Origin of the sequence: Streptomyces sp. A0642, assembly GCF_004795105.1 — a bacterium.
GTDB lineage: Bacteria > Actinomycetota > Actinomycetes > Streptomycetales > Streptomycetaceae > Streptomyces.
The window spans coordinates 1-229,106 of sequence record NZ_SSBL01000005.1; the positions used below are offsets into that span (position 1 = coordinate 1).

Annotated in this window: 200 protein-coding genes, 2 tRNA genes and 3 pseudogenes (1 of these 205 running past the window's edge); 82 read left to right on the forward strand and 123 right to left on the reverse strand. The window is 71.5% G+C overall.

Features of this window, described 5'->3' with window-relative positions:
• Positions 1-559: 559 nt before the first annotated feature.
• Positions 560-1,582 (reverse strand): helix-turn-helix domain-containing protein, encoded by a 1,023-nt coding sequence (locus E6R60_RS11600; RefSeq protein ID WP_136326424.1) that lies wholly within the window; start codon positions 1,580-1,582, stop codon positions 560-562.
• 74 nt (positions 1,583-1,656) lie between these two features.
• Here E6R60_RS11600 and E6R60_RS11605 point away from each other — a divergent pair, with 74 nt between their 5' ends.
• Entirely contained in the window at positions 1,657-2,247 is a 591-nt protein-coding gene (locus E6R60_RS11605) for a cysteine hydrolase family protein (RefSeq protein WP_136326425.1), read from the forward strand.
• A gap of 48 nt (positions 2,248-2,295) precedes the next feature.
• Here E6R60_RS11605 and proC read toward each other — a convergent pair whose 3' ends face one another.
• The 8 genes from proC to E6R60_RS11645 all read right to left on the reverse strand — a co-directional run bounded on the left by proC (position 2,296) and on the right by E6R60_RS11645 (position 10,927).
• Positions 2,296-3,105, reverse strand: a complete 810-nt coding sequence (gene proC / locus E6R60_RS11610) for a pyrroline-5-carboxylate reductase (RefSeq protein WP_136326426.1) — start codon at positions 3,103-3,105, stop codon at positions 2,296-2,298.
• 59 nt (positions 3,106-3,164) lie between these two features.
• Positions 3,165-3,929 (reverse strand): ABC transporter permease, encoded by a 765-nt coding sequence (locus E6R60_RS11615; protein WP_136326427.1) that lies wholly within the window; start codon positions 3,927-3,929, stop codon positions 3,165-3,167.
• Positions 3,926-4,693 carry an ABC transporter ATP-binding protein gene (locus E6R60_RS11620; protein WP_136326428.1) on the reverse strand — a complete coding sequence of 256 codons (768 nt, stop codon included), beginning with the start codon at positions 4,691-4,693 and terminating at the stop codon, positions 3,926-3,928. Before E6R60_RS11620 ends, E6R60_RS11615 begins: the two co-directional genes overlap by 4 nt.
• A gap of 88 nt (positions 4,694-4,781) precedes the next feature.
• On the reverse strand, positions 4,782-5,354 hold the full coding sequence (locus tag E6R60_RS11625) for a hypothetical protein (RefSeq protein WP_136326429.1): 573 nt from the start codon (positions 5,352-5,354) through the stop codon (positions 4,782-4,784).
• Positions 5,355-6,289: 935 nt separating this feature from the next.
• Complete coding sequence (gene ilvD / locus E6R60_RS11630) at positions 6,290-8,140, reverse strand: dihydroxy-acid dehydratase (protein WP_136326430.1); 1,851 nt, start codon at positions 8,138-8,140, stop codon at positions 6,290-6,292.
• Between the two features lie 235 nt (positions 8,141-8,375).
• A complete protein-coding gene (locus tag E6R60_RS11635) occupies positions 8,376-9,065 on the reverse strand; it encodes a TetR family transcriptional regulator (RefSeq protein WP_136326431.1) in 690 nt (229 codons plus the stop codon).
• Positions 9,062-9,886 carry a sugar phosphate isomerase/epimerase gene (locus tag E6R60_RS11640; protein WP_136326432.1) on the reverse strand — a complete coding sequence of 275 codons (825 nt, stop codon included), beginning with the start codon at positions 9,884-9,886 and terminating at the stop codon, positions 9,062-9,064. Before E6R60_RS11640 ends, E6R60_RS11635 begins: the two co-directional genes overlap by 4 nt.
• A gap of 90 nt (positions 9,887-9,976) precedes the next feature.
• The gene (locus E6R60_RS11645; protein ID WP_136326433.1) at positions 9,977-10,927 is read right to left on the reverse strand and encodes a Ppx/GppA phosphatase family protein; all 951 of its coding nucleotides are present in this window, start codon (positions 10,925-10,927) and stop codon (positions 9,977-9,979) included.
• Between the two features lie 118 nt (positions 10,928-11,045).
• Here E6R60_RS11645 and E6R60_RS11650 point away from each other — a divergent pair, with 118 nt between their 5' ends.
• A complete protein-coding gene (locus tag E6R60_RS11650; RefSeq protein WP_136326434.1) occupies positions 11,046-11,885 on the forward strand; it encodes a hypothetical protein in 840 nt (279 codons plus the stop codon).
• 83 nt (positions 11,886-11,968) lie between these two features.
• On the opposite strand, the gene E6R60_RS11655 is transcribed toward E6R60_RS11650, so the two are convergent.
• On the reverse strand, positions 11,969-13,861 hold the full coding sequence (locus E6R60_RS11655) for a hypothetical protein (protein WP_136326435.1): 1,893 nt from the start codon (positions 13,859-13,861) through the stop codon (positions 11,969-11,971).
• Between the two features lie 180 nt (positions 13,862-14,041).
• On the opposite strand from E6R60_RS11655, the gene radA reads away from it, so the two are divergent.
• The gene (gene radA, locus E6R60_RS11660) at positions 14,042-15,454 is read left to right on the forward strand and encodes a DNA repair protein RadA (protein ID WP_136326436.1); all 1,413 of its coding nucleotides are present in this window, start codon (positions 14,042-14,044) and stop codon (positions 15,452-15,454) included.
• A gap of 124 nt (positions 15,455-15,578) precedes the next feature.
• Positions 15,579-16,703, forward strand: coding sequence for a DNA integrity scanning diadenylate cyclase DisA (disA, locus tag E6R60_RS11665; protein ID WP_136326437.1), 1,125 nt, complete (start codon positions 15,579-15,581; stop codon positions 16,701-16,703).
• A 188-nt stretch (positions 16,704-16,891) separates the two neighbouring features.
• Here the strand turns inward: disA and E6R60_RS11670 are convergent, their stop codons facing one another.
• On the reverse strand, positions 16,892-17,692 hold the full coding sequence (locus E6R60_RS11670) for a hypothetical protein (protein ID WP_136326754.1): 801 nt from the start codon (positions 17,690-17,692) through the stop codon (positions 16,892-16,894).
• Between the two features lie 502 nt (positions 17,693-18,194).
• Between E6R60_RS11670 and E6R60_RS11675 the strand changes: the two genes are divergently transcribed.
• The 5 genes from E6R60_RS11675 to cseC all read left to right on the forward strand — a co-directional run bounded on the left by E6R60_RS11675 (position 18,195) and on the right by cseC (position 22,790).
• Positions 18,195-19,097 (forward strand): A/G-specific adenine glycosylase, encoded by a 903-nt coding sequence (locus E6R60_RS11675; RefSeq protein WP_136326438.1) that lies wholly within the window; start codon positions 18,195-18,197, stop codon positions 19,095-19,097.
• Positions 19,098-19,329: 232 nt separating this feature from the next.
• Complete coding sequence (locus E6R60_RS11680) at positions 19,330-19,974, forward strand: SigE family RNA polymerase sigma factor (RefSeq protein WP_136326439.1); 645 nt, start codon at positions 19,330-19,332, stop codon at positions 19,972-19,974.
• Positions 19,975-20,015: 41 nt separating this feature from the next.
• Entirely contained in the window at positions 20,016-20,705 is a 690-nt protein-coding gene (locus E6R60_RS11685; RefSeq protein ID WP_136326755.1) for a hypothetical protein, read from the forward strand.
• 10 nt (positions 20,706-20,715) lie between these two features.
• The gene (gene cseB / locus E6R60_RS11690) at positions 20,716-21,417 is read left to right on the forward strand and encodes a two-component system response regulator CseB (RefSeq protein WP_136326440.1); all 702 of its coding nucleotides are present in this window, start codon (positions 20,716-20,718) and stop codon (positions 21,415-21,417) included.
• Entirely contained in the window at positions 21,414-22,790 is a 1,377-nt protein-coding gene (cseC, locus tag E6R60_RS11695) for a two-component system sensor histidine kinase CseC (protein ID WP_136326441.1), read from the forward strand. The genes cseB and cseC overlap by 4 nt, the downstream gene beginning before the upstream one ends.
• 61 nt (positions 22,791-22,851) lie before the next feature.
• Here cseC and E6R60_RS11700 read toward each other — a convergent pair whose 3' ends face one another.
• Positions 22,852-24,429 carry an MDR family MFS transporter gene (locus E6R60_RS11700; RefSeq protein WP_136326442.1) on the reverse strand — a complete coding sequence of 526 codons (1,578 nt, stop codon included), beginning with the start codon at positions 24,427-24,429 and terminating at the stop codon, positions 22,852-22,854.
• 123 nt (positions 24,430-24,552) lie between these two features.
• On the opposite strand from E6R60_RS11700, the gene E6R60_RS11705 reads away from it, so the two are divergent.
• Positions 24,553-25,137, forward strand: a complete 585-nt coding sequence (locus E6R60_RS11705; protein WP_136326443.1) for a TetR/AcrR family transcriptional regulator — start codon at positions 24,553-24,555, stop codon at positions 25,135-25,137.
• A gap of 21 nt (positions 25,138-25,158) precedes the next feature.
• Here the strand turns inward: E6R60_RS11705 and E6R60_RS11710 are convergent, their stop codons facing one another.
• Both E6R60_RS11710 and E6R60_RS11715 read right to left on the reverse strand, forming a co-directional pair.
• Positions 25,159-25,896, reverse strand: a complete 738-nt coding sequence (locus tag E6R60_RS11710) for a M23 family metallopeptidase (RefSeq protein WP_136326444.1) — start codon at positions 25,894-25,896, stop codon at positions 25,159-25,161.
• 1,572 nt (positions 25,897-27,468) lie between these two features.
• Entirely contained in the window at positions 27,469-29,997 is a 2,529-nt protein-coding gene (locus tag E6R60_RS11715) for an ATP-dependent Clp protease ATP-binding subunit (RefSeq protein ID WP_136326445.1), read from the reverse strand.
• 431 nt (positions 29,998-30,428) lie between these two features.
• Between E6R60_RS11715 and E6R60_RS11725 the strand changes: the two genes are divergently transcribed.
• Positions 30,429-31,049 (forward strand): SCO3374 family protein, encoded by a 621-nt coding sequence (locus E6R60_RS11725; RefSeq protein WP_136326446.1) that lies wholly within the window; start codon positions 30,429-30,431, stop codon positions 31,047-31,049.
• Here E6R60_RS11725 and E6R60_RS11730 read toward each other — a convergent pair.
• From E6R60_RS11730 to E6R60_RS11775, 10 genes are all read right to left on the reverse strand, one after another.
• Positions 31,028-31,363, reverse strand: a complete 336-nt coding sequence (locus tag E6R60_RS11730; protein ID WP_136326447.1) for an Lsr2 family protein — start codon at positions 31,361-31,363, stop codon at positions 31,028-31,030. The two genes, E6R60_RS11725 and E6R60_RS11730, sit on opposite strands and share 22 nt — an antisense overlap.
• A gap of 144 nt (positions 31,364-31,507) precedes the next feature.
• Complete coding sequence (locus E6R60_RS11735; protein WP_136326448.1) at positions 31,508-32,065, reverse strand: amino-acid N-acetyltransferase; 558 nt, start codon at positions 32,063-32,065, stop codon at positions 31,508-31,510.
• 9 nt (positions 32,066-32,074) lie between these two features.
• Positions 32,075-32,557 carry a BlaI/MecI/CopY family transcriptional regulator gene (locus E6R60_RS11740; protein ID WP_136326449.1) on the reverse strand — a complete coding sequence of 161 codons (483 nt, stop codon included), beginning with the start codon at positions 32,555-32,557 and terminating at the stop codon, positions 32,075-32,077.
• Positions 32,558-32,670: 113 nt separating this feature from the next.
• Positions 32,671-32,850: a hypothetical protein gene (locus tag E6R60_RS11745; RefSeq protein ID WP_136326450.1), complete on the reverse strand. Its 180-nt coding sequence runs from the start codon at positions 32,848-32,850 to the stop codon at positions 32,671-32,673.
• Positions 32,851-32,892: 42 nt separating this feature from the next.
• Entirely contained in the window at positions 32,893-33,477 is a 585-nt protein-coding gene (locus tag E6R60_RS11750; RefSeq protein ID WP_136326756.1) for a hypothetical protein, read from the reverse strand.
• Positions 33,478-33,617: 140 nt separating this feature from the next.
• Positions 33,618-34,415 (reverse strand): type III pantothenate kinase, encoded by a 798-nt coding sequence (locus tag E6R60_RS11755; protein ID WP_024493731.1) that lies wholly within the window; start codon positions 34,413-34,415, stop codon positions 33,618-33,620.
• The gene (nadC, locus tag E6R60_RS11760) at positions 34,415-35,458 is read right to left on the reverse strand and encodes a carboxylating nicotinate-nucleotide diphosphorylase (protein ID WP_136326451.1); all 1,044 of its coding nucleotides are present in this window, start codon (positions 35,456-35,458) and stop codon (positions 34,415-34,417) included. Before nadC ends, E6R60_RS11755 begins: the two co-directional genes overlap by 1 nt.
• Before the next feature lie 2 nt (positions 35,459-35,460).
• Positions 35,461-37,194: an L-aspartate oxidase gene (locus E6R60_RS11765; RefSeq protein WP_136326452.1), complete on the reverse strand. Its 1,734-nt coding sequence runs from the start codon at positions 37,192-37,194 to the stop codon at positions 35,461-35,463.
• Positions 37,191-38,210, reverse strand: coding sequence for a pantoate--beta-alanine ligase (gene panC / locus E6R60_RS11770; RefSeq protein ID WP_136326453.1), 1,020 nt, complete (start codon positions 38,208-38,210; stop codon positions 37,191-37,193). The genes E6R60_RS11765 and panC overlap by 4 nt, the downstream gene beginning before the upstream one ends.
• The gene (locus E6R60_RS11775; protein ID WP_136326454.1) at positions 38,207-39,163 is read right to left on the reverse strand and encodes a DUF2520 domain-containing protein; all 957 of its coding nucleotides are present in this window, start codon (positions 39,161-39,163) and stop codon (positions 38,207-38,209) included. Before E6R60_RS11775 ends, panC begins: the two co-directional genes overlap by 4 nt.
• Before the next feature lie 282 nt (positions 39,164-39,445).
• Here E6R60_RS11775 and E6R60_RS11780 point away from each other — a divergent pair, with 282 nt between their 5' ends.
• Together E6R60_RS11780 and E6R60_RS11785 are read left to right on the forward strand one after the other, a co-directional pair.
• Positions 39,446-40,663: a beta-eliminating lyase-related protein gene (locus E6R60_RS11780; RefSeq protein WP_136326455.1), complete on the forward strand. Its 1,218-nt coding sequence runs from the start codon at positions 39,446-39,448 to the stop codon at positions 40,661-40,663.
• A gap of 88 nt (positions 40,664-40,751) precedes the next feature.
• A complete protein-coding gene (locus tag E6R60_RS11785) occupies positions 40,752-41,870 on the forward strand; it encodes a DUF5937 family protein (RefSeq protein ID WP_136326456.1) in 1,119 nt (372 codons plus the stop codon).
• Between the two features lie 21 nt (positions 41,871-41,891).
• Here the strand turns inward: E6R60_RS11785 and E6R60_RS11790 are convergent, their stop codons facing one another.
• Genes E6R60_RS11790 through E6R60_RS11800 form a run of 3 tightly spaced genes read right to left on the reverse strand, consistent with a single transcriptional unit; the run spans position 41,892 to position 44,450 of the window.
• Positions 41,892-42,500, reverse strand: a complete 609-nt coding sequence (locus E6R60_RS11790) for an AAA family ATPase (protein WP_240802514.1) — start codon at positions 42,498-42,500, stop codon at positions 41,892-41,894.
• A gap of 3 nt (positions 42,501-42,503) precedes the next feature.
• Positions 42,504-43,178 carry a response regulator transcription factor gene (locus E6R60_RS11795; RefSeq protein WP_136326457.1) on the reverse strand — a complete coding sequence of 225 codons (675 nt, stop codon included), beginning with the start codon at positions 43,176-43,178 and terminating at the stop codon, positions 42,504-42,506.
• A gap of 57 nt (positions 43,179-43,235) precedes the next feature.
• The gene (locus E6R60_RS11800; protein WP_136326458.1) at positions 43,236-44,450 is read right to left on the reverse strand and encodes a sensor histidine kinase; all 1,215 of its coding nucleotides are present in this window, start codon (positions 44,448-44,450) and stop codon (positions 43,236-43,238) included.
• 96 nt (positions 44,451-44,546) lie between these two features.
• Here E6R60_RS11800 and E6R60_RS11805 point away from each other — a divergent pair, with 96 nt between their 5' ends.
• The gene (locus E6R60_RS11805; protein ID WP_136326459.1) at positions 44,547-45,533 is read left to right on the forward strand and encodes an SAM-dependent methyltransferase; all 987 of its coding nucleotides are present in this window, start codon (positions 44,547-44,549) and stop codon (positions 45,531-45,533) included.
• A 148-nt stretch (positions 45,534-45,681) separates the two neighbouring features.
• The gene (locus E6R60_RS11810) at positions 45,682-46,824 is read left to right on the forward strand and encodes an NADH-quinone oxidoreductase subunit D (RefSeq protein ID WP_136326460.1); all 1,143 of its coding nucleotides are present in this window, start codon (positions 45,682-45,684) and stop codon (positions 46,822-46,824) included.
• A gap of 51 nt (positions 46,825-46,875) precedes the next feature.
• On the opposite strand, the gene E6R60_RS11815 is transcribed toward E6R60_RS11810, so the two are convergent.
• The 4 genes from E6R60_RS11815 to E6R60_RS11830 form a co-directional block, all read right to left on the reverse strand.
• On the reverse strand, positions 46,876-47,919 hold the full coding sequence (locus E6R60_RS11815; protein WP_206309389.1) for a hypothetical protein: 1,044 nt from the start codon (positions 47,917-47,919) through the stop codon (positions 46,876-46,878).
• Positions 47,920-48,022: 103 nt separating this feature from the next.
• A complete protein-coding gene (locus E6R60_RS11820; RefSeq protein ID WP_136326461.1) occupies positions 48,023-49,009 on the reverse strand; it encodes an ABC transporter substrate-binding protein in 987 nt (328 codons plus the stop codon).
• 70 nt (positions 49,010-49,079) lie between these two features.
• Positions 49,080-49,754, reverse strand: a complete 675-nt coding sequence (locus tag E6R60_RS11825) for an ABC transporter permease (RefSeq protein WP_136326462.1) — start codon at positions 49,752-49,754, stop codon at positions 49,080-49,082.
• 3 nt (positions 49,755-49,757) lie between these two features.
• The gene (locus tag E6R60_RS11830) at positions 49,758-50,471 is read right to left on the reverse strand and encodes an ABC transporter permease (RefSeq protein WP_136326463.1); all 714 of its coding nucleotides are present in this window, start codon (positions 50,469-50,471) and stop codon (positions 49,758-49,760) included.
• 129 nt (positions 50,472-50,600) lie between these two features.
• On the opposite strand from E6R60_RS11830, the pseudogene E6R60_RS11835 reads away from it, so the two are divergent.
• A pseudogene (locus E6R60_RS11835) lies at positions 50,601-51,761 on the forward strand (betaine/proline/choline family ABC transporter ATP-binding protein); the annotation flags it as partial.
• A gap of 136 nt (positions 51,762-51,897) precedes the next feature.
• Here the strand turns inward: E6R60_RS11835 and E6R60_RS11840 are convergent.
• A complete protein-coding gene (locus E6R60_RS11840; RefSeq protein ID WP_136326464.1) occupies positions 51,898-53,019 on the reverse strand; it encodes an alpha/beta hydrolase-fold protein in 1,122 nt (373 codons plus the stop codon).
• Positions 53,020-53,159: 140 nt separating this feature from the next.
• Here E6R60_RS11840 and E6R60_RS11845 point away from each other — a divergent pair, with 140 nt between their 5' ends.
• The 6 genes from E6R60_RS11845 (at position 53,160) to E6R60_RS11870 (ending at position 58,122) form a co-directional block, all read left to right on the forward strand.
• Positions 53,160-55,001 (forward strand): phosphatidylglycerol lysyltransferase domain-containing protein, encoded by a 1,842-nt coding sequence (locus tag E6R60_RS11845; RefSeq protein ID WP_136326465.1) that lies wholly within the window; start codon positions 53,160-53,162, stop codon positions 54,999-55,001.
• 99 nt (positions 55,002-55,100) lie between these two features.
• Positions 55,101-55,898, forward strand: coding sequence for a dihydropteroate synthase (gene folP, locus E6R60_RS11850; RefSeq protein ID WP_136326759.1), 798 nt, complete (start codon positions 55,101-55,103; stop codon positions 55,896-55,898).
• Entirely contained in the window at positions 55,895-56,377 is a 483-nt protein-coding gene (locus E6R60_RS11855) for a nuclear transport factor 2 family protein (RefSeq protein WP_136326466.1), read from the forward strand. The genes folP and E6R60_RS11855 overlap by 4 nt, the downstream gene beginning before the upstream one ends.
• Positions 56,378-56,601: 224 nt before the next feature.
• On the forward strand, positions 56,602-56,961 hold the full coding sequence (gene folB, locus E6R60_RS11860) for a dihydroneopterin aldolase (protein ID WP_136326467.1): 360 nt from the start codon (positions 56,602-56,604) through the stop codon (positions 56,959-56,961).
• Positions 56,958-57,569, forward strand: a complete 612-nt coding sequence (folK, locus tag E6R60_RS11865) for a 2-amino-4-hydroxy-6-hydroxymethyldihydropteridine diphosphokinase (protein WP_136326468.1) — start codon at positions 56,958-56,960, stop codon at positions 57,567-57,569. The genes folB and folK overlap by 4 nt, the downstream gene beginning before the upstream one ends.
• Positions 57,570-57,639: 70 nt before the next feature.
• Entirely contained in the window at positions 57,640-58,122 is a 483-nt protein-coding gene (locus E6R60_RS11870) for a DUF3180 domain-containing protein (protein ID WP_136326469.1), read from the forward strand.
• A 233-nt stretch (positions 58,123-58,355) separates the two neighbouring features.
• On the opposite strand, the gene folE is transcribed toward E6R60_RS11870, so the two are convergent.
• The 6 genes from folE to dacB form a co-directional block, all read right to left on the reverse strand.
• Complete coding sequence (folE, locus tag E6R60_RS11875) at positions 58,356-58,961, reverse strand: GTP cyclohydrolase I FolE (protein WP_136326470.1); 606 nt, start codon at positions 58,959-58,961, stop codon at positions 58,356-58,358.
• Between the two features lie 172 nt (positions 58,962-59,133).
• Positions 59,134-61,158: an ATP-dependent zinc metalloprotease FtsH gene (gene ftsH, locus E6R60_RS11880; protein WP_136326471.1), complete on the reverse strand. Its 2,025-nt coding sequence runs from the start codon at positions 61,156-61,158 to the stop codon at positions 59,134-59,136.
• Between the two features lie 196 nt (positions 61,159-61,354).
• Positions 61,355-61,894 (reverse strand): hypoxanthine phosphoribosyltransferase, encoded by a 540-nt coding sequence (hpt, locus tag E6R60_RS11885; RefSeq protein ID WP_136326760.1) that lies wholly within the window; start codon positions 61,892-61,894, stop codon positions 61,355-61,357.
• Between the two features lie 99 nt (positions 61,895-61,993).
• Entirely contained in the window at positions 61,994-63,076 is a 1,083-nt protein-coding gene (gene tilS / locus E6R60_RS11890; protein WP_136326472.1) for a tRNA lysidine(34) synthetase TilS, read from the reverse strand.
• Between the two features lie 209 nt (positions 63,077-63,285).
• On the reverse strand, positions 63,286-64,419 hold the full coding sequence (locus tag E6R60_RS11895; RefSeq protein ID WP_136326473.1) for a zinc-dependent metalloprotease: 1,134 nt from the start codon (positions 64,417-64,419) through the stop codon (positions 63,286-63,288).
• A gap of 47 nt (positions 64,420-64,466) precedes the next feature.
• On the reverse strand, positions 64,467-65,894 hold the full coding sequence (dacB, locus tag E6R60_RS11900) for a D-alanyl-D-alanine carboxypeptidase/D-alanyl-D-alanine-endopeptidase (RefSeq protein ID WP_240802536.1): 1,428 nt from the start codon (positions 65,892-65,894) through the stop codon (positions 64,467-64,469).
• Between the two features lie 164 nt (positions 65,895-66,058).
• On the opposite strand from dacB, the gene E6R60_RS11905 reads away from it, so the two are divergent.
• Together E6R60_RS11905 and E6R60_RS11910 are read left to right on the forward strand one after the other, a co-directional pair.
• Positions 66,059-66,553, forward strand: a complete 495-nt coding sequence (locus E6R60_RS11905) for an inorganic diphosphatase (RefSeq protein WP_123460069.1) — start codon at positions 66,059-66,061, stop codon at positions 66,551-66,553.
• 144 nt (positions 66,554-66,697) lie between these two features.
• A complete protein-coding gene (locus E6R60_RS11910) occupies positions 66,698-68,404 on the forward strand; it encodes a threonine/serine exporter family protein (protein ID WP_136326475.1) in 1,707 nt (568 codons plus the stop codon).
• A gap of 21 nt (positions 68,405-68,425) precedes the next feature.
• On the opposite strand, the gene E6R60_RS11915 is transcribed toward E6R60_RS11910, so the two are convergent.
• Entirely contained in the window at positions 68,426-69,142 is a 717-nt protein-coding gene (locus tag E6R60_RS11915; RefSeq protein WP_136326476.1) for a VTT domain-containing protein, read from the reverse strand.
• A gap of 147 nt (positions 69,143-69,289) precedes the next feature.
• Between E6R60_RS11915 and E6R60_RS11920 the strand changes: the two genes are divergently transcribed.
• Complete coding sequence (locus tag E6R60_RS11920) at positions 69,290-69,655, forward strand: YbjQ family protein (RefSeq protein WP_136326477.1); 366 nt, start codon at positions 69,290-69,292, stop codon at positions 69,653-69,655.
• Positions 69,656-69,715: 60 nt separating this feature from the next.
• Here the strand turns inward: E6R60_RS11920 and E6R60_RS11925 are convergent, their stop codons facing one another.
• Entirely contained in the window at positions 69,716-70,474 is a 759-nt protein-coding gene (locus E6R60_RS11925; RefSeq protein WP_136326478.1) for a MerR family transcriptional regulator, read from the reverse strand.
• 136 nt (positions 70,475-70,610) lie between these two features.
• Here E6R60_RS11925 and E6R60_RS11930 point away from each other — a divergent pair, with 136 nt between their 5' ends.
• The gene (locus tag E6R60_RS11930; protein ID WP_136326479.1) at positions 70,611-71,897 is read left to right on the forward strand and encodes an ion channel protein; all 1,287 of its coding nucleotides are present in this window, start codon (positions 70,611-70,613) and stop codon (positions 71,895-71,897) included.
• A gap of 248 nt (positions 71,898-72,145) precedes the next feature.
• The gene (locus E6R60_RS11935; RefSeq protein WP_136326761.1) at positions 72,146-73,570 is read left to right on the forward strand and encodes a glutamate decarboxylase; all 1,425 of its coding nucleotides are present in this window, start codon (positions 72,146-72,148) and stop codon (positions 73,568-73,570) included.
• Between the two features lie 20 nt (positions 73,571-73,590).
• On the opposite strand, the gene E6R60_RS11940 is transcribed toward E6R60_RS11935, so the two are convergent.
• The 3 genes from E6R60_RS11940 to E6R60_RS11950 are packed head-to-tail and all read right to left on the reverse strand — an operon-like array spanning position 73,591 to position 76,668.
• On the reverse strand, positions 73,591-74,226 hold the full coding sequence (locus E6R60_RS11940; RefSeq protein WP_136326480.1) for a PadR family transcriptional regulator: 636 nt from the start codon (positions 74,224-74,226) through the stop codon (positions 73,591-73,593).
• 48 nt (positions 74,227-74,274) lie between these two features.
• Positions 74,275-75,732 carry an aldehyde dehydrogenase family protein gene (locus E6R60_RS11945; RefSeq protein WP_136326481.1) on the reverse strand — a complete coding sequence of 486 codons (1,458 nt, stop codon included), beginning with the start codon at positions 75,730-75,732 and terminating at the stop codon, positions 74,275-74,277.
• A 54-nt stretch (positions 75,733-75,786) separates the two neighbouring features.
• Entirely contained in the window at positions 75,787-76,668 is an 882-nt protein-coding gene (locus E6R60_RS11950; RefSeq protein ID WP_136326482.1) for a helix-turn-helix transcriptional regulator, read from the reverse strand.
• A gap of 332 nt (positions 76,669-77,000) precedes the next feature.
• Here E6R60_RS11950 and E6R60_RS11955 point away from each other — a divergent pair, with 332 nt between their 5' ends.
• Positions 77,001-77,501: an ATP-binding protein gene (locus E6R60_RS11955; protein WP_136326762.1), complete on the forward strand. Its 501-nt coding sequence runs from the start codon at positions 77,001-77,003 to the stop codon at positions 77,499-77,501.
• Between the two features lie 79 nt (positions 77,502-77,580).
• Here E6R60_RS11955 and E6R60_RS11960 read toward each other — a convergent pair whose 3' ends face one another.
• Complete coding sequence (locus E6R60_RS11960) at positions 77,581-77,823, reverse strand: DUF397 domain-containing protein (protein WP_136326483.1); 243 nt, start codon at positions 77,821-77,823, stop codon at positions 77,581-77,583.
• A 251-nt stretch (positions 77,824-78,074) separates the two neighbouring features.
• On the opposite strand from E6R60_RS11960, the gene E6R60_RS11965 reads away from it, so the two are divergent.
• Complete coding sequence (locus E6R60_RS11965) at positions 78,075-78,566, forward strand: hypothetical protein (protein ID WP_136326484.1); 492 nt, start codon at positions 78,075-78,077, stop codon at positions 78,564-78,566.
• A gap of 32 nt (positions 78,567-78,598) precedes the next feature.
• On the opposite strand, the gene E6R60_RS11970 is transcribed toward E6R60_RS11965, so the two are convergent.
• From E6R60_RS11970 to E6R60_RS11980, 3 genes are all read right to left on the reverse strand, one after another.
• Positions 78,599-80,749, reverse strand: coding sequence for an FUSC family protein (locus E6R60_RS11970; RefSeq protein WP_136326485.1), 2,151 nt, complete (start codon positions 80,747-80,749; stop codon positions 78,599-78,601).
• Between the two features lie 260 nt (positions 80,750-81,009).
• Positions 81,010-82,185, reverse strand: coding sequence for a DUF2786 domain-containing protein (locus E6R60_RS11975; protein WP_136326486.1), 1,176 nt, complete (start codon positions 82,183-82,185; stop codon positions 81,010-81,012).
• 121 nt (positions 82,186-82,306) lie between these two features.
• The gene (locus tag E6R60_RS11980) at positions 82,307-83,218 is read right to left on the reverse strand and encodes an NADP-dependent oxidoreductase (RefSeq protein WP_136326487.1); all 912 of its coding nucleotides are present in this window, start codon (positions 83,216-83,218) and stop codon (positions 82,307-82,309) included.
• 147 nt (positions 83,219-83,365) lie between these two features.
• Between E6R60_RS11980 and E6R60_RS11985 the strand changes: the two genes are divergently transcribed.
• Positions 83,366-85,072 carry a bifunctional 3'-5' exonuclease/DNA polymerase gene (locus E6R60_RS11985; protein ID WP_136326488.1) on the forward strand — a complete coding sequence of 569 codons (1,707 nt, stop codon included), beginning with the start codon at positions 83,366-83,368 and terminating at the stop codon, positions 85,070-85,072.
• A gap of 162 nt (positions 85,073-85,234) precedes the next feature.
• Here E6R60_RS11985 and E6R60_RS11990 read toward each other — a convergent pair whose 3' ends face one another.
• Positions 85,235-86,086 carry a carbohydrate-binding protein gene (locus tag E6R60_RS11990; protein ID WP_136326489.1) on the reverse strand — a complete coding sequence of 284 codons (852 nt, stop codon included), beginning with the start codon at positions 86,084-86,086 and terminating at the stop codon, positions 85,235-85,237.
• 47 nt (positions 86,087-86,133) lie between these two features.
• Positions 86,134-87,492 carry an alpha-lytic protease prodomain-containing protein gene (locus tag E6R60_RS11995; protein WP_136326490.1) on the reverse strand — a complete coding sequence of 453 codons (1,359 nt, stop codon included), beginning with the start codon at positions 87,490-87,492 and terminating at the stop codon, positions 86,134-86,136.
• Positions 87,493-87,679: 187 nt separating this feature from the next.
• On the opposite strand from E6R60_RS11995, the gene E6R60_RS12000 reads away from it, so the two are divergent.
• Positions 87,680-88,363 (forward strand): phosphotransferase, encoded by a 684-nt coding sequence (locus E6R60_RS12000; RefSeq protein WP_136326491.1) that lies wholly within the window; start codon positions 87,680-87,682, stop codon positions 88,361-88,363.
• A 79-nt stretch (positions 88,364-88,442) separates the two neighbouring features.
• On the opposite strand, the gene E6R60_RS12005 is transcribed toward E6R60_RS12000, so the two are convergent.
• Positions 88,443-90,938 carry an FtsX-like permease family protein gene (locus E6R60_RS12005; RefSeq protein ID WP_136326492.1) on the reverse strand — a complete coding sequence of 832 codons (2,496 nt, stop codon included), beginning with the start codon at positions 90,936-90,938 and terminating at the stop codon, positions 88,443-88,445.
• On the reverse strand, positions 90,932-91,666 hold the full coding sequence (locus tag E6R60_RS12010) for an ABC transporter ATP-binding protein (RefSeq protein ID WP_136326493.1): 735 nt from the start codon (positions 91,664-91,666) through the stop codon (positions 90,932-90,934). The genes E6R60_RS12005 and E6R60_RS12010 overlap by 7 nt, the downstream gene beginning before the upstream one ends.
• 133 nt (positions 91,667-91,799) lie before the next feature.
• On the opposite strand from E6R60_RS12010, the gene E6R60_RS12015 reads away from it, so the two are divergent.
• From E6R60_RS12015 to E6R60_RS12035, 4 genes are all read left to right on the forward strand, one after another.
• Positions 91,800-93,146 carry a sensor histidine kinase gene (locus E6R60_RS12015; protein ID WP_136326494.1) on the forward strand — a complete coding sequence of 449 codons (1,347 nt, stop codon included), beginning with the start codon at positions 91,800-91,802 and terminating at the stop codon, positions 93,144-93,146.
• Between the two features lie 2 nt (positions 93,147-93,148).
• Positions 93,149-93,790, forward strand: coding sequence for a response regulator transcription factor (locus E6R60_RS12020; protein WP_136326495.1), 642 nt, complete (start codon positions 93,149-93,151; stop codon positions 93,788-93,790).
• 893 nt (positions 93,791-94,683) lie between these two features.
• The gene (locus tag E6R60_RS37000) at positions 94,684-95,553 is read left to right on the forward strand and encodes a hypothetical protein (RefSeq protein WP_206309390.1); all 870 of its coding nucleotides are present in this window, start codon (positions 94,684-94,686) and stop codon (positions 95,551-95,553) included.
• 846 nt (positions 95,554-96,399) lie between these two features.
• A complete protein-coding gene (locus E6R60_RS12035) occupies positions 96,400-97,800 on the forward strand; it encodes a caspase family protein (RefSeq protein WP_168713588.1) in 1,401 nt (466 codons plus the stop codon).
• Between the two features lie 21 nt (positions 97,801-97,821).
• On the opposite strand, the gene E6R60_RS12040 is transcribed toward E6R60_RS12035, so the two are convergent.
• Positions 97,822-98,364, reverse strand: coding sequence for a GNAT family N-acetyltransferase (locus E6R60_RS12040; protein ID WP_136326497.1), 543 nt, complete (start codon positions 98,362-98,364; stop codon positions 97,822-97,824).
• Entirely contained in the window at positions 98,361-99,134 is a 774-nt protein-coding gene (locus E6R60_RS12045; RefSeq protein ID WP_136326498.1) for a GntR family transcriptional regulator, read from the reverse strand. Before E6R60_RS12045 ends, E6R60_RS12040 begins: the two co-directional genes overlap by 4 nt.
• 512 nt (positions 99,135-99,646) lie before the next feature.
• Here E6R60_RS12045 and E6R60_RS12050 point away from each other — a divergent pair.
• The 5 genes from E6R60_RS12050 to E6R60_RS12070 are packed head-to-tail and all read left to right on the forward strand — an operon-like array spanning position 99,647 to position 101,917.
• Entirely contained in the window at positions 99,647-99,913 is a 267-nt protein-coding gene (locus E6R60_RS12050; protein WP_136326499.1) for a DUF6284 family protein, read from the forward strand.
• The gene (locus E6R60_RS12055) at positions 99,910-100,200 is read left to right on the forward strand and encodes a DUF6303 family protein (RefSeq protein ID WP_240802515.1); all 291 of its coding nucleotides are present in this window, start codon (positions 99,910-99,912) and stop codon (positions 100,198-100,200) included. The genes E6R60_RS12050 and E6R60_RS12055 overlap by 4 nt, the downstream gene beginning before the upstream one ends.
• Positions 100,197-101,195, forward strand: a complete 999-nt coding sequence (locus E6R60_RS12060; RefSeq protein WP_136326500.1) for a DUF2637 domain-containing protein — start codon at positions 100,197-100,199, stop codon at positions 101,193-101,195. Before E6R60_RS12055 ends, E6R60_RS12060 begins: the two co-directional genes overlap by 4 nt.
• Positions 101,192-101,524, forward strand: coding sequence for an RRQRL motif-containing zinc-binding protein (locus tag E6R60_RS12065; protein WP_136326501.1), 333 nt, complete (start codon positions 101,192-101,194; stop codon positions 101,522-101,524). Before E6R60_RS12060 ends, E6R60_RS12065 begins: the two co-directional genes overlap by 4 nt.
• A gap of 15 nt (positions 101,525-101,539) precedes the next feature.
• A complete protein-coding gene (locus E6R60_RS12070; RefSeq protein ID WP_136326502.1) occupies positions 101,540-101,917 on the forward strand; it encodes a DUF6251 family protein in 378 nt (125 codons plus the stop codon).
• Positions 101,918-101,942: 25 nt separating this feature from the next.
• On the opposite strand, the gene E6R60_RS12075 is transcribed toward E6R60_RS12070, so the two are convergent.
• Positions 101,943-102,311 carry a hypothetical protein gene (locus tag E6R60_RS12075; protein ID WP_136326503.1) on the reverse strand — a complete coding sequence of 123 codons (369 nt, stop codon included), beginning with the start codon at positions 102,309-102,311 and terminating at the stop codon, positions 101,943-101,945.
• Positions 102,312-102,629: 318 nt separating this feature from the next.
• On the opposite strand from E6R60_RS12075, the gene E6R60_RS12080 reads away from it, so the two are divergent.
• From E6R60_RS12080 to E6R60_RS12100, 5 genes are all read left to right on the forward strand, one after another.
• Positions 102,630-104,324, forward strand: coding sequence for a MarR family transcriptional regulator (locus E6R60_RS12080; RefSeq protein ID WP_136326504.1), 1,695 nt, complete (start codon positions 102,630-102,632; stop codon positions 104,322-104,324).
• A gap of 89 nt (positions 104,325-104,413) precedes the next feature.
• Positions 104,414-105,289, forward strand: coding sequence for a bifunctional DNA primase/polymerase (locus E6R60_RS12085; RefSeq protein WP_136326505.1), 876 nt, complete (start codon positions 104,414-104,416; stop codon positions 105,287-105,289).
• Between the two features lie 2 nt (positions 105,290-105,291).
• Complete coding sequence (locus tag E6R60_RS12090; protein WP_136326506.1) at positions 105,292-106,767, forward strand: ATP-binding protein; 1,476 nt, start codon at positions 105,292-105,294, stop codon at positions 106,765-106,767.
• 469 nt (positions 106,768-107,236) lie between these two features.
• The gene (locus E6R60_RS12095; RefSeq protein ID WP_136326507.1) at positions 107,237-107,440 is read left to right on the forward strand and encodes a helix-turn-helix domain-containing protein; all 204 of its coding nucleotides are present in this window, start codon (positions 107,237-107,239) and stop codon (positions 107,438-107,440) included.
• A 62-nt stretch (positions 107,441-107,502) separates the two neighbouring features.
• Positions 107,503-108,900, forward strand: a complete 1,398-nt coding sequence (locus E6R60_RS12100; RefSeq protein ID WP_136326508.1) for a site-specific integrase — start codon at positions 107,503-107,505, stop codon at positions 108,898-108,900.
• A gap of 47 nt (positions 108,901-108,947) precedes the next feature.
• Here the strand turns inward: E6R60_RS12100 and E6R60_RS12105 are convergent.
• From E6R60_RS12105 to E6R60_RS12175, 15 genes are all read right to left on the reverse strand, one after another.
• Positions 108,948-109,021: transfer RNA gene (locus E6R60_RS12105), tRNA-Thr, on the reverse strand.
• A gap of 98 nt (positions 109,022-109,119) precedes the next feature.
• A complete protein-coding gene (locus E6R60_RS12110) occupies positions 109,120-110,670 on the reverse strand; it encodes an alpha/beta hydrolase (RefSeq protein WP_136326509.1) in 1,551 nt (516 codons plus the stop codon).
• A gap of 113 nt (positions 110,671-110,783) precedes the next feature.
• Positions 110,784-111,989 (reverse strand): DNA polymerase III subunit delta', encoded by a 1,206-nt coding sequence (locus tag E6R60_RS12115; RefSeq protein WP_136326510.1) that lies wholly within the window; start codon positions 111,987-111,989, stop codon positions 110,784-110,786.
• Between the two features lie 298 nt (positions 111,990-112,287).
• On the reverse strand, positions 112,288-115,554 hold the full coding sequence (gene tmk / locus E6R60_RS12120) for a dTMP kinase (RefSeq protein ID WP_206309392.1): 3,267 nt from the start codon (positions 115,552-115,554) through the stop codon (positions 112,288-112,290).
• A 266-nt stretch (positions 115,555-115,820) separates the two neighbouring features.
• Positions 115,821-118,706, reverse strand: a complete 2,886-nt coding sequence (topA, locus tag E6R60_RS12125; protein ID WP_136326511.1) for a type I DNA topoisomerase — start codon at positions 118,704-118,706, stop codon at positions 115,821-115,823.
• Positions 118,707-119,054: 348 nt separating this feature from the next.
• Positions 119,055-119,252 carry a hypothetical protein gene (locus tag E6R60_RS12130; protein ID WP_136326512.1) on the reverse strand — a complete coding sequence of 66 codons (198 nt, stop codon included), beginning with the start codon at positions 119,250-119,252 and terminating at the stop codon, positions 119,055-119,057.
• Between the two features lie 209 nt (positions 119,253-119,461).
• Positions 119,462-120,295: an ABC transporter permease gene (locus tag E6R60_RS12135; protein WP_136326513.1), complete on the reverse strand. Its 834-nt coding sequence runs from the start codon at positions 120,293-120,295 to the stop codon at positions 119,462-119,464.
• A 69-nt stretch (positions 120,296-120,364) separates the two neighbouring features.
• Positions 120,365-121,156, reverse strand: a complete 792-nt coding sequence (locus E6R60_RS12140) for an ABC transporter permease (RefSeq protein ID WP_136326514.1) — start codon at positions 121,154-121,156, stop codon at positions 120,365-120,367.
• Positions 121,153-122,313 (reverse strand): ABC transporter ATP-binding protein, encoded by a 1,161-nt coding sequence (locus tag E6R60_RS12145; RefSeq protein WP_240802516.1) that lies wholly within the window; start codon positions 122,311-122,313, stop codon positions 121,153-121,155. Before E6R60_RS12145 ends, E6R60_RS12140 begins: the two co-directional genes overlap by 4 nt.
• Before the next feature lie 94 nt (positions 122,314-122,407).
• On the reverse strand, positions 122,408-123,415 hold the full coding sequence (locus E6R60_RS12150) for a helix-turn-helix domain-containing protein (protein WP_136326515.1): 1,008 nt from the start codon (positions 123,413-123,415) through the stop codon (positions 122,408-122,410).
• A complete protein-coding gene (locus E6R60_RS12155) occupies positions 123,412-124,947 on the reverse strand; it encodes a class I SAM-dependent methyltransferase (protein ID WP_136326516.1) in 1,536 nt (511 codons plus the stop codon). The genes E6R60_RS12150 and E6R60_RS12155 overlap by 4 nt, the downstream gene beginning before the upstream one ends.
• Before the next feature lie 109 nt (positions 124,948-125,056).
• Entirely contained in the window at positions 125,057-125,683 is a 627-nt protein-coding gene (locus tag E6R60_RS12160) for a small secreted protein (RefSeq protein ID WP_136326517.1), read from the reverse strand.
• 350 nt (positions 125,684-126,033) lie between these two features.
• Positions 126,034-128,469, reverse strand: coding sequence for a sodium-translocating pyrophosphatase (locus E6R60_RS12165; protein ID WP_136326518.1), 2,436 nt, complete (start codon positions 128,467-128,469; stop codon positions 126,034-126,036).
• 290 nt (positions 128,470-128,759) lie between these two features.
• Positions 128,760-129,230, reverse strand: a complete 471-nt coding sequence (locus E6R60_RS12170) for an ATP-binding protein (RefSeq protein WP_136326519.1) — start codon at positions 129,228-129,230, stop codon at positions 128,760-128,762.
• Between the two features lie 309 nt (positions 129,231-129,539).
• The gene (locus tag E6R60_RS12175; protein ID WP_003967428.1) at positions 129,540-129,893 is read right to left on the reverse strand and encodes an STAS domain-containing protein; all 354 of its coding nucleotides are present in this window, start codon (positions 129,891-129,893) and stop codon (positions 129,540-129,542) included.
• Positions 129,894-129,971: 78 nt separating this feature from the next.
• Between E6R60_RS12175 and E6R60_RS12180 the strand changes: the two genes are divergently transcribed.
• Entirely contained in the window at positions 129,972-132,545 is a 2,574-nt protein-coding gene (locus tag E6R60_RS12180) for a DEAD/DEAH box helicase (protein ID WP_240802517.1), read from the forward strand.
• A 226-nt stretch (positions 132,546-132,771) separates the two neighbouring features.
• On the opposite strand, the pseudogene E6R60_RS12185 reads toward E6R60_RS12180, so the two are convergent.
• From E6R60_RS12185 to ssd, 7 genes and pseudogenes are all read right to left on the reverse strand, one after another.
• Positions 132,772-133,086: pseudogene (locus E6R60_RS12185) on the reverse strand (Rv3654c family TadE-like protein); the annotation flags it as partial.
• Positions 133,083-133,625 carry a TadE family type IV pilus minor pilin gene (locus E6R60_RS12190; protein WP_276613958.1) on the reverse strand — a complete coding sequence of 181 codons (543 nt, stop codon included), beginning with the start codon at positions 133,623-133,625 and terminating at the stop codon, positions 133,083-133,085. The gene E6R60_RS12190 and the pseudogene E6R60_RS12185, both read right to left, overlap by 4 nt.
• A complete protein-coding gene (locus tag E6R60_RS12195; RefSeq protein WP_136326767.1) occupies positions 133,612-133,809 on the reverse strand; it encodes a DUF4244 domain-containing protein in 198 nt (65 codons plus the stop codon). The genes E6R60_RS12190 and E6R60_RS12195 overlap by 14 nt, the downstream gene beginning before the upstream one ends.
• Positions 133,810-133,887: 78 nt before the next feature.
• Positions 133,888-134,751, reverse strand: a complete 864-nt coding sequence (locus E6R60_RS12200; RefSeq protein ID WP_240802519.1) for a type II secretion system F family protein — start codon at positions 134,749-134,751, stop codon at positions 133,888-133,890.
• Complete coding sequence (locus tag E6R60_RS12205; RefSeq protein WP_240802520.1) at positions 134,748-135,626, reverse strand: type II secretion system F family protein; 879 nt, start codon at positions 135,624-135,626, stop codon at positions 134,748-134,750. Before E6R60_RS12205 ends, E6R60_RS12200 begins: the two co-directional genes overlap by 4 nt.
• Positions 135,623-136,771 (reverse strand): TadA family conjugal transfer-associated ATPase, encoded by a 1,149-nt coding sequence (locus E6R60_RS12210; RefSeq protein ID WP_136326521.1) that lies wholly within the window; start codon positions 136,769-136,771, stop codon positions 135,623-135,625. Before E6R60_RS12210 ends, E6R60_RS12205 begins: the two co-directional genes overlap by 4 nt.
• Entirely contained in the window at positions 136,768-137,829 is a 1,062-nt protein-coding gene (gene ssd / locus E6R60_RS12215) for a septum site-determining protein Ssd (protein ID WP_240802537.1), read from the reverse strand. The genes E6R60_RS12210 and ssd overlap by 4 nt, the downstream gene beginning before the upstream one ends.
• Positions 137,830-138,394: 565 nt before the next feature.
• Here ssd and E6R60_RS12220 point away from each other — a divergent pair.
• Entirely contained in the window at positions 138,395-139,234 is an 840-nt protein-coding gene (locus tag E6R60_RS12220) for an HAD-IB family hydrolase (RefSeq protein ID WP_136326522.1), read from the forward strand.
• Between the two features lie 661 nt (positions 139,235-139,895).
• Here E6R60_RS12220 and E6R60_RS12225 read toward each other — a convergent pair.
• Positions 139,896-140,720 (reverse strand): oxidoreductase, encoded by an 825-nt coding sequence (locus tag E6R60_RS12225; protein ID WP_136326523.1) that lies wholly within the window; start codon positions 140,718-140,720, stop codon positions 139,896-139,898.
• A 102-nt stretch (positions 140,721-140,822) separates the two neighbouring features.
• Between E6R60_RS12225 and E6R60_RS12230 the strand changes: the two genes are divergently transcribed.
• Entirely contained in the window at positions 140,823-141,818 is a 996-nt protein-coding gene (locus tag E6R60_RS12230; RefSeq protein WP_136326524.1) for an ATP-binding protein, read from the forward strand.
• Positions 141,819-141,973: 155 nt separating this feature from the next.
• Here the strand turns inward: E6R60_RS12230 and E6R60_RS12235 are convergent, their stop codons facing one another.
• On the reverse strand, positions 141,974-143,305 hold the full coding sequence (locus E6R60_RS12235) for a hypothetical protein (RefSeq protein ID WP_136326525.1): 1,332 nt from the start codon (positions 143,303-143,305) through the stop codon (positions 141,974-141,976).
• Between the two features lie 290 nt (positions 143,306-143,595).
• On the opposite strand from E6R60_RS12235, the gene E6R60_RS12240 reads away from it, so the two are divergent.
• The 6 genes from E6R60_RS12240 (at position 143,596) to E6R60_RS12265 (ending at position 152,152) form a co-directional block, all read left to right on the forward strand.
• Complete coding sequence (locus E6R60_RS12240) at positions 143,596-146,385, forward strand: bifunctional SulP family inorganic anion transporter/carbonic anhydrase (RefSeq protein WP_136326526.1); 2,790 nt, start codon at positions 143,596-143,598, stop codon at positions 146,383-146,385.
• Between the two features lie 181 nt (positions 146,386-146,566).
• Entirely contained in the window at positions 146,567-148,564 is a 1,998-nt protein-coding gene (acs, locus tag E6R60_RS12245; RefSeq protein WP_136326527.1) for an acetate--CoA ligase, read from the forward strand.
• Positions 148,565-148,811: 247 nt separating this feature from the next.
• A complete protein-coding gene (gene nhaA, locus E6R60_RS12250) occupies positions 148,812-150,218 on the forward strand; it encodes a Na+/H+ antiporter NhaA (RefSeq protein WP_136326528.1) in 1,407 nt (468 codons plus the stop codon).
• A 39-nt stretch (positions 150,219-150,257) separates the two neighbouring features.
• Positions 150,258-150,788, forward strand: a complete 531-nt coding sequence (locus E6R60_RS12255) for a phage holin family protein (RefSeq protein ID WP_136326529.1) — start codon at positions 150,258-150,260, stop codon at positions 150,786-150,788.
• Positions 150,785-151,843: an alpha/beta hydrolase gene (locus tag E6R60_RS12260; RefSeq protein ID WP_136326530.1), complete on the forward strand. Its 1,059-nt coding sequence runs from the start codon at positions 150,785-150,787 to the stop codon at positions 151,841-151,843. The genes E6R60_RS12255 and E6R60_RS12260 overlap by 4 nt, the downstream gene beginning before the upstream one ends.
• Before the next feature lie 105 nt (positions 151,844-151,948).
• Positions 151,949-152,152 carry a hypothetical protein gene (locus tag E6R60_RS12265; protein ID WP_136326531.1) on the forward strand — a complete coding sequence of 68 codons (204 nt, stop codon included), beginning with the start codon at positions 151,949-151,951 and terminating at the stop codon, positions 152,150-152,152.
• A gap of 57 nt (positions 152,153-152,209) precedes the next feature.
• Here the strand turns inward: E6R60_RS12265 and E6R60_RS12270 are convergent, their stop codons facing one another.
• The 4 genes from E6R60_RS12270 to E6R60_RS12285 all read right to left on the reverse strand — a co-directional run bounded on the left by E6R60_RS12270 (position 152,210) and on the right by E6R60_RS12285 (position 156,288).
• On the reverse strand, positions 152,210-153,415 hold the full coding sequence (locus E6R60_RS12270) for a MarP family serine protease (protein WP_136326532.1): 1,206 nt from the start codon (positions 153,413-153,415) through the stop codon (positions 152,210-152,212).
• 87 nt (positions 153,416-153,502) lie between these two features.
• Entirely contained in the window at positions 153,503-154,300 is a 798-nt protein-coding gene (locus tag E6R60_RS12275; protein ID WP_240802521.1) for a CoA pyrophosphatase, read from the reverse strand.
• A 61-nt stretch (positions 154,301-154,361) separates the two neighbouring features.
• Positions 154,362-155,192: an endonuclease III gene (nth, locus tag E6R60_RS12280; RefSeq protein WP_136326533.1), complete on the reverse strand. Its 831-nt coding sequence runs from the start codon at positions 155,190-155,192 to the stop codon at positions 154,362-154,364.
• Between the two features lie 106 nt (positions 155,193-155,298).
• Entirely contained in the window at positions 155,299-156,288 is a 990-nt protein-coding gene (locus E6R60_RS12285) for a hypothetical protein (protein WP_136326534.1), read from the reverse strand.
• A 516-nt stretch (positions 156,289-156,804) separates the two neighbouring features.
• On the opposite strand from E6R60_RS12285, the gene E6R60_RS12290 reads away from it, so the two are divergent.
• Complete coding sequence (locus tag E6R60_RS12290) at positions 156,805-157,479, forward strand: Crp/Fnr family transcriptional regulator (protein ID WP_123460131.1); 675 nt, start codon at positions 156,805-156,807, stop codon at positions 157,477-157,479.
• A gap of 90 nt (positions 157,480-157,569) precedes the next feature.
• Here the strand turns inward: E6R60_RS12290 and E6R60_RS12295 are convergent, their stop codons facing one another.
• From E6R60_RS12295 to E6R60_RS12310, 4 genes are all read right to left on the reverse strand, one after another.
• Positions 157,570-158,400, reverse strand: coding sequence for an MBL fold metallo-hydrolase (locus E6R60_RS12295; protein ID WP_136326535.1), 831 nt, complete (start codon positions 158,398-158,400; stop codon positions 157,570-157,572).
• Positions 158,397-159,299, reverse strand: coding sequence for an NUDIX hydrolase (locus E6R60_RS12300; protein WP_136326536.1), 903 nt, complete (start codon positions 159,297-159,299; stop codon positions 158,397-158,399). The genes E6R60_RS12295 and E6R60_RS12300 overlap by 4 nt, the downstream gene beginning before the upstream one ends.
• A gap of 142 nt (positions 159,300-159,441) precedes the next feature.
• Positions 159,442-159,912: a RidA family protein gene (locus tag E6R60_RS12305; RefSeq protein ID WP_136326537.1), complete on the reverse strand. Its 471-nt coding sequence runs from the start codon at positions 159,910-159,912 to the stop codon at positions 159,442-159,444.
• Positions 159,912-160,070 (reverse strand): DUF4177 domain-containing protein, encoded by a 159-nt coding sequence (locus E6R60_RS12310; RefSeq protein ID WP_003991873.1) that lies wholly within the window; start codon positions 160,068-160,070, stop codon positions 159,912-159,914. Before E6R60_RS12310 ends, E6R60_RS12305 begins: the two co-directional genes overlap by 1 nt.
• 82 nt (positions 160,071-160,152) lie before the next feature.
• Here E6R60_RS12310 and E6R60_RS12315 point away from each other — a divergent pair, with 82 nt between their 5' ends.
• Positions 160,153-161,142: an ArsA-related P-loop ATPase gene (locus E6R60_RS12315; RefSeq protein ID WP_136326538.1), complete on the forward strand. Its 990-nt coding sequence runs from the start codon at positions 160,153-160,155 to the stop codon at positions 161,140-161,142.
• A complete protein-coding gene (locus tag E6R60_RS12320; protein WP_136326539.1) occupies positions 161,139-162,560 on the forward strand; it encodes an ArsA family ATPase in 1,422 nt (473 codons plus the stop codon). The genes E6R60_RS12315 and E6R60_RS12320 overlap by 4 nt, the downstream gene beginning before the upstream one ends.
• A gap of 30 nt (positions 162,561-162,590) precedes the next feature.
• Here E6R60_RS12320 and E6R60_RS12325 read toward each other — a convergent pair whose 3' ends face one another.
• Complete coding sequence (locus tag E6R60_RS12325) at positions 162,591-162,941, reverse strand: WhiB family transcriptional regulator (RefSeq protein WP_185092287.1); 351 nt, start codon at positions 162,939-162,941, stop codon at positions 162,591-162,593.
• A 398-nt stretch (positions 162,942-163,339) separates the two neighbouring features.
• Between E6R60_RS12325 and E6R60_RS12335 the strand changes: the two genes are divergently transcribed.
• On the forward strand, positions 163,340-165,580 hold the full coding sequence (locus E6R60_RS12335) for a transglycosylase domain-containing protein (RefSeq protein WP_136326540.1): 2,241 nt from the start codon (positions 163,340-163,342) through the stop codon (positions 165,578-165,580).
• A 395-nt stretch (positions 165,581-165,975) separates the two neighbouring features.
• On the opposite strand, the gene E6R60_RS12340 is transcribed toward E6R60_RS12335, so the two are convergent.
• Positions 165,976-166,440, reverse strand: coding sequence for a GatB/YqeY domain-containing protein (locus tag E6R60_RS12340; RefSeq protein WP_136326541.1), 465 nt, complete (start codon positions 166,438-166,440; stop codon positions 165,976-165,978).
• A gap of 79 nt (positions 166,441-166,519) precedes the next feature.
• Here E6R60_RS12340 and E6R60_RS12345 point away from each other — a divergent pair, with 79 nt between their 5' ends.
• Both E6R60_RS12345 and E6R60_RS12350 read left to right on the forward strand, forming a co-directional pair.
• Entirely contained in the window at positions 166,520-167,461 is a 942-nt protein-coding gene (locus tag E6R60_RS12345; RefSeq protein WP_136326542.1) for a metallophosphoesterase, read from the forward strand.
• Between the two features lie 116 nt (positions 167,462-167,577).
• Positions 167,578-167,651, forward strand: a tRNA-Pro gene (locus E6R60_RS12350).
• A gap of 736 nt (positions 167,652-168,387) precedes the next feature.
• Here E6R60_RS12350 and E6R60_RS12355 read toward each other — a convergent pair.
• Positions 168,388-168,963 carry a rhodanese-like domain-containing protein gene (locus E6R60_RS12355; RefSeq protein WP_136326543.1) on the reverse strand — a complete coding sequence of 192 codons (576 nt, stop codon included), beginning with the start codon at positions 168,961-168,963 and terminating at the stop codon, positions 168,388-168,390.
• 84 nt (positions 168,964-169,047) lie between these two features.
• On the opposite strand from E6R60_RS12355, the gene E6R60_RS12360 reads away from it, so the two are divergent.
• The gene (locus E6R60_RS12360; RefSeq protein ID WP_136326774.1) at positions 169,048-169,335 is read left to right on the forward strand and encodes a metal-sensitive transcriptional regulator; all 288 of its coding nucleotides are present in this window, start codon (positions 169,048-169,050) and stop codon (positions 169,333-169,335) included.
• Positions 169,336-169,358: 23 nt separating this feature from the next.
• Here the strand turns inward: E6R60_RS12360 and E6R60_RS12365 are convergent, their stop codons facing one another.
• The 4 genes from E6R60_RS12365 to E6R60_RS12380 all read right to left on the reverse strand — a co-directional run bounded on the left by E6R60_RS12365 (position 169,359) and on the right by E6R60_RS12380 (position 172,863).
• Positions 169,359-170,102 carry a sulfite exporter TauE/SafE family protein gene (locus tag E6R60_RS12365; protein WP_136326544.1) on the reverse strand — a complete coding sequence of 248 codons (744 nt, stop codon included), beginning with the start codon at positions 170,100-170,102 and terminating at the stop codon, positions 169,359-169,361.
• Positions 170,099-170,464, reverse strand: a complete 366-nt coding sequence (locus E6R60_RS12370) for a rhodanese-like domain-containing protein (RefSeq protein WP_136326545.1) — start codon at positions 170,462-170,464, stop codon at positions 170,099-170,101. Before E6R60_RS12370 ends, E6R60_RS12365 begins: the two co-directional genes overlap by 4 nt.
• A gap of 35 nt (positions 170,465-170,499) precedes the next feature.
• Positions 170,500-171,864, reverse strand: coding sequence for an MBL fold metallo-hydrolase (locus E6R60_RS12375; protein ID WP_136326546.1), 1,365 nt, complete (start codon positions 171,862-171,864; stop codon positions 170,500-170,502).
• 579 nt (positions 171,865-172,443) lie between these two features.
• Entirely contained in the window at positions 172,444-172,863 is a 420-nt protein-coding gene (locus E6R60_RS12380) for an arsenate reductase ArsC (protein WP_136326547.1), read from the reverse strand.
• 95 nt (positions 172,864-172,958) lie between these two features.
• Between E6R60_RS12380 and E6R60_RS12385 the strand changes: the two genes are divergently transcribed.
• The gene (locus tag E6R60_RS12385; RefSeq protein ID WP_136326548.1) at positions 172,959-173,267 is read left to right on the forward strand and encodes a metalloregulator ArsR/SmtB family transcription factor; all 309 of its coding nucleotides are present in this window, start codon (positions 172,959-172,961) and stop codon (positions 173,265-173,267) included.
• Complete coding sequence (arsB, locus tag E6R60_RS12390) at positions 173,264-174,382, forward strand: ACR3 family arsenite efflux transporter (RefSeq protein WP_136326549.1); 1,119 nt, start codon at positions 173,264-173,266, stop codon at positions 174,380-174,382. Before E6R60_RS12385 ends, arsB begins: the two co-directional genes overlap by 4 nt.
• A gap of 52 nt (positions 174,383-174,434) precedes the next feature.
• On the opposite strand, the gene E6R60_RS12395 is transcribed toward arsB, so the two are convergent.
• Positions 174,435-174,800, reverse strand: coding sequence for a metalloregulator ArsR/SmtB family transcription factor (locus E6R60_RS12395; protein ID WP_136326550.1), 366 nt, complete (start codon positions 174,798-174,800; stop codon positions 174,435-174,437).
• A gap of 105 nt (positions 174,801-174,905) precedes the next feature.
• Here E6R60_RS12395 and E6R60_RS12400 point away from each other — a divergent pair, with 105 nt between their 5' ends.
• A complete protein-coding gene (locus E6R60_RS12400; RefSeq protein WP_136326775.1) occupies positions 174,906-176,300 on the forward strand; it encodes an NAD(P)-binding domain-containing protein in 1,395 nt (464 codons plus the stop codon).
• A 60-nt stretch (positions 176,301-176,360) separates the two neighbouring features.
• Positions 176,361-176,759 (forward strand): ArsI/CadI family heavy metal resistance metalloenzyme, encoded by a 399-nt coding sequence (locus E6R60_RS12405; protein ID WP_136326551.1) that lies wholly within the window; start codon positions 176,361-176,363, stop codon positions 176,757-176,759.
• Between the two features lie 60 nt (positions 176,760-176,819).
• Here E6R60_RS12405 and E6R60_RS12410 read toward each other — a convergent pair whose 3' ends face one another.
• A complete protein-coding gene (locus E6R60_RS12410; RefSeq protein WP_136326552.1) occupies positions 176,820-177,857 on the reverse strand; it encodes a YafY family protein in 1,038 nt (345 codons plus the stop codon).
• A gap of 94 nt (positions 177,858-177,951) precedes the next feature.
• On the opposite strand from E6R60_RS12410, the gene E6R60_RS12415 reads away from it, so the two are divergent.
• Positions 177,952-178,350 (forward strand): VOC family protein, encoded by a 399-nt coding sequence (locus E6R60_RS12415; RefSeq protein WP_136326553.1) that lies wholly within the window; start codon positions 177,952-177,954, stop codon positions 178,348-178,350.
• Positions 178,351-178,829: 479 nt separating this feature from the next.
• Entirely contained in the window at positions 178,830-180,170 is a 1,341-nt protein-coding gene (locus E6R60_RS12420; protein ID WP_240802538.1) for a cellulase family glycosylhydrolase, read from the forward strand.
• A 78-nt stretch (positions 180,171-180,248) separates the two neighbouring features.
• Here the strand turns inward: E6R60_RS12420 and E6R60_RS12425 are convergent, their stop codons facing one another.
• Positions 180,249-181,280, reverse strand: coding sequence for a LacI family DNA-binding transcriptional regulator (locus tag E6R60_RS12425; RefSeq protein ID WP_136326555.1), 1,032 nt, complete (start codon positions 181,278-181,280; stop codon positions 180,249-180,251).
• 442 nt (positions 181,281-181,722) lie between these two features.
• On the opposite strand from E6R60_RS12425, the gene E6R60_RS12430 reads away from it, so the two are divergent.
• Entirely contained in the window at positions 181,723-182,349 is a 627-nt protein-coding gene (locus E6R60_RS12430) for a precorrin-8X methylmutase (protein WP_136326556.1), read from the forward strand.
• Between the two features lie 12 nt (positions 182,350-182,361).
• On the opposite strand, the gene E6R60_RS12435 is transcribed toward E6R60_RS12430, so the two are convergent.
• Complete coding sequence (locus E6R60_RS12435) at positions 182,362-183,117, reverse strand: cobalt-precorrin-6A reductase (RefSeq protein WP_136326557.1); 756 nt, start codon at positions 183,115-183,117, stop codon at positions 182,362-182,364.
• Positions 183,118-183,128: 11 nt separating this feature from the next.
• Between E6R60_RS12435 and E6R60_RS12440 the strand changes: the two genes are divergently transcribed.
• Complete coding sequence (locus E6R60_RS12440) at positions 183,129-184,244, forward strand: cobalt-precorrin-5B (C(1))-methyltransferase (RefSeq protein ID WP_136326558.1); 1,116 nt, start codon at positions 183,129-183,131, stop codon at positions 184,242-184,244.
• A 263-nt stretch (positions 184,245-184,507) separates the two neighbouring features.
• Positions 184,508-185,302 carry an SGNH/GDSL hydrolase family protein gene (locus E6R60_RS12445; RefSeq protein WP_136326559.1) on the forward strand — a complete coding sequence of 265 codons (795 nt, stop codon included), beginning with the start codon at positions 184,508-184,510 and terminating at the stop codon, positions 185,300-185,302.
• A 111-nt stretch (positions 185,303-185,413) separates the two neighbouring features.
• Here the strand turns inward: E6R60_RS12445 and E6R60_RS12450 are convergent, their stop codons facing one another.
• Entirely contained in the window at positions 185,414-185,827 is a 414-nt protein-coding gene (locus tag E6R60_RS12450) for a nuclear transport factor 2 family protein (RefSeq protein ID WP_136326560.1), read from the reverse strand.
• Between the two features lie 96 nt (positions 185,828-185,923).
• The gene (locus E6R60_RS12455) at positions 185,924-186,760 is read right to left on the reverse strand and encodes a class I SAM-dependent methyltransferase (RefSeq protein WP_136326561.1); all 837 of its coding nucleotides are present in this window, start codon (positions 186,758-186,760) and stop codon (positions 185,924-185,926) included.
• 62 nt (positions 186,761-186,822) lie between these two features.
• Here E6R60_RS12455 and E6R60_RS12460 point away from each other — a divergent pair, with 62 nt between their 5' ends.
• Together E6R60_RS12460 and E6R60_RS12465 are read left to right on the forward strand one after the other, a co-directional pair.
• Positions 186,823-188,670, forward strand: a complete 1,848-nt coding sequence (locus tag E6R60_RS12460; protein ID WP_206309395.1) for a prolyl oligopeptidase family serine peptidase — start codon at positions 186,823-186,825, stop codon at positions 188,668-188,670.
• A gap of 107 nt (positions 188,671-188,777) precedes the next feature.
• The gene (locus E6R60_RS12465; protein ID WP_136326562.1) at positions 188,778-189,632 is read left to right on the forward strand and encodes an SURF1 family protein; all 855 of its coding nucleotides are present in this window, start codon (positions 188,778-188,780) and stop codon (positions 189,630-189,632) included.
• A gap of 213 nt (positions 189,633-189,845) precedes the next feature.
• Here E6R60_RS12465 and E6R60_RS12470 read toward each other — a convergent pair whose 3' ends face one another.
• From E6R60_RS12470 to E6R60_RS12500, 7 genes are all read right to left on the reverse strand, one after another.
• Complete coding sequence (locus tag E6R60_RS12470) at positions 189,846-191,033, reverse strand: hypothetical protein (RefSeq protein WP_136326563.1); 1,188 nt, start codon at positions 191,031-191,033, stop codon at positions 189,846-189,848.
• An 89-nt stretch (positions 191,034-191,122) separates the two neighbouring features.
• Positions 191,123-191,698: a SigE family RNA polymerase sigma factor gene (locus tag E6R60_RS12475; protein WP_136326564.1), complete on the reverse strand. Its 576-nt coding sequence runs from the start codon at positions 191,696-191,698 to the stop codon at positions 191,123-191,125.
• Between the two features lie 359 nt (positions 191,699-192,057).
• Positions 192,058-193,122, reverse strand: coding sequence for an aspartate-semialdehyde dehydrogenase (locus tag E6R60_RS12480; protein ID WP_136326565.1), 1,065 nt, complete (start codon positions 193,120-193,122; stop codon positions 192,058-192,060).
• Positions 193,119-194,390 carry an aspartate kinase gene (locus tag E6R60_RS12485; RefSeq protein ID WP_136326566.1) on the reverse strand — a complete coding sequence of 424 codons (1,272 nt, stop codon included), beginning with the start codon at positions 194,388-194,390 and terminating at the stop codon, positions 193,119-193,121. Before E6R60_RS12485 ends, E6R60_RS12480 begins: the two co-directional genes overlap by 4 nt.
• A gap of 249 nt (positions 194,391-194,639) precedes the next feature.
• Positions 194,640-195,299 (reverse strand): DUF5063 domain-containing protein, encoded by a 660-nt coding sequence (locus E6R60_RS12490; protein ID WP_136326567.1) that lies wholly within the window; start codon positions 195,297-195,299, stop codon positions 194,640-194,642.
• Positions 195,300-195,400: 101 nt separating this feature from the next.
• A complete protein-coding gene (gene recR / locus E6R60_RS12495; RefSeq protein WP_136326568.1) occupies positions 195,401-196,000 on the reverse strand; it encodes a recombination mediator RecR in 600 nt (199 codons plus the stop codon).
• 79 nt (positions 196,001-196,079) lie between these two features.
• Complete coding sequence (locus E6R60_RS12500) at positions 196,080-196,415, reverse strand: YbaB/EbfC family nucleoid-associated protein (protein ID WP_136326777.1); 336 nt, start codon at positions 196,413-196,415, stop codon at positions 196,080-196,082.
• A 379-nt stretch (positions 196,416-196,794) separates the two neighbouring features.
• Here E6R60_RS12500 and E6R60_RS12505 point away from each other — a divergent pair, with 379 nt between their 5' ends.
• On the forward strand, positions 196,795-197,589 hold the full coding sequence (locus E6R60_RS12505) for an SLATT domain-containing protein (RefSeq protein ID WP_240802523.1): 795 nt from the start codon (positions 196,795-196,797) through the stop codon (positions 197,587-197,589).
• A gap of 58 nt (positions 197,590-197,647) precedes the next feature.
• Here E6R60_RS12505 and E6R60_RS12510 read toward each other — a convergent pair whose 3' ends face one another.
• The 3 genes from E6R60_RS12510 to E6R60_RS12520 form a co-directional block, all read right to left on the reverse strand.
• Positions 197,648-198,298: a hypothetical protein gene (locus E6R60_RS12510; RefSeq protein WP_136326569.1), complete on the reverse strand. Its 651-nt coding sequence runs from the start codon at positions 198,296-198,298 to the stop codon at positions 197,648-197,650.
• Positions 198,299-198,434: 136 nt separating this feature from the next.
• Positions 198,435-199,199: a GntR family transcriptional regulator gene (locus E6R60_RS12515; protein ID WP_136326570.1), complete on the reverse strand. Its 765-nt coding sequence runs from the start codon at positions 199,197-199,199 to the stop codon at positions 198,435-198,437.
• A 66-nt stretch (positions 199,200-199,265) separates the two neighbouring features.
• On the reverse strand, positions 199,266-200,627 hold the full coding sequence (locus E6R60_RS12520) for an aspartate aminotransferase family protein (protein WP_136326571.1): 1,362 nt from the start codon (positions 200,625-200,627) through the stop codon (positions 199,266-199,268).
• Positions 200,628-200,908: 281 nt separating this feature from the next.
• Between E6R60_RS12520 and E6R60_RS12525 the strand changes: the two genes are divergently transcribed.
• From E6R60_RS12525 to E6R60_RS12540, 4 genes are all read left to right on the forward strand, one after another.
• Positions 200,909-201,499 carry a DJ-1/PfpI family protein gene (locus tag E6R60_RS12525; RefSeq protein WP_136326572.1) on the forward strand — a complete coding sequence of 197 codons (591 nt, stop codon included), beginning with the start codon at positions 200,909-200,911 and terminating at the stop codon, positions 201,497-201,499.
• A 28-nt stretch (positions 201,500-201,527) separates the two neighbouring features.
• A complete protein-coding gene (locus E6R60_RS12530) occupies positions 201,528-202,028 on the forward strand; it encodes a MarR family transcriptional regulator (RefSeq protein WP_136326573.1) in 501 nt (166 codons plus the stop codon).
• A gap of 131 nt (positions 202,029-202,159) precedes the next feature.
• Complete coding sequence (locus tag E6R60_RS12535) at positions 202,160-204,301, forward strand: serine/threonine-protein kinase (RefSeq protein WP_136326574.1); 2,142 nt, start codon at positions 202,160-202,162, stop codon at positions 204,299-204,301.
• A gap of 167 nt (positions 204,302-204,468) precedes the next feature.
• Positions 204,469-206,460, forward strand: coding sequence for an Ig-like domain repeat protein (locus E6R60_RS12540; protein ID WP_136326575.1), 1,992 nt, complete (start codon positions 204,469-204,471; stop codon positions 206,458-206,460).
• An 80-nt stretch (positions 206,461-206,540) separates the two neighbouring features.
• On the opposite strand, the gene dnaN is transcribed toward E6R60_RS12540, so the two are convergent.
• On the reverse strand, positions 206,541-207,665 hold the full coding sequence (gene dnaN, locus E6R60_RS12545) for a DNA polymerase III subunit beta (protein ID WP_136326576.1): 1,125 nt from the start codon (positions 207,663-207,665) through the stop codon (positions 206,541-206,543).
• A gap of 435 nt (positions 207,666-208,100) precedes the next feature.
• On the opposite strand from dnaN, the gene E6R60_RS12550 reads away from it, so the two are divergent.
• Complete coding sequence (locus E6R60_RS12550; protein ID WP_136326577.1) at positions 208,101-209,600, forward strand: helix-turn-helix domain-containing protein; 1,500 nt, start codon at positions 208,101-208,103, stop codon at positions 209,598-209,600.
• A gap of 62 nt (positions 209,601-209,662) precedes the next feature.
• On the opposite strand, the gene E6R60_RS12555 is transcribed toward E6R60_RS12550, so the two are convergent.
• Positions 209,663-210,553 carry a glycoside hydrolase family 19 protein gene (locus tag E6R60_RS12555; RefSeq protein ID WP_136326578.1) on the reverse strand — a complete coding sequence of 297 codons (891 nt, stop codon included), beginning with the start codon at positions 210,551-210,553 and terminating at the stop codon, positions 209,663-209,665.
• Between the two features lie 232 nt (positions 210,554-210,785).
• Between E6R60_RS12555 and E6R60_RS12560 the strand changes: the two are divergent.
• Positions 210,786-212,320 (forward strand): annotated as a pseudogene (locus tag E6R60_RS12560) (substrate-binding domain-containing protein).
• A 63-nt stretch (positions 212,321-212,383) separates the two neighbouring features.
• Here the strand turns inward: E6R60_RS12560 and E6R60_RS12565 are convergent.
• Positions 212,384-213,667 carry an adenylosuccinate synthase gene (locus tag E6R60_RS12565; protein WP_136326579.1) on the reverse strand — a complete coding sequence of 428 codons (1,284 nt, stop codon included), beginning with the start codon at positions 213,665-213,667 and terminating at the stop codon, positions 212,384-212,386.
• 186 nt (positions 213,668-213,853) lie between these two features.
• Here E6R60_RS12565 and E6R60_RS12570 point away from each other — a divergent pair, with 186 nt between their 5' ends.
• A complete protein-coding gene (locus E6R60_RS12570; RefSeq protein ID WP_136326580.1) occupies positions 213,854-214,711 on the forward strand; it encodes a diacylglycerol kinase in 858 nt (285 codons plus the stop codon).
• A gap of 209 nt (positions 214,712-214,920) precedes the next feature.
• Here E6R60_RS12570 and E6R60_RS12575 read toward each other — a convergent pair whose 3' ends face one another.
• Complete coding sequence (locus tag E6R60_RS12575) at positions 214,921-215,475, reverse strand: MarR family transcriptional regulator (protein ID WP_136326581.1); 555 nt, start codon at positions 215,473-215,475, stop codon at positions 214,921-214,923.
• 102 nt (positions 215,476-215,577) lie between these two features.
• On the opposite strand from E6R60_RS12575, the gene E6R60_RS12580 reads away from it, so the two are divergent.
• Positions 215,578-216,504 (forward strand): ABC transporter ATP-binding protein, encoded by a 927-nt coding sequence (locus E6R60_RS12580; protein ID WP_136326582.1) that lies wholly within the window; start codon positions 215,578-215,580, stop codon positions 216,502-216,504.
• Positions 216,501-218,129, forward strand: coding sequence for an ABC transporter permease (locus tag E6R60_RS12585; protein WP_136326583.1), 1,629 nt, complete (start codon positions 216,501-216,503; stop codon positions 218,127-218,129). Before E6R60_RS12580 ends, E6R60_RS12585 begins: the two co-directional genes overlap by 4 nt.
• 136 nt (positions 218,130-218,265) lie before the next feature.
• Here E6R60_RS12585 and E6R60_RS12590 read toward each other — a convergent pair whose 3' ends face one another.
• The 10 genes from E6R60_RS12590 to fbaA all read right to left on the reverse strand — a co-directional run.
• On the reverse strand, positions 218,266-219,501 hold the full coding sequence (locus E6R60_RS12590; protein ID WP_136326584.1) for a cytochrome P450: 1,236 nt from the start codon (positions 219,499-219,501) through the stop codon (positions 218,266-218,268).
• Positions 219,502-219,856: 355 nt separating this feature from the next.
• Positions 219,857-220,531, reverse strand: a complete 675-nt coding sequence (locus E6R60_RS12595) for a response regulator transcription factor (RefSeq protein WP_136326585.1) — start codon at positions 220,529-220,531, stop codon at positions 219,857-219,859.
• Entirely contained in the window at positions 220,528-221,829 is a 1,302-nt protein-coding gene (locus E6R60_RS12600; RefSeq protein ID WP_136326586.1) for a histidine kinase, read from the reverse strand. The genes E6R60_RS12595 and E6R60_RS12600 overlap by 4 nt, the downstream gene beginning before the upstream one ends.
• 160 nt (positions 221,830-221,989) lie before the next feature.
• The gene (locus E6R60_RS12605) at positions 221,990-222,865 is read right to left on the reverse strand and encodes an alpha/beta hydrolase (protein WP_136326587.1); all 876 of its coding nucleotides are present in this window, start codon (positions 222,863-222,865) and stop codon (positions 221,990-221,992) included.
• A 392-nt stretch (positions 222,866-223,257) separates the two neighbouring features.
• Entirely contained in the window at positions 223,258-224,454 is a 1,197-nt protein-coding gene (kynU, locus tag E6R60_RS12610; RefSeq protein ID WP_136326588.1) for a kynureninase, read from the reverse strand.
• Positions 224,447-225,295 (reverse strand): tryptophan 2,3-dioxygenase family protein, encoded by an 849-nt coding sequence (locus tag E6R60_RS12615; RefSeq protein ID WP_136326589.1) that lies wholly within the window; start codon positions 225,293-225,295, stop codon positions 224,447-224,449. Before E6R60_RS12615 ends, kynU begins: the two co-directional genes overlap by 8 nt.
• Positions 225,296-225,486: 191 nt before the next feature.
• Complete coding sequence (locus E6R60_RS12620) at positions 225,487-225,900, reverse strand: DUF3151 domain-containing protein (RefSeq protein ID WP_136326590.1); 414 nt, start codon at positions 225,898-225,900, stop codon at positions 225,487-225,489.
• A 55-nt stretch (positions 225,901-225,955) separates the two neighbouring features.
• On the reverse strand, positions 225,956-227,461 hold the full coding sequence (locus E6R60_RS12625) for an MFS transporter (RefSeq protein WP_136326591.1): 1,506 nt from the start codon (positions 227,459-227,461) through the stop codon (positions 225,956-225,958).
• 271 nt (positions 227,462-227,732) lie between these two features.
• Complete coding sequence (locus E6R60_RS12630) at positions 227,733-228,899, reverse strand: MalY/PatB family protein (protein ID WP_136326592.1); 1,167 nt, start codon at positions 228,897-228,899, stop codon at positions 227,733-227,735.
• Positions 228,900-229,024: 125 nt separating this feature from the next.
• Positions 229,025-229,106, reverse strand: partial view of a class II fructose-bisphosphate aldolase gene (gene fbaA / locus E6R60_RS12635; protein ID WP_136326593.1) — the final stretch only. 941 nt of this gene lie beyond the right edge of the window; only the last 82 of its 1,023 coding nucleotides appear in the window; its start codon lies off the right edge, out of view; its stop codon occupies positions 229,025-229,027.

Sequence of the window (229,106 nt, forward strand, 5' to 3'; positions counted from 1 at the left end):
ACCAGACCAGAGGTCTGCCAGGACTTTTCAAAGGAACCTCGAACCTGCCGAAGCAGGTCGGGGTATCAACATATCTGGCGTTGACTTTTGGCACGCTGTTGAGTTCTCAAGGAACGGACGCTTCCTTTGTACTCACCCGCAGAACATCTTCTGGGGCTTTCCTCCGGGCGCTTCCCTTCGGTCTTGCGTTTCCGACTCTATCAGACTCTTTCGTGTCCGATTCCCGGTCGAAGCGGGTCTCGCATTTTCGCTTTCCAGTTCTTCGCTTTCGCGCTTTCCCTTTCCGGCGGGTCCGACTCTATCAGATCCTTTCGGGCCTGATTCCCAGTCAGAGGGGCTTGTCTTCCCGGCTGTTGGGCCGTTCCGACGAGTGAGACGTTAGCGGAATCCAGGGCCTCGACGCTAATCGGGGCCGCGTTCCTTCGAACGCGGATTCCTCATTTCGCATAGGCGCACGCAAAGACGGGCGACGGCTGTCGCTCACTCGTTGTGGTTACTGCGGAATGGTTGTCCGGGGACCGACCGGAGTCGGCGCTCACGTCGGACAACTCGGAGCACACTACGGACGCGGAGGGGGCGTGTCAACCCCCGTCCCCTCCGGGGTGCGGTGGAAGGCGAGGCGGTAGTCGCGAGGGTTGGTGCCCAGGTGGGTGGCGAAGTGCTGGCGCATGGTGATCTCGCTGCCGAAGCCCGTGCGGCGGGCCACCTCGGGCAGAGGGAGGTCGGTGCGCTCCAGCAGCTTCTGAGCTGCGGCGACGCGCTGGGTGATCAGCCAGCGCACGGGCGTCGTGCCGGTGCTCGCCTGGAAGTGGCGGGCGAAGGAGCGGGGCGACATGCCGGCCCGGGCGGCCAGCTCCGCCACCGTGTGGGGATCCGCCAGACGGGTCAGGGCGTAGGCCCGTACGTCGGCGAGCGTGTCGGCGTCGCGGTCGGTGTGCGGCGTGGGGTGCTCGATGAACTGAGCCTGCGTGCCCGTGCGGAACGGGGCCGTGACCATCGAGCGTGCGACCGTCGCCGCGGTCTCCGCGCCATGAGCCGTCCGTACGAGATGGAGGCAGAGGTCGATGCCGGCCGCCGTGCCGGCGGACGTCCAGAGATTGCCGTCCTGGACGAACAAGGCGTCCGGGACGACCGTCACCGCGGGGTGGCGGGTGCGCAGGAGGTCGGTGAGGTTCCAGTGGGTGACCGCCCGGCGGCCGTCGAGGAGCCCCGCCTGGGCGAGGGTGAAGGCGCCACCGCAGAGGGCGGCGATCGGAGTGGCGTGGGCATGGGCGCGGCGGAGCGCCGCGAGGACCGGTTCCGGCGCCGGCGTCACATGGTCGTCGAGCCCCGGGACGACGATCAGATCGGCCCGGGCCAGCCAGCTCAGCGTGCGGTCCGGGGTCAGGGAGAGGCCGCCGCGCAGCGGGATGGGTGCGTCGGTGGCCGCGGTGCGGCGCAGGACGAAGGGCGGGACTCCGCGATCCGTGCGGTCCACACCCCACACCTCCGTGATGACCGAGACGTCGAACGCCCGGACGCCGGGGAAGGCCACGAGGGCGATCCTGGTGGGAGCGGGGCCGTCTGTCCCGGGCGTCGACATGGTGGCAGTAAACCATCGATCGATGGCTTTTCCGCCTCTGGGCGGCTGGCGTTCCGCTCGGCAGGATCGTGGTCATGGAAATCGCGGAGAACGCAGCGTTGGTCGTGGTGGATGTGCAGCGGGGCTTTGACGAGGAGGAGTTCTGGGGGCCGCGGAACAATCCCTCGGCCGACGAGAACATCGCCGGGCTGATCGACGCCTGGCAGGCGAGCGGTCGGCCCGTCGTGTTCGTACGGCATGACTCGGCCAAGCCCGCTTCGCCGTTGCGGGTGGGATATCCGGGGAACGACTTCAAGCCGTACGTGGAGGAACGGCGGGGGAAGGGCGGCGGGGCGGAGCTCCTGCTGACGAAGAGCGTGAACTCGTCGTTCTACGGGACACCTGATCTGAAGGCATGGCTGGACGCGGCCGGAGTGCGGCAGATCGTGGTCGCCGGGATCCAGACCAACATGTGCGTCGAGACGACGGCGCGGATGGGGGGCAATCTCGGGTACGAGGTGTTCGTCCCGCTCGACGCGACCCACACCTTCGACCTGACCGGGCCCTGGGGCTGGACGCTGAGCGCGGACGAGCTGGCGCGGGCCACCGCCGTGTCGCTGCACGGCGGTGGGTTCGCGAAGGTGGTGAGCAGTGCGGAGCTGATCGCTGCCGCTAAGGACGCGTAGGAGAAGCGGGGCCCGGGTGCGGTGCGGGGATCCCGGGCCGGAGCCTGCTCAGCCGTTGCCGGAGGCGAGCTCGCGGCTGCGGTCGCGGGCGGCTTCGAGGGCCGCGATGAGGGCCGCGCGTACGCCGTGGTTCTCCAGTTCGCGAATGGCGCTGATCGTGGTGCCGGCCGGGCTGGTGACGGCCTCGCGGAGCTTGACCGGGTGCTCGCCGCTGTCGCGGAGCATCACGGCGGCGCCGATGGCGGCCTGCACGATGAGGTCGTGGGCCTGGGCGCGGGGCAGGCCGAGCAGGATGCCGGCGTCCGTCATCGCCTCGACCAGGAAGTAGAAGTATGCGGGGCCCGAGCCGGAGAGTGCGGTGGCCGCGTCCTGCTGGGACTCCGGGACACGCAGGGTCTTGCCGACGCCTCCGAAGATCTCCTCGGCGGTGGTGAGGTGGGCGGTGGTGGCGTGGCTGCCCGCGGAGATGACGGACATGCCCTCGTCGACGAGGACGGGGGTGTTCGGCATGACCCGGACCACCGGAGTGCCCGCGGCGAGGCGGTCCTCGATGAAGGCGGTCGTGATGCCGGCCGCGGCGCTGATGACCAGGCGGTCGGCGGTGAGGTGCGGGGCGAGTTCGTCCAGCAGGCGGCCCATGTCCTGCGGCTTGACCGCCAGGATGAGGATGTCGGCGCGCTTGGCGGCCTCGGCGTTGGTGACCGCGTCGACGCCGTAGCGGTCGTGGAGCTCCGCGGCGCGCTCGGAGCGGCGGGTGGTGACCAGCAGGTTCGCCGGGCGCCAGCCCGCCCGGATCATTCCGCTGAGCAGGGCCTCGCCGATCTTGCCGGTGCCGAGGACTGCAACTGTCTGGGTCATGCGCTTCACCCTCCGGGTGGTGCTCACGGTTCTCGTGGCGCCATCCTCGCACCGGCCCGTCAGGCGGTGCGGCGGCGGAGGGTGGCCGCGCCGAGGGCGAGGACCAGGAGGGCGCAGCCGGCCACGATCGCGATGTCGCGGAGGAAGTCGCCGGTGACGTCGGTGTGGTGCAGGACCTCGTTCATGCCGTCGACGGCGTACGACATGGGCAGGACGTCCGAGATCGCTTCCAGGGCCGGCGCCATCCGGTCCCGGGCGATGAAGAGTCCGCAGAGCAGCAGCTGCGGGAAGATCACGGCCGGCATGAACTGGACGGCCTGGAACTCCGAGGCGGCGAACGCGGAGACGAACAGGCCGAGCGCCGTGCCGAGGAGTGCGTCGAGCAGGGCCACCAGGAGCAGTAGCCACGGCGATCCGGTGACGTCGAGCCCGAGGGCCCAGACCGAGAGGGCCGTGGCCAGGAGCGACTGGACGATGGCGACGGCGCCGAAGGCGAGGGCGTATCCGGCGATCAGGTCGCCCTTGCCGAGCGGCATGGCGAGGAGTCGCTCCAGAGTCCCCGAGGTGCGTTCGCGCAGGGTGGCGATCGAGGTGACCAGGAACATCGTGATCAGCGGGAAGATTCCGAGCAGCGAGGCGCCGATGGAGTCGAAGGTCTGCGGACTGCCGTCGAACACATAGCGCAGCAGCGTGATCATCAGGACCGGGATCAGCAGGAGGAGTGCGATCGTGCGCGGGTCGTGCGTCAGCTGGCGCAGGACGCGGCCGGCGGTGGCGAGGGTACGGGCGGCGCTGAGGGGCGGGGTGGTGGTGGGCGTGCTCATCGGGCGTTCTCCTGACGGGTGGCGGCCGCGTCGACCAGGTGGAGGAAGGCTTCTTCGACGGTGTCGGTTCCGGCGTCCGTGCGCAGGGCCTCGGGGGTGTCGTCGGCGAGGATCTCGCCTTCGCGCATCAGGAGCAGCCGGTGGCAGCGCTCGGCCTCGTCCATGACGTGGGAGGAGACGAGCAGGGTGGTGCCGCGGTCGGCGGCGAGGCCGTGGAAGAGCTGCCAGAGGTCGCGCCGGAGTACGGGGTCGAGGCCGACGGTGGGCTCGTCGAGGACGAGCAGTTCTGGGGTGCCGAGCAGCGCCACGGCGAGGGAGACCCGGGTGCGCTGACCGCCCGAGAGGGTCCCGGCGAGGTCGTCGGCGTGGCTCGTGAGATCGACCTCGGTGACGGCGCGGGCGACGGCCTCCCGGCGGGCGTCCCGGTGGCGGCGGCCCGGCTGGAGGATCGCCGCGAAGTAGTCGAGGTTCTGCCGGACGGTGAGGTCGGTGTAGACGGAGGGCGCCTGGGTGACGTACCCGATGCGCGGGCGCAGGCCGGGGTGCCCCGCGGGGCTGCCCAGGACGTCGAGGGTGCCGGTGACCTTGGCCTGGGTGCCGACGACGGCTCGCATCAGGGTGGATTTGCCGCAGCCGGAGGGGCCGAGGAGGCCGGTGATCCTGCCGGGCTCGACGGTGAAGTCGAGCCCTTTGAGGACGGTGCGGCTGCCTCGTACGACGGTGAGGCCACGGGCCTCGATGGCGACACCCGAAGAATTCATCATGCGATGAATTTTGCTCCGCACGGGACCCCGCGGTCAAGGGAGCGGCCGTGTGGAGAGGCGGGCGCCCCGGATCGGGGGCGGGGTCCGGCTACGTGCGGCGGGGCCTCTTCGCCTTCGTCGCCTTGCGGGCGGCCGGGTTGCCCGTGCGGGAGGAGCGGCGCTTGGCGAAGCGGGCCCGGGCCGCCTCGTACTCCTCGCGCCGGAGCTTCTCGCCCGGGGCCTCGGTGAACGTGCGGAAGAAATACGCGAGCAGCGAGCCGATGAAGCCGATGGTCTTGAGGCCGCGCAGGGCGTCCTCGCGGGACGGGTCGGCCGGACGGCGGCTGAAGCCCTCCCACGTCTTGCGGAAGGCGACGGCGCTGCAGATGGCGAACATCAGGACGACCAGGAGGCCGACGAAGCTGCCGACGTCGGCGATCTCCAGCCCCTGGTAGGCGAAGCGCAGCACGAAGCAGGAGGCGGCCGCCGCGGCGAGCGAACCGACGGCGGCCCCGGCCCGGCGGAGCCCGTAGGAGCCGTCGTGGGCGACCCAGGTCGTCCCGAAGAAGCGGATGGGCTCGGGCTGCGGGCCGGACGGGGTCGCGGAGGCGCCCGTGGGCGCCGAGCCGGACCCGGAGGCGCCGGGAGCCGTGCCGTCGGGGGTGTCGCTGTTCTCGGTCACGAGAACGATTGTCCCAGGGCCGCGGTGGTGCCGGAGCGGCTGTGCGGGTGCGCAGCCGTGCGGGTGCGCAGCCGTGCGGGTGCTCCGTGTTGTGCGGGGTTCCGTCCTCAAGCGCCGGACGGGCTTGGGTGGTGCGAGTCCTCCGCAGGGCGGCGGGGTTCCGTCCTCAAACGCCGGACAGGCTTGGGTGGTGCGGGTGCGTCGTGTTGTGCGGGTGTTCGCCTCTGTCCGGTGGGTGGGGGTGGGGGCCCTCCGGGGAGACTCCTCAGAAATGGCATGTGCGGCCCGGTGGGAAAACGAGCCCAGTCGTACGCCATTTCCTGCGGGGACTCCCCTGCACGCCCCCACCCGGCCTCAGTCGCGTCTGCACGCCGGCTTCACGACTGCCGCAGACGCAAGACGGGCGGGTTCGGGGGCGTGCAGGGGAGTCCCCGCAGGACGACGAACATCGACCCGGGTTCGGCTGCGTACCGGCGGAACGTTCGTCGTTTGAGGAGACGCCCCGGAGGGACCCCGAACCCCCACCCACCGGGGTACCGCGCCTCCGCAGCACGGAGCACCCGCACACCCCAAGCCCGTCCGGCGCTTGAGGACGGAACCCTCCGCCCCGGAAAGGGGCAACCAAAACAGGGCCCCGCGCCCCGCAACGGACCCGCACCCCGCAAGGGACCCGCACCACACAAGCCCGTCCGGCGATTGAGGACGGAACCCCGCGCCCCGGACAAGGGCAACCAAAACGAGGCACCGCCCCCCGCAGGGGACCCGCACCCCGCAGGGGACCCGCACACCCCAAGCCCGTCCGGCGATTGACGACGGAACCCTCCGCCCGGAAAAGGGCAACCAAGCAGGGGCGCCACCCGCAAGGGGGACCCCCGCCCCGGCAAGGGGCAACCACGACATGGCGCCGCCCCCCGCACGGGGGGGGGGCGGATGGCTCAGCCCAGCTTGGAGACGTCGCGGACGGCTCCGCGGTCCGCGCTCGTCGCCATGGCCGCATAGGCCCGCAGCGCCGCCGAGACCTTGCGCTCGCGGTTCTTCGGCGCGTACACGCCGTTCAGCGCCGCGCGGCGGGTGGCGAGCTCGTCGTCGGGGACGAGGAGCTCGATCGAACGGTTCGGGATGTCGATCCGGATCCGGTCGCCGTCCTCGACGAGCGCGATCGTGCCGCCGGACGCCGCCTCGGGCGAGGCGTGACCGATGGACAGGCCCGACGTGCCGCCCGAGAACCGGCCGTCGGTGATCAGCGCGCAGGTCTTGCCGAGGCCGCGGCCCTTGAGGAAGGAGGTGGGGTAGAGCATCTCCTGCATGCCGGGGCCGCCGCGCGGGCCCTCGTAACGGATGACCACGACGTCGCCGTGGGTGATCTCCTTGCGGAGGATCTTGTCGACGGCTTCCTCCTGGGACTCGCACACGACCGCAGGACCCTCGAAGGTCCAGATCGACTCGTCGACGCCGGCCGTCTTCACGACGCAGCCGTCCACGGCGATGTTGCCCTTGAGGACCGCGAGGCCGCCGTCCTTGGAGTACGCGTGCGCCACGTCGCGGATGCAGCCGCCGGCCGCGTCCAGGTCGAGGGTGTCCCAGCGCTCGGACTGGGAGAAGGCGGTCGCGGAGCGGACGCAGCCCGGGGCCGCGTGCCACAGCTCGATGGCCTCGGGGGACGGCGAGCCGCCGCGGACGTCCCAGTTCTTGAGCCACTCGGCGAGCGTGTCGGAGTGCACCGAGTGCACGTCCTCGTTGAGCAGACCGCCGCGGTGGAGTTCGCCGAGGAGGGCGGGGATGCCGCCGGCCCGGTGGACGTCCTCCATGTAGTACGTGCCGCCGGGGGCCACGTTGGGCGCGACCTTGGAGAGGCACGGGACGCGGCGGGAGACCTCGTTGATGTCGTCGAGGTTGTACGCCAGGTGCGCTTCCTCGGCGGCGGCCAGCAGGTGCAGGATCGTGTTGGTCGAGCCACCCATGGCGATGTCCAGCGCCATCGCGTTGTCGAACGCGGCACGGGTGCCGATGGCGCGCGGCAGGACCGTCTCGTCGTCCTGCTCGTAGTAGCGCTTGGTGATCTCGACGACCGTGCGGCCGGCGTCCTCGTACAGCGCCTTGCGGGCGGTGTGCGTGGCGAGGACGGACCCGTTGCCCGGGAGGGAGAGGCCGAGGACCTCGGTCAGGCAGTTCATCGAGTTGGCGGTGAACATGCCGGAACAGCTGCCGCAGGTGGGGCAGGCGTTCTCCTCGATGCGGAGGATGTCCTCGTCGGAGATGCTCTCGTCGACCGCGTCGCTGATCGCGTTGACCAGGTCGAGCTTGCGGACCGTGCCGTCGACGAGCGTGGCCTTGCCGGCCTCCATCGGACCGCCGGAGACGAAGACCGTCGGGATGTTGAGGCGCATCGCGGCCATCAGCATGCCCGGGGTGATCTTGTCGCAGTTCGAGATGCAGATGAGCGCGTCGGCGCAGTGGGCCTCGACCATGTACTCGACGCTGTCGGCGATGAGATCGCGGGAGGGCAGGCTGTAGAGCATGCCGCCGTGGCCCATGGCGATGCCGTCGTCCACCGCGATCGTGTTGAACTCGCGGGGCACCGCGCCCGCCGCCTTGATCGCGTCGGAGACGATCCGGCCGACCGGGGCGAGGTGGGTGTGGCCGGGGACGAACTCGGTGAACGAGTTGGCGACCGCGATGATCGGCTTGCCGATGTCCTCGCTCGCTACGCCCGACGCGCGCATAAGGGCGCGGGCGCCCGCCATGTTGCGGCCGTGGGTGACTGTGCGGGACCTCAGCTGGGGCATCGTCTCTCGCTCCTTCGACAGAAAAGACTGCTTCCGAGCGTACGCCTCTGATGCCAGGATCTGGACAGGGTGTCCGGTATGCGGGATGGGGTGTTCAGGGGGTGGGCGGGTCCGGTGCGGGGCCGGGCGGTGCGGGAGGCGGGGGGGGGTCGGGGCTCGGCTCCTCGAGCGCCGGGAGGGCTTGAGGTGCCCGGGAACCCCGGATCGGGCCGGGAGCCTGATCTGCGGGGAGCCCTCAGGGGCTCGGACTGCGGCCCGGGTCGGCGGACGGGGTTGCCGGGCCCGGATCGGGCGAGGGGTCCTGGTCACCCGTCAGGTAGCGCTGCAGCGTGGGGGCCACCAGGGCGATGATGCGTTCCGGGGGCGCCGAGGCCAGGGGTTCCGTCCGGAGGACGTACCGGAGCATCGCGATGCCCACCATGTGCGAGGCGGCCAGTTCCGCGCGGAAGGTGGGGTCGGGTACGTCCAGCTGTTCCGCGATCCGTCCCAGCAGGCGCCGCAGGACGAAGCCGCGCAGCACGTTCGCCGCCGCATCGTTGGTCAGGGCCGAGCGCATGACCGCCAGCAGCGGGGTCCTGGACGCCGGGTTCTCCCAGATCGCGATGAAGTAGCGGGCCAGCCGCTCCCCCAGGCCCTCCTTGTCGCCGCCGAGGATGGCGGGGACGACCAGGGCGGGCTCGAAGGAGAGCTCGATCGCGGCCGCGAACACCTCGTCCTTGGTACCGAAGTAGTGGTGGACCAGGGCCGCGTCCACGCCGGCCGCCTTCGCGATGCCGCGGACCGACGTCTTGTCGTAGCCGCGTTCGGCGAACTCGGTGCGGGCGGCCTCCAGGATGCGGGTGCGCGCGTCGGGCCCGGTCGTCGCCGTGGTGCGGGCGGGGCGGCCTCGGCGCCTGGGGCCCGGGGCTTCGGCGCCCGGTGTCATGGGCGCGGCACCTGCGCGGAGGAGGCGAGGTGGAGCCGGGTGAAGGCGAGCGCCTCGGCCAGGTCGGCCTCGCGTTCGGCGGTGGACATCGCGCGGCGCGTGTTGACCTCGATGACGACGTGGCCGTCGAAGCCGGTGGTCGCCAGCCGTTCCAGCAGTTCGGCGCAGGGCTGGTCCCCCCGGCCGGGCACCAGGTGCTCGTCCTTGCCCGATCCCTTGCCGTCGGCCAGGTGGACGTGGGCCAGCCGGTCGCCCATCCGGTCGACCATGGCCATGCCGTCCGTACGCGCCGTCGAGGTGTGCGACAGGTCCACCGTGAAGTGGCGGTAGTCGTCGTTGGTGACGTCCCAGTCGGGGGCGTACGCGAGCATCTCGCGGTCGCGGTAGCGCCACGGGTACATGTTCTCGACGGCGAACCGCACATCGGTCTCGTCCGCCATCCGCCAGATCCCGGTGACGAAGTCACGGGCGTACCCGCGCTGCCAGCGGAACGGCGGGTGGACGACCACGGTCGAGGCGCCGAGCTTCTCGGCGGCGGCGCGCGCCCGCTGGAGCTTGACCCAGGGATCGGTGGACCAGACCCGCTGCGTGATCAGGAGGCAGGGCGCGTGAACGGCCAGGATCGGCACCTGGTGGTAGTCCGAGAGCCGGCGCAGGGCCTCCAGGTCCTGGCTGACGGGGTCGGTCCAGACCATGACCTCGACGCCGTCGTACCCCAGGCGCGCGGCGATCTCGAAGGCCGTCGCCGTCGACTCCGGATAGACCGAGGCCGTCGACAGGGCGACCTTCGCATCCGGGATGCGCACCACTGGTTCTGCCACGCAGACAGCGTACGGGCAGCGGTGCGCGTCTCCGAAGGGGCCGGACGGAAAGTGAGAAGGGCCATGACGGTGACACGCCGGGCGGCCCCGTCAGTTCAGGGCCACGTCCTCGGTGGACGTCAGGTGGTCCAGCCGGCGCAGGATCACTCCCTCGCGCAGCGCCCAGGGGCAGATCTCCAGGTCCTCGACGCCCAGGAGGTCCATGGCCCCCTCCGCGACCAGCGCTCCGGCCAGGAGCTGGGCGGAGCGGCCCTCGGAGACGCCGGGCAGGTTCCCGCGCTCCTCGACCGTCATCGCGGCCAGTTTCGGCACCCACTCCTCCAGCGCCTTGCGGCTGAGGGCGCGCTGCACGTACAGGCCCTCGGTGGAGCGTGCGGCCCCCGCGATCCTGGCGAGCTGCTTGAAGGTCTTCGACGTGGCCACGACGTGGTCGGGGGGCCCGAAGCGGGTGAACTCGCCGACGGTGCGGGCGATCCGGGCCCGTACGTGGCGGCGCAGCTCCTTCACCTCCGCCGGGTCCGGCGGATCGCTGGGCAGCCAGCCGGCGGTGAGGCGTCCGGCGCCCAGCGGCAGCGACACGGCCGCGTCCGGCTCCTCGTCGATGCCGTACGCGATCTCCAGCGAACCGCCGCCGATGTCCAGGAGCAGCAGCTTGCCCGCCGACCAGCCGAACCAGCGACGGGCGGCGAGGAAGGTGAGGCGGGCCTCCTCCGTGCCGCTGAGGACGGCGAGGTCGACGCCCGTCTCGTCGCGCACCCGGGTCAGCACCTTGTCCGCGTTGCTCGCCTCCCGCACCGCGGAGGTGGCGAACGCCAGCACGTCCTCACAGCCCTTGTCCTCGGCGGCCTGGAGCGCGTCGGCGACCGTCGTCACCAGCCGGTCCACGCCGAGCGGGCCGATCGCGCCGTCACCGTCGAGGAGCTCGGCGAGGCGCAGCTCCGCCTTGTGCGAGTGCGCGGGCAGCGGACGGGCGCCGGGGTGCGCATCGACCACCAGCAGATGAACTGTGTTCGACCCCACGTCGAGGACTCCGAGTCTCATACGCAGAACGCTACTGCGGCCGTGGGGGCGGGCGGACCGGCGCACGGTCCCCGCCCGTGTGCCGGTCGCGCCCGGATCGACGCCGCCCCCGGGGGCCGGTCGGTCTTACTCTGGGCGCGTGCCAAAGACGAAAAAGGCGAAGCCGGGCAAAATCACGAAGAACCAGAAGACGAAGCAGGAGATGCGGCAGCCGCAGACAGAGGGGCCCCACGGGCCCGACGAGAAGGGGATCGACTTCGCGCGGGCGTGGGTCGAGTTCCCGGACCCCGCCGACGACGAGCAGGTCTTCCGCTGTGACCTGACCTGGCTGACGTCCAGGTGGACCTGCATCTTCGGCAGTGGCTGCCAGGGCATCCAGGCCGGTCGCGCGGACGACGGGTGCTGCACCCTGGGCGCCCACTTCTCGGACGAGGACGACGAGAAGCGGGTGGCCGGTCACGTGGCCCGGCTCACTCCGGAGCTCTGGCAGTTCCACGACGTCGGTACGGAGTCGGGCTGGGTGCAGACCGATGACGACGGGGAGCGGCAGACGCGGCGCTGGGAGGGGTCCTGCATCTTCCAGAACCGTCCCGGTTTCGCCGGGGGCGCAGGCTGTTCGCTGCACATCCTGGCACTGCGGGAAGGCAAGGAGCCCCTGGAGACCAAGCCGGACGTCTGCTGGCAGCTGCCCGTACGGCGTACGTACGACTGGATCGACCGGCCCGACGACACGCGGGTGCTCCAGGTGTCGATCGGTGAGTACGACCGGCGGGGCTGGGGTCCGGGCGGACACGACCTGCACTGGTGGTGCACGTCGGCGACGTCGGCGCACGGGGCCGGGGATCCGGTGTACGTGACGTACCGGCCGGAGCTCACGGAGCTCATGGGCGAGGCGGCGTACGAGCAGCTGGTCGGGCTGTGCGAGGAGCGGCTCGCCTCGCTCCTGCCGATGGCGCCCCACCCGGCGGACCCGGTCTAGCGGGATCCGCCCGGGATGCCGCGGCGGGCGGTCCGTCCGCCGCGGGCGGGGCTGAACGGTAGTCGGCCCGGCCGGCCGGCCCGTCAGTCCGCCGTCGGCGGGGTGCTCGGGCCCTTGCCGGGGCCGGTCGGGTCCGGGGAGTCCGTCGGGTCCGGGGACGGGCTGGGAGTGCTCGGGTCCGTCGGCGTGGGCGTCGGCGTCGGGGTGCTGTCCGTCGGGTCGGGTGTCGGCGTCGGGTCCGGGGCGGGCGGCGACGGCTCCTCCGGGACGGGCGGGTGCGGGTGCAACGGGCCGCTCGGCAGGGGCGGCCTCGGCGCGGTGGCCGGTGCCCGGCCCCCGTACCCGTGCAGCGCCACGACCGACCCCGACGGGGCGATGGCGACCCGCGCCGTCCAGTGCCCTGCGGGTTCGCGCGCATGGTCGACGAGGACGCGGACCGTGATGCTGGCGCCCGCCGCGAGCGTTCCCGAGGTACGGCTCAGGCGCAGCCAGGACTGCCCCGTGCCGGCCGACCAGGCGACCGGGCCCGCTTCCGACGCGGTGAGCGTGATCGTCGTCGCCGAGCCGGACGACCGGGCCTCGACGGTGAGGCGGCCCGCGCCGTCGGCCGCGTCCGCGTCGGCGCCCCCGTCCACGCTGATGACCTCGGCCGAGACGTCCGGGAGGCCGTCGCCGTCCGTGAAGCCGCCTGGTTCGGGGCGGGCGTTGCCCGCGTTCTCGTAAGGGCCGTACGGGTCGTCGGTCCGCCGGCCGTCCTCCGTCTCGGTCGCGGTGACCGCCGAGCCGTCGCGCCCCTCGCCGGTGAGCGGCGCGCCCCGGTAGGCGGACCACAGGGCGATCACGGGCGCGGCGACGACCGTGGCGACCACCGTCGTCGTCATGACCCTGGACCGCAGCCGGTCCCGGCGGGCGGCGTGGTCCTTCGGGTCCATGGGGAAGCCCGCCCGGTCGAACCGGGGTGTGGCGGACCGATTCTTCTGATGTTTCTGCGCCTGCATCATCGCCACATAGGCGGAGGGGCGCGGCGCCTCGACGACCGCCAGCGCGGCCATGGGCGCGACAGCGGCCCCGGGCCAGGGGCCCTCGGCGCCGGCCCGCTCGGCCGCCCGTCGGCAGCTCGGGCAGTCGTCCACGTGCCGTACGAGCTCACGGCGCAGGGTGGCCGAGAGCAGTACGCGCTGGTCGCCGGTGAGCCTGCCGACCGCGGGGCAGTCGCCCTTCTCCACCACGGCGAGGGCGGCCCTCGTCCGTTCCACCTCGCAGGCGGCCGCGGCCAGGAGCTCCCGGGCGGTCGCCGGGTCCAGCCCGAGGACGGCGGCGACCGCGCCCGGTGTGAGCCGGTGGCGCACCGCGAGCTCCAGTGCCTCGCGCTGCTCGGGGGTGGTGCCCGCCGCCTCGGGCCAGGCCAGCTGGGCCAGCTCGCGGCGGTGCGCCTCGGCGGCCACGGGGCTCTCCGCCGAGTCGGCGGGCGCGAGGGACGGGGCCGACACCCCGGACCGGGGCGCGGAAGGCGTGAGAGGCGGTGCCGGCGGGGTCTTCGGGGGGCGGGCGACCGCGGGCGTACGCCGTCCCGCGCGGGAGGCCGGTGCGGCGGGACCGCGGTGCTCGTCCTGCGCCCTGGCGGACGGCCTGCGCGCCGGCGGCGCCTCGGCCCTGCGATGCGCCCGCCGGCCCTGGTTCTGCTCGCCGAGCCGGCGCAGGCACATCCACCGGGCCAGCGCGTACAGCCAGGTTTTACGTTCCGCCTCGCCTGCGGGACACCGGCCGCCCTGGCGCTCGGCCAGCGCGAGGACGCCGCCGAGCGCCTCGGTGGCGGCGTCGTGATCGCACAGCACGGAGAGGCAGTAGGTGAAGAGGCCGTCGAGATGCGGCTCGTAACGCGCGGGAGGCTGCTTCGGCGACGGGGGGAGCGCACGGTGCTGCGCCCGGTGTGCGCCGGGGGTGTCGGTCGGGGTCTCCAGCCTGCTGCTCGTCACCTTGCGACCGTAGGCAGGGCAGGGCACATGCCCCGCACCTCTTGAGCACATTTAACCCTTACGGGTGAACGTATCGCTGCATAGGCGACAGGGCTCCGATGTCCGCGCCGTCACCGGGTCCCGCTCCCGGCGCGCACCGCGCCGGGACCCACTGTCCGACCCCACCTATACGGTGGCGCCATGGCTGCCCGTACGAAATCCGCGAAGGACCGGCCGTCCTACCGCTGCACCGAATGCGGCTGGACCACCGCCAAGTGGCTCGGCCGCTGCCCCGAGTGCCAGGCGTGGGGGACGGTCGAGGAGTTCGGCGGCGCCCCCGCCGTGCGCACCACGGCGGCCGGCCGCGTCTCCACCGCCGCGCTGCCCATCGGCCAGGTCGACAGCCGCCAGGCCACCGCCCGCTCGACGGGTGTCGGCGAGCTGGACCGGGTGCTGGGCGGCGGGCTGGTTCCCGGTGCCGTCGTGCTGCTCGCGGGCGAGCCGGGCGTGGGGAAGTCCACGCTGCTGCTGGACGTGGCGGCCAAGGCCGCGAGCGAGGAGCACCGCACGCTGTACGTCACGGCGGAGGAGTCCGCCTCCCAGGTCAGGATGCGCGCGGACCGGATCCGGGCGATCAACGACCATCTGTACCTGGCCGCCGAGACCGACCTGTCCGCGGTCCTCGGCCATCTGGACGCCGTCAAGCCGTCCCTGCTCGTCCTGGACTCCGTACAGACCGTCGCCTCGCCCGAGATCGAGGGGGCGCCCGGCGGAATGGCGCAGGTCCGCGAGGTCGCCGGGGCGCTGATCCGCGCCTCCAAGGAACGCGGCATGGCGACGCTGCTGGTCGGGCACGTCACCAAGGACGGCGCGATCGCCGGTCCCCGGCTGCTGGAGCACCTGGTCGACGTGGTGCTGTCCTTCGAAGGCGACCGGCACGCCCGGCTCCGGCTCGTGCGCGGCGTCAAGAACCGCTACGGGGCGACCGACGAGGTCGGCTGTTTCGAGCTCCACGACGAAGGCATCACCGGTCTCGCCGACCCCTCCGGCCTCTTCCTCACCCGCCGCGACGAGCCCGTGCCCGGCACGTGCCTGACCGTCACCCTGGAGGGCAAGCGCCCTCTGGTCGCCGAGGTGCAGGCGCTCACCGTCGATTCGCAGATCCCCTCGCCCCGCCGCACCACCTCCGGTCTCGAGACGTCCCGGGTGTCGATGATGCTGGCCGTCCTGGAGCAGCGGGGCCGGATCAGCTCGCTGGGCAAGCGGGACATCTACAGCGCCACGGTCGGCGGCGTGAAGCTCTCCGAGCCGGCCGCGGACCTCGCGATCGCGCTCGCCCTGGCCAGCGCGGCCAGCGACACACCGCTGCCGAAGAATCTGGTGGCGATCGGCGAGGTGGGTCTCGCGGGCGAGGTCAGGAGGGTCACGGGGGTCCAGCGCAGACTGGCCGAGGCGCACCGCCTGGGCTTCACCCACGCGCTGGTTCCGACCGATCCGGGGAAGGTCCCGGCCGGTATGAAGGTCACGGAAGTCGCCAACATGGGCGACGCGCTCCGCGTGCTCCCACGGCGCTCTCGCGCACAGGCCCCACAGGAGGACGGCGTACGCCGGTAGACTTTGCCCTGGTCTCGCCCGTCCGTACGAACGGTATGAGGGACGTAGGGTCTTTCGTCCGGGTCAGGAACGGTCCGAACGACAGGCCCTGAGGGCACCGCGAACCTGTGACCGGAGGAGTGCAGTGGCAGCCAGCGACCGGGCAGCATCGCCCGGAAAGTCCGGCCAAGGCACCGGTAACGAGGCGCTGATGCGCGCCTCGTTGACCGCCGTCGCGCCCGGAATGGCCCTGCGGGACGGTTTGGAGCGCATCCTGCGCGGCAACACCGGCGGGCTGATCGTGCTCGGCATGGACCGGACCGTCGAGTCGATGTGCACCGGCGGCTTCGTGCTGGACGTGGAATTCACCGCGACCCGGCTGCGTGAGCTCGCCAAGCTCGACGGGGCACTGATCCTCGACAAGGACATGACCAAGATCCTCAGGGCCGGCGTCCAGCTGGTCCCGGACGCCTCCATCCCCACCGAGGAGACGGGCACCCGGCACCGCACGGCGGACCGGGTCTCCAAGCAGTGCAACTTCCCGGTCGTCTCGGTCTCGCAGTCGATGCACCTCATCGCGCTATACGTGGACGGGCAGCGCCGGGTGCTGGAGGAGTCCGCCGCGATCCTCTCCCGCGCCAACCAGGCACTGGCCACGCTGGAGCGGTACAAGCTGCGTCTCGACGAGGTCGCGGGCACGCTCTCCGCGCTGGAGATCGAGGACCTGGTGACGGTCCGGGACGTGACGGCCGTCGCCCAGCGCCTGGAGATGGTCCGCCGGATCGCGACCGAGATCGCGGAGTACGTGGTCGAGCTCGGGACCGACGGCCGGCTTCTCTCGCTCCAGCTCGACGAGTTGATCGCGGGCGTGGAGCCGGAGCGCGAGCTGGTCGTGCGCGACTACGTGCCCGAGCCGACCGCGAAGCGCTCGCGCACGGTGACGGAGGCGCTCACCGAGCTGGACGCGCTGTCCCACACCGAGCTGCTCGAACTCCCGGTGGTGGCACGGGCGCTGGGGTACAGCGGCTCTCCCGAGACGCTCGACTCGGCGGTGTCGCCGCGCGGCTTCCGACTGCTGGCGAAGGTGCCGCGGCTGCCCGGGGCGATCATCGACCGGCTGGTGGAGCACTTCGGCGGTCTGCAGAAGCTGCTCGCCGCGAGCGTGGACGACCTCCAGACGGTGGACGGCGTCGGCGAGGCTCGGGCGCGCAGCGTGCGCGAAGGTCTGTCGCGGCTGGCGGAGTCGTCGATTCTCGAGCGGTACGTGTAGCGGAGCGCCGGGCCTGCCGGGCGGCGGCTCGAGCCGGTCCGCTGCCACACCGGGGCGCTCGCACCGGCCGCCCGCAGCTCACACCTGTCCGCCTGCCCCGGGCCGGTCTCACCTGGTCCGCCCCGCCGCAGCCTGCGGTCAGCCCTGCCACAGCCCCTGCGGCCAGTTTTCGACGTGAGCCCTTGCGGTCAGTCCTTCGCGAGAACGAACGACGCGCGCTGCACGGGCTCCCCCGGGGCCTTCGCCTCGACCAGGTACGTCCCGGGCCCGGCGGTCCCCGCGGGGGGCGTCGCGCACTTCGGGGTGCTCTTCGCGCGGTCCCACTCCACCGTGTGCTCCACGGTCGCCCCCGCCGGCACCTTCAGCAGCACGGCGGCCGCGTTGCGCGGGCAGTCCTTGGAGGACCACACCTCCTCGTCGTCACCGCCGGCCTCGGTGACGGTGAGGACCGCGGTCTTCGGACCGAAGTCGGCCTTGCACGCGGTGGACGAGGTGTTCGTGGCGATCAGCCGGAACGTGGGCTTCTCGCCCGGCCCGTACCGGAGTTCCGTCTTCAGCGTCAGCCGCAGCGCGGCGGGTGCGCAGTCGGGGAGCGGGGAGCCGGCCGGAACCCGCTGCCCCGCCGTTCCGCCGCCCGAACCGTTGCCCGAACCGGAACTGCCTTCGGAGGCCGCGCCGTTGGCACCGCCTGCTCCGCCACCCGCTGCCCCGGAACCCGCGTCCGCGCTTCCGCCGTCGCTCCCGGCGCCGCCGCCGCTGCTGCCGCCACTGCCGCCGCTGGCGCCCGACTCGTCGCGGCCGCCCGGCTGTTCACTGATCGCGGGGCCCGAACCGGAGGGCCCTGGGGTGATCGAATTCGCGGGACCTGGGCCGGGAGCCCGGGAGTCGTCGTGGTTCCCCTTGCCGCCGGAGGAGGTGACGGCCCATGCGATCAGCGCCGCGAGCAGCGCAACCAGCGTCGCCGCTACCGCCCTCCGTCGCCAGTAGATGGTGGAGGGAAGCGGCCCGATCGGATTACGCAGAGATCCCACGGCCCAAACTGTACGAGAGAACAGCGCCAACTCCCGCCCCACCCGCCGCCAGACGCCTCCGAGTTTTGCCGATCATCATCCCGGGGCGGCCTGTTGACGCTCCGGACGTGCGTCACGGGCACCTTCGGCGATCAGGCGGACACCGTAAGTGATCTTCACGGAAGGGAGCCGGCCCCCGGGACGACCCCGGCCGGCCCCGTCCGTCTCCGGCTGTCTCCGGCTGTCTCCGTCCGTCTCCGGCCGACCGCATCGGCGGGCGCGGCAGGACCGCGACGGCCGGAAGCGACCCCTGGGCCAGTTGCCGCAACGGCTCGCGGGGCGTGCCGCCACTTGCCGGAACGCAGGGTCCGGCGGGGCGGGGAAAGTCGGGGGTCCCTATCACTCCAAGGGCTCGTATGAGGGGCGACACCCCCGTGCCCCTGACCCTCGTCTGCACTTCCGTGTCAGGATCGACGGTGCGATGACTGCCACGACTGCGACACAGACGCCCCCCACCTCCCTCCACGCTCCCGTCATCGGGTGGTTCGACCAGCACGCCCGCGATCTGCCCTGGCGCCGCCCCGAAGCGGGCGCCTGGGGTGTGATGGTGAGCGAGTTCATGCTGCAGCAGACCCCCGTCAACCGGGTCCTCCCGGTGTACGAGCAGTGGCTGGCCCGCTGGCCGCGGCCCGCCGACCTCGCAGCACAGCCGCCCGGCGAGGCGGTCCGCGCCTGGGGCCGGCTCGGCTACCCGCGGCGGGCCCTGCGCCTGCACGGTGCCGCCCAGGCCATAACGGAACGCCACGGCGGCGACGTACCGAGCGAGCACGCCCAACTGCTCGCCCTGCCCGGGATCGGCGAGTACACGGCGGCGGCCGTGGCCTCGTTCGCCTACCGGCAGCGGCACGCCGTCCTCGACACGAACGTCCGCAGGGTGTTCGCCCGGGCCGCGACCGGCATCCAGTACCCGCCGAACGCGACCACCGCCGCCGAGCGCAAGCTCGCCCGCGCCCTCCTGCCGGACGAGGACGAGCAGGCGGCGCGCTGGGCGGCCGCGACGATGGAGCTCGGCGCCCTCGTCTGCACCGCGAAGAACGAGGACTGCGGGCGCTGCCCGATCTCCGGGCAGTGCGCCTGGCGGCTGGCCGGCAAGCCCGCGCACCAGGGACCGCCTCGGCGCGGCCAGACCTACACCGGTACGGACCGGCAGGTGCGCGGCAGGCTGCTCGCCGTGCTGCGCGAGTCGGTGACCCCGGTGCCGCAGTCGGCGCTCGACGCGGTGTGGGAGGAACCGGTGCAGCGGGCCCGGGCGCTGGACGGCCTGGTCGCCGACGGGCTGGTCGAACCGCTCGCGGGCGGCCAGTACCGGCTGCCGATGACCTGACGGGACGGACCCGCCCGTGGGCCCGGCGGACCGGACCCGCTGGTTCCGCTTCCGCGGGTCCCGGTTCCCGCCCCGCCTGCGCTGTTACACAACCGATGGACAGCCGTGCGTCGGCGTACGGCTGCTCCGCACAGCCTCGTGACAACAGCTCCGTAGCGTCACCGACGTCAGCCCGACGACCAGGCGGCTGGCGGTGGTTCTACGGGGATTCACGGGGACGGAGGCGGTTGTCATGGCGCAGGGTGAGGTGCTCGGTTTCGAGGAGTACGTGCGTACCCGGCAGGACGCGCTGCTGCGCAGTGCGCGGCGGCTGGTCCCGGACCCCGTGGACGCGCAGGACCTGCTGCAGACCGCCCTGGCCCGCACCTTCGGCCGCTGGGACGGCATCGCCGACAAGTCCCTCGCCGACGCCTACCTGCGCCGCGTCATGATCAACACCCGTACCGAGTGGTGGCGGGCGCGCAAACTGGACGAGGTCCCCACCGAGCAGCTTCCCGACGCCAGCGTCGAGGACGGCACCGAGCAGCGCGCCGACCGTGCCCTGCTGATGGACGTCCTGGGCGTGCTGGCTCCCAAGCAGCGCAGCGTGGTCGTGCTGCGACACTGGGAGCAGATGAGCACGGAGGAGACGGCGGCGGCGCTCGGCATGTCGGCCGGTACGGTGAAGAGCACCCTGCACCGGGCCCTGGCGCGACTGCGCCAGGAGCTGGAGAGCAGGGAAGCGGCGAGCCGTGCGGAGCGCATCCGTGAGGACGGGGACCGCGGGGCGGAGGTCCGCGTCGTGGCCGCCCGGAACCCGGTGCGGTCACGGTCACAGGCAGGGGCGCCCCCCGAGGGGCGTCACGACGAGCGGGGGCGGGAGCGGTGCGCGGCCTGACAGGCAGCGGTGAGGGCGGCGGCGGGAGCGGCGGCCCGGTCATCACCCGAGGACCCACGGCGGACACCGGCGGCGGGCGCGGGCGCCTGCTGAGCGGGTGGGCGGCGAGCAGCACGGCTCTGGTCGGGCTCGCCGCCTTCGGGCTGTTCGCCGTCAGTTGTTCCACCGGGGGCACGGGTACGCGTGACGAGGGCCCCGCGGGCAGCCAGCCGGTCGCCCAGGCCACCGCGAGTGTCACGGCGCCGTCCACGGTGAAGCCGACGCCCCGGGTCGACGCGGTGGATCTGCTCAAGGCGGATCCCAGGGTGAGCGGGCGTGTCAGGAGCGACCTCAAGCCCTGCACCGGTGACGAGTACCCGGTGGACACCTCCTACGGCACCCTCACCGACGGCCCCTCGGCCGATGTGGTGGTGAACGTCATGACCTGCGGCGACTCGGTCGGCGTGGGCACCTATGTGTACCGGCCGCGGGCCAACGGCACCTACGAGAACGTGTTCACCGTCGAGCAGCCCTCGGTCTACGGGACCATCGACCGCGGCGACCTCGTGGTGACGACGCAGGTGTACGGGACGAAGGACGCGGTCGCCTATCCCTCGGGCGAGGAAGTGATCACGTACCACTGGGCGGGCAGCCGGTTCACCGAGGAGGACCGGGTGCACAACGACTTCAACAGAGCTGTCGGTACCGGAGACGGGGAGTTCCCCGCACCCGCGGAACCGACGAAGAACTGAGAGCAGTCCGATGGCCGAGACCCATGTCCTGTTCGTCGAGGACGACGACGTCATCCGCGAGGCCACCCAGCTGGCGCTGGAGCGGGACGGCTTCGTGGTCACCGCCATGCCCGACGGCCTCCTCGGCCTCGAAGCGTTCCGGCGGAACCGGCCCGACATCGCACTGCTCGACGTGATGGTGCCCGGCCTGGACGGGGTCAGCCTCTGCCGGCGGATCCGGGACGAGTCGACGGTCCCGGTGATCATGCTCTCGGCCCGGGCCGACTCGATCGACGTGGTGCTGGGCCTGGAGGCGGGCGCCGACGACTACGTGACGAAGCCGTTCGACGGCGCGGTCCTGGTCGCCCGGATCCGGGCCGTGCTCCGCCGCTTCGGCCATGCCTCGGGACACGGGGCGGGCGGCGGCGAGGCGATCCGGACCGAGGGCGGTGTGCTGGTCTTCGGTGATCTGGAGATCGACACCGAGGGCATGGAGGTCCGCAAGGGCGGCGAGCAGGTGGGGCTGACCCCCACCGAGATGCGGTTGCTGCTGGAGTTCTCGTCCGCCCCCGGCACGGTGCTCTCCCGCGACAAACTGCTGGAGCGGGTGTGGGACTACGGCTGGGGCGGGGACACCCGGGTCGTGGACGTCCACGTCCAGCGGCTGCGCACGAAGGTCGGCCAGGACCGGATCGAGACGGTGCGCGGCTTCGGCTACAAGCTCAGGGCATGAGGCGCCCGGCCCTGCGGACGGGCGTCCGCTGGAAGATCAGCATCGCGATCGCGGCGGTCGGCGCGCTGATCGCGGTCGCACTGAGCCTGGTCGTCCACAACGCGGCCCGCGTCTCCATGCTGGAGAACGCCCGCGAGGTCCAGCTGGAGCGGCTGACCTACGCCCAGCTGCTCTACGAGGCGACGAAGACGAAGAAGGCCGATCCCCGCTTCGGCGCCAAGCTCAACGATCCGGCGATGCCGAAGAGCCTGCGCGAGGAGACCGGACGCAACCGGCGCGCCACGCATGTCGAGGACAGCGGCGGGGTGCCCGACGTCTGGGCGGCCGTACCGCTGCCCGGCGGCGACGTGCTCTCGCTGCACACGCGTTTCGCCGACCGCTCCACCACGATCCTCGGCGATCTCGACCGGGCCCTGATCATCGGCTCGGTCTCGGTGGTCCTCGGCGGCTCCGCGCTGGGCGTCCTGATCGGCGGCCAGCTCTCGCGCCGGCTGCGCAAGGCGGCGGCCGCGGCCGGGCGGGTCGCGCAGGGCCACACCGACGTCCGGGTGGGGGACGCCGTCGGCGGGGTCGTGCGGGACGAGACCGACGAACTGGCCGGTGCGGTGGACGCCCTGACGGACGCGCTGAACGAACGGATCGAGGCCGAGCGCCGGGTCACCGCGGACATCGCGCACGAGCTGCGCACGCCCGTGACGGGCCTGCTGACGGCCGCCGAGCTGCTGCCGCCGGGGCGCCCCTCGGAGCTCGTACGGGACAGGGCCCAGGCGATGCGCACGCTGGTCGAGGACGTGCTGGAGGTGGCCCGGCTGGACAGCGCCTCCGAGCGGGCCGAGCTGCAGCAACTCGCGCTGGGCGAGTTCGTCAGCCGGCGGGTGACGCTGCTGGACCCGCAGGTGCGGGTGCAGGTGGTCCACGAGTCGTGGGTCAGCACCGATCCGCGCCGGCTGGAGCGCATTCTGTTCAATCTGCTGGGCAACGCCGCCAAGCACGGTTCCACGCCCGTGGAGGTCACGGTCGAGGGCCGGGTGGTGCGGGTCCGCGACCACGGTCCCGGGTTCCCGGCGGCGCTGCTGCGGGAGGGACCGAGCCGGTTCCGCACCGGAAGCAGCGACCGGGCCGGGCACGGGCACGGACTGGGGCTGACGATCGCGGCCGGTCAGGCACGGGTGCTCGGCGCCCGGCTGACCTTCCGCAACGCGGCCCCCGAGGGGGCGGCCGAGGGCGCCGGCGGGGCGATCGCCGTCCTGTGGCTGCCCGAGCACGCCCCGACGGACACCGGCAGCTTCCCCATGCTCCAGCTGGGCGAGCAGCGCGGACCGGACCCGCGGGGCAGGAAGGCCGGCGACAGCGGGCCGCCGGCCGTCCGCTGAGCGCGGGGTACGCGAAAGGCCGCCAGGCGTGCGAGGCGCACCTGGCGGCCGTACGGAACCGCTAGACGGCCTCGACCACGGGGGCCGCGGTCTCCGGTCCGGCGCCTCGCAGCGGGACCTCCTTGACGAAGAGCGCGGCCACCACGGCGATCAGCCCGACCGCGGCGCCCACCAGGAAGGCGGCGTGGGTGCCGGACGCCACCGCGAACTCGTACGCCTCACGCACCGGTGCCGGCAGCTTCGCCAGACTCGCCGCGTCCAGTTGAGCGCTGTGCATGGTGGCGCCCGCCCCACCGCGGGCGGCCATCTCGTCGTTCACCCGGCCGGTGAACAGGGCGCCCATGATGGCGACGCCGAAGGAGCTGCCGAGCGTACGGAAGAGGGTCGTGGAGGACGAGGCGACGCCCATGTCCTTCAGCTCGACGCTGTTCTGCGCCACGAGCATCGTGATCTGCATCAGGAAGCCCATGCCGGCACCGAGCACCGCCATGTAGACACCGGAGGTGAAACGGCTGGTGCCGGTATCCATCTGAGCGAGCAGGAAGAGGCCGGTCACCATCAGGATCGAGCCCATGATCGGGAAGATCTTGTAACGGCCGCTGTTGGTGGTCACGCGTCCGGCGATGAGCGAGACGATCATCATCGCCAGCAGCATCGGCAGGAGCAGCAGTCCTGAGTTGGTCGCGGACGCGCCCTGGACGGACTGCTGGAACAGCGGCAGGTAGAGCACCGCGCCGAACATCACGAAGCCCGCCATGAATCCGACCACGGACATCAGCGTGAAGTTGGCGTTGCGGAAGATGTGCAGCGGGATGATCGGCTCCGCGGCCTTCGTCTCGACGAAGAGGAAGCCCGCCAGCGCGGCGACGCCGATCGCGATGAGCTCCATGATGACGGCGGAGTTCCAGTCGTACTCCGAACCGCCCCAGGTGGTGACCAGCACGATCGCGGTGATGCCCACGGTGAGCAGTCCGGCGCCGAGGTAGTCGACGCTGACCTTCTTGCGCTCCCGCTTGGGCAGGTGCAGCACGATGGTGATCATGGCCAGGGCCACGGCGCCCAGCGGCAGGTTGATGTAGAAGCTCCAGCGCCAGCCGAGGTGGTCGGTGATGGTGCCGCCGACCAGCGGTCCGCCGATCATCGCGACCGCCATCACGCCGGCCATCATGCCCTGGTACTTGCCGCGCTCGCGGGGCGGCACGAGGTCGCCGATGATCGCCATGACGCCGACCATCAGACCACCGGCGCCGAGTCCCTGGATGGCCCGGAAGCCGATCAGCTGGCCCATGTCCTGGGCCATGCCGCTGAGGACCGAGCCGATCAGGAAGATCACGATGGACGTGAGGAAGACGCCCTTGCGCCCGTACATGTCGCCGAGCTTGCCCCAGATGGGGGTGGAGGCCGCGGTGGCCAGGGTGTAGGCCGTCACGACCCAGGACAGGTGCTCCAGCCCGCCGAGATCACCGACGATGGTCGGCATCGCGGTGCCGACGATCAGGTTGTCGAGCATGGCGAGCAGCATGGCGATCATCAGGGCGAGCACCACCACCCGTACGCTGCGCTCACGCGGCTCGGGTTTCCCCGCCGGTCCGGCCGACGGATCCGCCTTCCCGTCCGTCGCCTTCATCAGGTCCGCCATGTTCCCCAACTCCCCAGTTCCCCTGTACACCGGGCCCTTACTTGCCGCCCGGCTAGTTGATTACACTAGGGGAAAGTAGCCCCGTAACTAGCCGGGCGTCAAGTAAGTTCTTGGGAGAGCACCATGGGCAGCACGCCGCAGCCGCGCCGGGGCAACACCCGCCAGCGCATTCAGGACGTCGCCCTGGAACTCTTCGCCGAGCAGGGTTACGAGAAGACCTCGCTGCGGGAGATCGCCGAGCAGCTCGACGTCACCAAGGCCGCGCTCTACTACCACTTCAAGACCAAGGAAGACATCCTGGTCGGCATCTTCGAGGACCTCAACCGTCCCATCCAGGAGCTGATCGACTGGGGCGAGACCCAGCCGCGCACGCTGGAGACGAAGAAGGAGATCCTCAGCCGCTACAGCGAGGCCCTGTCCGGCTCCGAGCCGCTCTTCCGTTTCATGCAGGAGAACCAGGCGGCCGTACGCGACCTGAGCATCGGCGTGACGATCAAGGAGCGGGTCCTGGCGCTCGTGGACCTGATCAAGGATCCCGACGCACCGCTCACCGACCAGGTGCGGTGTTTCAGCGCGCTCTTCACGATGCACGCCGGAATCTTCGCACTGAAAGACGTCGACGGCGACCCCGAGGACAAGCGGAAAGCCGCCCTCGAAGTCGCCGTCGAACTGGTCACCCGGGCCCATGACCCGGGTGCCGCCCAGTAGCGGGGTGGTGTCGCGGTCGAATCAGACCGAGACGCCCTCCTTGTGCAGGTAGTTCACCGGGTTGACCGCGGAACCGTAGTTCGGGGTCGTCCGGATCTCGAAGTGCAGGTGCGGGCCGCTGGAGTTTCCGGTGTTGCCGGAAAGGGCGATCTTCTCGCCCTTGTTCACGTACTCGCCGATGTGCACGTCGATCCGCGACAGGTGCGCGTACTGCGAGTACGTGCCGTTGCTGTGCTTGATCACGATGGCGTTGCCGTACGCGGGACCGTCGCCGCCGCCGTTCGGGCCGGCCTTCACGATGACGCCCTTGTGCGCGGCCTCGACCTTGGTGCCGATCGGCACGGCGAAGTCCTGGCCCGAGTGCTTGTGCGCCCAGCGGCTGCCGTCGTTGCCGAAGCTCGCGCTCAGCTGGTAGTGGTCGACCGGGGTCTCCCAGGCCAGCTTCGCGGCCCGCTTGGCGGCGGCCTTCTTCTTGGCGGCCGCCTTCTTCTTCGCCGCGGCGGCCTTCTTCTTGGCCTCCTCGGCCTTCTTCGCCGCCGCGTGCTTGGCCGCCTTGCCCTGCGCGACCGCCTGCTGGGCGACCGAGTCGGCGGTGGTCGCACTCGCCAGGCTCGCGGTGCCGGTGGTTCCCGTCGTGCCGGCCGCGAACGCAGCGCCCGCACCGAGAACCATCGACGTCCCCAGGCCGGCTGCCACGACGGCGCCACGAACACGGGAAGCGGACGGGCGGCGGGTCTGGAACGTAACGCGCTTCGACATAAGCAGAAAACCTCCGGGATGACGGAACCCGGCGGTGCGCCGGGCTGGCCATACCTTGGTAACCCGGGCCCCCCGATGCACTCAAACCCCCCATCTACGAAGAAAAGCCGTAGTAAGACATCCGGGAATTCACCGCGCCGGGCCTCGTCCCACCCCCGCGGAAGTCGCCGGAAGTCTCCGTCCCGGAACAGGTTTAGCCGCAGCTCTTCCCTGCCCATACCGGACACAGGCCCACCATCCCGGCACTTCCGCCCAAACACGGGTGGGTCCGGCCGGACACCGGGCCGAAGGTCCCGGCCTCGGGTGGGTCGATTTCTCCTAAAGTGCCTAGTAGGCCCCAAAACGCCTGTGCGCCTTGTCACCGGCGGTGGGACCTAGGGCTGTCCGTTTCGGGACCTTCGGCACGGGGCCCTCCGCCGTCCGGGGCGGGGTGCGGGTCCCCTGCGGGGGGCGGTGCCCTGCTTTGGTTGCCCTTTTCCGGGGCGCGGGGTTCCGTCCTCAAGCGCCGGACGGGCTTGAGATGCGCGGGTCCCCTGCGGGGTGCGGGGCCCTTGTCGGGGTGCGGCGCCTTGTCTTGGTTGCCCTTGCCCGGGGCGCGGGGTTCCGTCCTCAAGCGCCGGACGGGCTTGGGGTGTGCGGGGCCCCTGCGGGGTGCGGGTGCCCTGGCGGGGTGCGGCGCCTTGTCTTGGTTGCCCTTGGCCGGGGTGCGGGGTTCCGTCCTCAAGCGCCGGACGGGCTTGAGATGCGCGGGTGCTCCGTGCTGCGGAGGCGCCCATGTCCGGTGGGTGGGGGTTCGGGGTCCCTCCGGGGCGTCTCCTCAAACGACGAACGTTCGGCGGGTACGCAGCGGACCCGGGTATCTGTTCGTCGTCCTGCGGGGACTCCCCTGCACGCCCCCGAACCCGCCCGCCGTGCGTCTGCGGCAGTCGCAGGGCCGGTGTGCACACGCAGACGATGCCGGGTGGGGGCGTGCAGGGGAGTCCCCGCAGGAAATGGCGTACGACCCCAGTCGTTTTCCCACCGGGCCGCACATGCCATTTCTGAGGAGTCTCCCCGGAGGGACCCCACCCCCACCCACCGGACAGAGGCGAACACCCGCACAACACGGCGCACCCGCCACCCGGGTCGGTGTTCGTCGTACTGCGGGGACGCCCGAACCCGCCCCGCCGTGCGTCTGCGGCAGGCGATTCACCGGGCGTACAGGCGCGGGACGGCCGGGTGGGGGCGTGCAGGGGAGTCCCCGCAGGAAATGGCGTACGACCCCAGTCCTTTTCCCACCGGGCCGCACACGCCATTTCTGAGGAGTCTCCCCGGAGGGACCCCACCCCCACCCACCGGACAAAGGCGCACACCCGCACAACACCGCGCACCCGCACCACCACAGCCCGTCCGGCGATTGAGGACGGAACCGGCCCGCCGGAGCACCGCCGCCCCGCGGAGCACCCGCACCCCCGCACGGGGACCCGCGCACCGCGCCTCGGACCGACCGAGCGACAGCAAAAAGGTGGCCCCGAACCGGTGTGAACCGGTTCGGGGCCGCCCCTTCGTACGCTCGGGCGCGCTAGGCGCCTGTCACGCTTCCTTCGTCATGTTCGGGCCGGCGCCGCCTGCCGCCTGCTCGATCGGAGGGACGTCGGGCAGAGCCGACTTCTCCTCGCCGCGGAAGGTGAACTTCTGCTCTTCACCCTCGCCCTCGGTACCGACGACCACGATGTGACCGGGGCGCAGCTCACCGAAGAGGATCTTCTCGGAGAGGATGTCCTCGATCTCGCGCTGGATCGTCCGGCGCAGCGGCCGGGCGCCCATCACGGGGTCGTAGCCCTTCTTCGCCAGCAGGGACTTGGCGGCCGGGCTCAGCTCGATGCCCATGTCGCGGTCCCGCAGGCGCTCGTCCACCTTGGCGAGCATGAGGTCGACGATCTGGATGATGTCTTCCTCGGTGAGCTGGTGGAAGACGACCGTGTCGTCGACACGGTTGAGGAACTCGGGCCGGAAGTGCTGCTTGAGCTCTTCGTTGACCTTCGTCTTCATCCGGTCGTAGTTCGTCTTCACGTCGCCCTGGGCGGCGAAGCCCAGGTTGAAGCCCTTGGAGATGTCCCGGGTCCCGAGGTTGGTCGTCATGATGATGACCGTGTTCTTGAAGTCCACGACCCGGCCCTGGGAGTCGGTCAGGCGACCGTCCTCCAGGATCTGGAGCAGGGAGTTGAAGATGTCGGGGTGGGCCTTCTCGACCTCGTCGAAGAGGACGACGGAGAACGGCTTGCGGCGCACCTTCTCGGTGAGCTGGCCGCCCTCCTCGTAGCCCACGTAGCCGGGAGGCGAGCCGAAGAGGCGGGAAACCGTGTGCTTCTCGCTGAACTCCGACATGTCGAGGGCGATCAGCGCGTCCTCGTCACCGAAGAGGAACTCGGCGAGCGTCTTGGACAGCTCGGTCTTACCGACACCGGACGGGCCGGCGAAGATGAACGAGCCACCCGGGCGCTTCGGGTCCTTCAGACCGGCTCGCGTACGGCGGATCGCCTGCGAGAGGGCCTTGATGGCGTCCTTCTGGCCGATGACGCGCTTGTGGAGCTCGTCCTCCATGCGCAGCAGACGGGAGGACTCCTCCTCCGTCAGCTTGAAGACCGGGATGCCGGTGGCGGTGGCGAGGACCTCGGCGATGAGCTCGCCGTCGACCTCGGCCACGACGTCCATGTCGCCGGCCTTCCACTCCTTCTCGCGCTTGGCCTTCGCCGCCAGCAGCTGCTTCTCCTTGTCACGGAGAGACGCCGCCTTCTCGAAGTCCTGGGAGTCGATGGCCGACTCCTTGTCGCGACGCACGCCCGCGATCTTCTCGTCGAACTCGCGGAGGTCCGGCGGCGCGGTCATCCGGCGGATGCGCATCCGGGAACCGGCCTCGTCGATCAGGTCGATCGCCTTGTCCGGCAGGAAGCGGTCCGAGATGTAGCGGTCGGCCAGCGTCGCGGCCTGGACCAGCGCCTCGTCCGTGATGGACACGCGGTGGTGGGCCTCGTAGCGGTCGCGCAGACCCTTGAGGATCTCGATGGTGTGCGGCAGCGACGGCTCCGCGACCTGGATGGGCTGGAAGCGGCGCTCGAGAGCGGCGTCCTTCTCCAGGTGCTTGCGGTACTCGTCGAGCGTGGTGGCGCCGATGGTCTGGAGCTCGCCTCGCGCCAGCATGGGCTTGAGGATGCTCGCCGCGTCGATCGCGCCCTCGGCGGCGCCCGCACCCACCAGGGTGTGGAGCTCGTCGATGAACAGGATGATGTCGCCGCGGGTGCGGATCTCCTTGAGGACCTTCTTCAGGCGCTCCTCGAAGTCACCGCGGTAGCGGGAACCGGCGACCAGCGCACCGAGGTCGAGGGTGTAGAGGTGCTTGTCCTTGAGGGTCTCGGGCACCTCGCCCTTGACGATGGCCTGCGCCAGGCCCTCGACGACCGCCGTCTTACCGACGCCGGGCTCGCCGATGAGGACCGGGTTGTTCTTCGTACGGCGGGACAGCACCTGCATGACCCGCTCGATCTCCTTCTCGCGCCCGATGACCGGGTCGAGCTTGGACTCACGAGCGGCCTGGGTGAGATTCCGGCCGAACTGGTCGAGCACCAGCGACGTGGAGGGCGTGCCCTCCGCGGGGCCGCCCGCCGTGGCCGCCTCCTTGCCGCCCGAGTAGCCGGACAGCAGCTGGATGACCTGCTGGCGCACCCGGTTCAGGTCGGCGCCCAGCTTCACGAGGACCTGGGCGGCGACGCCCTCGCCCTCGCGGATGAGGCCGAGCAGGATGTGCTCCGTGCCGATGTAATTGTGGCCGAGCTGAAGGGCCTCGCGGAGCGACAGCTCCAGGACCTTCTTGGCTCGGGGCGTGAAGGGGATGTGGCCGGACGGGGCCTGCTGGCCCTGACCGATGATCTCCTCCACCTGCTGGCGGACCGCCTCGAGCGAAATCCCGAGGCTCTCCAGGGCCTTAGCGGCGACACCCTCACCCTCGTGGATCAGGCCCAGGAGGATGTGCTCGGTGCCGATGTAGTTGTGGTTGAGCATCCGGGCTTCTTCCTGAGCCAGGACGACAACCCGCCGCGCGCGGTCGGTGAACCTCTCGAACATCGTTAATCGCTCCTCAGAGCGGTCAGGCAGTAAGGGGTCGGTCCCCTCCCTGTCCTTCCGCAGCTTAGTCCCGCAAGCGGGGACCGCTCATTTCAACTGCCGACACCCGATCGATGGCCTCCTGCCCCGAACGCCGACACCTGCTCCAACCCGATGGTGCGAGACGATGTTCCCGCAGGCCAGGCAGATACCTCTTTCGCCTGTACGCCGATGGCGAACGTGAGACGTCCGTGGCTTGCGTGTCGCCCCTCCCCACTAGGGATGTCTTACCCGCAATTACAGACAGTCCATGCGGCGTACGCGGGTTCCCTCCGCTACGGGCGAACATCTTCGTACTCCCGAATGCGCCCGTACGCCCCCAACCCGGACACAGTATGCGTTCGATCAAGGACTCTGCGTAACTCTTGGCAGGCGTCGGGAGTTCTTCCGTCATGACTCCCACCGTCCCCCCTCCCCGCATCGCGCCCCCCGCAGAGCGGGACAGCCGCGCCGACGGCGAGTCACGGGGCACGTGTGCCCGGTGGTACGAGCGGGAGCTCGGCTGGGCAACGGCCGGCAGGGCGCCGGTGCGGCTGCTGACCGGGCTGCGGTTCGACGCGCTCGTCGTCCCCGCGGCCGCCGGTCACGCGGCGTTGCGCCGGGTGGGCCGGACCGGTCCGGTGGCGCTGGCGGGCCGGCGCATGAGCCTGCTGGTCGCACCGGGGAGCGCCGACGAGCTGCCCGGGCTGCTCGACTGGCTGGAGTGGGGCGGGGTCGCTCTGGAACTGACCGCTCTCGGCGCGGGCGGGCGGATCACCGCACCTCCGCCGCCGGGCCGGCCGGGTCCGCCGGGGGCCGCTGTGTGGCTGCGGCCCCCCTGTCCACCGCACGAGCAGGAGGGCGAGCCGGTGTTCCCGGCCCTCTCCGGCTTCGGGAGCAGGGGTGGGGATGCTCCCGATCTCATCCGGCTCGTGGACGCCGTGGCGACGGAATGCCACCGGGCCCGCCTGACGCGCGCCCGGACGGGGAGGTCTCCCCGGCCATCGGCTGATCAGCCGTTGGCCTTCTCGTAAGCCTCACGGATCTCCGCGGGAACGCGGCCGCGGTCATTCACATTGTGGCCGTTCTCGCGGGCCCACTTACGGATCTCCGCCGTGTCCTTGTTGCCGCCGGGAAGGGCACGGCCCTTGCCGCGTCCGGTCGCCGCACGGCCACCGGTACGCCGGCCGCTCTTCGCGTAGGGCTCGAGAAGACTCCGGAGCTTGTCCGCGTTGCTCGTCGTGAGGTCAATCTCGTACGTCTTGCCATCGAGAGCGAACGTGACGGTCTCGTCCGCCTCGCCGCCGTCGAGGTCGTCAACAAGAAGGACCTGAACCTTCTGTGCCACCGGATTTCCTTTCATCGAAAATGGAGTACGCGGAAAGGAAACCGCTTTTCACCGGAAAACACAAACCCCCGGGAGAGGTTCAGGAGCACGAGAAGACGGGAAACGTGCGCGATTCGGACATAGGGATCGGGCTTCTTCCCGCGCTCACAGGTGCAGAAGCATCCGGCTGTTGCCCAAGGTGTTCGGCTTCACGCGTTCGAGACCGAGGAACTCCGCGACTCCCTCGTCATAGGAACGCAGCAGCTCGCTGTAGACATCTCCGTCGACCGGCGTCTCCCCGATCTCCACGAAGCCGTGCTTGGCGAAGAAGGCGACTTCGAAGGTGAGACAGAAAACCCGCCGCACACCCAGCCAACGGGCGGTCTGCAACAACTTGTCCAGGACTTGATGGCCGACTCCGGCGCCCTTGATGCTGTGATCGACCGCGAGAGTACGCACTTCGGCCAGGTCTTCCCACATCACATGCAGTGCGCCGCACCCGATGACCCGGGCGTCCTCGTCCCGTTCGGCGACCCAGAACTCCTGGATGTCCTCGTAAAGCGTCACCGTCGCTTTGTCGAGCAGGATGCCTTCTCGTACGTAGCCGTCGAGGAGACGCCGGACCGCGCCCACATCACTCGTCCTCGCACGGCGGACGGTGATGGCCACGTTTATAACCGACGGATCGGTCTGGAAATCGGTTTGCGGAAGCTCTGAGGACATACCCCGACGCTATCGCCCGGCGTCCGGCCCCGTCTCACCGACCGCTTCGGAGCCTTCACCCGGCCCTTCCGCGCGTCCTTCACCGGCGACTTCGGGGCCTTCACCGTCCGACTGCTCGCCGTCCTCGGGAAGAGTGGGCAGAACGATCCGCATGGCATCCCGGAGCGCTTCCCGCTGCTCGGCCGACATCATCCCGAAGAAGGCGACCAGCGCGGCCGCGGGGTTGTCACTCCGCGACCAGGCTTCGTTCATCAGTGCGGCCGCGTACGCGGCACGGGTGGATACCGCCGTATATCGATATGCGCGGCCGTCCACTTCCCGGCGGACCCAGCCCTTCTGATGGAGATTGTCCATAACCGTCATGACGGTGGTGTAGGCGATGGACCGCTCCTGCTGAAGGTCCTCAAGGACTTCCCGCACGGTGACCGGTCGGTTCCATTGCCAGACCCGCGTCATCACGGCGTCTTCCAGCTCTCCCAATTGGCGGGGCACAGCGTCACCTCAGTGTCGGATGTCTGGAATGACCGGTTATATACACAACAAAAGGGCGCACGGCTCAGCGAGCCGTACGCCCTTCGTACGTGTCGTGCGCGGGGGCGGGGAGGTCAGACCCCGTCGGTGCGCGGTGCCTGCCGGGCCGATTCCGCGCGGCTGATCGCGGCGTCCACGGCCGCGTCCTCCTTGGCCTTGTTCGGCCCGCCCTGGCTCTTGACGATCGTCACGACCAGGCCGATGAAGAAGGCGGCCATCACCACGGGGGGCACGAGCGCGGATACGTAGTCCATGGCATCCAGAGTAGCGAGCCCGGCCGCGTCCACCGCGGCGCCCTACCCCGCGGCGCGTTGCTGGGGCGGCGGGACCGGTCGGCGGCGTGGCGGGAAGACCTCGGAGGGCTTCGGCGCTGGGCGTTCGGACGGGGCGGGCGGACGGGCCGGGGCCGCCGGGGCCGCCGGGGCCTTCGGCTTCTCGGGTTCCGCCGCGCGGCCGCCGGGCAGGGCGAGCAGCCGGCTGCGGGGCGCGGGCGCGGTGGCGGGCACCGCGCGACCGGCGAGACGGGCCCGCACCGAACGCTCGGCGAGCACCTGGCAGCGATCCAGGAGCGCCGCGGCGACCGGGCCGCCGCGCAGGGCGCGCAGCGCGGCGAGGTCTTCGGGCCGGGGGTCGTACCCGGCGGCCAGGGCGTCCTGGAGGCGCTCCAGGTAGCCGCTGAGGGAACCGGGAAGGGCGTTGCGGTAGCGGGCGAGGTCGGCGAGGAGGAAGGCGCGCAGCCGTCCGGCCTCACCGACGGCCTCGTCGACGGCGCCCGCCAGCCGCAGGCAGTCCTGGACGTCCTCGTCGGGCAGGGGCGCGGGATGGAGGGCGATGGCGAGGGCACGGCGGAGCACGCGCAGCTCGTCCGCGCTGAACGCCATACCGCCGCGTGATCCGTAGGGCGTGGGCATAGCGCGACAATACGTGCTAAAGGGACAAAATCCGCTTAACTGGCCATCGGCGGCGCGGCGGCTCCGGTGAGCCGCCGCGCGGGGAACGTCCCGGTCGGGCCGCGCGTCGGCTACAGACGCGACACGTTGCGCTCGTAGACCAGGCGCAGCCCGATGAGCGTGAGCCAGGGCTCGTGCTCGTCGATGACGGAGGACTCGCCCAGCACCATCGGAGCAAGGCCGCCCGTCGCGATGACCGTGACGTCGTCCGGGTCGGCGGCCAGCTCCTTCTTCATGCGTCCGACGACCCCGTCGACCTGGCCGGCGAAACCGTAGATGATGCCCGCCTGCATGGCCTCGACGGTGTTCTTGCCGATCACGCTGCGGGGCCGGGCCAGCTCGATCTTGCGCAGCTGCGCCCCCTTGACGCCGAGCGCCTCGACCGAGATCTCGATGCCGGGAGCGATGACCCCGCCGGTGTACTCGCCACGGGCGGAGACGGCGTCGAAGGTGGTGGCCGTGCCGAAGTCGACGACGATCGCCGGGCCGCCGTACAGGTCGACGGCGGCGACCGCGTTGATGATGCGGTCGGCGCCGACCTCCTTCGGGTTGTCCATCAGGATCGGCACCCCGGTCTTGATGCCCGGCTCGACGAGGACGGCGGGGACGTCGCCGTAGTAGCGCCGGGTCACCTCGCGCAGCTCGTGCAGGACGGCCGGCACGGTGGAGCAGATCGCGATGCCCTCGATGCCGTCGCCCAGCTCCATGCCCAGCAGCGGGTGCATGCCCATCAGGCCCTGGAGCAGCACCGCGAGCTCGTCCGCGGTGCGGCGTGCGTCGGTGGAGATGCGCCAGTGCTCGACGATCTCCTCGCCGTCGAACAGTCCGAGGACCGTGTGGGTGTTGCCGACGTCGATGGTGAGCAGCATCAGACGCCGGCCTCGTCGGTGTCGCGGAAGTCCAGGCCGATGTCGAGGATCGGCGAGGAGTGGGTCAGCGCGCCGACGGCCAGGTAGTCCACCCCGGCCTCCGCGTAGGCGCGGGCGGAGTCCAGGGACAGCCGGCCCGAGGACTCCAGGACCGCGCGGCCGCCGACGAGCGCGACGGCCTCGGCGGTCTGCTCGGGGGTGAAGTTGTCCAGCAGGATCAGATCGGCGCCGGCGTCCAGGACCTCGCTGACCTGCTCCATCGTGTCGACCTCGACCTCGATCGGCACGTCCGGGAACTGCTCCCTGACGCGCTTGAAGGCCTCGGCGACCCCGCCCGCGGCGATCACGTGGTTGTCCTTGACCAGCGCGGCGTCGGACAGCGACATCCGGTGGTTGACTCCGCCGCCGCAGCGCACCGCGTACTTCTCCAGGGCGCGCAGGCCCGGAGTCGTCTTGCGGGTGTCGCGGACCTGGGCCTTCGTGCCCTCCAGCACATCGGCCCAGGCGCGGGTGGCGGTCGCGATGCCGGAGAGCCGGCACATCAGGTTCAGCGCGCTGCGCTCACCGGTGAGCAGGTCGCGGGTGCGGGTGGTGACGGTCAGCAGCTTCTGGCCGGGGACGACGCGGTCGCCGTCCTCGACATGCCGCTCGACCTCGAAATCGTCCGTGCAGACGATCGAGAGCACGGCCTCGGCGACGCGCAGACCGGCCACGACACCCGCCTCACGGGCGGTGAAGTCGCCGGTGGCCACCGCGTCCTCGGCGACCGTGGCGACCGTCGTGACGTCCACGCCGCCGTCGAGGTCCTCCTCGATGGCGACGTGCGCGACGTCCTCGACGGTGACCGGGTCGAGGCCCGCGTCGGCGAGGAGCCGGGCGAGGGCCGGATCCAGACCGCACTCCAGGGCGTCCAGCTCGTAGCCGTCCTCCCCGCCGCAGCCGCAGGCGTCCCCGCAGCCGCCCGCGGCAGGTGCGGGCGCGCCGATCTGGATCAGCGGTACGTCCACGGGTGTGGGGCGCGGATTCTCTTCGGGCGTGCTCACGGTTACGGCTCCTCGGGAGTGGGGTGGGTGGTGCCTGTCGCTGCGCAGTCTGCTGCCCCGGACGGCCGGACGGGCCCGAACGCCTGGGTATCCGTCCGACGGAGGACGAGCTGCCGGTCCGGAGTGAGACGGACGACGAGGTGGCGGCGCCAGTTCTCGTCGTCGCGCTCGGGCCGGTCCTCGCGCCAGTGGCAGCCGCGCGTCTCCTCGCGGCTGCGGGCGGCGGCGACCAGGACCCGGGAGACCAGGAGGAGGTTGGTGACCTCCCAGGCCTCGACCCCCGGCACGGCGACCTTCGGCTCGGCGGCCCCGGCCTTCAGGAACGCGCTGCGGTGCAGGTCCTCCAGCTCCTCGGCGGCCCTGGCCAGGCTGTCAGCCGAACGCAGCACACCGGCGCCGCGGGTCATGATGCGCTGGATCGTGCCCCGGGCCTCGGGGGACATCAGCGGGGAGGGCACGGGGTGCGTGGCGACGGCCTCGCCCGCACGGGGCCTCTCCTCGATGACGTCGGCCGCGATCCGCTCGGCGAAGACGAGGCCTTCGAGGAGCGAGTTGGACGCGAGGCGGTTCGCGCCGTGCACGCCGGTGCAGGCGACCTCACCGCACGCGTACAGACCGGGCACGGTCGTACGGCCCCGGAGATCGGTCCGGATGCCGCCGGAGGCGTAGTGCGCGGCGGGGGCGACCGGGATCGGTTCGGTGACCGGGTCGATGCCGTGGGAGCGGCAGGCAGCCAGGATGGTGGGGAAGCGCTGCTCCCACATCTCGGCGCCGAAGTGGCGGGCGTCGAGGTACATGTGCTCGGTGCCGTGGAGCTGCATCTGGCGGGTGATGGCCTTGGCGACGATGTCGCGCGGGGCCAGCTCCGCCAGCTCGTGCTGCCCCAGCATGAAGCGCGTGCCGTGGGCGTCGACGAGGTGGGCGCCCTCGCCCCGTACCGCTTCCGAGACGAGCGGCTGCTGGCCCTCGGAGTCGGAGCCGAGGAAGAGCACCGTGGGGTGGAACTGGACGAACTCCAGGTCCGAGACCTCGGCGCCGGCCCGCAGCGCCAGGGCCACGCCGTCGCCGGTGGAGACCGGCGGGTTGGTGGTGGCGGAGAAGACCTGGCCCATGCCGCCGGTCGCCAGGATGACCGCGGGGGCGTTGACCGCGCCGACGCCGTCGTGCTGGCCCTCGCCCATGACGTGCAGGGTGACGCCGGCGGTACGGCCTTCGGCGTCGGTGAGCAGGTCGAGCACGAGGGCGTTCTCGACGGTGTGCAGGGCGGCTTCGCGGACGGCTTCGACCAGAGCGCGGGAGATCTCCGCACCGGTCGCGTCGCCGCCCGCGTGGGCGATGCGCCGGCGGTGGTGGCCGCCCTCACGGGTCAGCGCGATGGCGCCGTCGTCGGTGGTGTCGAAGTGGGCGCCGGTGCCGATCAGCCGGCGCACGGCGTCGGGGCCCTCGGTGACGAGGGTGCGGACCGCCGCCTCGTCGCAGAGGCCGACGCCGGCGACCAGGGTGTCTTCCAGGTGCTGTTCGGGGGTGTCCCCCTCGCCGAGCGCGGCCGCGATGCCGCCCTGCGCCCACCGGGTGGAGCCGTCGTCGAGGCGGGCCTTGGTGACGACGACGGTGGCGAGTCCGGCGGCGGCGCAGCGCAGCGCGGCGGTGAGTCCGGCCACGCCGGAGCCGACGACCACGACATCGGCGTCGATGGACCAGCCGGGGGCGGGGGCGGTCAGCCGTATTCCGGTCACGTGATGGCTCCGAAGGTCAGCGGGATGTTGTCGATGAGGCGGGTGGCGCCCACCCGCGCGGCGACGGCGAGGATCGCGTCTCCCGCGGTGCGGTCGTCGGGGATCTCGGTGAAGTCCGCCGGGTCCACGAGCGCCAGGTAGTCGAGGTCGAGCGGGGGCTGCTCGGCCGCCGCGTCGTCCAGGACCGCGCGGGCCGCGGCGCGCACGGCGGCGGGGCCCTTGTCGGGGCGGGCCCGGGCGACCGCCTGGGCGTCGGCCGCGAGCCTGGCCTCGCCGAGCCGGGTGAGACCGGCCGCCCGGCCCTCCGTCGCGCCCGCCGTCGTCCGCGCGCGGGCGTGCAGGGCCTGCTGGGCGGCGAGCCGGTCACGGGCCGCGAACAGGGCCCGGGACAGGGCGAGCGCGGTGTGCCGCTCGTAGGGGTCGAGGAAGCGGTTGCGGCTGGAGAGCGCGAGGCCGTCGGCCTCCCGGACCGTCTCCACGCCCACGATCTCCACGGGGAAGTTCAGATCGCGCACCATCCGGCGGATGAGCGCCAGCTGCTGGGCGTCCTTCTGCCCGAAGAACGCGGCATCGGGGCGGGTGAGGTGGAGCAGTTTGGCGACGACGGTGAGCATGCCGTCGAAGTGCCCCGGGCGGGAGGCGCCTTCGAGCCGCTCCCCCATCGGGCCCGCGGAGATCCGGACCTGGGGTTCACCCCCGGGGTAGACCTCGTCGACGGAGGGCGCGAAGACCACGTCGGCGCCGGCTTCGGCGGCCACGGCGAGATCGGCGTCCAGGGTGCGCGGGTAGCGGTCGAGGTCGGCCGCCTCCCCGAACTGGAGCGGGTTGACGAAGACGGTGACGACGACCTGGCCGGCCGGTCCGACCGCCGCACGCGCGGTCCGGATCAGGGAGGCATGGCCCTCGTGGAGGGCGCCCATCGTCATGACGACCGCCCGTTCGGCCCGGTCGCCCTCGGGGGCGTACCCCGCCAGTTCGGCGGCCGTACGGAGCAGGGTGGCGGCGGCTGCGGTCATCGGGACTCCTCCGGTCCGGCACCGGTGCTGCCGGGAGCGGCCGATCCGTCGGCCAGGACGCCGAGCAGAGCCTCGGCGGACTCCGGCTTGAGCATGCCGTGGGCGAGCGCGCGGTCGGCGGTGGCGCGGGCCATCGCGACGTACCCGGCCACGGTCTGCGGGGCGTGGGCGCGCAGCTCGCCGATGTGCGCGGCGACCGTGCCCGCGTCGCCCCGGGCCACCGGGCCGGTCAGGGCGGCGTCACCGGAGCGCAGCGCGTTGTCCAGGGCGGCGCCGAGCAGCGGGCCGAGCATCCGGTCGGGGGCGGTGACGCCCGCCGTGCGCAGCAGCTCCATCGACTGGGCGACCAGCGTGACCAGGTGGTTCGCGCCGAGGGCGAGAGCCGCGTGGTAGAGCGGCCGGGACTCCTCGGCGATCCACTCGGGTTCGCCGCCCATCTCGATGACCAGCGCCTCGGCGGCGAGCCGCAGCTGCTCGGGGGCGGTCACCCCGAAGGAGCAGCCGGCCAGCCGCTGGACGTCCACGGAGGTGCCGGTGAAGGTCATCGCCGGGTGCAGGGCCAGGGGCAGGGCGCCGGCCCGCAGTGCGGGATCCAGCACCTTCGTCCCGTACCGCCCCGAGGTGTGGACGATCAGCTGGCCCGGGCGGACGGCACCGGTCTCGGCGAGGCCCTCGACGAGCCCGGGCAGGGCGTCGTCGGGCACCGTCAGCAGGACCAGCTCCGCGCGCGCGAGGACCTCGGCGGGCGGTACCAGCGGGACGTCGGGGAGCAGGGCGGCGGCGCGGCGCACCGAGGCGTCGGAGACGCCCGACACGGCGACCGGGCGGTGCCCGGCGAGCGCCAGGGAGGCGGCGAGGGCGGGCCCGACGCGGCCGGCGCCCACGACGCCGACGGTGAGCCGGGCGGGGCGGTCCCTCGCGTCGAGGGGCTCCTTGTGGGTGGTTGCATTCACGCGGCGGTGGCCTTCCGTTCCAGTCCGCGGGGGGTACCGGACGACTTCTCTGCATGCTACGCCAGCGCCCGGCCCGGACCCCGGGCTGTCCACAGCCTGTGGACGGACCCGGCCGCACCTCAACCGCCGGGCGCCCGGCCGGCGAACCGGCCCGGCCGGCGATCGAGGGCGGAACCGGCGCGGGCCCGCGCCGCTCCCTGGGAGTGCGGGCCCGGGCCCGCGGCCGGGGGCGGCGTCCGTAACCCTGTGGGCAGGGGCTGCGTTCTGCGTGATGATCGTCCCATGGCAGACACGAACGAGCAGGTGCGCGACGAGGCGACGGACGGACCGCAGGTCCCCGCCGGACACGGGGACGAGGAGGCCGATCAGCAGCGGCTGCGCCGCATCGCCGCGTGGCGGCAGGCCGAGCGGACGCTCTCCCGCTCGGCGGTGGACCGCTCGCTCGGCGAGCAGCTGGCAGCGCTGACCGCGGGCGCGGCCACGGTCACCGACACCGGCCGGCCCGCCGACATCTACGGCAACGGCATCGTCGCCGAGCTGGAGGAGCGCATCGCCGGAGTGCTGGGCACCGAGGCCGCCGCGTTCTTCCCCACCGGGACGATGGCGCAGCAGGTCGCGCTGCGCTGCTGGGCCGGGCGCACCGGCAACCCGACGGTGGCCCTGCATCCGCTCGCCCACCCCGAGATGCACGAGCGCGGCGCCCTGTCCGCGGTCAGCGGGCTGCGCACGGTCCACCCGACGGCCGAACCCCGGCTGCCCACGGCCGACGAGGTCCGCGACTTCGCGGAGCCGTTCGGCACCTTGATGCTGGAGCTGCCGCTGCGTGACGCGGGCTTCGTCCTGCCCACCTGGGAGGAGCTGGAGGCCGTCGTGGCGGCGGCCCGTGAGCGCGACGCGGTGGTGCACTTCGACGGCGCGCGGCTGTGGGAGTGCGCCTCCCGTTTCGGGCGTGGACTGCCGGAGATCGCGGCGCTGGCGGACAGCGTGTACGTCTCCTTCTACAAGACCCTCGGGGGGATCTCCGGGGCGGCGCTCGCCGGCTCGGCCTCGCTGATCGAGGAGGCCCGCACCTGGCGGCACCGGTACGGCGGTCAGCTCTTCCAGCAGTTCCCGGCGGCGCTCGCCGCCCTGATCGGCCTGGACCGGGAGCTGCCGAAGCTGCCGTCGTACGTGGCGCAGGCGAAGGTGGTGGCCGCGGCCCTGGCCGAGGGGTTCGCGGAGGCCGGCGCCGGGTGGTTCCGGGTGCACCCGGAACCGCCGCACACGCACCAGTTCCAGGTGTGGCTGCCCTACCCGGCGGACGTGCTCAGGGAGGCGTCCGTGCGCCAGGCGGAGGAGACCGGCGTCGCGCTGTTCCGTCTGTGGCACCCGGCCGCCGCGGGCCCGCCCGGGGTGTCGTTCACCGAGGTCACGGTGTCGGAGGCGGGCCTGGAGTGGACGGCTGCGGAGGTGCGCGCGGCCGTGGCGGAGTTCATGAAGCGGGTGACCGCGCAGGCGTGACGCCGGGCGCCCGCCCCTCCCGGTTCCGGATTGACGCCCGCCGTCAATCCGGAACCGGGACATCGCCGCCGTCCCGCACCATGGGCGGGTGAGCGTAACCATCGACATCGCGGGCCTCGGCCCGGAGCACATCGCCTTCGAGACCTCCCCCCTCGCCGAGCTCGGCCTCGCCCTGCACGCGCTCTCCGAACCGGGACACCACCCGGGGCTGCACGGCTGGGCGACGGCCACGGCCACCGCGCTGGAGCCCGATCTGGCCGACCGGCTGCTCGAAGCGGAATTCCTCTGGCGGAACTCGTTCTCGGACGTCTTCATGCCGTTCGCCGGCATCCGGGGCGGCGACGGCAGGACGGGCGCCGACCTCGCCGAGGACCTGGACATCCTGGACCGGCTGGACGACGAGCGGTTCGTCACGGCGGCCCTGGAGTTCACCTGCACCAGCCTCTACGGGGCCGGTGCGCCCTCGCCGCTCAGCGACCCCGGCATGCGCGCCCGGGCCCTGGACATGGCGGCGGCGCGGGGTGCGCGGCAGACGGAGTTCACCCAGCGGCTGCTCGCCGATCCCGCCTCCGTGCGCCGCTGGATCCGGCGCCTGTTCGAGGACTGCGACGAGGCCTTCTTCGCGGACACCTGGCGGCGCGTGCGGGTCCAGCTGGTGGCCGACGCCCGGCACAAGACGGACATGCTGCGCCGCAAGGGGATCGCCGAGTCGCTGCGCGCGGTGTCCGCCGCGCTGGCGGTCGACGAGGACGTGAAGCGGATCAGCGTCGACAAACTCGCCGAGGGCTCGACCGACGCCACCGACCCGGCCGTCGGCGCCGGACTCACGCTCATCCCGACGAGTTTCGGCTGGCCCCATCTGATGGTGCTGCACGCCCCCGGCTGGCGACCGGTGATCCACTACCCCGTCCACCGGCCCGAACTGCCCGCCCCCGCCTCCGTCGAACAGCTCCAGCTGCGGATGGAGGCGCTGGCCCACCCGATGCGGATGCGGCTGTGCCGCAACATCGCCCGCTCGCCGTACACGACGGGGGAACTCGCCGACACGAACGGCATCACCGCCCCCGAGGTCTCCCGCCACCTCACGGTGCTCAAGCGGGCGGGGCTGGTCACGACGAGGCGCCGCGGCCGTTACGTACTGCACCAGCTGGACCTGACCGTGGTGGCGCGGCTCGGCAGCGACTTCCTGGAGGGCATCCTGCGCTGAGCCGGGGCGGCCCCGGTCCCGTCAGTCGAACCTGATGTGCCGGATGCCCGTCCAGGCCCGCCGCACCCGGTGCCGCAGCGCGCTGTCCGTGTCCGGCAGGAGGGTGAGGCCGGCCGACGCGGCGATCCGGTCGGCGACCTGGGGGACCGTCAGCCGGTCGGTACGGATGTGCTCGGCGAACTCCGGAGCCACGAGCCGGTCCAGGCAGTGGTCCAGTTTCGCGACGGCGAAGCTCTCGCGCCGGGCGGTCGGCCCGAGTCCGCGTTCCCGCAGGCGCCTCAGCACCGTCGCACGCTCGGCGAGCAGGGCGAAGTGGTGCACCGCGTGGCCGTCCTCGCGGAGCCGCCCCACGATCTCCGCGAAATAACCGGCATCGACCAGGGTCATCGGGGCGATGACCGTGCCGGGATGCCCGTCCAGGGTGAGCGTGAGCATGTCGTACACCCCCTGCCGCCAGACCGGCAGATCCTGGAAGTCCCCGCGCAGCGCGGGCGGCAGCATCCGGTGCAGCCCGAAGCCGACGTGCTCCGGATCGCAGACCACACTGCCGGGCAGCCGCCGCTTCAGCTCGTAGGCCGTCTGCGTCTTGCCGCCGCCGAACGGGCCGTTGACCCACACCAGTGCGCCCACCGCTCAGCCCGTCCCGCCTCCGGCGCGCACCAGCCCGGTCTCGTACGCGAGGACGACGACCTGCACCCGGTCGCGCAGGCCCAGCTTGGTCAGGATGCGGCCGACGTGCGTCTTCACGGTCGCCTCGGAGAGCACCAGCCGGCCCGCGATCTCACCGTTCGACAGGCCCTGGGCGACCAGGAGCATCACCTCGCGTTCGCGTTCGGTGAGCTTGGCGACGTCCTTGTGCTGCGGCTCGGCCGTGCCGCTGGGCAGCAGCGGCGAGAAGCGGTCGAGCAGCCGCCGGGTGGTGGACGGGGCGACGACGGCGTCGCCGCTGTGCACGGAACGGATCGCGGCGAGCAGTTCCCCCGGCGGCACGTCCTTGAGCATGAAGCCGCTGGCCCCTGCCTTCAGCCCCGAGAAGGCGTACTCGTCGAGGTCGAACGTCGTCAGGATGAGCACCTTGGGGGCGTCGGGCTGGGCGCAGATGCGGCGGGTGGCCTCGACGCCGTCCAGCCGGGGCATGCGGACGTCCATCAGGACCACGTCGACGGCGGTGGAGCGGAGGTTCTCGATCGCCTCCGCACCGTCGCCGGCCTCGGCGACGACCTCCATGTCGGGCTGCGCGGCGAGCACCATCCGGAAGCCGGTGCGCAGCAGCGCCTGGTCGTCGACGAGCATCACGCGGATCGCCATGGGGTCCCTGTCTCCTGTTCGTTCTGCGGCCGGCCGTCTCTCAACCGGCCGAAGGCCTCAGTCGGCGGCCTTGAGCGGCAGCAGCGCGCTGATCCGGAATCCGCCGCCGGGACGCGGGCCGGCGTCCAGTGTGCCGCCGACCATGCCCACCCGTTCGCGCATACCGATCATGCCGTGGCCCGCGCCGTCGGCGCCGCCGTCCTCGTACAGTTCATGCGCCGCGCCCCGGCCGTCGTCCTCCACCAGCAGACCGAGCCCGTCGTCGAAGTAGACCAGCCGCACGCTGGCCCCGGCGTTCGGCCCCCCGTGCTTGCGGGTGTTGGTCAGCGCCTCCTGCACGATGCGGTACGCCGTCAGCTCCACTCCGCTGGGCAGCGAGCGCGGGGTGCCCTCGACCTTGAAGTCGACGGCCAGTCCGGCCGTTCTGACCTGCTCGATCAGGTCCTCGATCTGCTCGACGTCGGGCTGCGGGACGTACTCCCCCGTCTCCGGGGCGTCCCCCGTGCGCAGCACACCGAGCAGCCGCCGCATCTCCGCGAGCGCCTGCCTGCCGGTGCCGGAGATGGTCTCCAGCGCCTGCCGGGCCTGGTCGGGGGCCGTGTCCATCACATAGGCGGCCCCGTCCGCCTGCACCACCATCACGGAGACGTTGTGCGCGACCACGTCGTGGAGTTCGCGGGCGATACGGGCCCGCTCGGCGGCCACCGCGACCTTCGACTGCGCCTCGCGCTCCCGCTCCAGCCGGGCGGCACGCTCCTCCAGTTGGTCGAAGTAGGCCCGCCGCGTCCGCATCGAGTCGCCGAGCACCCAGGCGAGGACGAACGGCACCGTCATCACGACGACGACGAACACCGATTCCGCCCAGCCGCGCGGCGCCCCCTCCTGGTCCGGCCAGCGGAGCTGGGAGAGGGCCGCCGCACTCAGGCTGCAGACCAGGGCGAGCCGGGACGCCCAGCGTTCGCCGAGGGTGGCCACGGTGAAGGTGATCACCAGCATGGCGAAGTTCGCGACGGTCGGTCTGACCCCGAAGGCCAGCTGGGCCACGCCCATCCCGATGGCGAGCAGCAGCATCTTCTCGGGCGCGCGCCGGCGCAGGGCGACGACGAGGCAGAGACCGATGACGATCGGCACCACGGCGACGCGCGACGCGCGGCCGCCGTGCCCGGCGCCGCCGACCACGATCGTCATGCCGGAGATCCCGAGGAGGAAGACAGCCCAGAAGCTGTCGACGCCCGTCGGGTGTCTGCGGATGAAGTCGTAGAGGCGCTGCACGTAACCCAGCGTAGGGAAGGCCAAGGGGGGCGTGGGTCAGCCGGAGGGCCGATCCAGGTCCGGAGACCGTACTCCCCAAGGTGGAGACTTGGGAACGTGACGGATGAGTGGCGTGGGTGGCAGGAGGCGGCCGAGACCGCTTTGTACGGAGACGGGGGGTTCTACCGGAGCCCCGAGGGGCCTGCGGGACATTTCCGCACCTCGGTCCACGCCTCCCCGCTGTTCGCCGCGGCCGTCGCCCGGCTGCTGGTCAGGACGGCCGCGGAACTGGGCACGCCGGGCGTCGACCTGGTGGATCTGGGGGCGGGGCGCGGAGAGCTGTTGACGGGGGTGCTCGCCGCGCTGCCGGCCGAGGGCGGGGAGGGCCTCACGGTACGGGCGTACGCCGTGGAGCTCGCCGCCCGTCCTCCCGGCCTCGACCCACGGGTGCGGTGGTGTGCGAAGCCGCCGCACGGGGTGCGCGGACTGCTGTTCGCCAACGAGTGGCTGGACAACGTGCCGGTGCCGGTCGCCGAGACGGACGCGGACGGCGTCGAACGGTACGTCCTCGTGCGGACGGCGGACGGCGCGGAGCGGCTGGGCGAACCGGTGGGCGGCGCGGACGCGCGCTGGCTGCGCCGCTGGTGGCCGTCGGCGGGGCCGGGCAGCAGGGCCGAGATCGGCCGCCCGCGCGACGAGGCGTGGGCGGGTGCGGTGGCCACCCTGTCCGCCGGGCTCGCGGTGGCGGTGGACTACTGCCACGTACGGGAGGAGCGTCCGCCGTTCGGCACGCTGACCGGGTTCCGGGCGGGGCGGGAGGTGCGGCCGGTGCCGGACGGCAGCTGCGACCTGACCGCGCACGTGGCGCTGGACGCGTGCGCGGCGGCGGGAGGGCCGGGCGCGGAGATCCGCACCCAGCGCGAGGCGCTGCGGGAGCTCGGCGTCAGCGGGGAGCGCCCGCCGCTGTCCCTGGCGTCGCGAGACCCGGCCGGATACGTGCGGGCCCTGGCGTCGGCGGGCCAGGCCGCGGAGCTCACGGCCCGGGGCGGCCTGGGCGACTTCGGCTGGCTGACACAACGCGTCCCGGGCCCGCCCCGCGATTGACGAGCGGGGTCCGGAACCGGCCCCGTCCAGCCCGCCCGGCGATTCAGGAGCGGGGTGTGAGCCGGTCCCGCCCAGCCCCTCCGGCGATTCAGGTGCGGGGTCCGGGGCGGAGCCCCGGGGCGCCGGGCCGCAGGCAATACTGTCCCCCATGACGGAGACGACAGTCGGCATCGGCGGCGCGGCGGAAAGCACCGACATGGTGCTCAACATCGGCCCCCAGCACCCCTCCACGCACGGCGTGCTCCGTCTGCGCATCGTCCTGGACGGCGAACGCATCCAGCACGCCGAGCCGGTCATCGGCTACATGCACCGCGGCGCGGAGAAGCTCTTCGAGGCCCGCGACTACCGGCAGATCGTGATGCTCGCCAACCGCCATGACTGGCTGTCGGCGTTCTCCAACGAACTGGGCGTCGTGATGGCGGTCGAGCGGATGCTCGGCATGGAGGTGCCGGAGCGCGCGGTCTGGACGCGCACCCTGCTCGCCGAACTGAACCGGGTCCTCAACCACCTGATGTTCCTGGGCTCGTACCCGCTGGAACTCGGCGGGATCACCCCGGTGTTCTACGCGTTCCGGGAGCGCGAGGAGCTCCAGGCCGTGATGGAGGAGGTCTCCGGCGGCCGGATGCACTACATGTTCAACCGGGTCGGCGGCCTCAAGGAGGACCTCCCGGCGGGCTGGCTCGGCCGTGCCCGGGACGCCGTCGCCTCGGTCCGTTCCCGGATGGACGTGTACGACAAGCTGGTGCTCGGCAACGAGATCTTCCGGGGCCGTACGCGCGGAGTGGGCGTCCTGTCGGCCGAGGCCGTGCACGCCTACGGGGTGTCCGGGCCGATCGCCCGCGCCTCGGGCGTCGATTTCGACCTGCGGCGCGACGAGCCGTACCTGGCGTACGGGGAGCTCCAGGACACCCTGAAGGTCGTCACCCGGACCGAGGGCGACTGCCTGGCCCGCTTCGAGTGCCTGCTGGACCAGACGCACAACGCGCTGGACCTGGCGGACGCCTGCCTGGACCGGATGGCGGACCTCGCGCCCGGCCCGATCAACCAGCGGCTGCCCAAGGTCCTGAAGGCCCCCGAGGGCCACACCTACGCCTGGACGGAGAACCCGCTCGGCGTCAACGGCTACTACCTGGTGTCCAAGGGCGAGAAGACCCCGTACCGGCTGAAGCTGCGCTCCGCCTCGTTCAACAACATCCAGGCGCTGACCGAACTGCTGCCGGGGACGCTCGTCGCCGACATGGTGGCGATTCTCGGCTCGCTGTTCTTCGTCGTCGGCGACATCGACAAGTAGCCGGCCGCCGGCGCCCGTACCGGCCCGCCCGCCCCTGTCCGCGCTCCCGCCCTACGAGATCGCGCTGCGCAGCTCCGCCACGTCCAGCTGCTCGGTCTCGTCGTGGGCGGTCAGGTCGATGACCTTGCCGACGGCCCGGTTCTCCGCCGTGCCGGTGCGGTGCGCGGCCAGCGCCTCCTCGCCCACCACATCGGCGAGGTCCTCGTTCTGCACGGACTCGATCGCGGCATGCGCCTTCTGCGTACCGAAGAAGTCGAAGCTGCCCTGCGGCACGAGGTGGCGGCGGGACGCCGCGTACGGCACGACCGCGCTGGCGGCCGGAACCGGGCGCGGGGAGGGCAGGGCCTGAGAGGGCAGAGCCTGGGAGGGCCGGGTCGCGGGCAGGGCGGCCTGCGGACGGCGGTGCTGCTCGGCGTCCGCACCGGCTGACGGTGCGGGCGGGGCCGCGGCGTGCTTGCCCTGCGGCTCCTCCGTCTCGCGGGCCCGCTCCGCCAGATCGCGCTTCCGGGCCTGCTCGGCCGTGCGCCGCGCCTCCTGGAGCGCCCGGTTGCGCGAGAGGTCGTCGAGCGCCTGGGCGGCGCGCAGATACGCGGCCGGGGTGGGGGTGCTGCGCGCGGCGGGCAGTTCGCGGGGCGGCGCGGCCGCCTCCAGCGTGAGCTGCCGACGGCTCTCCAGCACACTGGCGCGCTCGGTCTCGGCGTTGGCGTACCGGCGCAGGAGTGCGGCGTGCTCGCCGCGCAGCCCGGCGAGCTCCACGCGCTTGCGGCGCAGCTTCGTCTCCAGGCGGGCGCGCAGCTCGCGCGACTCCTCCAGATCGGCTTCCAGTTCCGCCACGCGTTCCTCGGCACGCCATTCGTCACTGGCGCGGGCACGCGTCAGTTCCGCGACGCGACGGCCCGCCTCCCGGTCCCAGCTGCGCATCAGATACGCGCCGGTGACGGCGGCGGCCGCCGCGGCGGCGACGAGTGCGCGCAGGACCAGCGGCTCGGCGAGCAGCCAGGCTCCCGCGGCACAGAGCGCCGCTGCTCCGGCGACGGCCGAAGGCGGAAGGATTCTGTGCAGAGGTGGCGAATGGCGATGGCGTCCACGTGGCATGGCCTGAAATTTACCGTGCGTACGGTCCGCTTGGGGGGCCGCCCGGCAATCTGTTCCCGGGGAGTTACCTGACGGCCCCTGAACCCCTCATTCCGGCCTTGCGTTACTTCTTGATCAGCCCTTTCGACTCCAGGTATTCCTTGGCCACATCGGCGGGCTTGGCGCGCTCGGCGTCGACCTTGCGGTTCAGCTCCGCCAGATCCTGGGTGGTGAGGGCGGCGGTGAGCTCGGCGAGCGCGTCGGCGATGTCCTGGGCCCCGGCGTCCTTGGCATTGAGGACGGGCAGCACGTTGTCCGCGTTCTGGAGCTTCTTGTCGTCCTCCAGGAGAACCAGACCGAAGGGGTCCAGCACCGCGTCCGTGGTGGTGGTGAGGACGAGCTGGTCCTTGCCGTCCTTGACCGCCTGCTTGGACTGCGGGGTGCCGACTCCCGAGGGGTCGACCCCGGTGACGTCGATGCCGTACGTCTTCTTCAGCCCGGGTGCGCAGAAGGGCCGCACCTCGCACTCGTCACCCGCCGCGATCTTCACCTTGATCTTGGAGGCGCCGAGATCCGAAAGCGTCTTGAGCTTGTTCTTGCCGGCGAATTCCTTGGTGACCGCGAACGCGTTCTGGTCCACGGCCTGTCCGGCCGGCAGCACCTTCAGGCCGCGCGGAGTGGCGAGCTTCTCCAGGGCGGCGACCGTGGCCGCGACGTCACCGGAGGCGACGGGCTTCGACGCGGCCGCCTTCGCCCCGTTCGCCTTCGCGTTGAGGAATTCGGCGATCGTCGCCGCGTATTCCGGTACGACGTCGATCTCGCCCTTCTCCAGGGAGGGTTCGTAGAGTTCACGGTTCTTCACCGTGGTGACCGACGTGCTGTATCCGGCGTCGGCCAGGACTCCCGCGTACAGCTGCGCGAGCACCTTGGACTCGGTGAAGGCGGCGGCGCCGACGACCAGTGAGCCCTTCTTGCCCGCATCCTTGTCCCCGGCGGACGCGGCGGATCCGCCCTTGTCCTTCTCCAGGCTGTCGCCGCCGCAGGCGGCGAGCGAGCCCGCGAGCGCGACGATGCCGATGACCGCGCCGGCTATGCGCGAGGTCCTGCTCATGATGTTCTCCGTCCACGGCAACGAGGCCATATGCGATAGGCGTTATCGGTTCGATGGGCCGGCCCGGCGCTCATGCCGTCCGGCGGCGGCGCAGCGGTGACAGCAGCCGGTCGACGCCGACCAGGACCGCCTCCACCAGCAGCGCGAGCACGGCGACCAGCAGAGCGCCCGCGACCACCTGCGGGGTGTCGTACGTGTTGAAGCCGGCGGTGATGATCCGGCCGAGGCCGCCCTGGCCGACCATCGCGGCGATCGTCGCGGTGGCCACGACCTGCACCGCGGCCGAACGCAGCCCCGTCATGATCAGGGGGTAGGCCAGCGGCAGCTCGACCCGGAGGAAGAGCTGACCGCCCGACATGCCCATCCCCCGCGCGGCCTCCGTCACCGAACGGTCCACCTCCGTCATCCCGACGTAGGCGTTGGTCAGCAACGGCGGCACGGCGAACAGCACCAGGGCGACGATCGTCGGCACGTATCCCGCGTTGCGCAACGGCGAGACCATGAAGAGGGCCAGCACCGCGAAGACGGGGATCGCCCGGCCCACGTTGGAGAGGTTGACGGCCAGCGCGCCGCCCTTCCCGATGTGTCCCAGGTACAGGGCGAGGGGCAGCGCCAGGGCGCAGGACAGCGCGAGCGCCACCCCGCTGACGTACAGATGCTCGCCGAGCCGGTGGGCGACGCCGCTCTCCCCCGACCAGTTGGCGCCGGTGGTGAGCCAGGTCCATGCCTCGCCCAGAACTCCCATGATTCAGACCGCCTTCGCCGGGCCGGGCGTGCGCGCGGCCTCGCGGGCGGCCGGTATGCGAGTCCAGGGGGTCAGCAGTCTCTGCAGACCGAGCAGCAGCAGGTCCGCGACCACGGCGAGCAGCACGCAGAGCACCGAGGCCGCCAGCACCTGGGCCTTGAAGAAGCTGGGCAGGGCGTCCTCGATGAGATTGCCCAGACCGCCGCGGCCGACGATCGATCCGACCGTCGTCAGCGCGACCGTGGACACCGTGGCGATCCGTATCCCGGCCATCAGCGCGGGCAGCGCGAGGGGCAGTTCGACCTCCCACAGCAGCCGCACCGGCCCGTAACCCATCCCCCGGGCGGCGTCCTTCGCCTCCTGCGGAACCGCTTCGAGGCCCGCCAGGATGTTCCGTACGAGAATGGTCAGCGAATACAGCACGAGCCCGGTGACGACGAGCGCCGCCGAGAGCCCGAACAGCGGCAGCAGGAGCGAGAACATCGCCAGCGACGGCACCGTGTAGAGCACCGTCGTCAGCCCGAGGACCGGTCCGGCGAAGTGCCGGCCGCGACGGGCGAGCAGTGCCAGCGGAAAGGCCACCACGACCCCGATGGCCACCGAGACCGCGGTGATCCCGATGTGCTGGACCGTCGCGTCGGTCAACTCCTGGCTGCGGGAGCGGAGATACTCGCCGCAGATCCAGTCGTTCGTCACCAGGCAGTTCTGTCCGGCCATCCGTCCCCCACCTCCCGATCGCCTCTCGTACTGATCTCCGGCGAGCCTATCCTCGACCACTGACAATCGCCGAGGCCGTTGTATTCCAGCAACATGTCCTTCACAGAACACGCGCCACAATGGGGAACCATGATCCGTTTCGAGCACGTCACCAAGCGGTATGCGGACGGCACCACCGCCGTCGACGACCTTTCCTTCGAGGTCGCCGAAGGTGAACTGGTCACGCTCGTCGGACCGTCCGGCTGCGGCAAGACGACCACCATGAAGATGGTGAACCGGCTGATCGAACCGACCGAGGGCCGGATATTCCTCGACGGGGACGACATATCCGCCATCGACCCCGTCCAACTCCGCCGGCGCATCGGCTATGTGATCCAGCAGGTCGGCCTGTTTCCGCACCGGACGGTGCTGGAGAACACCGCGACCGTCCCCCATCTCCTCGGCTGGAAACGCGGAAAGGCCCGCGCCCGCGCGGCGGAACTCCTCGACCTCGTCGGACTCGATCCTTCCGTTTATGGCGACCGATATCCGGAGCAGTTGTCCGGCGGCCAGCGCCAACGCGTGGGCGTCGCCCGGGCTTTGGCGGCCGACCCGCCGGTACTGCTGATGGACGAGCCTTTCGGCGCGGTCGACCCGGTGGTCAGGGAACGGCTGCAGAACGAATTCCTTCGGCTTCAGGCGCAGGTCCGCAAGACCGTGCTGTTCGTGACGCACGACATCGAGGAGGCCGTCCGGCTCGGCGACCGTATCGCCGTCTACGGACAGGGCTCGATCGAGCAGTTCGACTCACCGGCCACCGTCCTCGGCGCCCCGGCCACCGGCTACGTCGCCGACTTCGTCGGCGCGGACCGCGGCCTCAAGCGGCTCTCGGTCACCCCCGTCGAGGAGAGCGACCTCGACCGGCCGCCGGTCGTCCGCCTCGACGACCCGCTGGCCACGGCGACCGAGCGGCTGCGCGCGGACGGGGCGCGGTGGGCCGTGGTGCTGGACGGCGACGGCCGGCTGCACGGGTGGATCCCGGCCGGCGACGCGCTCACCGGCGACCGGGGCACCGTCCGTGAGCACGCCCGCCGGATGGAGGCCTGGCTGCCCCTCGGCGCACCGCTCAAGCAGGCGTTCGCCACCATGCTCCAGCACGACGCCGGCTGGATCGCGGTCATCGACGAGCGGAGCGAGGGCCGGTTCCTGGGCGTGCTCACCCCGGCCCGCCTCCACGAGGCACTCCGCCGCTCGATCAGTGCGGACGACCGTGCCGTGCCGCGCGCAGAGGTGGCCGTCGAGAGCGTGGCGGGCTTCGAAGGCGTGGCGGCCGCCGAAGAGGTGACGGGCGTCGAATCGGTGGGGGCCGTCGAAGGCGGGGCGGGGGCCACCAAGGCCGCCGGCGGGGAAGCGCCGGAAGCCTGAGAACGGCCGGGCAGGACCCTTGTCAGCTCTCGCTGAGCCGGCTGCTCATCCAGTCCAGGACCGCGGGGATCTCCCGGCGCCAGGTGTTGAAGTTGTGCCCGCCGCTGTCCAGCACGATCGACGAGACCTGGGCGGGCCGCTTCACCTTCGCCAGGAACTTCCGCGTGTCCGCGTAGTTCGACTCGCCCCGGCGCGACGTCGTCACCAGGAACGAGGAGTCGGGCTGCGGCCGGTGGTCCAGGGACCACAGCAGGTCGGCGCGCTCACGTGCCCGCTGGTCACCGTGGAAGAGATCACCGGTCGTCGGGTCCTCGGCCGCCTTGTAGTACGCCGAGAGCCCCGCGCTCGCCGTGAACCGGCCGGGATGGTGAAGGCCGATCTTCAGGGCGCAGTAGCCGCCGGTCGAGTTGCCGATGATCCCCCAGTTGCGGGCGTGGTGACCCACCCGGTAGGCGGCCGAGATGGCGGGCGGCAGGTCCTTCGCGAAGAACGTCTCGGTCTTCGGGCCGCCCTTTATGTCCACGCACTCGGTGTCCCGCGGCGGCGCCAGCGTCGGCCGCAGCATCACCAGGATCATCGGCTGCGAACGGCCGGCCCGCACCCGTTCGAGTGATGTCTTGGGGTAGGCGAGTCCCTTGATGAGGTTCTCCGAGGTGCCCGGATAGCCGGTGAGCACCACGACCGCGGGGAACTTCCGCCGGGCGTACGCCTCCTGGAAGTACTCCGGCGGCAGGTACACGTAGGCCGACGTCTCGACACCCGACTTCCGTCCGGCGATCACGACCTTGTCGATCCGGCCGGCCCTGGCGGGCAGCGAGCCTCCCGGGACGTCGGGCCGCTGGGTCCCCACCCGGACGATGTTCTTCTCCGCCAGCGCCCCCTGGGCGTGGTCGGTCACCACGCCCAGCTCCTGCTTCTGGCCGAACAGATCGGCCCAGGAGCCGTAGAAGAGGAACGAGTTGTTGGCCATGAGGCCGACCGAGACGAAGACCGCCACCTGGGTCGCCAGCAGCAGCCCCACCCTGCCGAACACCACGGGGACGCTGCGCCGGGCGAGCCTCGGCCAGAACCAGATCGTGACGGCGAACAACGCGACGGCCAGCGTGATCGCGATGATCAGCACTGCGTTGCCGGTAAGGCCCATGGCGGTAAAACTTTCTTGTCAGGAAATTTCCGGGTCACGGGTGAACCCATGGCCCGGAAGCCTCGTCCTAGAGGTCGCACTTCGTCCGCAGCGCTCCGGCCGCCGGACTCCAAGAATCTCTCGCGGAACCACGGGAAGCGATGTCTGTCACGCTAGATGGGGATAAATCGAGATCGGTTCCGAGCGGTGTACGCAGGTTCGTACACGGACCGCGACCCGAGACCGTTCCGGCACTCGTCGGTGCCGCCTGCACCGCCGTCGGACTGATCGACGTCGGCGCGGGCGTCTTCCCGCGCTTCCGGCACAGCCGGATGCACACCCTCGCCGAGGTGCTCCCCGGAGCCCTCGGCCCCTTCGCCGCCGCGCTCTCCCTGAGCGCGGGCGTCCTGCTGCTGCTCCTGGCCCACGGTCTGAAACGGCACAAGCGGCGGGCCTGGCGGGCCGCCGTGGTCCTGCTCCCGGCCGGGGCGGTGGCCCAGTTCCTCTACCGCCACTCCGTCCTGGGCGCGGTCGTCTCGCTGACGCTGTGTTACCTGCTGGTGCGCCACCGGAGTGAATTCGCCGCGCTCCCCGACCCGCGCAGCCGTTGGCGGGCCCTGGCCAACTTCGTCCTGCTCGGAGCGGGTTCGCTCGGCCTGGGCCTGGTCATCGTCAGCGTCCACCCGGGCCGCCTGGTCGGGAACCCCAGCATCGCGGACCGGCTCCAGCACGTGCTGTACGGACTGTTCGGCTTCGAGGGACCGGTCGACTACGCCGGCGACACCTCCTGGACCGTGGGCTACTCGCTGGGCGCGCTCGGCCTGCTGACCGCCGTCACCACGATCTACCTCGCCTTCCGGCCCGAGCACCCGGCCGCCCGTCTCACCGAGGACGACGAGGCCCGGCTGCGCGCCCTGCTGGAGCGGCACGGCGGCCGCGACTCGCTGGGCCACTTCGCGCTCCGCCGCGACAAGGCGGTGGTCTTCTCGCCCAGCGGCAAGGCCGCCGTCTGCTACCGCGTGGTCTCCGGGGTGATGCTGGCCAGCGGCGACCCGATCGGCGACGTGGAGGCCTGGCCCGGCGCCATCGAACGCTTCATGGACGAGGCCAGGGCCCACTCCTGGACCCCCGCCGTGATGGGGTGCAGCGAGACCGGGGGCGAGGTCTGGACCCGCGAGACGGGACTCGACGCCCTGGAGCTCGGCGACGAGGCGGTGGTGGACGTCGCGGATTTCTCGCTCGCCGGACGCGCGATGCGCAACGTGCGCCAGATGGTGAAGCGCATTGAGCGCGGCGGATACGAGACGCGGGTCCGGCGCGTGGCGGACATCGGCGAGGCCGAACTGGCCCGCATCCGGCGGGCCGCCGCCGACTGGCGCGGCACGGACAACGAGCGCGGCTTCTCCATGGCCCTCGGCCGGATCGGGGACGGCGCCGACCGGGACTGCTTCATCGCCACCGCCCACAAGGCCGACGAGCAGGACGCCGGCTCCCCGTACGGCGATCTGAAGGCCGTGCTCCACTTCGTCCCGTGGGGCGCCGACGGGATGTCCCTCGACCTGATGCGCCGCGACCGCGCCGCGGACCCGGGGATGAACGAGCTGCTGATCGTCGCCTCCCTCGAGGCCGCGCCCCGGCTGGGCATCACCCGCGTGTCGCTGAACTTCGCGATGTTCCGCTCCGCCCTGGCGCGGGGCGAGAAGCTGGGGGCCGGACCCGTGCTGCGGGTCTGGCGCGGGCTGCTGGTCTTCCTTTCGCGCTGGTTCCAGATCGAATCCCTGTACAAGTTCAACGCCAAGTTCCGGCCCCGCTGGGAACCCCGGTTCGTGGTCTACCGCACCGCCCGCGACCTGCCCCGCATCTCGCTGGCCGCCATGCAGGCCGAGGGCTTCGTGAACTTCGCGCTCCCCCGCCCGCTGGCCCGCCGGCTGCCGACGGCCGGGCGGCGCCCCTGTGCACACGTCCGGACCCACGCCCCGGAGCACGGGGTCCACCCCGCGTGACCCTTTGCCCTGCGGGCCAGGGCCTACGCTGGTCGTATGAGTACGTTGCAAGGACGAGGCACGGTGCAGGGCCTGCCGGAGTGGGACCGCTGTGCGGTCATGGGTGTCGTCAACGTGACCCCCGACTCCTTCTCCGACGGGGGCCGCTGGTTCGACACCACGGCGGCCGTCAAGCACGGCCTCGACCTGGTCGGCGAGGGAGCCGACCTGGTCGACGTCGGTGGTGAGTCGACCCGCCCCGGCGCCAGCCGGGTGGACGAGTCCGAGGAGCTGCGGCGGGTGGTCCCGGTGGTCCGGGGCCTGGCCTCGGAAGGGGTCACGGTCTCCGTGGACACCATGCGGGCCCGGGTCGCGGAGCAGGCCGTCGCCGCGGGAGCGGTCCTGGTCAACGACGTGAGCGGCGGGCTCGCCGATCCGGACATGGTCCCGGTCGTCGCCGCCGCCGCGGTGCCGTTCGTCGTCATGCACTGGCGCGGCTTCAGCGAGACCATGAACAGCCGGGCGGTGTACGGGGACGTCGTCGCCGAGGTCGTCGAGGAGCTGCGCGAGCGGATGGACGCCGTGGTCGCCGGGGGCGTCGCCCCCGAACGGATCGTGATCGACCCGGGCCTCGGCTTCGCCAAGGACGCCGCGCACGACCTGTCGCTCATCGCCCGGCTGGACGCGCTGCACGGCCTCGGCCGCCCGTTGCTGGTCGCCGCCTCGCGGAAGCGGTTCCTGGGGCACGTGCTGGCCGGTGCGGGCGCCGCCCCGCCGCCCGCCCGCGAGCGCGACGCGGCGACCGCCGCCGTCTCCGCGCTCTCCGCCCGGGCCGGCGCCTGGGCCGTCCGGGTCCACGAGGTACGGGCCACCGCCGACGCCGTCCGGGTCGCCCGCGCGGTCGAGGGAGCCGCGTGAACGAGCCGCAGGACGAGCAGGCCTCCGCCGCCGCCGACATCGAGGCGGTCGAGCGGGCCAACACCGCCTTCTACGAGGCCATGGAACGCGGCGACCTGGACGCACTGACCGGGCTCTGGCTGCCCGGCGAGGACCTCACCGTCTCCTGCGTCCACCCCGGCTGGCCGGTGCTCACGGGCCGGGGCGAAGTGCTGCGCAGTTACGCCCTGATCATGGCGAACACCGAGTACATCCAGTTCTTCCTGACCGATGTCGGGGTCTCGATGACCGGCGACACCGCCCTGGTGACCTGCACGGAGAACATCCTCAGCGGCGGCCCGGCCGAGGAGGGCAGCTCCCTGGGGCCGCTGGTGGGCCAACTGGTCGTCGCGACCAACGTGTTCCGCCGCACCCCGGACGGCTGGAAGCTCTGGTCCCACCACGGCTCGCCCGTGCTGTCCGAAAACGACGAGGACGAGGACGAGGACTCTCCCTCCTGAGCGGGTATGGGGCGGGTACGGGCCCGGCAACCGCGCGATACCCGGCCACGGTGTGGTTGGGGCGGGCCACATCGGGGTATCTGCGGCTACCTGTCCCGTACCGCCGTGTCCACAGCCCCCGCGGAGGAGGACTGTCGGCCCTCGCAGGTAGATTCAAAAACGGGTACGCAGCCGCCCGCACGTGGCTCCGTACCCCTTCGACAACAACAGCAGGAGTGATTCGCGTGGATCGTGTCGCGCTGCGCGGCCTCAAGGCCCGTGGGAACCATGGCGTCTTCCCCCGGGAGCGGGAAGAGGGACAGACGTTCATCGTGGACCTGGTGCTCGGCCTCGACACCCGCCCCGCGGCGGCCGCGGACGACCTCACGAAGACCGTGCACTACGGCGTCGTCGCCGAGGAGGTCGTCGCCGTGGTCGAGGGCGAACCGGTCGATCTGATCGAGACGCTCGCGGAGCGCATCGCCCAGCAGTGCCTCAAGCACGAAGGCGTCGAGGAGGTGGAGGTCGTGGTCCACAAGCCGGATGCGCCCATCACCGTCCCCTTCGACGACGTCACCGTCACCATCACCCGGAGCCGATCATGACTGCATTCTTCACCGAGGGGCAGAGCGACCCGACCGTACAGCCGGTCCCCGCCTCCGTGGTGGCGCAGGTGGACGCCGCGGACATCACCCTCTCCAACCCGAAACGCGCCGTGATCTCCCTGGGCTCGAACCTGGGCAACCGCCTGGAGACCCTCCAGGGCGCCATCGACGCCCTGGAGGACACTCCGGGCCTCCGGGTGAAGGCGGTCTCCCCGGTGTACGAGACGGAGCCCTGGGGCGTCGAGCCCGGCTCCCAGCCCTCGTACTTCAACGCGGTGGTCGTCGTGAAGACGACGCTGCCCCCCTCCTCGCTCCTGGAGCGCGGCCAGGCCATCGAAGAGGCCTTCGACCGGGTCCGCGAGGAGCGCTGGGGGCCGCGCACCATCGACGTGGACATCGTCTCGTACGCGGACGTCGTCTCGGACGACCCCGACCTCACCCTCCCCCACCCCCGGGCCCGCGAGCGCGCCTTCGTGCTCGCTCCGTGGCACGACGTGGATCCGGAGGCCCAGCTGCCCGGCGCCGGCCCGGTCGCCGCTCTGCTGGACGGTGTCGGCCGCGGCGGCGTACTGCCCCGGGCCGACCTGGAACTCCGGCTGCCGGAGTAGTCGTTAGGCTCGGAGAGAAGGCAGGGACATCCCCAGGGACATCCACAGGCGGCGAAAGGCGGCTCACCCGGTGAAGCAACTACGGCTCGGAGTACTGGCCGGCCTCTTCGCCGCCGCCGGGGTGCTGTCCTGGGGCGCGGCCCGCCTGTGGGACTCCCTGGGCACCCTGCCGGCGGTTCCGCTGGCCGCACCCGTCGTCCTCGCGGTGATCGCCGCGGTCCTGCTGGCGACGGCCCTCTCCCTCCGCTCCCGGCTGCGTGCCCAGCGGGAGCGCCGGCCGGGCGCGAAGGGCGTCGAGCCCCTCATGGCGGCCCGGGCCGTGGTCTTCGGCCAGGCCAGCGCGCTCGTCGTCGCCCTGGTCTCCGGGATGTACGGCGGCACCGGCGTCTTCCTGCTCGGCTCCCTCGACATCCCGCCCCGCCGCGACCAGGCGATCTACGCGGGCCTCGCGGTCCTCGCAGGCTTCGCGGTGATCGCGGCGGCCCTCTTCCTGGAGCGCGTCTGCAAGCTCCCGGAGGACGAGGACGACAACAAGACCGGGGCGGCCGCGTAGCCCACGGCCCGCTCCGGCGGGTCGACGGCCCGCCCGGACCGGGCTGAGGCGGCGGCAACGCACCGGGATCAGGCTCGTACGCGTGAGCGCACCACACGACCAGCTGAGTCGGGTCAGCGCACCACGGTCGGGCTGAGTCGGATATCAGCACACCGCGATCAGACTGAGGCCGCGCGGCAGCGCACCACGATCAGGCCGAGGCGCGTCACCGCACCAGGAGCAGACGGGGCGGGTCAGCGCGCCATGATCAGGCTCATCGCCTCGGCGCGCGTCGCGGGGTCGCGGAGCTGCCCGCGGACCGCCGAGGTCAGCGTCTTCGCCCCGGGCTTGCGAATGCCACGCATCGACATGCACATGTGCTCGCACTCCACGACGACGACGACGCCGCGGGGCTCCAGGATCTCCATCAGCGACTCGGCGATCTGCGTGGTGAGCCGCTCCTGCACCTGCGGCCGGCGGGCGTAGACGTCCACCAGGCGGGCCAGCTTCGACAGACCGGTGATCTTGCCGCTCGTCGCCGGGATGTACCCGACGTGTGCCACTCCCCGGAACGGCACCAGGTGGTGTTCACACGTGCTGAACACTTCGATGTCCTTGACCAGCACCATTTCGTCGTGACCCAGGTCGAACGTGGTCGTCAGGACGTCCTCGGGCTCCTGGTACAGGCCCGCGAATATCTCCTTGTACGCCCGCGCCACCCGCCCCGGCGTCTCCCGCAGCCCCTCCCGGTCCGGGTCCTCCCCGACGGCGAGGAGCAGCTCGCGCACCGCGGCGGCAGCCCGCTTCTCGTCGAACTCGCCGATCGAACCCTGGCCGTCCAGCGTCACCGGGTCGGTCATCTGTGCCTCGTTCCTCTGAACTGTCACTGCGCGGGCATCCGCGCAGTTCTGGGGGGCTGTCCGAACGGGCCCCCACGGAAAAGCCGCGCCCTCCAGGCTAAAACCTGGGGGGCGCGGCATCCATTCCGGGCCCGGTGAAGCCCCGTGAGAGGGGCCACACCGGGGTCGGTGTCTAGCTCTCGGGACGCTCCTCGGGGATCGTCTCGGTCACCGGAACCGTGTCCGTGACCGAGCCGTTCGCCGTGGTGGCGCCGTTGGTGAGGGCGAGTTCCTTCGGGGAGAGCACGGGCGGCCGGGTGGACGGCGTGCGCCGGGCGGACCCGGTCCACGCCGGACGGGCCGGACGCTTGACGATCGGAGCGAAGATCTCCGCGATCTCCGCCTTGCCGAGGGTCTCCTTCTCAAGGAGCTGGAGAACCAGGGCGTCCAGAACGTCGCGGTTCTCGACGAGGATCTCCCACGCGTCGTTGTGCGCGGTCTCGATGAGCTTCTTGACCTCTTCGTCGACCAGCGCGGCGACCTCTTCCGAGTAGTCGCGCTGGTGGCCCATCTCACGGCCCACGAACGGCTCGGTGTTGTCGCCACCGAACTTGATCGCCCCGAGCCGCTCCGTCATGCCGTACTGCGTGACCATCGCGCGGGCCGTTGCCGTGGCCTTCTCGATGTCGTTCGCAGCGCCGGTCGTCGGGTCGTGGAAGACCAGCTCCTCGGCCGCGCGCCCGCCCAGCATGTAAGCCAGCTGGTCGAGCATCTCGTTGCGCGTCGTGGAGTACTTGTCCTCCTCCGGGAGCACCATCGTGTAACCGAGGGCGCGGCCGCGGGAGAGGATCGTGATCTTGTGGACCGGGTCCGACTGAGGTGAGGCCGCCGCGACCAGGGCGTGTCCGCCCTCGTGGTACGCGGTGATCTTCTTCTCCTTCTCGGACATGATCCGGGTCCGCTTCTGCGGACCCGCCACGACGCGGTCGATGGCCTCGTCGAGCATGGCGTTGTCGATCAGCTTCAGATTGCCGCGCGCCGTGAGGAGCGCCGCCTCGTTCAGCACGTTCGACAGGTCGGCACCGGTGAAGCCGGGCGTACGACGGGCGACGGCGCCGAGATCGACGTCCGGTGCGACCGGCTTGCCCTTCTGGTGGACCTTGAGGATCTCCAGACGGCCCTGCATGTCCGGCCGGTCGACCGCGATCTGCCGGTCGAAACGGCCCGGGCGCAGCAGCGCCGGGTCCAGGATGTCGGGCCGGTTCGTGGCGGCGATCAGGATGACGCCGCCCTTCACGTCGAAGCCGTCCATCTCCACGAGCAGCTGGTTGAGCGTCTGCTCGCGCTCGTCGTGACCGCCGCCCATACCGGCGCCGCGGTGCCGGCCGACTGCGTCGATCTCGTCGACGAAGACGATCGCCGGGGCGTTCGCCTTGGCCTGCTCGAAGAGGTCCCGGACACGGGAGGCGCCGACACCGACGAACATCTCGACGAAGTCGGAACCGGAGATCGAGTAGAACGGGACGCCCGCTTCGCCTGCGACGGCGCGTGCGAGCAGCGTCTTGCCCGTACCGGGAGGCCCGTACAGCAGGACACCCTTGGGGATCTTGGCGCCGACGGCCTGGAACTTCGCCGGCTCCTGCAGGAACTCCTTGATCTCGTGGAGTTCCTCGACCGCCTCGTCCGACCCCGCCACATCGGCGAACGTCGTCTTGGGGGTGTCCTTGGTGATCAGCTTGGCCTTGGACTTGCCGAACTGCATGACCTTGGAGCCGCCACCCTGCATCTGGTTCATCAGAAACAGGAAGACGACCACGATGAGGACGAACGGCAGCAGCGAGAAGAGGATCGAGACGAACGGGGACTGCTTCGACGGCGAGACGGTGTAACCCTTCTCGATGTCACCGCTCTCGAACTTCTTCTGCAGCGTGTCGGCGAGCTGGACGCCCTGGTTGCCGATGTAGCTCGCCTGGAACTTGCTGCCGGACTCGCCGGAGAGTTTCTGGCCGTCCTTCAGCTCGATTTTGAGGATGTGATCGTCACCGGTGGTCAGCTTGGCCTGCTCCACCTGGTTCTTACTGATCGCCTGGATCACCTTGCCGGTGTCCACCGTCTTGTAGCCGCCGGACGAGCCGACGACCTGCATCAACACGACCACGGCGAGGACGGCCAGCACGATCCACATGACCGGCCCACGGAAGTATCGCTTCACGTCCATCCATACGGAGCGAAGTCGCCCCGTCCCTCCTGCCCGTAGGTAAATGCTGCTGTGAGTAAAGACTGTTCTTCGGACGGTACACCGGCATTGTCACCGACGACCGCCGAGGACGTCTGTCAAACCCGCCTTCGAAGGCTCAACGGCGGGAAATCGGTGAGGGTTCCCCGGAGCCCGGGCGGGTTCGCCGGCGTCCCGGTCAGCCGCCGTACACGTGCGGGGCGAGCGTGCCGACGAAGGGCAGGTTGCGGTACTTCTCCGCGTAGTCCAGCCCGTAGCCGACGACGAACTCGTTGGGGATGTCGAAGCCGACCCACTTGCAGTCGAGGGCGACCTTCGCGGCGTCCGGCTTGCGCAGCAGGGTGCAGATCTCCAGCGAGGCGGGCTCGCGCGAGCCGAGGTTCGACATCAGCCAGGACAGCGTCAGGCCGGAGTCGATGATGTCCTCGACGATCAGGACGTGCTTGCCCTTGATGTCGGTGTCCAGGTCCTTCAGGATCCGGACGACACCGGAGGACTGGGTGCCCGCGCCGTACGACGAGACGGCCATCCAGTCCATCGTGGCGGGGGTGGACAGCGCGCGCGCGAGGTCCGCCATGACCATCACCGCGCCCTTGAGGACTCCGACGAGGAGCAGGTCCTTGCCCGCGTACTCCGCGTCGATCTTCGCGGCCAGCTCGACGAGCTTCGCGTCGATCTCTTCCTTGGTGAGGAGCACCGACTGAAGGTCGGTGCCCATGTCCTTCTCGTTCACCCGCGTCTCTTTCTTTGCCTGCCGGGTCCGGGAGGGTGTCCCGGGCCTGCGCGGCCGCTCGCCTGCATGTCAGCCGCTTGTGCGTCAGCTCTGCCGAATCACCAGTCTGCCACCCTGGCGCAGGGCTTCGACGCGGCCGGGGAGGTTGATGGCCTGCTGGCCGCGCCAGCCGGTGATCAGGCGGTCGACTTCCTCGATGTGCCGGGCGAAGAGGGAACCGGCCGGGGAGCCGGCCTCTATGGCCGCGCGGCGCAGGACGCGGCGGCGGACCGCGGGCGGCAGGGCCTGCAGCTTGGCGCACTCGAGCCGGCCCGCGGCGTCGCGAACATCACGGCCGGCCTCGGCGGCCCAGGTGTCGAGGGCGTCGGCGTCGTCGCGCGAGAGCTGTGCCGTGCGGGCCAGTGCCTCGACGACTCCTTTGCCCAGCGCCTTCTCCAGCGCCGGCAGGCCCTCGTGGCGCAGCCGGGAGCGGGTGTAGGCGGGGTCGATGTTGTGCGGGTCGTCCCAGACGGGCAGGGACTGGGCCAGGCAGGCGGTGCGGGCGGTCTGCCGGTCGAGCTGGAGGAAAGGGCGGCGGTAGCGGCCGGCCGGTCCGGAGGCGGCGGCCATGCCGGAGAGGGAGCGGATGCCGGAGCCGCGCGCGAGGCCCAGCAGCACGGTCTCCGCCTGGTCGTCGCGGGTGTGGCCGAGCAGGACGGCTGCGGCGCCGTGGCGTTCGGCCGTGGCGTCCAGGGCGGCGTAGCGGGCGTCGCGTGCGGCGGCCTCGGGGCCGCCCTCGTGCCCGACGTGCACCGCGACGGCCTCGACCGGGTCGAGGCCCATGGCGGTGAGGCGGCCGACGACCTCGGTGGCACGGGCGTCGGAACCGCTCTGGAGGCCGTGGTCGACGGTGACGCCGCCGGCCCGGACGGCGAGCTTCCGGGCCTCGAAGGCCAGCGCGGAGGCGAGCGCCATGGAATCGGCGCCGCCGGAGCATGCCACCAGGACCAGGGGGGTATCGGTGCGTTCGGGAAGTGCGGGGCGCCGCCTGCCCGTCCCGGCTTCGGCGAGCTCGGGGTGCGGGGCGTGCCCGCTGCGTTCGGTCTGTTCGGCGAATTCGGTGAGGACGTCGTGGAGTACGCGGCGGACCGCCAGGCGTATCGCCGCGACCGCAGGATGGGGACCCATGTCCGGTGCCCTTCGTGAAGTTCTGGAGAGGTGCGTGCGTGCCTCCGAGTGCCGGACGGAGTGGAACTGCCGTCACTCAGAGTGCGTCGATGGTGACAGAGCAAACCCGTTCATCGAGCATTGCACGCCTTCCCATGCCCCTACGGTCCCTCGGATGGGTGATTACCGGCGCGTTGCCCTCGGGTCCCGGGCCTGCGCGCGAGCCGTGATCATGACTCTGCCTTACGGTGCACCCTCGCGATCCAGTCCTGCGGTGCGGCGATCTCCGCCTTGGTGGGCAGGGTGTTGGGCGAGGTCCAGACGCGGTTGAAGCCGTCCATCCCGACTTCGTCGACCACGGCGCGTACGAACCTCTCGCCGTCGCGGTACTGGCGGAGCTTGGCGTCGAGGCCCAGGAGCTTGCGCAGCGCCTGGTCGAGGCGGCTCGCGCCGCGCGCCCTGCGCTGCTGGAACTTCTCCCGGATCTCGGCGACGGAGGAGACCACCTCGGGGCCGACGCCGTCCATCACGTAGTCGGCGTGCCCCTCCAGGAGGGACATCACGGCGGTGAGCCGGCCGAGGATCTCGCGCTGGGCCGGCGTCTGGACGAGCTCGACGAGGCTGCGTCCGCCGTCCTCGCCCTCCTCGCCCTCGGGCCTGCCGCCGGCGAGCGACTGGGCGGCCTCGCGGAGTCGTTCCAGCACCGTCATCGGGTCGACGTCGGTCTCGTCGAGGAATGACTGGATCTCGCCCTGCAGATGGTCGCGGAGCCAGGGCACCGCGGTGAACTGCGTGCGGTGCGTCTCCTCGTGGAGGGCGACCCAGAGACGGAAGTCGTGCGGGTCCACCTCCAGCTCCCGCTCGACGTGAACGATGTTCGGGGCGACCAGCAGCAGCCTTCCGCCGCCGTCGGCCGAGGCCGGGAGCTCGCGGGTGGCGGGGGCGAACGTCTCGTACTGGCCGAGGACCCGGGAGGCCAGGAACGACAGCAGCATCCCCACCTCGACGCCGGTCACCTTGGAGCCGACGGCGCCGAGCACGGCACCGCCCGCGCCGCCGCCGCGCCGCTCCTCCATCTTCTCCAGCAGGGGACGGAGCAGTTCCCGGAAGCCGGCGACGTTCGCCTTGATCCAGCCCGCCCGGTCGACGACCAGGACCGGGGTGTCCTCCGGTTCGGTCCCTTCCGGGATCATCCGGGTGAAGGAACGGACGTGCTCCTCCGCCGCCTTGGCATGCCTGCGCAGCTCCGCGACGACCTCGCGGGCCTCCTCGCGGCTGATCTCGGGACCCGGCCGCACAAGCCGGGTCGCGGTCGCGACCGCGAGATTCCAGTCGACCATCCCGGCACCACCGATGCTCGTCATGCGTCAACCGTACGTGCTCCGCCTTGAGACGGTGAGGTGTTGACCGCTCAGCGCCGGCCGTCGGCCAGCGCGGTGGCGAGTGCGTCGAGGGCCGACTGGGCCTCGGACGGGGCGGTGGTGCCCGACGCGAGGAAGGCGAACGCGAGCAGCCGTCCGTGCGGGTCGACGACCGTGCCGGAGAGGCTGTTGACGCCCGTCAGGGTGCCGGTCTTGGCGCGGATCAGTCCCGTGCCGCCGGATTTCGTGGTGTAGCGGCCGCTGAGCGTGCCGCTGAAGCCGGCCACCGGGAGGCCCGTGAGGACGGGACGCAGTTCGGGGTGCTCCTGGTCGGCCGCGCGGGCCAGGAGCCCCGCGAGCAGGGCGGCGGTGACCTTGGCCTGGCGGTCGAGGCCGCTGCCGTCGGCGATGTTCACGCCCTTCAGCGGCAGGCCCAGCTTCTTGAGCTGCGCGGTGACGGCCCGTCGTCCGCCGCGGAAGTCGGCCGGTTCGCCCGCCGCGATCGCGGTCCTGCGGGCGAGCGCCTCGGCGATGTCGTTGTCGCTGTTGGTCAGGGCCCGCTCGACGAGGGCGGAGAGCGGGGCGGAGAGGTGCTCGGCGACGGGGCGGGACTTCGCGGCGGCCCGGCCGGGGGCGGCGCCGTCCCCGGTGGCGACCCCGGCCTCGTCCAGCAGCTCGCCGAAGGCGTCGGCGGCGTCCCGGGCCGGGTCGCCGCTGCGCGGGGCGGGGCCGTTGGAGGTGTCGTCGAGCCGGCCCTCGTCGACCATCAGGGCGCTCACCGGCGCGATGTTCTCGTTGGGGCCGATCGGGTGGAGGGCCGGTCCCGAGTAGGCGGAGGTGTCGTACCGCAGCCGCACCGAGCGGACCCCGCCGTCCTTGAGGGCCCGGGCCGTGCCCGCGGCCAGGGAGCGCAGGGCGGCCCGGTCGAGGGTGGGGTCGCCGCCGCCGACCAGGGTCACGGTGCGCAGATCGGCGGAGGCCCGGACCGTCGTGGGGATGCGGTGGGCGGGGCCGAGTGCGGACAGGGCGGCGACGGTGGTGGCGATCTTGACGGTGGAAGCGGGCGTCATCGGAGTGTCGGCCCCCACCCCGTACAGGCGCTTGCCGGTGGCCGTGTCGATGACGACGGCACTGCGGCGGGCGCCGAGCGCGGGGTCCTTCAGCAGCGGGTCCAGGACGGCGCGCAGTCCGGCCCCTGCTCCGTCCGGGGCGACCGCGGCGTCCGGCGCGGACCGGTCGCCGCCGGTGCCCAGGACCGCGAGGACGGCCGGGGCGCTGGGCGCCGGAGCCGGCTTCGCGCGGGCGGCCGGCTCGTGATGTGCGCCACCTGTAAGGGTCCGGGCAGCCGCCCAGTCCTGCTCGGCCTTACGCTGACCCGAGTCCCAGGGACCGGCGGCGAAGGCGACGCCGGCTGCGAGCGCCAGGCCCAGGGCGGCGGAGACGGCCGTGAACTGCCGGTCACTCAGTCCTTTGCGCATGCCCAGGCGGTCCGCGAGAGCCGTCCTGTTCAGCATGGCGAACGGATTGATCGACGGTCTTTCCTCCGGCTCGGCCACCGTTGACCAGCCCCTTTCGCGAGCACACAACTCCGTGGGGGACACTTAACCATCAGTCGTATGTGTTGATCATGGAGGAGCCACCCGTGGAGTTCGACGTCGTTATCGAGATCCCGAAGGGTTCGCGGAACAAGTACGAGGTGGACCACGAGACCGGTCGGATCCGCCTGGACCGTCGACTCTTCACCTCGACCAGCTACCCGGCCGACTACGGCTTCGTCGAGAACACCCTCGGCGAGGACGGCGACCCGCTGGACGCGCTGGTCATCCTGGAGGAGCCGACCTTCCCCGGCTGCCTCATCAAGTGCCGCGCGATCGGCATGTTCCGGATGACCGACGAGGCCGGCGGCGACGACAAGCTGCTGTGCGTGCCGGCCTCCGACCCCCGGGTGGAGCACCTGCGCGACATCCACCACGTGTCGGAGTTCGACCGCCTGGAGATCCAGCACTTCTTCGAGGTCTACAAGGACCTGGAGCCCGGCAAGTCGGTCGAGGGTGCGGACTGGGTCGGCCGCGCCGAGGCCGAGGCCGAGATCGAGAACTCGTACAAGCGCCTCGAGGCGCAGGGCGGCGCGCACTGACGTTCCGCTTGCGGTTCTGAATCACCGATCGGGCGGTACACCTCCACGGGTGTGCCGCCCGTTCGCATGACCGCCCATGGGCGCGGCCATACTGGGCAGGAGCTCAGCCGAGGACGCGCAGCCGATGAGGAGCGAGGGCGAGTAGTGGCGGAACCGGGCGGTCCCGATGACCAGAAGCCCCAGTCGGACGAGGCGCGCAGCGCCTTCTCGCACCCGGCCGGGGTCGGGAGGTCCGCACCGCCGTCGGACGACGACCATCCGACGTCCGAGTTCGCCCTGCCGTCCGGTGTCTCACCCGAGCCGCACGGAGCGGCGGCCGGCCCGGGATCTGGTTCCGCTTCCGGTTCCGGTTCCGGTTCGGAGACGATCGGGTCCGCCTTCGCGCCGCCGCGTACCTACGACCCCCGGAACTCTCCGCCCGCCTTCACGCCCGCGCACGGCATTCCGATGGTCCGGCTGACCAAGGACGCCCCCTGGCAGGACCGGATGCGCACGATGCTGCGCATGCCGGTCACCGACCGCCCGGCGCCGGAGCCGGTCCAGCGGCACGACGAGTCTGGCCCCGCGGTGCCGCGCGTGCTCGACCTGACCCTGCGTATCGGGGAGCTGCTGCTCGCCGGCGGCGAGGGGGCCGAGGACGTCGAGGCGGCGATGTTCGCGGTGACCCGCAGCTACGGGCTCGACCGCTGCGAGCCGACCGTCACCTTCACGCTGCTGTCGATCTCGCACCAGCCGTCGCTGGTCGACGACCCGGTGACGGCGAGCCGCACCGTACGCCGCCGCGGCACCGACTACACCCGGCTGGCCGCCGTCTTCCAGCTCATCGACGACATCACCACCGTGGAGGGCGAGATCTCGCTGGAGGAGGCCTACCGGCGCCTCGCGGAGATCCGCCGGAACCGGCATCCGTACCCGGGCTGGGTGCTCACCCTGGCCGCAGGCGGGCTGGCGGGCGCGGCATCGGTCCTGGTCGGCGGCGGGCCCGTGGTGTTCCTGATCGCCGCACTCGGCGCGATGCTCGGTGACCGGCTGGCCTGGCTGTGTGCCGGGCGCGGACTGCCGGAGTTCTACCAGTTCGTCGTGGCGGCGATGCCGCCGGCCGCGATGGGCGTGGCGCTGACCCTCACCCACTGGTCGGACGTGCGGCCCTCGGCGGTGATCACGGGTGGACTGTTCGCGCTGCTGCCGGGGCGGGCGCTGGTCGCGGGTGTGCAGGACGGCCTGACCGGCTACTACATCACCGCGGCGGCACGCCTGCTGGAGGTCATGTACTTCTTCATCGCGATCGTCGCCGGGGTCCTGCTGGCCCTGTACGGGGGGCTCCAACTGGGCGCGGAACTGGACCCGGAGGCGCGGTTCATCACCCATGACCGCCCGGTGGTGCAGATCCTGGCGTCGATGCTGCTGACCCTGGCCTTCGCGATCCTGCTCCAGCAGGAGCGGGCGACGGTCCTGGCGGTGACCCTCAACGGGGGCGTGGCCTGGGTCATCTACGGGGCGATGGCACGGACGGGCGGCCTGTCGCCGGTGGCGGCCACCGCGGCGGCGGCCGGGCTCGTCGGTCTGTTCGGGCAGTTGTTCTCGCGCTACCGCTACACCTCGTCGCTGCCGTTCATCACGGCCGCGATCGGTCCGCTGCTGCCCGGCTCGGCCACGTACTTCGGTCTCCTGGGCGTCGCTCAGAACGAGCTGGACCGGGGACTCGCGTCGCTGTCGACGGCGGTGGCGACCGCGCTGGCCATCGCGATCGGGGTGAACCTGGGGAGCGAGATCTCCCGGCTGTTCATGCGGGTGCCGGGGGCGGTCGGCGGGGCCAACCGCCGCGCGGCCAAGCGGACGCGCGGCTTCTGACGGAGGTACCCGCGGGGGGCGTCAGCGCTTGGCGTGGCGGCCGCCGCGGCGGCTCGCGGCCGTGCCGCCACCGGCGGCCGGGTCCTGGCTCTCGTGCTCGCCGGACGCGGCCGCCTTCTTCGACTTGCTGCGGGCGCGCAGGAACTCGATGCCGATCGGCACGACCGAGATCAGCACGATCAGGACGAGCATCGCCTCGATGTTCTTGTGCACGAACTCGATCTTGCCCAGCCCCGCTCCGAGGAGCGTCACGCCGACGCCCCACAGGACTCCGCCGATGATGTTGAACGTGATGAACGAGCGGTAGTTCATCCGGCTGACACCGGCGATGATCGGCGTGAACGTCCGCACGATGGGCACGAAGCGGGCCAGGACCAGCGACTTCGGACCGTACTTCTCGAAGAACTCGTGGGCCTTCTCGACGTTCTCCTGCTTGAAGAGGCGGGAGTCGGGGCGGTTGAAGAGCGAGGGGCCGACCTTGCGGCCGAAGAGATAGCCCACCTGGTCGCCGATGATCGCCGCCAGCGCGACCAGGACGCAGACGAGCCACAGCGGGGTGTGCAGCTTGTCCGTCGTCACCAGCAGGCCCGTGGTGAACAGGAGCGAGTCGCCGGGCAGGAAGAACCCGATCAGCAGCCCGGACTCGGCGAAGACGATGACCAGCACACCGATCAGCCCGAACTGCCCGATGAGGTGGTCCGGGTCCAGCCAGCTGGGTCCGAGCGCAAGCGTATTCAAGGGTCCGGGCTCCAGGATGTGGTCGATGGCGGCTGCGTGGCCGCCCCAAGCTATCAACGCCCCGGACCGCCTCCCGGTTCCACTGGCCCCCGTGGAGATGCACACGGGATGAACCGGGGCAAAACTCGACCCAGGAGGTGCCACATCATGGGCATTGAGGATTACGGCGGCGGGCAGACGGCACAGGCCGACGTGCTGGTCGTCACCACCAATGACGTACCCGGCCACCAGGTGACGCAGGTCATCGGCGAGGTGTTCGGCCTGACGGTCAGGTCCCGCCACCTCGGCAGCCAGATCGGCGCCGGACTGAAGTCCATGATCGGCGGCGAGCTGAAGGGGCTGACCAAGACGCTCGTGGAGACCCGCAACCAGGCCATGGAACGGCTGGTCGAGCAGGCGCGGGCGCGCGGCGCCAACGCGGTGCTGATGATGCGCTTCGACGTGAGCGAGGCGGCCGACGTGGGTACGGAGGTCTGTGCGTACGGAACCGCCGCGGTGATCAGCAGGAGCTGAGCGCCGTGAGGGGGCGGGCTCCCGCCCCCTCGGGCGCCCGCCCCCTCACGGACCCGCCGGCTACTCCTGCCGCTCCGCGTTGGCGTTGATCGCGTCGCGCAGGTGCTCGGCCAGCCCCGGCCGCATCGACTCGTAGAACGCCTTGAACTGCGGATCGGCGACGTACATCTCGCCGAGCCCCCGGTGGATCTCCGGCGTGCACTCGTAGAACCACGTGGTGATGTGGAGCCGGTGTTCCTCGGCGAGATCCATCGCCCGCTCGCCGGTGGGTGCTTCGCCGTCCTCCATGAGCGCGTGGTAGCGCTCGCCCCAGGAGGAGACCTCGGCCTTCATCCGCTGCCAGTCCTCCTTGGTGTAGCGGGCGGCCCGGCGCTGCGACTCGGCGTAGGTGTCGCTGCCGCCCCAGCGGCGCTCGGCCTCCTCCGCGTAACGCTCCGGGTCCTTGTCGCCGAAGATCTCGAACTTCTCCTCGGGCGTGAGGTTGATGCCCATCTTCCGTGCCTCCATTGCTGTCTCGACGGCCGTGGCCATCCGCTGCAGTTCGGCGATCCGGTGCGACAGCAGGGCGTGCTGGCGCCGCAGGTGCTCCTGTGGGTCCGCGTCCGGGTCGTCGAGCAGTGCCGCGATCTCGTCGAGCGGGAAGCCGAGCTCCCGGTAGAACAGGATCTGCTGGAGCCGGTCGAGGTCGGCGTCTTCGTAACGCCGGTGGCCCGCGTGGCTGCGCCCGCTGGGCGAGAGCAGTCCGATGCCGTCGTAGTGATGCAGGGTGCGCACCGTGACCCCGGCGTATCCGGCGACCTGTCCCACGGAGTGCTCCATGGCTCCCCGCTCCTTCCGTGTGGTCGGTACGTGTCCGAGCCTCGGTCCTGACGTGACGTGAGGTGCAAGTCCGAAATACCCCAGCCGTCGCCCCATTTGAGCGGTTAGGCGTGTTTTACGTCGCTATGGTGAGCCGATGGCCACCGATTCCCCCGCCGATTCCGTCGTCGCCGCCGAACCGGCCCTCGCACGGCGGCTCCTGCTGCTCATCCTGCCCGCGGTCGCCGTCGGCGTGATCGCGGCCCTCGTCCTGCTCGGGGTCAGCCTGCTCGCGGAGCAGTTGCAGGACGTCCTGTGGAAGACGCTGCCCGACGCGCTGTCGGTCGGCCCGTACTCCTCGCTGTGGATGATCGTGATGCTCACCGCGATCGGCCTGGTGACCGGACTGGCCATCCGGACCGTGCCCGGCCGGGCCGGGCCCGACCCGGCGACGACCGGGCTGGTCGACCCGCCCCTGCCGCCGGGGGTGCTGCCGGGGCTGCTGCTCGTGACGACCCTGTCCCTGGCCGGCGGCGTCAGCCTGGGCCCGGAGAACCCGATCACCGCCGCCAACATCGCGCTGGCCTGCTGGGCGGGCCGCCGGTTCGCGCCCGGCACGCCGCCCGCGCTGTGGCTCGCGCTCGCCGCCGCGGGGACCGTCGGCGCGCTCTTCGGCACCCCGGTCGCCGCCGCCCTGATCCTCTCCGAGACGTTCGCCTCGACCCCCGGCCCGGGCGCGCTCTGGGACCGCCTCTTCGGACCGCTCGCGGCCGGCGCCGCGGGGGCGCTCACCATGACCCTGACGGCCCATCCCAGCTTCGACCTGTCGCTGCCCGCGTACCCCGGGGCCCGTTGGGGCGACCTCCTGTCGGCGAGCGCGATCGCCTGCGCCGGCGCGGTGCTCGGGCTGGCGGCGGTATACGCCTTCCCCTTGGCGCACCGCGCCTTCCGCGCGTTGCGGCATCCGGTCCTCGCCATGACGGCGGGCGGGCTGCTGCTCGGCCTGCTCGGGGCCCTCGGCGGGCACCTCACCCTCTTCAAAGGGCTGGCGGAGGTGAAGGAGCTGGCCGCCGACCCGGACGGCTGGACGGCGGGCGAGTTCGCGGTCATGGCGGTGGTGAAGACCGCCGCCCTGCTCGTCGCGGCGGCCTGCGGCTTCCGGGGCGGCCGGATCTTCCCCGCCGTGTTCTGCGGCGCCGCGCTCGGCCTGTGCGCCCACGCCCTGGTCGACGGGATCCCGGTGGCCCTCGCGGTGACGTGCGGGGTGCTCGGCATCCTGCTCGCCGTCACCCGGCAGGGGTGGCTGAGCCTGTTCACGGCGGCGGTGCTGGCCTCCGACACGGCCCTGCTCCCCCTGCTGTGCGTCGCCACCCTGCCGGCCTGGCTGCTGGTGACCGGACGGCCGCAGATGCAGCTGCACGCCGACGGCACACCGCTGCGCTGAGGCGCACGACGCCCGGGACAGCGCCCGGAACGGCACGCAGGAGGTGCCGGCATCCCGGGCAGCGCGGAACGGCAGCACGCAGCAGCGGGCGCCCAGCGGGCGCGCGTCCGGGGGCACGCAGCAGCAGGTGCCCCGAGGGCGCGCGTCCGGCGCGCCGAACCCGCCGACTGTCCGTATTGTCGTTTTCCGTCCCGAACTATCGGACTCATCCGGTCCCACCGGTGAGAGCTGCGAAGGGCAGGCCCGCGATGCCGCTCCACAAGGGCGCCACCCACACCACCGAACCCTCTGAGGAACGGCGCCGGCTCGCGCTCAACCCGTTCTTCGGGGAGGCCGACCCGACCGCCGGCATGGAGTCCGCACCGCCGCGCCACAAGCTGCCGGAAGGGCCGCTGCCGCCCGCCACCGCCTACGGCCTCGTCCACGACGAGCTGATGCTCGACGGCAACTCGCGGCTCAACCTCGCCACCTTCGTCACCACCTGGATGGAGCCCCAGGCCGGTGTGCTGATGGCCGAGTGCCGCGACAAGAACATGATCGACAAGGACGAGTACCCGCGTACCGCCGAACTGGAACGGCGCTGCGTGGCGATGCTCGCCGACCTCTGGCACGCCCCCGACCCCTCGGCGGCCGTCGGCTGTTCGACGACCGGGTCGAGCGAGGCCTGCATGCTGGCCGCCATGGCGCTCAAACGCCGCTGGGCCGCCAAGAACGCCGACCGCTACCCCTCGACCGCCCGGCCCAACCTGGTCATGGGCGTCAACGTGCAGGTCTGCTGGGACAAGTTCTGTACGTTCTGGGAGGTCGAACCGCGCCTCGTCCCGATGGAGGGTGACCGCTTCCACCTCGACCCGCAGGCCGCCGCCGACCTCTGCGACGAGAACACCATCGGGGTCGTCGGCATCCTCGGCTCGACCTTCGACGGCAGCTACGAACCCATCGCCGAGCTCTGCGCGGCCCTCGACGCCCTCCAGGAGCGCACCGGCCTCGACATCCCCGTCCACGTCGACGGGGCATCGGGTGCGATGGTCGCGCCGTTCCTGGACGAGGACCTGGTCTGGGACTTCCGCCTCCCCCGGGTCTCCTCGATCAACACCTCCGGCCACAAGTACGGCCTGGTCTACCCGGGCGTCGGCTGGGCCCTGTGGCGCTCGCCCGCCGAACTGCCCGAGGAGCTCGTCTTCCGGGTCAACTACCTGGGCGGCGACATGCCCACCTTCGCGCTGAACTTCTCCCGGCCGGGCGCCCAGGTCGTCGCCCAGTACTACACCTTCCTGCGGCTGGGCCGGGAGGGTTACCGGGCCGTGCAGCAGGCGTCCCGCGACGTGGCGACGGGACTGGCCCGGAAGATCGAGGAGCTCGGCGACTTCCGGCTGCTCACCCGGGGGGACGAGCTGCCCGTCTTCGCGGTGACGACCAAGCCGGAGGTCACCTCGTACGACGTCTTCGACGTGTCACGCCGGCTGCGCGAGCGCGGCTGGCTGGTGCCCGCGTACACCTTCCCGGCCAACCGGGAGGACCTCTCCGTGCTCCGGATCGTGTGCCGCAACGGCTTCTCCTCCGACCTGGCGGAGCTGCTGCTCCAGGACCTGCGGCTGCTCCTTCCGGAGCTGCGCAGCCAGGACCATCCGCTGAGCCGGGACCACGGGCCCGCGACGTCGTTCCACCACTGAGGGCGGCCGCCCGGGGGCGGTCAGCGTTCGTCGTCGGCGGAGCCGGCCCCGTACGGGTTCTCCTCGCCCTCGGCCAGCACGCCGACGAACGGATCGCCCTCGCCCGCGAAGGTGTACGCCCCCGCCTCGATGCGCTCGATCAGCCCCTGCGTCCACTGCGCGCCCGAGTCGGCCGAGTGCACCCACATGTTCATGATCTCGCCGATGTGCCCGATCGACTCGGGCCCCGCCTCGGGCGTGTAGTACTCGGTGACCGAGGTCCGCCACCGCGCGAGACCGGCCACCCGCTCCTTGAGCAGGGCCACCGCCTCGGCGCGCTCCAGGTCCACGATCCCGCCCAGCCCGGCGGACAGCACGTCCAGCTTCTGGTCGTACGAGGTCAGCGCCGCGCGCAGCAGGGCGAAGTACTCCTCGTTGCCCCGTTCGGTGATCTCGTACTCGGTGCGGGGCGGGCCGCCCACCGTGCTCGGGGCGACCTCATGGGCGAGCAGGACGCCCTGCTTCGCCATCTGCTTCAGTGCGTGGTAGATCGACCCCGGCTTGGCGTGTGACCACTCGTGCGCGCCCCAGTACTCCAGGTCGTTGCGGATCTGATAGCCGTGGGCCCGGCCGTGCTGCCGCACGGCGCACAGGACCAGCAACCGGATCGCCGACATCCCGCCCACCTCTCTCCCCGACTTCGACGAGAGTAGCGGGGCGGGGATTCACAGGGGGAACGTGCTCCGGCCGTGCTGGATGGATATCCACTTCTGGGTGGTGAAGGCCTCCACCGCCGCCTCACCGTTCAGCCGGCCCGTCCCCGAGTTCTTCTCGCCGCCGAAGGCGACCAGGGGGTCGTCCTGGACGGTGGCGTCGTTGACGTGGAACATGCCGCTGTTGATCCGCCGGGCGAAGCGCACCCCGCGTTCGGCGTCGGCGGTGTGCACGGCGCCGCTGAGTCCGTAGGGGCTGTCGTCAGCGATCCGTACGGCCTCCGCCTCGCCGTCGAACTCGATCAGCAGCGCCACCGGGCCGAAGATCTCCTGGGAGAGCAGCGGGGAGCCCGCCGGGAGCCCGGTGAGCACGGTGGGCTCGACGAGGTTGCCGCGGGTGCGGCCGCGGACCGGTGCCGAGGCCCCCTCCGCGAGCGCCTGGTCGACCAGGGCCGTCAGCGCGTCGGCGTGGAAGGTGCTGATGACCGGGCCGATCTGCGTCTCCGGGTCGCGGGGGTCGCCGGTACGGAGCGCTGCCACCCGGGCGACGAACTTCTCGGTGAACTCGGCGGCGACGGCGCGGTCCACCAGGATCCGGTTGGCGGCCATGCAGACCTGGCCCTGGTAGACGAAGCGGCTGAAGACCGCGGAGTCGACGGCGTAGTCGATGTCCGCGTCGTCGAGCACCACCAGGGCGCTGTTACCGCTGAGTTCGAGCACGGTGCGCTTGAACAGCGCGCCCGCCGTCGCGGCGACGTGGCGGCCCACCCGGTCGGACCCGGCGAAGGAGATCGCCTTGGGGACGGGGTGCTCGATGAACGCGTCGCCTATCTCGGCTATGTCGGTGACGACGACGTTGAGCAGCCCGGCCGGCAGCCCGGCCTCCTCGAAGATCCGGGCGATCATCCCGCCCCCGGTCACCGGAGCGTTCTGATTGGGCTTGATGACGACCGCATTGCCGAGCGCCAGGGCCGGCGCGACGGACTTCATCGCCACCAGGAAGGGGAAGTTGAAGGGGCTGATGACGCCGACGACGCCGACCGGAAGCCGGTAGAGGCGGTTCTCCTTGCCGTCCACCGCGGAGGGCAGGATCCGGCCCTCGGCATGCAGCGCCTGGTGGGCGGCCTCGCGCAGGAAGCCCTGCGCGGCGCTCAGTTCGTACAGCGCCTTCGCGCGGGTGCCGCCCAGTTCGTCGATGATCGCGTCGACGATGTCGTCGGCCAGTTTCTCGGTGCTCCGCAGGGCGCGGTCCAGGACGTCACGGCGCTCGTACGGACTCGTGAGGGCCCAGTCCCGCTGGGCGCGCTCGGCGGCGCGGTAGGCGCGGTCGACCTCGTCCGCGGTGGCGACGGTGATGGCGGCGAGCTTTTCCCCGTTGTAAGGGTTGAAATCGATGATGTCCCACGAGCCGGTGCCGGTGCGCCAATCACCGTCGATGTACTGGGCAGCCAGCTCATGGAAGAAGGACATGCGATCCCTTACTGCAGGTGCAGACTCCTGTCGGTACGTCATCGTACTGAAATATCAGGAGAGTTGGAGGAGACCACGGAGCAGATCACGGCTCTCCTCCGGGCCCGGGCTGTCCGCGTGGAGCCGGACCATCGCCTTTTCGTACTGGGCGACTTCTTCGGCCTTGTCCACATAGAGCGCACTTGTCAGCTGCTCCAGATAGACAATGTCCGACAGGTCGGATTCCGGGAATCGCAGCATCGTGAAAGAACCGCTCTCACCCGCGTGCCCGCCGAAACTGAACGGCATCACCTGGAGCGTGATGTTCGGCTGCTCCGACATGTCGATCAGGTGCCGCAATTGGGCGCGCATGACCTCACGGCCGCCGTACGGGCGGCGCAGTGCCGCCTCGTCCAGTACTGCGTGAAAACGCGGGGCCTGTTCGGAGACGAGGGTCTTCTGCCGTGCCAGCCGCAGGGCCACCCGGCGGTCGATCTCGGCGGCGGGGGCGCCCCGCATGCCACGCGAGACGACCGCGTGCGCATAGTCCTCGGTCTGCAACAGCCCGTGCACGAACTGGACTTCGTAGATCCGGATGAGCGAGGCAGCGCCTTCCAGGCCGATGTACGTCTGGAACCAGCCGGGCAGCACGTCCCCGTAACTGTGCCACCAGCCCGCCACGTTGGCCTCACGGGCCAGGCCGAGCAGGGAATCGCGTTCCGCCTCGTCCGTGACTCCGTAGAGCGTGAGCAGGTCTTCGACGTCCCTGGCCTTGAAGCTCACCCGTCCCAACTCCATGCGGCTGATCTTCGATTCGGAAGCCCGGATGGAGTAGCCGGCCGCCTCACGCGTGATGCCGCGTGAGTCGCGCAGCCGCCTGAGCTGCGAACCCAGCAGGATGCGCCGCACCACGGATCCACTCGACTCGCCTGCCGCCACTGGTCCGGCCCTCCCCATCGCTTCCTGGGCATCGGGGTCCCCCCGAACCCCAAGAGCCGGATTCTGCCATCAAAACGCTTCAGCCCGTACTCATTCGATTACGGAAATGGGAAGACTTTGGGACGGTACCGAAACTCCGTACAGGAAGAAATGAGCAAGAACCGGCACGGGATCGGACAGGTCAGGCGCGTGCACGTGCATCTGCCCTTGCATCTGCCCTGCGCATTCGGAACCATGGGCCTCGCGCACCTGCGTGCTCGTTCGTGTTGTGCCGCTGTACCCGCGTACCCGCCGTACCGATACAGCCGCGATTCCTGGGAGTGCCTCGCATGGGGACGAATGGATCGACGATGCTCGAGCCGTTACGGCAGGGGCTTCCCCCCATCGATCCCTCCGCCGTCTCCGGATCAGCCACCTGCGCCCTCCCGGCCCGCTACGAAGCCGTCGGCGGCGCACGGCAATTCACCCGGGTGACCCTGAGCGGCTGGGGCCTGAGCGAGCGCTTCGACGACGTCGCGCTCGTCGTGTCCGAACTGGTCACCAACGCCCTGCGGCACGCCCTGCCCACCGGAGCCCCGCGCGAGCCCCAGGACCCCGCGGTCCGGCTTCACCTGATGCGCTGGACCTCGCGGCTGGTGTGCGCGGTGCGCGACCCCAGCCAGGCGAGTCCCGTCGCGTCCGAGGCGGAGGATTCGGCCGAGTCGGGCCGCGGACTCTTCCTGGTGGATTCCTTCAGCGACTCCTGGGGCTGGCACCCCTCGCCCGTCCTGACGCCGGAGAGCGCGTCCGGCGGACCGACCACGCGCGGCAAGGTCGTCTGGGCACTCTTCCGGCTTTCCGACCCGGTGTGACGCGGGGGCCGCAGGAGCGCCGCACCGCCGGCGGATGACGGCTCGGCGGGCGCCGTTCAGGCGTCCGCCGGGACGACGCTCAGGCCTCCGCTATCAGGTGGTCGAACTCGCCGTCCTTCACGCCGAGCAGGAGAGCCTCTATCTCCGCGGGCGTATAGACCAGGGCCGGCCCCTCGGGGTGACGCGAATTGCGCATCGCCACATCGCCGTCGGGCAGCTTGGCGAACTCCACGCAGGAGCCCTGGGAGTTGCTGTACCTGCTCTTCTGCCAGACGACTCCGCGAAGCTCTGTGGCTGCCATGCCGTTGTACACGTGGTGCACAGGACGCTCCCCGAGTTGCAAAGTGCAAGTGTCAACTGTCTCGGATCATAGCCGTGTTCAATTTCCGGTGCATGAGCGGATGCATGCGCAGATGCACGTGCACGCGGGGTGTTCCCCCGGTTACAGCACTCCTCGGGAGAAAGACGAACGAGAAGCCTGTTCGGCTCCCGATTCCGGGAGTTGGCCGTTCCGCCCGGATGGCGACTCACTGGTAGCTTGGACGGTCATTCGTCTTCCAGGGGGAATTCAGCATGTACAAACTCGTACGTACCGGCACTGCGGTCGCCACCGGGCTCCTGGCCGCGCTCGCCCTCACCGGGTGCACCAGCGACAGCGGCAAGGACGACGCGGACAAGGGCTCCGGCACCACCGCCACCCCGGCGCCCGGCGGCAGCGCCGGCGACGGCACCGGCTCCGGAGCGAGCGACGACGCCGGCAACACGAAGGCGCTGGAAGGCGCCTGGGCCGGGCAGACCGACGACAAGGCGGTGGTGCTGTCCGTCGCATCCGGGAAGGCCGTGGTCGTCGCGGACTCCCACGTCTGCACGGGCACGGTCAAGGACATGGGCAAGCCGATGCTCGCGCTGAAGTGCGCCGACGGCAACACCGACCGGACCATGGGAGCCATCGAGTCCAACGACGGCAAGACCGTCGTCGTCTCCTGGGACGGCGGCGCCAAGGACACGCTCGCCAAGACGGACGCCGATTCCCTGGAGGGGCTGCCCGACCTGCCCACCCCGTGACGAGCGCGGGCGCGCCCGCGCCTGACGGGCCCTCAGCCGTCGTCGGGCGCGTGGGACCGGGAGCGCGAGCCGCCGTCCAGGCCCTGGGAGAACTCTTCCAGGGCTTCGAGCAGGAGGCCGGCCCCGTTGCGTACGACGGGGTCCGAACCGGCCCCCTGGCTCCGCTCCTCCTCGTCCCACCGCTCCAGCGCTTCCCGCACGGCCGTCCAGTCCGGTACGCGCCGCTCCCGCACCGCCTTCGCCCCCTGCTCGGTGGCCCGGCGCAGCGCATCGGCGAGCGGGGCGGCCGCTGGTACGGGGGTGGCGCCGCCCTCCGGAAGATGCGCCTCCAGCAGCATCGCGACCCGGCCGAGCTGGGCGAGCGCGTGCTGGGTGTCCTCGGCGGCGGCGCGTGAGAGGCCGCGGTGGCGCACCGGTTCGTGCTGGGCGGTGGCCACCGCCTCCTGCCAGGCGACGCGGGCGTTCCGGGTGGCGAGCAGGGCCCGGCGCACGTCGTCGTGGCCGCGGCGGCCCGGGTCCGCGTACTGGTCGATGACCGAGGCGGCGTAACGGCCGTCCGCCTTCAGCCAGTCGCCGAGCCGGCCGCGCAGCCGCGGGGTCTCCCAGGCCGGGTAGAGCGCGTACGAGATCATGGCCAGAACGCCGCCGAGCAGGGTCAGCAGGACCCGTTCGAGGACGGTCTGCGAGAGGTCGTCGCCGGCCATGCCGAGCAGGAAGACCACATAGGCGGCGACGCAGGCCTGGGCGACGGCGTAGCCGGTGCGCATCAGCAGGTACATCAGCAGGGCGCAGAGCACGGCGAGCGCGGCGGAGAGCCCGGCCCGTGGATGGGCGGCCTGGACGATCGCGCTGGCGGTGAAGACCCCGACGACGGTGCCGCCGAAACGCGCCACGGACCGTTCGTACGTCCGGGAGAACTCCGGCCGCATCGCCATGACGGCCGCCATCGGCACCCAGTAGCCGTGGCCGTACGGCAGGGCCAGGCCCAGCAGATAGCCGGCCGCGGCGACGACGGAGATCCGGATCGCGTGCCGCAGGATCGGGGAACCGCGGTGCAGCTCCCGGCGCATCGACCCGAGCACGACCGGCACCAGCCGCGGCAGGGTGGGCCGGGAGTGGTGCTCGGGTACGCGGTCGCCCCGCCCGGCCTCGATGGCGTCGGCGACCTCGGCCGCCCCGGCCCGCTCCTCCTTCGTGCCGTCGCCCTCGGCGGCCTCGATCACATCGGAGAGGAGGGCGGTCAGCCGGTCGGCGGCGCGGAGCGGGGGGCCGCTGAGCAACGCGCCGGTGTCGGGGGTCTTCAGCGCGGCGACGGCGGGCGCGGGAAGGCGCACCGGGTCGCCGTGGCGGATCGCCCGGGCGGCCGCGTCGAGCAGGGAGGCGGCGGCGGCGAGGAGCTCGCGGACGCGGTCGCGTTCGGGGCCTTCGGACGGCACGCCCATCGCCGGATCAGCCAGTGAGGCGAGGACCGGCCGGAGCCGCTCGGCGGCCCCGCGCGAACCGTGCAGTTCGGCGGGGCGGCGGCGGGCCTGGCGGGCGGTGACGGCGGCGGCCTTGCGGGCCTCCATCAGGGGAGCCGGGTCGAAGTGGGCGACCGGGTCGTGGCGCAGCCTGCGGGCGTAGTCGGCCTCGGCGGCCAGGGCGTCGGCCAGGGCGTCGCGCTGGGCGCCCCATCGGCGGATCGGGAAGACGACGATCAGCAGCGCCTGGACGACTCCGCCGACCGTGATCATCAGGGCGTGCAGGGCCGCCTCGGCGACGGAGGTGGGCAGGGTGACCGTCACCACCATGATCGCGACGTTGGACGCGGCGATGACGCCGGCCGTCGGACCGGCCGCCCAGGCCAGCCCGGCGAGGAAGGTCCAGACGATCAGCAGGGCCAGGAAGAGCACGAGGTGGGAGCCGGTGACGTAGCCGAGGAACGTCGACACACCGAGGCTGAAGCCGGAGACCAGGGCGAGTACCGGCCGGGGGCGCCAGCTGCGCTGGAAGGTGGCGATCGCCGCCTGGAAGGCGCCGAACGCGGAACTGGCGGCGACGAGGGGCCCGAAGAGGGTGAGCGTCACTCCGAGCACGAGGGCCAGACCCGCCGCGCCACGGAGGGCGATCAGCGGTTCGAGGCGCGCCCTCTCGATCGTCAGCCCCGAGCGCGCGGTCTCCCTCAGCGCCCGGAGCCAGCTCATGCGCAGAGCCTAGCCGGAATCGGCTGTATGCCCGAGTTGTCGGGTTGGGCTTTCCGGCTTGCGGTGGGCTGCGGGGCGTCGGGGGTGGGGCGGGCCGGCGCGGGACGGGCTTGCGGGTGGAGGCTGCACGGCTTCCAGGGAGGGTGGGGCGGCGCGGGACCTCCGGCGGGCGGCCCGATGGTCCGGCCTGGGCGGACGGGCCTGCACGGGAACACCGGCGGGCGGCCCGATGGCCCGGCACCGGCGGACGGCCTTCGCCCTCAGCCGGAGAGCTCCGGCCCGGCCCCGCCCATCCTCGCCCGGTCCGCCGCGGCCGTCCCGTGGGTCCAGCCGTCCGGGTCCGTGGCGCCGCGGACCCGGGTGGTCGTCGTCTCGGGGAACATCTTCTCGGCCGTGTCGGTGACCGCCACGTCCCGTGCGGCCAGCACCGGCAGCAGACCGGACCCGGCGGACGGCTCACCCGTCGCGGCGCTCTCGGCGTCGGCCTCGGCGGTGGCGCGGGCGGTGCCGTCCGCCAGCCGGCGGCCCAGCCGCTGGGCGTAGGCCATCAGGAAGGACTGCCGGAAGGTCTTGGTCCGTTTGCGGCCGCCGGCCCTCTGGCCCGCCTCGGCCCGGGTCATCGCCGCCGTGCCCTGGACCAACAGCGAGGTGTACAGCAGCTCCACGGCCTCCAGGTCCGGCTCGAAGCCGACCACGGTCGAGAAGCCGAGCTCGCTGTTCCACACGGCCCGGCAGCGGTTCGCCGAGGCGACGGCGTCGAGCAGGATCGCCTTGGCCGTCTCGTACGGGGCGTCCACCCCGATCCGGCAGGCCCCCGGGACGCCGCCGCTGTGCGTACGGGCCGCCAGCACGGCTTCGTCGATGCTGTGCCGGGCCATCAGCTCCTGCGCCTTGGTGGTGAGCGCCTCCGCCTCCTCCGGGAAGCCGGTCGCCTCGGCCTTGGCCAGCAGGGCGCGGATCCGGGTCAGCATGCGCGGTTCGTCGTGCGCCGGAGGAAGGTGCAGGGTGTCGCGCAGGGCGCCGGGCGCCGGTCCGACGGGCTCGATCACCGGCAGCCGGAGCAGCAGCCGGTAGAGCCCCAGGAGTGCGGAAGCGTACGAGAACCGGTCCGGCCGCCCCGGCGGCGGCGCGGCGGGCAGCTCGTCCAGCTGGGCCTGCCAGCGGGGCGGCAGCACCTGGTAGCGCCGGACCTCCGAGCGGATCAGCCCGGCGGCCAGCCCGGCCGCGTGCTCGTCCAGTTCGCGGCGGACGAGGCGTACGAGGTCGGCGGGCAGCCAGCCCCGCTCCCAGGCGCGCCGGACGAACTCCTCGCCCCGGCGCACCAGCTCCGCGTCGGACGCCGGGGCGGCGGCGAGGAGGGACGCGCCGGTATCGAGGCCCGCGTCGCCGTCCGCGTACAGGGCCGCCGCGAATGCCTGGTCGATCACCGGTTCCATGAGGTCAGGGTAGGCATGACCGCCCCGGCGGAATTCATCCACACCCTGTGGACAAAGGCGGCCGGGGTGACGACGGGCAGGGGGACGCGCTTTTCGACGACAGGCGCCCCCTGCCCTCCCGTCACGGCAGCAGGACGACCTTCCCCCGTACGTGCCCCGCCTCGCTCAGCGCCTGGGCCTTCGCCGCCTCGGTGAGCGGGAACGTCTCGGCCACGGGGATCCGCAGCTCGCCGACGGCCGCGAGCCGGGCGTGCTCGGCCAGCTGTTCCCTGGACCGGGAGCCACCACCGGAGAACGCCACGCCGTACTTCCCCGCCTCCTGGTCGGCGATGGTGACGATGCGGTCGGTGGTGCCGCCGCGCAGCTCGATGGAGTCCGGCAGCGCTCCGCGTCCCGACGCGTCGAAGACCGCGTCCACACCCTGGGGAGCGAGTTCGCGCACCCGTCCGACCAGCCCGTCCCCGTACTCCACGGGCGTCGCGCCGAGCACCCGCAGATAGTCGTGGTTGCCCGGGGACGCCGTGCCGATCACCGTCGCGCCGCGGGCCGTCGCCAGCTGGACCGCGGCCGAACCGACGGCTCCGGCCGCCCCGTGCAGCAGCAGGGTCTCCCCCGCCTCCACGGCGAGTTCGTCCAGCACGCGCTGGGCGGTGTGGGTCGCGATGGTCAGCGCGGCCGCGTCCGGCCAGCTCAGCTCCTCCGGCTTGGGGGCGACGAGCGCGGCATCCGCCAGGGCGTACTCGGCGTAGGAACCGGTGACGCTCCAGCCCAGCACCTCGTCGCCCACCGCCACATCGGTGACCCCCTCACCGGTCACGTCGACCACCCCGGCGAACTCGACGCCGGGAATCGCCGGGAGCGACGTCGGGAACACGTCCTCCATCCAGCCGCGCCGGATCTTGTAGTCCATCGGGTTGACCGCGGAGGCCCGGACCTTCACCCGCACCTGCCCGGGGCCGGGGTGAGGGTCCTCGACCCGGGCCGGGTGCAGCACCTCGGGTCCGCCGAACTCCTCGAAAACGATCGCTTCCATCGTGTCGCCTGCCTCCTCGTCGCAACGGAGATCCGGACCGGGACATGTCCTGAAATGCCGCCTGCCCGGGCCCGGATCCATCCTTCCAGCCGGTGCCCTGCCGCGCGCTGCGCCTCGCTGTCAGTGGCGGGTGCCAGACTCGAATCCATGACCGAACGCTGGGCCGTGGCCGTGACGGAGAGCGGTGGCGCGCGCCTCGCCCCGCTGGACCGCACGGGCCGCCCCACCGCCCCGGTCGTGACCGAACCGGATCTCGTCGAGGCCGTCCGCTCCCGGCCCGGAGTCACCCGCTGGGTGTGGCGGTCGACGGCCGAGGTCTACCCCCGGCTGCTGGCCGCCGGGGTCCCGGTCGCGCGCTGTTACGACGTCGAGGTCGCCGAGTCCCTCCTGCTGGGCCATGAGGGACGGCTCGGCGAACCCCGCTCCGCCGCGGCCGCCCACGCCCGTCTGCTGCACGGCCCGGTGCCGCCCGATCCGCCGCCGCGCTCCGCGGTGCCGGGCTCCCAGTCCTCCCTGTTCGAGCCGCAGTCGGGCACGGATCTGCCGTTCGACGCCCTGCTCCGGGTCTACGCCGACCAGCTCGCCCGCCATGGCGCCACGGACCGGCCGGGCCGGATGAGCCTGCTGACGGCCGCCGAGTCCGCCGGCATGCTCGTCGCCGCCGAGATGAACCGCGCCGGACTGCCCTGGCGGGCCGACGTCCACCGCGAGGTGCTGCACGAACTGCTGGGCGAGCGGTACGCGGGCGGCGGCGAGCCCCGGAAGCTGGCGGAGCTGGCGGACGAGGTCTCCACCGCGTTCGGCCGCCGGGTCCGCCCGGACCTCCCCGCCGATGTGGTGAAGGCGTTCGCGCAGGCCGGGATCAAAGTGCGCTCGACCCGGCGCTGGGAGCTGGAGGGGCTGGACCATCCGGCGGTGCGGCCGCTCGTCCAGTACAAGAAGCTGTACCGGATCTGGACGGCCCACGGCTGGAGCTGGCTCCAGGACTGGGTCCGGGACGGCCGCTTCCGCCCCGAGTACCAGCCGGGCGGCACGGTCAGCGGCCGCTGGACGACCAACGGCGGCGGGGCGCTGCAGATCCCCAAGGTGATCCGGCGGGCAGTGGTCGCCGACGAGGGCTGGCGCCTCGTCGTCGCGGACGCCGACCAGATGGAGCCGCGGGTGCTGGCCGCGATCTCCCGCGACCGGGGCCTGATGGAGGTGGCGGGCCATGACGGCGACCTGTACACCGCGCTGTCCGACCGGGCCTTCCACGGCGACCGCGACCACGCCAAGATCGCCCTGCTCGGCGCGGTCTACGGCCAGACCTCGGGGGACGGGCTGAAGAACCTGGCCGCCCTGCGCAGGAGGTTCCCGGACGCGGTCGCCTATGTGGACGACGCCGCGAAGGCCGGCGAGGAGGGCCGTCTCGTACGGACCTGGCTGGGCCGGACCAGCCCGCCCGCCGCGGGCGGCGAGGACGACGGAGAGGCCGGCATCCCGCAGGAGAGCGACGCCCCGCCGGCGGACGGCTCCGACCCGGTGGGAGGCTTCACGCCGGGGTACGCCTCGTCCAACGCCCGTGCGCGCGGCCGCTTCACCCGTAACTTCGTGGTGCAGGGCAGCGCGGCCGACTGGGCGCTGCTGCTCCTGGCCGCGCTGCGGCAGTCCCTCGCGACGGCCGGCCTCCGTGCCGAACTGGTCTTCTTCCAGCACGACGAGGTGATCGTGCACTGTCCCGAGGAGGAGGCCGGGACCGTCGTGGAGGCCATCCGGGCAGCGGGTGACCTGGCCGGACGGACCGCCTTCGGCGACACACCGGTGCGCTTCCCGTTCACCACGGCGGTGGTGGAGCGCTACTCGGACGCGAAGTGACCGGCCCCGGACCCGGCGCCAAGTGACCGTGCCCCGGCCCCGGGCGCGAACCGACCATGCCCCCGGCCCGTGAGAATCGGGGCCCGGCCGGGCGCGGCGCGTGCCCCGGGGAGAGAGCCCGGGGCACGCGCGCGGCGGTGGGGCCCCGCCGGTCCCGTCCGTCTACCCGCGCTCCCACAACGCGGGGACGTTCGGCGGCTCCCAGCCGGTCAGGGCGGTGTGAGCCTGCAGACAGCGGTAGGCGACCCCGCCGTACGTGACGCGGTCGCCCGCGTTGTAGGCCGCCCCGGCCGCCCAGGTGCCGCCCGGTCCGGGCGGCGGGTCCGTCGGGTCGGTCGGCGGATCGGTCGGGTCCGTCGGGTCCTGTGCGACGTCGAGGACGAAGTCGAAGGTCCCCTCCTTCCCGGCACCCACGGACCGCACGTTCATCAGGAGCGCCGGGTCGTACAGGGTGTCGGTGTTGTTGCGGGGTTCCCCCGGGAAGTACAGCTGGGTCGTGAGGATGCCCGAGCCGGGCGCCTGGGCCTTCACATGGATGTGCCGGGTGCGGCCGGGATAGAGCCCCGCGACCACCGTCGTGAGCGTGAAGGCTCCGGACTGATCGGTGAACTGGTGGCCGCGGAAGGCGTATCCGCTCATGTCGTACGCGCCGTTGGCGTCGGCCTGCCAGAAGTCGAGCAGCACTCCGGGGATCGGCCGGCACCCCCGGCCGAAGACGTAACCGCTGACCGTCAGCCGGACTCCGGGGGTGCTGGCGGTCACCAGGCTGGTGCGGAGCGGTGAGTTGGGCTTGAAGTAGGGGCCCTCCATCTGGTCGTGCGTGGGGCCGTCGCCGTCGTCGCAGTCCGGGGTCGGGGCGAGCGGCACTCCGCTGGAGCCGGTGTCGCGCGCCAGCGCGACCCCGCCCCCGGCGAGCAGCGGGACGGTGGTGGCGGCCAGCGCCGCCTTGAGGAGGTTCTTGCGGCTGATGGGCCGGTCACCGGCGGGGCCGCCGGAAGTCGGATCAGGAGTCATGGCTGCTTCCTCGGGGTGGGGGGAAGGGTACGTGCGAAGCGTGCGGGTTACAGGACCTGCCAGAGCGCGGGGACGTTCGGGGGCGTCCAGCCGGGCTGCGCCTGGTGTCCCTGGAGGCAGCGGTAGCGGCCGGAGCCGTACGTCACGACGTCACCGGCGGCGTACGTCGTACCGGCGGCCCAGCTGCCGCCCGGATCGGTCGGCGGGTCCGTCGGGTCGGTCGGCGGATCGGTCGGTGTTCCGCTGGTGACCAGGGTCAGCCCGTACGCCTGGAGCGCCGGGTTCACCGGCTGGAAGTACGTCGTACCGCCCTGGGAACAGTTGCCTGAGCCGCCCGAGGTGACGCCCTGGGCCTGGCTGCCGGAGACGAACGAGCCTCCGGAGTCGCCCGGTTCGGCGCACACGTTGGTCCGGGTCACCCCGGAGACGGTGCCCTCCTGGTAGGTGACGCTGCTGTTGCGCTGCTGGACCGTGCCGCAGTGCCAGCCGGTGGTCGAGCCGGAGCGGCAGACGGAGGAGCCCTCCAGCGCCTCGGTGGATCCGGTGACCGTCACATCGCCGTTGCCGTAGCCGTTCACGAGTGGACGCGGCGTCCAGTTGGTGTTCGCGGCGACCCAGGAGTAGTCGCGGCCGGGGAAGGTGGAGCCCTGGAAGGTTCCCTGCACCTGCTGGTTGTAGCCGCTGGTGCTGACCCCCGGGGTTCCGCAGTGCCCGGCGCTGACGAAGCCGCCCTGGGCGCCGCGCTTGACGGGGAAGCCGATGGAGCAGCGCCCGGAGCCGTTCATGTAGTACGCGTCACCGCCCCGCAGGTCCGCGTACGTGCGCGGCTGCCCGGCGCTTCGCGTGATCGTCACCAGGGCCCGGGGCACTCCGGCCGCGGCGAGGAACGCGTCGGCGGCGGCGGCCCGGCCGGCCTGGACGACGACACGGTTGGTGGCGACGTCGACGTACCAGACGGGCACGTCCTTCGGCGCCCTGCGCAGCGCCACCCGGTCGAGTGCGGCCTTGGCGGAGGTGAGTGCGGCCAGGCTGTGGCCGACGACGACGGGCCGGGCGCCCGCCTCGGCGATCCGGCGGGAGTCCGAGGCCTCGGTCGTGGCGACGGTCAGCTCCGCCGACGCGCCGCTCACGCGGGCTCCGGCGAATCCCGGCCCGAGCGAGCGCCGCAGTCCGGCGGCCACAGCTGCGGCACGGGACTCGTTGCCGATGCGTTCCGCCGCCTGGTCGGCCGTGAGTCCGAGATCGCGCTGCATGGCCTTCAGCAGACCGGGCGAGAGCCGGTCCGCCCCGGCGGGCGACAGGTGGGGGGAGGGGTCGGCGGAGGCGGTGCCGGTCAGTCCGGCCAGCGCGAGCGCGCCGACGGCCACGGTGGCGGCACACGCGGCCAGTGCACGTCTGCGGAGCATGGATCTCTCCACGGAACTCTCCTTGGCTTCGGGGGAATTGCCGTCAACGTAGCCGCGTACACGTCAGCTCCAGGAGATCCCGTCCGCCCCATCGCGCGACGTTATGGGGCTGCCCCGACCGGCGGCGACACGGCGGAACACGCGCGAGCGGCCTCCCCGCTCAGGCCCGCGCGAGTAGGTTCCTCTCATGCGAATAGGCCAGAGGCTGGGCGGCGGGCGCTGCGCCGACGTATACGAACTGGACGAGCAGTGGGTCCTGCGGCGCTACCGCGACGGGCTGGACGCCACCCGCGAACTGCCCGTCATCTCCTACCTGTCGGCCTCGGGCTACCCGGTCCCGCGGCTCGGCCCGCGGCCCCCGTCGGCCGGCCCCGGCGATCTGATCCTGCAGCGGCTGACCGGTCCCACCCTGCTGGAGGCCCTGCTCAGCGGCGTCATGGACGGCGCCGAGGGGTCCGTCCTGCTGGCCCGTCTGCTCGCCGATCTGCACACCGTCCCGGCCCGCCTCTCGCAGGATCCCGAGGACCGCATCCTCCACCTCGACCTGCATCCGGACAACGTGATGCTGACGCCCGACGGCCCGGTGGTGATCGACTGGAGCAACACCGAGGAGGGCCCGCCCGCCCTCGACCGGGCCATGACGGCAGTGATCCTGGCGCAGGTGGCGGTCGATCCGGACCACCCGGCTGCCGGCGGCGCACGCGAGCTGCTGACCGCCCTGGTACCGCACCTCCTCCTCGCGGAAGGCGGCCTACCGGACCGCCACCTCGCCGACGCGGCGGCCCGCCGCACCGCCAACCCGACGATGAGACCGGCCGAACGGGACCTCATCGGCGAGGCGGTGGCCCTGGTCACCACGCTCTCCCGCTGAGGCCCCGTCACGACTGTCCGCCGGCACCTGCTGAGGCCCCGTCAAGACTGCTCGCGCACCGGCCGAGGCCCGGTCACGCCTACTCGCGCGCCCCCGCGAGGTCGACCGGCCGGGTACGCAACGCGAGCGAGGCGGGCAGCACCGCGGAGACCACGGCCACCAGCGCGCTCGCCGCGACGACCGAGCCGATGGTCCCCCACGGGGCGACGACGGGCGAGTGCACGCCGAGCAGTCCCAGCGCGGTCCGTACGCCGAGCAGGTTCAGCGCCGCCACCGCCCCGCCGAGCACCGCGCCCACCGCCACCACGACCAGCGCCTCCGCCCCCACCAGCCGCAGCACCTGCGCCTTCGTCGCCCCGGCGAGCCGGAGCACCGCCAGGTCGCGCACCCGGTCGGAGGTGGCCATGACCTGCGTGTTGGCCAGGGCGATACCCGTGTACACCAGGGCGATCAGCAGGATCATCAGGAGCCCGAGGCGGGTGTTCTCGCCGGTCCGCCGGTGGTTCTCCGCCAGCCACCCGGCCCTCGTCGCCACCACGGCGCCCGTCGCCCGGGCGGCCGCCTCCAACTGCGAAGCGACGGCCGACTGCCCGTCACCGCCGACGACCTTGACGTCGATCCGGTCGACCACGGCGCCTCCGGCATTGCGCGGGGTCACGTACACACCGTTGTCCCCGGTGCCGGTGCTCAGCACGGCCGCCACCCGCAGGGTGACCTTGCGGCCGTCGGCCAGCCAGACGCCGACGCGCTCGCCGACCGTGGTGGTCATCCACTCCTCGTTGACGACCAGGGAGCCGTCGTCGAGGCCGGCGAGGCTGCCCGCCACCACGGGCAGCGCCGACACCGCCGCCGCGTCGGCCGGATCCACGGCCCGCGCCTCGGAGCCGACCAGTGCCGTGCCTTCCTCCAGCACGGTCACGGAGGTGGACCGCGAGGCGCTGACGACGACACCCGGGATGCGCCGGGCCCGCTCGACGAACCGCGGAGACAGCGCGCCGCCCCCGCTCCCCGCCGTGACCACGAAGTCCGAGGTCACCTGGGTGCGCGCCTCGGTGGCCCGGGCCTCGGCGAGGGTCGCCGTCGTACCCGTCAGCGAGGCGGCCAGCGCCACGGTGAGGATCACGGGCGCGGCGACGGCGGCCGTGCGGCGCAGCCCGGCGGAGGCGTTCTCCCTCGCCAGCACGCCGGTGGCACCCGGCAGTCGCGCCGGCAGCCAGGCGAGGAACCGGGTGACCGGTCGTACGAGCGCGGGCGCGAACAGGGCGAAGCCCACGATGAACAGCATCGGCTGGGTGACGTACGTCTTGCGCTTGAGGACGCTGCCGGGGTCCTGGACGAGGGCGAGGCCGAGCAGTACGGCACCGGTCAGCAGGACGGCCGCGCCGGCCAGCACCCGGCTCAGCGGCATCGAGCCGCTGTCCACGGCTGCTTCGCGCAGCGCCTCCGCCGGCCCCACCCTTCCGGCACGGCGCGAGGCGGCGACCGCACCGGCCAGCGCCACGGCCAGCCCGGTCCAGAAGGCGGTGTACAAGGGCCAGTTCTGGTCGCCGATCGTGAACCAGCGGGGCGCGATTCCCTCGCCGGTCATCCAGGAGGCGAGCCGGGGCGCACCGAGGACGCCCAGCCGGCAGCCCGCACCCGACGCCAGTACGCCGATGACGAGCGCCTCGGCGTACACCGTCCGCCGCACCTGGCCGGGCGTCGCGCCCGCCGTGCGCAGCAGGCCGAACTCGCGGCGGCGCTGGGCCACCGCGAAGGAGAACGTGGAGGCGACCACGAAGACGGAGACGAACGCGGTGATGCCCGCGGCCGTGCCCAGGAGGGCGTTCACGGAGACGAGCGCCTCGGCGTCCCGGTCCGGGTCGGGGTCGGCCCGGCGGCGGTCGTCGCCGGTGAGCACCGCCATCCGCTCCTCCCGGTCCACGAGCGCGCGCACCGCCGCCGGATCCGCCTGCACCACCACGGCGTCGAGGTCCGGGGAGATCCGGGCGGCCTCGGCCGCGGTGAAGAACACGGCGGTCTCGAACCCCGCGGGGCGCACCGTCCCGACGACGGTCCTGGTCCCGGTCCCCGCAGCGGTGGTGACCGTGATCCGGTCCCCGGTCCGCACGTCGGAGCCGCCTCCCGCGGTGACGACCACCTCTCCGGCGGCGGCCGGGGCCCGTCCGGCGGACAGCCGGTAGGGGGTGGCGGCCGCCACCGGCCACGGGTGGCCGACCGTCGCCCCGCCGCCCCCGTCGAGGCGGGCGGCGCCGGCCGAGACGGGGAACGTGCGGTCCTCGACCGTGGGGCCGAGCCGTGCCAGCGCGGCGGCGAGTTCCGCGGGGACGGCCCGGGGCGAGGTCAGCTCCCGGGTCCGGACCCCGCCCGGAGTACGTACCCGCAACCGGTCCTCGCCCCGGACGACGACGGGGGCGGCGGCGAACCGCTCGGGCCCGTGACGCGGGGCGTCGAACGTGGCCGCGAGGGCCAGCCCGGTGGTGGCGATGATCCCCACGCCGAGGGCGAGCGCGAGGAAGGAGCCGACGAAGGTGACCCAGCGGGTCCGCATGCCGCGCAGCGCGAGGCTCAGCACGAGGCCACCGCCATGCGCGTCATGCGCGCCGCGACCTGCTCGGCGGACGGGTCCGGCAGTTCGTCCCGCACCCGGCCGTCGGCCAGGAACAGCACCCGGTCCGCGTAGGAGGCGGCGACCGGATCGTGCGTCACCATGATCACCGTCTGGCCGTCGTCGACCATGGTGCGCAGCAGTGTCAGCACCTGCCGGCCGGTCGTGGAGTCCAGGGCGCCGGTGGGCTCGTCGCCGAACAGCACATCGGGCCGGGTGATCAGGGCGCGGGCCAGGGCCACGCGCTGCTGCTGGCCGCCGGAGAGTTCACCGGGCCGGTGCCCGGCCCGTTCCCGCAGCCCGACCCGCTCGAGTACGTCCAGGACCTCGGCCCGCTTCGGCCGGCGGCCGGCCAGCCTCAGGGGAAGAGCGACGTTCTGCTCGGCGGTCAGCGCGGGAAGGAGGTTGAACGCCTGGAAGACGAACCCGATGCGGGTGCGGCGCAGCAGCGTCAGCTTCCGTTCACTGAGTCCGGTCAGTTCCGTGTCGCCGAGGAACACCTGCCCGGCGGTGGGCCGGTCGAGCCCGGCGGCGCACTGGAGCAAGGTCGACTTGCCGGATCCCGAGGGGCCCATGACGGCGGTGAACGTCCCTCGGGGGACGTCCAGACAGACCCCGTCCAGCGCGGTGACCGCGCCGGTGTTCCTGCCGTAGGACCGGGTGACCGAGCGGAGCCGGACAGCTGTGTGATTCATGGCCCCCACTCAACCGGCGGCGTCCGGGCGGCACATCGCAGCGAGCGGGAGTCCTCGGGGTGGAGGTAGCTCCACCCCGGGAGTCGACCTCGCTGGGTGGTCCCTCTCTCCCCGCCCGGCCTAACGTTCCCCCATGCCCTCCCCCGCCGCCCCTTCCGCCGGACCGCCGCCCGCCCCCGGTCTTGGGCGGGCCCTGCGGCAGCCCCGCTACGTACGCACCGCCTGGCCGTGGCGCGCCACGCTCTACCTGGTGACCAGCGTGCCCCTGGGCCTCGTCACCCTCACCGCGCTCCTCCTCCTTGCGGTCGCGGGCAGCGCGCTCACCGTGATTCTGATCGGCATCCCGCTGCTCCTCACCCTCGTGCTCGCCGGCATTCCGGTGGCCGCTCTGGAACGGTCCCGGCTCCGGCTGGTCGATCCGCGGCCCCTCGCCCCGGCACACCGCGAGCCGGAAGGAACCGGCCTCCCCGCCTGGCTGCGCACCCGCCTCCAGGAGCGCGCCACCTGGCGGGAGCTGGGTTACGCGCTGCTGTTCGCCCTGGTGCTGTGGCCGCTGGAGGCGCTCGCGGTGGGGACGGCCCTCGTCGTCTGCGGCGGGCTGATCGCCGCGCCCGTGATGCTGGCGGCGAGCGGGGGCGAGGAGGCCCGCGTCCTCAAGATCTGGCTGATCCACACCTATCCGCCTGCCTTCGCGGCCCTGCTCGCCGGACTGGTGCTGCTTCCCCTGTTCGCGTATCCGCTCGGGATCGTGGCGGCCGGCCGGGCCGCGCTGACCCGGCAGTTGCTCTCCGCACCCGACGACGGACCCGACTCCCGCATCCGGGAGCTCGGCCTCTCGCGGACGCGGCTGGTGGACGCCTTCGAGGCGGAGCGCCGTCGGATCGAACGCGATCTCCACGACGGGGCGCAGCAGCGGCTCGTCGCCCTGTCCATGACCCTCGGCCTGGCCAGGCTGGAGGGGCCGGCCGAACCGCTGGCCGGGCTGCTGGCCAAGGCCCACGAGGAGGCCGGGGCCGCGCTGGTGGAGATCAGGGAACTCATCCGGGGCATCCACCCCCAGGTCCTCACCGACCGCGGCCTGCAAGCGGCCGTCGAGGACGTCGCGGACCGTTCGCCGGTCCCGGTGGACGTGGACTTCGACCTGCCGGGCCGCCTCCCCGAAACGGTGGAGACGGCGGTCTACTTCGCGGTCTGCGAGGCGCTGGCCAACGTGGCCAAGCACAGCGGGGCGGACCGCGCCCGGGTGAGCGGCCGGGCGGAGAGGGGCCGGCTGGTGGTGGAGGTGTCGGACGACGGGGCGGGCGGCGCGGGCACCGGAAGCGGCACGGGACTCCAGGGCGTGGCGGACCGCATCTCGGTGCTCGACGGCCACCTGTTAGTGTCCAGTCCGCCCGGCGGGCCGACGGTGTTCCGGCTGCAGGTCCCCCTGCCACCCGCGGCTCCTGCGGACCCTGCGGACCCTGCGGATACGAGGACGTGAGCGTGCGCATCGTACTGGCCGAGGACAGTGTGCTCCTGCGGGAGGGACTCATCGGTCTGCTGGAACGGTTCGGCCATCAGGTGGTGGCGGGCGCCGGCACGGCGGACGAACTGATCGGGGCCGTGGCCGCACACGGCCCGGACATCGTGGTGACCGATGTGCGCATGCCGCCCGGCTTCTCCGACGAGGGCCTGCGCGCCGCGATCGAACTGCGCACCCGGCAGCCGGGGCTGCCCATCCTCGTCCTCAGCCAGTACGTCCAGCGCGCCTACGCCGAGGAGCTGCTCGACTCCGCCGACGGTACGGGCGTCGGCTATCTGCTCAAGGAACGCATCGGCGACGTCGAGGAGTTCATCGACGCCCTTCACCGGGTCGCCGCCGGGAACACGGTCGTCGACCCCGAGGTGGTCCGCCAACTGATCCGCCGCCGCCGGGACCCGCTCGCCCGGCTCACCGCGCGCGAGCAGGAGGTGCTGGCCCTGATGGCGGAAGGCAGGTCCAACGCGTCGATCGCCGCGGCCATGACGGTCAGCGAGGGGACGGTCAGCAAACACTTCGGCAGCATCCTCGGCAAGCTCGACCTGTCGCTGGACGACACGACGAACCGCCGGGTGCTGGCGGTACTGGCGTACCTGCGGGGCTGAGGCGTCCGCCCGCGCGCATTCCTCCGTACACACGCCGACGGTGATCGGTCACGGGGTCCGGTCGACGTCGTCCTCGACCCACGTGCGAAGAGGGTTGAGCGGGACGGCGGCGCTCGTGCCGAGGGCGGTGAGGCTCATCCTCCGCACCACGGCCTGATCCCCCCGGCGCCCGCCCACGGGATCCCGCCCCGACCAGCCGCCACGGGATCCCCCGCCGACACCAGCCCGCGGGATCCCCTGCCGACACCACCCCGTGGGAGGGAGCACGGCCGCGTCCTACGAGATCCGCCGCCACAGCAACAGTCACCCGCCACCCGGACGCCCGCCTCGCCGTCGCAGCGAAACCCTCACGCGGGAGAACGTCCAGGGCATGAAAAAGCCCCAGGTCACGGCGAGTGAGTCCTGGGGCTGATCCGAGCCGCCTTCGGGATTCGAACCCGAGACCTACGCATTACGAGTTGTCCGATCTCGGTCCGCACGAGTCCGGGGGCGTCCGCCGGTCGGATCGCGTTGCAGGTCACGTGAGCTGTCGGACGTCACCGGATCAAGGGGGACCGCGGTGGATTGGGCAGCAATGGAGACTGGAAGTGAGACTGGCCTGCCAGGCTGTACAGGTTGGTCAGGCCCTATTTAGCGGTTCGATCAACGAACGTATGGGTGTTGGGACAGGTCAGCTGCTGCACCAGCCGTCACCCCGAAACCCTCGGACCTGCATCGACCGCGCCGCCCTCACGCACCGTACGACTCTGTAGCTTCGGCGCTTTGGCACCCGAGGCGAGCACCTTCCTCGCTCGGAAACTCACCCCTACCAAATGCTCACCTTAACCAACGTCCTCCGCTGGCTCCGAAATCGCTGCGCACCGGCCCGGCCGCTCCCACTACGCTGTCCGGTCATGAGCACCCCACCGCGCCCGCGATTCTCCGTCCGCGCCGGCCTCGCAGAGCCCACGGCCGACGGACCGTACGACGGGGTGCCCGACCATCTTCTCGTGGCGTTGCAGACTTGGGTGAAGGAAAGCCTGAGCTACGAGGGCAGGCCAAAGGAAGCGGCGCGTCACATTTGTCTTCTACTGCGCATAGCCCCGATCACTTCGAATCCTCGGCTGGGCCCGCAGTACCTGGGTGCTCTGATGCTGAGCGGAAACGATCTCCTCGATGTCATCGACGCGACCCTCGCCTACAGCACCACGACACCAACATCGGTCGTGGCATCTTGGAGGATCCGCGAGCTCCAGACGCTTCTAGACAACGCTGGTTCGGCGTATCGGGTGACGGACGCAGAGGACGGACTGGAGGAGCGTGTGGACCCCGCCGTCCGCGACGCGGTCCGCCACACCGTGGCTGACGCCGCAGCCGCCGCCTCCTCCGGCTCTGCGGCCGACCATCTGGCGGCCGCTTGGCAAGCGGCCTACGGACGCGCTCCCGACCCGCAACGCGCCTACAGCGAGGCCATCAAGGCGGTGGAGGCTGCGGCACACGCAACCGTCCAGACCAACAATAAGAATGCCACCCTCGGCACCATGCTCGGCGAGATCGGCAACGCACGGCACAAGTTCAAGACCGCGCTCTCGACAAGACCAGGCACGGATCCCATCGCTCCGGTAGAGGCGATGATGCGCGCCCTGTGGGAGGGACAGACCTCTCGCCACGGAGGTCAGACCGTCACTCTGTCCGAAACCCTGGAGGCCGCCCGCGCTGGTGTCCACCTTGCGGCCGCCTTGGTCCAGTGGTTCGCCTCCGGTGCAGTGACCCGTACTCCCTGATCCGGAGCCACACTGCACAGACTCCTTGAGCGCACCGGCAGCCTGATGATCGGGTTTGGTCATCCGGCGTCCGCTTGGGGCCCGATCGGGTCTGATCCGTAGACGAGTACACGGCGCAGTCCCGCCGCTGCATGGCTGGCGGAAGGCGGGCTACTTGAGACCTGACAGACCGTGAGCGTCCAAGTTGATGTCGGTCGTGGATGTTAGGTGACCGGTTGAGAGCCGCGCATGCTTACGTACTTTGCGTATCGGCTCCTGTGGGCGTCCACACGACGGCACGGAGGGGCGGACCTCTGCCCCACGCGAGCGCACTTGCTGAGCGCACGCCTTCCCACCCCCAACTTTGGGACGGCCGCAGCCGTCCCAGTTAGACCACATGCTCGCGGCCGACTTGCCGGGGATCCGTCCTGCCTCCCGATTCTGCAAAAACGTCCTCCGGGCCCACCTTGAACGAATAGCATTGACACATGAACCCATCACGACCCATGTCCCTTGAGGCAGAATCCAGTAGCGGCGAGGGGGTGGAGCTAGTTACCTCGTTGCATAAGTGGCTACTCGCGGACAGTGATGTCGCTGATGCGTCGGTGAGCCTGAAGCAGCGAGAGACGCTGCCGGGAACCATGTCAGGTGGCCTCGAAATCCTTTCCGCCATTACTGATCAGGTTGCCACGTACGGAAATCTAGTTATCGCTTACCTAACTTGGCGGAACAGTAGAAGGAATGACGAAACAACTGACCTCCGCGTCACAATAGAAAGGGGCGGGGAAACAATTCAAATTGATAACCTTACCGACGACCAACTGAGAGGAATTATCCAAAACCCCAACAGATCTGAGGGGTAGTACGGTGACTCGCCTGCCCGATCCCGAGAGGTCACGAGTGATTCTCGTGGGGGCCTCCGATTACAAGAATTTTGAGAATCTGCCAGCCGTCGCAAATAATCTGACCGGAATGGCAAGGGTCTTGACCAGCCCTAGCATCTGCGGCATTCAACCTGCCGCCGTTACGGTGATTAGCGAACCCTTGAATCCGGCAGAGATTCTGGATGCCACTTATGAGGCAGCAGAAAGTTGCACAGACACTCTTATTTTTTACTTCGCAGGACACGGGTTAACGTCGCCACATGGTGATGAACTTTTACTGGCGATGCCTGACACAGATCCGCGCCGACCTCACTCGGCAGTACGTTTCGACGATGTACGAATGGCTATTCTTTCCGGAAGGAAGGCACCGAGGAAGCTCGTCGTCCTGGACTGCTGCTTCAGCGGGAGGGCGATGATGGGGACAATGAGCAATTCCCAAGACCTTGCCGCCCGCTCAGAGGTAGAGGGCAGTTATATTCTCACTGCAGCCTCCGAAACAAAGACAGCCTTGGCTCCGCCCGGTGAAGACTTCACGGCTTTCACCGGTGAATTTTTAACTTTGCTCGAACATGGCTCAGCAGATGGCCCTCCCGACCTGGACATGGGCACCATCTATTCTCATTTGCACGGCCGCTTATCTGCCCAGTCGCGACCGTTGCCACAGCAGCGAAACCGAAATGCTGGGGCAAGCATAATACTGGCCAGAAATATGCACCCCCGCAGCGATTTTAGTGCAACAAAAGGCGACATTTCTTCAATTGTCGACTACATGCACGAGAGCACCAAGGCGAGTATGAACCCGAAGGAATTACGGGCTGAACTGCTAGGTGAGCACCTTCCTTACGCTCAACGGATTCGCACAGGCATCACGTTGGCCAAGTTTTTTCCGGAGTTCAGAAGCGAGGTTTGCCAAGTTTTGGTTGAGCTCGGTAGTGAGTCGGACCTTGAGCCATCAGATCGCGTGCACCTGTTGGGCGCCATGGCTGATTTGGGATGGAGTCCACAAACGGCGAAGGAAGAGTTGCTGAGGATCGCCAAGACACCGCATCATGGGATGGTATCTCTCCGATCTGACGCGTGTGGGGAGTTGCGCCGATTGAAGGAAAAGGAGATGGCTATTGAGGGGTACATGAGCATCATCATGGATTCAGAGGTAGGGATATCAGGGCGCGCCATCCAGGCGCAGATTATGGCGAAATATTTCCCAGAGCAGAAGAATGCAGCTTTGCGCCTACTGTGGTCTGCGGGCAAAGATAAAAGCCTCAGCGCTTCCAGTAGGATTGAAATTCTTCGGAAAATCTATGAGGTGGACTCGGATGCCTTGGACCAGGTAGCCGCCCTAATCAGGGGAATTAAGTCGGGCCGCCCATCGAGTGCGCCGTGAGCAGCGCTAGTTGGAAGGGCGTCAGCCGGTAGCGTCGTCGAAGCCGGATACAGCGGGTGCGGTGGGACGCTGCGCAAGCCATCCGGAAACGCGTGGCCCTCCGTTCACCGCGCCACCCTCACGGACAGTGCGCACGTGCTGGAACCCCTGTCGAACGTAGTACCGCTGCAGCGCCTCATTCGTCGTCCAAGCGTCGAGGCGTAGCCAATCCACGCCATTGCGATAGGCCCTGTCGCCTGCCCAGTCCAGTAGCCGACTCCCGAGATTCTGCCCGGCGTGGCTCCGAGCCACAGTCAACTTGGTCACAAAGGTTGACGGCTCACTCAACTCCTGCTCGGTCCACAAGCCCTCTTCTACGTCCTGCGAGAGCGTGATGGTGGCTGCTGTCATGTCGCCATCCATGACCAGGAAGACAGATCCCGCCCGGATCGTGGCGAGCAGCCGATCAGCCGGGTAGGGGCGCTGCCACTGGTCGCTACCGAGGCGCGTGAGCCAAGCTGCTGCTTCCTCGCGGAAGGCCAACAGCTTGGTCACGTCGTGCGGGCGCGCGGTGGTGATCTTCACTGTGGTTCGTACTCGCTTCGCGCGGCCTGGTCGCCGATCTCGTAGTTCATCCGGTTCAGGTCGCCCCGGAACGTCGTGATGGTGCAGCGAATCGGCCGCTCCGCCGAGTACCCGGTACGCATCCAGAGCAGCACTGGCACCCCCGCACCAATCTCCAGCAACCGTGCCTCGTCCGGGGTCGGCATGCGGGTTGAGATCTCGTCGAAGTACCCGATCTGTTCGGTCCCATGAGCGGCCAGGTATCGGGTGGTGCCCTCTTCGATGTCGCCTGGCTCTGCAAGGCGGGGCGCCTCATCGGCCAGCCACGCCGGGTAGTACGTGGCCTGGGTCGACCACGGCACATCGTCGACGTACCGGTGGCAGAACCGGAGAACGGTACGTGAGTGAGGGTCGATTGTGAGCCGCTCCGCCACTTCGGCCGGCGCAGGCAGGATCTCGACCCTGAACGTCTGGTGCGGGCGACGGCCCGCGGCCGTGACGTCCGTGCTGTACGCGTCCCCGTTCTGCGGGAAGCTCAGGTTCTCGAACCGAGAGGCGTTCAATTCGAACACCTCATGCTTGGCCACCTCGTACCCGAGGCCCTGGCTGGACGTGACAAGCCCCTGCGTAACGAGCAGGCCAAGCCCGGACCGCACGGTGTTCCGCGACGCGTCGAAACGCGCCGACAGCTCGCTCTCCGAGGGGAGACGCGCCCCTGGCGGATACGTCCCGTTGTCGATTTCGCGGCGCAGAGCATCCGCGACTTGCCGGTACTTCGGCTGCTTGCTCATGACTCCATCATGACGCACTCGCTCAACTTGTTGGTACATGTGGGCCCCGATCGCTTGACGCTTCACAGTCCGTTGGTGCACCATCACTGCATCAGCTTGTACCAACAAGTTGAGCAAGTGGTGCAGCTCCTTCAAGTGTGCTCGCTTGCGGCTTATTCCCTCTGCCTACGGCGGTGGGCTGCACGGCACAGGAGCCCCGCATCGGTCGGGGGGAGGGCACCGGATCCCTTGTCAACCGGATGGCACGAGACCGAAAGGTCACGTCTCTGCCTACAACGGGCTAGCGGCTCTTCCGTGAAACGGGAGTCGCCCCCGAAGGAGACACGCACGTCAACCACACCGCACGCCTCGACTGCTGCGGCCGGTTGCCTCCCCCGCCCGTCTCGTACGGGCGGGGCAGAGGAGAGCCGGAACACCTCTTCCCGCTTCACCCACAGACGGCGCGCGGCCCCGGTGCTGACACACCGGGGCCGCTGTCCGGGCCGTCGCACCTGCTAGGGAGACCACGACCCATGAAGACCATCGCTGCACTTCAGAACCTTGTTACGGCCGCCTCGCTCGACTTCGAGCCGTCGGCCGCCGAGCTGGACGCGATCGAGCTGGAGATGCCGCTTATCCGGGCGGAAGTCGAGTTGCTGGACGCGCAGATCATGACCATCGACCGGCCGGCGAACGAGCTGGATGTACGGCGGGTGCGCCGGGCCCGTAACCGGGTCATGGCCGCGCGCCGCGACCTGACGAACCGCGCCGGCACGGTGCAGCCGGGCGGTGCGGCGTGAGCGCGGCTGACGCCTTCATCGCGCAGATGTCCATCGGCCGGAGCACCGGCCGGTGGCGCCTGTACGTGGTGATCCTCGGCGGGCTGGTCTCCCAGTGGCCCGAGTACGTCTTCGACGGTGACGCCGTGCCGAGCGTTCAGGACCGTTCACGGGCCCTGGACGCGCTCGGCTACGCGTTCACGGACGGCCCGGTCTGGGACTGGACCGAGGACCACGCCCCCGGTGACGACCCGGCCGGCCCGGTCCGCCTGATCGCCTCGACGCGGGTGCGGGAGGTGGCGTCGTGAACGATGTTCAGATCCGTTCAGCGGAACGCGCGTTGTCGGTCGGGACGTGGCTGATCGTGGGCGGCGCGATGCTGTTCTCCATCCTCACGGTCACCCCGCTGATGGAGCGCCACACCCCCGAGGGCTGGACCTGGACCGCCCCCATCCTCCCGTTGGTGGTGGATGCGGCGGTGGTCATCGTCGTGCGTCTGGACGCGGTTCTGGCCCGGCTGGGCGGGCACGGCGGGCGGTGGCCGATTGCGCTGCGGTGGATGACCGGAGCGATGACTCTGGCCCTGAACGTGGCGGACTCCGCGCTGAGGAAAGAGCTGGTCGGAGTGGCCGTGCACGCGGTCGCGCCTTTGCTGCTGATCGTCACCGCAGAGACCGGGCTCGCCTATCGGCAGGCAATCACCGCCGCGCAGACGGCCCGCGAAGCCCAGCTCAAAGCCGAGCGGGCAGAGCGCGAGCGGGCCGCTGACGAACGCCGCGAGGCACAGGAGCGGCGGGCCCGTGAGGAGCGCGAGCACGCGGCCCAGTTGGCCCGTGAACAGCGCGAGCACGAAGCGCTGATCGCCCGTGAACAGACCGCCCGGCAGGAAGCCATACGGCGTGAGGAGCGCGAGCGGGCCGAGGCTCGGGAGCGTGCCGAGCGCGAGGCCCGTGAACGCCGTGAACACGAGCGTGAACAGCAGCGCGCCGAGCGTGAACGCCTTGAACGCGACGCCGTACAGCGCCGGGAGCGCGAGCGGCTGGAGCGTGAGCAGGCCGAGCGCCGGCAGCAGCAGGAGCGTGCCGAGCGTGAGGCCCGTGAACGCGAAGCGCTGCTGTCCGGTGGCCCGGTGGACACCAAGCTGCCCGAGGACAGGGCCCGGCAGATCGTCACCGCCGCCTACGGCTCCGGGCTTCCCGTCCGCACGGCCGCAGACCTGTGCGGCTGGTCGGTCGGCTGGGTCTCCACCCGCTACCAGGAACTGCGCGACCCCACCTCGGCTCTTGAGCGAGTCTCCGCGTGAGCGGCCTGCCCGCCTACCGGTGGCGACTTGCCCCCGATGGCCTGGCCACCCGCCGGCAACTCCGCGCCATGGGGCTGCGCCCGGGTGGTCAGCAGGTCGTCGCGGAAGTCCACCGGCCGCGCCGCCGCCGGGCTCCGTTGGTCGCCTACCTCTACCGCATCGACCTGGCCAGGCCGGTCCGCCCCATGACTCCGGGCCGTACCGAGGCGCTGGCCAAGGCGATGCGGGCCCGTCGCACCTGCCCCGCCTGCCGCCGGGATGCCGGGTACTGCATCCCGCGCTCGCTCGGCATGTGCGTCCCCTGCCACGACTCCCCGCTGACTTCCTGACCTGGAAGGACTCGCATGGACCCCAACCTGCCCGCACCCCGGGCCCTGACCGTGATCCAGCTCCCGGACGGCACCTACACCTACGCCGATCCGGCGCACCTGCCCGTCCAGCAGGCGCCGCAGCAGATCGTCCAGCACATCCACCACGCCCCGCCGGACCGCACCGTTCAGCGCATCGCGCTCGGCTCGGGTGTCGGTGCGGGGGCGGTCGCGGCCGGCGTCTATTTCGGCCCGCTGCTGGTTGGTGTCCTGACCGCGATCGCCGCGAACCTGGCGATGCTCGCGTTCCTTGCGGCGGTCATGGCGTGGGGCGTGGTGAGCGTCGTGAAGTCGGTCGGTGGGTCGGATGGCAAGGCCGCAGCGAAGAGGGTCCGCAAGGCGCGCCGACGCTGACGTCTCCTGCTGCCCGAGCTGGGCATCACCGCACGTGATCGCTCGCTGTGGCCTGCTCCTGGGTCGCCTCGCGGGCGGCGAGGTATTCGTCAAGCAGTTCGAACAGCACCTTGATGGTGCGCTCTTCCTGGTCGGGAGTGAGGTCGGCTTCCCAGCCCTCGGGGAGGGCTATGTGCCGAACCAGGCCAGGCCAGTCGTGGTTGCAGTCTCGTTTTCCCCGGTAGACCAGCCATTCGCGCCAGTCGAGGCCCGGGCCGCCATGGCGGCGCGAGTGTGCGTCGTATCCGCACAGATAGCTCACCACGCCGGCCAGCGTCGTCGCCCCGATGAACATCCCCGGTCGCTTGGCCACGTTGGCGAAGTAGTCGCGCTCGCTCATCTCCCAGACGTTCATCCGGGCATGTTCCCGCCCGCTGGCCGTGCTGTCGATCCCGCTTCTCCGTGCTAACGAAGCAGCGAAGCCGTAGGTGGCCCGCAGAGCGCCTGACCCCCCTCGCGGGTGGGTTGAGACCCCCCGGGCCGCGTTCGGCGGCCAGAGACCCCGTAGCGACGCTGCGTGAGCGAAGTTTCGCGGTTCGCGCGCGCACGCGTAGGGCCCCCTGAGGGAAACCAGGAAACCGGAAACTCCGTAACTCCGCGTGTCCACAGGTGTGGTGACGGGCCATCGCAGGGCCCGTCACCACCGACTCACAGACATGAGAGGTACCACCCCATGAGCCACGCATCAGCCTGGCAGATCCAACGCAAGTACGCCGCCACCGCCGCCCGCTGGAGTCACGAACGCTGGCGCACCGAGTCCGCGCGCCGCCGCACCCTGCGGGCCGAGCGCCGCCCCATGGTCGGAGACGCCCGCCGCGCCGTTGCCCAGGCGCGGGCCGTCGACCCGCAGGGCGTCACCTCCCTCGTTCACCGCGCTGAGCGAGAGCTGGCCACGGCCAAGCGCCGGGTACCCGACCCGATGTGGCTGTTCGCATCCAAGACCGCACTCGCTATCGGAGCCGCCGGATACGTGGGGCTGCCGCTCGTTCCGGGCCGGGTGTGGATGTGGTCGGCCATCGCGGTGACCGTAGCCGTGGCCGGCACGATCGTGTGGGCACTCACCCACCGGCCGGCCAAGCCGGAGTTCGAGCCGACCGCCGAGGAACGCGATCTGCTCAAGCGGCTGCAGCCCGAGCACTGGCGCGAGCACGCCGAACTACGCGGCCTGGCCGGGACCATCACCGGACGGCCCGCGCTCACCGCCTCGGGCATCACGGTCGCGGTCCGGCTGGACGGGAAGTGGACTCCGGGAAAGCTGGCCGACGCCGAGGACAACGTGCGCGCGCTCCTGGGGTGCCGGACCGCGCTGCGGATAGAGATTCAGGCGGGCGAGCGCGGCGGGTGGGCGACCATCACATTGCGGACTCGTCTCGCGGCCGATGGCGCGCGGATGGACTGGACGCCGGATGCCGTGGGGATCGGGCTGGACACCGTGACCGGCCAGCCGGTGGATATCCCGCTGGACAACCGCCTGACCGTGGCCGGTGCTTCCGGCTCGGGCAAGAGCTGGTCGTCGCGGCCGCACATGGCGAAGGCTCACATCACGGGTGATCTGGTGTTCGTCGATGGCAAGGGCGAAGAGGCCACCATCTGGGAAGAGGTCTGCCGCACGGCCGTGGAGCCCGAGGAGATCCGCTCGACGGTGGCCGAGGTCCACGCGGAGATGAACCGCCGGAAGGTGGACATGAAGCGCCGGGGCCTGTCGGTCTGGGACGGGCCCCAGCTCACCCTGTTCGTCGATGAAGGGCGCGTGATCCTGGCGCTCAAGGACAAGGCGCTGACTCAGCAGCTCATCGACATCAGCGCGCTGGGCCGCTCCCGGGGCGTGGTGTTGAAGTGGGCGACGCAGTACCCGGTGACGTCCGGGGACGCTCCCGGTATCCACGCGCAGATCGCGGCGAACACCGACAGCCGGTTCGCGCTGCGGGTCAAGAACCTCACCCACGCCCAGGTCGCCCTGGACGACGACGCGGACTACGGCCCCCACCTCATCCCCGCGAGAAAGGACATGCGCGGCCACGGGTACCTCGGTGGCCACGGCCCCCACCTCATCCGCACATGGAGGATGACCGACGACATGGTCAAGGCCCTCCCCGCGAAACGCTGGCACGGCACACCCGACACCACGACCGCAGAAGCTCCGTCGCTGCGTCTCGTGAAGTCCGTGCCGGCCACTGCCCCGGACAGCGCCGAGGAGCGGGTCTTGTCCATCGTCACCGCAGCAGAGAACCCCGTCCGGCAGAAGGACCTTGCCGAGCAGACCGGGCTCTCCAAGGGAACCGTGTCCAAGGTCGTCAAGCGCCTCACCGACACCGGCCGCGTCACCCGGCGCCCGGACGGCGGACTCACCGCCGACAAGGCCGCCTGACACCCAACTGATGAGGGCGGCCCCCGTCTCGCCAAAGTCGGGGCCGCCCTCGTCCAGCAACCCTCATCAGAGAACTGGAGACCCCCAGCATGACTCAACACGCCCTGACCCAGCGAGCCCCCGCCCACCGGCCCGCCTTACATCTGGCGTCCGCGGTGGCCCTTGCTGCCCGCGCGGTGCCTGTCCTGCCGCTGCGGGAGGGGAAGGTGCCGTTCGGGAACTGCCGCGCCTGCCGGGACAACGCGTGCGGTGGCCGGCCGAACATGAAGGCCCCCGGCCCGTGCCAGTGCCCGAGGCCGTGCCACGGATGGGCCGCCGCCACCACCGACCCGCACGTCATCAACTCGGCCATGTGGGCACAAGCGTGGTGGGACGCTGCCGGGGTCGCCTACCACCCGGGCGGTGCCGGTCTGACCGTCGTCGACCTAGACAACCCGGCCGCCATCGCATGGGCCCGCGCGACTCTGCCCGCCACACGGACCGTGCCGACGACCCGGGGCGAGCACTGGCTCTACCAGGGCGCCATGCAGTCTGCCAACGCCGTACGGCCCGGCGTGGACATCAAGTCGGCCATGTCCTACGCACGGTGGCTCGGCCCCGGTAGCGGCACCATGGCTGATCTGCCGGACGTCGTACGCGCGCTGACCGTGAAAGAACCCTCCACGGTCCGACCATCAACCGTCAACGTGCCCCCACGGGCCGGAGGCGGCCAGTGCCCGCACCGCATGCCCGCCTATCTGGACCGTGGCATCGCCATGGCCGAGCAGCGCATCACCGAGGCCCGCAGCGCCGTGCACGCGACCGTCTACCGGACCTTCCTCGCGGTGCTGTCCGCGCACGGCCGGTGCGGCTGCCTGACCGAAACCCACATCACGCGGCTGTTCACCGCCGCCCAGACCAAGGGCGAGTCCGTCCGGCACTGCACGGTCGCGTGGACCAACGCCCAGACCAGGTTGGGACTGTGACCATGGCTGACGACGAGAAGAACCCCGCCCGCGAGGTCATCACCGACTACGCGCAGGCGCACTTCCGGTACTTCCGCACCGCGGATGGCACCGTGTACGCGCAGAAGAATGGCCACCCCGTCGCCCGCCCGATCCGCTCCCAGGGCACGACCGGCAGCCACCGGCAGGAACTCATGGTGGGGCTGTTCAAGGACGGGCGCGGCGTGTTCAACGGGACCGCGCTCAAGGAGGCGCTGGACCTGATCGAGGCTTTGGCACTGACTGAGAACACCCAGCCCGTGCACATCCGCGTGGCCCCCGGATTCGACGGGGCGACGTGGCTGGACCTGGGCCGCAGCGACGGGCAGTCCGTCCGTATCCACCCCACCGGCTGGGACATCACCGTGCCCGACCCTCGGGAGGTGTGCTGGCGGCGCACCCAGCTCACCGGGGAACTCCCGTTGCCGGTCAAGGACACCGACGGCAAGGGCATTGACCTGTTGTTCAGGCTGACGAACTTCGCCAACGCGGAGACCGAGTGCCTTGCTATGGCGTGGCTGGTCGGCTGTCTGGGCCCGTCGGTGCCCGTCCCCGCCCCGTTCCTCACCGGCCCGCAGGGCGCGGGCAAGTCCACGGCCGGCCGGATGCTCGTGCGGATCATCGAGGGCATGAGCGGCGACTTGCGTCGGGCGCCCAAGGATGAGGAGAACCTGATCGCGGCCGTGGCGGCGGGATGGGTCACCGCGCTGGACAACCTCTCCCACCTGACGCCGGACCTCGCCGACGCCATGTGCTGCGTCGTCACCGGGGCCGAGAGCGTGAAGCGGGCCCTGTTCACCGACGGCGACGTGCACCGCGTCGGCTACCGCCGCCCCCTGCTCCTGACCGGCATCGACGTGGGCGTCCTCCGGGGTGACCTCGCGGAACGACTTCTGCCGTTGCGCCTGGAGCGCCCCCGCGTCCGCCGCACCGAGGCCGAACTGTGGGCGGAGTTCGAAGAGGCGCTGCCCGTCATCCTCGGGTCGCTCCTGGACCTCACGGTCAAGGTCCGCGCGGCCGAGGCGGAGACGCCCACCGATCTGCGGATGGCCGACTTCGCCCACCTGTGCGCGCAGTTCGACGCGACGTCCAGCCTCGGAGCACTCGCCGCCTACCGGGCCAGCCTGGACGACCTGAACGACGACGTGATCGAAGGCGATCTCCTCGCGCAGACCGTTCTCCAGCATGCCGAGAGCATCGAACCAGGCGGCGACCAGCGGATGACCTCCACCCAGTGGCTGCACTGCCTCAGCAGCGTCTACAACGGCGACGATCTGCGGCCCCTGCCCAAAGGGTGGCCGACCACCGGCAAAGTCCTCTCCGACCGCCTCAAGCGCCTCCAACCCACCCTGGCCGCCCGTGGGGTGCTCATCGACTCGGGCCGCACCCGCGAGGGCCGCTACCTCGAAATGACCCGCCGCGCCGCACCGACCCCGCACGAGCAGACCGAAGCGTTCTGACCCGCAGCCCGTTCGCCCGGACAAGCAAGAAGAGCACCCGCTCCCAGGGGCCGCGTGCTCTTCTTGCTGTTCGGCGGAACGCCGCCCAAGGGTCGTGCCGCGCAGCGGCCCCTCACTCGCGCTCTGAGGGGCACCCGGACTACTACGAACGCCCCTTCTTTTCCTAAGTAGGGAAGCTCTGCGTCACAGCGTCACGCGGACGGCAAACACGTCCTCTGGCCTGCGGATACAGGCGTGACGCAGACGGAAATCTCTGCGTCATCCTGCGTCACCTGCGTCACGCCGTGACGCAGGCCGTGACGCACCGATGACGCAGGGAAGCACCCCCGCGTCACACAAAACACCAGGTCAAAAGCCCGCGTGACGCTGGTGACGCTGTGACGCAGAAATCCGCACCTAGGACACACGCAGGCCAAGGTCTTGAGCTCAACCCCCGAAGGCAATGACGACTGCCCAGGAGGCACCCCGGATGAGCACCGCGATCGCCGCCCCCATCGACCGACTCCTGTACAAGCCGGAGGAAGCTGCCGAAGCACTCGCAGTCGGCCGATCGACTGTCTACGAGCTGATGGCCGAAGGAGCGCTCAAGTACATCAAGTTGGGCAGCATCCGCCGCATCCGGCGGGCGGACCTCGAAACGTACGTAAAGAACCTCGCCCCCCTGTCCGGCTGATCTGAGCACCCCCGAGGCGCCCCGAGCATCCCGCTCGGGGCGCCTCCCGCATGGAGGAACGCATGAGCCCGCGAAAGCCCAACATGGAATCGTCTTTCTACCTCGGTGCCGACGGCTGGTGGCACGGTCGCGTGACGATGGGCGTGAAGAACGACGGCAGTCCTGACCGCCGCCACCGTCGCGCCAAGACCGAGCCCGGCATCAAGAGCAAGGTGCGGGAGTTGGAACGTCTCCGCGACCAGGGCCGCGCGCCGGCCGCGGGGCGCAAGCCGACCGTAGCGAAGTGGATGGAGACCTACCTCACCGACATCGCGAGCCTGAAGCTCAAGCCGCGGTCGCTGGATGACTACTGGTCCAAGACCCGCAACGACATCATCCCGGGGGTCGGTCAGCACCGGATCGACAAGCTTCAGCCGGAGCACCTGGAACGCATGTACCGGGCGCTGCTCGATGCCGGACACGCACCGTCCCACGTGGTGAAGGTGCACCGCATTCTGTCCCGCGCCCTGAAGATTGCCCACCGCCGCCGCATCATCGGCGAGAACGTCGCCACGCTCGTGGACCCACCCAGCGTCGACGAGACGGAAGCCAACCCCTTCACGCAGGAGGAAGCGAAGGCGTTCCTTGAAGCTGCGGCGAAGCGTCCCTCCTTCATGCGGTGGATCGTCGGCGTCGGCATGGGATTCCGGCAGGGCGAAACGCTCGGGCTGCGGTGGCAGTACGTCGACCTGGAGGCCGAGCTGTTCCACCCCAAGTGGCAGCTCCAGCGCCTGACGTGGCGGCACGGCTGCGACGACCCGCACACCTGCGGAGCGCGTCTCCACCGTTTCAGGCCCTGCCCGCCGAACTGCACCACGCACGAGGGCTACAAGCGCGGTTGCCCGAAGCCCTGCACCAAGACGTGCACGAAGCACGCGAGCGCCTGCCCCGCGCGCAAAGAAGGCGGTCTGGTCTTCACCCGGCCCAAGACCAAGAAGAGTCAGAACGCCGTCCCTATCCCGCCCGTCTTCATCCCGTTCCTGCATGACCACAAGGCGCAGCAAGACGAGATGCGAGCCGCAGCGGCCGAACTGTGGCAGGAGCACGACGTCGTCTTTTCGCGGCCAGACGGACGCCCGCTCGACCCGCGCGCCGACTACGAGGAGTTCAAGGAGTTGCTTGTGGAGGCTGGGATCGACGACCGCCGCCTGTACGACGGCAGTCGCCACACGGCCGGCACGATCCTGAACGAACTGGGCGTGGACATGCCCACCATCATGGAGATCCTTCGACACACCCAGATCAGCCAGACCCGGCGGTACGTGAAGGGGCGGTCCCACCTGTCGAAGGACGCCATGCGCCGCATGGGCGAGTTCTTCGTACCCTCGCCGGCAAAGCCGGATCCGGGCCCCACTGAGACCAGAACTGAGACCAGCGACACTCGCGCGGCCCGCGCCCGGCGGCGGCGGCGCATCCAGTAAAAGCAAAAGCCCCAGGTCACGGCGAGTGAGTCCTGAGGCTTCTACAGAGCCGCCTTCGGGATTCGAACCCGAGACCTACGCATTACGAGTGCGTTGCTCTGGCCAACTGAGCTAAGGCGGCGCGCCCTGTCGCACCATGGTGCGATCAGCAGCGTCGCCAAGTCTACACAGTTTCGGGGAGTGCTCCGTACCGCCCCGTTCCCTCGCCTCAGCCGCAGGTCAGGAGCACTTCTTGCCGTCGTCCGGCGCGGTGCCCTCCAGGAGGTACGTGTTGATCGCCGTGTCGATGCAGTCGCTGCCCCGGCCGTACGCCGTGTGCCCGTCGCCCTCGTAGGTGAGGAGGGTGCCCGAGGAGAGCTGGCCGGCGAGGGAACGGGCCCACTTGTACGGGGTCGCCGGGTCCCGGGTCGTGCCGACGACCACGATGGGGGCGGCGCCCTCGGCCTTGACGGGGTGCGGGGTGCCGGTGGCGGGGACCGGCCAGTAGGCGCAGTTCAGGGAGGCCCAGGCGAAGCCCTTCCCGAAGACCGGCGACGCCTTCTCGAAGGTGGGCAGGGCCTGGGTGACCGCCTGGGAGGTGGGGAAGGCGGGCGGGGAGTCGAGGCAGTTCACGGCGGCGTTGGCGTACATGAGATTCGTGTACGTGCCGTTCGGCTCGCGCTCGTAGTAGCTGTCCGCCAGGGAGAGCAGACCCGAACCGTCACCCGCCCTGGCTCCCGCCAGCGCCTCACGCAGCTGGGGCCAGGCCGACTCGTCGTACATGGCGGCGATGACGCCCGTGGTGGCGAGGGACTCGCCGAGCTTGCGGGACTCGCCGGTGGCGATCGGCTTCGCGTCGAGGTCGCTGAACAGCTTCTTCAGGTTCGTCGCCGCGTCGGCGGCGGACGCCGTGCCGAGCGGGCAGTCCGCCTTCTTCACGCAGTCCGCCGCGAAGGACTGGAACGCGGTCTCGAAGCCCGCGGTCTGGTCCCGGTTCATCTCGGCGGACGGAAGCGAGGGGTCCATCGCACCGTCGAGAACGAGTCGGCCCGCCCGCGCGGGGAAGAGTTCGGCGTACGTGGCGCCCAGGAAGGTCCCGTACGACGCTCCGACGTAGTGCAGCTGCTCGTCTCCGAGCAGCGCCCGCAGGATGTCCATGTCACGGGCCGTCTCCACGGTGGAGACGTGCGGCAGGATCTCGCCCGAGCGCTGCTCGCAGCCCGTGGCGAACTTCTTGAAGGCGCCGCTCAGCTTCGTGACCTCGACGGCGTCATCGGGGGTCTGGTCGACCTGCGTGTAGGCGTCCATCTGTGAACCGGTGAGGCATTCGACGGGTTCGCTGCGCGCCACTCCGCGCGGGTCGATGGCCACCATGTCGTAGCGGGCGCGCACCTGGGCGGGGTAGCCGATCGCGGCGTAGCCCTGGAGGTAGCCGATCGCCGATCCGCCGGGACCGCCCGGGTTGACCAGGAGGGAGCCGATCCGCTTGCCGGGCCCGGTGGCCTTCTTGCGGGAGACCGCCAGTTTGATCTCGCCGCCGTCCGGCTCCGCGTAGTCGAGCGGCGCCTTCATCGTGGCGCACTGGAATCCGGTCACGCCGCAGTTCCGCCACTTCAGGTGCTGTGCGTAGAACGGCTTCAGCGCCCCCGGAACGGCGGAGGGTGACGCCGGGGCCGCCTGCGCGGGCGAGGAGGCACCCGTCGTCGAACTCCCGTCGGTGCAGCCGGAGATGAGGAGGCCGGCAGTGCCGAGCGCAAGGGCGAGGGTACGGAGCGGGCGCCTGATGTGCATGTCCGGAGCGTAGCCGCCGGGCGTCGGCTCGTCCGATTCCCTGCTCTTTCGGGTGATTCGGCGGCCGGTCGGCGGCGTCGTGACGGCACACGCAACCGGCCACGGCCGGTGTCTCAGCCCGCCCGCAGCGCCATCGTCATCGCCTCCACCGCGAGCAGCGGTGCCACGTTGCGCTCCAGGGCCCGGCGGCAGGCGGTCACGGCCTCGATCCGGCGCAGGGTGCGCTCGGGCGTGGACGAGCCGGCGATGCGGTCGAGGGAGTCCTGGGCGTCCGCGTTGGCGATGGCGATGCGGGAGCCCAGTTGCAGGGCGAGCACATCGCGGTAGAACCCGGTCAGTTCGGTGAGCGCCAGATCGAGGCTGTCGCGCTGCGTACGGGTCTTGCGGCGCTTCTGCCGGTCCTCCAGGTCCTTCATCACCCCTGCCGTGCCCCGCGGCATCCGGCCCCCGGCGGAGGCGCCGAGCGCCGCCTTCATGTCTTCCGTCTCCTTGACGTCGACGTCCTCGGACGCCTGCTTCGCGTCGTCGGTGGCGGTGTCGATCAGCTCCTGGGCGGCCTTGAGGCAGCCGCCGATGTCCTCGACCCGCAGCGGAAGCTTCAGGACGGCCGCTCTGCGGGCCCGCGCCCGCTCGTCGGTGGCCAGGCGGCGGGCCCTGCCGATGTGCCCCTGGGTGGCACGGGCGGCGGCCGCGGCGCGCTCCGGATCGATCCCGTCGCGCCGGATCAGCACATCGGCGACGGCGTCGACCGACGGGGTCCGCAGGGTGAGGTGGCGGCACCGTGACCGGATCGTCGGCAGCACGTCCTCCAGCGAGGGCGCGCAGAGCAGCCACACCGTGCGGGGCGCGGGCTCCTCGACCGCCTTGAGCAGTACGTTGCCCGCGCCCTCGGTGAGGCGGTCGGCGTCCTCCATGACGATGACCTGCCAACGGCCGACGGCAGGCGAGAGCTGGGCGCGGCGGACCAGCTCCCGGGTCTCCTTCACACCGATGGAGAGCAGATCGGTCCGGATCACGTCGACATCGGCATGCGTACCGATGAGGCTCGTGTGGCAGCCGTCACAGAAGCCGCACCCCGGCGCCCCGCCCAGGGCACGGTCCGGGCTGGTGCACTGCAGAGCGGCGGCGAACGCCCGGGCGGCAGTGGACCGACCGGAACCCGGGGGGCCGGTGAACAGCCAGGCGTGGGTCATCCTCGATCCCGGCGGCACCGGCTCGCCGGCGGAATGGGCGGTGACCAGCGCGTCGGCATCCCGGGCGGCGGCACCGAGCTGCTCCTGCACGCGGTCCTGGCCGACCAGGTCGTCCCATACGGACATGGGTCACCGCCCTTCCGGTGGTGTGCGGCCGCGCCGGCGTTCCGTGGAACGGCGGCCCGGCTCCGTGTGGCTCTCGTCGCGGCTGTCGCCGCGAGGAGAGCCGTGACGTTCGTCGATCCGGCTTCCCATTGTGGGGGACGGGTCTGACAATCCCGGCAGACGGACGGAGGGACGGGTGGACCGAGACGGATCGACGGGTGGACGGACGGGCGGTTCAACGGCTCGTCGAGGCCCGTCGAGCCGTCGGGACGCCGATGGCCCCGCGCCTCTTCGCGCGGGGCCATCGGCGGCCGGTCGGTCAGCGGCGGCGTCCCCGGCCCCGGGGCTCGGGGCCCTCGTCGTCGTGATCGCCGAGCAGCTCGTCCGCCAGCGTGGGCAGATCATCCAGCGGGGTCTCCTCCGCCCAGTCCGGGCGCGGGCGCCGCGACCGGCCGGAGGCCTCCTGCTGATCCCGGTCCGCGTGCGGGTCGGGGATCTGCGGCAGCTCGCGGGTGCGCTCGTTCTCGCCCTCCGGTGCGGAGCCCGCCTGCCGCTCGTCCCGGAAGATGCCGCGCGGCACCCGGTCCATGGGATCGGCGTCGCGCCCGGCGTTCCGGCCGGTGTCCCGTCCCTCGTCCCGTACCGGCGGAAGGACCGCCGTCTCGTCCGCGGAACCCGGGTGCCCGGACGCGTCGGAGAACTTCGGGATCATCGTCGTCTCGGCATCGTCGGAAGGCCAGGGCGCGGACGCCGACGCGCTGCGGGGCCGCCCGGAGCCGGACTCCGGGTCCACGGGGGAAGGCACCGGCTGCGTGATCTCGTTCGGGTTGACGATCGGAGTCGGCACCGTCAGCTCGTTGTCCGGCGCGGACGACTCGGACCGCGAGGACTCCGGCCGCGAGGGCGGTGAGGGCTGGGCATCCCGCGAAGCCTTCGCGGCCGCGGCCGCCTCCGCATCGGCTTCCGCCTGGGCGGCCGCCGCCCGGGCGCGAGCGCTCTCCGCGGCGGCAGCGGCCTCGGCCTCGGCCTGCCTGCGCGCCGCCTCGGCCCGCAGCAGGGCCTCCTCCGCCTTGCGCTGCTTCTCCAGGCGCCGGGCCTCCGCCTCCTCGCGGAGCCGGGCCTCCTCCGCGGCCTGCCGGCGCAGCCGCGCCTGCTCGGCCTCACGGGCCGCGTCCTCCGCCTCGATGCGGACGCGCTCCTGCTCGGCGATCCGACGGGCTTCCTCGGCGCGCTGCCGGGCCTCTTCCGCCTGGCGTTCGGCCTCGCGGCGGCGCGCTTCCTCCTCCTCGCGGCGCTTGCGCTCCTCCTCCTCGGCACGGAGCTTGGCGAGCTGCTCCTGGCGCTCACGCTCCAGGCGCTCCTCCTCCGCCTTGCGCGCCGCCTCCTCCTCGGCGAGGCGCCTGGCCTCCTCCTCGGCGGCCTTGCGCGCCTCTTCCCGGGCCTTGATCTCGGCCTCGGAGAGCGGAAGGACCTGGTCGAGCCGGTGACGTACCGCCGTGGTGATCGCCTCCGGCTCCTGACCGGCGTCCACCACCAGGTAGCGCGTCGGGTCGGCGGCGGCCAGCGTCAGGAAGCCGGAGCGCACGCGGGCGTGGAACTCGGGCGGCTCGGACTCCAGCCGGTCGGGCGCCTCGGTGAACCGTTCCCTCGCGGTCTGCGGGTCGACGTCCAGCAGCACCGTGAGATGCGGTACGAGCCCACTCGTCGCCCAGCGCGAGATCCGGGCGATCTCGGTCGGCGCGAGGTCGCGGCCCGCCCCCTGGTAGGCCACGGACGAGTCGATGTAGCGGTCGGAGATGACGATCGCGCCCCGCTCCAGCGCCGGACGCACGACGGAGTCGACATGCTCGGCGCGGTCGGCGGCGTACAGCAGGGCCTCGGCCCGGTTGGACAGCCCGGCCGACGACACGTCGAGCAGGATCGAGCGCAACCGCTGGCCGACGGGGGTCGCGCCCGGTTCACGGGTGACGACGACCTCGTGGCCCTTGGCGCGGATCCACTCGGCGAGCGCTTCGACCTGGGTGGACTTGCCCGCTCCGTCGCCGCCCTCCAGGGCGAGGAAGAAGCCGGTTGCGGCGGGTGCGACCGCCGGGTCGCCGCCGCGCAGCGCCTCACGCAGATCGCGGCGGAGCGGCACCCCGGAGCGGTCGTCCGTCTTCGCGAGGACGATCGCGGCGACCGGCAGCAGCAGGGCGCCGATGAGCATCAGGGTGAAGGCGGCGCCGCCGTGCGCGAAGACGAAGTCGCCCGCGGTCAGCCGGTGGGTGCCGATGGCGGCGGCCACCAGCGGCCCGCCGACCGCGCCGAGCGCGATCAGGACGCGGACGACGGCCTGGAGGTGTTCGGTGGTCCGGGACCGGCGGGATTCCTCGGTCTCCTGGTCGACGAGCACATGGCCCGTGTTCGCGGCGACACCGGCCGCGTATCCGGCGAGTACGGCGATCAGGACGACGGTCGCCGTGTCCGGCACCAGGCCCATCACCAGGAGGGCGACTCCGGTGACGGCGGTGGCCAGGGAGAGCAGCCGCCGCCGCGACAGGGCCGGCAGCACCTTCTGCGCGGTGCGGATGCCGGCTCCCGTGCCGCCGGTCAGGGCGAGGATCAGCAGGGCGAAGGTGGCGGGTCCGCCGCCGAGGTCGGCGGCGTGCAGTACGGCGACCGCGGCCGCGCCCGCGATCGCTCCGGCGACCGCGGCGCACGTCGCGACGATCAGCGGGACCGCGCCGGTGCGGCCCTTGTCCGGTCCGCTGCCGGCGGACGGACGCCGCAGCCCCTCCAGGGGCGAGCGCGGACGGGGCGTCGGGGTACCGGGGATTTCCAGGAAGTACAGGGTGGACACGGAGGCGGAGAACAGCCCGGCCGCGACGTACGAGCCGAGGGCCGCCTGGTGGAAGGAGAACCACTCCAGGCCGGAGCCCAGCAGGTTGCCGATCAGGGTGGCGACCAGCAGAACGGCCGCGGCGACGGGGACGGCCGCGAAGTCCGTACGCAGGGACAGCCGGCGCAGCGCGTCGAGGTGATCGGGCAGCGGACGCACCGCCGCACCCTCGATCGGCGGGGCGGGCAGCAGCGCGGGGGCCGCGCTGTCCTTCGCGATCGTCCACAGGCGTTCACCGGCGCCCGTCACGAAGACGGTGATGAGGATCATCATGAGCGCCTTGTCGGGCGTCCAGTCGATCCACAGGGGCGCGATGACCAGCAGCGCGAGCCGTAGCCCGTCGACGCCGATCATCAGCCACCGCCGGTCGATCGGCCCTCCCGGGGCCGTCAGGGTCGTCAGCGGCCCCAGGAGTACGGCTCCGAAGAGCAGGGTGGAAATAATCCGGGCTCCGAAGACGGCGGCGACGGCAAAGGCCGCCCCGCGGTATCCGGACCCGAATGAGCCCTCAAGGACCGCCGCTTGCAGCGACAGCAACACCAGCACGAGAAGGGCGAGTGCATCGCCGGTACTGCCGACGAGCTGGGCGCTCCACAACCGCTTCAGCGGGGGAACACGCAACAGGGCTCGTACGGCGCGCTCGCGTGAGTCTGCGGCAAGTGTGTCGGAGGTGGGGCTCACGACCGTTGGCTGCTCGGCTCGCGTCATCCGCCCAGCCTATCGGGAGCGGACCGGTGACCGGGGGCCGCGTCCGAACAAACGACCACAGACCCGCCCCCGACGATCCGCCCGTACACCTCCCGGGCGCAGAGCCTCCCCCGGGCCGTCACACCACCCGCACGCACCCCGGGGCCCCGCTCACCTCTCAGCCCGGCACACGCGCGCCGCACCCCGCCCCGGAAACACGGCGACGCCGGAGGGGCTGGACATCGCTCCAGCCCCTCCGGCGTTCAGGAGCTCAGGGCCCCAGGCGCTCAGTCCTCCGCAGAGGCGGAAGCCGAGGCAGCCGAAGAGGCCGCCTTCTTCGCCGACGCCTTCTTGGCCGGAGCCTTCTTCGCCGCGGTCGCCTTCTTCGCGGCCGCCGTCGTCGTCTTCTTGGCGGCCGTCGCCGTCTTCTTCGCCGCGGTCGCCTTCTTGGCCGGGGCCTTCTTCGCCGGGGCCTTCTTCGCCGTCTTCTTCTTGGCGGGCCCCTTGGCGCGCTTCTCGGCGAGCAGCTCGTAGCCGCGCTCCGGCGTGATGTCCTCGACGCTGTCGTCGGTCCGCAGCGTCGCGTTCGTCTCGCCGTCGGTGACGTACGCACCGAAACGCCCGTCCTTGACGACGACCGGAGCACCGCTCACCGGGTCGGTGCCCAGCTCCTTCAGCGGCGGCTTCGCGGCGGCCCGCCCGCGCTGCTTGGGCTGGGCGTAGATCGCGAGGGCCTCTTCGAGCGTGATGTCGAAGAGCTGGTCCTCCGAGGTCAGCGACCGCGAGTCCGTGCCCTTCTTCAGGTACGGACCGTAGCGGCCGTTCTGCGCGGTGATCTCGACGCCTTCGGCGTCCTCGCCGACCACGCGCGGCAGCGACATGAGCTTCAGCGCGTCGGCCAGCGTCACCGTGTCCAGCGACATCGACTTGAAGAGCGAGGCGGTCCGCGGCTTCACGGCGTTCTTGCCGGTCTTCGGCGTGCCCTCGGGCAGCACTTCGGTGACGTAGGGACCGTAGCGCCCGTCCTTGGCGATGATCTGGTTCCCGCTCACCGGGTCCGTGCCGAGCTCGAAGTCGCCGCTCGGCTTGGCCAGCAGCTCCTCCGCGTACTCGACGGAGAGCTCGTCGGGCGCCAGGTCCTCGGGGACGTCCGCGCGCTGGTGGCCCTCGGAGTCCTTCTCACCGCGCTCGATGTACGGGCCGTACCGGCCGACCCGCAGCTTGATGTCGTTGCCGACGGGGAAGGAGGAGATCTCCCGGGCGTCGATGGCCCCGAGGTCGGTGACGAGCTCCTTGAGCCCGCCGAGGTGGTCGCCGTCGCCGTTGCCCGCGTCCGACGCCTTTCCGGCGCCGGCCGTGTCGTCACCCTCCCGCGCACCGAAGTAGAAGCGCTTCAGCCACGGCACGGACTGGGCCTCGCCGCGGGCGATGCGGTCGAGGTCGTCCTCCATACGGGCCGTGAAGTCGTAGTCCACGAGCCGGCCGAAGTGCTTCTCCAGCAGGTTGACCACGGCGAACGAGAGGAACGACGGGACGAGGGCCGTGCCCTTCTTGAACACGTAGCCGCGGTCGAGGATCGTGCCGATGATCGAGGCGTACGTCGACGGGCGGCCGATCTCGCGCTCTTCCAGCTCCTTGACCAGCGAGGCCTCGGTGTAGCGGGCCGGCGGCTTGGTCGCGTGCCCGTCGACGGTGACCTCGTCGGCGGAGAGCGCTTCGCCCTCGGCGACCTGCGGCAGCCGGCGCTCGCGGTCGTCGAGCTCGGCGTTCGGGTCGTCGGCCCCTTCGACGTACGCCTTCATGAAGCCGTGGAAGGTGATCGTCTTGCCGGAGGCGGAGAACTCGGCGTCCCGGCCGTCGCTCGCCCGGCCGCCGATCTTGACGGTGACGGAGTTGCCGACCGCGTCCTTCATCTGGGAGGCGACGGTCCGCTTCCAGATCAGTTCGTAGAGCCGGAACTGGTCGCCGGTGAGTCCGGTCTCGGCAGGGGTGCGGAAGCGGTCGCCGGAGGGACGGATCGCCTCGTGCGCCTCCTGCGCGTTCTTGACCTTGCCGGCGTACGTACGCGGCTTGTCCGGCAGGTAATTGGCCCCGTACAACTGCGTGACCTGCGCCCGGGCCGCTGAGATCGCGGTGTCCGAGAGGGTCGTGGAGTCGGTACGCATGTAGGTGATGAAGCCGTTCTCGTACAGCTTCTGCGCGACCTGCATGGTGGCCTTCGCCCCGAAGCCCAGCTTCCGGCTCGCCTCCTGCTGGAGGGTCGTCGTACGGAAGGGGGCGTACGGGGAGCGGCGGTACGGCTTCGACTCGACGGACCGCACGGCGAACGCCGAGTCGGCGAGCGCGGCGGCCAGGGCGCGGGCGTTCGTCTCGTCCAGGTGCAGGGTCTGCGCGGATCCGGCCTTGAGCTGCCCGTCGGGACCGAAGTCGCGGCCCTGGGCGATACGGCGCCCGTCGACCGCGCTGAGGCGGGCGGTGAGCGTCGAGGGGTCGGAGGCGTCACCGGTGCGGCCGGTGGCGAAGGTGCCGGTCAGGTCCCAGTACTCGGCGGAGCGGAAGGCGATGCGCTCGCGCTCCCGCTCGACGACGAGGCGGGTGGCGACGGACTGGACACGGCCCGCCGACAGCCGCGGCATGACCTTCTTCCACAGGACCGGCGAGACCTCGTAGCCGTAGAGGCGGTCGAGGATACGGCGGGTCTCCTGGGCGTCGACCATGCGCTGGTTGAGCTCGCGCGGGTTGGCGACGGCCGCCCGGATCGCGTCCTTGGTGATCTCGTGGAAGACCATCCGGTGGACGGGGACCTTGGGCCTGAGCACTTCCTGCAGGTGCCACGCGATGGCTTCGCCCTCGCGGTCCTCATCGGTGGCGAGGAAGAGTTCGTCGGACTCGGCCAGGAGCTGCTTGAGCTTCCTGACCTGGGCCTTCTTGTCGGCATTGACGACATAGATCGGCTGGAAGTCGTTCTCGACGTCCACGCCGAGACGGCGTACCTCGCCGGTGTACTCGTCCGGCACCTCGGCGGCGCCGTTCGGGAGGTCGCGGATGTGCCCGACGCTCGCCTCGACGACGTATCCGGGGCCGAGATAGCCCTTGATCGTCTTCGCCTTGGCAGGCGACTCGACGATGACGAGTCGGCGGCCGCCCTGTGCGGTCTCGCTGGTCGGGGACAACTTCGCTCTTCTCTCCGGTCGACGCTCGGTGGGCATCAGGGCAGCGCGATGGCGCTGCCGAAGGTGCTGTCGCTGCGGAGTGTGACGGTACAACCCGCCCCCGTGTCAAACGGCAAAAGCCCGCAACGGCCACTCGAACGGTAACCCGACTTCCGCCATTCCTGCCGCCCGGCCCGCTCGGTCCGCCGTGTGCACGGCCGCTGCCTGCGTGTTTCGGAGGCGCTGTGGCTGCCCTGCGGGTACGGGGGGCGAGGCGCGGGCGGCCCGGGCGTGTTCCCGGGCGGGCCGGGGCGGGCGCCCGGTCGGAACGGGCTCGGGCAGGGGCGGGCGGCCGGGGCCGGAGCAGGTTCAGACGTGCGTGAGGCACCACACTCCGAGGACGAGAAAAAGTACGCCGAACACGGTGGCGAGGATGCCGGAGGCGACGGGGCTCACCCCGTGCGCCACCGGCGCGCGGTGCAGCACGCGCGCCCCCGTCCACAGCAGCAGAGCCGCGCCGAACAGCGCGAACGCCGTTCCGGCGAAGACAGCAGGTCCGCTCTCCATACCCGTACGCCTCCCCGTCCCCCCGGCGCGGCCCCTGGCATGGTCTGTCCGTACGGTGCCGCTGCCCCTCCGGGGAGGCTCCCACCGCAGGACGTCGCCGACGCGAACGCCGGGTGAACAGCCGAACCGCGGTGCACGCCTCGGCGGCCGCGTGCGGTGGCGGCGGTGCACGCCTCGGCGGCCGCGCGCGGCGGTGGCCATGGCCGAAGTCACATCACGTCGAGCGTGGCGCGCCGTCTGCTGCCCCGTTCGAACACCGTCAGCAGGACGACGGCGAGCACGGCGTACCCGGCCCCCGTCAGCAGTTCCGCGGCGATGGCCCGGCCGTCGAGACCTCCCCCGGCGGACAACTCGCGGGCCGCGTCGGCCGCATGGGTCATCGGCAGGACGTCCCCGACGGCCCGCATCCACTCCGGAAGGTACGCCCGCGGCACGTTCGCCCCGGTCAGGAGCAGGAGGCCGGAACTGGCCACGTTCGAGATGAGGAAGACGTCGCGGAACCGCAGTCCCAGTGCCCCCAGCGCCAGACCGAAGGCGGAGCATCCCGCCGCGGCGGCGAGCAGGACCGCGGCCAGCCCGGGCAAGGCCCCAACCGGAATCCGCAGGCCGAGCAGCAGGCAGGCCACCGCGAGCGTGAAGACGCTGATGACAAGGCCGTTCAGTACATACGGCAGAGCGCGGCCGAACCAGAGCGGAGCCCGGTTCCGGGGGCTCAGCAGTACGGCGCCGAGCGTCCCGTAACGGCGTTCGTTGGCGATGGCCATCGTGCCGCCGTACACGCAGGCGGTCGAGGCGGAGACGACGGCGTTGCCGAGCAGATAGAACCGGTCGTCCGCGACGTCCAGCTCCCGTCCCAGGAAGACGAAGAACAGGAGTTGCAGCAGGGGCCCGACCAGCAGGGTGCCGATGAACATGGGCGGTGTCGTCCAGTTGAAGAGGGCCCGGTAGGACAGTCCGCCCCCGACGACGACGAGCCGCAACGCCGAGGCGGCTTTCCGGTACGGGCCGGGCATGAAGGCGGCGTCCGTTGTGTGGGCAGACATGGGGCGACTCCTGATGTCGGGAGGGGGGGAGGGGCGGCGTCGGCCGCGGAGGCCCCGGGTGAGGGGCCTTCAGGCGAGGGAGAGGGTGGCGGCGGCTCGCGCACGCTGTTCGACCCGTCCCAGAACCAGGACGGCGGCCACCGCGTACAGCGCCCCCAGGCCGAGGGCCACGGCCATCGGGATCAGCACCCCGGCGGGCTCCGGGCCGCCCGAGGTCGCCATGTGCACCGCCCGCGAGCCCCAGGTGGTGGGCAGCGCCCAGGAGACCGGCCGCGTCCAGTCCGGCAGCACGGTGACGGGCACGAGCATCCCGGACAGCAGCCACACCGGAGCGTCGAGCGGGTTGGCGAGTGCGTTGGCGTTGCGCAGCAACACGAACGTGGCGGCGAGCAGCAGCCCCATCATCCCGAGCGACAGGACACACACCGGGACGGCGGCCAGGAAGAGCAACGGGTGCGCGAAATCGAGCGGCACGTCGAAGAGCACGGCGCCCCAGATCACCGTCGCCCCCATGGCGTAGGTACCGATCACGGCGGTGGCCAGGGTGATCGGCAGCAGGACGAGCGCGAGCGGGGTGGGCGAGGCGACCAGGGTCTCCAGCGTCCCGAGCCACCGCTGGTTCTGCACGGCTCCGCCCGATCCGAAGAGCACCGAGGACCAGATGCCCATCAGCCCGGCGCCGACGGCCGCCGTGAGCAGCCGGTCCGGGTCGTCGGCGGCGCGGAAGAGATAGACGGCGAGGGTCGCGTAGACGAGGGGTACGAGGACGGCGAAGGTGATTTCGAGCGGTGAACGGCTCATGTACGAGACGTGGGTACGCACGCCGACGGCGATCAGGCGCAGCGCCCGGGAGGCGGTCACGCCGCGGCCTCGTCGGCGGACCGGACCGGCCCGGCAGCCCCGGCGGGCGCCCCTGCCGGTGCGACAGGCACTGCTGCCGGTGCGACGGGCACGGTCGCCGACGCGACGGGCGCCCCTGCCGGTGCGACAGCCACTGCTGCCGGTGCGACGGCGGCCTCCTTCCGGCCGTCTTCCACGGGGACGCCCGTCTCCGCCTCCTCGACGATCGCGATGTAGGCGTCCTCCAGGGTGGGTTCCCGTGTGACGACCCGTCCGACCCGCACTCCGTCGAGCGCGGCCAGCACCTGCACGTGCAGATCCGCGCCGCGTTCCGTCTGCACGATGACCGCCTGCCGGCTGCCCCGGTCCTCGGCGGCCACCCCGTGCACGCCTGCCAGGGCCCGGATGCGGTCGAGTTGTTCCTCACCCGCCCCGTACGCCTCGATCTCCAGGACGCCGCGCTCCTGCACCCTGGACTTGAGCCGGTCGGGCGTCCCCAGCGCCCGGATCGTGCCGCCGGCGATGACCGCGATCCGGTCGCACAGCTCATCCGCCTCCGCCATGTAATGGGTGGTCAGCAGGACGGTGGTGCCACCGGCCCGCAGATCGGCGACCGTGCGACGGAGATCGCGTGCGGCCACCGGGTCGACCCCGATGGACGGTTCGTCGAGGAACAGGACGTCGGGCCGGTGCAGCAGTCCGCGCGCGATGTGCAGCCGCTGCCGCATCCCGCGCGAATACCCCTCGACGCGCTCCTTCTCCCGTCCGGTGAGACCCACCAGGTCGAGCAGTTCGGCGATCCGCCGCTTCTGCTCGCGCGGCTCGACGGCGTACAGCTCGGCGAAGTAGCGCAGATTATCGAGGGCGGAGAGCCGGTCGTACAGGCCCCGGTCGCCGCCGAAGACGTAACCGATCCTGCGGCGTACGGCGACGGGGTCGGACGCCACGTCGTGTCCCAGCACCCGGGCCGTGCCGGAGGTGGGCAGCAGCAGGGTGTTGAGCATCTTGATGGTGGTGGTCTTGCCCGCGCCGTTGGGGCCGAGCAGCCCGAAGAGCTCGCCACGCGCCACCTCGAAGGTGACTCCGCGCACGGCTTCGGTCTCGGTGCGGCGCGGACGCAGGAAGCCGGACCGGCTGGTGTAGGTACGGCGCAGGTTCTTCGCCTCGATCGCAAGCATGGCGGGGACGCTAGGCCCGGCCGTGCCGGACCCGCCATCGATTCGGGGGCCGCCGAATCGTCCCCCGCGTCCCTCGCCGCCCCTCCCGTCCCGCTCAGGACACCGCGCGCAGCACGTCCTCGCCGGAAAGCAGCGCGAGCAGGGCCCGGCCGGTGTCCGTGAGCTGGTAGTACACACTGCGGCCGATCCGGTGCCGGGTGACGACATCCGCCTCCGCCAGGACCGACAGGTGCTCCGAGACCGTGCTCGGCGCGAGCCCCAGCCGGTCGGCTATGCCGGCGGTGGTGAGCGGACCGCCGAGCTGACGCAGGACCGATGCGCGGCCCCGGCCCAGCAGCAGCCCGAGCCGGTCACCGCTCCCGGGGCGCTCCGCGGCCCGTTCGCGCAGTGCGCCCGCGCCGCGGGCCTGGAAGGAGACCGTCAGGACCTCGGGGTCGTCGGTGGAGTAGAGCCGGCAGCCCTCCGCGAAGACCAGCGGGACGAGCAGCAGCCTCCGCTCCCCCGCCCGGTACTCGGCGTCGATGTGTTTCGTCAGTTCGAGGACGGGCGGTGTCCACTTGGCGCGGCTCTCCAGGCCGGTGAACAGCGCGTCGATGCCTTCGGTGGCGAAGGTACGGGCTCTGATCAGGACCTCGTCCTCGACGAGCCGGCGCATCGTGGGCCAGTGCGCGGCCATCGCGCCTTCCCAGTAAGCCGCGTAGGCGTCGGCGAGATCCGCGCAGGCCGCCTCGGGGTCCTGCAGGTAGAGGCGGATCCGGGGGTGGTCCTCAAGCCCCGGATAGTGCTCGGCGATCCCAGCCCGTACGACATCGGGCGGCGTCGCCCGGACGGTGTCCAGCTCCGCCTCCACCGACGTCGCCCCGACCGGGCGGGGCAGCAGGAAGTCCGGGAAGTTGTCCGGCCCGTCGATCAGCAGCCGCAGCGCGTCCGTGCGCTCGTCCTCCCGCAGCACCTCGCGGGCGCGCACCACCCACTCCTCGTACGGCCGGGAAGGGGTGCGGTGCGGCATGGCCAGATGCAGGCTGCAGAACGCGTCCCACAGCGGGCTGATGGCGATCCGCGTCGCACCGAGCGACGCCTGGTCGAGCTCGATACGGATCACCCGGTCACCCGCCCGCCCGGGGGCAACGGCTCCAGGAACCCTTCTTCGACCAGCAGCCGGATGGCCTGCGGGGTGCGGTCGCGCAGCAGGACCGGGTCCTCGTTCATCAACTGGGCGATCGCGTCCAGGATCCGTCCGGCGGGCAGCGACCCGTCGCAGACCCCGGCGAATCCGGCTCCGACCGCGTCGACCTTCGTCGCGCGTCGCATACCGCGGTTCTGACGCAGCACCACGTGCTCCGGGTCCTCGGCGCCCGGGAGGCCCACCTGCTCCTGCACGACCTCGGCAGCGAGGGTGAAGTGCGCGGCCAGCAGCCCCGCGTCATCCTGCTCCCTCAGGTAGTCCTGGCGGGCGAAGTGCGCCTCGACGACCGGTCCGAGCGGCTGCTCCACCGCGTGCGGCCACTCCTCGATCACGACCGAGGGTTCTCCGGCGGCGGCCGCGGCGGACTTCCGCAGAGCGATCCAGCCGAATCCGACCCCCTTCGTCCCGTGGGCCTCGAACTCATCGAGCCAGGCGTCGTACCGCGCGGCGTAATCGGCGGGGTCCGTGCGGTGGTCGCCGCTGTCGCGCAGCCACAACTCCGCGTACTGCGTGACGTCCTGCACCTCGCGCTGCACGATCCACGCGTCGCAGCCGTACGGCACCCAGGACCGCACCCTGTCCTGCCACTCCTCGCCTTCGGTGTGCTGCCAGTTGGCCAGGAAGTGCGCGTAACCGCCCTCGTTGAGGCGGTCGCCGGTCTGCTGCACCAGGGTCCGGCACAGGTCGTCGCCCGCCATCCCGCCGTCGCGGTAGGTGAGCCGGGCGCCGGGCGAGATGACGAACGGCGGATTGGAGACGATGAGGTCGTACGTCTCGGAGCCGACGGGCTCGTAGAGGGAACCCTCGCGCAGGTCGGCCGGGGCGGCGCCCGACAGGGCGAGGGTGAGCCGGGTGAAGTCGAGGGCGCGCGGGTTGAGGTCGGTGGCGGTGACGCGGGTGGCGTGCTGCGAGGCGTGCAGCGCCTGGATGCCGGAGCCCGTACCGACGTCCAGTGCGGACTCGACGGGGCGGCGGACGGTGATCCCGGCGAGGGTGGTGGAGGCCCCGCCGATCCCGAGGACGACGCCCTCCTCGTGCGAACCGATCCCGCCGGCCCCGCCCACCGCGCAGCCCAGGTCGGAGACGATGAACCAGTCCTGGCCCTCCGGCCCGCTGTACGGCCGCACGTCGACCGTCGCCCGCACCTCGCCGTCCGCCTCGGTCAGCCAGCCGTCCGCCACGCACTCCTCCACCGGCAGCACGGCGGCCGCCCGCCCGGCGGGGACGGGGCGCTGGAGAAGGAAGAGCCGGACCAGCGTGTCGAGCGGCCCGTCACCCCGGGTGGCCCGCAACGCCGGAACCGTCTCGCTGCGGGCGAGCGCGGCGTAAGCGGGTGCGCCAAGCAGGTCGAGGAGACCGTCGGCGGTGAAGGCGGCGGCGAGCAGGGCTTCGCGGAGCCGGGTCGCGTGGTCTGCTGCGGGAAGGCTGGTCTTACTCACATGCCCCATTGTGACGGCTCCCGCTGACAACGGCAGCGGCCCGGCGGCCCCTCGGGGCCGCCGGGCCGGTCGCAGGGGCCTGTGACGTCCTGCCGCGACCTCCTGCCAAGGCTTCCCGTTACGCCTTCTTGCTGGGCGAGGCGGACGCCTCCTTCGAGGGCGTCGCCTCATTCGGCGCACCGGCCGGGGGCGATGCCGAGGCCGTCGGCTTCTGGCAGCCCTTCTGCTTGGCCATCGCGGCGCCGACTTCGCCGGACTGGAGCTTCTTCAGCGCCTGGTCGCCGTTCGTGCTGATCTTGTTCAGCTCGTCGGCGATGCCCTTGAGACCGTCGGCGAACTTCGCCTGGTCCCCGGTGTCCAGGTCGTCGACCTTCTTCTGCAGATTCGCGTAGGCCACGGAGGAGGCGTTGAGCTCCTTCACCGCTTCCTTCTGCGTCGTCTCGCCGTCGTCGACCGGCGGCGGACCCGCCGAGTCGACGGCCGTGCCCAGCGCCTTGTACGCCTGCGAGATCTGCTGGAAGGCGGCCGAGTCGGTCTTCTGGACGTCGGCGGGCTTGCTGTTGTCGGCCGTCTGCTGCTGGATCGAGGCGTTGGCGTTCGCGATCTTCTGCAGCTGTGGCTGGACCTGGTCGCAGACCTTCTTGGCCCAGTCGTTCACCTTGTTGTCGCTGTCGTCGCTGCAGCCCGACAGCGTAAGTACCAGTACCGCACCGCCGGACAGCGCGGCCGCAAGCTTCTTGTTCACCGGATTGGTCCCTTCCAAGGCTCTCGGCCCCGGAACTTACACGTCGAGCGCCCTCCATCCGGGTGTCGGACGTCCGATGAGTGGCCTTTTGCAGCCATTTGCACCAAGGGAAATGAGGGAGATGCCACTCACCCGCACGGCCGCCGAGAGCGGGAACACCTGAACGAGGCATCACTCGCGCGGACACACGGACGGGTGAGTGATGGCGATGACGCGTTCGGGCCCACGGAGGGGTGAACCCGACTCGCGCGGGTGCACGGACGGGCGAACCCGGCATCAGAGTGCCGCGCCCGCCCGCCTCCTGATGGGGCGTCGTGCGACCGGCGCCTACGCGGCGTGCGAACCCCGCCTCACTGAGCGGCTGCCGGATCGGCCGGCCTGGCCCTCCCCTCCCCGTCCCCGCCGTCCGAGCCGCCCTCATCGCCCACCGCGATGCCCCTCCGCTTCGAGAGGTAGACCGCGCCGACGATGACCGCGACGGCCAGCGCCGCCACCACCGCACGCACCCCCGCGCTCGCGTCCTCGCCGTAGCTGAACTGCACCACCGCGGGAGCGATGAGCAGCGCCACCAGGTTCATCACCTTGAGGAGCGGGTTGATCGCCGGCCCGGCCGTGTCCTTGAACGGATCGCCGACCGTGTCACCGATGACGGTCGCGGCATGGGCGTCGCTGCCCTTGCCGCCGTAATGGCCGTCCTCGACGAGCTTCTTGGCGTTGTCCCACGCCCCGCCGGAGTTGGCGAGGAAGACGGCCATCAGCGTCCCCGTGCCGATCGCGCCCGCCAGATACGAACCGAGTGCGCCGACACCGAAGCTGAAGCCGACCGCGATCGGCGCCAGCACCGCCAGCAGACCGGGCGTGGCCAGCTCGCGCAGCGCGTCCTTGGTGCAGATGTCGACGACGCGCCCGTATTCCGGTTTCTCCGTGTAGTCCATGATCCCGGGGTGCTCGCGGAACTGCCGCCGCACCTCGTAGACCACGGCGCCCGCGGACCGGGAGACCGCGTTGATGGCCAGGCCGGAGAAGAGGAAGACCACCGCGGCGCCGAGGATCAGTCCGACCAGGTTGTTGGGCTGGGAGATGTCGAGACTCAGCCCCATCTCCCCGGCCGAGGCGCCGACATCGTCGACCGCCGTCGCGATCGCGTCGCGGTAGGACCCGAACAGCGCCGCCGCCGCCAGGACGGCCGTGGCGATGGCGATGCCCTTGGTGATGGCCTTGGTGGTGTTGCCCACGGCGTCCAGGTCGGTGAGGACCTGCGCACCGGCGCCGGTGACGTCACCGGACATCTCTGCGATGCCCTGCGCGTTGTCGGAGACCGGGCCGAAGGTGTCCATGGCGACGATCACCCCGACGGTGGTGAGCAGCCCCGTTCCCGCCAGCGCCACCGCGAAGAGCGCCAGCATGATCGACGTACCACCCAGCAGGAACGCCCCGTAGACGCCGAGCCCGATCAGCAGCGCGGTGTAGACGGCGGACTCCAGGCCGACGGAGATTCCGGCGAGCACGACGGTCGCCGGTCCGGTCAGTGAGGACTTGCCGATGTCCCGGACGGGGCGCCGGCTCGTCTCGGTGAAGTAGCCGGTCAGCTGCTGGATCAGGGCTGCCAGCACGATGCCGATCGCGACGGCGACCAGCGCGAAGACCCGCGGGTCGCCGCCGTGCGAGGTGACGGCCGCATCGCTGACCCCGTCCAGTTCGGCGTACGAGGACGGCAGGTAGACGAAGACCGCTACGGCCACCAGCACCAGTGAGATGACGGCGGAGATGAAGAACCCGCGGTTGATGGCGGTCATACCGCTGCGGTCGGCGCGGCGCGGGGCGACCGCGAAGATCCCGATCATCGCGGTGACCACCCCGATCGCCGGCACGATCAGCGGAAAGGCCAGGCCCGAGTCACCGAAGGCGGCCTTGCCGAGGATGAGCGCGGCGACCAGCGTGACGGCGTACGACTCGAAGAGATCGGCCGCCATGCCCGCGCAGTCCCCGACGTTGTCGCCCACGTTGTCGGCGATGGTCGCGGCGTTGCGGGGGTCGTCCTCCGGGATGCCCTGTTCCACCTTCCCGACGAGGTCGGCGCCGACATCGGCCGCCTTGGTGAAGATGCCACCGCCGACCCTCATGAACATCGCGATCAGCGCGGCGCCGAGCCCGAATCCCTCGAGCACCTTCGGCGCGTCGGCGGCATAGACGAGGACCACGCAGGAGGCGCCCAGGAGCCCCAGCCCCACGGTGATCATGCCGACCACGCCGCCCGTACGGAAAGCGATCTTCATCGCTTTGTGCGAAACGGCGGTGAGATCTTTTTCCGGTTCGCCCTCCGCGGGAGTCGCCTCACGCGCTGCGGCCGCCACCCGCACATTGCTCCGCACGGCCAGCCGCATACCGATGTATCCAGTGGCTGCCGAGAAAAGCGCACCCACCAGGAAGAACACCGAACGGCCGATGCGCTGGGACCAGTTGTCCGCCGGAAGCAGCAGCAGAAGGAAGAAGACGACGACGGCGAATACACCGACCGTACGCAGCTGCCGGGCCAGATAGGCATTCGCGCCCTCCTGGACCGCCGCCGCGATCTCCTTCATGCGCTCGGTGCCCTCGCCCGCCGCCAGCACCTGGCGCACCAGCAGCTGGGCGACGATCAGTGCGGCGACGGCGACGACCGCGACGACGATCACGATGACGCGGTTGTCATCGGTGAGCACGGCGGCCGCAAGAGTGGTGGGTGGGTCGGAAAGTGCGGAAAACTGCGTCGGTTCTGCCAGTGGTGTGGTGCCGGATCCCGCCATACGTCCTCCTTGACGCTCAGCGCTCAAGACGTGGACGGATTGTAGGGAGCGGAACACGATCAAAACAGTGCGCGGTAAATGTAATTGCCCTTCATCCACCGAACGGCAATTGATCGAGTTCCCCGCCTGGACCGAATGCAGTAATGGGGCAGACGCATTGCGGAAGATCATTACTCGGGCAGAAACGAAAAAAGGCCCTGCTCAGCAGGGCCTCGGAAATCTCGATCAGGGGTGGCCGGCTACGCCGTCCGGGGTGGCTGAGCCGCCCCAGGGCCGGAGCCGGAGCCGGCTCAGGGGAGGACGGTGAGGGGCGTCTTCGGCCAGCTCATGCGGATCACTCCGCCGTCCACGCCGGACCTGACCTCCACATCGTCGACCAGACCGCTGATGACCGCGAGGCCCATCTCGTCCTCACCGTCGCCCTCCGGTTCCGGTTCGTCCGGTCCCACCTCCGGCGCGGGGCCGCGACGCCCGGAGACGCCGCCGGGCACGGATCCGTCGGCACCCGGACCGGGCACCTCGTCACCGACCTCGATGGAGAAGGACTTCTCGTCCTCGATCAGGACGACCGTGACAGGCGCCGTGATGCCGTGGCTGCGGTGCAGCCCGACCGCTCGGCTGCAGGCCTCTCCGACGGCGAGCCGGACCTCGTCGAGCACGGCCTCGTCGACCCCGGCCCGGCGCGCCACGGCGGCCGCCACGAGGCGGGCGGTCCTGACGTGCTCGGGCTGGGCGCTGAAGCGGAGTTCAACGGTGGCCATACGATCCCCCTCGAACGTACGTAAGTGCACTCATGGAGCCGGGCCAACGGCCCGGTGCTCCTGAGCTCTGTCTGCGCATGCCGCTGACCGTCCGGTCGCCGCTCGACTGCCGGCCGCCTGCCGAGGCTGCCGGCCGGCAGAAGAAATATCAGCCGCAGACCGCCGGACGGGTGACGGAAGGGTGTCCGACACTCGCCGCCGGAAGCAGCGGCCGCCGATCAGCCGCCACCCGGCCTCCCGGGCTCGGCACCGCTGTCGCACCGACCGCCGCCGGGCCGGCTCGAAGCCGGCCCGACCGCGGAGGGGACGTCAGTCGGTGGCCGCCACGGCCTCGTCGACCGTGGTGTGGATCGGGAACACCTTGGTCAGACCGGTGATCCGGAAAATCTTGAGAATGCGCTCCTGGTTGCACACCAGGCGCAACGAGCCCTCATGGGCCCGCACACGCTTCAAGCCGCCCACGAGCACGCCGAGGCCGGTGGAGTCGAGGAAGTCGACGCCTTCCATGTCGACAACCAAGTGGTAGCTGCCGTCATTCACCAACTCGACCAACTGCTCGCGCAGCTTGGGCGCGGTATACACATCAATCTCGCCACCGACCTCGACGACCGTACGGTCGCCACCAGGGCCGGACACATTGCGAGTCGACAAGGACAGGTCCACGGATCCTCCAGCACCTTGCTATCGAGCGGTCGCCCCTCGGTCTCCCCGGCGGAGCCAGGGGACGGATCGCCAGCCGCGATGGCATTCAATCACTTACGGGCAGCCATGCACGACGCCTTGGGACCATTGTCCGTCTTGCCAGTGACACACTCGGTGCCGATGGCCAAGAATCACCGCCCCAGTCAACCACCCGAGAGCGGGGGTTCCCGCCCCTCTCCCGACGTGGTCCTCGACCGGCTCGCCGCAAGGGCGGGCCGGTCCGCGCGCATCACTCATACGGAGCACTTGCCCCCGCGTGCGGGAACCCATGCCATCTGGCCCGATCGCATCCGTCCGGAAGTGGTCGCGGCCATCCAGAAGGCCGGTATCGATCACCCCTGGACCCACCAGGCGGCCGCGGCGGAGCACGCGCTGGACGGCGTGTCGGTGGTGATCGCCACCGGCACGGCCTCCGGCAAGTCGCTGGCCTACCTCGCCCCGGTCCTCAGCGCCCTCCTGGACGGCTCGGAAGCCCCCAACGGCCGGGGGGCAACCGCCCTGTACCTCTCCCCCACCAAGGCCCTGGCCGCCGACCAGAGGCGTTCGGTGAAGGAACTGGCGGCTCCTCTGGGCCCCGGGATCAGGCCCGCCGTCTACGACGGCGACACGCCCGTCGAAGAACGCGAATGGGTGCGTCAGTACGCCAACTACGTCCTCACCAATCCCGACATGCTGCACCGCGGGATCCTTCCGTCCCACCCCCGATGGGCCTCCTTCCTGCGCGCCCTGCGCTACGTCGTCATCGACGAGTGCCACACCTACCGGGGCGTCTTCGGCTCGCATGTCGCCCAGGTGGTGCGCCGTCTCCGCCGCCTGTGCGCCCGCTACGGCGCCGATCCGGTCTTTCTCCTCGCCTCCGCCACCGCGGCGACGCCCTCGGTCGCGGCGGGCCGCCTCACCGGCCTTCCGGTGACCGAGATCGCCGACGACGCCTCCCCGCGCGGCGAACTGGTCTTCGCCCTGTGGGAGCCGCCCCTGACCGAGCTGACCGGCGAGAAGGGCGCACCCGTGCGCCGCACCGCCACGGCCGAGACCGCTGATCTCCTCACCGACCTGACCGTGCAGGGCGTTCGCTCCGTCGCGTTCGTACGCTCGCGGCGGGGCGCCGAGCTCATCTCCGTCATCGCCAAGGAACGCCTCGCCGAGATCGACCGCTCGCTGCCCTCCCGGGTCGCCGCCTACCGCGGGGGCTACCTCCCCGAGGAACGCCGCGCCCTGGAGCGCGCACTGCACTCCGGCAGCCTCCTCGGCCTGGCCGCCACGACCGCCCTCGAACTCGGGATCGACGTCTCCGGCCTGGACGCCGTCGTCATCGCGGGATACCCCGGCACAAGGGCTTCGCTGTGGCAGCAGGCCGGCCGCGCCGGACGCGCGGGGCAGGGCGCCCTCGCCATCCTCGTGGCCCGCGACGACCCGCTGGACACCTTCCTCGTCCACCACCCCGAAGCGCTGTTCCAGCAGCCCGTGGAGTCGACCGTCCTCGACCCGGACAACCCGTACGTCCTGGCCCCCCACCTGTGCGCCGCCGCCTCGGAACTGCCGCTCACCGCGTCCGACCTGACTCTCTTCGGCCCCGCCGCCGACGGGCTCCTGCCGCAGCTGGAAGCCGCGAAACTGCTCCGCAGACGGGCATCGGGCTGGCACTGGACCCGGCGCGAGCGGGCCGCCGACCTCACCGACATCCGGGGCGAGGGCGGACGCCCGGTCCAGATCGTCGAGGAGGGCACCGGCAGGCTGCTGGGCACCGTCGACGAGTCCGCCGCGCACACCGCCGTCCACGAGGGCGCCGTCCACCTCCACCAGGGCCGCACCTATCTGGTCCGGAAACTGGACCTGGAGGACTCGGTCGCACTGGTCGAGGAAGCGGGTCCGCCCTACTCGACGACCGCACGCGACACCACGGCCATCGCCGTCCTGGACACCGATACGGAGATCCCCTGGGGGGACGGGCGGCTCTGCTACGGATCGGTGGAGGTGACCAACCAGGTCGTCTCCTTCCTCCGTCGCAGACTGATCACCGGCGAGGTGCTCGGCGAGACCAAATTGGACCTCCCGCCCCGCACCCTCCGCACCCGTGCCGTGTGGTGGACGGTCACCCAGGACCAGCTGGACGCGGCACGGATCAACCCGGAGATCCTCGGCGGCGCGTTGCACGCCGCCGAGCACGCCTCGATCGGCATGCTGCCGCTCTTCGCCACCTGCGACCGCTGGGACATCGGCGGGGTGTCGGTGCCGCTGCATCCCGACACTCTGCTGCCGACGGTCTTCGTGTACGACGGCCACCCCGGCGGCGCCGGCTTCGCCGAACGCGCCTTCCACACCGCCCGCGCCTGGCTGACCGCCACGCGCCAGGCCATCGCCTCCTGCGAGTGCGCGGCCGGCTGCCCGTCGTGCATCCAGTCCCCCAAGTGCGGCAACGGCAACGAGCCTCTGCACAAACGAGGCGCCGTACGCCTGCTCACGGAACTCCTCCGATCTGCCCCGCCGGGGCTGGATGACGTGGACTGCACGGGAAGTCCGGGCGTGCCTGGGCCGGGCGGGGCGGAGTCGGGAGAGCAACGGGCCGCCGTGCAGGAGCCGGGCCGCGCGGACGAACCGGATTCCTCGCAGTAGTCCGGCTGCCGGACGGCAGCCGGCGCTCTCGAGGGACCACCACGTTCTCCGGCGCGGCCGGGCGGTCGAGCGGCTCGACCAGCCGGCACTCTCTAGGGACCACCACGTTCTCCGGCGCGTCCGGGCGGTCGAGCGGCTCGATCGGCCCGATGGGCGCCGCTGTGGCCGGGCCGGCCCGGGACCTGACCTCGGGCGCGTACGGCCCGCGCCGCACCCGGGCCGTCACATCGGCGATCTCCCCCTGGACGGTGCAGCGCACCACCTCCGCACCCTGCGCCACTGCCACCTCCCCTGCCGACCGGCAGGCGGCAGCCGGTCCCTCCAGAGCCCGGTCCGCCGCAGCCAGGGCGGCCAGGTCAGCCGCTCCGCCGGCCCTGTGCCGCGCCGCCACCACCTGCCCGAGAGCCAGGACGAACCCGAAGACCACGCTCAGCGTCACCGTGGTCACCGCCACCCATACGGTCGCCACCCCCTGATCCCGCCGGTACCCGTGCACTCCCCACTTCCTCCAGCCCGGCCTTCGAGGGCCCGACCGCCTCATGACGCCGCCTCCGCCGGGTCCCCAGCCGCCGCGCCTGCTGCCCCCACCACGTCCTGCGCCGCGGCCTTCCCCTCCCCATCCGCCACGCCGCCCCCAGCCCCCACCATGTCCTCGGCCGCCGCTACGGCCTCCGCGCTCAGCGTCACCGCCAGCGGCCCGGGGCCCGGCGCCGGTGCGGCCACGGTGACCCGCCACAGCTCTCCCGCCCGCTCCACCTCGATCCGGGCCCGTTCGGGCGCCGCAGAAAGGGCGGCCTCCCTCACCTGCGCCTCCGGTTCGGAGCGGGCCGCCGCCCTGACACCGGCCCTCGCCGCGTCCACACACCGGATCTGGGCGGAGGCCGCCATCAACGCCCACAGGAGGGCGAGCGCGAAGATCACCATCACCGGGATCGCCATGGCGGCCTCCGCCGTCACCGCCCCCTGGTCTCCCCACCGCCCAGCCGGCCCGGCCCCGTCCCGGGGGCCTCGCTCCTGCCCGGCCCCCCGCCGTGCCCCGGAGCCCGTCATCCCACCGGCCCCGCCCTCAGAACTTCGCATCGAGCGCGTCCGTGAGCAGCGACTGCAGCCGCGCCATGACCGCCGCACTGGTGACCGCCTTGTAGAGCACTGCCGCGAACGCACAGGCCGCGATCGTCCCGACCGCGTATTCCGACGTCGTCATTCCGGCGTCCGCTCGCACTTTGCGTGCCACGGTCCGTACCCACCGCGTGATTTTCCGCATCACTTCAGCCCCCCGTTGCACAGGTTTTTTTGTCGCTGATTTTGGTCGAAACTTGCCCATAACCACTCTTTAGGGTCGTCAAGGCTGCAGCAGCCCTCCAGCCAGCCCGATCACCACAGGCGCCACTCCCACCGTCAGAAAGGCGGGCAGAAAGCAGAGCCCGACAGGTGCGGTGATCCACACAGCGGCCCGCTGAGCCCGCGCCACCGCAGCGCTCGTCCTCTCGGCTCTCATGGCCTCGGCCAGCCGCGCCACCGCTTCCGCAGCAGGAGCACCGGTCGACCCGGCCCGGTCCAGGCAGCGCGCCAGGGGAGCGGCGCCCGGTATGGCCCCGAACCTCCCCCAGGCGACAGCGGGATCACCACCGAGCCGGATCTCCGCCGCAGTACGGGCGAGTTGCTCCCCGACCGGCCCGCCCAGCGACTCCCCGACCGCCTCGGCGGCCTCACGCGGCCCGGCGCCCGCAGAGATGCACGCGGCCAGCAGATCGGCTGCCAGCGGAAGCTGACGCACTACCTCCGCTGCTCTCGCCGCCTCCTCGGCAGCGGCTCGCGGTGCCTGCCGGAGCCGTACGCCTTGCCACCTCCAGGTGCCGCAGGCCGCCGCCAGCCCGACGGCCCACCCCGCAGGGCCGCCCACCAGAACCCACCCCGTGAGGACGGTGGCCAGCAGCGCCACCCACCGCTTGGCACCGGCGAGGAGGCCCGGAATCCGCATCCGGTCCCTGCTCATGTCCGTCCGGCCCAGGTGCATGTGCTCCGGGCCCCCGCGTCCGCCGACCGGCGCCCGCGCGGCGGGGGGCAGGGCGAGGAGCAGGCCGCGTCGCCGTACTCGCCGCGCCGTGCGGTGCCGCGCCAGGGCGACAGCCGGCTGGACACACACACCCAAAGCCAGTCCCACCATCCCCACCCTGGGGACGATTTCGGCCGACCAGGCGCTCATGCGGCTTCTCCTTTGCGCACGATGCGAGTCGCCCAGACAAGCCCCGTCGCTTCCAGCGACGCGCCCAGGACCAGACAGGCCAGCCCGGCGGAAGTGTGCAGCAACACCCTCAGCGGCTGCGCCCCGAGCGCAGTCCCCAGCCCCAGGCCCATCGTCGGCAGCGCCGCCAGCACCACCACCGTCGACCATGCGCCGGCCAACTGCGCCCGCAGTTGCTCGCATTGACGCCGCTCTGCTCGTAACGCGCCCTCCAACCGGTCCAGGCCGGCGGCGAGCCCGGCCCCGCCGTCCGCCGCCACCCGCCAGCAGGCCGCCACTCCCGCAAGCCCCTCCAGGCCGGGCTCACCCGCCGCCTGTCCCAGCGCGCGCGGAATATCACCACCGAACCGCGCCGCCGCGGACACCGGGGGCCCTGCCGTGCCCAGCGCCCCCGTGCCGTGGACCGCGACCAGCAGGGCCTGCCCCGGCTCATGCCCGGCTCTCAACTCGCCCACCACCGCGCCGCACAGGTCGATCACGCCATCGGCCCTGCGCTCCCGTTCGCCACGTAGCCTCCTTTTCCGCAGCCACCGCCGCACCACCGGGACCGCGGCCACCCCGGCGAGCACCGGCAGCACCGAGTCACCCAGGCCGGCCAGCGCCAGAGCCACCGGCAGGCACAGCCACTCCCGCCGGCCGCTCAAGCACTTCACAAGCCGGATCCGGCCGCTCTCCCAGCCCGCTCGCATCGACATCCGCTCCGCGCCGAGGCCGACTACGGCCCGGGCTCTCCGGCTCCCTTCACTCCTCCCCGCCACGGTCAGCCCGGCTGCCGCCCCCGCGCACAGCGCGGCCGCGTGCAGCGCCTCCGGCACCCCCACCGCCGTACCGCTCACCGCTCATCCCCGAGCAGCGCCCTCAACCGCTCCCAGCCCCGCTCACGTTCGAATCCGTCCGCTCCCCAGCGCAGGGCCGGAACGGTCACCACCAGCCCCGCCCCATCGCGTTTCAGCACCTGGACTTCGGAGATCCTCCGCCGGCCGGTACGCCCCCGCACGAGATGGACCACCACCGACAACGCCGCCGCCAGCTGACTGTGGAGCGCCGTCCTGTCCAGCCCCGCAGCGGTCGCCAGCGCCTCCAGCCGGGCCGGCACGTGCTCCGCCGCATTGGCGTGAAGCGTGCAGGCACCACCCTCGTGACCTGTGTTGAGGGCCGCCAGAAGTTCGGTGACTTCAGCGCCTCGCACCTCTCCGACCACCAGCCTGTCGGGGCGCATACGCAGTGCCTGCCGCACCAGGTCCCGGAGGGTCACCTGTCCGGCACCCTCCTGATTCGCCGGGCGCGATTCGAGGCGCACCACGTGCGGGTGGTCGGGCCGGAGTTCGGCCGAATCCTCGGCGAGGACGATCCGTTCCCTCTCCCCCACCGCGCCGAGCATGCTGGACAGCAGCGTCGTCTTGCCTGCCCCCGTCCCGCCGCTGATCAGGTAGGAGACCCGGGCCTCCACCAGGGCCCGCAACACCCGGTCGCCGCCCGGCGGAACCGTCCCCGCCGCCACCAGCTCCTCCAGCGTGAACGCCTTCGGCCGGACCACCCGGAGGGACAGGCACGTCGATCCGACGGAGACCGGCGGCAGCACGGCATGCATCCGGGTCCCGTCCGGAAGCCGGGCGTCCACCCATGGCCTGGCGTCGTCCAGACGGCGCCCCGCGACGGCCGCCAGCCGCTGCGCCAGTCTGCGGACCGCCGCCGCGTCCGCGAAGGTCACCCTGGTGAGTTCGAGACCGCGGCCCCGGTCCACCCACACCCGGTCGGGAGCGGACACCAGCACATCGGTGACCGCGGGATCGGCGAGCAGCGGCTCCAGCACGCCCGTTCCGACCAGTTCTCCGCGCAACTCATCCGCGACACCCAGCACTTCGGCGTCGCCCAGCAACCGCCCCTGTGCCCTCAGCGCCGCCGCCACCCCCGCCGGAGTCGGTGCCGCACCACTCTGCGCCAGTCGCTGCCGCACCGCGTCGAGCAACGCCTCGGTCATGACGCACCACCCATGACCTGCCCACCGGCTCCCTCGCCCGCAAGGGCTCGATCCCAGAAGGCCGAACAGAACCTCGCCAGCGGCCCACGCGGGCTTCCCCCGGGCGGCTCCCCCATGTCCTGCTCAGCCAGCAGCCCCGGCTCCAAGGGGAGTTCACCGGCGAGCGGCAAGCCCATGGCATGCGCCACCCATTGTTCGTCGAGGCCGGACGCATACGGTCCGCGCGCCACCACACGGAGGTCGCCCAGCACCATCCCGGCCATCGACGCCACCCGCTTCGCAGCAGCGACCGCCCGCAGCTCCCCCGGGACCACCAGGAGACCGAGGTCCAGTTGCGCCAGGGCCTCCGCGACCGCTTCGTCGATCCGGCGCGGCAGATCGACCACCACTACCCCGCCGAGCCTGCGCGCGGCGCCCAGTACCGCCTGCATGGCCTGGGGCGGGATGACCACCCAGTCGTCCCGGCCCCAGCTGAGCACCCGCAACCCGTGCAGCGCGGGCAGCGACTCCTCCAGCGCCCCGCCACCGACCCGCCCCTTCGAATGGGCGAAATCAGGCCACCTCATCCCCTCCGCCCGCTCTCCCCCGAGCAACACGTCGATGCCGCCACCCAACGGGTCGCCGTCGATCAGCATCGTCCGCCGGCCGGCCCTCGCCGCGGTCACCGCCAGGGCGCAGGCCAGCGTGGAGGCACCGGCGCCGCCCCGGCCCCCGATCACCCCGACGGTCAGTGCGGGCCGGCCGACCCCTTCCGCCGCGTTGGCGATCTGGTCGACCAGCCAGTTCTCCGAATCGGGCAGGCGCAGCACGTATTCGGCCCCGATCTCCACAGCCCTGCGCCACACGTCGGGCGCGTCCTGGTCCCGGCCCACGAGCATCACGCCGCGCCGACGGGCCGCCCCGTGGCATCGAGCCGCCGCATCGTCCCCCACGAGGACCATGGGGGCCTGTTCCCATCCCCCTCTGCGGTCGGGCAGCGTGTGATGGACCTCGGGCTCCGCTCCCGCAGCTGCGCACAGCCGCAGCAGATCGTCGAGCAGCTCCACGTCCTCGGTCACGATCAGCGGTCCGCCCCGTCGCCCCTCGGCGCCCGGCAGACGACCCCGCGCACTGGATTCAGCCACGATCTCCGCCCCCTTCTTCACTCACCTTCACCACGGTTCGTGGCGATCTCGGAGCGTTCCGAGAACGGTGATTCCGGAACCCGTGAACTTCGCGGGTGGAATCACGGTGCAGCGCTTCGGAAAATCTTGTGGATCTTGCTCAGAAACTGTGGACAACGCCCCCGCTGTGAATAACTCCGTCGCTCGAACCGGCGACTTCCGAGAGCAGCCCTTCCCTCACACAACGTGACGGTGCATGCTGATGAGAAGCCGACGCGGAGACAGGCCATCACGGCCGAAAAGGAGGAGAAATGCGTGATTCCGAGCGGCAGAACCGCGTCCGGACATGCGACGACCCCCGCCGGGGGGGAGAGCGGGGGTCGTCCCCACGGCCGACTCGGGGGGGGAGGAGCCGGACCGGGTTAGCACGGTCGCGAACGATCCGTGACTTCCATGGTGTACCCGAGGGCCATCTCAGGCAAACCCACGCGCCGGAGTTTACGCCGAATGGTGGGCCCCTATGCTCTGCCTTGTGGAAAACCGCTTCTTGCCGCGCACAGCCGCCTTCTTCGACCTGGACAAGACGGTCATTGCGAAGTCATCGACGCTGACCTTCAGCAAGTCCTTCTACCAAGGCGGACTGATCAACCGCCGCGCCGTACTGCGCACTGCGTACGCACAGTTCGTCTTCCTCGCCGGGGGTGCAGATCACGACCAGATGGAGCGGATGCGTGAATATCTCTCCTCGCTCTGCAAGGGCTGGAACGTTCAGCAGGTGAAGGAAATTGTCGCCGAGACCCTGCACGATCTGATCGACCCGATCATCTACGACGAAGCAGCGACACTCATCGAGGAGCATCACACCGCCGGGCGTGATGTGGTGATCGTGTCGACCTCGGGCGCCGAGGTGGTGGAACCGATCGGCGAGCTGCTGGGCGCCGACCGCGTCGTCGCCACCCGCATGGTCGTCGGCGACGACGGATGCTTCACCGGCGAGGTGGAGTACTACGCGTACGGGCCGACGAAGGCCGAGGCCATCAAGGCTCTCGCCGTCTCGGAGGGCTACGACCTGTCCCGCTGCTACGCATACAGTGATTCAGCGACGGACGTACCCATGCTGGAATCCGTCGGCCATCCCCACGCGGTCAATCCGGACCGCGCCCTGCGGCGCGAGGCGGCCTTGAGAGAATGGCCGGTTCTCGTCTTCAATCGCCCGGTCCGGCTCAAGCAGCGTCTGCCCGCCTTCTCGATGCCGCCACGGCCGGCGCTCATGGCCGCGGCAGCAGTGAGCGCAGCGGCCCTTACGGCCGGGCTCGTCTGGTACACGGCCCGGCGCCGTGCCCTGACGGCGCCGGCGTGACTCGCTCTTCACAGGGGCACCCGCACACGCCCCCCTGCACAGCAGCCGCGCCGGACACCTCATCCTCCCGGCGCCGCGCTCACCCCGCTCCGGACCATCAGGCGCCCCACCGGAGCGCTCACGCACAGCCCGACCGCCGCTCCATGCAGCCCGACCGCCGCTACCTGCCCAGCCCGGGCGTTTAGCCGGACTCGCCCGTAATTGAACCTAAAAGTAAAGAAGTGCGGCCACCACTTCCGCTGACCCTGCCCTTGGAGTACAAAGGACTCAACGGCCCGCGAGACCAAGGACATCCGTGAGGATGACCTGTAATGCAGAGATGGCCCCACGGACCGCGCATGAAAGCCGGGCACCCACGCGACGTCGACCCGTCGATTACGGGCCAGCCGCACCAGGGACGGGCAAAGTACCCGACCTGATGGGCATATATCGAGGACGCTTGGTAACTGGGCGGACATGCCAGCGGCGGTACCGATTCCGGTACCGCCGCAACTCTTGCCGTCGGCCGCCAAGCGGCCCCACCGCCCCGCCTCAAGGGTCGACGCGGCCGGAACAGCCGGCTGCCGACTGGCTCCCAAGCCCTCGCCACACAGCCCCGCGCGACACGCCCTGTGCGGCGCCGCACTGAAGCGCCTCACCACGCAGTCCCCCGCGGCATCGCCTATGCGGCGCCGCGCTGAAGCGCCTCACAAACCGCGGTCGACTCCCTGGCGCCCAGTTCCGCCGAGCGCGCGCAGTGGGCGATCCAGGCGGCCATGCCCTCCGGCGTTCCCGCCAGATAACCCTCGAAGGCGGCCACGTAAGCGGCCCGCCCCTGCTCGGCGTGGCCGACCTCCGCCGGACAGATCGACTTCGGGTCGAGCCCGCTCCCAATCAGCACGATCCGCTCGGCAGTCCGCGCGACCAAGCCGTTGGACGAGCCGAACGGGCGGAGCGCGAGCAGTTCCCCGTGCACCACGGCCGCCGTCACCAGAGCGGGTGCCGCACTCCCCGAAAGGATGAGTCCGCTGAGCCCTTCAAGCCGCCCCGCGACTTCGTCGGCACCCGGCAGAGGCGCCTCGATCAAAGGCTCATCCACCGGTTCACCCGCCAGCCGTGGCCGTCCGACCGCGTCATCCGGTGTCGCCCCGCCGGCCGCCACGAGGTGCAGCCGCGCCAGAACGCGCAGGGGCGACTGACGCCAGATGGAGAGGAGTTGACCCGCTTCGGCCGTCAAACGGAGAGCCGCCCCGATCACGCGCGCCTCGCCGTCACCACTGAAGTCGGTGCGGCGCCGCACCTCCTCGAGGTTCCAGTCGGCGCCGGAGAGGGCGGCCGAGCCGCGGGCGCCCCGCAGGGCCGCCTCAGCGGTCACCTCGTTGCTGCGGCGCCGCATGACGCGGTGCCCGTAGACCCGGTCGACAGCCTTGCGTACGGAGTCCACCGCATCGGGCACCCCTGGCAGGGCACCCAGAGCGGCGAGCGGGTCCGAGGAAGTCGTACTCATAAGTAGCGAGGCTACGCGCCCCTCGCCCGCCTGCCGGGCCGGAGTGGCGTTCTTCACGAAGTGCGACAACGGAACGCAATCGTGGCGCTACCCTAGGTGAACATGAAGATCGCTTTCGTAGGGAAGGGCGGCAGCGGCAAGACCACGCTGTCCTCGCTCTTCATCCGCCACCTTGCCGCCAATGAAGCTCACGTCATCGCGGTGGACGCCGACATCAACCAGCACCTCGGGGCCGCGCTGGGCCTCGACGACGAAGAGGCCGCGGCACTGCCCGCCATGGGGGCGCAGCTGCCGCTGATCAAGGAGTATCTGCGGGGCAGCAATCCCCGCATCACCTCCACCGAGACGATGATCAAGACGACGCCGCCCGGCGAGGGTTCCCGGCTGCTGCGGGTGTGCGAGGACAACCCGGTCTACGACGCCTGCGCCCGCACGGTCGGGCTCGACGACGGGGACATCCGGCTGATGGTCACGGGACCGTTCACGGAATCGGACCTGGGCGTGGCCTGTTACCACTCCAAGGTCGGCGCGGTCGAGCTCTGCCTCAACCACCTCGTCGACGGCCCCGACGAGTACATGGTGGTCGACATGACCGCCGGTTCGGACTCCTTCGCCTCGGGGATGTTCACCCGCTTCGACATGACGTTCCTGGTCGCCGAACCGACCCGCAAGGGCGTCTCGGTCTATCGCCAGTACAAGGAGTACGCCCAGGACTTCGGCGTCGCGTTGAAGGTCGTCGGCAACAAGGTGCAGGGAGAGGACGACCTGGAGTTCCTGCGTGCCGAGGTCGGCGACGACCTGCTGGTCACCATCGGCCACTCCGACTGGGTGCGGGCGATGGAGAAGGGGCGCCCCGCCCGCTTCGAGCTGCTGGAGGCGGACAACCGGATGGCTCTGCAGGCTCTGCAGAACGCCGCGGAGGACTCGTACGAGCAGCGGGACTGGGAGCGCTACACGCGGCAGATGGTCCACTTCCACCTGAAGAACGCGGAGAGCTGGGGCAACGAGAAGACGGGGGCCGACCTGGCGGCCCAGGTCGACCCCGGGTTCGTACTCGACGAGCGGTACGCGCGAGCCGGGGCCGCCCAGCCCGCCTGAGCCGCCACCGCCCGGGCCTGTCCGCCCAGGACAGGCCCGGGCGAACGCCGCCCCCGACAGACCGGTGAGAACGCCGCCCCGGACATCCCTGAACACACCGCGCCGGCGGGCCGGCCACCCCTCGCTCGCGGCAGCGCCGCCGCGGGGCGGCGCATCTAGCGGGCGGCCGGCTTCCCCACGGACCCCGCAGGAGCCTTCGCCTCGGCCCGGCCCTGGTCCTGGTCCTCACTCCTGCCCGGGCTCGTGGCCCCGCCGAGGAACGAGGCCCAACCGGCCTTGGGCGCCTGGCCGACCTTCAGCGTGCCCAGCTTGGCGAGCATGGCCGGCTCCTGTGCGTCGAGCCAGTCCGCAAGCTGCCTGAAGGACACACAGCGCACGCCCCCCTTGGTGCAGACCGTCTTGATCGTCTGCTCGATGGCACGCATATACGTGCCGCCGTTCCAGGACTCGAAGTGGTTGCCGATGATCAGCGGCGCACGGTTCCCGCTGTACGCCCGGTCGAAGGCCTGGAGCAGACCGTCCCGCATCTGGTTGCCCCAGTACTCGTGCTGGTCCGGATCGCCCTTGGTCGTGCCGGACTGGTTGAACATGAAGTTGTAGTCCATGGAGAGCGTCTCGAATGCACGCCCCGGCACCGGTACGAGCTGCATCGAAAGGTCCCAGATGCCGCCCTTCTTCTTAGGCCAGACCTGGTCGTTGACTCCGCTGGAGTCGTAACGGAATCCCATCGACCGCGCGGCCGAGACCATGTTCTTCTGCCCCTCCAGGCAGGGAGTCCGGCCGCCGACGAGTTCCTTGTCGTAGTCGAACGGCAGCGACTTCTCGCCCTTGAGGTCGGGGTCGTTGCTCTTCCAGCCCTTCACGAACGACTTGGCCTGCTGGATCTCGCTCTTCCACTCATCGACCGACCAGGTGCCGACGCCGCCGTCATTGCCGCAGAAGTGGCCGTTGAAGTGGGTGCCGATCTCGTTGCCGTCCAGCCAGGCACCACGCACCTGCGTCAGGGTGTCCCTGATGCCCTTGGTGTCGTTGAAGCCGATGTCGGAGCTGCCCACGTTGTGCTTGGGCGGGTCGTAGAGCTTGCGCTTCGCCTCCGGCAGCAGGTACACGCCACTCAGGAAGTACGTCATGTTCGCGTGGTACTTCTTGCCCACCTCCCGGAAGTGGGAGAACAGCTTCTGACTGTCCTCCCCCGCCCCGTCCCAGGAGAACACGACGAACTGCGGCGGCTTCTGACCGGAGCCCAAGCGGTGCACGGCCGGCTGCTTCGGCTGGGCGCCCGTGAAGGCGGTCGAACCGTCGCCGATGAGGCGGATCGCGCTCTTGGGGGCCGCTTCCGGCGCCTTCTTCTTCGCCCCTGCGGCGCCGTTCGCGGCTCCGGGGCCGGAGCCGTCCGGGCCGGAACCCGACCCGGAGCAGCCGGCCGCTCCCGCGACCAGCGCGGCGGCCAGGACAGCCAGGGCAACCCTCTTCGTGGCGGCCATCATCCGCCCACCCTCTTCCTTGCAGGTAGCTTCCGCTGAGGTGCCGCCCGCCCCCACGGCGCGGCCAAAGTCGCACGGCCCGCACACAAATCCGAGCGACAGGCCGCATGAAAAGCTGCTTATTCACTGGAACGGGTGCCTCAACGGCCCATTTGCCCCTAATCCTGGACACCGCCCTTTACTCTCCATTACGATCTGTTTACCGAGAGTTGAGATATCCCGCCGCTGCACGCCGTGACCCACGGCCGCGTCCCACGTTCCGCGACCGCGCTGCCCCGGAGGAGACGGGAAACATGTCTGCCTGCGTCCCCACTCGCCATGACCACTCATCCCGCAGTTCGCGCCCTCCCCGATCCTCGGGAGTCAAGCGACCGCACAGCCCGCCACCGCCGCCCCGCGGCGGACGATTCCGCATCGCGGGCGCCGACCTGTCCGCATCGATCACCGTCTTCCTGCTCGCCGTCCCCATGTCGCTCGGCCTCGCCGTCGCCATGGACGCTCCGCTGGAAGCGGGCCTCATCTCCGCCGCAGTCGGCGGCATCGTCGCCGGACTGCTCGGCGGCACTCCCCTGCAGGTCTCCGGCCCGTCCGCCGGACTGACGGTGGTGACCGCCGAGTTCATCCAGATGTACGGCTGGCGCACCACCTGCGCGATCACCATCGGTGCGGGTCTTCTGCAGATCGTGCTGGGCTCTCTGCGCGCCGCGCGCAGCGCCTTGGCCGTCAGCCCCGCCATCGTCCACGGCACGCTCGCCGGCATTGGCGTAGCCATCGCACTGGCCCAACTGCACATCGTGCTGGGCGGTTCACCGGAGAGCTCGGCCGTCTCCAACGCCCTTCATCTGCCGGCCCAGTTGCAACGGGTGGGGCCCGCAGCGCCGTTGATCGGCGGCCTCACCATCGCCGTCCTGATCCTCTGGCCGAGGCTTCCGGGGCGGGCCGGGCGCATCATGCGACGAGTCCCCGCGGCCCTGGCCTCGGTGTCCCTGGCCACCGCGGTGGCCGCGCTGGCGGCCCCCTCGGTCGCCCGGGTCGATTTGCCCTCCTGGCGCTCGCACGCACTGCCGGAAATGCCTCAGGGGCCGGTGCTCGGTCTTGCCACGGCTGTTTTCGCGATGATGCTGGTGGCCAGTCTGGAATCCCTGCTAGCCGCCGTCGCGGTGGACAAGCTGACTGCGGACCGAAGCCGCGTGCGCTCGGCCGCACCCGCCGTCGAAGGCCAGGCAAGCCGTTCGGACGGACCCGCCCTGGAGGCTTCCGGAGCGGTCTCCGCCGCAGCCGCGCCCCCGCTCAAACGCTCCGACCTCGACCGGGAGCTGCGTGCCCAGGGGATCGCCAACGCCGTCTCCGGCCTGCTCGGCGGCCTGGCGGTGTCAGGTGGCGCGGTGCGCAGTTCGGCGAACGTACGGGCCGGAGCGACCGGGCGCGCGTCCACGGTGCTGCACGGCATCTGGGTCCTGCTCGCCACCGGTCTTCTGGTCACCGCGCTGGAGTGGATCCCGCTGGCCGCCCTCGGCGCTCTCGTCATGGTGGTCGGGATCCAGATGGTGAACTTCGCCCATATCCGCAAGGTGCACAGGCATCGGGAGTTCCTCGTCTACGGCGCGACGATCACCGGTGTGCTGCTCTTCGGAGTGCTCAAGGGTGTGGTGATCGGGATCGCCGTGGCGGTGGCCGTCGCCCTGCACCGGCTGGCCCGGACCCGGATCAGCGTGTCCGAGCACGCCGGACAGCACCTGGTCGTCGTACGTGGCCAGTTGACGTTCCTCGCCGTGCCCCGTCTCAGCAGGGCCCTGGGCCAGTTGCCTCACGACGCCGACATCGTCGTGGAGTTGGACGGCTTCTTCATGGATCACGCGGCATACGAACTGATCCATGACTGGAGCAATGCGCACGCAGCCCATGGCGGCCGGGTCGCCTTCACCGGCAGGTCCGGCGGCAGAATCGCCGAGCCCGCCTCCGCGGCACACTCCTGCTGCCGTCCATGGACCCCCTGGCGCAATCACCACTGTCACGACCGGCCGACGGCGCCGGCGACTGCGCCTCTGCCGACGGCCGCCGCCATTCCCGTCCACCCCGCCGACGGCACACCGGAACCAGCTCCCCCACAGGCACATCCCGACCGCCACGCGCGTCCGGATGACCCCGCCCGTCCGGACGACCCCGCCCCGGACTCCGACGGGACACGCCCCGGCGCCTTCCCCGCCCCGGAAGCATTCGCCCACGGAGAGGGCGACGCGCCGCGACCCGCACCGGATCACCCGGACCGGTTCGCACCCGACCATCGGTCCGCACGGCCCGTCCCGACGGGGAGTCAACGGCTGGTCAGTGGCCTCAGCTCGTTCCAGCGCAACACGGCGCCACTGGTCCGGGAGGAACTGGCGAGACTGGCCGAGGAGGGACAGCACCCCTCTCAGCTGTTCATCACCTGTGCGGACTCGCGGCTGGTCACGAGCATGATCACGGCGAGTGGTCCGGGCGACCTCTTCACCGTCCGCAATATCGGCAACCTCGTGCCGCCCCCCGACTCCGAGACCGGCGACCACTCGGTAGGTGCGGCCATCGAGTACGCGGTGGACGTGCTGGGGGTCGAGTCCATCACCGTCTGCGGGCATTCCGGCTGCGGTGCGATGAACGCGTTGCTCGGCGACAGGCCGGAGGGGCCGGAGACGGCTCTCTGGCGCTGGCTCCGGCACGGGGGACCCAGCCTGGAGCGCATGGCGGCGCGCGAGCGGCCGTGGGCGCGGATCTCCGGCCGGATGCCCGCCGATGCGGTGGAGCAGCTCTGCCTCACCAACGTCGTCCAGCAGTTGGACCACCTGCGGGCCCACGCGTCGGTGGCGCGGCGCCTGGCCGAAGGCACCCTGCAGCTCCATGGCATGTACTTCCACGTCGGCGAGGCGCAGTCGTATCTGCTGACCGAGGGCACGAGTGCCGGCGACGGTCTCGACGAGGTGTTCGACGCGATCAGCCCGGCCCACCCGTCCCCGCCCTCTCTCCCGGCGGGCCTGGAAGATCCGGCCCGCCCGGCCGAATCGCCCCGGCCAGGTGACCCGGCGGCGTTGGCACACAGCGGCGCCTGAACCGCATACCCCCCGGGTCCGTGAGACCTTGTGGTCCCGCTTCCGCACAGCATCCCTTCCGTACACCGGCACCACGCACCATCGCCCCGCCGCGGAAGCGGGACCGGCCTCATACACGAAGACACAGGTCTAAACCAATTCCCGGCAGACACTTGTCACCCGGCCCCCGGCCTGATGAGCTATGCCCCGGGACACAACGGACACCCTGGGACTGGGAGATGTCGTGAGCAACGAAAGCTTGGCCAATCTGCTTCGTGAGGAGCGGCGGTTCGCACCGCCTGCCGATCTGGCCGCGAACGCCAACGTCACAGCGGAGGCGTACGAGCAGGCCAAGGCGGACCGGCTGGGCTTCTGGGCCGAGCAGGCGCGCCGTCTGACCTGGGCCACCGAGCCGACCGAGACGCTCGACTGGAGCAACCCGCCTTTCGCGAAGTGGTTCGCGGACGGCGAGCTCAATGTCGCGTACAACTGCGTGGACCGTCACGTCGAGGCGGGCAACGGCGACCGGGTGGCCATCCACTTCGAGGGCGAGCCGGGCGACAGTCGTGCCATCACCTACGCGGAGCTGAAGGACGAGGTCTCCCGCGCCGCCAACGCCCTCACCGAGCTGGGTGTCGGCAAGGGTGACCGGGTGGCCGTCTACCTGCCGATGATCCCCGAGGCCGCCGTCGCGATGCTGGCCTGCGCCCGCATCGGCGCCGCGCACTCGGTCGTCTTCGGCGGCTTCTCCGCCGACGCCATCGCCGCACGCATCCAGGACGCGGACGCGAAGGTCGTCATCACCTCCGACGGCGGCTACCGCAGGGGCAAGCCCTCCGCGCTCAAGCCCGCGGTCGACGACGCCGTCTCCCGTATCGAGAGCGTCGAACACGTCCTCGTCGTCCGGCGTACGGGCCAGGACACCGCGTGGACCGAGGGACGCGACGTCTGGTGGCACGAGATCACCGCGCGTCAGTCGACCGAGCACACCCCGGAGGCGTTCGAGGCGGAGCAGCCCCTCTTCATCCTGTACACGTCCGGCACCACCGGGAAGCCCAAGGGCATCCTGCACACGTCCGGCGGATACCTCACGCAGGCGGCGTACACGCACCACGCGGTCTTCGACCTCAAGCCGGAAACCGACGTCTACTGGTGCACCGCCGACATCGGCTGGGTGACCGGCCACTCGTACATCGTCTACGGCCCGCTGGCGAACGGCGCGACGCAGGTCATGTACGAGGGCACGCCCGACACGCCGCACCAGGGGCGTTTCTGGGAGATCGTCCAGAAGTACGGCGTCACGATCCTCTACACCGCGCCGACCGCGATCCGTACGTTCATGAAGTGGGGTGACGACATCCCCGCCAAGTTCGACCTGAGCAGTCTCCGGGTCCTGGGCTCGGTCGGCGAGCCGATCAACCCCGAGGCGTGGATGTGGTACCGCAAGCACATCGGCGCCGACAAGTGCCCGATCGTGGACACCTGGTGGCAGACCGAGACGGGCGCGATGATGATCTCGCCGCTGCCCGGTGTCACGGAGACCAAGCCGGGGAGCGCCCAGCGTGCCCTGCCGGGCATCAGTGCCACCGTCGTCGACGACGAGGCGCGTGAGGTGCCGGACGGCGGAGGCGGCTACCTCGTGCTCACCGAGCCGTGGCCGTCGATGCTGCGCACCATCTGGCGCGACGACCAGCGCTTCCTCGACACCTACTGGTCGCGCTTCGAGGGCAAGTACTTCGCGGGCGACGGCGCCAAGAAGGACGAGGACGGCGACATCTGGCTGCTCGGCCGCGTCGACGACGTGATGCTGGTGTCCGGGCACAACATCTCGACCACCGAGGTCGAGTCGGCACTCGTGTCGCACCCCTCGGTCGCCGAGGCCGCCGTGGTCGGCGCCGCGGACGAGACGACCGGTCAGGCCATCGTCGCGTTCGTGATCCTCCGGGGTACGGCGACCACCTCCGACGAGCTGGTCGCGGAGCTGCGCAACCACGTCGGCACCACCCTCGGCCCGATCGCCAAGCCGAAGCGGATCATGCCGGTCGCCGAACTGCCCAAGACCCGGTCCGGCAAGATCATGCGGCGCCTGCTGCGTGACGTGGCGGAGAACCGCGCCCTGGGAGACGTCACGACCCTGACCGACTCCTCGGTCATGGACCTGATCCAGACCCAGCTGCCGCAGTCCTCGTCCGAGGACTGAGACCCCGGTTCCCGCGCCCCCGGGAGACCGCACACGCCCCGAAGGGCATCCGGCACCGCGCCGGATGCCCTTCGGGCGTTTAGGGTGACGATCACCGGTCACGGCCCCGCACGCCCCCAACGCCCCGGGTACAGTGGCAGCTGATCAATAAAACGATAAGAAATCTCCCCAGGGTGTGCCGGGAAGTCTGGTCGGCAAGTGCATCAGCCATGCCATCGCCGCCGTCCCGACCCGGAGGTCTCCCCCCGTGGCCACGCCCACCCCCGCGCCCCCTTCGCCTCGTCGCACCTTCCTGGGACGCCTGTCGCTCCCCGAGCGCAACTACCTCACCGAGGCCCTGCGCACGGAGACCGTCGGCGGAGTCATCCTGCTGGTCGCCGCCGTGGCCGCGCTCGTCTGGGCGAACGCCTTCGGATCGAGCTACTCGGCCGTCAGCGACTTCCACTTCGGGCCCGAGGCACTCGGCCTCCATCTCTCCGTGGAGCACTGGGCGGCCGACGGGCTGCTGGCGGTCTTCTTCTTCGTGGCGGGGGTGGAGCTCAAGCGCGAACTCGTCGCGGGAGAACTGCGCGACCCCAAGGCGGCCGCGCTGCCGGTCGTCGCCGCGCTGTGCGGCATGGCGGTGCCGGCGCTGGTCTACACGCTGGCGAACGTGGTCGGTGACGGTTCCACCAGCGGCTGGGCCGTCCCCACGGCCACCGACATCGCCTTCGCGCTCGCCGTCCTCGCCGTCATCGGCACCTCACTGCCGGCCGCGCTCCGCGCCTTCCTCCTGACGCTCGCCGTCGTCGACGACCTCTTCGCCATCCTGATCATCGCGGTCTTCTTCACCGACACCATCGATTTCGTCGCGCTCGCAGGCGCCTTCGCCGGCCTGGCGGTCTTCTACCTGCTGCTGCGCTTCGGCGTCCGCGGCTGGTACGTCTACGTCCCGCTCGCCCTGGTCATCTGGGGGCTGATGTACAACAGCGGCGTCCACGCCACCATCGCCGGCGTCGCCATGGGACTGATGCTCCGCTGCACCCGGCGCGAGGGCGAGGACCGCTCCCCCGGCGAGCGCATCGAGCACCTGGTCCGGCCGCTGTCGGCCGGATTCGCCGTACCGCTGTTCGCGCTCTTCTCCGCCGGAGTCTCCCTCTCCGGCGGCGCGCTGGCCGGCGTGTTCACCCGGCCGGAAGCGCTCGGCGTCGTCCTCGGACTCGTCGTCGGCAAGACGATCGGCATCTTCGGCGGTACGTGGCTGGCCACCCGGTTCACCAAGGCGGAGCTGAACAAGGACCTGGCCTGGGCCGACGTCTTCGCGGTCGCCTCGCTCGCCGGCATCGGTTTCACCGTCTCGCTGCTGATCGGGGAGCTCGCCTTCACCGGCGACGACGACATGATCAACGAGATCAAGGCATCGGTTCTCCTCGGTTCCCTGATTGCCGCCGTACTCTCCGGTGTACTGCTCAAACTACGGGTACGCAGATACCGGGCGCTGTACGACGCCGAGGAACTCGACGAGGACGCGTCCGGGGTTCCGGACATCTACGAACAGGACGATCCGGAGTACCACCTGCGGATGGCCGCGCTCTATGAGAAGAAGGCGGCCGAGCACCGCCGCCTTGCCCAACTGGCGGGGGCAGCGAGCAACAAGCCGGACAGTCCGGCATGATCTGACATCGGATGTGTTGAACAGGAGAGGGAGTCAGGGATGAGCGACCCCGGCAATTACGCGGGCAGCGCCGACCGCAGTCTCGGCCAGCTGGTCGCCTCGGCGACGGCCGAACTGTCGGCGCTGGTGCACGACGAGATCGCCCTGGCCAAGGCGGAGGTGCGACAGGACGCCAAGCGCGGCGTCGTCGGCAGCGTGGCGTTCATCGTCACGGGCGTGCTGATTCTGTTCGCGATCCCGGTGCTGAGCTTCGCGGCGGCGTACGGAATCCACAACCTGGGGCTGGGACTCGCCTGGTCGTTCCTGATCGTGGGCGGTGCGTTCATCCTGCTCGGGATCCTGCTCGCGCTCTTCGGCTACGCCAAGTTCAAGAAGGTCAAGCCGCCGGAGAAGTCCATCGCCTCGGCCAAGCAGACCGCCGCCGTCCTGCAGGGCGTCAAGCCGCACCCGCGTGCGAGCGTCGGCGCGGACGCGATCCTGCCGGCGGGCGGCAGCACACGTGCGGACAAGGCCATCGAGAACCGTCCGGTCCAGGACAAGGCGTCTGCTGTGGCACGCTCGTCCACATGACGGTCCCCGATTCCAGCGCACCCCGCCCTGTGGGCCCGGAGGACAGGGCGGGCCACGACAGGCCCGCCGGCCCGGCAGGCCCGCATTCCGCCCCGGCCGCCCCGGCTCCCGGTGGCCCGGCGGGCCCCGCGGCCGCGGCCGGCGGTCCCGTACGCATCGACGGCCCCTGGACCCACCGGGACGTCGCGGCCAACGGCGCCCGCTTCCATATCGCTGAAATGGGTGAAGGGCCGCTGGTCCTGCTCCTGCACGGCTTTCCGCAGTTCTGGTGGACCTGGCGCCATCAGCTCCCGGCACTCGCCGAGGCGGGCTTCCGGGCCGTGGCGATGGACCTGCGCGGGGTGGGCGGCAGCGACCGGACGCCCCGCGGTTACGACCCCGCCAACCTGGCGCTCGACATCACGGGCGTCATCCGCTCCTTGGGCGAACCGGACGCCGCGCTGGTCGGCCACGACATGGGCGGTTACCTCGCCTGGACGGCCGCGGTGATGCGGCCCAAGCTCGTGCGCCGGCTGGTGGTCTCCTCGATGCCGCATCCGCGCCGGTGGCGCTCCTCGATGCTCTCCGACTTCGCGCAGTCACGTGCGGGCTCCTACATCTGGGGATTCCAGCGGCCGTGGGTGCCGGAGCGTCAGCTCGTCGCGGACGACGCGGCGTTGGTGGGGCGGCTGATCCACGAGTGGGCGGGGCCGGGCACGGCGGATTTCCCGGACGACGCTGCGGTGGACGCCTACCGGCGGGCCATGTCCATCCCGTCGACCGCGCACTGCTCGATCGAGCCCTACCGCTGGATGGTGCGCTCCCTGGCGCGTCCGGACGGCATCCAGTTCAACCGCCGCATGAAGCGGCCGGTGCGGGTGCCGACGCTGCACCTGCACGGTTCGCTCGATCCGGCGGTCCGCACCCGCAGCTCGGCAGGGTCCGGCGAATACGTCGAGGCGCCCTACCGTTGGCGACTTTTCGACGGTCTGGGTCACTTCCCCCACGAGGAGGATCCGGACGGGTTCTCGGCCGAACTCATCAACTGGCTCAAGGATCCCGAGCCCGACCGGTAGCCCACGCGCACACCCGTCCGTCGAACAGCCACTTGCCTGCCGCATAGGCCGATTGGCTGGCGGATGGGCGGTTACCGACCATGCGTCAGGGGCAGACGTCGAGGTATGGGCTGGACGCACGACTTCGGTGACGCAGCACGCAATCGTCGCTCGACCGCCACGGCGGTACCGGGCACTCATGAGGGGGGCGGCCTCCAGGGCCGGGTGCACGCTATGCACATACTGCATGATCCCCGGCTCGGCATTCCGCACATCCTGCGCCGCCGGGCCCGCTGGGTCTCCGCGCGGCTGCGTCACCCGCGCGGGTGACCCGCGGCCCACGAGAACCGGCTCCGCCGGCAGGCCGCCCGGGTTCGCACCCTCCTGCTAGAGCGCGCACCCCTGACTGTCGACCTGCTGGTTGGCGGTACGGCCCCGCGTGATGTCCTCGCGGATCTCGTCGGCCGTCAGGGCGTAACCGGTGTCGGGGTCGTCGAGCGATTTGGCGAAGACGACTCCGTACACCTTCCCGTCGGGTGTCAGGAGCGGGCCGCCGGAGTTCCCCTGACGGACCGTCGTGAAGAGTGAGTAGACATCGCGCTGGACGGTGCCGCGGTGGTAGATGTCGGGCCCGTTCGCGTCGATGCGGGCCCGGACGCGCGCGGAGCGTACGTCGTACGAGCCGTTCTCCGGGAACCCCGCGACGATCGCGCTGTTCCCGGTCGAGGCGTCGTGGTCGGTGTCCGTGAACTGCAGCGGCTTCGCGTCCAGATCAGGCACGTCCAGTACGGCGATGTCGCGCCGCCAGTCGTAGAGCACGACCTTCGCGTCGTACAGCCGTCCCTGGCCGCCGATCTGCACGGTCGGCTCGTCGACGCCGCCGACGACGTGCGCGTTGGTCATCACCCGGCGGTCCGAGAAGATGAACCCCGTGCCCTCGAGGACCTTGCCGCAGCTCGGGGCCGTACCGACGACCTTGACGATCGACTGCTGGGCGCGGGCCGCGACGGGGCTGCCGGCCAGGGCCGGGTCGGGGGCCCTCACCTCGGTGATCGGTTCGTTCGCGAACGGGCTGAAGACCTGCGGGAAGCCGTTCTGCGCGAGCACCGAGGAGAAGTCCGTGAACCACGTGGAGGCCTGGGGCGGCATCACGCGGGAGACGCCGAGCAGGACGGAGGAGTTGCGGACCTCCTTGCCCAGCGTCGGCAGCGACGTTCCCGCCAGTGCGGAGCCGATCAGCCAGGCCACCAGCAGCATCGCGACGACGTTGACGAGCGAGCCGCCGGTCGCGTCGAGGGCGCGCGCGGGCGACCACGTGATGTACCGGCGGAGTTTGTTACCCAGGTGGGTGGTGAAGGCCTGCCCCACCGAGGCGCACACGATCACGATGACGACGGCGACGATGGCCGCGGTCGACGAGACCTCGGAACCGTCCGTCACCTGGTCCCACAGGATGGGGAGCAGATAGACGGCGATGAGACCGCCGCCCAGGAACCCGATCACCGACAGAATGCCGACGACGAACCCCTGGCGGTAACCGATGACCGCGAACCACACGGCGCCGGCCAGCAGCAGGATGTCCAGCACGTTCACCGTCTATTGCCTCGCAGATTCGTCACCGGGCCCGCACGTCTCCCGTGGCCGGGAAACGCCCGGCGGCGGAGCACGGGAGCCAGCCTGTCATGCGCGCCAGTCGAGCGGCACCTGCTTGGCCTTGTCCCAGGGGCGCTCCCAGCCCGCGAAGTGCAGAATCCGGTCGATCACCCCGGCCGTGAACCCCCACACGAGTGCGGATTCGACCAGAAATGCCGGGCCCCGGTGGCCGCTGGGGTGGCGCGTCGTCACCCGGTTGGCCGGATCCGTGAGATCCGCCACGGGAACCGTGAAGACCCGGGCGGTCTCGGCGGGGTCGACGACCCCGACCGGGCTGGGCGAACGCCACCAGCCGAGGACGGGCGTGACCACGAAGCCGCTCACGGGGATGTAGAGCCGCGGCAGCACACCGAAGATCTGCACGCCGCGCGGATCGAGGCCGGTCTCCTCCTCGGCCTCGCGCAGCGCGGCCCGGAGCGGTCCCGTCGTCGCCTGGTCGCCGTCGGCCGGGTCCAGGGAGCCGCCGGGGAAGGAGGGCTGGCCCGGATGGGAGCGCAGGCTTCCGGCGCGCTCCATCAGGAGCAGCTCCGGCCCGCGTGCGCCCTCGCCGAACAGGACGAGCACGGCGGACTGCCGCCCCGCACCGCTCGCGGGCGGCAGAAAGCGGCTGAGCTGCTGCGGTTCGACGGTCCGCGCGGCTCGGGCGACGGGCTCCAGCCAGCTGGGCAGCCCCTCGGTCGTGACGTCGATCGCGGCGGCGTCGCCTGCCGTGTCCGCGGCGGCGTCCCGGTCGCCGCGTGCGGCCGCCGCACCGCTCCGGCCTTGTGCGGCGGCGTTCTCAGCGGCGGCGGTGTCCGCGTCCGTGCTGTGTTCATGCGTCTTCATAGGCACCCCTCGTTCCACAACGCCCGGCGTCAGGCATTTCGTTCCGGCGCGGCCCGCCGTCTCAGCCGGCGCCCAGGGTGGGGGCGGGCCTGCCGGGATAGTCCGACGGCGGCTTCAGCCGCTGGCCCGGCTGACCTCCCATCTCGTACTTCAGCAGCTTCCGGGCCTTCTCCGGGTCCGTTTCGCCCTCCCCGTACGAGGGACAGAGCGGGGCGACCGGGCAGGCGCCGCAGGCGGGCCGGCGGGAGTGGCAGACGCGGCGTCCGTGGAAGATGACGCGGTGCGACAGCATCGTCCACTCGCTCTTGGGAAAGATCGCCGCGATCTCCTCCTCGACCTTCTCCGGCTCCTCCTGCTCGGTCCACTTCCAGCGGCGGACCAGCCGGCCGAAGTGCGTGTCGACCGTGATCCCCGGAACGCCGAAGGCGTTGCCGAGGACGACGTTGGCGGTCTTGCGGCCGACTCCGGGCAGCGTCACGAGATCCGCCAGGCGACCCGGCACCTCGCCGCCGAAACGGTCCCGGAGAGCGACGGAGAGACCTATGAGCGACTTGGTCTTGGCCCGGAAGAAACCGGTCGGCCGGATGATCTCTTCCATTTCCTCCGGGACGGCCATCGCCATGTCCTCCGGAGTCGGATACTTCGCGAAGAGCGCCGGCGTCGTCTGGTTCACCCGCAGGTCCGTCGTCTGCGCCGACAGCACGGTGGCCACCAACAGCTCGAACGGGTTCTCGAAGTCGAGTTCCGGATGGGCGTACGGGTACGTCTCCGCAAGGACGCGGTTGATCTTCCGTGCCCGCCTCACCATCGCCAGGCGGGACTCCGGTTTCCACGGCTTCGCAGCCGCCTTCACCGCCGGTACCGCGGCCTTACGGACCTTGCTCTCTGCCATGCACGAAGGCTACGCCGAAGCGACGAACCCCCGCGGCCGGTTCATGAGGCGGTCACGATGTCGGCGTGTACCCCTCGTCCGGCGCGGTAACCGCGGTCCCCGGGCCTCAGTGCCGGTGTTCGCCCTCGTGCCCTGCGGAAGCGGAGGCGGAAGCAGAGGCCGACGGGGACGGCGTGGCCGAGTCCGCCGGGCCCTCGGTGGCGTTCACCGTGAAGGCGGCGGTGCGGACGACACCCTCGTGCCGGAAGTCCAGGAAGAGTCGGTAGCCGCCCCGGCTCGGCGCGGTGGTGGTGAAGGTGATGTCCGGGCCGGGCGCCGTGCCGGCATCACCCGGCTCGCCGTCCGGGTGGACGTGCAGATAGGCGAGGTCGCCGACGCGCAGGGCGACGAGATGGCCGTACGCACCGAGGTAGGGCTGGAGATCGGTGACGGGCCTGCCGTCCTTGGCGACGGCGAGGCTGAGCCGTGTGGACCGGCCGGGGGTGAGGTCGCCGGTCAGGGTGACGCGGTAGCCGTCGACGGTGACGGTGCGCCCCGTCCTGGCCGGTGGCACGGGCCGCAGGTCGCCCGCGGCGTGCAGGTCGGCGCCGAGGGTGAGGCCTTGCGAGGCGCCGGCCGGGGTGAAGTCGGCGAAGACGCGGTACTCACCGGCTGCGGGCAGGTCCGCGGAGGCGCGCCAGGTGCCGTCGGCGGCACGGGTGGGGTGCAGGTGCTGGAAGCTGGACAGGTCGCGCGGGGCGACGATGAGGTGCAACTCCTTGCCGTGCGCCGGGCGGTAGGCCGTGACCGGCTTCCCGTCCGCGCCGAGGATGCGGAAGCGCAGGTCGATGGGGGCGCCGGCGGTGACGTACGGGTCGCCGAGGCTGAGCGTGTAGCCGCGCTCGGAGATCTGCAGGCCGCCGGGGAGCCGGCCCGCGTCGGCCGACGCCCCGCCGCCACCCGGATCCGAAGGCTCCGCAGCGGACCCGTGCCCCGCGTGCGCCGCGGTGGAGGGCTTCGTGGACGTGGAGCCGGTGACGTGGCCGAGGCCGTACGAGGTGCCGAAGACGGTCGCGAGACCGGCGGCGAAGGCGGTGATCTTCAGGGCGGTGTTCATGGCGGACTCCTCAGCGGTTCGGGAGCGAGAGACGCGGGGCGACTCAACGGATTACATACCCCCCGGGGGTAAGTAGTCAACCAGATGCCCTATACCCGCCAGGGGTAACGCACCCCTTTGCGGGGCTACCTGCGATCGCAAGGCGGCCCACCCCGCACCGGCACCCCCCGGACCGCCGGCACCCCGGAAGCCGACGGCTCGCCCTCACACCCCGCCGAGGCATTTGTCATATTTACCCACCCCCTAGCGGCGTGTTCGCCCACAGCGGAACCGCCACGCATCGGCACCCCGTCGACCCCCGCGACCTGCACTCCCACCGGCGCTCCGGTCACCCGGCCGGTCCAGTGGCCGCCGGCCGCAACCGCCGCGTTCACGGGAGATCCGCCCCCAATCGGCCCCCTGCCGTCCGCTCCGGCACGCGCGTGCGTCAAACTGGTTTGTGATTGATCGCACTGTTTTACCGTCCGGCATGATGGGGACCACGGTTCCCTGAACAGGCCGACAAGGAGAGAACTCGTGGACGACGTTCTGCGGCGCGCCCCGCTTTTCGCGGCGCTCGATGACGAGCAGGCCGCGGAGCTCCGCGCCTCGATGAGTGAGGTGACCCTCGCGCGCGGCGACGCGCTGTTCCACGAGGGTGACCCCGGAGACCGCCTCTACGTGGTCACCGAGGGCAAGGTGAAGCTCCACCGCACGTCCCCCGACGGGCGGGAGAACATGCTGGCCGTCCTCGGTCCCGGTGAGCTGATCGGCGAGCTGTCGCTCTTCGACCCGGGCCCGCGCACCGCCACCGCGACCGCGCTGACCGAGGTCAAGCTCCTCGGCCTCGGCCACGGCGACCTCCAGCCCTGGCTGAACGTGCGCCCCGAGGTGGCCACGGCCCTGCTGCGCGCCGTCGCCCGACGCCTGCGCAAGACCAACGACCAGATGTCCGACCTGGTCTTCTCCGACGTGCCGGGCCGTGTCGCCCGCGCCCTCCTCGACCTGTCACGCCGCTTCGGCGTCCAGTCGGAGGAAGGCATCCACGTCGTGCACGACCTGACGCAGGAGGAGCTGGCCCAGCTGGTCGGTGCTTCCCGCGAGACCGTCAACAAGGCCCTCGCCGACTTCGCCGGCCGCGGCTGGCTGCGGCTGGAGGCCCGTGCGGTGATCCTGCTGGACGTGGAGCGGCTCGCCAAGCGGTCCCGCTGACCCTCGTCGTACGCAACGCCTGACGGACGAAACGCCCGAGGGCCCCGCCGGTACCGGCGGGGCCCTCGCGTCCGTTTGGGAGAAAGCCCGTCAGATCAGTCCGTGCTCCCGCAGGTACTCGAGCTGCGCCCGCACCGACAGCTCCGCCGCGGGCCACAGGGACCGGTCCACGTCCGCGTACACATGCGCCACCACCTGGGACGACGTCAGGTATCCGGCCTCCACGGCCGTCTCCACCTGGGCCAGCCGGTGCGCGCGGTGCGCCAGGTAGAACTCGACCGCGCCCTGGGCGTCGTCCAGCACCGGGCCGTGACCCGGCAGCACCGTGTGGACGCCGTCGTCCACCGTCAGCGAGCGCAGCCGGCGCAGCGAGTCGAGGTAGTCCCCCAGCCGCCCGTCCGGGTGCGCCACCAGGGTCGTTCCGCGTCCGAGGATCGTGTCCCCCGTCAGCACCGCCGCGTCGGCGGGCAGATGGAAGGACAGCGAGTCGCCCGTGTGGCCCGGGGTCGGCACCACGTACATCTCCAGCCCACCGGTCGTGATCACGTCCCCCGTGCCCAGGCCCTCGTCGCCGAGGCGGAACTCCGGGTCCAGGGCCCGCACCTTCGTCCGGGTCAGCTCGGCGAACCTCGCCGCGCCCTCCGCGTGATCGGGATGGCCGTGGGTGAGGAGGGTGAGCGCGATCCGGCGGCCCGCCTGCCCGGCGGTGTCGATGACCGCCCGCAGATGGGCTTCGTCCAGCGGGCCCGGGTCGATGACCACCGCGAGGTCCGAGTCCGGCTCGGCCACGATCCAGGTGTTGGTGCCGTCCAGCGTCATCGCCGACGCGTTGGGCGCGAGGACGTTGACCGTACGGGTCGTGGCGGGGCCGGACAGCACCCCGCCGCGCGGTTGTCCGGGCAGGGCCGCCGCGTCGCTCATGCCGCCCCGCCGTCCCTGCCGCCCGGACCGCCCGCCGGGATGTGCTTGGTGAACTCCTCGTGCCCCGGCCAGCTCAGCACCAGCTCCTCGCCCTCCAGGCGGGCCTGTGCGAGCACGGGGGTGAGGTCCTGGTCCGATGCCGCCTCCAGCGCCTGCGCGGCGGTGGCGTACGGCCTGAGCGCACGCAGCGTGGAAACCGTCGGCGGCATCATCAGCAACTCACCCCGGTCGTATTCGTCGGCCGCCTCGCCCGGGCCGATCCACACCGTGCGGTCGGCCTCCGTGGACGCGTTGCGGGTGCGCTGGCCGGCCGGGAGCGCGGCGACGAAGAACCAGGTGTCGTAGCGGCGCGGTTCGAACTCCGGGGTGATCCAGCGCGCCCACGCGCCGAGCAGGTCCGAGCGCAGCACCAGCCCCCGCCGGTCGAGGAACTCCGCGAAGGACAGCTCCCTCGCCACGAGCGCCTCGCGGTCGGCCTCCCAGTCCTCGCCCGTGGTGTCCGTGACGACCGTGCCCGCGGTCGGGCCCGCGAGCAGGACGCCCGCCTCCTCGTACGTCTCGCGGACGGCGGCGCAGACGATCGCCTGGGCCTCGGCGGGCGTCCGGACGCCGAGCCGCGACGCCCAGCTCTCCAGCGCGGGTCCGGCCCAGCGGACGAGCCGGTCGTCGTCGCGCGGGTCGACCCCGCCACCCGGATAGGCGTACGCCCCTCCGGCAAAGGCCATCGAGGTGCGCCGGCGCAGCATGTGGACCGCGGGCCCGCCCCCGGTACCCTCGGCGGCGTCCCGGAGCAGCATCACGGTGGCGGCGCGCCTGGGGGCCGCCGCCGTCAGTTCGCCTGCGGCGAGGGCCCGGATCCGGTCGGGCCATTCCGGTGGGTACCACTGACCATTGGACATGGCCGGAGGCTATCCGGAACCGCGACGATGTTCGAGGGCCGCGAAGATCCGTACATGGCCCGTACACAGATGATCCCGCCCGGTCGTCACGACCGGACGGGATCCTGGCCGGCCGGCGTCGGAACGCCGGCCGGGACACTGCTCAGGCTCCGGTCAGCTCGACCTGGACCTCGACCTCGACGGGTGCGTCCAGCGGCAGCACCGCGACGCCGACGGCGCTGCGGGCGTGCACGCCCTTGTCGCCGAGCACCGCGCCGAGCAGTTCGCTCGCGCCGTTGATCACCGCGGGCTGGCCCGTGAAGTCCGCGGCCGAGGCGACGAAGCCGACGACCTTCACGACACGGGCGATCCGGTCCAGGTCGCCCGCGACCGACTTCACGGCGGCCAGCGCGTTGAGCGCGCAGGTCTTCGCCAGCTCCTTCGCCTCGTCGGGCGTGACCTCCGCGCCGACCTTGCCGGTGACGGCGAGCTTGCCGTCCACCATCGGCAGCTGGCCGGAGGTGTACACGTACACCCCGGACTGCACGGCGGGCTGGTACGAGGCGAGCGGCGGCACGACGTCCGGCAGGGCGAGGCCCAGTTCGGCGAGCTTCGCCTCGACGGCGCCCGCCACTACTGCTTCTCCCGCTTCAGGTAGGCCACGAGCTGCTCGGGGTTGTTCGGGCCGGGAACGACCTGGACCAGCTCCCAGCCGTCCTCGCCCCAGGTGTCCAGAATCTGCTTGGTCGCGTGCACGAGAAGGGGCACGGTCGCGTATTCCCACTTGGTCATGGCCCGACTGTAATGCCTGTGCGATCGCTGCCATGCGCAGCCTCGTGCGTAGCCTGCGGCGCGACTGGTTAGGCTCGAATACGTGAGCAGGTTCCAGGTCGTCAGCGGCAAGGGCGGTACCGGTAAGACCACGGTCGCCGCCGCCCTCGCGCTCGCCCTCGCGACCGAGGGCAAACGCACCCTTCTGGTCGAGGTCGAGGGCAGGCAGGGCATCGCCCAGCTCTTCGAGGCGGACTCCCTCCCCTACGAGGAGCGCAAGATCGCCGTCGCGCCCGGCGGCGGCGAGGTGTACGCGCTCGCGATCGACGCCGAGCGCGCCCTCCTCGACTACCTCCAGATGTTCTACAAGCTCGGCAGCGCGGGCCGGGCGCTGAAGAAACTCGGCGCCATCGACTTCGCCACCACCATCGCGCCCGGTGTCCGGGACGTCCTGCTGACGGGCAAGGCGTGCGAGGCGGTACGGCGCAAGGACAAGCGGAATCGGTTCGTCTACGACTACGTGATCATGGACGCCCCTCCGACCGGCCGCATCACCCGCTTCCTCAACGTGAACGACGAGGTGGCGGGGCTGGCCCGGATCGGCCCGATACACAATCAGGCCCAGGCCGTGATGAGGGTGCTGAAGTCTCCCGGGACGGCCGTGCACCTGGTGACCCTCCTGGAGGAGATGCCGGTCCAGGAGACCGCCGACGGAATCGCGGAGCTGCGGGCCGCCGAACTCCCGGTGGGCCGGGTCATCGTGAACATGGTGCGTCCGCACCTGCTGGACGAGGACGCGCTGCGCACCGCCGCGGGCGGGCGGCGCAAGGAGATCGCCAAAACGCTCACCCGGGCCGGTGTGACCGGCTCCGCGGGGCTCGTACGCCCCCTGGTCGAGCAGGCGGCCGAGCACGCCCAGCGGGTCGAGCTGGAGCGCGAGCAGCGGGCCGTGCTGGCGGGACTCGGGCTGCCGGGGTACGAACTCCCGCTGATCGGCGAGGGCGTGGACCCGGCAGGGCTGTACGAGCTGGCGGTGGAGCTGCGCAAGCAGGGCGTGGGCGAAGGGGCGGGGGAACAAGGGGTGGGTTCATGACATCGGGCACGGAAGCGAGCACGGGCGGGGAAGCGAGCACCGGGGCGGGTACGGAGCCGGAAACGGAACCGGACGCCGCTCCCGCCCTGGAGACCGACGCCCTGCTCGACGACCCCGGCATCCGGATCATCGTGTGCTGCGGCTCCGGCGGCGTCGGCAAGACGACGACCGCGGCGGCCCTCGGCGTGCGCGCGGCCGAGCGCGGCCGCAAGGTCGTCGTCCTCACCATCGACCCGGCGCGCAGACTCGCCCAGTCCATGGGAATCGACTCCCTGGACAACATCCCCCGCCGGGTGAAGGGCGTGGGGGCTCAGGGCGCCGGCGAACTGCACGCCATGATGCTCGACATGAAGCGGACCTTCGACGAGATCGTCGAGGCGCACGCGGACGGGGAGCGGGCCCGGGCGATCCTGGAGAACCCCTTCTACCAGTCCCTGTCGGCCGGTTTCGCGGGCACGCAGGAGTACATGGCGATGGAGAAGCTCGGTCAGCTCCGGGCGCGCGACGAGTGGGACCTGATCATCGTCGACACCCCGCCGTCGCGGTCCGCGCTGGACTTCCTGGACGCGCCGAAGCGGCTGGGCTCGTTCCTGGACGGGAAGTTCATCAAGCTGCTGATGGCCCCGGCGAAAATGGGCGGCCGGGCCGGAATGAAGTTCCTCAACGTGGGCATGTCGATGATGACGGGGACGCTGGGCAAGCTGCTCGGCGGCCAGTTCCTGCGGGACGTGCAGACCTTCGTCGCCGCGATGGACACCATGTTCGGCGGGTTCCGCACCCGCGCCGACGCCACGTACAAGCTCCTCCAGGCCCCCGGCACTGCGTTCCTCGTCGTCGCGACACCGGAGCGGGACGCGCTCCGCGAAGCGGCGTACTTCGTGGAACGGCTGGCCGCGGAGGACATGCCGCTGGCAGGTCTGGTGCTCAACCGGGTCCACGGCAGCGACGCCGCCCGGCTCTCCGCCGAGCACGCGCTGGCCGCCGCAGAAAATCTTGAGGCCGACGGCATTGTGGATCAGGGGGCCGGGAAGGCTGGACTTCGTGAGCCCGCCGAATCCCCCGCGGCCGGTTCCGCACGGACCCCGGACCCCGCAGGAGCCGCCACCCCCGAACCGTCCGAGCACGCCTCGGAGCAGGACCCCGCCGACATCGCGGACGCCGGTGCCGACGCCGCAATGGACCCCGTGACAGCCGCCGTGACCGTCGACCAGCTGACGGCAGGCCTGCTGCGTCTGCATGCCGAACGGATGCAGGTGGTCGCGCGCGAACAGCGCACACGCGACCGCTTCACCGCGCTGCATCCCGAGGTGGCCGTGACCGCGGTGGCCGCGCTGCCCGGAGATGTCCATGACCTCGCAGGGCTGCGAGCCATCGGGGACCGGCTCGCGACCGGTTCCGCCCCGGCCGGAGCTGCGTAGTCACCCCGTCGTCCGTCCCGCCGCCCGGGACTACCCCACGGCGGCGAGCGTCTCGTGCAGTTCGTCGTCCTCCAGCCCGATCGCCACGGGCAGGATGCCCGTGGACCGCTCGTACTCGCTGCGCGCGGTCTCCAGCAACCGGCGCCAGGACGTGACCGTCGGGCGCCGGCGCAGCAGTGCGCGGCGCTCCCGCTCGGTCATTCCACCCCACACGCCGAATTCGACGCGATTGTCGAGCGCGTCCGCAAGGCACTCGGTCCGCACCGGGCAACCGGTGCACACCGCCTTGGCCCTGTTCTGCGCTGCCCCTTGTACGAACAGTTCATCCGGATCGGTAGTGCGGCAGGCTGCCTGCGCACTCCAGTCGGTTACCCAGCCCATCCCGGCGCCGTCCTCTCCCGAATCGAGGCTCCCCCACGGCGGTAGCGGCATATTCACCGCTGCCAGTTGAGGACGTTACGGAAGGTGGCGACAGCACAACACCCCCTTCGGGCCCAATCTTGAATGGCCCGAACGGACTATGCGTACGCGGCAGATCACCCAGGGGAGTGATGCAAGGACATGCAGGACTATCCCGGAAGAATCGGGACAGATCACCTGAGCCATAACGGACGGTCGATGACACACGAGGCGATTTCGGGAGCGCCTGAACTCGTGGCCGGGTCATGCACAGGGTCATGCAGGGGGGTTGATACGAAACCGGACTGCTGTGACAGTTGAGAGCAGCTTAGGCCAAGGCATATACGTGTGTCCGGCGAATGAGAACGTAGGCTGCCCCCATGCCAAAGAAGCGCTCGGGCGGGGGTCTCACGACGACCCAGCAGGCCGCCAAGTTCCTCGGTGTCGCCGCACTCTCCGGAGTGGTCATGGCGGGCATCGCGCTGCCGGCCGCCGGAGCACTGGGTCTCGCCGCGAAGGGGACGGTCGACGGATTCGACGAGATCCCGGCCAACCTCAAGACTCCGCCGCTGAGCCAGCGCACCACGATCCTGGACAACCAGGGCGGCCAGATCGCCACGGTCTACTCGCGGGACCGGACCGTGGTGCCGCTGACGAAGATCTCCCCGTACATGCAGAAGGCGATCATCGCGATCGAGGACGCCCGCTTCTACGAGCACGGCGCCGTCGACCTCAAGGGCATCCTGCGGGCGATGAACCGCAACGTACAGGCGGGCGGGACCGCGCAGGGCGCGTCGACCCTCACCCAGCAGTACGTGAAGAACGTCTTCGTCGAGGAGGCCGGTGACGACCCGACCAAGGTCGCCCAGGCAACCCAGCAGACGCTGGGCCGCAAGGTCCAGGAGCTGAAGTACGCGATCCAGGTCGAGGAAGAGCTCGGCAAGAAGAAGATCCTGGAGAACTACCTCAACATCACCTTCTTCGGGCAGCAGGCGTACGGCGTCGAGGCGGCCTCCCAGCGCTACTTCTCCAAGTCGGCGAAGGACCTGAAGCTGGAGGAGGCTGCGATGCTCGCCGGCATCGTGCAGTCACCCAGCCGCTACGACCCCGTCAACGACAAGGAAGAGGCGACCAAGCGCCGCAACACCGTCATCCAGCGGATGGCCGACGTCGGGGACATCTCGCCGGAAGAGGCCGCCAAGGCCAAGGAGACCCCGATCAAGCTGAAGGTGAAGCGGCCGAAGAACGGCTGCATCACCGCGGTCAGCGGATCCGGCTTCTTCTGCGACTACGTACGCCAGATCGTCACGAGCAATCCGGTGTTCGGGAAGACCGCCAAGGAGCGCGCCAAGCTCTGGGCGACCGGCGGACTGACCATCAAGACGACCCTGGACCCGCGGTCCCAGGCCGCCTCCAACGAGGCGGCGACCTCCCGGGTCCACGAGACCGACAAGGTCGCGGCCTCGGTCGTCCAGGTCCAGCCCGGTACGGGCCAGATCCTGGCGATGGCCCAGTCCCGTCCGTACGGACTCGACGCGGCCAAGCACCAGACCGTGCTGAACCTCTCCGTCGACCACAAGATGGGCGGCAGCTACGCCGGCTTCCAGGTCGGGTCGACCTTCAAGCCCATCACCGCTGCCGCCGCGCTGGAGAAGGGCATCAGTCCGGCGCAGAGCTTCACCACCCCCCACGAGATCTCGCTGCCCGGCGAGAGCTTCCGCACCTGCGACAACCGGCCTGCGGACGACAAACCGTGGGAGGTGGGGAACGAGCTCGAATCGGAGAAGGGCATGTTCGACATGACCAGCGCGCTGGGCAAGTCGATCAACACCTACTTCGCGAAGCTCGAGCAGAAGACCGGCCTCTGCGAGACGCTGGCGATGGCGAAGAAGGTCGGCTACAACCGCGGCGACAACAAGCCGCTGTGGCAGGTCGCCAACACCACGCTCGGCGGTCAGGAGTCGACGCCTCTGGCGATGGCCTCGGTCTACGCGACGTTCGCCAACCGGGGCACGTACTGCTCCCCGGTCGCGCTGCTCTCGGTCACCAAGCCGGACGGCAAGCGGATCGGCGTACCGAAGTCGACGTGCGACCGGGCCATGAGCGAGCACACGGCCGACACGATCAACCAGATGCTCAAGGGCGTCGTCGCGGACGGCACCGGCCAGTCGGCCGGCCTCAGTGACCGTGACAACGCGGGCAAGACCGGTACGACCGACGAGCGCATCAACGCCTGGTTCGTCGGCTACACGCCGAACCTGTCCACGGCGGTGTGGGTCGGCAGCGACGGCGCCAAGCAGATCCCGATGAGCAACATCACCATCGGCGGTCAGTACTACGAGGACGTCTGCGGTGGCTGTCTGCCCGGTCCGATCTGGAAGACGGCGATGACGGGCTCCCTCGACGCCTCCGAGACTCCGGCCTTCAACCCGGTCGATGTCCCGCGGGCGAAGGTGAAGGAAGACAAGGACAAGGGCAAGGGCCAGGACAAGAAGAAGCCGGGTGACGACGACAAGTCCGGCGACGACACCCCCTTCCCCGGCATCAGCATCTCGCCGGACCTGCTCGGCGGGAACGACGGGAACGGCCGCGGTCACGGCGGCGGGACGAACGGCCCCTGACCGGGCCGCCGGCCGCAGGCCGCGTACGTCCGTCAGACATGAAGGTGGGGCGCCCCCGGCTCGGGGGCGCCCCACCTTCATGTCTGCTGCGTGCCGAGCCCGTCGGTGCTGCGGGCGCGCTGCCTGCGTGGGTGCCTGCGCGCCTGCGTGCCTGCGTGCCTCTGTGCGGCTATGCGCTGGCGGCGAGGGGCTGCCCCGGTTGGGGCTCCGGCTGGGGGCTGCCCGCTTGGTGCCCCGGCAGGTTGTCGGGCTGTCAGGCCGGCCGGAGGCCTGGGGCCTGAGGCCCGGAGGCCTGGGTGCCGGAGGCCGGTAGGCCGCCCGGCTGCCTGCTTGCCGATGCCAGGTGCCTCCGGCGGCCGCTTGGCACAGCCTGCCGCCTGCCGCGTTTCGTCGACTCAGCCGGCGAGGAGCTTCTTCACCGCGGCGGCCACCCGGCCGCCCTCGGCGCGCCCCGCGACCTTCGGGTTCACGAGCTTCATGACCGCGCCCATCGCGCGCGGCCCCTCGGCCCCGGCGGCCTTCGCCTCGTCGACGGCGTACGCCACGATCGCGGTCAGCTCGTCGTCGCTCAGCTGCTTCGGGAGGTAGGCGTCGAGCAGCTCGCCCTCCTTCGTCTCCCGCTCGGCCTGCTCGGTCCGGCCGCCCTTCGCGAAGGCCTCGGCCGCCTCGCGGCGCTTCTTGGCCTCCTTGGCGATCACCTTCTGCACCTCGTCGTCGGAGAGTTCGCGGGCCGTCTTGCCGCCGACCTCCTCCTTGGTGATCGCGGTGAGGGTCAGCCGGAGCGTGGACGAGGTCAGCTCGTCGCGCGCCTTCATGGCCGTGGTGAGGTCTTCCTTGAGCTTGGACTTGAGCGTGGTCATGGGGTGATTGTGGCAGGTGCGGGGTGTCCACCGCCCGCCGGTTTTCCTGTGGGCACGCCCTGTCTGCGACGATGGGCGCATGCGCGCACGCTACGGAGTACCCCTGAAAATCACGGCGGTCACCGCCGCGGCCGGCGCCGCCGGTCTCGCCTACGCGGCCGGATTCGAGGCCCGCTCGTTCCGTCTGCGAAGGGTCGCCATCCCCGTACTCCCGCACGGAGCACGCCCGTTGCGCGTCCTGCAGATCTCGGACGTGCACATGGTCAGCGGCCAGCGCAAGAAGCGGGCCTGGCTGCAGTCCCTGGCGGGGCTGCGCCCGGACTTCGTCGTGAACACCGGTGACAACCTCTCCGACCCGGAGGCCGTACCCGAGCTGCTCGACGCTCTCGGCCCGCTGATGGAGTTCCCGGGCGTGTACGTGTTCGGCTCCAACGACTACTACGGCCCCAAGCTCCGCAACCCCGCCCGCTACCTCTTCGAGAAGGCGGCGGGCAAGCACGGTCTCAACGGGAACGCCCCGGCGGTCGGCGTCGTCCACAACCCGTGGGAACCGATGCGCGACGCCTTCGACGAAGCGGGCTGGCTGAACCTGTCCAACACCCGGGGCCGGCTGAAGCTCGACGGCCTGGAGCTGGCCTTCACCGGCCTCGACGACCCGCACATCAAGCGCGACCGCTACGCGGAGGTCTCGGGCGGCCCCGAGACGGGCGCCGACCTCTCCATCGCCGTGGTCCACGCCCCCTACCTGCGCTCACTCGACGCCTTCACCGCGGACGGCTACCCGCTGATCCTGGCCGGCCACACCCATGGGGGCCAGCTCTGCATCCCCTTCTACGGGGCGCTGGTCACCAACTGCGACCTGGACACGGACCGGGTGAAGGGCCTCTCCAGCCACACGGCCGACGGCCACCGCGCCTACCTCCACGTCTCGGCGGGCTGCGGCACGAACCGCTACACCCCGGTCCGCTTCGCCTGCCCCCCGGAGGCGACCTTGCTGACCTTGACGGCACGGGACGTGTGACCGCTTGCGTACGGTCTGTGGCTGCGAGCACCCGCGCGATCGGCACAAAAAGCGGATTTCGTCTCCGGCCGCCGGTGGGCTAAAGTAATCGATGTCGCCGGGAGACCGGCGGCGATCGGGGTGTAGCGCAGCTTGGCAGCGCGCTTCGTTCGGGACGAAGAGGTCGTGGGTTCAAATCCCGCCACCCCGACAGCCGTAAGACCAGGTCAGGGGCCTGATCCACTGAGTGGATCAGGCCCCTGAGTGGTTTCCGGGGGCGCCTTGGAGAGCCCGGGGCGGGGGCCGACTCCTGCGCCGGTCAGCCCAATAGCTCGCCCAGCATTTTCCGGTACTACCGCGCCGGGTCCGACCGCAGGCCGATGCACCACGGACGGATGCTCTTCCGTCTGGAGGCAGGACAACTTTCTGCCGCCCACTCTCATCGAGGGTTCCTCGCCTTCAAGATGTCTCCTTGCCGCTCTCTTCCCACCAAGTGCCGACCTGGCCATGGCCGGAGGCGGTACCAGGGCCGGATCACCGCCGAAGCCTGCATCACCGCAGCCCTGCTGGGCAGCGCCGGGATCGTCCTCATGGCGGCGGACAGCCAGGGAAGCGGCTGGAGCGAGACCACCTCATCCGGATCCAGCAACAGCCCTGCCGCACGAGACGGGCTGACTACCGTCTCTCGCACCCTTCCTCCTCCCGCTGCCGCCGTATTCCGACAGGGACTTCAGCGACTGGACAGCGCATACGCCCGTCTCACCACGGAGCCGCAAGGCTCACTGATCGGCCTCCTCCTTGGCGCGGAGTCGCGGGGTCGGCAACTGGGCTGGTGGTGGCATCGGCGGCCCGAGCCACTGCCCTGGTGACCCGATCCCCTTCGATCGTTGTCCGCGCAGCGCGGAGGGCAGGGATGCGGAGGTCCGGTTCCCTGCCCTCTTTCCCGCTCAGCGGTTGCGGAGCTCGGCCAGGGCTTTGTCGAGGTCGGCGGCGCGGGGGCGGTTGTGGGGGAGCTTGGCGAGCAGGGCGCCCATGCCGCAGGTGTTGGTGAGGGCGGAGAAGACCAGTCCGGCGGCGATGGCCGCCGAGAGGATCTGGAAGGCCGGGTGGACGAGGAGCCCGAGGAGGAGGCCGATCAGGACGATCGCCCCGGCGGTGAAACGGACTTGGCGCTCCATGCCCCAGGTGGCACGGGTGATGCCCTGGGGGCGGTGGAGGTCGTGGCCCTCGGCGGTCCAGGCGCCGGTGCCGCCGGAGAGGGTGGCACTGGCGATGTGGTGGTCGGCGAGGATGCGGCAGGCGTTCTCGGAGCGGGCTCCCGAGGCGCAGACCACCAGGACGTCACCGCGCTCGGCGGCGTGACGGATGTCGGGCAGCGCCCGCTGGATCTGGTCCAGGGGGATGTTGAGGGCGCCGGGCAGGTGACCGCCGGCGTATTCGCCCGGGGTGCGGACGTCGATCACGGTCAGTTCGGGCAGGCGGGTGCGGGCCTCGCCGGTGCCGAGGGTGGTGGGCGTGGTCATGGCAGGTGTCATCCTTTGGGTTCGGCGTGCCCCGAAAACGGGGAGTATATTTTTACCCCTGGGGGTATGCGATGAGGAGTGATGATGGAGCTTGATCTGGCGGGTGCGGAGCTGAAGGCGGTCCTGAACCGGCTGCGCCGCGCGCAGGGGCAGATCTCCGGGATCATCCGGATGATCGAGGAGGGCCGGGACTGCGAGGAGGTCGTGACGCAGCTGGCGGCCGCGTCCCGGGCGCTGGACCGGGCCGGTTTCGCGATCATCGCCACCGGACTCCAACAGTGCCTGACCGAGGTGGAGGACGGCACCCGTACCCCTGAGGACCGCGATGAGATGCGCGGCCGGCTGGAGAAACTGTTCCTGTCCTTGGCCTGACCCGCCGACGGCGGGGGGCGGCCTCAGACGACCACGTCGATGAGCATCACGGCCGCCACAGCCAGCAGTACGAACGCGAAGACGCGCTGCAGGGTCAGTCCGGCGATCTTCGAGGCGAGGCGTTTGCCGTCCCAGGCGCCGAGGATCGCCGCCCCCGTGAAGGGTGCGATCACCTCCCAGCGCAGGTCACCGCCCGTGCCCGTCCGCGCGGTGAGCGCGGCCAGGGAGTTGACAGTGATGACCAGGAGGCTGGTGCCCACCGCCTGCTTCATCCGCAGGCCGAGCACGCCCACCAGGGCCGGCACGGCGAGGAACCCGCCGCCTACGCCGAGGAATCCGGTCACGGCACCGAGTCCGGCGCCGACGCCGGCCGCCTTGCCGGGACGCACCCGCTCGGGCGGCGCGGATGCGGCCGGGCGGAGCATCCGCAGGGCCGCCAGGGCGGCGACGACCGAGAAGGCTCCGGTGAGCACGGCAGCCGGAAGGTGGCCTGCCGAGGCTCCGGCGAGGAAGGCGGGCACGATGCCCGCCGCCGCGAACAGCGCGCCCGTCCTCCAGGCGACGTTGCCGTCCCGGGCATGTGCGTACAGGGCGGTCGCAGAAGTCGCGGCGACGATGATCAGGGCGGCGGTGGTCGCCGACGCCGGGGTGAAGTCGAGCAGGTAGATCAGGGCAGGGACCGCGAGCACGCTGCCGCCGCCACCCAGGGCACCGAGGGCCAGACCGATGACGGCCCCGGCGATCAGGGCGAGTACGAGGGTGCTCACGCTGTCGAGCCGCTGTTCCCGCGCTCGCTGACGACCGGGTATCCGGCGGCGGCCCACGCGTTCATGCCGCCCTTCACATCCACCGCGTCCACGCCCCGTTCCACCAGGAGCTTCGCGGCCTGCTGGGAGCGGTGCCCGCTGCGACAGATCACCACCAGCGTCCGCCCCCGCGCGGACACCGGCACGGCCGCGCCCGCGAGCAGTCCCGTCAGCGGGACGTGCACGGCGTCGGGGGCGTGCCCGGCCTTCCACTCGGGCTTCTCCCGCACATCCAGCAGGACGGCCTCGGGCCGCTCACCAGCGGTGCGGGTGCGCGCTTCGGCCACGGACAGGCGCGGTGCCTTGCGGTTGAAGAGGAACATCGTCGGTTTCGCCTTTCTCCTGGGTTCCTTGAGGTTCAGCCGGTGACGACGGACAGTCCGGCGTCGGCGGCGGCGTCGAAGGCGTCGTCCACGGCCACCACCTGCCGTCCGGCGGCATCCAGCAGGGAGGCGGCGATTCCCGCGCGCATGCCGCCCGCGCAGTGCACCCAGACCGTGCCGTCCGGCACCTCGCCGAGCCGGCCGTGCACCTGGTGGATCGGGAGGTGGACCGAGCCGGCTATCCAGCCCTCGGCGCGCTCGGAGTCACGGCGTACGTCCAGCACCACGATCCGGTCGAGGTCCTGGTCCGCGAGTTCCGCGAACGTGGCACGCGGGAACGAAGCCGGGCTCTCACCGTCCGGCAGCCACGCGGCGGGGCCTCCGGTCGCGGCGGCGGCCGGCCGGTCGATGCCGACCCGGACCAGTTCGCGCTGGGCCGCGGCCAGTTGCTCGGCGGTCTCGGCGAGCAGGGTGACGGGCTTGCCCCACGGGATCATCCAGGCCAGGTAGGTCGCGAGCTTGCCGTCCAGCTCGAAGTTGAACGAGCCCGCCACATGCCCCTCGGCGAAGGCGATTCGGCCGCGCAGGTCCACCACCCACTCGCCTGCCGCGAGCCTGGCGGCGATCTCCCGCGGGTCGGCGACGGCGGGCGGCGTCATGTCGACCGGGTCGGGACCGGCGGCGTTGGCCGGTCCCATGTGCGCGTAGTAGGCGGGCACGTCCTCGAGGCCCGCGAGCAGCTCGGCGACGAAGGTGTCCACGTCCACGGTCAGAGCCGTGTTGGCGGCCTTCTCCTTGCCGATGGTCGTGGTGTCGCCGTCCGCCTGGGCCGAGGAGCAGAAACTGCCGAACCCATGGGTGGGCAGGACCGCCGTGTCGTCGGGCAGGGCGTCGGCGAGCCGGTGCGCCGAGGCGTGCTGGGCGCGGGCCAGCCCTTCGGTCAGCCGCGGCTCGACGAGATCGGGCCGGCCGACCGTGCCGATGAGCAGCGAGCCGCCCGTGAACGCGGCGACGGGCCGGCCCGTCTCCCGCAGCACATAAGCGGTGTGGTGCGGCGTGTGTCCGGGTGTGGCGACGGCGGCCAGGGTCAAGCCGGCCCGGGTGTCGACGTCGACCGTGTCACCGTCGGAGACCGGAGTCCTGGCGAAGGCCACGGGGGCGCCGGCGGGCACCAGGTAGACGGCACCCGTGATCCGGGCCAGTTCCAGACCGCCGGTGACGTAGTCGTTGTGCACGTGGGTTTCCACCACGTGCGCGATGCGCACCCCCCGCCGGGCGGCCGCGGCCAGTACCTGGTCGATGTCCCGGGGCGGGTCGACCGCCACCGCCGCCGACTCGCCGCCGGCGAGGTAGCTGCGGTTGCCCAGGCCCTCCAGCTCGATCACGTCAACGAAGAACACTTCGATACTCCTTTCGTCGCATTACCCCCCGGGGTATGTCATCCACACTAACATTCGTACCCCCGGGGGTATGTTTCAGCGAGTGGCGAGCGTCACGGCGCAGACCCTCAGCCGGGCGACCGAACGACCGAGGGCCGCGGAGCCGGCGAGGAGGGCATGCCGAAGGGGGCCGCCGCCAAGGTCGACACCGGCAGGGGCGAACCCGGCCCGATCCTTCGGTCCGAGCAGGAAGGGGCTCACGGCCGGGAGCCGGTCGGAGCAGGGAGTCGCTGGCGGCCGGGAGCCGGTCCGAGCAGGGAGTCGCTCGCGGCCGGGAGCCGGTCCGAGCAGGGAGTCGCTCGCGGCCGGGAGCCGGTCCGAGCAGGGAGTCGCTCGCGGCCGGGAAGGCGCGTGGCCTCCGGCGAGAGTCCCGCTTCAGCCCTCGGACTCGTACCGCCGAAGGTCCCGGCCCGCGCCGACGGAGCCGCCCGGCCTGCCGAGCCGGCGCTCCCGACGCCGGTGGAGGGGGTCAGGGAGCCGTCGGCGAAGTCCCGGCCGGCGAGCGATCGGCGGCGGGGCAGGTGACGTCCGGCTCGTGGTTCACGCCGCCTGCGGGGCGATCTCCTCGATCAGACCCTCGACGAGAACCCTGATCTCGTCACGGATGGGGCGGACGGCCTCCACGCCCCGGCCGGCCGGGTCGTCGAGCTTCCAGTCGAGGTAACGCTTTCCCGGGAAGACGGGGCAGGTGTCGCCGCAACCCATCGTGACGCACACGTCGGAGTCCCGGACGGCATCGGTGGTGAGGATCTTCGGGGTCGCGGCGGCGATGTCGATGCCGACCTCGGCCATCGCCTCTACGGCGGCGGGGTTGACCGAGGCCCCCGGGTCCGACCCGGCGGAGCGGACCTCGACGCGGTCCCCTGCCAGATGGGTCAGCCAGGCGGCCGCCATCTGGGAGCGGCCGGCGTTGTGGACGCAGACGAACAGGACGGACGGCTTGCCGGCGGAGTCGGCCATAGTGATCGTTCTCTCTCGTCGCACGGCGGGACGCGCCCGCCCATGACTTCAGCCCACCGTGATATCAGCGGGCGATGATGTGAAAGTATCAGCGCATGCTGACTTCAGTCGATCCTGATCTGCTGCGGGTACTGGGCGATCCGCTCCGCCTCCAGATCGTCACCCTGCTGGCGCGCGAGACGCTCTGCACGACCCACCTGGTCGAGGAGACCGGCGCGAAGCAGACGAACCTGTCCAACCACATGAAGGTCCTGCGCGAGGCCGGCGTGGTGGAGACCGAGCCGTGTGGCCGCTTCACCTACTACAAGCTGCGCCCCGAGGTCCTCGCCGGCCTCTCCGAGCAGTTCGCGGCGCTGGCCGAGTCCGCCCGTACCGCTTCCGGGAACAAGAGGGCCTGCCCGTGACCTCCTCCGAGCCCACCACCGCGCCCGCTCCGGCCGGCGGCTCGGACTCGATCACCGGGAAGCTCTCCACCCTCGACCGTTACCTCGCGATGTGGATCCTGCTCGCCATGGCTGTCGGCCTCGGGCTGGGACGCCTGGTCCCGGGCATGAACGACGCGCTGGCGAAGATCGAGGTGGGCGGCATCTCCCTGCCGATCGCGCTCGGTCTGCTGGTCATGATGTACCCGGTGCTGGCCAAGGTCCGCTACGACCGGCTCGACAGCGTCACCGGTGACCGCACACTGATGGTGTCCTCGCTGGTCGTCAACTGGATCGTCGGACCTGCGTTGATGTTCGCCCTGGCATGGATCTTCCTGCCCGACCTGCCCGAGTACCGCACCGGCCTGATCATCGTCGGCCTCGCCCGGTGCATCGCCATGGTCATCATCTGGAACGACCTCGCCTGCGGCGACCGCGAGGCCGCCGCTGTCCTCGTCGCCCTGAACTCGGTGTTCCAGGTGTTCGCGTTCGGCCTGCTGGGCTGGTTCTACCTCGACCTGCTGCCCCGCTGGATGGACCTCGGCGACGGCCAGGGCCTGGACGTGTCCGTCTGGCGCATCGCGCTGAACGTCGTCGTCTTCCTCGGCGTCCCGCTGCTGGCCGGCTTCCTCACCCGCCGCGTCGGCGAGCAGAAGAGGGGCCGCGCCGCCTACGAGCAGAAGTTCCTGCCGAGGATCGGGCCGTGGGCGCTGTACGGGCTGCTGTTCACGATCGTCGTCCTGTTCGCCCTTCAGGGCAGGACGATCACCTCGCAGCCGCTGGACGTCGTACGGATCGCGCTGCCGCTGCTGGCCTACTTCGCGGTCATGTTCTTCGGGACCTTCCTCCTCGGCAAGGGCCTCGGCCTCGCGTACGACCGCACCGCCACGCTCGCGTTCACCGCCGCGGGCAACAACTTCGAGCTGGCCATCGCCGTCGCCATCGCCACCTTCGGGGTCACCTCCGGCCAGGCGTTGTCCGGCGTGGTGGGTCCGCTGATCGAGGTCCCGGTGCTGATCGGCCTGGTGTACGTAGCGCTGGCCTGGCGCAAGAGGTTCACCCCGTCCGCCCCGGGCGCCTCGGCGGGAGGCTCCTGAGGCGCTGCCGGCCCAGCGGCGCGAGGACCGACGGGCAGGCTCGGGCGGCGGGTCAGCCGCGCAGGTCGAGCATGGCGGACATGGCCCCGACGACCGAGGGGGCGACCCGGTAGTAGACCCAGGTCCCCCGCCGCTCCGAGGTCAGCAGGCCGGCCTCGCGCAGCTTCTTCAGGTGGTGGGACACGGTCGGCTGGGAGACGCCGACGTCGGAGATGTCGCACACGCACGCCTCGCCGCCCGCATGCGACGCGACCTTGGAGAACAGGCGCAGCCGCACCGGGTCGGACAGGGCCTTGAACATCACGGCCATCTTCTCCGCGTCGCCCTGCGACAGCTCGCCCGCGGTGATCGGCGGACAGCACGGCACCACCGTTCCGGCGTCCGGTACCGGCAGCTCCGCGACCTCTGAATTCGACATGCGTCTATGTTGACACCCATCGATACCAGTGGCAAGCTCCATACATAGACAGTGATCGAATCAGCGACCCGGGTGTGGTCGCCCGTTCTGGAGGACATCACCGCCATGACCACCGCAGACCTTCCTGTCATCGTCATCGGTGCCGGCCCCACCGGACTGGCGGCCGCCGCTCACCTCGTCGAGCGCGGAATCGAGCCCTTGGTGGTGGAAGCCGGCCCCACGGCCGCCACCGCGGTGCGCGGCTGGTCGCACGTACGGCTGTTCTCCACCTGGAGCGAGCTCACCGACCCGGCCGCCGAGAAGCTGCTGGCGGCGGCCGGCTGGGCCAAGCCCGCCGCGGACGCCTACCCCACCGGTGGCCAGTGGGCCGAGCGGTACCTCCAGCCGCTCGCCGACACCCTCGGCGACCAGGTCCGCTACGGCGCCACCGTCACCGGTGTCTCCCGCCTCGGCCGTGACCGGATCGTCGACGCCGACCGGGAGCGGCAGCCCTTCACCGTTCGCCTCGCGCTCGCCGACGGCACCGAGGAGCGGGTCCTGGGCCGCGCCGTGATCGACGCGTCCGGCACCTGGTCCACACCGAGCCCGATCGGTGCCGACGGCCTCCCCGCCCTGGGCGAGCACGCCGCGTCCGCCCGCGTCTCGTACCGCATCCCCGACCTCAGGGACCCCGCGGTCCGCGCCCGGTACGCGGGACGGCGCACCGCCGTCATCGGCTCCGGAGCCTCCGCGTTCACCGCTCTTGCCGGCCTGGCCGGCCTGGCGAAGGACGAACCGGGTACGCACGCGACGTGGATCCTGCGTCGCGGCATCAGCGGCTCCACCTTCGGCGGCGGCTCCGCCGACCAGCTCCCCGCACGCGGCGCCCTGGGCCTGGCGGCGAAGGCCGCCGTCGACGACGGATACGCCGACGCCGTCACCGGCTTTCGCACCGAGACCCTCCGGCCCACCGCCGACGGCCGCCTGATCCTGGCCGGCGAGGACGGCCGGCGCCTCGACCCGGTGGACGAGGTCATCGTCCTCACGGGCCTGCGCCCCGACCTGTCCTTCCTGTCCGAACTCCGCCTCGCTCTGGACGAGCGCCTGCAGGCGCCGGTGGAGCTCGCCCCGCTCATCGACCCGAACCAGCACTCCTGCGGAACGGTGTACCCGCACGGCCACCGCGAACTCTCCCACCCCGAACCCGGCGTCTACCTGGTCGGCATGAAGTCCTACGGCCGCGCCCCGACCTTCCTCGCCCTGACCGGCTACGAACAGGTCCGTTCCGTCGCCGCCGCCCTCGCCGGCGACACCGAGGCCGCCGACCGCGTCGAACTCACCCTGCCCGAGACCGGGGTCTGCGGCGGCGCCGGGCTCTTCGACGACCCCGCCGCCGGCCAGTCCGGCCCGGACGGCTGCTGCGCCCCGGCCGCCCCCGCTCTCGTACAGATCGGCACGGGCATCTCCCTGCCGCTCGCGGTCGCCGAGGACGCTTCGTCCGGCGGTTGCTGCGGGTCCTGAAGCACCGCGTCCCGGCCCGTGCCGGCCGGGACGCGACCGCACCGAGTCAGGAGGAACCCCATGTCACGTGTACAGCTCGCCCTGCGCGTCCCCGACCTCCAGGCCGCGATCGCCTTCTACAGCAAGCTCTTCGCCACCGAACCGGCGAAACTCCGTGACGGCTACGCCAACTTCGCCCTCACCGAACCACCGCTCAAGCTCGTCCTCGTCCAAGGCTCGCCCGATGAGGACACGCGCATGGATCACCTGGGCGTCGAAGTCGACACCACCGAAGCCGTCCGCGCCGCCACCACCCGCCTCCAGGACGACGGGCTGGCCACCGACGTCGAAAACGACACCACCTGCTGCTACGCCCTCCAGGACAAGGTCTGGGCCCACGGCCCCGGCCGGGAACCGTGGGAGGTGTACGTCGTCAAGGCAGACGCCGACTCCATGGCCAAGCGCAAGAACGGCACCTGACCCGCGGCGCGTCAGAGCAACGGCGTTGCTGCTCCACGGGCCTGTCCTGGATCTTCACGATCAGTCGCTCCCCGGCAGGATCCCGGAGGACCTGTCGTCACCCGGCGGGTCGCGACGGGCGGAGTGGGCGAGGCGTTCGGCGAAGGCTTCGACGAGGCCGCGGAGTTCCTCCGGCCGTTCGATGACGAACGGCCGGTCCAGTGAGGCGAGTACCGCCGGCAGCCAGTCGAGGCGCTCGACGCGGAGGTCGACGCGGGCCCACGGTCCGGGCTCCCGTGCGGCGTCGCCCTCCGGGGGCGGCAGCTCCTCCACGAGCGCGAGGCCGGCGGGGAGGCGGCTACGGATCTGCTCGGCCGTGCCCTGGACGCGCAGGGTCACCTCGTGCCGGTACGGAGCGGTGGCGAGCCCCGTCAGTACGCGCGTCGCCGGGTCCGGTCCGGTGGGCGGTGCGAACGAGCCGGGCAAGGTCCTCACGGCGCTGATGCGGTCCAGCCGGAACGTCCGGTCCTCCCCGGCCGCGGGGTCCGCGGCCGTGACGTACCACTTCCCCGAGTGGGCGACGATGCCGTGCGGATGCAGGGTGCGTTCGCTGCGCCGGCCGTCGGCGGCGGTGTACCGGACCGAGACCGGCCGATGGCGGGTCACCGCGTCGGCGATCGGGAGCAGCACCGCGGAGTCCGGGGGCTCCGCCTCGCCGGGCGGAGCCGTGAAGGCGAGGGTTTCGAGTACGGCGTCCAGTGCGCGTCTCAGCCGTTCGGGCAGCACCCGCCGGATCTTGGCCGCCGCCGTCTCGCCCGCCGACCCCAGCGCCGTCGTCAGCCCGGACCGGCGGCCCGCCACCAGGCCGAGCAGGACGGCGAGCGCTTCGTCGTCGTTCAGCATGAGCGGGGGCATGCGGTACCCGGGGGCGAGCCGGTAGCCGCCGTAGCGGCCGCGCACCGACTCGACGGGCACGTCGAGGTCGATGAGGTGTCCGGCGTAACGCCGCACGGTGCGTTCGTCGACGCCGAGCCGGCCGGCGAGTTCCGGCACGGTGCGGATGCCGCCCGACTGCAGGAGCTCCAGCAGGGCGAGGACGCGGGCGAGGGGGCGGGCCATGGACACAAGTCTGCCGCCGATACCGGGCCGGTTCCGCCCGGTATTGCTCGTAGCGTGCGTCGCAAGCACCCGACCACCAGGAGAAGAGAACCCCATGGACTTCGTCTCTGTCCGCGTCATCAGCGGCGACGTGGCCCGCCTCGTCGCCTTCTACGAGCGCGCCACCGGCGTATCCGCCCGCTGGGCCAACGAGGACTTCGCCGAGCTCAGGACCGCTTCGGCCACCCTCGCGATCGGCAGCACCCGCACCGTCCCGCTGTTCGCACCCGGCTCCGCCCGTCCGGCCGAGAACCGCAGCGTGATCCTCGAGTTCCGCGTCGACGACGTGGACGGCGTGTACGAGAGGTTGACCGGTTTCGTGGAGGACTTCGTCAACGAGCCCACCACGATGCCCTGGGGGAACCGCGCGCTGCTGTTCCGCGACCCCGACGGCAATCTCGTCAACTTCTTCAGCCCCGTCACGCCGTCCGCCATCGAGAGGTTCGCCCGGTGACCGGACGGCCCGGGCCATGCTCAGAGGCCGGGGAATCGGGCGATTCGGCCATTCCGGCGCGCGGCGACTATTAAACCGCAGCTAAACTTAACCGGTTTGGTTCCAACGGTTGTCTCCCCCTTCACATGCCCCTAACCTCTCTTCCAGTCGCCTGATCGGAAGATGAACTCCCCGCGCACACCACCCATGTGAGCACGCATCACGGGGCCGCTCATCGGCCGTTTCTCGCGATCGATATCCTCGCCGGCCGGCGAGAGCCGCAATCACTATCCGGCCGACGAGCATTCCTCCCACCCCGGCCGCATTTCCTTTCGCCACGGAATATGGAATGCGCCTCGGAAGTCACACGCCGTCGCGCCGTTCGCGGCACGCCCCGGGGTGGAGGACGACCGCCATATACGGCAGAGCGTGACGCGTCGGACGGCCCTGCGTTCCGGTCCGTGGGCACGCCACCACATTGGGAGCGACATATGAGAAGGATGCTGGCCACCGCTGCGGGAGCGCTGCTGGCCGTCACCGCCGCCGTGCTCACCGCACCCCACGCGGCCCAGGCCGCCGATGCGTCCACGGGGTTCCACGTCAGCGACGGGCGCCTGCTCGACGCCAACAACAAGGACTTCGTCCTGCGCGGGGTCAACCACGCCCACACCTGGTACACGGCCAGGACTCCGCAGGCTCTCAAGGACATCAAGGCCCTCGGCGCCAACTCGGCGCGCGTGGTGCTCAGCACGGGCGACCAGTGGACCAAGAACGACACCGCCGACGTCGCGGCCATCGTCAGCCAGTGCAAGGCCAGCCGCCTGGTCTGCGTGCTGGAGGCCCACGACACCACCGGGTACGGCGAGGCCGGCGCCGCGGTTCCGCTCTCCCGCGCGGTGGACTACTGGAAGGGGATCAAGAGCGCGGTCGAGGGCCAGGAGAAGTACATCATCCTGAACCTGGGCAACGAGCCGTACGGAAACACCGGCTACGCGAACTGGACCTCCGGCACCACCGACGCCATCAAGAGCATGCGGGCCGCCGGGTTCAAGCACACCATCATGGTGGACGCCCCGAACTGGGGCCAGGACTGGTCCTTCACCATGCGGGACAACGCGGCAGGAGTTTTCGCCGCCGACCCCGACAAGAACACGGTCTTCTCGATCCACATGTACGGCGTCTATGACACGGCCGCCGAAGTGAAGGATTACCTGAACCGGTTTGTGTCACAGAAGCTGCCGATCGTCGTCGGTGAATTCGGGGACGCGCATTCGGACGGCAACCCGGACGAGGACGCGATCATGGCCACGGCCCAGCAGCTGGGTCTCGGCTACCTGGGCTGGTCCTGGAGCGGCAACGGCGGCGGGGTCGAGTACCTGGACCTGGCCACCGGCTTCGACGCCGGCCGGCTGACCACGTGGGGCCAGCGGCTCTTCAACGGCGCCAACGGGATCAAGGCGACCTCGCACGAGGCCAGCGTGTACGGCAGCACGGACGGCGGCGGCGACGGAAACGGCGGGACCAGCCCCTGCCAGGTGAACTACCGGCTCAGCGACTGGGGCAGCACCTTCAACGCAGACGTCACCATCCGCAACACCGGCACCACCGCGGTCAAGGGCTGGAAGCTCCAGTTCTCCTTCCCGGGTGAGCAGAGGGTCAACTCCGCCTGGAACGCCAAGGTCAGCCAGCAGGGAAAGGCGGTCACCGCCACCCACGAGGCCTGGACCGAGACCATTCCGGCAGGGGGGTCGGTGAGCTTCGGCTTCAACGGCTCCTCCACCTCGGCCAACAGCGCGCCCGGCGCCTTCACGCTCAACGGCACGTCCTGCACCAAGGCCTGACCGGACCAGAACGCTCCGCCCCGTGAGAGGGCGGAGGGAGGGGGTCTCCCCGCCCGGCCGGGCGGGGAGACCCCCTCTTCACCTACCGGCAGGGGCATGCGCGGTGGAACCGCGCGGGGTGAGGGACGGGGTCGGCACCTGTACGGAACCGGTGTGCTGCCCCTCTATGACGGCGAACAGCGTACGGGCCACCTGCGCCCCGAAGCTGTGCACGTCGTGGCTCATCGCCGACAGCGTGGGATGAGTGATCCGGCACAGCTGCGAGTCGTCCCAGGCCAGCAGCGAGAGGTCGTCGGGGACCACGAACCCCATCTCCGCGGCGACCCCCGCCCCTGCCACGGCCATGATGTCGTTGTCGTAGACGATGGCCGTCGGACGGTCGGCCGACATCAGGAGGGAGCGGGTGGCCCGGGCCCCCTCGCTCCCGTCGAAGCCGGTCGCGATCTGCCGGCCCTCCTCCAGTCCCAGCTCCCGCAGCGTGGCCGCGAAGGCCGCGGCCCGGATGGCACTGTGCCCGAGACCGACCGGGCCGCCGACACGGGCGATACGCCGGTGCCCGAGCGCCGCCAGATAGCGGACGGCCTCGTCCGTGGCGGTGGCGTCGTCGGTCCACACCGCGGGAAACGAACCGGTGAGGGACGGATGTCCGACGGCCACCGCCGGCAGCCCGATGGACTGCAGCGCCGGGACCCGCGGATCGTCCTCGTGGAAGTCGACCAGGATCGCGCCGGCGATCGTCTGGCTCCGCCACCAGGAGCGGTACAGCTCCGTCTCCTCGTCGAGGTCCCGCACCAGCCTCAGCAGCAGCGAGTACTGCCGGTCGGCCAGGACGCTCTCGATCCCGGAGATGAAGTCCATGTAGAACGGTTCGAGCCCCAGCAGCCGGGCGGGGCGGCACAGGGCGAGGCCGACGATGTCGACCCGCTGGCTGGAGAGGCTGCGCGCGGTGAGGTTCGGGGACCAGCCCAGCTCCTTGGCCGCCTCGAAGATCCTCTGACGGGTGGCTTCCGAGACGCCCGGCTTCTGGTTGAACGCCAGGGAGACGGCCCCCTTGGAGACGCCGGCGCGGGCGGCGACGTCCTTGATCGTCACACGTGCGGGACTGTTCACCTCGCGTCCGCGCGGCAGCGGGAGAAGGACGGCCGCGCCGCGGCGTGCGGAGCGAGGCGGCCGTTTCGAAGGAGAGGATGTCTCGGGAGAGTGCGCGCGCTTACCACGAGGCCGACTGTATCGCCCCTGCCCGCCCCCGCCCCGGCTGCCTGACACCTCCCTCGGACCGGACGCCCCGCAGCGCTGTGACACCGCTCCGGGGATACTGCCGGTGCGGTGTCCCGCGGTGCTCGTGGGGGCGGTGCGGTGCGTAGGGCTCCAGGGGTTCACGACCGTGCCCGTACGAGCGTCCGTACGGCACCCGACGCAGAGACGATGTGCCCGTACGGCCGTTCCCGACGCGGAGACGACGTGCGCGTACGGCCGTTCCCGACGCGGAGACGACGTGCGCGTACGGCCCTTCCCGACGCAGAGACGCAGAGACGAAAAGAGCGAGAGCACTGTGCACCAGTACGAGAAGGACGGACCGGCCATCTATCGCCAGTCCTTCGCCACCATCCGGGCCGAGGCGGATCTGACGGGCCTGCCGGCCGATGTGAGCCAGGTGGCGGTCCGGATGATCCACGCCTGCGGCATGGTCGACCTGGTGCGCGATCTCGCCTTCAGCCCGGACGTGGCGAGCCGCGCCCGTGCGGCGCTGCGCGGCGGGGCGCCGATCCTGTGCGACGTGGCGATGGTGGCCAGCGGCATCACCCGGCGGCGGCTGCCCGCGGACAACGAGGTGGTGTGCACCCTGTCCGACCCGTCGGTCCCCGCACTCGCGGCGGAGCTCGGTACGACCCGCAGCGCCGCTGCTCTGGAGCTGTGGCGCGACCGGCTGGACGGTGCGGTCGTCGCCGTCGGGAACGCCCCCACCGCACTGTTCCGGCTGCTCGAACTGATCGAGGAGGGGGCGCCGCGGCCGGCCGCCGTCATCGGTGTGCCGGTCGGTTTCGTGGGCGCCGCCGAGTCCAAGGACGCCCTGGCGGCGCACCCGTCGGGGCTCGACTACCTGATCGTGCGGGGCCGGCGGGGCGGCAGCGCGATGGCGGCCTCGGCCGTCAACGCCCTTGCGAGCGAGGAGGAGTGAGCCGGCCGGGGGTCAGCGGGCGTGGCCGAGGAGCTCGCGCAGCAAGCTGACGGCCTCTTCCGGCTTACCGGCCACCGCCACGCCTTCCGGGACCGGTGGCCGGCGCACCACGACCACCGGGATCCGCGCCTCGCGGGCCGCGGCGAGCTTGGGGGCGGTGGCGGCGCCGCCGCTGTCCTTCGTGACGAGGACGTCCACGCGGTGGCGGCGGATCAGCTCGCGCTCCCCGTCGAGGGTGAACGGCCCCCGGGCCGGCAGCGTCTCCATGCGCGCGGGGTACGGCGGTTCGGGCGCGTCCACCGACCGCGCCAGGAACCAGAGCCCGTCCAATCCGGCGAAGGCCCCGAGGCCGAGGCGTCCCGTCGTGAGGAAGACCCTCCGGCCCAGGGCGGGGAGCACCGCCGCGGCCTCCTCCAGGGATACGACCGGGTGCCAGTCGTCGCCCGGGCCGGGCACCCAGCCGGGGCGGCGCAGAGCCAGCAGAGGAACATGGGCGGCAGCGGCACCGGCGGCCGCGTGGAAACTGATCGTCCCGGCGAAAGGATGGGTGGCGTCGATGAGCGCATCCACCCGGTGCGTACGCAGCCAAGCGGCCAGGCCCCCGGCTCCGCCGAAACCACCGATGCGCACCTCACCGGGCGGCAGCCTCGGTCCGGCCACCCGGCCGGCCAGCGAACTGGTCACCCTGGACCCCTCGGGCAGCGCCGCCACCAGCAGCCCGGCCAGCCGACGGGCTTCCGTCGTGCCGCCGAGTACGAGCACGTGCATCGGAGCCCTCCATGAGTGAGGCGACGGGTGGACGCGGCGCCCAACTCAAGCACACCGGTCTGCGCCCCGGCTGGACCACGGGTGCCTGCGCGACCGCTGCCGCGACGGCCGCGTACACGGCGCTGCTGACCGGCGAGTTCCCCGACCCGGTGGCCATCTCGCTGCCCGGCGGCCAGACCCCGGCCTTCGCGCTCGCGCGGGAGGAACTGCTCGACGGCCGGGCCATGGCCGGCATCGTCAAGGACGCGGGCGACGATCCCGACGTCACGCATGGGGCTCTCGTACGGGCCACCGTGCGGGTCCTGCCGCCCGGCTCGGGTGTGGTGTTCCGGGCGGGGCCGGGCGTGGGCACGGTCACGCTGCCCGGCCTGCCGCTCGAGGTCGGTGAGCCCGCGGTCAATCCCGTGCCGCGCCGGATGATGCGCGAGCACATCGGGCGGGTCGCGGCGGAGCACGGCGGCGCGGGGGACGTGGAGATCACGCTCTCCGTGGACGACGGCGAGGAGATCGCCCGTTCCACGTGGAACCCCCGCCTGGGCATCCTGGGCGGGCTCTCGATCCTCGGCACCACCGGTGTGGTGGTGCCGTACTCCTGCTCGGCGTGGATCGACTCGATCCGCCGCGGGGTGGACGTGGCGCTGGCCGCCGGACAGACCCATGTCGCGGGGTGCACCGGTTCCACCTCGGAGAAGACCGTGGTGGCCGAGTACGGGCTGCCCGAGATCGCCCTTCTGGACATGGGGGACTTCGCGGGCGCGGTGCTCAAGTACGTACGCCGTCATCCGGTGGCGCGGCTCACCGTCTGCGGAGGGTTCGCCAAGCTGTCGAAGCTGGCGGCCGGCCATCTCGATCTGCACTCGGGACGCTCCCAGGTCGATCCGTCGTTCCTGGCCGGGCTGGCGCGGCTGGGCGGGGCCGACGACGCCTTGACGGCCGAAGTGGCCGCGGCGAACACCGGGCTGGCGGCGCTCCGCTCCTGCATGGCGCGCGGCATCGCGCTCGGTGACCTGGTGGCTTCGGCGGCCAGGGACGAGGCGCTGTCGGTGCTGCGGGGCGCGCCGGTCGCCGTCGACGTCCTCTGCATCGACCGGGCGGGTGTGGTGGTCGGGCGCAGCAGCGTGCGCTGAGGCTCCGGCCGGGCCCGCTTCGTGGCGCCCGCACACCCCTCTCGCCGCCGCCTGCGAAATGATGAGCTGGTGGTCCTCAAACCTTCGTTTCAGGGCGAGTTGCAGGTTTATCTACGCGCGGAGCTATGACTCCCAACTGATCATTCGGGCAAATCAGGCAGGTTTCCGCACGTCTACTACTGGCGGGTTCGCGGAGCTGCTACAACAGATGACGCTCCATCAACTCCCCCCACTTCCCCCCACACTTCGGAGGGCTGACAGCTATGTCAGTACGGAGATTCTGGGCGTCCGCAACCACGCTGATCCTCGCCGCCGTGACGGCTCTCGGCATGACCCACCCGGCCTCGGCCTCCACCGGAGGGTACGTCGCCCTGGGCGACTCGTACTCGTCCGGCGTCGGCGCCGGAAGCTATCTGTCCGACAGCGGTGACTGCCGCCGCAGCACCCTGGCCTATCCCTACCTGTGGGCGGCGGCGAACTCCCCTTCGTCGTTCGCCTTCGTCGCCTGTTCGGGTGCCACCACCAGCTCCGTGGCGAGCGGACAGCTCGGCCCGCTGAACTCGTCCACCTCGCTGGTCAGCGTCACCGCCGGCGGCAATGACGTCGGGTTCGCGGACGTCATGCAGGACTGCGTACTGTCCAGCGAGTCCACCTGCCTCGCCAGCGTGAACGCGGCCGTGGGCCAGATGAACAACACGCTGCCCTCCCGCCTGGGTTCGCTCTACGCGTCGATCCATTCCAGGGCTCCGCAGGCACATGTCGTCGTGCTGGGCTACCCCCGCTTCTACAAGATCGGCGGCAGCTGCGTCGCCGGTCTCACGGAGAAGGAGCGCACCGCGATCAACGACGCGTCCGCCGTGCTGAACGGGGTGATCGCCAAGCAGGCGGCGAACGCCGGCTTCGCCTTCTCCAGCGTCGTCGACGAGTTCACCGGGCATGAACTGTGCTCCGGCGACGCATGGCTGCACAGCGTCTCGATCCCGATCGAGAACTCGTACCACCCCAAGGCGGTGGGCCAGTCGAACGGCTATCTGCCCGCCTTCCGTTCGGCCGCGTAGGCCCGACGGCGAGGGGGCGCGGCCCGCTCCGGAGTTCCCGGCTCCGGAACGGGGCCGCGCCTCTCCCGTACCCGGGTACGCGCCGGGGCCGCCGGGCGGACGCACCACCGGTCAGTACCGCTCGACCAGGTGCTCCCGGCCCGCCGGGGGGTCGTACGGCTCCGGCCAGAAGTCGGTGATCCCGTTGATCCGCGCCTGTGCGTCGAACGTGAAGAAGTGGACGGCGTGCGACTCCTGGGCGCCGTCCGTGAAGCGGGTCCGGACAGCGGCCTGCCGCCCGCCGCCGTCGGCCACGATCCGCTCGACGCGCACCCTCCAGTCCCCCGGGTACTCCCCGTTGAACGCCAGATACCGCTCCTTGCCGCGAATGCGCTCGCGGGTCTGCGGCAGGTCGTACAGCACGTCGTCGGCGAGTGTGGCCGCGAAGGTGTCCCAGTCGCGGAGGTCGGCCGCGGTCCAGTAGTTCTCGACCGTGGCGCGCAGATCTGCGGTCGGATCCGCGGTCGAATCAGCAGTCGTGGTCATGCTCCGAGTCTGGACCCCGCCACTGACAACCGGGCCGGGCCCCGGTGAACGGCCCCGCCGGACCCCCGGTTGCGCTACCGGTGTTCCCCGGTTGCGCTACCGGTGTTCCGGCCGGCTCGCCTTGACCGAGTACATCAGCGGAATCCGCGGCCGCTCCGACGGGAAGCGGTAGAAGTCGTCCGACCCGCGCTCCAGCACCGGGAAGCGGGCGAAGAGCGAGGCGTCGTGCTCGTGCAGGAACTCGATCCGCAGACCGGCCGCGGCCAGCGCGGAGACCACACTGCCCACCGGGTGCTGCCATTCGACGCTGCGGTTGTGGACGGTCGGCGCGTCGAAGTCGGCGTACGTGCCCGGCGTCTCGTCCACCCACGCGTCGCGGCTGAAGTAGTCGTGCACGATGCGCGAACCGGTCGCATCGTCGAGGCAGTCGGTCAGCGGGTGGAACTCCGCCAGGTAGAGGAACCCGCCGGGCTTGACGAGCGAGGCCGCCGTCTCGGCCCAGCGGTCGATGTCGGGCAGCCAGTTCAGTGCGCCGATGCCCGTGTAGACGATGTCGTACGAGGAGTCCGGCACCGCCACCGCGGCGTCATGGACGTCCGCGGCGACGAACGCGGCCCGGTCCGGGCCCAGGCCCAGCTCCGCGGCGAGCGCGCGGGCGGTCTCGACGGCCGGCTCGGAGAAGTCGAGGCCGACGACCTGGGCGGCGCCGTGCCGGGCCCAGGAGAGGGTGTCCACCCCGATGTGGCACTGCAGGTGCAGGAGCGTCCGGCCGGTGACGTCCCCGACCTCCGCCAGTTCGAAGTCCCGCAGGGCGTCCTTGCCCGCGCGGAAGGAGTCGAGGTCGTAGAAGTCGCTTTCGGCGTGGATGGGCACACGCTCATCCCACATCGCGCGGTTGGCCTCGCGCCAGTCGGCGGGTATCGGAGCAGACATGTCGGCGAGGTTATCCACAGGCTGCGGACGACGCGACCGGATTGTCTGCGGTCCGGCGCAGAATGGGGGGCATGACTGAGAGCACTGGTTCGACGAACGGTTCCGTCCCGGCGTGGGAGCAGCGTTTCCGCGCCCCCCGGGTGTCGCTGCCCGACTGGGCGGAGGACGCGCCGGACCGCGCGCTGTTCGTCTCCAACGCGACGGGGACGTACGAGCTGTACGCATGGGACCGGTCGACGGGCGAGCAGCGCCAGGTGACCGACCGGCCGAACGGGACGACGGACGGTGTGCTGACGCCCGACGGCGAGGCCGTCTGGTGGTTCGACGACACCGACGGCGACGAGTTCGGTGTGTGGATGCGGCAGCCGTTCCACGCCGGGAGCGCGGGAGCGGTGGACGAGCCGGCGGCTCCCGGCCTCGGGCCGTCCTACCCGGCGGGGCTCGCCATCGGGCGCGACGGGACCGCGGTGATCGGCCGTTCGACGGACGAGGACGGCACGACCGTCCACGTCGTACGGCCCGGTTCGGCGCCCGTGGAGATCTACCGCCACCGGGAGTCGGCGGGGGTCGGCGACCTGTCGCACGACGGTTCGCTGATCGCGCTGGAGCACACCGAGCACGGCGACGCGATGCACTCCGCGCTGCGTGTGGTGCGGCCCGACGGCACGACGGTCGCGGAGCTGGACGACACCGAGGGCGGCACGAAGGAGCTCGGCCTCGCGGTCCTCGGCTTCGCACCGGTCGCCGGGGACACCCGGCTGCTGGTCGGGCACCAGCGCCGCGGCCGCTGGGAGCCGATGATCTGGGACCCGGTGGCGGGCACGGAGACGGACCTCGCCATCGATCTGCCCGGTGACGTGGGCGCCGAGTGGTACGCGGACGGTTCCGCGCTCCTGGTGGAGCACGGCTTCGAGGCCCGCAGCGAGCTGTGGCGGTACGAGCCGGTCGCGGCCGACGGGGACCTGGTGCGGGTGGAGACGCCCGCCGGTTCGGTCTCGGGCGCCACGGCCAGGCCGGACGGCACCGTGGAGTACCTGTGGTCGTCGGCCGCCGAACCGCCCGTCGTGCGCTCCACGACCGGTGCGGTGGTGCTCGACCCGCCCGGCGCGAAGGCCCCGGCCTCCGTCCCGGTCGAGGACGTGTGGGTGGACGGGCCCGGGGGCCGGATCCACGCGCTCGTCCAGCGGCCGGCCGGTCCGGGCCAGGGCCCGTTCCCGACCGTCTTCGAGATCCACGGCGGACCCACCTGGCACGACAGCGACGCCTTCGCCGCCGGACCGGCCGCCTGGGTGGACCACGGCTATGCCGTCGTCCGGGTCAACTACCGCGGCTCGACCGGCTACGGGCGGGCGTGGACGGACGCGCTCAAGCACCGGGTCGGCCTGATCGAGCTGGAGGACATCGCGGCCGTGCGGGAGTGGGCGGTGAAGTCCGGCCTCGCGGACCCGGCGAAGCTGGTCCTGGCCGGCGGGTCCTGGGGCGGATACCTCACGCTGCTCGGTCTCGGCACCCAGCCCGGCGACTGGGCCGTGGGCCTGGCCGCGGTCCCGGTCGCGGACTACGTGACGGCGTACCACGACGAGATGGAGGCCCTGAAGGCGATGGACCGCACCCTGCTGGGCGGGACTCCGGAGGAGGTGCCCGACCGGTTCGAGGCCTCGTCGCCCCTCACGTACGTCGACGCCGTGCGGGCGCCCGTCTACATCTCGGCGGGCGTCAACGACCCGCGCTGCCCGATCCGCCAGGTGGAGAACTACGTCGACCGGCTGAAGGGCCGCGACGCCGTGCACGAGGTCTACCGGTACGACGCGGGCCACGGCTCGCTCGTCGTGGAGGAGCGCATCAAGCAGGTGCGCCTGGAACTCGACTTCGCCCGGCGCCACCTGGGAGGCCCGGCCGAGGACGCCTAGGGCGTGGCGCAGGGCGCTGGGCGTAAGGGCGTAGGAGCCGGATAAAGGGCGGCGTACGGGGTGCCCCCGCTCCGGTGGGGCCGGAGCGGGGACCGTACCGTGGAGGGGTGTACCGGTTCCTGCTGACCCCGCGATGGTGGGGGATCAACCTCTTCGTCGTGCTGGCCATCCCGTTCTGCGTGTTCATGGGCACCTGGCAGCTCGGCCGCTTCGAGGACCGCGTGCAGACGCACGAGGCCGCCGAGGAGCGGCCCGCACCGGGCACGATGGCCGCCCGGCCGCTCGACGAGCTGCTGCCCGTCGACACGGTCACCTCCGGCCGTCCCGCCACGGCGAGCGGCCGGTACGCCGACCAGTTCCTGGTGCCCGGCCGGAAGCTGGAGGACCGCAGCGGCTTCTACGTGCTGGACATGCTGCGCACCGACAGCGGCAAGGCCCTGCCGGTGGTGCGCGGCTGGCTGCCCGGGAAGGCCGGACAGACCCCGGTTCCGGCCGCGCCCGCAGGCCGCGTCACCGTGACCGGCGACCTCCAGGCCTCGGAGAACACGAGCACGGACGGCGTCGACTCGAAGGGCGGCCTGCCGGACGGTCAGGTGGGCATGATCAGCGCCGCGTCCCTGGTCAACCTCGTGCCGTACGACGTCTACGACGCCTGGGTGACCCTTCAGGACACCGGCGCCCGCACGGGCGCGTCGGGGAACGCCGCGTCCGGGACCGCCGACGCGGCCCTCACCGGCGCCCGGGACCGGGGCGACGACGCGCTGCGTCCCGTACCGGCCGCCGCGCCCCAGGGCAGCGGACTCGACCTGAAGGCGTTCCAGAACCTCGGCTACACGGGTGAGTGGTTCGTCTTCGCCGCGTTCGTCGTCTTCATGTGGTTCCGGCTGCTCCGGCGCGAGGCCGAAGCCGCCCGGGACCTGAAGCTCGGCCTGATCCCCGACGAGGACGCCCCGGCGAGCTGAGCCTTCGGCCGTCCCCCGCCCCGCACGTCGGGCTCCGCCGCCTCACAGGTCACGCTCCCCCGCCTCTTGGGCGCCCTCGCCCCACGACGGCTCGGGGCCCACGGCGTCGGGCCTCGCGACGGGTGTCGGGCTCACGACGTCAAGGGCCTCACGCCGGCGTCGGCCCCACGACGTCGGCCTCACGGCGTCACGCCGCGCGACGGGCGTCGGGCCTCACGACGTGGGTTCGAGCACGCCTGTCCGGTAGATCGTGCCCGCGCAGGCGTTGGGGATCGTCGTCTCGGCGACCGGCGCGCCCGGTTCCGGAGTGTGCATCACGGACACGGCGCCCTTGGCCGCGCCGTCACCCTCATCGCTGCCGAACTGCGTCTCCGTACCCGCCTCGCCGTCCCCGGTGCCCGTGCCCGTCGTGGATCCGGCCGCGCCCCCGGTGCTGCCGACCGCTCCGTCCGTGGGCGTCGGGGAGGGCGAACTGCCGGTGGTCGGGCAGGTCTCCTCGGGCACCCAGGCGAACTGCACCTCGTAGGACATCTCCGGTTTCAGGAGTACGGTCGCCTCCTCCTGCGCGGGATCGGGCAGTCCGGACGCCGGGTCGCCCTGGGTGTGCCGGACGACCACGATCCTGGCGGGGTCCGCCGCCCCCGTCGCCGCGAAGCCCACGGTGCCGCTGCTGCTCACCGAGCAGTTCTTGCCGGACACATTGGCGATGCGGAAGGTCCCGTACACCGTGCCGTCGGCACCGGCCGCATGCGTCGCGGCCGAGGCGACCCCGAGCTGATCGGGGGTGCACGCCGGCATGACGGCCTGCGCACTGGCGGCCGGGTCGTCCGCGGAGCCGCCGTCCGTCTTCTCGTCCGTGCCCTGGCCGCTGCTGTCGGAGGGACTGACCGTGCTCTGCGGGGTGCCCTCGGTGCCGCTCTGCTGCCCGTCGTCGCTGCCGCCGGTGCCGCCCCCGCTGCCGGACTTCGCACCGGGCTCCTCGCCGCTGCCGCCCTGTGCCTGTTCGCCGTGACCGGCGATGGCGGGGCTGGCGGTGCTCGAGGTCTCGGAGTTGGCGACATGGACGAAGGCGGGGACCGCGGTGCCGAGGAGCAGCGCGGCCGCCGCCGCTCCCACGAGTGCCTGCCGACGCCGCGCACGCCGTGCGGGCACCGCTCGGTACAGGTGGTCCAGGGTGCCGTCGCTCGGTTCGAGTCCCTGCACGGCGCCGAGCATCATGCGGCGCAGCGCGGCCTCGTCGAGGGCGTCGCCGGGGGCGGACCCGGAACCCGGTCCGAAGAGGCGGGAGACACCGCCGGAGGCGGCGGCGCCGTCGGCACCGGTGACCCCCTCGGCAGCCGCCTGCGGCTCCTGGCCCGGGTCGCGGTCCGTGGGCGGGGTGTTCTCCGGGCCGTGGTTCACAATTCCGTTTCCAGTCCGGTCATTCCGATGTCCGCGAGCAGGCCGGCGGTCCCCGTCCCCGATTCCGGTCCCCTCGTCGTGGCGCCCGCTCATGCCTGCGCCTCCATCACCACACGCAGAGCCGCGATGCCGCGGGAGCCGTACGCCTTCACCGAGCCCAGGGATATCCCCAGCGTGTCGGCCACCTGTGCCTCGGTCATGTCGGCGAAGTAGCGCAGCACCAGCACCTCCCGCTGGCGCCGTTGCAGCCCCCGCATCGCCTTGATCAGTGCGTCCCGCTCCAGCTGGTCGTACGCCCCCTCCTCCGCGCTCGCCATGTCGGGCATCGGCTTGGAGAGGAGCTTCAGCCCGAGGATGCGCCGGCGCAGCGCGGAACGGGAGAGGTTGACGACGGTCTGGCGCAGGTACGCGAGCGTCTTCTCCGGCTCCCGTACCCGGTTGCGCGCCGAGTGAACGCGGATGAACGCCTCCTGCACGACGTCCTCACAGGACGCCGTGTCGTCCAGCAGCAGGGCGGCGAGGCCGAGCAGCGAACGGTAGTGGGCGCGGTAGGTCTCGGTGAGGTGGTCGACCGTGGTTCCGGCTGCCACGCTCTCCTCAGCGCCCTCGCGCTGCGACGGCAGCCCCGTGGGCCGCGCGGCGGGCATGGGCGCGATCACCGGCATTCCGCCGGCCGCGCGGGGCCGTCTGAGCGGTCGCACCGAAGCGCCGCGCAGGGGGCCCACCACTGTGATATCGAGAACCTCTGCCACGCCAGTTGGACACGTTTCCCCCCGTCAGGGTTGTACGCATACGGCACCGCGTTTGACACCATGCGATAGGCCCTCATACGTACCCGTTCTTCCCCAAATGCCCCGAATGTGCGCCCCGTTGCGCAAGAAGCGACCGGTGAGACGCCTGCCACCCGGCCGGCGGTTGCGACGGGCCGAAAGGTCATCGTCCGCCACCGCGACACCGCAGCTCAAGGGGTTCAGACCAGCAACTTGCTCACAGGGCATTCACAGAGAGTACAAAACAGGTTCGATCAGGGCCGGGGAAATTCGGCAGCCACCGCTTCGGCGATCTGTGCCACGTTCAGCGCCGCCCCCTTACGGAGGTTGTCCCCGCAGACGAAGAGCTCCAGCGCCCTGGGGTCGTCCAGTGAGCGGCGCACCCGGCCGACCCAGGTCGGGTCCGTGCCCACCACATCGGACGGGGTGGGGAAATCGCCGGCTCCGGGACTGTCGTAGAGCACCACCCCCGGGGCGGTGGCCAGGATCTCGTGGGCCCGGTCGACCGCGACCTCGTTCTCGAACCGGGCGTGCACGGACATCGAGTGCGTGGCGACCACGGGCACGTACACACAGGTCACCGAGACCTTCAGGGACGGCAGGTCGAGGATCTTGCGGCACTCGTCGCGGATCGCCAGCTCCTCGGACGACCAGCCGTCGCCCGCGTCCGTGCCCGCCCACGGCACGACGTTGAGCGCGATGGGCGCGGCGAACGGGCTGCCGTCCGTATCGCCCACGACACGGCGCACGTCGCCCGGCTTCGTACCGAGTTCGGTGCCGGCCACCAGCGACAGCTGTTCGCGCAGGACGGCGACGCCATCGCGCCCGGCCCCGCTCACCGCTTGGTAGGAGGAGACGACCAGTTCCTGCAGCCCGAATTCGGCGTGCAGGGCGCCGATCGCGACGATCAGCGACAGCGTCGTGCAGTTCGGGCTCGCGACGATGCCGCGCGGCCGCATCCGTACGGCATGGGGGTTGATCTCGGGCACGACCAGCGGGACGTCGCCCTCCATCCGGAAGGCGGCGGAGTCGTCGATGACGACGACGCCCTTGGACGCGGCGAGCGGCGCCCAGCGTGCGGACACCTCGTCGGGCACCAGGAAGAGCGCCACGTCGACGTCGTCGAAGACGTCCTCGGTGAGTGCCAGGACCTCGGCCTCCTCACCGCGCACGACCAGCTTGCGGCCGACGACGCGCGGTGAGGCGACGAGTTTCACCTCGCCCCAGACATCCGCGTGCTGCGAGAGGATCTGGAGCATGACGCCGCCGATCGCCCCGGTCGCGCCGACGACCGCGAGCGAAGGGCGGCGTGCGGTCATCGGCCGGTGCCCCCGTACACGACTGCCTCGTCGGAGTCGCTGTCGAGACCGAAGGCGGTGTGCACGGCGCGCACGGCCTCGTTGACGTCGTCGGCGCGGGTGACCACCGAGATGCGGATCTCGGACGTCGAGATCAGCTCGATGTTCACGCCGACGTCGGACAGCGCCTCGAAGAAGCCCGCGGTGACGCCCGGGTTGGTCTTCATGCCCGCGCCGACCAGGGAGATCTTCGCGATCTGGTCGTCGTAGCGCAGCGACTCGAAGCCGATGCCCGCCCGGTTGCGCTCCAGGGCGTCGATGGCCTTGCGGCCCTCCGCCTTGGGGAGCGTGAAGGTGATGTCGGTCAGACCGGTCGACGCGGCGGACACGTTCTGCACGACCATGTCCATGTTGATCTCGGCGTCCGCGATGGCGCGGAAGATCGCTGCTGCCTCGCCCGGCTTGTCGGGCACGCCGACGACCGTGACCTTGGCCTCGGAGACGTCGTGGGCGACTCCGGAGATGATGGCGTGCTCCACCTGCTGGTCCCCTTGCGGCTCGTTGCTGACCCAGGTCCCGCGCAGCCCCGAGAAGGACGAGCGGACGTGGATCGGGATGTTGTAACGGCGTGCGTACTCCACACAGCGGTGCAGCAGCACCTTGGAACCGGACGCGGCCAGTTCCAGCATGTCCTCGAAGGAGATCCAGTCGATCTTCTGGGCCTTCTTGACGACCCGCGGGTCGGCGGTGAAGACACCGTCCACATCGGTGTAGATCTCACAGACCTCGGCGTCCAGCGCCGCCGCGAGCGCCACCGCGGTGGTGTCGGACCCGCCGCGGCCGAGGGTGGTGATGTTCTTGCCCTCCTGGCTGACGCCCTGGAACCCGGCGACGATGGCGATGTTGCCCTCGTCGATCGAGGTCCGGATGCGGCCCGGCGTGACATCGATGATGCGCGCTTTGTTGTGGACCGAGTCGGTGATGACACCGGCCTGGCTGCCCGTGAACGACTGGGCCTCATGGCCCAGGTTCTTGATCGCCATCGCCAACAGGGCCATGGAGATCCGCTCTCCGGCGGTCAGCAGCATGTCGAACTCACGCCCGGCCGGCATCGGAGATACCTGCTCGGCGAGATCGATCAACTCGTCCGTCGTGTCGCCCATCGCGGACACCACGACAACCACCTGGTTGCCGTTCTTCTTGGCGTCGACGACTCGCTTGGCGACCCGCTTGATGCCTTCGGCATCGGCTACGGAGGAGCCTCCGTACTTCTGCACGACAAGGCCCACGTGCGCTCCTCGCTCAATCCATTTATCGCGGTCGGCTCAGTTTAACGAGCAGGCCGGAAACGCCCCGCTGATATCACCTGTTGAGATGTCCCGCTCACCAAGTGATCATCGGCGCGTCGCTCCCGGACTGCTCGTACGGGGCTGCTGCCCGACGATCCCCGGCCCACTCCCGGTTGTGGCCCAGTCCACACCCCGGGCCCGGCTCCGTGGTCCGCGGCCGCGCCCGTCCGCCCCGCGCCGGCCGGTCCGCTACTTGACCGGGCGCAGCCCCAGCGGGCCCGCGATCTCCTCGAGCATGACGCGGCCCGCCTCCTCGGCGAGGTCGTCGTCGGCGGCGTCCTGGTCGGTGTCCAGGCCGTCGAGCTCCTGGAGGGGCTGGTTCAGCCGGATGTGGGCGATCAGCGACTGGAGCGCGCGCAGGGTGGCGGACGCCGTGGCGCCCCAGTTGGAGAAGTAGGAGAACTGCCACCACCACAGGGCCTCCGTGGTGCGGTCCTCCTCGTAGTGGGCCAGTCCGTGGCGCAGGTCCGTGACCAGGTCGGCCAGGTCGTCGGAGATGCGGGCCGGGACCGGGGCCTTGCGGGGCTCGTACGGGTCGAATACCTCGGAGTAGACGTCGATCGGCTCCAGCAGGGTCGCGAACCGCTCGCGCAGGCCGTCCGGGTCCGGCTCGGCGCCCAGGTCCGGCTCGTAGCGCTCGTCGGGGAGGATGTCCTCGTACGCGCCCAGCCGGCCGCCGGCCAGCAGGAGCTGGGAGACCTGGAGGAGCAGGACCGGGACGGCCTCCTCGGGCTCCTCCACGTGGGACACCTCGGTGACCGCGAAGACGAACGTCTTGATCTGGTCGGCGATCTGGACCGCGAAATCGTCGGGGTCCTGCGTGACAGTGTTCAGCGTGGCGTCAGACATCGAGGTGACCTCCCGTGGGCGCGGTCGGAGACGGTGGGTAGAACATAGCGGCGCTGAACGTAAAGCCGTCGTGAGACCGCCGCTCGGCGGCCGGAAGCCGGTCAGACATCGAGCAGCCGCCTCCCCTCGAAGGCGCGGCCGAGGGTGACCTCGTCCGCGTACTCCAGGTCGCCGCCCACCGGCAGGCCGCTGGCCAGCCGGGTGACGCGCAGGCCCATCGGCTTGACCATCCGCGCCAGGTACGTCGCGGTGGCCTCGCCCTCCAGGTTGGGGTCGGTGGCCAGGATCAGTTCGGTGATGGAACCGTCGGCGAGACGGGCCAGCAGTTCGCGGATGCGCAGATCGTCCGGGCCGACGCCCTCGATCGGGCTGATCGCGCCGCCCAGGACGTGGTACCGGCCCCGGAACTCGCGGGTCCGCTCGATCGCCACGACGTCCTTCGGCTCCTCGACCACGCAGATGACCGTCCGGTCGCGGCGCGGGTCGCGGCAGATCCCGCACTCCTCCTGCTGGGCCACGTTGCCGCAGACGGCGCAGAAGCGGACCTTGTCCTTGACCTCCAGCAGGGCGTGGGCGAGACGGCGTACGTCCGTCGGCTCGGCCTGCAGGATGTGGAAGGCGATCCGCTGCGCGCTCTTGGGACCGACGCCGGGCAGCCTGCCCAGCTCGTCGATGAGTTCCTGAACCACGCCTTCGTACAACGGAACGCCTTTCGAGCCGGATCGGCTGCGTCGTGGTACGTACCGTAGGGGGTACGTACGGTCTTGGGTATCTCCGGGATCAGAAGGGGAGACCGGGCATGCCGCCCAGGCCCTCGGTGAGCGGGCCCAGCTTCTGCTGCTGGAGCTGCTGGGCGTTCTCGTTCGCCGCCTGGACCGCCGCCACGACGAGGTCCGCGAGCGTCTCGGTGTCCTCCGGGTCCACCGCCTTGGGATCGATCACCAGGCCGCGCAGTTCGCCGGAGCCGGTGACCGTCGCCTTCACCAGGCCACCGCCCGCCTGGCCGTCGACCTCGGCCCTCGCGAGCTCCTCCTGAGCCTCCGCGAGGTCCTGCTGCATCTTCTGGGCCTGCTGAAGCAGCTGCTGCATGTTGGGCTGACCACCACCGGGAATCACGGTCACTCCAGGCATTTCGACGACAAATGTTTCGGTAAGCCGAGCCTACGTGCTCCCCGCGCGACGCGCCCCACCCACTGGCGAGCAACCCTTTCGAGTGAGTTCTCGCGAACCGTGGCAGGGCTCCTATACCTGACCAGAGGCCCTGTGCACCCAGAAATACCGCGATTTCTACCCCATGGCCCACCATTCGGCGGTAGGAAAGGGGGGCGTCCCGGTACCCGCACCCGCATCGCCCGTCACGCAAAGTTACGCACGGGGGACTGCGGGTCGCACCGAGGGCCGGGTGCAGCGAGTGCACAGAGAGCAGAGATCCGCCCATCGTCGAGTACGCGGTTGACACCACGCGTCGCTATGCAGCATGCAGAGGAGTGCCCCGGTGAGTCAGCCGGAGATGCAGCCCGAGGGGCCGCCCCGCAACGAATCCGGTGTGCCCGGTCCGGCCGTCTCCTCCGATGGGGATTCCGGCTCTCGGAGCCGAGAGGCGCGGGGCGGGGACCTGACCGGGACGCCCTTCCCGCTCGGCGACTGGGACGAGCCCGCCCAGCGGCTCGATGAGCTGTACCGCTGGGTCGAGGCGGACGCCCTGCGCACCGCCGACTGGTATCTGGGCGACCGGGTGCGGAAGCGGCGCGGCGCCAGGGCGCTGCGGACGGGAACCGCGGCCGGGGTGGTCGCGGGCGCCGCGCTGCCACTGCTGGACCTGACGGGCGCGCTGCACGGCGCGGCGGGCTGGGGTTACCTGTCGTTGCTGCTGGGGGCCGCGTGCATGGCGTGCGACCGGTACTTCGGGCTGACCTCGGGGTGGATAAGGAATCTGGCCACGGCGCAGGCCGTGCAGCGGCGGCTCCAGGTGCTCCAGTTCGACTGGGCGTCGGAGTGCGTGCGCGAGGTGCTCGGGCCGGCCGAGGGGACGGCGAGCGAGGCGGCCGAGCGGTGCCTGGGGGTGCTGCGGCGCTTCTCGGAGGACATCACGGAGCTCGTACGGTCGGAGACCGCGGACTGGATGGTGGAGTTCCGGGCCGGTCCCGCGCCGATGGGGATGCAGGCGCTGGTCTCCGGCGGCGCGGGCGGCGGGCGCGCGGAGCAGGGGGCCCTGCCGGGCAGGTTCCCGCTGCAGTCGATGGGCCGGCCGAACATGCCGCGGCAGCGGCCGCCGGAGTCCCCGCGGTGACCTCTGCGGTCTCCGGTGAGCACCGCGGGGAGCGCCGGGGCCGGCGCCCGCCGGCCTCTCAGCTGAAGATGATCATCGAGCCCTGGGCGAGGCTCCGGGTGACCGCCGCGTGCAGACCGAGCCAGACGTGCCGTTCCCGGGCGAACGGGTTGTCGTCGTACGGGATCGGCCCCGCCGGTTCCTCCAGCGAGGTGGGCGCGGAGGGCGGCAGCGGGGCGGGTGGCGGGTTGGCCGGGTCGATGCCGATGGACGGGGCGACGAACTGCAGCTCGCGAAGCAGGCCGTGCGACGAGCCGAGCGGACCGCCGCCCTCCAGCAGGGCGTCGGTGGACAGCGGCGCGGCGAAGTCCACGGGGACGTACGCGCCCGCGTGGTCGTAGTGCCACACCAGGTGGGACTGCTGGGCGGTCGGCTCGAACATCTCCAGCAACTGCTCGTAGTCCCCGCCCAGTTCGTCGACCGGGGAGACGGTGAGGCCGCTGAGGCACAGGAGATAGGCGCGGCGCAGGAAGTGCAGCGCGTCGTAGTCGAAGCCCGCGACCGGGGCCACCTCACCGGTCAGCCCCGGCATGTAGGCGTAGACGGGCACGGGCGGCAGCCCAGCCTCGCCGAGCGCTCTGTCGTAGACGGCTATCTCTTCGGCGAAGGGGTTGTCGGGGCTGTGGCACAGCACATCGACGAGGGGGACCAGCCACAGGTCACAGGCCACGAAGTCTCGCTCTCATGCGGGAATGGGATGCGTGCGGTGGTGCGATGGTCGGGACAGCGTAATGCGGCCGGGACGTCGCGGACAGGGGCCCATCGGGACCTGCTTGCGCCGGGGGACGTCAACCGGCCCGTACGTGTCAGGGCTTCGGGCGTGCCCGGTCCGCGGGGCCGTCCGGCTCGTCCGGGCGGGCTGCCTGTTCCGGAGCGGCCGGGTCTCCGGCCGCGAGCCGGTCCGCCCAGCTCAGCGCGTGGTTGTTGTAGCCCTCGACGGCGCTCAGCAGGGCCGCGCGGTCGCGGTGCGTGATCGCGGCGACGAGTTCGGGGTGCCCGTTCCACAGCCAGTCCCGTACGTCGGCGTCTCCGCGCAGGTACGGCACGGCGAACACCCAGGCCTGGACGCGCAGCCGGTGGAGGAAGTCGGTGATGTAGCTGTTGCCGACGAGGGCGCCCAGCTCGCGCCAGAAACGCAGGTCGTAGCCGATCAGGATGTCGAGGTCGCCGCCGCGCGCCGCACGGGAGGCCTCCTCGGCCCGGCGGCGCACGGAGACGAGCGCGTGCCGGAGGAGGTCCTGCCGCGCCGCGGAGGGGGGCGGTCCCGCGAAGACCTCCCGGATGACCCCGTCCATGACGAGGGCGCGGGCCTCGACCATCGCGCGGTAGTCGGCGACGGTGAACTCGTAGACCCGGAATCCGCGGTGCTGGTCGGACTCGAGCAGGCCCTGGGCGGAGAGGTCGAAGAGCGCCTCGCGGACGGGCGTCGCGGAGACCCCGTACTGCTCGGCGATCTGCTTGACCGTGAACTCCCGTCCCGGCTGCAGACGTCCGGCGAGCACCTCGTCACGCAGCGCGTCCGCGATCTGCTGCCGCAGCGTATTGCGGGTGACAGCTCCGCTCGCGCGCATGGCGCCCCTCCCTGTTTCGGCCTCGGGTCACCTTAGACGAGGGCCGTGGAGAGGGGCGCGGCAGCGTTACGCGGTGTGCCGGTCGGCCACCGTCAGCGCGGCGTCCAGGGCGGCCAGGCCCTCCTTGGCCTCGGCCTCCGAAACATTGCAGGCCGGAACGGCGTGCGTGCGGTTCATGTTGATGAAGGGCCACAGGCCGTTCTTCTTCGCGGCGGCGCCGAAGGCGGCCATCGGCGCGTTGGCCTCGCCCGTCGCGTTGTAGGGGACCAGCGGCTCGCGCGTCTCCTTGTTGCGGACCAGTTCCAGCGCCCAGAACGCGCCGAGGCCGCGGACCTCGCCGACGGACGGGTGGTTCTCGGCGAGTTCGCGCAGACCGGGGCCGAGGACGCTCTCGCCGATGCGGGCGGCGTTCTCGATGACCTTCTCGTCCTCCATCACATGGATGGTGGCGACGGCGGCGGCGCAGGCCAGCGGGTGGCCGGAGTAGGTGAGGCCGCCCGGGTAGGGGCGGGTGTCGAAGGTGGCCGCGATCTCGGCGGAGATGGCCACACCGCCGAGCGGGACGTATCCGGAGTTGACCCCCTTGGCGAAGGTCATCAGGTCGGGCGTGACGTCGAAGTGGTCGGCGGCGAACCACTTGCCGGTGCGCCCGAAGCCGGCCATGACCTCGTCGAGGACGAAGACGATTCCGTACCGGTCGCAGATCTCCCGGACACCGCCGAGATAGCCGGGCGGGGGCGTCATGATGCCGGCCGTGCCCGGGATGGTCTCCAGGATGATCGCGGCGATGGTCGACGGACCTTCGTACGCGAGGGTGTCCTCCAGGTGCTGGAGCGCGCGGGCGCACTCCTCCGCCTCGGTCTGTGCGTAGAACGGCGAGCGGTAGAGGAACGGGGCCCAGAACCGTACGACGCCCGCCGAGCCGTTGTCGGACGCCCAGCGGCGCGGATCGCCCGTCAGGTTGATCGCGGTGGAGGTGGCGCCGTGGTACGAGCGGTAGGCGGAGAGCACCTTCGTACGGCCGGTGTGCAGCCGGGCCATCCGGACGGCGTTCTCGACGGCCTCGGCGCCGCCGTTGGTGAAGAAGATCTTGTCCAGGTCGCCGGGGGTGCGCTCGGCGATGAGGCGTGCGGCCTCGGAACGCGCCTCGATCGCGAAGGCGGGCGCGAAGGTCGTCATCTTCCCCGCCTGCTCCTGGATCGCGGCGACGACGGTGGGGTGCTGGTAACCGATGTTGGTGTAGACGAGACCGCTGGTGAAGTCCAGGTAGCGGTTGCCGTCGTAGTCCCAGAAGTACGACCCCTCGGCGCCTGCGACGGCGAGCGGGTCGATCAGGCCCTGGGCTGACCAGGAGTGGAACACGTGCGCGCGGTCGGCGGCCTTGACGGCCGCACCGGCAGCGGAGTCGACAGGGGGATGAGGGGTCATGCGACGAGCGTAGGCGGCGGGGGCGACGCCCGGTATGGCCATCTTGTATGGCCTGGGCCGTGTGGTTCGGCAGGGTGTCGGGGGGCCTGGCGAGGACCGCGCGGTTCGGCGGGTGCTGGAGCGGCCTGGCGGTGACCGTGCGGTTCGGCGGGTGCCGGGGGGCGTGGCGGGGACCGTGCGGTTCGGCGGGTGCCGGGGCGGCCGCGCAGCGAGACATTGACAACATGCTGTCCAAGCGACAACATGTTGTCATATACGTTCTTCCCGCCGAGGAGGCCGTCATGACCCGCACCGCGCACCTCGCCGTGTACGACACCTACGCCGACTGGGAGACCGGGCACGCGACCGCCCACCTCGCCCGGAACGGCTTCACCGTCCGGACGGTCGGCCCCGGCACCGCGCCCGTCACCAGCATGGGCGGGCTGACCGTGCACCCGGATCCCGCTCTCGCCGCGCTGCGCCCCGAGGACAGCGCGCTGCTGATCCTGCCGGGGGCGGCCCTGTGGGACGCGGGCGACGCGCTCGCCCCCTTCGCCCGCGCCGCGCGCACCTTCCTGGACGCGGGCGTGCCGGTCGCCGCGATCTGCGGGGCGACGGCGGGACTGGCACGCGAGGGGCTGCTCGACGCGCGGGCCCACACGAGCGCGGTCCCCTTCTACCTCGCGGCCACCGGTTACGCGGGCGGCCCGCACTACGCCGACGCCGACGCCGTCACCGACGGCGACCTGATCACCGCCGGTCCGACCGAACCGGTCGCGTTCGCCCGTGAGATCTTCGCCCGTCTCGGCGTCTACGACGAGAAGAAGCTCGACGCCTGGTACCGGCTGTTCCACGATTCGGACCCGAGCGCGTACGAGGTGCTGCAGGGATGAGCGACGCGGACTACGAGGTGCTGCACGGATGAGCCACGCGGACCAGGACCGGCTGAGCCGGACCGCCCTCAGCATCTTCCACCTCAACGGCCGGTTCCTTTCCGTGGCCGAGAAGCTGGCGGCACCGGCGGGACTGACCGCCGCGTGGTGGCAGGTGCTCGGCGCGGTGATCGGCGAGCCCTTGCCCGTCTCCGGAATCGCCCGCTCGATGGGCATCACCCGGCAGGCCGTGCAGCGCATCGCCGATCTGCTCGTGGGCAAGGGGCTCGCGGAGTACCTGCCCAACCCGGCCCACCGCCGCGCGAAGCTGCTCCGCCCCACGGAGGAGGGCCGCGCCGCGATGTCCCGGATCAACCCCGGGCACGCGGAGTTCGCGGCGCGCCTGGCAGGGGAGTTGGGGGACGAGGGCTTCACGGAGACGGTACGGGTGCTGGAGCGGCTCTCCCGGGCCATGGAGGCCCTGGGGGCGCCGAGTGATGCGCCGGGGCCGGTCGCGGGGGCCGACTCCCCTGTTTCATCCGGCGGTTGAGGGGATGGATCGCATCCGCGTATGACCCGCGCTCCGGGAACACCCCGCCCACCGGCCCTCCGCCGAGAGGAGCCGCGCGGCTATTCTCGTCCCCGTCCGGCGTGGCGCCGTACGGGGGAGGACTGCACACCATGGAGAAGCTCGGGTCCGCCGATCCGCAACGCATCGGCGCCTACCGCCTGCTGGGCCGGCTCGGCGCGGGCGGCATGGGACAGGTGTACCTGGCCCGCTCGGACCGGGGACGCGTGGTCGCGCTCAAGCTGGTCCGCGCGGAACTCGCCGCACAGCAGGAGTTCCGCGACCGGTTCCGGCAGGAAGTGCGGGCCGCCCGCCGGGTCGGGTCGACGTGGACCGCGCCCGTGCTGGACGCCGACACCGAGGCCGCCGTGCCCTGGGTCGCCACCGGCTATGTCGCCGGCCCCTCGCTCCACGCCACCGTCTCCGGACGCGCGGACACCTCGCCCGGCCCGGCCCCGGGGGCCTACGGCCCCTTGCCCGACCGTTCCGTCCACATCCTGGGCACCGGTCTCGCCCACGCCCTCCGGGCCATCCACTCCGCCGGGCTCATCCACCGCGACCTCAAGCCGTCCAACATCCTGCTGACGATCGACGGCCCGCGCGTCATCGACTTCGGCATAGCCCGGGCGCTCGACACCGTCGCCGACGGCGGCCTCACCCGCACCGGCGCCCTGATCGGCTCGCCCGGTTTCATGTCGCCCGAGCAGGTGCGCGGCGAGCGCGTGACCACGGCGTGCGACGTGTTCTGCCTGGGAGCCGTGCTGGCGTACGCCTCGACCGGGCGGCTCCCGTTCGGCGCGGCGACCAGCGGAGTGCCCGCGCTGCTGTTCCGGATCGCGCAGGAGGACCCGGACCTGACCGGGGTGCCGGTCGATCTCGTGGAACTGATCCAGGACTGCCTGCGCAAGGACCCCGGCGCACGTCCGTCGACCGACGAGATCCTGGAGCGGCTGGACGAGGGCGACACCGCGGAACCCTGGCTGCCGGGCGCGCTCATCGCCCAACTCGGCCGCCACGCCGTCGGGCTGCTCGACTCGGAGGACCCGATGGACGCGGTGCCGGAGGAGGTGGTCCCGGAAGGCGCGGCGGACGCGGCCCCGGAGGGGGCCCCACCGGCAGACGCCGTCCCGGGCGCACACGCAGACGCGGCCCCGGACGCACCCGCGGACGCGGTTCCGAGTGACGCGGTTCCGAGTGACGCCGCCCCCGACGACGCCGTTGCGACGCCCGCGCCCCCGCGGGACGCGACCCCGGACCCAGCACGCGCACCGGCCCCAGCGCCCGTCGTAACCGCGCCCTCGGCACCCCCCGCAGCCGACGCCGCCCACGGTCTCCCCACCATGGTGGAGCCCTCCACGTCCCCCACAACCACCACCCGCCTCAGGCTCCCCACGCCCCCAACCTCGCCGGCCCAACCTCCGCCGTCCGGGCCGCCCTCCCCCGCGTACGGCTATCCGCAGCAGCCCGCCCAGCCGTACGCCGGCCAGGGCTACGGCATTCCGCAGCAGCCGGCCCCCCACCAGGGATACGGCGTTCCGCAACAGCCGGCCCCCCACCAGGGATACGCCTACGGCTACCCGCAGCAGCCCGGCTTCGGGCCCACACCGCCGTACGGCCCGCAGCACCCGGCCGGCGCCCAGCCGCCCGCCGCCGCCCGCCGCAGCGCCGGCTCGACCATCGCCCTCGTGGTCATCGCGGTGCTCGTCGCCCTCGGAGCGGGCGGATCCGTCTACGCGCTCATGAACGACCACGGCGCGCACACCACGGCCTCCCCCACCCGTCCGGCCGACCCCTCCCCGACCGGCGGGGCGTCCCACTCGCCTTCGCAGAACGGGACCCAGGGTTCCACGCCCGGACCGGACGACAAGGACAGCGACGAGGGACAGGGCGACGACGGCCCCATCCCCGAGGCCTATCTGGGCACCTGGTCCGGCAGCATCGACGGTGCCGCCGGCCACTCCACCCGCGAACTCGTCATCCGTCAGGGCGAGGTGGGCGACGCCGTCCTCACCCTCACCGCCGAAGGCCCCCTCGACACCGGCGGCACCTACCGCTGCGTCTTCCAGGCGGACCTCGCCACCGAACCGTCCGACGGCGGGCCGGTCAGCATCGGCCCGTCCACGGTGACGGAGGGCGAACCGATGACGTCCTGCACCCCGGGCAGCTCCACCACCCTCACGCTGCTCCCCGACGGGACCCTGAGCCGCACGAACACGGACTCCGGCGAGAAGCTCACGTACACGAAGTCCGGCTGAACAGGCCTTCCCGCGCGCCGGGTTGCCCTCCACGTGCGCGGTCCGGGCCGCTCGGCGCCGTATCTGTGCGCGCTGTGAAGGTCATGCCCTACGCTGCGACCCTGGGCCGCGCCCCGCTCACGTCTCCGGGTGCCACGCGGCCCCTTCACCGTGGGGGTACTTCCATCTTGCGTACGCGCAGAATCTCCACCGCGACCTCGCTCGCGGTCCTCTTCAGCTCAGTGGTACTGGTCGGCGGTGCGGCGAACCCGGCCGCCGCCGACTCCAGCAGAAACCTTCCTGCGGCATCCGTCGGTGACATCCTCGCCGACGGCGTGCACAAGCGCGTGTTCATCAGCGACCCGTCCCGCGGCAACGTCCTCGTCACCGACTACAACGGTGCGCTCGTCGCCACGCTGGGCTCGCTGCCCGGCGTGACCGGACTCGAACTGTCCGCCGACTCGGGCACGCTGTACGCCGCCGTCCCGGGCGCGGACGCCATCGTCACGATCGACACGGCGACGCTCAGGGAGTCCGCCCGGTACGCCACCGGCACGGACACCGACCCGAAGTACCCGGCGCTCGCGGGCGGGAGGCTCTGGTTCGGGTACGGCACGGCCGGCTCGGGCCACATCGGTTCGCTCGACCTGGCCGGCCCGGAGCCGGTCGTGACGCTGGACCCGGAGACGAGCAGCACCTGGTACGCGGCGCCGACCCTGGTCTCCGCTCCCGGCGCACCCGGTCTGCTGGCCGCCGGTATCGAGGGCCAGAGCCCGACGGAGCTGGCCGTGTACGACGTGGCCTCGGGCACCGCCACGCAGACCGCGCGCACGTCCACCGACGGGGGCAATCTGAGCGACCTCGCGCTCAGCCCGGACGGCCGGCAGCTCGTGGTGGCCAGCGGGTATCCGTACCACCACCAGGCCTATCGGACCTCGGACCTGGCGCCCGACATCTCGTACCCGTCCGACGCGTACCCCAACGCCGTCGACATCGCGCCGAACGGCATGGTCGCCGCCGGCATCATGGGCTGGTACGAGCCGGACGTCTACGTCTACAAGCCGGGCGTGACCGCCAAGCCCGTGCGGACGTACGACTTCCCCAACACCGGATACTCCAGCGGTTCGGACACCCTGGACCCGGCCGGTCTGGCCTGGGCACCGGACACCAGCCGGCTCTTCGCCCTCACCGTGAACAGCTACGGAACCCGCTCGCTGCGGGTGCTCACCGACCCGGTGAGGTCGGTCAGCACGGTCACGGTCAGCGCCCCGGCGAAGGCGACACGCGCCAAGAAGCTGACGGTCACCGGCAAGGTGGCCTCCAACGGCGCGTTCGCCGCGGGCGCCAGGGCCTCGGTCACGCGGACCGACATCGAGTCCCCCAAGGGCAAGGCACTGGCCGCGGTGCCGCTGAAACCGAACGGCACGTTCTCCTTCGCCGACACCCCGCCCGCGGGTGGCACGGTCACGTACAAGGTGTCCTACGCGGGCGACGCGACCCACTCCCCGGGGTCGGGCAGCGACAAGGTCGCCGTCTCCCGTGCGGCCACCTCGCTGACCCTGAACCACAACAAGTCGCTGTACGCCTACGGCGCCCACGTCTCGTTCACCGCCCACCTCGGCCGGACGTACAAGAACCGCACCGTCGAGCTGTGGGTCGACCCGTTCGGCGCGGACAAGCCGAAGAGGCTGGCGAGGACCGGCAAGGTCGACTCCAAGGGGAACCTGTCGACCACGGTCGTCATGACCCGGGACGCGACCGTCACCGCCGTCTTCAAGGGTGACGGCCGGTACGCGTCCAGGAAGGTCACGTCCACGGCATACGCCAAGGTGAAGGTCTCGACCTCCGTCTCCAAGCAGTACAAGACGGCCCGGATCGGCTCCACCCCGTACGCGTACTTCCACAAGAAGACCGACCCGGCCTTCACCACGACGATGAGTTACCTCAAGAACCGTTCGTACCGCCTCTCACTGGAGGTCTACTACGCGGGCAAGTGGTACGACGCCGGCTCGCAGTACTTCAAGCTCGGCACCAAGGGGAAGTCGATCGTGACGCTGACCGGCACCCACGAGACGGGCTACCGCATGCGTGTCCGTGCCTCGTACGTGAACGGCTCCTCGGGCGACAGCGTGAACTCGACCACCCACGGCGCCTGGAAGTACTTCTACTTCACCAAGTAGCCGGGCAGACGGAACAGTCAGGCGGGGTGGGTGCGGACGGGGCGCGAACAGCCCGGCCCGTACCCGCCCCGCACCCGCGCCTAGACCAGTGGCTTGACCGACATGAGCAGGTGCTGGTGGACGGGCTCCGCCGTGCCCGCCGCCTCCGCCCGGTCCGCGTGTCCCGTGACCATGGCGCGCTGTCCGGGCCCCATCAGCAGGAACCGGACGACCGGGGTGTCGAAGGAGGCCAGCGCGTCCATCAGGTACGAGGGTTTGAAGGCGACCGTCAGCTCCTCGGTCCCTCTCAGTTCGGCAGGCAGCCGCTGGGTCGCCACATCGTCCTCGTAACCCGCCTGGAGCAGCACCGAGCCCGAGCCGAAGGCGAGTTGGAGCGGGGTGTCGCCGTCCGCCACCACCGAGACCCTCTTCACGGCCTCGACCAGGGGCGCAAGGTCGGTCACCGCCGTGACCGGGTCGGACAGCGCGAACAGCTTGTCGTGGCGCGGCAGTCTGCCGTCCAGGAGCCGGACGGTGGTGCGCATGCCGTCCCGCTCGAAACCGGCCGAACCGCTGTCGAGGGCCAGCCGGACCGGACCGGAGCGGCCGAAGGAGCGGGCGATCTCGGTGAGCCGGCGGGCCGAGACGACGACATCCGCCGAGACGTCCCCCGCGGCCGGCTTCCAGGTGAGCCGGCGGACCGCGAAGCGGTAGCGGTCCGTGGCCGCCAGCGTCATCCGGTCCCCGTCGAGCCCGAGCCGTATCCCCGTGAGCGTGGGCAGGGTGTCGTCCCGGCCCGCCGCCACCGTCACGTCGGCGACGGCCGCCGCGAACTCCTCGGCGTCCACCGCGCCGAGGACCTCCGGCAGCGGCGGCAGCGCCGGGTAGTCGTCGAGGGGCAGTACCGACAGGCCGAATCCGGCGCCGCTGCCCGTCACCGTGAACCGGGATCCCTCGACCGCGCACTCCACCGCCCCCTCGGGCAGCACCCGGCACACGTCCAGCAGCCGGCGGCCCATGACCAGCACCTTGCCCGGCCGCACGGTCCCGGCCGGCACCTCGATGCGGGCGGACGCCTCGTAGTCCAGACCGGAGATGCGGAGCACGCCGTCCGCCGCCTCCAGCAGCAGCCCGCCCAGCACGGGAACGGGGGACCTCGTCGGGAGCACCCGGGCCGCCCAGGCCACGGCGTCCGTCAACTCGCCGCGTTCGATCCGGAATTCCATGGTGGGGACCTCTCCTCGTGCGCCGGCCGTCTCCGGTCTCCGACGCTACGGGTCACCACTGACAACGGGGCGGGCCGACGGCCCGCCCCTGTCACCGCAAGAGAAGCGCGGCTGCGGCGACAGCGGCCACCCCCGTGAGCCGATGCCGTCGTCCCCCCGTACCTCTCCCCCGAAAGGCCCGCAACCGCGTTCGGACTCTAGGTTGCGGGGGAGGTGAGGAAAAGCTTCAGTTCGCACGGTGTGGGCGGGCGGGGGTATCAGGGCGCACAGCGGAACCGGTACGCTGCACTCCGCTTTTTTGGCGGGATCGGGCCATCGGGCCATCGTGGAATCTTCGGCAGGAGCAGGGACATTACGGCGGGAGCGGCGAACGGGAGTGGCGGCGGCACGCAGGCGCGCAGGCGGGCGGACGCGCGGGCGGACGACGTCCTGCGGATGCACGGTCTCGCCCGCTCCGGCGGTTCGCGGGAGCTGCTGCGCTGGCTGTCGGGACGTGCGGACGGCTGGGCGGGGCTGCTCGGCGGCGACGGCACCGTGCTGCACGGCGTCGCCCGGCCTCCCGGCCCCTCGGGCTCCGGGCCTGCCATCCTCGCGTCCCCGTCCCCCGGGGGTGCCGGCCCGGCCACCCTCGCGGCCCGGTGCGCCAGGGAACTGACCGCGCTCGGCGCCCGCTCCTCCTCCTTCGACAAGGGCGCGCACACCGCCCTGCTGTACTCCCTGGACACGCCGCCGGACGTTCCCGCGCCGGTGCTCGCCGTCGTCGGCCGGCGCCCGCTGCCCGACGGGCTGTCCACGCTCCTCGCCGACGCGGCCCTCCCGCTGGCCATGTGCTGGGCGGCCGAGAGCGTCGAACGCAAGCGCCGCCGCGTCGACCTGGCGGAGTCACGCGGCCGGGAAGCGGTGCTGCACCTGCTGATGACCGGCCAGTTGTCGATCGCGCACCAGGTCGCGGGCGCCCTGAAGCCCAGCCTGCCGGACCCGGTCCGGGTCTGCGTCGTCGAGTGCGCGGGCCCCGACCGGGCGGAGGCGGCCCGGATCTGCGCGGACCTCGCCGGCGGCCGCTCCTGGATCGTGCGGTGCCCGGTGTACGCACGCCACCTGATCCTCGTCGTGCCCGCCGAAGCAGGTCTGGCGGACGGGCGGCTCGGCTCCCGGGTCGCCTCCGTGGTGGAAGGCTGCGTCGTGGGCACCAGCGACGACGTGCCGCTGGCCGATACGGCGACGGCGTACCGCCAGGCGTTCCACGCCCTCGCCGTCGCACGCGGACTGCCGGAGCGTCACGCCCGGTTCGGCTCCGCTCCCGAACTCGCCCTGGTGGCCGGAGCCGAGGGCGCCCGGTGGGCGGACGCGCTGCTCGCCCCGCTGCTGGCCCATCTGCCGCGGCGCGGCCAGGACCCGGGCAGCCAGGAGCTCACGGCGACCCTCGCCTCATGGCTGGCGTTCTCCTCCCACGCGACCGATCATCTGAAGATCCACCGCAACACCCTGGCCGCGCGGCTGCGGCTGATCGGCGAGCTGCTCGGCAGGGACCTGCACACGGTCGCCGACCAGGCCGCGCTGGACCTGGCGCTGCGTATCCGCGCCACGCCCGCCCTGCCCCGGCCGGCCGACGCCCCTTCGACGCCCGCGTACGCACTGGACGCAATCCTGCGCCTGCCGGCGGTCCGCTCCTGGGCGGTGCAGCAACTGCGTCCGCTCGGCGACCCGGAGGCGGCCCGGGGCCCTTCGGATCCGCACACCACCCTGCGCACCTGGCTGGAACACGAGGCCCAGCTCGGCCCGGCCGCCGCGGCGCTGGACATCTCGGTACCCGGGATGCGCAAGCGGCTGACCCGGCTGGAGACCGTCCTCCAGCGCTCACTCCTGCGGGCGCCCAGCGCCCGCTACGACCTGTGGCTGGCGTTCCGGGCGCTGGACCTGGCGAACGGCGCATAGCCGGTGCGGGGGCGCGCCGGGCCCGAGGCCCCGCGCACCCCCGCACCCCGGAGTCCGGCCGGTCAGCAGCTGAGGTGGGTACCGGGCGTGGTGCCCAGGATCTGCACGAAGGCCTGGTACTTGTCGATCCGGCTCTGGACCTGGGCGGGGTTGCCGCCGTTGCATTCCAGCGAGCCGTTGATGGAGCGGATCGTCTCGCCGAATCCCGCGCCGTTCACCATGGCGCTGTGGGCCGTCATGGTGCCGGGGCCGTTCTGGGTGTTCCAGTACCAGAGGCCGGTCTTCCAGGCCACGGACGCGTCCTGCTCCACCAGGTAGGGGTTGGCGAGCAGGTTGATGCCCAGCGCGTCACCGGCGGCCTTGTAGTTGAAGTTCCAGCTGAGCTGGATCGGACCGCGGCCGTAGTAGGCGGACTGGCCCGCGGGGCAGCCGTAGGACTGACTGGTGTCGCAGTAGTGCGGGTAGTTGGCGGTGTTCTGCTCGACCACGTACACGAGGCCGCCCGTCTCATGACTGACGTTGGCGAGGAAGGCCGCGGCCTCCTGCTTCTTCACCGTGTCGCTGCCGGTGTTGGCGAAGCCCGGATAGGCGCTCAGGGCGGCGGTCAGCCCGCTGTACGTGTAGAAGGAACTGCGGCCCGGGAACATCTGGTTGAACTGCGCCTCGCTGACGACGAAGCCGGTGGACGAGCCGGGACCGCCCGGGTCCGTACCGCCTCCGCAGCTGCCCTGGTCGGCCCAGACCTCGGAACTGCCGGGCTTCTCGTTCTGGGTCCACCACCTGGCGGTCCAGTTGTGGCCGTTGTACGAGGCGGCGCCACCGCCCGTGTAGACGGAGGAGGAGTTCCATGCGGCCGCGCACGCGGCCGCCGAGGCGGTGGTGGCGGGGAGGATGACGACCGTCGCGACGACCGCGACCAGCGCGGCGAGCAGGCCCATGACGCGTTTGATCATGTGAGCACTCCTTCGGCGCGGCGCGCCGAGCTCATCGGCGCGCCGCCATGGGGGGTGCCGCCACTCAAGCGGTGTTGGTCTGGACCTGTCAAGGTCTGGACCAATCACTCCTCGCTGGAACAACGGGCGAACACCTGGCGACAGGACCGGGGACTCGCCGCCGCCGGACTCCCGTGGTGCATACGGTGACCCGCACTCGTACAGACGACCGGCAGCCGAGGGGGAACGGGCCGTGGAGTGGTTCAGCGCCGAGAACATCGTGGCGGTGTTCACCGCCGTGCTGGGCGTCCTCGCCTCCGTGGGCGTGCTCTGGTACGAACGCCGGGTGCCGCGCCGCAAGCGCATCGGCTACCGCGTGCAGATGGACACGCCGATCGGCAGCGACGCCGGCCGGGCGCGGGCCAACGTGCGCCTCGGCCTCTTCGACGAGACCCCGGACATGGCGGACGCCACCCTGGTCCTGCTGCGCATCGAGAACGACGGCTCGCAGTCCGTCGACCGCGGCGACTACACCGGACCGGACGGACAGCTCCACGGGCTCGTCGTCGAGTTCACCGAACGCAGGGTGCGGGGCGTCGCCGTCACCCACTCCCCCGGCGCCGACCACCTCATGGACCACTTCACCCCGTCCGAGGGGCTCCGCGGCAGCGGGTCCCTGATCCGGCTGCCGCGCGTCCCGCTCAACCGGGGCGAGCACTTCAAACTCCTGGTCCTGCTCACCGGTTCCCCCGTGGGCAGCCCCGTCCGCATCACCGGCGGCATCCGGGACGGCGAGGTGTGGCCGAACACCGCGGCGCGCCCGGACGACAAGCCGCCGCTGTTCGGCCGGGCCGCCCGGTCCATCACCGTGGCCCTGACCGTCTGCGTCGTCACGCTCGCCTCCATCATCCTGGTGCGGGACGACACCCGGCCCCCGATCGGCTGCGCCCGCGGCGAGCTGACCGTGACCGGCTCCACCGCCTTCGAGCCCGTCCTGGACGAACTCGCCGAGAAGTACGCCAAGGCGTGCGAGGGGGCCACCATCACGGTGGACCCGCACGGCAGCACCGCCGGAATCAGGGAACTGGCGCGGCGGGGCCCCGAGGCCGGGAAGTCGGGCTCGCCCGCCCTCGTGGCCCTCTCCGACGGCCCGAAGCCGAGCGGCTTCCCGCAGCTGCGCGCGAACCGCGTCGCGGTCTCGCTCTTCCGACTCGTCGTCAACGACGAGGTCCCGCTGAAGAACCTCACCCTCGACGCGGTCCGCGCCCTCTACCGGGGCGACGTCCGCAACTGGAAACAGCTCGGCGGCCCCGACCTGCCCGTCCTCCTCGTCAGCCGGGACGCCAACTCCGGCACCCGGGAGGTCTTCCAGCGTCGCGTCCTGGGCCGCAACGAACCCGCCCAGTCCTCCCGCGACTGCACCACGAAGGACGACCCGCAGGCCCCCGTCGTCCGCTGCGAACTCGACTCCACCGACCAGGTCCTGGCCGAGGTGGGAAGGCTCGACGGCGCGATCGGCTACAGCGAACTGCGTACCGCACCAAACCCGCCGGCGCGCACCAGCTCGCCATCGACGGCGCGGCCCCGTCCGCCGACACGATCGGCACGAGCAGCTATCCGTACCGGGAGATCGAGTACGCGTACACGTACGGCAGCCCGCCCGCCGACTCGCTGGCCTCCGGCTTCCTGGCCTACCTGAGCCGGGGCAGCGGGCAGGACGTCGTCCGCACCCACGGCCATCTGCCGTGCGCGACGCCGGAGGGGCTGCGGATCTGCGGGGAGGACTGAGGGCGGACATGCCGGAGGGCCGGGGCGACGGTGCCGCCCCGGCCCTCCTCCGTTCCCGTACGCCTACAGGAAGGAGTTGATCTCGATGGTCTCGGTGCGGCCGGGGCCGACACCGATCGCGGAGATCGGGGCGCCGGACATCTCCTCCAGCGCCTTCACGTACGCCTGCGCGTTCTTCGGCAGGTCACCGAAGGTCTTCGCCTTGGTGATGTCCTCGGACCAGCCCGGCAGCATCTCGTAGATGGGCTTGGCGTGGTGGAAGTCGGTCTGGTTGTACGGGAGCTCCTCGACGCGCTTGCCGTCGATCTCGTACGCCACGCAGACCGGGATCTGCTCCCAGCCGGTGAGGACGTCCAGCTTGGTGAGGAAGAAGTCGGTCAGGCCGTTGACCCGGGTCGCGTACCGCGCGATCGGGGCGTCGAACCAGCCGCAGCGGCGGTCACGGCCGGTGGTGACACCGCGCTCGCCACCGATCCTGCGCAGCGCCTCGCCGTCCTCGTCGAGCAGCTCCGTGGGGAACGGACCGGCGCCGACGCGGGTGGTGTAGGCCTTGAGGATGCCGATGACCCGGCTGATCTTCGTCGGGCCCACGCCGGCACCGGTGCAGGCGCCGCCCGCGGTCGGGTTCGACGAGGTGACGAAGGGGTACGTGCCGTGGTCGACGTCGAGCAGCGTGCCCTGACCACCCTCGAAGAGGACGACCTTGCCCGCGTCGATGGCGTCGTTCAGGATGAGCGTCGTGTCGGCGACGTAGGGCTTGATCTGCTCCGCGTACTGGAGCATGTCCTCGACGACCTTGCCGGCCTCGATGGCGCGCCGGTTGAAGACCTTGGCCAGAAGCTGGTTCTTCTGCTCCAGGGCCGCCTCGACCTTCTGCTCCAGGATCGACTCGTCGTAGAGGTCCTGGACGCGGATGCCGACCCGGTTGATCTTGTCCGCGTACGTCGGGCCGATGCCGCGCCCGGTCGTACCGATCTTGCGCTTGCCGAGGAACCGTTCCGTCACCTTGTCGACCGTGACGTTGTACGGGGTGATCAAATGAGCGTTACCGCTGATCAGCAGCTTGGACGTGTCCACGCCGCGGTCGTTCAGCCCACTCAGCTCGGAGAGCAGGACCGCAGGGTCGACGACGACACCGTTACCGATGACCGGGGTACACCCCGGTGAAAGGATTCCGGAGGGGAGGAGGTGAAGTGCGTACTTCTGGTCACCGACCACCACCGTGTGGCCGGCATTGTTGCCGCCCTGGTAGCGCACCACATAGTCCACGGATCCACCGAGGAGGTCGGTGGCCTTCCCCTTGCCCTCGTCACCCCACTGAGCACCGAGCAGCACAAGTGCGGGCACAGGCGTACACCCCTTCCGGGCGGGGCATGTCCAAGGTCAGGGGGCGTACGTAAACGCCGTACATGCCGTACGACGTTGTACGGCACGGCCTGAACCGTCGAACCGGGTGCCCCGGAATAGACGAAGCCCCTGGCGCAATAGCGCAAGGGGCTCTTGCACCAAGATGCTACCCGAGGAAGGACCGAGGTGTCGGCTGCCCAGCCCCCCGGTAACGGTGCGCCCCATCTGCTGGTGGTGATCGATCCGGTCGCCCGCCGGACGGACGGCGAATCCGTCCGGATCGCCAAAGACGTGCTGAGCGCCGGTTCGCACGCCAAGATCTGCCTCCCGGACGGGCCCGCGGAGTTCGCCCGGGCCCTGTCCCGCAGGGGCGCCCGCAGGCCCGTGGTGATAGGCGACGACCGCGCGCTGCGGCGCGCGGTGGCCCTGCTCCACCGGGAGCGGGAACCAGCCACGAGCGCCGTTTCGCTCGTCCCGGTGGGGGCCGCGGCGGCGCTGGAACTCGCGCACTCGCTCGGCGTGCCGATGGGTGCGGTGGCGGCGGCGCGCGCGGCGCTGGACGGTGCGGTGCGACGGCTGGACCTCCTGGTCGACGACAGCGACGGCGTGGTCCTGGGCGCGCTGCGCATCCCGGCCCTCACCGGCGCCCCGGGCACGCAGCCGGACCGTACGGGCGTCACCGCCGTGTGGGACACCTGCCGCTCCCTGGTCCGCACCCTGGTGCGTCCCGCGCCCTCGGCGCCCGCCGGCCTCCCGGCCACGCACCGGCTGCGCGTCGAGGCGGACGGTGTCGTGCTGAACGATCTGGGCCGGCCGGTCGAATCGGTGACGGTGACCTCGGGATTCGGCGACGGCGGCATCGCCGAGGTGACGATCCGGGCCCCGGGCGGCGCCCCCGTCACCACGGAGGCCAAGGCCGTCACGGTCTCCGGCGCGGACTTCCGCTATCGGGCGGACATCCAGGTGGGCGGCCCCGTGCGGACCCGGACGTGGACGGTACGGGCGGGGGCGTGGGGGCTGATGCTGCCGGTGCCGGAGGGATAGCCCGGAGTCCGGCTGGGACGGGGTCGCGATCCCGTCGGGGCTGCGGGCCGGTGGGGCTGCGGGCCCTGGGGGTGCCGGGCCAGGCGGCCTGCGAGGCCTCCGGGGCGCGGGATGCCGTCAGGCGTCGCGCAGGCGGCGTCGCGAGGGTTTCGGGTCGTGGGATGCCGTCGTGCAGGCGGCGTGGAAGGCCTCCGGCTCGCAGGATGCCGTCAGGCGTCCCTGGAGTCCTCGGCCACCGTCAGATCGAGGGTTCTGCGGTGTTCCTCCCAGCGGTCCATCATCGCGCCCAGCTCCGACTGCATGAACTCGAAGAACGCCGCCGTCTCGGCGATCCGGGCGCCCGCGGGGGTGTGCTCCCCCAGTGTGCGCGCACCCTCCCTGAGGGTCTGCTCCCAACGGGTGAGCACCCGGTCCCTGCTGGCGAACGTGGTGTACCAGATCTCGTTGTGCAGGCGGTAGCGGTCACGGCGTGAGCCGGGTTCGCGTTCGCGGCCGACCATGCTGACCTGGGTGAGGTAGTTGATCGCGCCGGAGACCGCGGCGGGGCTGATCCGCAGGGCCAGGGCGAGCTCGGCCGAGGTCATCGAGGCGTCGTCATCGGCGAGCAGCGCGGCGAAGACGCGGGAGGCCATCCGCTGCATGCCCGCCTCGGTCATCTCGGACGCGAACCGCTCGACGAACCGCGAGACCGCCTCGGCGTCGCGGTCCTCGCGCTCCGCGGCCGCGCCCTTCGGCTCGCGTGTGTCTGCGGTTTCGCTGCTCATCGACCCGTCGTCCCTCCGATGTTCCCGGCTCCTGTCACCCGTACTGAGTTTATACGCTTCCTTAACTTCACAAGTTTGTGAACGTAGCGTACGTTCGAAATCATGACGAAGGCAATCACCGTGGCCGGACTGCACAAGTCGTTCGGCCGGACACGCGCGCTGGACGGGCTCGACCTGACCGTCGAGTCCGGTGAGGTGCACGGTTTCCTCGGACCGAACGGATCGGGGAAGTCCACCGCCATTCGCGTCCTGCTGGGCCTGCTGCGGGCCGATGCCGGCGCCGCTCAGCTGCTCGGACGCGACCCCTGGCGGGAGGCGGTCGAGCTGCACCGACGCGTGGCGTACGTCCCCGGGGACGTCACGCTGTGGCGCAACCTCTCGGGCGGCGAGGTCATCGATCTGTACGGGAGGCTGCGCGGCGGACTCGACGAAGCCAGGCGCGCGGACCTCGTCGAGCGGTTCGAGTTCGACCCGACGAAGAAGGGACGGACGTACTCGAAGGGCAATCGGCAGAAGGTGGCCCTGATCGCCGCGTTCGCCTCGCATGTGGACCTGCTGATCCTTGACGAACCGACCAGCGGGCTCGACCCGCTGATGGAGGAGGTCTTCCAGAGCTGCGTCGTCGAAGCTCGCGACCGGGGGCGGACGGTGTTGCTCTCCAGCCACATCCTCAGCGAGGTCGAGTCGCTCTGCGACCGGGTCAGCATCATCCGGCAGGGCCGGACGGTGGAGACCGGCTCGCTGGCGGGCATGCGCCATCTGACGCGTACGAACATCACCGCCGAGCTGGCGGACTCTCCCGAGGGGCTGGCGCGGCTGCCCGGGGTCCACGCCCTGGATATCCGGGGGCTTCAGGTCTCGCTCCAGGTCGACACGGACAAGCTGGACGCCGTCCTCAAGTCGCTCTCCGCGTCCGGAGTCCGGTCCCTGACCAGCACACCGCCCACCCTGGAGCAGATCTTCCTCCGGCACTACGCGACGGACGCGGAGCAGGGCGCCGGGCAGAGCGCGAAGGCGGGGCCGCGATGACTGCCGTGACCATGACCGCGACGGCCGGCGCGGGCCGGCAGGCCGGCACCGGAGAGCTCGCGGGGACCTGGCCCCTGCTGAGGCTCGCCCTGCGGCGCGACCGGGTCGTCCTGCCCCTGTGGGTGCTCGTGCTCGGCGGGTCGTTCTCCTCCGTCGGGCAGTCCATCGCCTCGCTCTACGACACGCCCGCCCAGCGCGCCGCACTCGCCGCTTCGATGAACGGCAACAGCTCGTTGCGCGCGATGTACGGTCCCGTGTTCGGCGACTCCGTCGGCGCGCTCGTCAGCTGGCGCATGATCGCCTTCGGTGCCGCGCTGGCCGCGGTGATGAGCCTGGTCGTCGTCGTGCGCCACACCCGCGAAGAAGAGGAGACCGGCCGTCAGGAGATGCTCTCCTCCGCGATGGTGGGGCGCCGCGCACCGCTCACCGCCGCGCTGCTCGCCGCCCTGATCGCCAACGCCGCGCTGGGGCTGGTGATCGTGGCCGGCATGGCCGGCTCGGGGGCGGGCGGGTCCGGGGCGGTGGCGCTCGCCGCGGCCGTCGCGGGTGTCGGTGCGCTGTTCGCGTGCACCGCCGCGATCGCCGCGCAGTTCACCGAGAACGCGCGGCTCGCGAAGGGACTGACGGCAGCCGTGATCGGCGCCGCGTTCGTCCTGAAGGCTGCGGGCGACTCAGCGACGGACGACGGCTCCTCGGTCCTCACCTGGCTCTCCCCTCTCGGCTGGGCGGAGAACGCCAGGCCGTACGCCGACGAGCGCTGGTGGGTCCTCCTCGCGATCGTCGGCGCCGTGGCCGTGCAGTGCGCCGTGGCATACGCCCTGGCCGGGCGCCGCGATGTCGGCATGAGCTTCCTGGCGACGCGGCCGGGACCCGCGCGCGGCCGGATCTCCACCGCCGTCGGCCTCGCGGTGCGCCTCCAACGCGGTGCGCTCCTGGGATGGACGGCTTCGTTCGCCGCGGTGGGCGTCGTCTTCGGCGGGCTGACGGGCGGCGCGGCGGATCTCGTCGGGGACAACGAGAAGACGAGGGAGATCTTCGAGCGGATGGGCGGTCAGTCCGGCCTGACCGACGCCTTCCTCGCCGCCATGGTCTCCGTGCTGGGCACGGTGGCGGCGCTGTACATCGTGTCGTCGGTGCTGCGGCTGCACGGCGAGGAGACCGCCGGCCGCGCCGAACCGGTGCTCGCGGGCGGGGTCGGCCGGGTGAGCTGGGCCGCCGGTCATCTGCTCCTGGCCTTCGGTGGCGCGGCCCTGATCATGACGGTCGGCGGCCTCGGTCTGGCGGCGGGATACGGCCACCAGCTCCCCGCCGTCCTGGGCGCCGCGCTCGTACAGCTGCCCGCCGTCTGGCTGCTGGGCGGGGTGACGGTCCTGCTGTACGGGGTGCTGCCGAAGGCTGCGGCAGCCGGCTGGGGGCTGGTCGGGGTCTGCCTGGCCCTGGGCTGGATAGGCCCGGCCCTGGATCTGCCGCAGCCGGTGATGGACGTGTCGCCGTTCACGCACCTGCCCAGGCTGCCGGGGGCCGCGGCGATGGAGTGGGGACCGGTGGCGCTGCTCACCACGGCCGCGGTGGCGCTGGTGGCGGGCGGCCTGGTGGCGCTCCGACGGCGCGACATGCTGACCTGAGGCCTCACCATCGAGGGGCGGGGCGGCGGGTGACGGGGCGGCCGGTGACGGGGGCGGCAAGGCGGGGGCCGAGGAAAGGCGGAGGCCGAGGAGAGGCGGAGGCCGTGGAGAGGCGGGGGCGGCGCCCCGCCCCGGGTCAGAGCTCGACCCGCAGCTCCTTCACGCCCCTGATCACATACCCCGGGTTCCATTCCGGTTCTTCGACCAGTCGCATGCCCGGCGCCTTGCGCAGCAACTCACCGAAGGACGACGCCAGTTCAAGCCGGGCCAGGGGTGCCCCGAGGCAGAAGTGGATGCCCGCGCCGAAGGTGATGTGCGGGTTCTCCCGCCGGGAGAGATCCAGGGTGTCCGGGTCCGCGAAGCGGGCAGGGTCGCGGTTGGCCGAGCCGAAGAGCAGGGCCACCTCCGAGCCCCGCGGAATGACCGTGCCGTCGATCTCGATGTCGTCGAGTACCCAGCGTTCGAACATCTGCAACGGGGTGTCGTAGCGCATGAGCTCCTCCACCGCGGTGGGCAGCAGGGCGGGGCCCGCCCGCAGCGCGGCCAGCTGCTCCGGATGCCGAAACAGCGTCCACCAGCCGTTCACGGTGGTGTTGACGGTCGCCTCGTGTCCCGCGTTCAGCAGCAGGACACAGGTGGAGACCATCTCCTGTTCGGTCAGCCGCTCGCCCTCGTCGTGGGCGGCGATGAGCGCGGAGATCAGATCCGTACCCGGGTTCCCGCGCCGTTCGGCGATCAGCTCGCGCAGATAGGCGGAGAAGTCGAGGGACGCCTGGACGGCGGCGCGGGCTGTCTCCTCGGACGGGTTGAGCTCGTACATGCCGCAGATCGCCGCCGACCAGGGTCGCAGCGGCGCACGGTCGGACTCCGGGATGCCGAGCATCTCGGCGATCACGGCGACCGGCAGCGGCTCGGCGACCGCCGTGAGCAGGTCGCCGCCGCCCTGCGCGACGAAGTCGTCGACGAGCCGGGCGGCCAGCCGCTGGACCGTCGGGACGAGCTGTTCGACGGTGCGCGGGGTGAACGCCTTGGAGACGAGCCTCCGGATCCGCGTGTGGTCCGGCGGTTCGAGGTCCAGCAGCCCCTGCCCGTTGAGCGTCTCGAACGGCTCGTGCGCGGCAGGCGGCGGCGTCCGGCCGAACTCCTCGTGCGTGAAACGGTGCAGATACGTCCGGCCCAGCCGCCGGTCGCGCAGCAGGGCCGACACATCCGCGTGGTGCGGGACGAGCCACTGGTCGGTGGGCTCGAAGTAATGCGCCCGGCCGGTGGCACGCAGCTCGGCATAGGCCGGGTACGGGTCGGCGACGAACGCCGCCGACCAGGGATCGAACGGGGCGGCGGAGCCGGATCCGGAACGCATGGGCTGGTCCATGGACCGACGCTAACCGGCGACTCCTGCCCGATCCAGCCCCCCGCCCGGCCGCCCCCTGGTCCGGAACTGGTACGGCCGCTCCCACCCGAAGCCCCTGCCAACCGCACCTGGCCCGGAGCCATACTGACCGCCCCCCGGCCCGGAGCCGATACCGGCCACCGATACCGGCTGCCTCTGCCTCTGCCCCCGGAGCCGGTGCTGACCGCCCCTGCCCCGGAGCCGACGCCGATCCCCCGGAGCCGATGCCGATGCCCGCCACCGGTACCGGCCATCCCCTGCCCCCGTCGGCCAGGGGCTCTTCGCACAGGCGCCCGCCTGCTCGAAGCGGCCCGCGGGGCGCCCTCCCCCGCCTGCGTCAGGACGGTGTGACCAGCCGGGCCTCGTAGGCGAAGACGGCGGCCTGGGTGCGGTCGCGCAGGCCCAGCTTCACCAGGATGCGGCTCACATGCGTCTTGATCGTGGACTCGGCCACCACCAGGTGCGAGGCGATCTCGGCGTTCGACAGACCCTGGGCGATCAGCACGAGCACCTCCGTCTCGCGCTCCGTGAGCTCCCCGATCTGGGCGAGGGCGGGCGGTCGCGGAGCCGCCGCGAGCTTGGAGAACTCAGTGATCAGGCGCCGGGTGACAGTGGGGGCCAGCAACGCCTCGCCGGAGGCCACCACCCGTACGCCCTCCGCGAGTTGCCGGGCCGAGGCGTCCTTGAGGAGGAAGCCGGACGCCCCGGCGCGCAGCGCCTGGTAGACGTACTCGTCGAGATCGAAGGTGGTCAGCACCAGCACCTTCGCGTCCGCGTCGGCGGCGACGATCTCGCGGGTCGCCTCGATGCCGTTGAGCTCCGGCATCCGGATGTCCATGAGCACCACGTCGGGCCGGAGCGCCGCGACCTGGGCGACGGCCTCCCGCCCGTTGACGGCCTCCCCGACGACCTCGATGCCCGGCATCGCGTTGAGCAGGACCGAGAAGCCCTCGCGGACCATCATCTGGTCGTCGACGATCAACACCCGGATGGGGACCGCCGGGGCCGTCATGACTGCTCCGCGGCAGGCGCGTCGGCCGGAGCCGCCTGGACGGGGATGAACGCGGTGACCTCGTATCCGCCCTCCGGAGTGGTCTCGGCCGTCATCTCGCCGTTCAGCATGGCCACCCGCTCCCGCATGCCCGTGATCCCGTGTCCGGCGCCCGGCGAGGGCTTCACCGGCCCGGTCGGCGGACCGTTGACGACGCGCAGCCCGAGTCCGCCCAGCACATAGCCGATCTCGACCTTGGCGGTGGCGCCCGGTGCGTGCCGCAGGCTGTTGCTGAGGGCTTCCTGGATGATCCGGTACGCCGAGAGCTCGACGCCCTGCGGCAGCGGCCGCACCGCGCCGGTCACGGTCTTCTCCGTCGGCAGTCCCGCCTCGCCGACGTTGGCGAGGAGCCCGTCGAGCTCGGCGAGAGTGGGCTGCGGGGCGTCCGGCGCCTCGTAGTCCTCGGCCCGTACGACGCCGAGGACCCGGCGCAGTTCGGTGAGGGCGGCGACGGCGTTCTCCCGGATGGTGACGAAGGCCTGTTCCAGTTCGGGCGGCGGGTTCTCCACCCGGTAGGGGGCGGCCTCCGCCTGGATCGCGACGACCGACATGTGATGGGCGACCACGTCGTGCAGTTCGCGGGCGATGGTGGTGCGCTCCTCCAGCAGAGTGCGCCGGTCGCGTTCGACGGCGGTGACGGTCCGCTGCACGGTGACCTCGCGCTCCGCCTCCCGCCGGATCTGCACCAGGCTCACCAGCAGCAGCGCGAACGCGGACACCACCGCCATGGCCGCGGTGGACCCCGCGAATTCCCACCCGGCGGCCTTCTCCACCAGCGTGCCGAACACCACGGTCAGGCCCCACATCCAGACCGCCGCGCGCGGCCGGGTCCGGGCCGCGACGACGATCAGCACCACCACGTGCGCGAAGAAGGCGCTCGGTCCCCACGGCCCGTCACCCCCGACGACCATGCTCACCGGGATGAGCCCCATCGACATCCAGAAGGCCCCGACCGGCCGGATCAGCGTCATGCCGACGCAGAGGGCGGGCAGCAGGCCCGACACGAGGACGCCGGCGTTCCCGGTACTGCCGAACCCCACCAGGAAGGCGAACAGCGCGGCCGCCAGGACGACCGCGTGCGGCGTCCACTCCGCGCGTGCCCGGAGCCGCTCCGGCAGCATCCGGGTCAGCACCCCGTCGGTCCGCATCGGCGGCAGCGGGCGGTAGGCGAAGGCGTCATGGATGAGGTCTTGGCGCAGGCCGCCTATCGCCCCTGCGGCGACCCGGAGCTCCGGGCTTCTGGTCTTGGTCTCGGTCACGCTTCCACGGTAGGGGGCGGTGCGCCCCGGGTCGTCAGCAGTGATGCGGATCCTGAACCGTCCATCGCAAGGACTACGCGCGTCCCCCTCGCCGCCCCCGGCACGTCCGCTCCGGGGGCGGCCGGGCCATTCCCTCAACCGTCCACCCACCGCACCCGCTCTACCAGGCCAGCTGGGCGATCTCCTCGGCCACCACCGCGCAGGCGTCGGCCGCCGGATCGATCAGCGGGAAGTGCCCGACGTCCGGGAGCAGCGTCAGCCCCACCGTCTCGCCCTCCTGTGCCGCCGCATCGACGAACGCCTCCGAGACGGCCTGCGGCACGGTCAGATCGGTGGTGCCCTGCACCACCGCCGTCGCGATGCCGGTGGGCAGCAGCAGGGCCGGGTCGGCGTGCGCACTCCGCTCGGCGAAGTCCTCCGCTCGCCCCAGGAACTGCCCGATCGCGCCGGAGCACACGTCCAGGCGAACGGCCGAGGCGAAGTCGGCGATCGGGGCGAGCGCGACCACGCCCCGCAGTGCGGGGGCCCGCGGCAGGCGCCACGGCGAGCCCTCGGGCAGGACGTGCCGGGCGGCGGCCCACAACGCCAGCTGGCCGCCCGCGGAGTGCCCGGTGACCACGGTCCGCCGGGCGTCCGCAGCGGGCATGTGCCGCGCCAGCAGCTCCGGGAGCGCGTCCATCGCCGCCGCGACGTCGTCGAAGGTCTCCGGCCAACGGCCGGCGACGGGGCCCGAACCCCGCTGCTGCGGGAGCTCGCTGCCGCGCCGGTACTCGACACTGGCGACGGCGAAGCCGCGGCGTGCCAGGAAGTCCGCGAACGGCGAGATGTGCAGCCGGTCGTACGGCGCCCGCCACGCCCCGCCGTGCAGGACGACCACGACGGGGGCACCGGCCCGTCCGTCGCGCGGCGCGTAGAAGTCGATCACCTGGTCCGGGTGGCTGCCGTAGGCGGCGGAGACATCGGGGGCGACCACCGGATGCGAGAACGCCGATTCGGTCTCGGCTGCGTCCTGATCACGCGCGGCAGAATCCGACATGCTGCTCCAACCGTCCCTGTGCCATGGCCAACTGCCTTGACCTGCGGGGACGGTATCAGTACGGGAGCATCCCTCTCTCCCGTGCGGGGGGTCCCGCCTCCCGCACGGCCGCGCCCGCCGAAGTACCCGCCTTTCCGGCGGCGGCGGAACCGGGAGATCGGCGGAGAAACCGGAGGAACCGGAGGAGCCGGTGGGAAGCCGGAGGGACCGGTGGGGCCCGGCGGGAAGCGGGAGGGACCGGAGGAGCCGGTGGGAAGCCGGAGGAGCCGGTGGGAAGCCGGAGGGACCGGTGGGGCCCGGCGGGGACCGGCGGGAAGCCGGAGGGACCCGGTGGGGACCGGCGTCGGCGTCCGGCGACCGGGGCGAGCCGGTCGCCGGACTGACCCGGCAGCCTACGCCGCCGGACCGCTCAACACGTCGGCGAGCACCCGCGCCGCACGTTCCGCGTCGGCGAACCCCACGTACAGCGGTGTGAAGCCGAACCGCAGCACATCCGGCCGCCGCAGGTCGCCGACGACACCACGGGCGATGAGCGCGCGCATCACGGGTTCGGCGTCCTCGCACCGCAGCGCGACCTGACTGCCGCGTTCCGCGTGCGCGGCCGGGGTGACCGAGGCGACCCGGCCCTCGGGGGCGTACGCGGTGACGCACTCCAGGAAGAAGTCCGTCAGCGCCAGTGACTTGGCCCGTACCGCGTCGATGCGCACTCCCTCCCAGACGTCGAGGGATGCCTCCAGGGCCAGCATGGACAGGATGTCGGGGGTGCCGACCCTGCCCCGCACCGCGCCGTCCGCGGGGGCGTACCCCGGCGTCATCGCGAACGGGTCGGCGTGCGACGTCCAGCCCGGCAGGGGCGAGTCGAAGGCCGCCTGATGCCGCTCGGCGACGTACAGGTACGCGGGCGCCCCGGGGCCGCCGTTGAGGTACTTGTACGTGCAGCCGACCGCCAGGTCGACACCGTGGGCGTCCAGACCGACGGGCAGCGCGCCCGCGCTGTGGCACAGGTCCCAGACGGCGACGGCGCCCGCGGCGTGCACCGCGGCGGTGAGGCCGGGCAGGTCGTGGAGCCGGCCGGAGCGGTAGTCGACGTGGTTGAGCAGGACTGCGGCGCTCCGCGTACCGAGCGCGCCCGGCACGTCGGCGGGGTCGACCGGGACGATCCGGTGGCCGGTCATCCGGGCCGCGGACGCGGCGATGTACCCGTCGGTCGGGAACGTGGAGGCGTCGACCAGGATCTCGTCGCGGCCCTCCGGCGCCAGCCGGCTCGCGGCGACGACGGCCTTGAAGACGTTCACACTCGTCGAGTCCCCGACGACGATCTGTCCCGGGGCCGCGCCGACGATCGGGGCGATGCGGTCGCCGATCCGCTCCGGCGCGGTCCACCAGCCGCTCTCGTCCCAGGACCGGATGCGCAGCTCGCCCCACTCGCGGGTGAGGACCTCCTGCAGCCGGGCGGGGACGTGGCGGGGCAGTGCGCCCAGCGAGTTGCCGTCCAGGTAGACGGTGTCGTCGAGGGTGAAGAGCCCCCGCAGCGGAGCCAGTTCGTCAGCGGTGTCGAGCGCCTGTGCGCGCTCCTGGAGGTCAGACATGGCTGCGGGCCGTCCAGAGCTCGGGGAACACGCTCTTCGTGGCGCGCTTCTCCAGCCACGCGACCCCGGCGGAGCCGCCCGTCCCGGTCTTGGAGCCCATGGCCCGCCGGGTGGCGACGAGGTGGTCGTTGCGCCATCGCCACACGAGTTCGCCCACATCGGTGAGCACCTCGCCGAGCCGGACCAGCTCGTCGTTCTGGTCGGGGTTGGCGTAGATCTCCGCCCAGACGGCCTCGACCTCGGGCGAGGGCTCGTACTTCTGGGTGAGGTCGCGGACGAGCACCTCCTGGGGCACGGGGTGGCCGCGCCGGGCGAGCAGGGCGAGCGTCTCGTCGTACAGACCCGGCTCGGCAAGCGCCTTCTCCAGTTCGGCGTGGACGCGGGGCGCGCCCCGGTGCGGCACGAGCATGGACGCGGACTTGTCGCCGAGCAGGAACTCCATCCGCCGGTACATCGCGGACTGGAAGCCGGAGCCCTCGCCGAGCGAGGACCGGTAGGAGTTGAACTGGGCGGGGGTGAGCTGGGCGAGCGGCGTCCAGGACGCGTTCAGCGCCTCCAGCTCCCGCAGCGACCGCTTCAGCGCGTCCTGCGCGACGCCCAGCCGGTCCTCGCGCAGGGCGTGGGCCGCGGTCTCCCACTCATGGACGATGACGGTGAACCACAGCTCCATGACCTGGGTGGTGACCAGGAAGACCATCTCGCCGGGATCGTCCGAGCGGAGGTGCTGGAGGTGGGTCAGGACATCCGCCTGGACATAGTCCTCGTACGGAGTCGTTCCCGCGAAGTCGAGGTGCGGGGTCTGCGCACCGGTGGCTTCGGGGTCGGGGGGGATCGTCGACATTTCTGTCTCCTCGACGCGAGCTTCCGGGTAGCGGTCCGCCCCCACCTTGTGAGGTGGTGGAGCTCCGGTCCCCTGCCCGCATCCTAAGCCGAGACCCGCGGGCCGCGACAGCGCGGAGCCTCGCGGGGGCGACAGCGCGAGGGCCCCGCGGACGGCGATCGTCCGCGGGGCCCTCCAGGAGTGTGCGACGGTCAGCCGAGGGTCTCGGCGGCGGTCGGAGAGGAGTCGCGGAGGAACGTCGAGCAGCGCTCGTACTCCTCCTGCTCACCGATCGACTGGGCGGCGCGGGCGAGGGCGTGCAGGGCGCGCAGGAAGCCGCGGTTCGGCTCGTGCTCGAACGGTACGGGGCCGTGGCCCTTCCAGCCGGCCCGGCGCAGGGCGTCCAGTCCCCGGTGGTAGCCGGTGCGGGCGTAGGCGTACGACTCGATGACCCGGCCGCCCTCGAACGCCTCGTCGGCGAGCTGGGCCCAGGCCAGCGAGGACGTCGGGTACTTCGCCGCGACGTCGGCGGGCGCCGTGCCGGCGGCCAGCAGTTCGCGCGGCTCCGGGTCGTCGGGCAGATGGGTCGGGGCGGGGCCCCCGAGCAGGTTTTCGTGGATCGACATGGGCTCCAGTGTGCCTGCCGCCGGGGCCGCCGGTGCGCGCAAGGCCGGGAAACGTCTACACGTGGTCCGGGGTGGGTTCCAGCGGAGGGCTCGTGACGCCGCAGTGCATCGTGCACTCCGGCCGGCAGGCTTCCTTCCCGGCGGCGGGCGGTGTGCGCACGGTCGCCCACGCGATGAGGGCGCCCAGGACCAGCAGACCGGCGCACATCGGCATGGCCCGCCGGAAGGTCGCGGCGAACTCCCCGGCGTCCCGGTAGGCCTCCGGCCCCATTCCGGCGAGCAGCGGCAGGGCGGCCACCGCGATCAGTCCCGCGGCGCGGGCGGCGGCGTTGTTGATGCCGCTGGCGAGCCCGGCCCGCTCGGTTTCCACGGAGGCCAGGACGGTCGCGGTGAGGGGTGCCACGAGGGTGACCAGGCCGACGCCGAGGACCGCGACGGCGGGGAACACGTCGGCCAGGTAGCCGCTCACGGAACTGGACCCCGGCCCCACGCGCATCATCAGCAGCATTCCGGCGGCGGCGATCAGCGGGCCCGCGGTGAGCGGGATGCGGGGGCCGATGCGCCGTCCCAGTTCGCCCGACGAGGCCGAGAACAGCAGCATCAGGACGGTGGTCGGCAGCAGGGCGGCGCCCGCGCCGAGGGCGGAGTACCCCGCCACGACCTGGAGCTGGATGGCGGAGAGGAAGAAGAAGCCGCCGAGCGCCGCGTACACGCAGAGGGTGACGACGTTGACGGCCGTGAACTGCCGGGACGCGAAGACCGACGGCGGCAGCATGGGGTCCGCCCGCCGCCGCTCGACCTGCACGAACGCGGCCCCCAGCACCAGCCCGCCCACCGCCGCACCGATCACCGCCGTCGACGCGCCGCTCCCCGGGGCCTCGATCAGCGCGTACGTGACGAGCGCGAGCGCGAGGGCGGCGAGAGCGGCCCCCAGCACGTCGAAGCGGCCGTGCTCGTACGGATCCCGCGACTCCGGTACGTGGCGCAGGGCGACGGGCACGCAGATGGCGGCGAGCGGCAGGTTGAGCAGGAACACCCAGCGCCAGCCGGGCCCGTCGACGAGCCATCCGCCGACGAACGGCCCGACGGCGGCGCCGACCCCGCCGAGCCCCGACCACAGTCCGACCGCTCGGGCCCGGTCGTCCGGGTGGAAACTCGCCTGGATCAGGGCCAGCGACCCCGGGGTGAGCAGGGCGCCGCCCACACCCTGGAGGGCACGGGCCGCGATGAGCACGTCGGCGTTCGGCGCGATGCCGCAGAGCAGCGAGGCGGCGGCGAACCACACCACGCCGATGACGAAGACCCGGCGGCGGCCGTACCGGTCGCCGAGCGCTCCCCCGAGGAGGATCAGCCCGGCGAGGGTCAGCATGTAGGCGTTGACGGTCCACTGGAGCGCGGCCAGGCCGGTTCCGAGGTCCTCGCCGATGCGGGGCAGGGCGACGTTGATGACGGTGGAGTCGAGCATGGCCATGCTCGACCCGAGCACGGTGGTGAGGACGACCCAGCGGCCGGTGGGGGACGCGACGCGAATGTTCGTGGGGTCTACCGAGCTGTCCGCCATGACCTCAGCATCGCGCAAGCGCCCCCCTCCGGCCCCCTCGACGCCACGACCGACGCCCACCCGGCCCCTTCAAAGCCGCAGTCGGCGCCGGCCCCTTCCCGTTCCTGCAAAGCCACCCCGGCCCCACCCCGGCCCCTCAGGTTCGTTCGACCCGCGGCCGGCCCCGACCAAGCCCCTGGGGTCCCCCGGACGAAGTCCGCGGGAGATCGAGGAGCGAGGGCCCGGGGGCAGCGCCCCCGAAACGCCCCGAGCCCCGCCCCCGACCCGCGCGCTACGCGGCCCCCCGCACCGCTTCCACCCCCCGGATCAGCGCCTCCACCCCCGCCTCGACCTTGCTCCGCGCGCACCCCACGTTCAGCCGTACGAAGCCCTCGGCTCCGTACACACTCCCCGGCATCACCGCGACCCGCTCCCGCTCGACCAGCACGCGCTGCAACGCCTCGTCGTCCTCGACACCGGCTCGCCGCAGGTCGATCCAGGCCAGGTACCCGGCCTGCGGCGGCTCCCACTCCAGGTCCGGGAAGGCCGCGTTCAGCCGCTCCGCGACCAGCGCCAGGTTCCCGGTGACATACGCGCGCACGGCGTCCAGCCACGGCGCGCCCTCCCGGTACGCGGCGATGTGCGCGGTCAGTGACAGCACCGCCGGCGAGGCGAGGCCCTCCGCCGTCTCCATCCGCCGCAGGAACTCCGCCCGGTCCCCGGCTCGGCCGATGATCCCGTACGAGCCGGTCAGCGCCGGGAAGTTGAACGCCTTCGACGCCGACGTGATGAGCGCCCAGCGCCCGTCTCCGCCCACCCGTGTCCACGGCACGTGGACGTGCCCCTCGTGGACGAAGTCCGCATGGATCTCGTCGCTGATCACCGCCACCCCGTGCCGTGCGGCGAGCGACGCCATCCCGGTGAGCTCCGCCTCCGTCCACACCCGACCCGAGGGGTTGTGGGGCGAGCAGAGGACGAGGACCTTGCTGTCCGGTCGTGCGAGCTCCCGCTCCAGCGCCTCCGTGTCCCCGAGGCCGACGCCGCGCAGCTCGCGGCCGAGCCCGGTGATCGCCTTGCGGAACCCGTCGTACGTCGGGGTGTGGACGACCACACCGTCGCCCTCGGCCGTCCACATCTGGAGCAGTTGCGACAACTGACTGAGCACGGACGGCCCGTAGACCAGCCTGTCGGTGTCGATCTCGGCGCCGTACCTGGTCGCGAACCAGTGGGCCACCGACGGGCGGAAGTCGCCCAGCCGCCAGTCCGTGTAACCGAACACGCCGTGGTGAAGCCGGGCCCGCAGGGCGGCGAGCACCTCGGGGGCCGTCTCGAAGTCCATGTCCGAGATGGTGAACGGGAGCAGTCCGTCCACCCCGAACCGGTCCGCGACCCCGTCCCACTGCACGCTCCAGGTGCCACGGCGGTCGATGACGGTGTCGAAGTCGTAGGACGTGCTCACAGCTGTTCCCTCACATCGTTCCTGGCGGCGGACATGCCACGGGCCCGGCACCCGACGGGATGCGGCTGGTTGTTCACCAGCCGCGCCCCGAGGGGTACCGGGCCCACGCGGACGTCCGTACGGACTTACTTCAGCTTGGTGCCGGTGGACCGCAGGTTGGCGCAGGCCTCCGTGACGCGCTTGGCCATGCCGCCCTCGGCGGACTTG

Excerpts from the sequence above, each read along its gene's own strand:
- E6R60_RS11945 (WP_136326481.1), bottom strand. The coding sequence starts at position 75,732 with ATGTCCTTCTTCCATGAGCTGGCTGCCCAGTACATCGACGGTGATTGG.
- E6R60_RS12265 (WP_136326531.1), top strand. The coding sequence starts at position 151,949 with ATGGGCTGGACGCACGACTTCGGTGACGCAGCACGCAATCGTCGCTCG.
- E6R60_RS11645 (WP_136326433.1), bottom strand. The coding sequence starts at position 10,927 with ATGAGACTCGGAGTCCTCGACGTGGGGTCGAACACAGTTCATCTGCTG.
- E6R60_RS12235 (WP_136326525.1), bottom strand. The coding sequence starts at position 143,305 with ATGATGGCCGCCACGAAGAGGGTTGCCCTGGCTGTCCTGGCCGCCGCG.
- E6R60_RS11635 (WP_136326431.1), bottom strand. The coding sequence starts at position 9,065 with ATGACACCGGGCGCCGAAGCCCCGGGCCCCAGGCGCCGAGGCCGCCCC.
- E6R60_RS12335 (WP_136326540.1), top strand. The coding sequence starts at position 163,340 with ATGCCAAAGAAGCGCTCGGGCGGGGGTCTCACGACGACCCAGCAGGCC.
- E6R60_RS11725 (WP_136326446.1), top strand. The coding sequence starts at position 30,429 with ATGACTCCCACCGTCCCCCCTCCCCGCATCGCGCCCCCCGCAGAGCGG.
- E6R60_RS12595 (WP_136326585.1), bottom strand. The coding sequence starts at position 220,531 with ATGACGGCCCCGGCGGTCCCCATCCGGGTGTTGATCGTCGACGACCAG.
- E6R60_RS12555 (WP_136326578.1), bottom strand. The coding sequence starts at position 210,553 with ATGATCAAACGCGTCATGGGCCTGCTCGCCGCGCTGGTCGCGGTCGTC.
- folP (WP_136326759.1), top strand. The coding sequence starts at position 55,101 with ATGGGTGTCGTCAACGTGACCCCCGACTCCTTCTCCGACGGGGGCCGC.
- dnaN (WP_136326576.1), bottom strand. The coding sequence starts at position 207,665 with ATGGAATTCCGGATCGAACGCGGCGAGTTGACGGACGCCGTGGCCTGG.
- E6R60_RS12130 (WP_136326512.1), bottom strand. The coding sequence starts at position 119,252 with ATGGAGAGCGGACCTGCTGTCTTCGCCGGAACGGCGTTCGCGCTGTTC.
- E6R60_RS12420 (WP_240802538.1), top strand. The coding sequence starts at position 178,830 with ATGCTGGCCACCGCTGCGGGAGCGCTGCTGGCCGTCACCGCCGCCGTG.
- E6R60_RS11990 (WP_136326489.1), bottom strand. The coding sequence starts at position 86,086 with ATGACTCCTGATCCGACTTCCGGCGGCCCCGCCGGTGACCGGCCCATC.
- E6R60_RS11735 (WP_136326448.1), bottom strand. The coding sequence starts at position 32,065 with ATGTCCTCAGAGCTTCCGCAAACCGATTTCCAGACCGATCCGTCGGTT.
- E6R60_RS11815 (WP_206309389.1), bottom strand. The coding sequence starts at position 47,919 with ATGCCACGTGGACGCCATCGCCATTCGCCACCTCTGCACAGAATCCTT.
- cseB (WP_136326440.1), top strand. The coding sequence starts at position 20,716 with ATGGCCGAGACCCATGTCCTGTTCGTCGAGGACGACGACGTCATCCGC.
- nth (WP_136326533.1), bottom strand. The coding sequence starts at position 155,192 with ATGGCAGAGAGCAAGGTCCGTAAGGCCGCGGTACCGGCGGTGAAGGCG.
- E6R60_RS12405 (WP_136326551.1), top strand. The coding sequence starts at position 176,361 with ATGTCACGTGTACAGCTCGCCCTGCGCGTCCCCGACCTCCAGGCCGCG.
- E6R60_RS11920 (WP_136326477.1), top strand. The coding sequence starts at position 69,290 with ATGGGCATTGAGGATTACGGCGGCGGGCAGACGGCACAGGCCGACGTG.
- E6R60_RS11895 (WP_136326473.1), bottom strand. The coding sequence starts at position 64,419 with ATGACGAGCATCGGTGGTGCCGGGATGGTCGACTGGAATCTCGCGGTC.
- E6R60_RS12530 (WP_136326573.1), top strand. The coding sequence starts at position 201,528 with ATGAGCCACGCGGACCAGGACCGGCTGAGCCGGACCGCCCTCAGCATC.
- cseC (WP_136326441.1), top strand. The coding sequence starts at position 21,414 with ATGAGGCGCCCGGCCCTGCGGACGGGCGTCCGCTGGAAGATCAGCATC.
- E6R60_RS11840 (WP_136326464.1), bottom strand. The coding sequence starts at position 53,019 with ATGGGCCTTACCGGCAACGCAGTGCTGATCATCGCGATCACGCTGGCC.
- E6R60_RS11705 (WP_136326443.1), top strand. The coding sequence starts at position 24,553 with ATGGGCAGCACGCCGCAGCCGCGCCGGGGCAACACCCGCCAGCGCATT.
- E6R60_RS12400 (WP_136326775.1), top strand. The coding sequence starts at position 174,906 with ATGACCACCGCAGACCTTCCTGTCATCGTCATCGGTGCCGGCCCCACC.
- E6R60_RS12080 (WP_136326504.1), top strand. The coding sequence starts at position 102,630 with ATGAGCCACGCATCAGCCTGGCAGATCCAACGCAAGTACGCCGCCACC.
- E6R60_RS12450 (WP_136326560.1), bottom strand. The coding sequence starts at position 185,827 with ATGACCACGACTGCTGATTCGACCGCGGATCCGACCGCAGATCTGCGC.
- E6R60_RS12210 (WP_136326521.1), bottom strand. The coding sequence starts at position 136,771 with ATGACCGAGGCGTTGCTCGACGCGGTGCGGCAGCGACTGGCGCAGAGT.
- E6R60_RS12395 (WP_136326550.1), bottom strand. The coding sequence starts at position 174,800 with ATGTCGAATTCAGAGGTCGCGGAGCTGCCGGTACCGGACGCCGGAACG.
- E6R60_RS11975 (WP_136326486.1), bottom strand. The coding sequence starts at position 82,185 with ATGGAACCGGTGATCGACCAGGCATTCGCGGCGGCCCTGTACGCGGAC.
- E6R60_RS11780 (WP_136326455.1), top strand. The coding sequence starts at position 39,446 with ATGGCAGACACGAACGAGCAGGTGCGCGACGAGGCGACGGACGGACCG.
- E6R60_RS11755 (WP_024493731.1), bottom strand. The coding sequence starts at position 34,415 with ATGCTGCTCACCATCGACGTCGGCAACACCCACACGGTCCTCGGACTG.
- E6R60_RS12200 (WP_240802519.1), bottom strand. The coding sequence starts at position 134,751 with ATGAGCGCCTGGTCGGCCGAAATCGTCCCCAGGGTGGGGATGGTGGGA.
- E6R60_RS12605 (WP_136326587.1), bottom strand. The coding sequence starts at position 222,865 with ATGTCGGATTCTGCCGCGCGTGATCAGGACGCAGCCGAGACCGAATCG.
- E6R60_RS11985 (WP_136326488.1), top strand. The coding sequence starts at position 83,366 with ATGACCGAACGCTGGGCCGTGGCCGTGACGGAGAGCGGTGGCGCGCGC.
- E6R60_RS11615 (WP_136326427.1), bottom strand. The coding sequence starts at position 3,929 with ATGAGCACGCCCACCACCACCCCGCCCCTCAGCGCCGCCCGTACCCTC.
- E6R60_RS11810 (WP_136326460.1), top strand. The coding sequence starts at position 45,682 with ATGACGGAGACGACAGTCGGCATCGGCGGCGCGGCGGAAAGCACCGAC.
- E6R60_RS12385 (WP_136326548.1), top strand. The coding sequence starts at position 172,959 with ATGCTGACTTCAGTCGATCCTGATCTGCTGCGGGTACTGGGCGATCCG.
- E6R60_RS11970 (WP_136326485.1), bottom strand. The coding sequence starts at position 80,749 with ATGAGCTGGCTCCGGGCGCTGAGGGAGACCGCGCGCTCGGGGCTGACG.
- panC (WP_136326453.1), bottom strand. The coding sequence starts at position 38,210 with ATGACCGCAGCCGCCGCCACCCTGCTCCGTACGGCCGCCGAACTGGCG.
- E6R60_RS12070 (WP_136326502.1), top strand. The coding sequence starts at position 101,540 with ATGGACCCCAACCTGCCCGCACCCCGGGCCCTGACCGTGATCCAGCTC.
- E6R60_RS12515 (WP_136326570.1), bottom strand. The coding sequence starts at position 199,199 with ATGCGCGCGAGCGGAGCTGTCACCCGCAATACGCTGCGGCAGCAGATC.
- ftsH (WP_136326471.1), bottom strand. The coding sequence starts at position 61,158 with ATGGACGTGAAGCGATACTTCCGTGGGCCGGTCATGTGGATCGTGCTG.
- radA (WP_136326436.1), top strand. The coding sequence starts at position 14,042 with ATGGCTGCCCGTACGAAATCCGCGAAGGACCGGCCGTCCTACCGCTGC.
- E6R60_RS11845 (WP_136326465.1), top strand. The coding sequence starts at position 53,160 with ATGTCTGTCACGCTAGATGGGGATAAATCGAGATCGGTTCCGAGCGGT.
- E6R60_RS12155 (WP_136326516.1), bottom strand. The coding sequence starts at position 124,947 with ATGGGGCATGTGAGTAAGACCAGCCTTCCCGCAGCAGACCACGCGACC.
- E6R60_RS12010 (WP_136326493.1), bottom strand. The coding sequence starts at position 91,666 with ATGAATCACACAGCTGTCCGGCTCCGCTCGGTCACCCGGTCCTACGGC.
- E6R60_RS12585 (WP_136326583.1), top strand. The coding sequence starts at position 216,501 with ATGACTGCCGTGACCATGACCGCGACGGCCGGCGCGGGCCGGCAGGCC.
- E6R60_RS12300 (WP_136326536.1), bottom strand. The coding sequence starts at position 159,299 with ATGTCCAATGGTCAGTGGTACCCACCGGAATGGCCCGACCGGATCCGG.
- E6R60_RS12625 (WP_136326591.1), bottom strand. The coding sequence starts at position 227,461 with ATGGCGGACAGCTCGGTAGACCCCACGAACATTCGCGTCGCGTCCCCC.
- E6R60_RS12415 (WP_136326553.1), top strand. The coding sequence starts at position 177,952 with ATGGACTTCGTCTCTGTCCGCGTCATCAGCGGCGACGTGGCCCGCCTC.
- E6R60_RS12460 (WP_206309395.1), top strand. The coding sequence starts at position 186,823 with ATGGGGGGCATGACTGAGAGCACTGGTTCGACGAACGGTTCCGTCCCG.
- E6R60_RS11675 (WP_136326438.1), top strand. The coding sequence starts at position 18,195 with ATGACTGCCACGACTGCGACACAGACGCCCCCCACCTCCCTCCACGCT.
- E6R60_RS12225 (WP_136326523.1), bottom strand. The coding sequence starts at position 140,720 with ATGAGTACGACTTCCTCGGACCCGCTCGCCGCTCTGGGTGCCCTGCCA.
- E6R60_RS11715 (WP_136326445.1), bottom strand. The coding sequence starts at position 29,997 with ATGTTCGAGAGGTTCACCGACCGCGCGCGGCGGGTTGTCGTCCTGGCT.
- E6R60_RS11600 (WP_136326424.1), bottom strand. The coding sequence starts at position 1,582 with ATGTCGACGCCCGGGACAGACGGCCCCGCTCCCACCAGGATCGCCCTC.
- E6R60_RS12260 (WP_136326530.1), top strand. The coding sequence starts at position 150,785 with ATGACGGTCCCCGATTCCAGCGCACCCCGCCCTGTGGGCCCGGAGGAC.
- E6R60_RS12370 (WP_136326545.1), bottom strand. The coding sequence starts at position 170,464 with ATGTTCCTCTTCAACCGCAAGGCACCGCGCCTGTCCGTGGCCGAAGCG.
- E6R60_RS12615 (WP_136326589.1), bottom strand. The coding sequence starts at position 225,295 with ATGTCGACGATCCCCCCCGACCCCGAAGCCACCGGTGCGCAGACCCCG.
- E6R60_RS12015 (WP_136326494.1), top strand. The coding sequence starts at position 91,800 with ATGCCCTCCCCCGCCGCCCCTTCCGCCGGACCGCCGCCCGCCCCCGGT.
- E6R60_RS12525 (WP_136326572.1), top strand. The coding sequence starts at position 200,909 with ATGACCCGCACCGCGCACCTCGCCGTGTACGACACCTACGCCGACTGG.
- E6R60_RS12345 (WP_136326542.1), top strand. The coding sequence starts at position 166,520 with ATGCGCGCACGCTACGGAGTACCCCTGAAAATCACGGCGGTCACCGCC.
- E6R60_RS12255 (WP_136326529.1), top strand. The coding sequence starts at position 150,258 with ATGAGCGACCCCGGCAATTACGCGGGCAGCGCCGACCGCAGTCTCGGC.
- E6R60_RS12440 (WP_136326558.1), top strand. The coding sequence starts at position 183,129 with ATGAGTGAGGCGACGGGTGGACGCGGCGCCCAACTCAAGCACACCGGT.
- E6R60_RS11980 (WP_136326487.1), bottom strand. The coding sequence starts at position 83,218 with ATGGAAGCGATCGTTTTCGAGGAGTTCGGCGGACCCGAGGTGCTGCAC.
- E6R60_RS11830 (WP_136326463.1), bottom strand. The coding sequence starts at position 50,471 with ATGGCCGGACAGAACTGCCTGGTGACGAACGACTGGATCTGCGGCGAG.
- E6R60_RS12535 (WP_136326574.1), top strand. The coding sequence starts at position 202,160 with ATGGAGAAGCTCGGGTCCGCCGATCCGCAACGCATCGGCGCCTACCGC.
- E6R60_RS12320 (WP_136326539.1), top strand. The coding sequence starts at position 161,139 with ATGACATCGGGCACGGAAGCGAGCACGGGCGGGGAAGCGAGCACCGGG.
- E6R60_RS11955 (WP_136326762.1), top strand. The coding sequence starts at position 77,001 with ATGCTCGAGCCGTTACGGCAGGGGCTTCCCCCCATCGATCCCTCCGCC.
- E6R60_RS11700 (WP_136326442.1), bottom strand. The coding sequence starts at position 24,429 with ATGGCGGACCTGATGAAGGCGACGGACGGGAAGGCGGATCCGTCGGCC.
- E6R60_RS12190 (WP_276613958.1), bottom strand. The coding sequence starts at position 133,625 with ATGCGAAGTTCTGAGGGCGGGGCCGGTGGGATGACGGGCTCCGGGGCA.
- E6R60_RS11995 (WP_136326490.1), bottom strand. The coding sequence starts at position 87,492 with ATGCTCCGCAGACGTGCACTGGCCGCGTGTGCCGCCACCGTGGCCGTC.
- E6R60_RS12095 (WP_136326507.1), top strand. The coding sequence starts at position 107,237 with ATGAGCACCGCGATCGCCGCCCCCATCGACCGACTCCTGTACAAGCCG.
- E6R60_RS11710 (WP_136326444.1), bottom strand. The coding sequence starts at position 25,896 with ATGTCGAAGCGCGTTACGTTCCAGACCCGCCGCCCGTCCGCTTCCCGT.
- E6R60_RS12000 (WP_136326491.1), top strand. The coding sequence starts at position 87,680 with ATGCGAATAGGCCAGAGGCTGGGCGGCGGGCGCTGCGCCGACGTATAC.
- E6R60_RS12325 (WP_185092287.1), bottom strand. The coding sequence starts at position 162,941 with ATGGGCTGGGTAACCGACTGGAGTGCGCAGGCAGCCTGCCGCACTACC.
- kynU (WP_136326588.1), bottom strand. The coding sequence starts at position 224,454 with ATGTCTGACCTCCAGGAGCGCGCACAGGCGCTCGACACCGCTGACGAA.
- E6R60_RS12110 (WP_136326509.1), bottom strand. The coding sequence starts at position 110,670 with ATGCACATCAGGCGCCCGCTCCGTACCCTCGCCCTTGCGCTCGGCACT.
- proC (WP_136326426.1), bottom strand. The coding sequence starts at position 3,105 with ATGACCCAGACAGTTGCAGTCCTCGGCACCGGCAAGATCGGCGAGGCC.
- E6R60_RS12295 (WP_136326535.1), bottom strand. The coding sequence starts at position 158,400 with ATGAGCGACGCGGCGGCCCTGCCCGGACAACCGCGCGGCGGGGTGCTG.
- folK (WP_136326468.1), top strand. The coding sequence starts at position 56,958 with ATGACTGCATTCTTCACCGAGGGGCAGAGCGACCCGACCGTACAGCCG.
- hpt (WP_136326760.1), bottom strand. The coding sequence starts at position 61,894 with ATGGGCACCGACCTTCAGTCGGTGCTCCTCACCAAGGAAGAGATCGAC.
- E6R60_RS12100 (WP_136326508.1), top strand. The coding sequence starts at position 107,503 with ATGAGCCCGCGAAAGCCCAACATGGAATCGTCTTTCTACCTCGGTGCC.
- E6R60_RS12455 (WP_136326561.1), bottom strand. The coding sequence starts at position 186,760 with ATGTCTGCTCCGATACCCGCCGACTGGCGCGAGGCCAACCGCGCGATG.
- tmk (WP_206309392.1), bottom strand. The coding sequence starts at position 115,554 with ATGACGCGAGCCGAGCAGCCAACGGTCGTGAGCCCCACCTCCGACACA.
- E6R60_RS11935 (WP_136326761.1), top strand. The coding sequence starts at position 72,146 with ATGCCGCTCCACAAGGGCGCCACCCACACCACCGAACCCTCTGAGGAA.
- E6R60_RS11620 (WP_136326428.1), bottom strand. The coding sequence starts at position 4,693 with ATGATGAATTCTTCGGGTGTCGCCATCGAGGCCCGTGGCCTCACCGTC.
- E6R60_RS12045 (WP_136326498.1), bottom strand. The coding sequence starts at position 99,134 with ATGAGCAAGCAGCCGAAGTACCGGCAAGTCGCGGATGCTCTGCGCCGC.
- E6R60_RS12115 (WP_136326510.1), bottom strand. The coding sequence starts at position 111,989 with ATGTCCGTATGGGACGACCTGGTCGGCCAGGACCGCGTGCAGGAGCAG.
- E6R60_RS12090 (WP_136326506.1), top strand. The coding sequence starts at position 105,292 with ATGGCTGACGACGAGAAGAACCCCGCCCGCGAGGTCATCACCGACTAC.
- E6R60_RS12550 (WP_136326577.1), top strand. The coding sequence starts at position 208,101 with ATGCACGGTCTCGCCCGCTCCGGCGGTTCGCGGGAGCTGCTGCGCTGG.
- tilS (WP_136326472.1), bottom strand. The coding sequence starts at position 63,076 with ATGGGTCCCCATCCTGCGGTCGCGGCGATACGCCTGGCGGTCCGCCGC.
- E6R60_RS12475 (WP_136326564.1), bottom strand. The coding sequence starts at position 191,698 with ATGCCGGTGATCGCGCCCATGCCCGCCGCGCGGCCCACGGGGCTGCCG.
- E6R60_RS12435 (WP_136326557.1), bottom strand. The coding sequence starts at position 183,117 with ATGCACGTGCTCGTACTCGGCGGCACGACGGAAGCCCGTCGGCTGGCC.
- E6R60_RS12240 (WP_136326526.1), top strand. The coding sequence starts at position 143,596 with ATGTCTGCCTGCGTCCCCACTCGCCATGACCACTCATCCCGCAGTTCG.
- E6R60_RS11950 (WP_136326482.1), bottom strand. The coding sequence starts at position 76,668 with ATGGGGAGGGCCGGACCAGTGGCGGCAGGCGAGTCGAGTGGATCCGTG.
- E6R60_RS12075 (WP_136326503.1), bottom strand. The coding sequence starts at position 102,311 with ATGAACGTCTGGGAGATGAGCGAGCGCGACTACTTCGCCAACGTGGCC.
- E6R60_RS12380 (WP_136326547.1), bottom strand. The coding sequence starts at position 172,863 with ATGGCCGACTCCGCCGGCAAGCCGTCCGTCCTGTTCGTCTGCGTCCAC.
- E6R60_RS12170 (WP_136326519.1), bottom strand. The coding sequence starts at position 129,230 with ATGGCCACCGTTGAACTCCGCTTCAGCGCCCAGCCCGAGCACGTCAGG.
- E6R60_RS12220 (WP_136326522.1), top strand. The coding sequence starts at position 138,395 with ATGCTCTGCCTTGTGGAAAACCGCTTCTTGCCGCGCACAGCCGCCTTC.
- folE (WP_136326470.1), bottom strand. The coding sequence starts at position 58,961 with ATGACCGACCCGGTGACGCTGGACGGCCAGGGTTCGATCGGCGAGTTC.
- E6R60_RS12145 (WP_240802516.1), bottom strand. The coding sequence starts at position 122,313 with ATGCTTGCGATCGAGGCGAAGAACCTGCGCCGTACCTACACCAGCCGG.
- E6R60_RS11750 (WP_136326756.1), bottom strand. The coding sequence starts at position 33,477 with ATGGCGTTCAGCGCGGACGAGCTGCGCGTGCTCCGCCGTGCCCTCGCC.
- E6R60_RS12180 (WP_240802517.1), top strand. The coding sequence starts at position 129,972 with ATGGCATTCAATCACTTACGGGCAGCCATGCACGACGCCTTGGGACCA.
- E6R60_RS12360 (WP_136326774.1), top strand. The coding sequence starts at position 169,048 with ATGGAGCTTGATCTGGCGGGTGCGGAGCTGAAGGCGGTCCTGAACCGG.
- E6R60_RS37000 (WP_206309390.1), top strand. The coding sequence starts at position 94,684 with ATGAGCACCCCACCGCGCCCGCGATTCTCCGTCCGCGCCGGCCTCGCA.
- E6R60_RS11940 (WP_136326480.1), bottom strand. The coding sequence starts at position 74,226 with ATGTCGGCGATCCGGTTGCTGGTCCTGTGCGCCGTGCGGCAGCACGGC.
- dacB (WP_240802536.1), bottom strand. The coding sequence starts at position 65,894 with ATGCGCAAAGGACTGAGTGACCGGCAGTTCACGGCCGTCTCCGCCGCC.
- E6R60_RS12355 (WP_136326543.1), bottom strand. The coding sequence starts at position 168,963 with ATGACCACGCCCACCACCCTCGGCACCGGCGAGGCCCGCACCCGCCTG.
- E6R60_RS11925 (WP_136326478.1), bottom strand. The coding sequence starts at position 70,474 with ATGGAGCACTCCGTGGGACAGGTCGCCGGATACGCCGGGGTCACGGTG.
- E6R60_RS12410 (WP_136326552.1), bottom strand. The coding sequence starts at position 177,857 with ATGGCCCGCCCCCTCGCCCGCGTCCTCGCCCTGCTGGAGCTCCTGCAG.
- E6R60_RS12445 (WP_136326559.1), top strand. The coding sequence starts at position 184,508 with ATGTCAGTACGGAGATTCTGGGCGTCCGCAACCACGCTGATCCTCGCC.
- E6R60_RS12165 (WP_136326518.1), bottom strand. The coding sequence starts at position 128,469 with ATGGCGGGATCCGGCACCACACCACTGGCAGAACCGACGCAGTTTTCC.
- E6R60_RS12230 (WP_136326524.1), top strand. The coding sequence starts at position 140,823 with ATGAAGATCGCTTTCGTAGGGAAGGGCGGCAGCGGCAAGACCACGCTG.
- E6R60_RS12050 (WP_136326499.1), top strand. The coding sequence starts at position 99,647 with ATGAAGACCATCGCTGCACTTCAGAACCTTGTTACGGCCGCCTCGCTC.
- E6R60_RS11825 (WP_136326462.1), bottom strand. The coding sequence starts at position 49,754 with ATGGGAGTTCTGGGCGAGGCATGGACCTGGCTCACCACCGGCGCCAAC.
- E6R60_RS12340 (WP_136326541.1), bottom strand. The coding sequence starts at position 166,440 with ATGACCACGCTCAAGTCCAAGCTCAAGGAAGACCTCACCACGGCCATG.
- E6R60_RS12310 (WP_003991873.1), bottom strand. The coding sequence starts at position 160,070 with ATGACCAAGTGGGAATACGCGACCGTGCCCCTTCTCGTGCACGCGACC.
- E6R60_RS12480 (WP_136326565.1), bottom strand. The coding sequence starts at position 193,122 with ATGACCGCACGCCGCCCTTCGCTCGCGGTCGTCGGCGCGACCGGGGCG.
- E6R60_RS12085 (WP_136326505.1), top strand. The coding sequence starts at position 104,414 with ATGACTCAACACGCCCTGACCCAGCGAGCCCCCGCCCACCGGCCCGCC.
- E6R60_RS11680 (WP_136326439.1), top strand. The coding sequence starts at position 19,330 with ATGGCGCAGGGTGAGGTGCTCGGTTTCGAGGAGTACGTGCGTACCCGG.
- E6R60_RS12285 (WP_136326534.1), bottom strand. The coding sequence starts at position 156,288 with ATGAACACCGCCCTGAAGATCACCGCCTTCGCCGCCGGTCTCGCGACC.
- E6R60_RS11820 (WP_136326461.1), bottom strand. The coding sequence starts at position 49,009 with ATGAGCAGGACCTCGCGCATAGCCGGCGCGGTCATCGGCATCGTCGCG.
- E6R60_RS12275 (WP_240802521.1), bottom strand. The coding sequence starts at position 154,300 with ATGAAGACGCATGAACACAGCACGGACGCGGACACCGCCGCCGCTGAG.
- ilvD (WP_136326430.1), bottom strand. The coding sequence starts at position 8,140 with ATGCCCCAGCTGAGGTCCCGCACAGTCACCCACGGCCGCAACATGGCG.
- E6R60_RS12590 (WP_136326584.1), bottom strand. The coding sequence starts at position 219,501 with ATGGACCAGCCCATGCGTTCCGGATCCGGCTCCGCCGCCCCGTTCGAT.
- E6R60_RS12195 (WP_136326767.1), bottom strand. The coding sequence starts at position 133,809 with ATGCGGAAAATCACGCGGTGGGTACGGACCGTGGCACGCAAAGTGCGA.
- E6R60_RS12490 (WP_136326567.1), bottom strand. The coding sequence starts at position 195,299 with ATGTCTGACGCCACGCTGAACACTGTCACGCAGGACCCCGACGATTTC.
- E6R60_RS11965 (WP_136326484.1), top strand. The coding sequence starts at position 78,075 with ATGTACAAACTCGTACGTACCGGCACTGCGGTCGCCACCGGGCTCCTG.
- E6R60_RS12520 (WP_136326571.1), bottom strand. The coding sequence starts at position 200,627 with ATGACCCCTCATCCCCCTGTCGACTCCGCTGCCGGTGCGGCCGTCAAG.
- E6R60_RS11795 (WP_136326457.1), bottom strand. The coding sequence starts at position 43,178 with ATGGCGATCCGCGTGATGCTCGTCGACGACCAGGCGCTGCTGCGCACC.
- E6R60_RS11930 (WP_136326479.1), top strand. The coding sequence starts at position 70,611 with ATGGCCACCGATTCCCCCGCCGATTCCGTCGTCGCCGCCGAACCGGCC.
- E6R60_RS12620 (WP_136326590.1), bottom strand. The coding sequence starts at position 225,900 with ATGTCGATCCACGAAAACCTGCTCGGGGGCCCCGCCCCGACCCATCTG.
- E6R60_RS11745 (WP_136326450.1), bottom strand. The coding sequence starts at position 32,850 with ATGGACTACGTATCCGCGCTCGTGCCCCCCGTGGTGATGGCCGCCTTC.
- E6R60_RS12580 (WP_136326582.1), top strand. The coding sequence starts at position 215,578 with ATGACGAAGGCAATCACCGTGGCCGGACTGCACAAGTCGTTCGGCCGG.
- E6R60_RS12135 (WP_136326513.1), bottom strand. The coding sequence starts at position 120,295 with ATGTCTGCCCACACAACGGACGCCGCCTTCATGCCCGGCCCGTACCGG.
- E6R60_RS12575 (WP_136326581.1), bottom strand. The coding sequence starts at position 215,475 with ATGAGCAGCGAAACCGCAGACACACGCGAGCCGAAGGGCGCGGCCGCG.
- E6R60_RS11605 (WP_136326425.1), top strand. The coding sequence starts at position 1,657 with ATGGAAATCGCGGAGAACGCAGCGTTGGTCGTGGTGGATGTGCAGCGG.
- acs (WP_136326527.1), top strand. The coding sequence starts at position 146,567 with ATGCCCCGGGACACAACGGACACCCTGGGACTGGGAGATGTCGTGAGC.